Here is a 228978-nt window from a genome sequence, read left to right as displayed (position 1 = left end):
GCCCAGTGGCGCACCCAGCTCGGCGTGACGGCGCCGGTCGAAGCGCAATGGTGGCAGGGTTTTGGCGATCCGCAGCTGTCGGCGCTGGTCGAAAAGGCACGCCTCGCCAATCCCGATGTCAGGATCGCTGCGGCGCGGGTCGAGGAAGCGCGCGCCACCGAACGCGGCTCGCGCGCGTTCCTGCTGCCCACGCTCGGGGTCGGGGTGGATGGCGCGGTGCGGCGGGAGGTCTCGCCCTTCGGCCAGGGGCTGGACCAGATCGTCGCGCAACCGGTGTTTCGCGCGAGCTACGAGATCGACCTGTTCGGCAAGAACGCCGCGCGTGTCGATGCCGCCGAGGCCAATGTCGCGGCGAGCGAGGCCAATGAGGAGGCGGCGCGGCTGTCGGTCGCAGCGGCGACCGCCACCGGCTATATCACCCTGCTGGCGCTCGATGCCCGGCTGGTGGTGCTCGACGAGACCGTCGAGGCTCGCCAGCAGGCGCTCAAGTTCGCCCGCGACCGCGCCGAGGTCGGCTATACCTCGCAGCTCGAACTGCGCCAGGCCGAGGCGGAATATCAGGCGACCGTCCAGCTTGTGCCGCAGCTGAAGGCCCAGATCGCGCGCCAGGAGAACATGCTCTCGGTGCTCACCGGCGAACTGCCCGGGGCCATTTCGCGCGGCGGCACGCTCTACCAGCTGCGCATGCCCGCGCCCCCGTCGACGCTCCCATCCGAACTGCTCCGCCGCCGACCCGATGTGGCTGCTGCCGAATTTCGCATTGCGGCGGGCGATGCCCAGATGCGCGCGGCGCGGGCGCAGTTCATGCCCTCGATCAACCTTGGTGCGAGCGCGGGGCTGGCGGTGTCGGACCTGCTGGCAGACCCGATCGGAATCTGGTCGCTGGGCGGCAGCATCCTGGCTCCCATCTTCCAGGGTGGCCGGCTGACCGCGCAGCTCGAGGGCGCGACGGCGCAGCGCGATCAGGCGGCCTGGGCGTATCTTTCGACCGTGCTCAATGCCTTTCGCGAGGTAGAGGACCGCATGGCGGTGCTTGCCAATCTGGGCGACCAGGAAACCGCATTGCAGGCGCAGCGCGCAGCGGTGGCCGACGCGCTGCGGCATGCTTCGAACCGCTATCGTGCAGGCTATACGACCTATATCGAGCAGGTCGATGCGCAGCGGGCGCTGCTCAGCGTGGAGCTTTCGCTGATCCAGACACGGGCCGACGAGCTTTCGAGCCTGGTCGGCCTGTACCAGGCGGTCGGGGGGGCGCCGGAATAACGGCAGCATCTCGCTCTGCGATGATCTATAGCGCCTGCCAGGCAGGCGCCGAGACCAGCGCCGCGCCGGAAGGGCACCGACCATGAGCAGACTGCACGATCATTCCGAACGCCATCTGGTCTCGCGCATCGGCTGGCTGCGCGCCGCGGTGATGGGCGCCAATGACGGCATCGTCTCGACCGCCAGCCTGATCATCGGGGTGGCGGCGGCGTCTGCCGCCTCCTCCGATGTGCTGATCGCGGGCGCTGCCGGGCTGGTGGCGGGCGCGATGTCGATGGCGGCGGGCGAATACGTGTCGGTCAGCTCGCAGCAGGATACCGAGACCGCCGATATCGAACGCGAACGCGGCGAGCTGGCAAGCGACGTCGATGCCGAGATCGAGGAGCTTGCGGGCATCTATATGGGCCGCGGGCTCGATGCCGAAACCGCAGGGATCGTCGCCCGCCAGCTGATGGCGCACGATGCGCTCGGCGCGCATGCCCGTGACGAGCTGGGTATCTCCGCCTTCACCACCGCTCGCCCGGAGCAGGCCGCGTTGACATCGGCTGCGACCTTCTCGGTGGGTGCTGCGCTGCCGCTGGCCGCCGCGATGATCGCGCCGCAAGCCAGCGTGACGCTGGCGGTCGCGGTCGCCTCGCTGCTGTTTCTCGCGGCGCTCGGCGCGATCGGGGCCGGGGCTGGCGGCGCATCGCTGTGGCGCGCGAGTGCGCGGGTGACCATCTGGGGCGCGATCGCCATGGCACTGACTGCAGGCATCGGCAGAGTGGTGGGCGCGGCGGTCTGATCGCTTCGGCCCCGGGCCTGTCATCTGCCCGGACGGAACCTGTAGCACACTCGCGCATATGTGCGTTTTACGTCATTGCGAGGTCACCATGGCTGCACGTGCCTATTGGAAGGGACATATCCGCCTCGCGCTGGTGTCCATCCCCGTCGAGATCTATTCGGCCACCAAATCCGGGGCCGCTGTCAGCTTCCGCCAGATCCACGAGCCCAGTGGCAAGCCGGTCAAATACGAGAAGGTCGTTCCCGGCATCGGGGCGATCGATCACGACGACATCGTCAAGGGTTTCGAGCTGTCCAAGGGCAATTACGTGCTGCTCGACGACGAGGAGATCGCGGCGGTGAAGCTCGAGAGCAAGCGGACGCTCGAGCTCGTCCAATTCGTCGACAGCAATGCCATCGACGTGCTGTATTACACCAAGCCCTATTATGTGGTGCCCGCCGACGAGCTTGCCGAAGAGGCGTATATCGTGCTGCGCGAGGCGCTGAAGCGGACCAAGAAGGTTGGGCTGGGCCAGCTGTCGCTGCGCGGCCAGGAACAATTGGTTGCGCTGCGCCCCTGCGGCCGCGGCCTGATCCTCGAAGTGCTGCGCTATGCCGATGAAGTGAACAAAGCAGCGGACTATTTCCGCGAGGTCGGTTCGACCAAGCCCGACAGCGACCTGCTCGATCTGGCCGAAACGCTGATCGGCAACAAGTCCGGGGAGTTCGATGCCAGCGATTATGAAAACCACTATGTCGATGCGCTCAAGCGGGTGATCGCCAAAAAGGCCAAGGCCAAGGGTAAGCGGGTGCTCGAGGATGTCGAGGAGCCCGATGTCGGCGCAAAGGGATCGAATGTCATCGATCTGATGGCAGCGCTCAAGGCCTCGGTCGACGGCAAGAAGAAGCCTGCCCCCAAAAAGGCCGCAGCCACCGCCAAGACCCCGGCGAAGAAGGCGCCGACGCGCAAGCGGGCCTGACATGGCTAAGGCTGCCGATCTGCTTGCCGACTATAACGCCAAGCGCGATTTCAAGCGGACGCCTGAGCCCGCCGGCAAGGTGTCGAAGGCCGCAGGCAACCGCTTCATCGTGCAGAAGCATGATGCCACGCGGCTGCACTTCGATCTGCGGCTCGAGATCGACGGCGTGCTCAAGAGCTGGGCGGTCACCAAGGGGCCCAGCGCCAATCCTGAAGACAAAAGGCTGGCGGTGCGCACCGAGGACCATCCGATGTCGTACGCCGATTTCGAAGGCGTGATCCCCCAGGGTGCCTATGGCGGCGGCACGGTGATGCTGTGGGACACCGGCAGCTGGGCACCGATCGCCGGAAAAAGCGCGCACGACATCGAGGAGGGGCATCTCCACTTCACGCTCGACGGCCAGCGGATGAAGGGCGAATGGCTGCTGGTGCGAATGAAGCCGCGCCCCGGCGAAAAGCGCGAGAACTGGCTGCTGCGCAAGATCGCCGACAGATGGGCCGGTGGCACGGATGATCTGGTTGGCCGCGCGCTCACCAGCGTTCTCAGCGACCGGACGATGGCGCAGATCGCTGCGGGGGAAGAAGGCCTGAAACCAGACTTGGGCGCAAAGCCTGCCAGCACGGCCAAACCCGCATCCAAACGCCGGTCCAAGGGCACGCCGCCCAAGTTCCGTGCCCTGCAGCTGGCGACATTGGTCGATGCCGTCCCTGCCGGGCACGACTGGATCCACGAGATCAAGTATGACGGCTATCGCGCCGCCGTCGCCGCAGCGGGCAGCGACGTGCGCATCTACACGCGCAACGGACTGGACTGGACCGACAAGTTTGCGCCGCTGGTCGCCCACATCGCCGCGCTCGATCTGCCGCCCTGCCTGATCGATGGCGAGATCGTCGCGTTCGACGCCAACGGCAACCCCGATTTCTCTGCGCTGCAGGCCGTTCTCAAACGCGGCAAGGGCGCGCAGGACGCAAAGACCGAATTGCAGTTCTTCGCCTTCGACCTGATCGAGCAGGACGGCAAGTCGTTGACCACGCTGGGCAATCTCGAGCGCAAGGAACGGCTCGAAGCGCTGCTGCATGATGCCGCCCCGCCGATCGCGGTGGCCGATCATGTCATTGGTGCCGGAGAGAGGCTGTACGCCGCAATGTGCAGTGCGGGGCAGGAGGGGATCATCTCCAAGCGCGCCGAATCGGGCTATGCCGGCAAAAGGTCGACCAACTGGGTCAAGGTGAAGTGCACCCGCCGCCAGGAGTTCGTCATCGTCGGCTGGAACCCCTCCAGGGCGAAGGGGCGGCCGTTCGCCTCGCTGCTGCTCGCGCAGCACGAGGGCGATGCACTGGTCTACAAGGGCAACGTCGGTACGGGGTTCAGCGCCGATAGCATGGACGAGCTTGCGCGGAGCTTCGCGAAACTCGCCCGCAAGACCGCGCCGTTGCCCGTAGAGGGTGCCGCCGCCCGCCATGCGCACTGGCTGAAGCCCGAGCTTGTCGCCGAGATCGCGTTTGCGGAATTCACCGCGGGCGGCGTGGTCCGCCATGCGAGCTTTCTGGGCCTGCGCGGCGACAAGGCAGCGCGCGATGTGACCCCGGAGGTCGCACGGCCCGCGCCAGCCGACCATGATGTGGTCACGATCACCAGCCGCGATCGCGTCATCTTCCCCGAAGCGAAGAAGACCAAGGGCGACCTTGCGGATTATTATGCCGCGGTCGCTCCGGTCATGGTGATGCATGCTGCGCGCCGCCCGATCAGCCTGGTGCGCTGTCCGCAGGGGCGCGCCAAGGCGTGCTTCTTCCAGAAGCATGATTCGGGCTCGTTCGGCGAGCATGTCCACCATATCAGCATTCGCGAGAAGGACGGCGGGCACGAAGACTATCTGTATGTCGAGGATGCCGCCGGGCTGCTGGCCTGTGTGCAGATGGGGACGATCGAGTTCCACGGCTGGGGCAGCCAGATTGCGGCGGTCGAGCATCCCGACCGGATGGTGTTCGATCTCGATCCCGACGAGGGTCTCGATTTTGCCGATGTCAGAAAGGCCGCGCTCGATATTCGCGGGCATCTTGCCGACATAGGCCTGGTCAGCTTTGCGATGCTCACCGGCGGCAAGGGCGTGCATGTCGTGGTGCCGCTCGATCCCGGGCACAGCTGGGATGCGCACAAGGCCTTTGCGCGCCACTTTGCCGAAGCGCTCAGCATGGCCGAGCCCGACCGCTTTGTTGCAACCATGAGCAAGGCCAAGCGCAAGGGCAGGATCTTCATCGACTGGCTGCGCAACCAGCGGGGCAGCACAGCCGTGATGCCCTATTCGGCCCGCGCCCGCCCGCATGCGCCGGTGGCGGTGCCGATCGGCTGGGAAGCGCTGGCAGAAGCGAAGAGCGCGAGCCAGTACACGATCGACGACAGCAGCTTGCTGCTCGAGCGGGCGGCCAGGTCCGACCTTCAGGGCTGGGGATTTGCAGCGCAGGCCCTGCCCGAATACTGATCGCGCATTCGGCGTGCCAAGGCTGTGACTTGCCTTGATTTTTCCCGGAATGACCGCGATGGTCACGCCACGAGAACACCACCGGGCCTGTCCGTTGCGCGCGCAGCAGACCGCTTTGTCGAAAAAAATGGGGAAGCAAATGAAGCGTGTGCCAGGGTTTATCGGGCTTGCCTGCTGGCTGTTTACCGGCAGCGCCGTGCTGGCGCAGGACGCCAACGAGCTGAAGGTGGCCGAGGAGGCCGAGGAAACCCCGCTGCCCGACGACGAGCAGGCCTATTTCACCTCGCTCACCTGGCGCAACATCGGCCCCGATCGTGGCGGCCGCTCGATCTCCGCCACCGGCAGCGCGGCGCGTCCGAACGAATATTATTTTACCGCCGTAGGCGGCGGGCTTTGGAAGACCACCGACAGCGGTGTCAGCTGGAAGCCGATGACCGACGGCAAGCTCGATACCGCAGCGGTGGGCGGTGTCGCGGTGTGCGAGGCCAACCCCGATATCGTCTACCTCACCACCGGCGAGACCCAGCTGCGCGGCAACATCCTGCCCGGCAGCGGCGTGTGGAAATCGACCGATGCCGCCAAGACCTGGACCAAGATCGGTCTGGCCGACGTGCAGAATTTTGCCCGGGTGCGGATCGATCCCAAGGATTGCGACACCGCCTATGTCGCAGGCTTCGGCCATTATGGCGAACCCAATGCCGAACGCGGCGTCTTCAAGACGACTGATGGCGGCAAAGCGTGGCGCAAGGTGCTGTTCCGCGATGCAAAGACCGGCGCGGTCGATATCTCGATCGATCCGAAAAACCCGCGCACGATCTATGCGGCGTTATGGGAAGCCTGGCGCAAGCCCTGGGGGATGAGCTCGGGCGGGGAGGGCAGCGGGCTGTTCCGCAGCAGCGACGGCGGCGAGACCTGGAGCGAACTGACGCGGATGCCCGGGATGCCGCAGACCGGTTTGATCGGCAAGATCGGGGTCAGCGTCTCGCCGGTCGATGCGAGCCGCGTCTATGCGATGATCGAGCATGCCAGCGAAGGCGGGCTTTACGTCTCGGACGATGCCGGTGCCAGCTGGCGGCGCGCCAACGACAGCGGCGATCTGCGCCAGCGGTCGTTCTATTACTCCCGCCTCGTTGCCGATCCGGTTGTCAAGGACCGGGTCTATGCGCTCAACGTCGAGTTCTTCCGCTCGGACGATGCGGGCAAGACGCTGACCAAGATCAAGACCCCGCATTCGGACAATCACGACCTTTGGATCGATCCTGCCAACAACCAGCGGATGATCGAGGCCAATGACGGCGGCGCCAATGTCAGCGTCAATGGCGGAGAGAGCTGGACCAAACAGGCCTATCCGACCGCGCAGATGTATCGCGTCTCGATCAGCAAGCATTTCCCGTATTTCGTCTGCGGCGGCCAGCAGGACAATTCGACGATCTGCGTGCCTTCGCGCGACTGGAAGCACGTCAATGCGCTGGGTGGCGGGCAGTACGGCTTTGCCGCAGGCGGCGGCGAAAGCGGCTATGTCACCAACGATCCCGCCAACCCCGAGATTTTCTATGCGGGAAGCTATGGCGGCACGCTCGATCGCTATGACCGCAGGACCGGACAGAGCCGCGCGATCAACGTGCTGCCTGATAACCCGATGGGCTATTCGGCAAGCGATGTCGCCGAACGCTTCCAGTGGACGTTCCCGATTGTCTTCGATCCGCACGATCCGCAGAGCCTGTATGTGACCTCGCAGCATGTCTGGCGCACCCGCAACGAAGGGCAGAGCTGGGAGCGAATCAGCCCCGACCTGACCCGCGCCGATCCCAAGACACTGGGCGCATCGGGCGGACCGATCACACTCGACCAGACCGGGGTGGAAACCTATGCGACGGTGTTCGCGCTGGCCCCTTCGCGGCGCGAGCGCGGGCTGATCTGGGCGGGCTCGGACGATGGTCTGGTCCACCTCACCCGTAATGGCGGCACCGACTGGGTTAACGTGACGCCCCGGCGGCTGCCCGCGAACCTCAAGATCACCACGATCGAGGATTCGCCGCACGCCGATGGCACGGCATACCTCACCGGCCACCGCCACCTGATGGGCGATTTCGCGCCCTATGTGATGAAGACCACCGATTACGGCCGCAGCTGGACGTCGATCACGGCTGGCATTCCCGCCGACGAGATGGCGCGCAGCATCCGCGAAGACCCCAAGCGCCCCGGCCTGCTGTATCTCGGCACCGAACGCGGCGTGTGGGTGTCGTTCGATTCGGGCAAGCGCTGGAGCAAGCTGCAGCGCAACCTGCCTGCGGTGCAAGTCTCGGATCTGGCAGTGACCGACAACGATCTGGTGATCGCCACCCACGGCCGCTCGTTCTGGGTGCTCGACAATATCGGCGTGCTGCGCCAGCTCGAGAACGGTGCGCCGCGCAGCGAGCGCCTGTTCGCGCCCGCGCCTGCCGTGCGCGATGTCGACGAGGGCGTCGCGATCGACTATTTCCTGCCCGCGCGGCCCAAGCAGCTGGCGCTCGATATCCTGGGAGCCGATGGCGCACTGATCCAGAGCTTTGCCGGCAACCCTGTCGACCCCAAGAAGAAGGACGACAAGGACGAAGACGAGGATGACGATCCGTTCAAGCCCCGCCCGGCCCCGACCACGACGATGAAACCCGGCCTCAACCGATTCGTTTGGAAGATGCGCCATCCCGGCTTTACCGATTTCCCCGGGATGATCCTGTGGACCAGCCGCAACCGCGGCATCACGGCGGTGCCCGGCCAGTATCAGGCGCGGCTGACGGTGGATGGAGAGGTCTTCACCCAGCCGTTCGAGATCCGCTCGGACCCGCGGCTTGTCGGGGTGACGCAGGCCGATCTCCAGGCCCGGTTCGACTTTTCCAGCAGGGTGAGCCAGCGGGTGAGTGAGGCCAATGCGGCGGTGCTGCTGATCCGCGGCATCAAGGAGCAGACCGCTGCAGCCGCGACCGATCCCGCAGCTGATGCAGCACTGCGCGGCCAGCTCTCAGACTTCGACACCCAATTGGGGGCGATCGAGGCGCAGCTCTATCAGGTGCGCAACCGCTCGCGGCAGGATCCGCTCAACTATCCGATCATGCTCAACGACAAGCTCGCCGGGCTGATCGGGGTGGCAGAAAGCGCCGAGGCGCGGCCGACCGACCAGAGCCTGGCGGTGTTCGCGACCCTGTCAGGCCAGCTCGATGCGCAGCTGGCGGCGCTCGATCGGCTGATCGGGGGTACCCTGCCGACGCTCAATGCCGCGCTCGGGGCCGCCGGGCTGGCGCAAATCGTCCGCCGCCAGCAGGAGGTCCCGCCGCCTGCTGCGCAAGCCGAGTGAGACAGGGCGGGCGGGTGGCGTTCTGCCCGCGCGGCTGGTGTCCGGTCAGGTCGAAGCCGCAAGCGCCCGGGCGCGGCGCTTGCGGCGCTTCACCAGCAGCGGCTTGATGAACATGTACGCCCCCGTGCCCCACAGAACGAGCAGCGCGATGCCGGTGGGCAGCGACAGCACATACTTACCCCAGTCGCCCAGAAAGCTGAAATCGTGCAGCGTCTCGAGGAAGTCTGAGGTGCGATAGCCGGTCTGGAGCACCTCGAGCGTGTGCAGATCGACCTGATATTCGGTGCGGTCGTTGAGGATCAGCTTGGCGAGGCCATCGCGCGGGCGGACATCGATGCGATCGACATCCCGCCAGCCGACCTTACCCCTGCCGGGCTGGGTGGCGACGGCTGCAAGCAGCCGATCGAGCGGAGTTGCAGGCAGGCCGGGCGCGCTCGCTTCGGCGGACGGCGGCTGCAGGACATCGAAATCCTTCTTGAGTGACAGCAGCACGCCGGTGATCGCGACCATCGCCACGGTGACCAGCGTGAACGCGGTGAGCCAGTAATGTACCAGACGCAGTGTGCGGCCCATCGACTTCTTCTCCATGGCAAAGCGGGAACGATCGGGCGTGTGTCCCCGGTCCGGCAATGCGCGATCCTGGAGGGGCGGTTCAGCAGCAGCGACAAGACTCCGCTTGCTGCAATGCCGTCAGGCGAAGGAAGTTGACCGCCGGAGGGGGAAGACGGCCCGTTGCTCGGGGCTGATGCGGTTCTTTTGGTTAAAGCGAGGCACCCGCGATCAGGCGCAGCAACCCAAGCCCAGGCCGCAGCACGCGCCAATCGCGCAGCATCCGGCGGCCAGCAGCTGCCCGACCGGGCCGGGGGCCGCAGCGAACGCCGCGCTGGATGACACGATCAGGCTGACGGCAGCAATCTTTGCAATCTTGAACACGGTCCGCTCTCCTTGGGCGCGACATGCGCGCCGCTGGGGTTTTGCCTTGGGCTGTGACGCAGACTATCTGCTCTGCCGCGTCATGCCAATCGCCTTTTCGTGGCGCAGTCCGCATGCGCTCTCACATCCGGTCGCCCAGCAGCATCCACAGCGCCATCGCCACCATCATCACATTCTCGGTCAGCGAGACGAACCCCAAAGGCACCCGCGAGGAGCCTCCCACACAGGCGCACTTGATATCGCGCTTCTGCACATAGACCGCGTAGAAAACCGATACCGCACCCACGCTCCCGATGAACAGGGCGGTCGGGATCGACACCCAGTCCAGCGCGCGCGCCAGCATCAGCACACCCGCCAGCGCCTCGGCAAACGGATAGAGATAGGCATAAGGCAGCCATCTGCGCGCGAGCAGGTCATAGCCCAGGAACATGGTGGCAAAGGAATCGAGGTCCTGCAGCTTGGGCACCGCAAGCAGGCACATGGCCACTGCGATGAAGGTCTCGAGGATCATCGGCGACAGTATCGTGCCCATCGTCAGCCAGCTGATCGCACCCGCCATCAGCGCGGCCATTGCGAACAGCGCCATGACGGGCACATAGGATATGGCATCGGGGTCCTTGACCGGCTTGCCCAGATGCCGCCGCAGATCGTCGTTGCCGCCGATCCGCACGCCGTCGATGAAGGTCTGTGGCGTAGTCTTGACGCCGTGCAGCGCCTTGAACGCGTCGGTCTCCTCGCGGGTCCTGAGCCAATGGTCCTCGACCGTGAAGCCCTGGCTCTGGAGCAGATACCGGCTCTTGATGCCATAGGGGCAGATGTGCTTGTCCATCACCATGCGATACAGCACGGCGGTCTTGGTGCTGGTCATTTCTTGACCTTCTCGAACAGGTCGATCAACTCGTTGAACTTGATCCGCTGTTCGGCGGCATCGCCCGAAGCGATCGCCTCCGAGACGCAGCAGGCGGCGTGATCCTTGAGGATTTCGCTCTCCGCTTTCGACAGCGCGGCCTTGACCGCCTGCATCTGGTTGAGGATGTCGATGCAATAGCGGTCCTCCGCCACCATCTGTGAAATCCCGCGCACCTGGCCCTCGATCCGTTTCAGGCGGTTGAGGATTGCCGTTCTGTCCTTTGCCATCGTCTAGACTCCGATTTTGGCTTGAATACCATAGGGGGGTATAGTATTTGCCACCGAAAGGATAGGCAAGAGCAGTGAGCAAAGATTTTTCCAGACGTTCCATCCTCACCGGCATTGGCGGCGGCATCGGCGTGCTCGCCGTGCCCGCCTGGGCGCAGGGTCACAGCATGCATGGCGGCAGCCATGGCAGCGGCGGTCCGCGCATTCCTGCGGGGTTCGACGAGGTTCGCGGCCCGGAGGTGAACCTGTCAATCGGCAGCGGGCATCGCATTGTCCAGGGGCGGCGCGGGCCGGGGATCGCGGTCAACGGCAGCGTGCCGGGTCCACTCATACGCCTGAAGGAAGGCGATACGGTCCGGCTCAACGTCACCAACACGCTCGGCGTGGACAGCTCGGTCCACTGGCATGGCCTGCTGGTGCCGTTCCAGTATGATGGCGTGCCGGGGGTCAGCTTTCCGGGGATCAGGCCGGGCGAGACCTTCACCTACACCTTCCCGATTCGCCAGTCCGGCACCTATTGGTATCACAGCCATTCGGGTCTGCAGGAACAGTCGGGCCATTACGGCCCGCTGATCATCGAGCCCGCAGGCGGCGAGACGATCGCCGTCGACCGCGACTATATCCTGCTGGTCAGCGATTTCACCACCCACGACCCGCATTTCATCATGAAGCGGCTGCGGACTGGCGAGGGCTATTTCAACCGCCAGCAGAACACCATGACCGACGATTACGCGATGTCCGGCGAAGAGCGGCGGATGTGGGGCCAGATGCGGATGATGCCCACCGACATCGCCGACATCGGCGGCAAGACCTATACCTTCCTTGCCAACGGGCGCGGCCCGCAAGAGGGCATGGAATATCTGTTCAAGCCCGGCGAGCGCATCCGCCTGCGCATCATCAATGGCGCTGCGATGACCTTCTTCAACATCCGCATCCCCGGTCTGCCGATGACCGTGATCGCGACCGATGGCCAGCGGGTCCGCCCGGTCGAGGTCGACGAGCTGCAGATCGGCACCGCCGAAACCTATGACGTGATCATCGAGCCGGGCTCGGCGTCTGCCTATAGCATCGTGGCCGAATCGATGGACCGCTCGGGCATGGCGCTGGCGATGCTGGCAAGCGCGCCCGGGCTGCGCGCCGCGGTCCCAGCGCTGCGCGATCCGCCGCTGCTGACCATGGCCGACATGGGCATGAACCACAATGATGGCGCGATGGATCATGGCGCGATGGATCACGGCACGATGAACCATGGCACCATGGATCACGGCGCTGGGGATGGCGGGGCGATGGACCACAATGCCGGCAGCATGAGCATGCAGGGCATGAAGATGCGCGATACTGCGCTGCTGCCACCCGATGTCGCGATCGGACCCGGCATCGACATGGTCTCGATGGCCCCGGTCGACAAGATGGGCGATCCGGGGCTTGGTTTGCGCGATGTTCCGCACCGCGTGCTCACCTACCGCATGCTCGCCGCCGCCGAGCCCGCCGCCGATGCGCCCGAGCCGAGCCGGCTGCTGGAGCTTCACCTCACCGGCAACATGGAGCGCTATATGTGGTCGTTCGACGGGCGGATGTATTCCGCAGTCAGCGACGTTCCGATCCGCTTTGCCTGGAACGAGCGCGTGCGGGTGAAGCTGGTCAACAACACCATGATGGCGCACCCCATCCATCTGCATGGAATGTTCTTCGAGATGGTCAACGGCCAGCCCGCCGCGTTGCAGCCGCGCAAGAACACGATGATCGTCCAGCCGGGTGCGAGCGCGCAGTTCGACCTTACCGCCAACGAGCCGGGCGACTGGGCATTCCACTGCCACCTGCTGTATCACATGCACGGCGGGATGATGCAGACCGTCACCGTGATGGGCCCGGAGGCGGCGTCTTGATCCGCTTTGCGATAGCATCCCTCGCGGTGCTTGCGCTGACGACGCCTGTCCGCGCGCAGGATCAAGCCGCGCATACAGCAGAGCCGGACCCGCATGCCGGGCACGCTATGCCGGCGGCCGAAGCTGCGCCCGGTGACCCCGCAAGCATGGACCACGGCACGATGGATCATGGAGCCATGGATCATGGCACGGTGGATCATGGAGCCGTGGATCATGGCACGATGGACCACAGCGCGATGGATCACACCTCTGGCGGTGAAGCGCCGCCATCGCCCGGGCCCGACATGGAAACCCCGCCACCGCCGCAAGCCGGAAGCGGTCCGCCGCGCGCGGCCGACGCCATCTGGGGCGCAGAGGCGATGCGCGCCTCGCGGCTCGACCTCCAGCAGACGCATGGCGACTACAACCTGTTCTGGTTCCAGGCCGATCGTGCCGAAATGCAGGTGCGCGATGGGGCCGATGGCTATCTGTGGGATCTGCAGGGCTTTTATGGCGGCACCACGCACAAGTTCTGGTTCAAGAGCGAGGGCGAAGGCAGCTTTGGCGAGGCGATCGAGGATCTCGAGATCCAGGCGCTGTATTCGCGCGCTGTCGCGCCGTTCTTCGATCTGCAGGCGGGCGTCCGTCAGGATTTGGCCGGACCCGATACGACGCATGCGGTGGTCGGGATCCAGGGCCTGGTGCCGTACATGTTCGAGGTCGATGCCGCCTTGTTCCTCTCGCATCGCGGCGACCTTACCGCGCGGCTGGAGGCCGAGCTCGACCAGCGAGTCACGCAGAGCATCCTCATCCAGCCGCGCGCCGAGCTCAACCTTTCCGCGCAGGATGTGCCGCAGCTCGGCATCGGTGCAGGCATCGACAGCTTCGAGGTCGGCGTGCGGCTGCGCTACGAGATTATCCGCGAGATCGCGCCCTATATCGGCGTGGAGCAGACGTGGCGCGCCGGCCGCAGCGCCGATTTCGCCCGCGCGCGCGGCGAGGACCCCAGCGTCACCAATTTTGTCGCGGGTATCAGGCTTTGGTTCTGAACAGGAAGGACAACATGATGCGTCTGAATTCGCTTTTCGCGCTTGCCGCAGCTGGCGCCGTGGCGCTCGCCGCGCCCCTCGCCACGTCGATGCCGGCGATGGCACACACCAAGGTCGTGGCCTCGTCGCCCGCGCAAGGCGCAACCGTCGCCAAGCCCAGGCAGGTCAGGCTGACCTTCAGCGAAGCGCTGCTGCCGCCGACGGTCGCCACCAGCATCGTGATGACCGCGATGCCGGGCGTGAAGAACCATGGCGAAATGGTCATCCGCAACTTCACTTCCAGCTGGTCCGAGGGCAACAAGACGCTGACCCTTAGCCTGCGCCAGCCGCTGCGCGCCGGAAGCTACGACGTGCGCTGGCAGGCGGCGGGTGCGGACGGGCACCGGATGAAGGGCGCGGTCAGCTTCACCGTCAGCTGATCCGATGACCGCCGACTGGCTGTTCCCGGCGCTGCGGTTCGCGCAGTATGCGGTGCTCCTCGGCCTGTTCGGATCGCTGGCGTTTCGCGTGGTCGGGCTGCAGGGGCTCACGCCTTTCCTGCGGCCCGCGACCGGGCGGGTCACCATGCTCGCTGCCCTGGCTGCGCCTTGCATCACGGTTGCGGTGATGCTGGTGGGCATTGCCCGGATGATGGGGCAGGCGCTCGGTGATCTCGATGGGGCCACCATCATGGCCATGGTGATGACGACCGACATGGGCACCGCGTTTCTGGCAAGAACGGCTCTTGCAACGGCGGCTGCGGCCGTATTGGCGCTGGGGAGGCCAGCGCGGCGATCGCAGATCATCGCTGCCTGGCTGTATGCGCTGACGCTGCTCACGCTTGCCTGGAACGGTCATGCTGCCGCGAGCGAAGGCTGGCCGGGGCTGGCGCACCGGCTGAACGATGCGACTCACCTGCTGGCGGCAGCATTGTGGATCGGTGCGATCGGATGGTTTTCGCGGCTGGTGTGGACAGCGCACCGCGATCCTGCGCGCATCCCACCGGAGCCGCTATTGGATGTCCTGCACCGCTTTGCGCCCTTGGGGCTGGCGCTGGTCGCGGTGGTGGCGCTGACGGGAACGATCAATGCGCATTTCATCTTCGGGATCGAAAACAGCTTGGCCGTGCTGCAGACGTCCTATGGCTGGCTGCTGGTCGCAAAGCTGGTGCTGGTTGCGTTCATGCTCGGCTGCGCGGCCCGCCACGCCCGGGCCGCGGCGCAATCCGCAGGCGCGTCAGGTCGCGAACCGGCGATGAGCAGGGCAGGGCTGGCGCAGCTTCGGGCGAGCCTGGTGGCAGAGCTGCTGCTTGCCGGCGGGGTCCTGGGCCTCACCGCGTTTGCAGGGCTGGCCGCGCCGATGGCGGGCTGAACCGATTATCGGGATGATGCGCGATGATGCAGGCGCGGGAGCATTGCCGACCCTGGTCGGGTGACGCACCAGCCTTCCAAAGCTGCGACCCTTGGAAAGTCGATGCGCCACCCTGTCTGTGGGCTTGGTGGGTGTCATTCAAGCCACAGCAGGCATTGAGCAGGGATGGGCAAATGGGTTCGGGGAAACCGCTTCGGCCCGCTCAATCTGGAAGCCTTGATGCCACAAAATCTGATCGATGAAATACGAAATGATGGCGCGTTCTTGATAGACGCCATCTATCGGCTGCGCGCCCGCGTCCCAGCCGGCGCGTGGGGCGCGGTGCGCGCGATCGTGCAAATGCGCCGAGGCAGACGATAGGTCTCGACAGCCCGCGCGCTTTATGGTGTCTTTATCCCACAGGCTGCGACGTGTCGGATCAACAGGAGACCTTATGGTACGAGCCGCATCAGCAGCCCTCCCCCTGATCGATCGCGGCAGCCTGCGCCAGTTGGAAACGCATTTCATCGCGCCAGAGATCTACCGGCGCGACGATCTGGCGCGGCGTCAGGGTCAACTGGCCCAACTGATCTCGGACCGGGTGATCCCCCAGCTTTTGCGACTGCACAGCGATGTCGTTCCCGATGCACCTCCGGTCGAGGTGGTGGTCAAGGCGCTGGCGCCCGACCGCGACGACATCACGGGGCTCGCCGACATCATCCTGGGCAGCGATCTGGAGGCTGCCGTCAGCTATGTCACGCTGCTGCGCGATCGCGGCCTGTCGATGGACGCGCTGTTCGTCGAACTGCTCGAGCCCACCGCGCGCCATCTGGGCGAGATGTGGGATCATGACCTGTGCGATTTCATCGACGTGACCCTGGGCGTGGCGCGGCTGCAGAAGCTGCTCGCGGCCTTCAACAACTCGCATATCGCACCCCAGCTCGACAGCCGGCGCGCGGTGCTGATGGCGATGACGCCCGGGGACCAGCATTTCTTCGGCGTCACCATGGTCGAGCGGTTTCTGCTGGCGTCGGGCTGGAAGGTCAGGACCGAAACCTCGGCGAGCGCTGCGGAAATCGCGGACGCGACTCAAGGCAGCTGGTTCGCGGTCGCCGGGCTGACAGCGGGCTCGGAACAGATGATCGACAGCCTCACGACGACGATCGCCCGGATCCGGCAGCAGTCGTGCAATCCGCATATCGGCATCATGGTCGGCGGCCCGATCTTCACCGCCAATCCCGCGCTGGCGGCGAAGGTTGGTGCCGACGCCACCGCGCCCAATGCTCCCACGGCGGTTCTGATCGCGCAAAAGCTGTTCGACACCGCGATCGCCCGGCAGGGCCCCCGAGCAGCCGGATGATCCCGAAGGCCGCGCGAGTCCCCGCCGACCGGCGGGTCAGCGCCCGGACGACTGCAACGCTGCGAGCGCAGGGTTTGCCACTACTTCCTCGGCGACATAGCGTGCGGCCTGTTCGGCCTGTTTGCGCCCCAGATGCCAGTCGAGAATCTGCATGCCCTGGACGATCGGCGGGCTGAGCAGAATGTCGTCCTCGCGCAGCATCGATCGCGAGGCGATACGGCTGGCGACCACCATCGATCGCTGCATGATCTCGACGATGGACGGGAAATCGCTGTCCGACTTGCGGCGCAGCAACAGGTCGCGGATCAGCTGCCCGCGGCGGCGCAGCGAATGATAGGCGGCCTTGATCCGCCAGGTCTGCCCCGCCTCGCCCAGCGTGACGACGATGTTGGGGCCCGATTTGAGCGCGCGCATCGTCACCACCGGCACATTGTCCAGCACCCCGCCATCGACCAGGATGTTGCCATCGGTATCGATGAAAGGCGGCAGGATGGTGGGCAGCGATCCGGACGCGCGCACCGCATGCCATAACGGGCCGCGGCGGTGGACGTGCAGGTCGTTGGTGGACAGGTTGGTCGAGATCGCGAAGAAGTTGATCGGCTGGTCGGCGATATCGGCATTGCCATAGCGCTCTTCCAGCTCGGCATCGAACACCGCCGGGTCGAGCAGCGAATGGATCGGCACGGTGAAACGCCGCATCGCCTTGGCATCGATGAACATCGCCTCCATCTGGTCGAGCGTGCGCGGCACGGTGAGCCCCTGCGCGATCGCGGCCCCCATCGCCGCGCCTGCGCTGGTGCCGCCGATCAGGTCGATCGGCACGCCCGCCTCCTGCAGCCCGCGCACGATGCCAAGATGCGCGCAGCCCAGCGCGCCGCCACCCGCCAGCACCAGCCCGACCGCGCGTCCGGTGAGGAACCGCGCGACACGCTCGAAATCCGCCTCGCTGTCGCGCGCAACATGGTGGTGCAGATGCGGGTCGCGTCCGGCAAGCCACGCGGCGGTGCCGCTCACCGGCTGATCGGCGCGTTCGCGGACCAACAGCAATGTGCGGTTGGGCGGCTCGATCGCGGCGCAGCCTGCCATCTCGAGCGGCGCCAGCGCGGGGCTGCAGCCAGCATCGGCGACCATCAGCAGGCCATCGGCGTTGCGGCACACCAGCGCCCCCCATTCGGCATCGCCGCTGGCATCGATCAGCAGGTATCCGCGCCGCGCCTCGTGCTCGCGCAGCCAGGCCTGATAGGCGCTGGCCGGGCCCGGCGGCACGTCGCTCTCGCGCACCAGCATCACTTGGCGGTCGTCGGGAATGGTGCGGCGGATAGCATCGGCAAGCCGCCGCAGCAGCGCAGGATCGGTCCGGCTGCCCCCGCTGGGGACCACCGCGATCACCCGCGGCAGTCGTGCCTCCATCGGCGGGGTCTTTGCGGTGACCGCGGCCAGCCGCTGGGTCACCGCGGTCAGGATTGCCGGCACCAGCTGCGGATAGGCGGCGACCACCATGTCATAGCATTCCCGGTCGAGCGCCATAACCACGCTGTCACGGCTGGCCTGCAGCGTTGCGGTGCGGGTACCGCCACCGAAAAAGGCGAGCTCGCCAACGGGCTCGCCCGCCTCGATCTGCGCGACCGCCTTGCTGCCCATGGGGGTTTCGATCAGCACCCGCAGCCGTCCGGTTTCCAGGAAGTAGAGCGTATCGGCGGCATCGCCCTGCCGCACCAGCGTTGCGCCCGCCGGAACTTCCAGCCGGTGCGCCTTCTGGCTCAGTGCATCGATCGCAGCCTGGTCGACATTGGCGAACAGCCCCGATTGCATCCAGTCGCGCAGGCTCCCGTCCGCATCATGCTCTCCCGGCTGCCCCATTGCCATTCCTGTCGCTCCGTCAGTTGCGCCCGGTCTGCAACCGGGAAACCTCGTGCTTTTTCAAGATCGTTGATCCCGGTCTAGCGCAGCCCCCGGCAAAACAGAAGCCCGTCGGCAGGCATGCTTCGCTTTGCGACCAGCCGAGCAACCCTTTGCCGGTTCATCCCTTGGTGGGGGGCTGGCCGGGCCGCCCCCAAACCGCCTCTTGGCCCGGTCAGCAGCCCCGATACCGACCCGGTCAATCCAGGGATGTCGGGCAGGGCACGAGGCAGACAGGCAGAAGGAGCAATTCCCATGAACATGCAGGCTTCCACACTCGCAAGCGGCAACGAAACCATCTCGAGCGATCAGGTCGATGGCACCGCCGTCTATGGCAGCGATCGCGAAAAGATCGGTTCGGTGACGAACATGCTGATCAGCAAGCGCGAAGGCAAAGTCACCGACGTGATCGTGTCTGTCGGCGGTTTTCTCGGCATCGGCAGCGAGCTTCACAGCCTTCCCTGGTCGAAGTTCAGCTATGACACCGACCTCGGCGGCTATCTGGTCAACGTGACCTCGGACCAGCTCAAGAACGCGCCGAGCTTCTCGGATTCGGACCGCGACCGCGCGATGAACCGCGACTATCAGTCGAGCGTCTACGACTATTGGGCGGTCAAGCCTTACTGGTGATCGCCTGAGCGACCATCACTGAACGAAATCCGGGCCGGGGAGCACATGCTTCCCGGCCCGGCTTCGTCTGGTCCGGGGTGATCGGAGTCCCGCAAAGAGCTTGCGTTCGAACCCGTGCTGGTCCTAAGCGGCGCGGCGCTGTGTGGCGCGTGTTTTGCGGGAACGGCTCTCTTCATGCTCAAACGGCTTTACCACTGGACCCTCGCCAAGGCGGCGCACGACAAGGCACCCTATTGGCTGGCCGCGATCAGTTTCATCGAATCGAGCTTCTTTCCCATCCCGCCCGATGTCATGCTCGCCCCGATGTGCCTGGCGCGGCCGCAAAAGGCGTTCCAGTACGCGCTGATCTGCACCATCGCATCGGTGCTGGGCGCGCTGCTCGGCTATGCCATCGGCTTCTTCCTGTTCGAGACCATCGGCCGGGCGATCCTCGATTTCTATGGGCTGGACGGCCAGTTCGAGGCATTCAAGACCAGCTTCAACGAACAGGGCTGGCTGATCGTGCTGCTCGCAGGTTTCACGCCGCTGCCGTTCAAGGTGATCACCATCGCAGCCGGCGCAACCGCGATGCAGCTTTACGTTCTGGTCGCAGCCTCGATCATCGCGCGTTCGGCGCGGTTCTTCCTGGTCGGCGCGCTGCTGTGGAAGTTCGGCCAGCCGATGCAGGACTGGATCGACCGCAACTTCGCGCTCGCCACCACTGCGGTGGGCGTGCTGTTCGTCGGCGGCTTCGCGGCGCTGAAGTTCGTCTTCTAGTCCGCTCCGACACTTCCCGATATCTGCAGGAGCGGTCCTGGCCGCAGGCAGTGCGGCGCCTGCCTGCCCAGAACGCGAACCCGCGTGACAGGGTTCGTCCGGCCTTTTAGGAAGAACGCGGGAGCCTGACGACGGGAGGGGATGCCACGCGATGATGATGCAGGGGCTGTTTTTGCTGCTCGGACTTGTCCTCCTGATCGGCGGGGGTGACATCCTGGTTCGCGGCGCGGTGCGGATCGCCGAGAGGTTGCGGCTGTCGCCGATGCTCATCGGCCTGACGGTCGTCGGCATGGGAACCTCGATGCCCGAGCTCGCCGCCAGCGTGCAGGCCAGCCTGGCCGGATCGCCGGGCATCGCGCTGGGCAATATCGTCGGATCGAACATTGCCAACGCGCTGCTGATTCTGGGCGCGGCGGCGCTGATTGCCCCGATCGCGGTGCAGAGCAAGGCGCTGTGGCGCGATGGCGGGGTTGCCACGCTCGCCGCCATGGCCTTGCTCGCAGCAGGCGCGAGCGTCGGGCTGTCGCGCGCTGCGGGCTTTGCCTTCCTGTGCGCGATGGCGGGCTATATCTATTTTGCCTATCGTCAGGAGCGCGCGGGCGCCCCGCATGGCGCTGCCTATGACCGTGCGATCGCGATGGAAGAGGTCGATCCTGCGCTGGTTCCGCACGACAAGCCGACCGCGAGCCTGGCCACGGCGCTCGCGCTGTTCGCTGTCGGGCTGGCGCTGATCGTGGCAGGAGGCGTGGTGCTGGTCGATGCCGCGATCCAGATCGCGCAGCAATTGGGAATCAGCGATGCGGTGATCGGTTTGACCATCGTCGCGGTAGGCACGTCGTTTCCCGAACTGGTCACATCGGTGATCGCGGCCTATCGCCGGCAGGGGGATATCGCGCTGGGCAACGTCCTGGGATCGAACATCTACAACATCCTGTTCATCGGGGGGATCACCGGGGTGGTCGCACCGACCGCTGTCCCGGCGAGCATCATGGGGTTCGACCTGTGGGTGCTGCTGGCAACCTCGGTGCTGGTCATGGTGCTGGCACTGACCGGCAGAAGGCTGGGGCGGATCGAGGGCCTGACCCTGGTTGCGGCCTATTGCGTGTATCTCGGCTACACCGTCAGCCTCGCCTGAGCGGCGGGCGGCGCGCTAGCCGCGCTTGACCAGCAGCGTCTCGTAGCAGCTGCGCAGCGCAGCCGGGATCGGCTTCGATCCGTTGGCATCGGTCAGCACCAATGTCGTGACGCAGGTCGCGACGCACGCGCCGTTCTGGAACGCGGCCGAGCAGATGTCCCAGCTTGAGGTTCCGATCCGCAAGATGCCGCTCATCACCTCCACCGGATCGGGGAAATGCGCTTCTGCGACATAGTCGATCGCGACCGAGGCGATCAGCCAGCGTTCGCCGGGCTGGCGGCGTTCGAGCCCCAGATTGCGGTTGAACCGCACCCGGCCATTCTCGAACAGCGCCGCCATCGCGACATTGTTGATATGGCCGAGCGGGTCCAGATCCTGGAAGCGCGTCTCGGTTACCGTGCTGAACGGATAGCTTTCCGGATCGCGCTGCCAGGCTTCTGATTTGGGCATAAGGGAAGTTCCGGTCGTGCCTTACAGCGAGCGACCGATGAGCTCCTTCATGATCTCGCTGGTGCCGCCGAAGATGCGCGTCACGCGCGCCCCGCGCCAGGCCCGGGCGATCGGATATTCGTTCATGTAACCCGCACCGCCGTGCAGCTGCAGGCACTTGTCCATGATTTCCCACTGCAGCTCGGTGTGCCACAATTTGGCGGCAGCGCCTTCGACCGCAGTCAGCTCCTTGGTCGCGTGGCGGTTCAGCGCCCAGTCGAGATGCGCCCAGCCGACCTGCAGCTTGGTCTTGAGGTCGGCGAGCACGAAGCGGGTGTTCTGGAAATCGAACACGGTCTTGCCGAACGCCTTGCGGTCCTTCACGAACGCGACGGTATCGTCATAGGCCTTCTGCGCCGAAGCCTGGGCCGAAACGGCAATCGACAGGCGTTCCTGCGGCAGCTCGCTCATCAGATAGATGAAGCCCTTGCCTTCTTCGCCGAGGCAGTTGGTCATCGGCACGCGGACGTCGTTGAAGAACAGCTCCGAGGTATCGGCGGCGTCCTGGCCGATCTTGTCGAGGTTGCGGCCGCGGGCAAAGCCTTCGCGATCGGCTTCGACCAGGATGATCGACACGCCCTTCCAGGCGGGCTGCACTTCGGTATCGGTCTTGGCGCAGACCAGGATCAGGTCGGCGTTCTGGCCGTTGGTGATATAGGTCTTCGATCCGTTGATGACGTAGTGGTTGCCATCCTTCTTCGCGGTGGTGCGGATGCCCTGAAGGTCGGAACCCGTGCCCGGCTCGGTCATCGCGATCGCGGTGATCGTCTCGCCCGAAACCAGACGCGGCAGCCACTTCTGCTTCTGCTCTTCCGAGCCGTACTGGACGAGATAGTTGACCACGATGTCCGACTGCAGCGAGAAGCCCAAAGGCGATCCGCCGAAATATGCGGCTTCCTCGTTGACGATGGCGTTGTAGCCGAAGTCGAGGCCCAGGCCGCCATATTCTTCCGGAACGGTGGGGCACAGCATGCCGAGCTCGCCTGCCTTGGGCCAGATTTCACGCGGGACAATCTTTTCCTCGTCCCATTTCACCGCATTGGGCGCGACTTCTTCCTGCATGAAGCGGCGGACGGTCTGGCGGAACGCCTCGTGATCGGCGTTATAGGCGGTGCGGGCTAGGGCATCGAGCGACATGGCATCTCTCCGGTTGTCTGTTGGCGCGCGATTCATGCCGCGCAGCACGTCAGCGGGTCTAGCGCCACGTTAACGTAAACGTCAATCGCTATTTAATCGCTCGGTTAACCTGGCGACGGCGCAACCCGCTCAGGCCTGATCGCGTCCGCGCGCCATCACCGCCAACCGCGCCTGTTCGACCGATTCGGGGCGCACCTGACCGTTGGCGGCGGTGGACCGCTCGGCTTCCAGCGCCAGCGCGCCGGCTAGCGGCAGGGCATAGCCATCGTCGATCAGCGCCTTGTAGGCAGCGCTCATGCCCGGGTCGATTCCCGCCATGTCCCGCGCCAGGGCGATCGCGGCGGGGAGCAGCGCATCGGGCTCGACCACCCGGTTGACCAGCCCCCAGCGTTCGGCGGTGGCGGCATCCAGAAAATTGCCGGTCAGCGACAGCTCCTTGGCGCGCGATATGCCGATCATCCGGGACAATTTCTGCGACAGCCCCCAACCGGGCATGATGCCGACCCGGGCATGGGTATCGGCAAAGCGGGCGTTGGTCGACGCGATCAGCACATCGCAGGCCAGAGCCAGCTCGAACCCGCCGGTGATCGCGACGCCGTTGATCGCCCCGATCACGGGCTTGGCGCACTGTTCGACGGCCTTGACCGGGTTCTCGGCGGGATCGGTGGCGTTGGCCGCGCCAAGGCCGGCGGTGCTCGCGCCCAGCTCCTTCAGGTCGAGCCCGGCGGTGAAGGCGCGGGTGCCCGCGCCGGTGAGGATCACCGCGCGCACTGCATCGTCATCGGCCACCGCGCGCATGGCTGCAGCGAGCTCTGCGCGCAGAGCGGCCGACAGCGCGTTCATCGCTTCGGGCCGGTTGAGCGTCACCACCGCCACGCCCTGTGTGATCTCGGTCAAAATCAGCGGCATACAGGCTCCTTGTGCGCGGCAGGCCGCCAAGGCTATCGGGCGTGCTCGCCATCGGCAAGGGCTTCGCGCGCGCATCGCTGCGGGCGGGGTGCGGGCGACCGGCACCGTAGCGGCACCCCGGTGGCTGGGCTGGCGGCGGGAAGAGGATGCTGCGCAACATAAAAGGGCGCAAAAGCTTGCCCAAGCCCGTCGGGCAAGGCTATGCATGGCTGCAGGGGCGTCTTCAACCAATCAGGCCGGAAACCGGCGCGAAGATAGCGGAAAACCACCAGCGGCCGCAGCAATGCGTCCGCCAGCCAAGGGCCTGTCGATGACCGAAAAGACCAACGTCCAGTTCACCGAGCGCGAGGCGCTGTTCTTTCACTCTTCGGGCCGCCCGGGCAAGATCGAGATCATCGCCTCCAAGCCGATGGCGACCCAGCGGGATCTCAGCCTTGCCTATTCGCCCGGCGTGGCGGTTCCCGTCCGCGCCATCGCCGAGGATCCGTCCAAGGCCTATGACTATACCGCCAAGGGCAACCTCGTCGCAGTGATCTCCAACGGCACCGCGATCCTGGGCCTCGGCAATCTCGGCGCGCTGGCATCCAAGCCGGTGATGGAAGGCAAGGCGGTGCTGTTCAAGCGCTTCGCCGATGTCGATTCGATCGATATCGAGGTCAACACCGAGGACGTCCAGCGCTTCATCGAATGTGTCGAGCTGCTCGAGCCCAGCTTCGGCGGCATCAACCTGGAAGACATCGGCGCGCCCGCCTGCTTTATCATCGAACAGGCGCTGAAGGAGCGGATGAACATCCCGGTCATGCACGATGACCAGCATGGCACCGCGATCATCTCGGCTGCCGGCCTGCTCAACGCCTGCTATCTGACGGGCCGCGATTTTGCCGATGTGAAGATGGTGGTCAACGGCGCGGGCGCCGCTGCGATCGCCTGCACCGAGCTGATCAAGGCGATGGGCGTGCGCCACGACAACGTGCTGATGTGCGACCGTTCGGGCGTGATCTATCAGGGCCGCGACGATCTCGACCAGTGGAAGTCCGCGCACGCTGCCAAGACCGATCGCCGCACGCTCGAAGAAGCGCTCGACGGTGCCGACATCTTCCTCGGGCTTTCGGCGGCAGGCGCGCTGAAGCCCGAGATGGTGATGAAGATGGCGCCGCAGCCGATCATCTTCGCGATGGCCAATCCCGATCCCGAGATCACCCCGCCCGATGCCAAGGCGGCGCGCCCCGATGCGATCATCGCCACCGGCCGGTCGGATTATCCCAACCAGGTCAACAACGTGCTGGGCTTCCCCTTCATCTTCCGCGGGGCGCTCGACGTGCGCGCGACCGCAATCAACGAGGAGATGAAGATCGCCGCGGCCAAGGCGATCGCCGAGCTGGCGCGCGAACAGGTGCCCGAGGAAGTTGCTGCGGCCTATGGCGGTGCGACGCAGAAGTTCGGCGTCGACTACATCATCCCCGCCCCGTTCGACCCGCGCCTGATGGAGCGGGTGTCGGCGGCTGTGGCGCAGGCGGCGATGGACACCGGCGTGGCGCAGAAGCCGATCGAGGACATGGCCGAATACCGCCATTCGCTCAAGAGCCGGCTCAACCCGACCACGGCGGTGCTGACCCAGGTGTACAGCGATGCCCGCGCCAATCCCAAGCGTGTGGTGTTTGCCGAGGCCGAAGAGGAAGTCGTGCTGCGCGCCGCGATCCAGTTCCGCGATGGCGGCTATGGTACGCCGGTGCTGGTCGGCCGCGAACAGCGGGTGCGCGACAAGCTGAAGGAACTCGCGGTCGACGATCCGATGGCCTTCGAGGTGCACAATTCGGTCAATTCGCCTCTGGTGCCGCGCATGGTCGATGTGCTGTACGAACGGCTGCAGCGGCGCGGTTATCTCAAGCGCGACGTCAAGCGCATGGTCAACCAGGACCGCAACATCTTCGGATCGGCGCTGCTGCATCTGGGCGAGGCGGACGCGATGTTGACCGGCATCACCCGTACCTTCGGCCAGTCGATGCGCGAGATCCGACGGGTGCTCGATCCGAAGCCCGGCGAAACCCCTTTCGGCATCCATGTCATGGTCGGCAAGAGCCACACCGTGTTCCTGGCCGACACCACGGTGAACGAGCGCCCCGACGCCGAGGAACTCGCCTGCATCGCGGAGAACACCGCACAGGTCGCCAAGAGGCTGGGGCACGAGCCTCGCGTCGCGTTCCTGTCCTATTCCAACTTCGGCAATCCTTCGGGCCGCTGGCTGGACAATATCCGCGACGCGGTGAGCATTCTCGATCAGCGCGGGGTGACGTTCGAATATGAAGGCGAGATGTCACCCGATGTCGCGCTCAACCCCAAGCTGATGGCGAACTATCCGTTCTGCCGCCTGTCGGCACCGGCGAACGTGCTGATCATGCCCGGGCTGCAATCGGCCAACCTCTCGGCCAAGTTGCTGCGCGAGCTGGGCGGTGACGCAATGATCGGACCGATGCTGATCGGCATGGAAAAGCCGGTGCAGATCGCCGCGATGTCATCGACCGCTGGCGACCTGCTGACACTGGCACTGCTTGCATCGTCGGGCGTGGTGGGCTGACACAGACTCTCCCCTCCCGCTTGCGGGAGGGGAGATTAGGTCATCGTCGTAACGGCTGGGCCAATCAGATCGCCGGGACCGCAGACAGTGTCCTGCGGATCAGCGCGACCAGATCGTCGGGCGCAAAGGGCTTTGTGATCAGGAGGTTGTGCGGGCAGTCGCCGTCCAGTGCGCCGCCTGCATAGCCGGTCATCAGCACGATCGGCATTTCCGGCCACCGTTTGCGGATCTCGACCGCCAGCGTCTTGCCGTCCATCCTGGGCATGGTGATGTCGCTCAGCACCAGATCGGGCTGGGTACCGCTGGCATCCACCCGGTCGAGCGCGGCCTGGCCGTCCTCGGCATCGATCACCTTGAAGCCCGCTTCCTGCAGCACATCGCAGACATGCGCGCGCAAAGCTGCATTGTCCTCGGCGAGCAGGATGGTGCAATCCTCGTGACAGGCCGGGTCGGCACTGCCAGCTGAACCGCGGTCCGGGCGGCTTTCGGCGTCGTCGGCCACCGGCAGCCACAGGATGACCGTGGTGCCCTCGCCGGGCGCGGTGTCCAGCGTCACGAATCCGCCCGATTGCGCGACGAACCCCTGCACCTGGCTGAGCCCCAGCCCGGTGCCCTTGCCGACATCCTTGGTGGTGAAGAACGGCTCGAAGATGTGCTTGGCGACCTCGGGCGAAATGCCGCTTCCGGTGTCGTTGACGCAGAAGCGGACATAGCGGCCCGGCGGCGCGCCATGACCGTCATCGGCATCCTCGGGCGTGCGTTCGGCATTGGCGGCGTGCACCGTGATCTCGCCGGGCGCATCCATCGCATCGCGCGCGTTGACCACCAGGTTGAGCAGCGCGTTTTCGAGCTGGCTGGCATCGACGATGATCGGCCACAGGCTGTCGGGGCATTCGACCTTGAGCTCGTGCCGGTCGTCGAGCGCCTGCGATGCCAGCGGCACCAGATCGCGGATCAGGTCCGCAGGCTTGATCTTGGTGGGGGTGAGCGACTGGCGGCGGGCATAGGCCAGCAGCCTCTGCGTCAGGTTGGCGGCGCGGTTTGCTCCGTCGCGGGCATTGGCGATGGCCTGGCCTGCGCGATCGACCTGGCCCGATGCGATGCGCTTCTGCGCGATGTCCAAATTGCCCGAGATGATGGTGAGCAAGTTGTTGAAATCGTGCGCGATGCCGCCGGTGAGCTGGCCGATCGATTCCATCCGCTGCACCTGCGCCAGCTGCGCCTCGGCGGCGCGCGCACGGGTGATGTCGCGCGCGATGCCGAAGATCAGGTCGCCTTCGCGCGCCAGGCTCCAGCTGGCATAGATCGTCTGTCCGTCGGCGCCGCGCATCTCGCGCTCGGTCTGGACATCGCTCTCGCCGCTCGCAACGGCGATCAGGTCGCCCTGCGCGCTGTCGGTGAAATAGTCGCTGACATGCGCGCGGCCATCAAGCGGTACCGGGCCGAACGCCTTTTCCCAGGCCGGGTTGCCCGCCACCAAGGTGCCGGTCACCGTGGTGATCAGCATCATGTCGAGCGAGGAATCCCACAGCCGGTCGCGCTGGTCGGCGGCGAGGTCTGCGGCGATCTGCTGATGGATCAGCTGCTTGCGCAGTTCGAGTAGCGCTGCGACTTGCCGCGCCAGCGCCGCCAGCAGGGGGGCATCGTCGAACCGCTCACGCGGCGCGCTGTCGGACAGGCACAAGGTGCCCAGTGCATATCCATCTGCGTTGATGATCGGCGCGCCGGCGTAGAAGCGGATGTTTGGCGGTCCGGTGACCAGCGGGTTGTCGACAAAGCGCGGATCGGTGGTGGCGTCGAGCACCACCATCACCTCGGGCGAGCGGATGGCATGGTCGCAAAAGGCGATGGCGCGCGGGGTTTGCGTGAGCGTGATGCCGCGGGCCGCCTTGAACCACTGCCGCTCTTCCTCGACGATCGAGATGAACGCGGACTCGCATCCGCCTAGCGCCTGCGCAATGGCAACCAGATCGGCGTACAGCGCGTTATCGCCATCATCAGGGTCAAGCTTATAGGCGCGCAGCGCGGCCAGCCGCGCGGCATCGTCGTCGCCCTTGAAGATGGTGTGGCTGAGGTTCAGCAGCATGTCCCTGTCCGGTCGTCCGGCGGCTGGTTGCCTCCGGTTGTGCGTGTATATAGGCCGCGCTCGCGGCAAAGCCAGCATGGCGGTCGAGTTGTCGGGCGTTGCGGGTCGCATTTGCGGCGCAACCGCGCTGCATCCCCGCTATACCGCTGCCGAAAGCTCGCGCTGCAGGCATTCGACCGCACGGCTGATCTTGGGCAGCAGATGGTGCCGCTGGGGATAGACCGCCCAGACCGGCTCGTCATCGGGCTGAAAGTCCTGCAGCACCAGCGCCACCGATCCGTCGCGCAGATGCGGCAGGATGTAGAAATCGGGCAGCTGGCAGATCCCCATCCCGGCAAGGCACGCTTCCATCACCGCATGGCCGCTGTTGCAGCGAAAGCGGCCGTGCGGCGTGTGGATCAGCTCTGCGCCCGCCCGGCGGAACTGCCAGGCCGCGCTCGTGCCGATGATGCATTCATGCTGCTCGAGATCGCAGACCTCGCGCGGGGTCCCGGCGCGCGCCAGATATCCGGGCGCGGCGCAGGTATAGAGCGTGCGCGAGGCGACCTGGGTGCTGATCAGCCGAGGGTCGGCGGCGTGGCCGGTGCGCACCGCCAGATCATAGCCTTCGGCGAGCAGGTCGACGACGCGGTTGGTGAGGTCGATCGAGATGCTGAGCCTGGGGTGCGGCATGGCAAAGCGGCGCAGGATAGGGGCGACGAAGCGCTCGCCCAGCGCGGTCGAACAGGTCACGCGCAATTCGCCCTGCGGCTCGCCCTGCTGGCTGATCAGCGCGATCGCCTCGTCGCGTTCCTGCGCGATCCGCTCGCAGCGTTCGAACAGCACGCGCCCGGTGTCGGTCAGCCGCACGGTGCGGGTGGTGCGGTGGAACAGCTGCGCCTGCACCCTTTGCTCGAGCGTCCTGATCGCGCGGCTGACATGGGTGGGCGACATGCCGATCGCCTTGGCGGCGCGCGTGAACGAGCGGGTGGTGGCGACCGCGATGAACTCGTCGATGCCGTCCCATTGCGACATATTATCCCACCTCTGCCATAGTCTATTTATCAATTAGCATATTAACGCATATGCGGGGCAATGATAGGGGATGCCGTCACCCCTCACGCTGCCAGGAAAGCCTCGCCCCATGAAGACCCGCGCCGCCGTTGCCTTTGAAGCGAAGAAGCCGCTCGAAATCGTCGAACTCGATCTGGAAGGCCCCAAAGAGGGCGAGGTTCTGGTCGAGATCATGGCAACCGGCATCTGCCACACCGATGCCTACACGCTCGAAGGTTTCGATTCGGAAGGGATTTTCCCCAGCGTGCTGGGCCATGAAGGCGCGGGCATAGTGCGCGAGATCGGCGCCGGCGTGACCTCGGTCAAGCCTGGCGATCACGTCATCCCGCTGTACACGCCCGAATGCGGCAAGTGCAAAACCTGCCTGTCGGGCAAGTCCAACCTGTGCACCGCGATCCGCGCGACGCAGGGCAAGGGGCTGATGCCCGATGGCACCACGCGCTTCAGCTACAAGGGTCAGCCGATCTATCATTACATGGGCTGCTCGACCTTCAGCAACTTCACGGTGCTGCCCGAGATCGCGGTCGCCAAGATCCGCCAGGACGCGCCCTTCCAGAGCGCCTGCTATATCGGCTGCGGCGTCACCACCGGGGTGGGCGCGGTGACCAAGACCGCCAAGGTCCAGCCGGGCGACAATGTCGTGGTCTTCGGCCTGGGCGGCATCGGCCTCAACGTGCTGCAGGGGGCCAAGCTTGCAGGCGCGAACAAGATCATCGGGGTCGATCTCAACCCCGATCGCGAGGAATGGGGCCGCAAGTTCGGCATGACCGACTTCCTCAACACGCGTGGCATGAGCCGCGAGGACACCGTCGCCAAGATCGTGGCGATGACCGATGGCGGCGCGGACTACACCTTCGATGCCACCGGCAACACCGAGGTGATGCGCACCGCGCTCGAGGCGTGCCATCGCGGCTGGGGCACCTCGATCATCATCGGCGTGGCCGAGGCGGGCAAGGAAATCAGCACCCGTCCGTTCCAATTGGTGACCGGGCGCAACTGGCGCGGCACCGCGTTCGGCGGCGCCAAGGGCCGCACCGACGTGCCCGAGATCGTCGACATGTACATGACCGGCAAGATCGAGATCGATTCGATGATCACCCATGTCATGGGGCTGGAAGAGATCAACACCGCGTTCGACCTGATGCACGAAGGCAAGTCGATCCGCTCGGTGGTGGTCTACTGATGCCGGTCGCGGTCGAAACCGTCTCCAGCGTCCGCAGCTTCGGCGGCGAGCAGGCGGTGCTGCGCCATGCCTCGGAGGTCACCGGCACCGACATGACCTTCTCGGTGTTCGTGCCCGATCATGCCGAGGGCGCGATGCTGCCGGTGGTGTGGTATCTCTCGGGTCTCACCTGCACCCAGGCCAATGTCACCGAAAAGGGCGAGTTCCGCCGCACCTGCACCGAGCTCGGGCTGATCTTCGTCGCGCCCGACACCAGCCCGCGGGGCGAAGGTGTCCCCGATGATGCGGACGGCGCGTATGATTTCGGGCTGGGCGCAGGCTTTTATGTCGATGCGACCCAGGAGCCCTTTGCGCAGCATTACCGAATGTGGAGCTATGTTACCGAGGAGCTGCCCGCGATCATCGGCGACTGCTTCCCCGCGGACATGACGCGCCAGTCGATCATGGGCCATTCGATGGGCGGCCATGGTGCGCTGACCATCGGCCTGACCTTGCCCGAACGGTTCAAGGCGATCTCGGCGTTCGCGCCGATCGTCGCGCCCTCGCAGGTGCCCTGGGGCCAGAAGGCGCTGGGCGGCTATCTGGGCGACGATCGCGCGGCGTGGCGCGCGCACGATGCGGTTGCGCTGATCGAGGATGGCGCGCGAGTGCCTGAACTTCTGGTAGATCAGGGCGAGGCCGACAATTTCCTGGCAGAACAGCTCAAGCCGCAATTGCTGGCCGAGGCCTGCGCAAAGGCCGGGATCGATCTCACGCTGCGGATGCAGCCGGGCTATGATCACAGCTACTATTTCATCTCGACCTTCATGGAAGACCATCTGCGCTGGCACGCCGCGCGCCTGACGCGCTGACCGGGCCTCAGGGCGCGATCGTCACGCTCGCGGTGCCGCTGGCCCAGACCGGCAGGTACAGCCCTGCGCCCGCGGCCTGAAGCTGCCCGGTGCGCGCGCGTTTCAGATCGGCGTGGATGACGATGTCGCCGCTGCGCTTGGCGGCGATCGCCTGGTCGACCTTGCCCAGCAGCTCGGCATAATCGCGCTCGAAATTCTGTGCGAGCAGCTCGGCGATCATCGGCGCGACGCCGGGCGCGTTCATCATGTCGAGGATCAGGTCGCCCCCGGTCATGTCGGTGGTGCCGGTGACGCCGAAATCGGTGAAACCCACACGGCGCGAATCCTCGGCGTTGGCCGGCTTGCCGGTCATCCAAACCGTTCCCGATGTCGGGGTCCTGCTGCCGCGTTCGTGCGCGGTGAAAGTGAGCCCCACCGCGATCCGCCCGCCGGTGGTGCCATAGATCGTCGCCGCCTTGAACGTCGCATCGACCGGCTCGAGCCCTGGCACCATGAACGGGCGCTTTGATCGCTTGCGCAGCGCGCGGATCAGCACCGGCTCGAGCTCGCCATATTCGGCGAACACCGGCAGGAAGAAGGCAAGCTCGCCCGGTGTGCCCGCGAGCGGCACCATCGGCGGCAGCGCGGTCGCAGGGCGAGGCTTCGGGCGCTTGCCGACATAGGTTTCGGTGAGCGCGCGCATCCCCAGCCGCAGCCGCAGCCGGCCGTTGGCGACCTCATAGCCGCCATATTGCAGCTCGCGCGGGGTGATCCGCATCCACACCGGCGGATTGCGCTCGTTGAGCACCACCGATGTGAACGCACTCGCCCAGGCCTGGCCGATCTGACGGCGGATGCCGATCTTGCCCAGCTCGCCGGGCAGCTCGCGCTCCAGCTTCGCGATGATAGGCGCCAGCTCGCGCTCGGCCGGTTCGGTGAGCCTGATCTTCTGCCCCATGAAATCGACATGCGGCTCGGTCAGCCAGTCATAGCTCAGCTTGACCGTGCCGCGCGGGGTCCAGTCCTTCTCAAGCTCCAGCCGGACCACGGCATGCGCCATCGCCTTGGCGGTGGCGGTCTCGCGCTTGAGGATCCCGCCGATGTCCTCGGCACGAATGACCGCGGTGAGCGGGAAGGAAAAGCGCAGCTCCTTGCCCGATCCGCCGACACGGATCGATCCGCGGGTAACCTCGCCGACGATGTTGCACTTGATCTTGGGTGTCTTGACCGTGGCGATCCCCAGATCGACCCCCTTGCTGGCGACGCAGATCTGGTCCCGCTGGTTGATCCGCCACAGCTGGCGCGGAACGTTGCGTTCCATTGCGCGGGCCAGATCGCCGAGCTCGGCCTCCACCGGAACCGTGACCAAAGACGGCTGCGGCTGCACCACGATGCGATCGTCGGTGCGCGGCGGCTGGCCCTTGTCGCTCCACCCGCTGCAGGATGCCAGCGCCAGGCTGGCGGCCAGCATCAGCCCTGTTGTGATCCGCCCCGCCATCGCTCAGCTGCTCGCCACGACCATGCCGTCGATCCGCAGCGTCGGCACATTGACCGCATAGCGGAATTCGAGATCGTCTGCGGGAACCAGCGCTGCAAACATGTCGATCAGATTGCCCGCGATGGTGATCTCGCTGACAGGCTCGGCAAGCTGGCCATCGCGGATGATGAAACCGCTCGCGCCGCGGCTGTAATCGCCGGTGACGCCGTTGACCCCCATGCCGATCAGTTCGGTGACATAGATGCCGGTTGCGATCCCCGCCATCAGCGCCTCCGGGCTGTCGTGCCCTGCTTCCATATGCAGGTTGCTGGCTCCGGTGGCGGGCGCGCCGCTGATCCCGCGCGCGGCATGGCCGGTCGGCGCTTCGCCGAGCTGGCGGGCAGCGGCGCTGTCCATCATCCATCCGGTAAGCACGCCCTGGTCGATCACGCGCCAGGGCCGGGTGGGCAGGCCTTCGCCATCAAAGCTGCGCGAGCGCAGCCCGCGCACCCGGTGGGGATCGTCCAGGATGGTCACCGCGCTGTCGAAGATCGCCTTGCCGCGCTTGTCGAGCAGGAAGCTGGTCTTGCGCGCGATCGCACTGCCCGAGATCGCGCCGATCAGCGATCCGATCAGCGATCCGCCCGCGCGGCGGTCGAACACCACCGGCATCGGTCCGCTGCTGATCTTGCCCGCGCCCAGCCGCGCCACCGCACGCTCGCCCGCGCGGCGGCCGATGGCCTCGGGCGATTCCAGATCGCTCAGGAACCGCACCGTGTGCGATGCCGAATCGCGCTCCATCGCGCCTTCCGCGCCGGCCAGCACGCTGGCGCCTATGCCATAACGGCTGCCGCCATAGCTCCCGACAAAGCCGTGGCTGGTGGCGAGCGCCATGACCGAGCGCACCGCGCCTGCCGATCCGCCTTCCGAATTGGTGACGCCCGGCACGGCGCGCGCCGCCGCCTCGCAGCGCTCGGCCAGATCGCGCAGCAGCGCAGGGTCGGGGTCCTGCTCATCGTCCAGATCGAGTGCGGGAAGCGGCCCGCGTGCCAGCAACTCGGCAGGCGCCAGCCCGGCATAGGCATCCTCGGGCGCCAGCCGCGCCATCGCCACCGCGCGCTCTGCCAATGTCGCAAGGCCCGCAGCCGTGACATCCGCGCCCGATACGCTGGCGGAGCGCTTGCCATCGAACACCCGCAGGCCGATCGCGGCGCTTTCGGACCGCTGGACGTCTTCCAGCGCACCCAGGCGGATTTGTACATCGGTGGAGGCATCGCAGGCGAAGACGGCGTCGGCCGCGCTGGCTCCGGCGGCTAGCGCGCGGGACACCAGATCGTGCGCCAGATCCCTGGCTTGTTCGGGGGTTTGCATCAGCAGCGTTTAAGCTGCCGGTGTACGTTGGTCAATCGAACCGGCGCGGTTCAGAACAGCGCCGCAAGGCCCTTGACCAGTGCCACAAAGGCAAAGGGAAAGCCGATCGCGAACAGCCAGATGCCCAGCCGGTCACTGCGGAAGGCCACAGTCAGCGTGGCTTCGGACGCATCGCTGCGCGATAGCGTCTGCCAGCGCTTTTCCACCCGTCGGCACAGCGGGATGACAAGGCCGACCAGCACAACCAGACCCAGATAGGGCAGGATCGACATGCCCTCGCCCTTGATCGCCCCCATCACCACGAAGATCTGCAGGCCGGTATAGGCGAGCAGCGCATAGGCCACATGGTTGCTGATTCGTCGCTCCCACACCGTCTCGGGCGTGACGGGTTTGACGTGCGTGGAATTGTAGCGCGCGGCCTCGAACCGCCTTTCGATAGCATTGGTCATCATGTCCCCCATGACTGCCTCGGGCAGAGTCTGAAAATCTGCACCAGAATGAGTGTGTCACTCACATGACAGCTTGGCAAGGGGCGTTAACCTGACCGCCGTCCGGGCGATCAGGCGGTGATTCCCTCGGCCCGGCGCAGCTCCTTGCGGTCCAGCTTGCCGATCAGCGTCTTGGGCAGTGCATCGCGGACATCGACTGCGGCGACGCGCTCGTGCTTGCCAAGCTGCGGGTTCAGCCATGCCATCAGCGCCGGGCCATCGACCTCGGCCTCGTCCTGCAGCGCGACGAACGCCTTGGGGCTCTCGCCGCGATAGGGATCGGGGATTCCGATCACCAGCGCCTCCTTGACCGCAGGGTGCCGATACAGCACCTCCTCGATCTGGCTTGGGAACACCTTGAACCCGCCCACCGCGATCATGTCCTTGATGCGGTCGACGATGCGGATATAGCCGTCCTCGTCGATCTGCCCGACATCGCCGGTGCGCAGGAATTCGCCGATGAACACTTCGGCATCCGCATCGGGCCGGTTCCAGTAACCGCGCATCACCTGCGGGCCAGCAAAGATGATCTCGCCCGGCTCGCCCGGGGCGACCTGCTTCGTGGGGTCTTCCTTGTCGACCAGCCGCACGATCGTGCCGGGCAGCGGCTGGCCGATGGTGCCGGGCTTGTTGAGCCCTTCATAGGGGTTGGTCGAAACCACGCCGCTGCTTTCGGTGAGGCCATAGCCTTCGACCACATTCGCGCCGGTGACCTCCTCGAACCGCGCCTTGACCTCTGCCGCGAGCGGTGCGCCGCCCGAGATGCAGGCGCGCAAGGACGCGAAATCGGTCTTGGCGATCTGGGGGTTGTCGAGCAGCGCCTGGTACATGGTCGGCACCCCGGGGAGCGCGGTAACCTTGGTGCGGGTGATCGCCTTCAGCGCCGCCACCGCCTCGAAGCGCGGCAGCATCACGATCTCGCCGCCGTTCAGCACGGTGCGGTTGAGCACGCAGGTGTTGGCAAAGACGTGGAAGAACGGCAGCACGCCCAGGATGCGGTCGTCGGCGTCGTCCTTGCGCGGATCGATCGCATTGACCTGCCGGGCATTGGCCGAGAGGTTCTGGTGGCTGAGCATCGCGCCCTTGGGGGTGCCGGTGGTGCCGCCGGTGTACTGGAACAGCGCGATGTCGGTTGTCGCGTCGATCGGCACCGGGGCATACGCCCCGTCATTGTCGATCAGCGACGAGAAACTGGTGATGCGCGGGTCGTCGGGCCGCTCGGCGGTCTCCTTGCCCTTGAACAACCGGTAGAACAGCGCCTTGCCCGCCGGCAGCGCGCCTGCGACCGAGCCCACAACCAGCCGCTCCAGCCCCGACTGGTCGAGCACCTTGAGCGCGGTGGGCAGCAAGGCTGTTGCGGACATTGTGAACAGGATTGTCGTACCGCTGTCGGCGACCTGATGCGCCAGCTCGTCCACGGTATAGAGCGGCGAGAAATTGACCACCGTCGCTCCTGCCGCCATCGCGCCATAATAGGCCGCGACATAATGCGGCACGTTGGGCAGGAACAGCCCGATGCGGTCGCCCTTGCCCACGCCCATTGCCTGCAGCCCCTTGGCTACCCGGCGCGCGCCCTGCGCGGTTTCGGCGTAGCTGTACTTGCGGCCCATGAAATCGAGCAAAGGCGCCGTTCCCTTGCGCTCGGCCGAGCGGAACAGCATCTCGGGCAGCGACAGCGGCGGGAAGTGCTGGTCCCACGCGCAAGGGTGGTTGTAATGCGTTGTCCAGATCGGCTGGTCGCTCGATACGGACCCGGGCGAGGCGGGGAGGGCGCTGTCAGTCATTGACACGACTGTAAATAAGACCCGGCTTTGGCACAAGCCGCAAGCCATTCGGACCGTCGCAGCACAGCGATAGAAAACGTCAATCACCCATGCGCGCCGGGCGATAGCCGCTTGCATCGCGAGCGTCGTTCGCTAAGCGCATGGCGCATGACTGCGTACAAACCCGGTGATCCTGTATCCGTGCGGCGGCTCTATGGCCGCCAGCAGAACCACAAATTGCGCATCGGCCAGGCCGATCTGGTCGAACGGCTGCTGCCGCAGATCACCGTGCCTGAAGACGGTGAGATCACGTCCGAGCGGTTGTTCGGCGACAATCGCCCGCTGCACTTCGAGATCGGCTTCGGCGCGGGCGAACATATGGCGTATCGCGCCGACATGCTGCCCGATCACGGCTTTGTCGGGGCAGAGCCGTTTCTCAACGGTGTGGTCGGCGCGCTGCAGCATGTCCGCGAGCACACGCTTGCCAACATCCGCCTGCACATGGGCAACGCGATCGACGTGCTCGAGCGCGTTCCCGACGGAAGCCTGTGCTTCGTCTATCTGCTCCACCCCGATCCCTGGCCCAAGGCGCGCCACGCCAAAAGGCGGATGATGAATTCGGGCCCGGTGAACCTGATCGCGGCCAAGCTGAAGCCCGGCGGCGAATTCCGCTTCGGCACCGATCACCCGATCTATGTCGCGCATGCGATGATGGTGATGAACGGCCATCCGCAATTCGACTGGCTGTGCGAGCGGCCCAGGGACTTTCTCGTCCGCCCCGGCGGCTGGCCCGAAACCCGCTATGAGGCCAAGGCGCGCGCGCAGGGACACGAGGTGTGGTACTTCAGGTATCGGCGTACCTGAAGGTACCTGTGGCGTAGAAATGTCGTGTTAACTCAAATGCTTGAGTGCGCTACAGTTGTCAGGTCTCGGCGGAATTTCCCGCCTCGGTGATTACCCGGTGATTGCTGGATGATTGCTGCACGCCGGGTTTGGAGACCAGGAAATGGCATGCGGTAAAATCACGAAACGGACAATTGATGCCTTGATCGCAAACTGCGCAGAGGGCTTCCTCTGGGATAATGCCATCAAGGGATTTGGCGTTAGGATCACGCGCGCGGGTGCAGTTTCCTACATCCTGCAGTTTCGGATGGGAGGACGAGAATCCACAACTCGACGTTATACCATCGGATCCCATGGGTCGCCATGGACGCCGGTCACAGCAAGAGAGGAGGCGCGCCGAATTTCGCTGCTAATCGCGCAGGGTATCGATCCTGTAGAAGCTGATAAGCAAAGGCGACAGGAAGCGGTGAATTTGGCATTTTCAAGCTACGCTGTTGGGTTCCAAAAAGCGTGTCTGAGCAATAGCTGGAATGGTTGCGTGGAACGCAGCCTTCGGCTCTATGTCAAACCCGTCCTCGGCAACAAACCACTACCCAAAATCAAGCGAGCCGACGTGGCAACGGTTTTTGACCGGATGCCTGCGCATCAGGTAGCCAATCGACGGAATGTTTTTGCTGTTTTGCGAAGGTTGTTTCGGTGGGCAGTTAACCGTGGCGATATTGAGCGGAGTCCGATGGATGGTATGGAAACGCCGCCCCCAGTAAGGCCGCGAGATAGATGGCTATCTGACGAGGAACTCGGGCGCGTTTGGCGACAGACATTTCGCACTCACCGTTGTTTCGGTCCAATCGTTCGCCTCCTGATCCTCACTGGGCAGCGAAGGGAAGAAGTGTCATCGGTTACATGGAGCGAACTCAACAGAGATGAACTCATGTGGACGCTTCCTGGAAGCCGAACGAAGAATGGCGAGCCAAACATGATTCCGCTAAACGCTTTGGCCGTATCTGTTCTCGATGCGGTCGCTCAAGCCGAGATCTGGCCGCGTCAGGGCAAAGTCTTTACCACCTCTTCAGGAGCCCCATTCACTGCATACTCGAAAGGCAAAAGGGAGATCGATCAACTTATAGCCGAAGATGGCGGCGAACCTGTCGCGCCATGGCGATTGCATGATCTTCGGCGTACGCTGGCGACTGGGTTTCAGCGCCTTGGAGTTCGTTTTGAAGTCACAGAAGCGGTCCTTAACCACGTAAGCGGGTCACGTGCAGGCGTTGCTGGCATTTATCAGCGTTATGACTGGAAAAAGGAAAAGGCCGCGGCGTTGGGGCAGTGGAATGACTATATCGCCCCGTTTTTTGCCCCTGACAGGGGTGCACAGTCTGGCCTTGGCTGACGCAAAAAAAAGTGTTCAGACTTTCGATCCCTTATGAGCCAAATTCGGTGGCTAATTTTTTGACCGTGATCGTTGGGGTGATCGTTATGGCGTTGTGCGTTCGCAACTCTAGGTAGACCCAGCGCGCGAAAGCGATTTGTTAACTATATTTAAGGCATCGTGCATCTAGTGAAGGCCTGCAGGCAAGAAGCCTTCGCCTGAAGCAGATCAAGAGGCCGGAATGAGCATCGCAAACTGGAATCCCAGCAAGTTGACGCTCGTCGTGGACCTTGATGACACGCTGATCCAGACCGACTCCCTGCTGGAGAATTTCTGGCTCGCCTGGTCGGTCAAGTGGCAGACGCCGATCGAGGCTGTGCGGACACTGGCAAGAGGCAGGCTGGCACTCAAGCAGAAGCTGGGTGAGATCAGTGCGATCGATCCTGCGCGGCTACCCTATAATCCTGAAGTTCTCGCGCTGATCGAGCAATGGCGTGAGCGTGGTGGCAGGGTTGCGCTGGTCACAGGTGCGACCCAGGCGATGGCCGACGCTGTCGCCTTGCATTTGGGTATCTTCGATGCCGCACACGGTTCATCAGGCCGCATCAATCTGACCGGAGCCAGAAAGGCCCGGTTTCTGGACGAGACATTCGGGCCTGGCGGGTACAGCTACATTGGCGATGCACCTGCCGACTTTCCCGTGTGGCAGGGTGCCGCCGGGGCCATCACCATCAACTCAAGCAAAGCCTTTCAAGCGAAGGTCGAGCGGCTGGTTGCCGATGCCATCCATCTACCCGCCCGCAAAGCAAGGCTGGCGGACTATATACAGGCCATGCGGCCACATCAGTGGCTCAAGAATGTGCTGGTGTTCCTGCCCATGCTGGCCGCACACCAGTTCGGGCTGGCCACCGCGCTTCAGGCGGTGCTTGGCTTCTTGGCCTTCAGCCTTGTGGCATCGGCCACCTATATTCTCAATGACCTGCTCGACCTGTCAGCTGACCGTGCACACCCGCGCAAGTGCCTGCGGCCGTTCGCATCGGGCCGCATCCGTCTTGTCCACGGCACCTGGATGGTCCCGGTTCTGGGGGCAGCGGGCGCGCTTGTGGCCCTGGCAGGCGGGATCGAGTTGTTTGCTGTCCTTTGTCTCTACAGCGCCCTGACGATCATCTACTCGGTCAAGCTCAAGCGGCTTGCCATGATCGATATCTGCGCGCTCGCTGTGCTGTATACGCTGCGTGTTTTGGCAGGGAGCGCGGCAACCGGCGTGCCCTCGTCGCTCTGGCTGCTTGCCTTTTCGATGTTCTTCTTCTTCTCGCTGGCAGCGGTGAAGCGCTACGCAGAGCTGGTCGATGGGGCTGCGACGGGCCGATCGATCGCGACGGGCCGAGGCTACTGCGTCGATGACCGGAGCATCGTTGGCAACATCATGGTGTCGTCTGGCCTGGTATCTGTCCTGGTCCTTGCGCTTTATGCCAATTCGGAGCCTGTCCAGCAGCTCTACCGTCATCCGGAATTTCTCTGGGGTGTCTGTCTCGTGCTGCTTTTCTGGAGCAACCGTATCGCGCTGATGACCCATCGTGGCGCGATGCATGATGATCCCGTCGTGTTCGCGATGCGCGACCGCACGAGCCTTTGCTGCGGCCTGATAGTGGGACTGCTGGCCTTTGCAGGAACGGTGGCATGACGGGCCTGGCACTGCTGCTTCGCTACGCGGGGTTTGCAGTGCTTGCAATCCTGGCCAACCTCGCCACCCAGCGGCTGTCGCTGGCGGTCTTTCCGAACGCCTATATTCCAGCCTTGGCGGGTGGTACGATTATCGGCTTGGTGGTCAAATACGCGCTCGACAGAACATGGATCTTCGCAGGTGCCGCCCACGTCCGTGGCGGGCAGGCCGGAACCTTCGGGTTATATGCCGCCACCGGGGTCGTCACCACGCTGATATTCTGGGGTTTCGAGACAGTGGCCTGGCTGGTCTGGCAGACCCATATGGCACGCGAGGCTGGAGCTGTGACCGGGCTGGTGCTGGGCTATGCGATCAAGTACCAGCTCGATCGTCGCTATGTGTTCACGCAGCCAAGGCCGGCGTGATGACACGCATATGTCTGCCCGCCACTGACGCATCTGTGGCCTTCCAATGATGCCCTATACCGAATCCCTCTCCGGCTGGGGCCGCTATCCGGTGCGCAAGTGCTCTGTGTGGCAGCCCGCAAACCCGCAGGGACTTCACGCGACGCTGTATGCGCTGCCCAGCAGTATACCGCGCGGCAACGGCCGTTCTTACGGTGATGCCAGCCTGAACACAGATGCCACCATCGACATGCTGAGGCTCGACCGGCTGATTGCGTTCGACGACGTAACCGGCGCGTTGACCTGCGAGGCGGGCGTACTGCTCTCCGATCTCGTTTCAACCTTCGTTCCCCGAGGCTGGTTTCCGCCAGTCACTCCCGGCACACGGCAGGTTACCATAGGGGGCATGATCGCCAGCGACGTGCACGGCAAGAATCACCATGTCGCAGGTTCGTTCTGCGAGCATGTCGACTGGTTCGATATCGACCTTGGCGATGGCCGGGTGGAGCGCTGCTCGCCGACCCAGAACACCGATCTGTTCGCCGCGACCTGCGGCGGCATGGGGCTGACCGGAATCATCGTGCGCGCCTCGTTCCGGATGCTGAAGATCGAGACCGCATTCATGCGCCAGCGCACGATCCGCGTGCCTGACCTCGAACAGGCGCTCGCAGTCTTCGAACAATCGCAAGGGTCGACCTATTCGGTAGCGTGGATCGACTGCATGGCGACCGGCAGGAGCCTTGGCCGTTCGGCGATCCTGCTGGGTGAGCATGCGAGGCTGGACGAGCTCGACCCCGCCCGCCGCGCCGTGCCGCTCGCGCGCCCCAACCGCAAGCCCAAGACGATCCCGATCGATTTTCCGAACTTTGCCTTGAGCGGCTTCAACGTGCGGATGTTCAACCATCTCTATTATGCGATGAAGCGCCCAGGCGACGCGGTGGTCGATCTTGATCCCTATTTCTATCCGCTCGATGCGATCTTCGAGTGGAACCGGATCTACGGCCGCCAGGGCTTTGTGCAGTACCAGTCCGTCCTTCCGCTCGCGACAAGCGAACAGGGCATGCGCCGGTTGCTCGAGGCGATTTCCGCTGCGGGCGCCGGATCTTTCCTCGCGGTGTTGAAGCGCATGGGGCCCGGCTCGTTCGGGATGCTCAGCTTCCCGATGGAAGGCTATACGCTGGCGCTCGACTTCCCCGCGACCCCTGACAATTTCGCGCTGCTCGAGCGGCTCGATGCGATCACCGCCGATCATGGCGGGCGCGTGTATCTCACCAAGGACGCGCGGGTCTCGCCCGAGCGCTTTGCCGCTGGCTATCCCAGGCTCGACGAATTTCGTAACCTTCGTTCGAAGTACGGGCTCGACCGGCGCTTCTCCTCGCTGCTTTCACAAAGATTGGGTCTGTAGATGCTCGCTTCTCCTGTCCTCATTCTGGGTGCCCGTTCGGACATCGGCCGTGCGCTCGCCAGGGGCTATGCCGCCAAGGGCTGCGAGGTCATTCTGGCCGCGCGCGGCGACATCAGTGCCGATGCGACCGACCTTGCGCTGCGCACCCAGGCCAAGGTCCGCTCGGTCAACGTCGATATCACCGATGGCGCGCCGGACGCGTTCTTCGATTTGCTGGGCGTGGTGCCGGGCACCGTGGTGATGGTCGCAGGGCTGCTGGGCGATCAGGCCGAATCGGCGGCGCATGACGACATTGCGGCCAGGGTCATGGACAGCAATTACAACGGCCCGGCTCGCTATCTGCTCGCCGCCGCCCGCCGCATGGCGAACGTGCCCGATGGCTGCATCATCGGCATCAGCTCGGTCGCAGGCGAGCGCGGACGCGCTTCAAACTTCATCTACGGATCGGCCAAGGCCGGATTCACCGCGTTCCTTTCGGGCCTGCGCAACGCGCACGCCAAGACCGGGCTGCACGTGATGACGGTCAAGCCCGGCTTCGTGCGCACCCAGATGACCGCAGGCATGAAGCTGTCGCCGGTGATGACCGCCGAGCCCGAACAGGTCGCCGACGCGATCCTGAAGGCGCAGGCCAAGAAGGCCGACGTGATCTACACCCTGGGCCGCTGGCGTCTCGTCATGGCGATTATCCGCGCGATGCCCGAGCCGATCTTCAAGAAACTCTCGCTCTGATCCTCGGGCGCGGACCATGAACGGCCTCCTCCAGCTTCTGTCGGACTTTATGACCGATCACCGCTGGCTGGCGGGCCCCGCATTCGGGCTGATCGCCTTTGGCGAATCGCTCGCCGTCATCGGCGTCTTCATCCCTGCAACCCCGATATTGTTCATGGTCGGCGTGCTAATGGGTAGCGGCCGAGTCGACGCAGCTCCGGTCGTGCTGTTCGGGATTGCAGGTGCAAGTGCGGGATACTTCCTTTCCTGGCGCGCCGGTGAGCGGCTGGGCCACCATGCTTGGCGTCTGTCCGCGATGACGCGGCATCGCCGTAGCATCGCCAGGGCGCGGCTGTTTTTTCGTCGCTGGGGCGGCGTATCGCTGGTTGCAGGGCGCTATGTGCTCGGTCCCTTTCAATCGATGCTGCCTTTGGTGGCAGGGGTGGCGCGGATGGATGCGCCTCGCTTCTATTGCTGGAACATCATGTCTGCCGTGGTGTGGGTGGGACTCGTGCTGACGCCGGGTTTTGCTCTCGGGCGGGGCATAGAGGCCGCGATTTTCGAAAAGGCTTGGCAAGACCAGATTGTGGCTGGGCTGATGGCAATCAGCGTCTGTATGATTTTTGTCGGCCTCGTCGCTGCGGGGACCCGCTGGAGCCATTAGTGTCACCATATAGCAAGGTAGTGTCGCTTCACCTCATTGCTGAGCCCAGGCTGCCGCGACCCGTTGTCTGCGTCGTATAACTTGGCCATGGGGTGCATAGTAGTTGTTCATCTAGTATTGCGTTGCTTGAACAAAAGGCCAATGAGGAAGCTACTGATCGAAGAGGACTGTCCATGGTTGATGCCAACGTGCTTGTCGCCCTAACGGCTGATATTGTTGCCGCACATGTCAGCAACAACAGCATCGCGATATCTGATATCGCCGGGCTTATCGGCAGCGTCCACGCCTCGCTTTCCGGCCTTGGTCAGGAAGCGGAGCCGGAACCACGGCCCGACCAGAAGCCAGCCGTCCCGATCCGGGCGTCGATCAAACCCGAATACCTCGTATGTCTCGAAGACGGTAAACAGGTCACGTTGTTGAAGAGCTACCTGCGGACGAAGTTCGGCATGACGCCGGACGATTACCGTAAAAAATGGAATCTGCCCAAAGACTATCCGATGGTTTCGCCCAGTTATGCAGAGCGAAGGCGTGTATTGGCTAAGGAAATTGGGCTTGGGACTAAGGGTCGCGGTGACAGGTTGAAGCAGGCGGATACGCAATAAAGTTTCTCAATCGGTAGGTTGGTCATTCTCGCTTTCGGCCAGTGAACTGAAGATCATTGTGGAGAGTGTCTCTTCGGTCCGCGCCAGGACGACAATGGCAGCGGAAAGCAGATCCTGGCTCACCCATTGCAGCGCCCGTTCGAGCACGCTCAGCGAAAGTTCGTTTGCTGCCTGATTAATCGGCTGGACATGTGCGCGATCATGATGGCTCCGCCAACTGGTTTTGCGCGAACGCCCGCGCGCCTCGCCGCCGCCAGAGCAGCAGCTGCTGATCGCGATTGTCGCCTTTGAGCTTCGTGGCCGCTTCGATCAGCATCCCGAAGATCGCGGCACGATCGTCATCGGTCAGGTCGATGAGCTCTGCCTTGGCGATCAGTCCGCCAAGCTCGATGAGCTGCCGTGTCCGTTCGCGCCGTTTTACCCGCCATTCGCGCATGTCATGCCGTGCCCTGTGCGCCAGCAGCCGGTTGCGCGCCTGGATCGACCGCTTGTGTGCCGCGAGTGTTTTTGCCAGCTGATCGGCGGGTGCTGGTTGCTCCCTGAAAAAACGCAGCGCCGCGTTTGCGCCATGCCTCCTTTCGTGACGGATCATCGTTCCCGGTTGCTGCTAGTAGAACGCCAGCCAACACTTCGGTGCCGAGCGCATCGGCGCCGGTGGCAATGACGAGCTCGCCAAGCTGGGTCTGCTTGCGTGTCTTGAGCTGCTTGGCCTTGTCATTGAGGGCTTGAAGCTCTGCGTCGTAATCACGTGGTTTTCGCATGGGGTTCGATCCTTCAATTGTCGGTGAAGGACCTACCAGCTATCCCTCTCCCATCCCGCAGACAACAGGCTGGGTCGCTGTGAGACCCCGTCATCTCGAGCGCGACCAGAACGGTGGAGGGCGCGCTTATACGTCGTGCCGACGTGCGCTAAATGCCGTAAATGGAATGTCGCCATGGCGATCTATCACTTCTCGGCCAAAGCCATCTCCCGCGCTGCAGGTTCGTCTGCGCTTGCCGCTGCGGCCTATCGCGCTGGCGAGCGGTTGCACGACGAGCGGCTCGGTCGCACGCACGACTTCACCAACAAGGCCGGTGTCGTCCATAGTGAGGTCATGCTGCCCGACGGGGCCAATGAAACCTGGAAGACCCGCGAAAAGCTCTGGAACGATGTCGAGGCGGCCGAGGTTCGCAAGGACGCGCAACTTGCCCGCGAGATCGAGTTTGCTCTGCCCCGCGAGATGACCCAGGCACAGGCGACCGAGCTGGCGCGCGATTTTGTCAAAGCCCAGTTCGTCGATCGGGGCATGATCGCCGATCTCAATGTCCATTGGGACATCGGCGCAGATGGCGAGGCCAAGCCCCACGCGCATGTAATGTTGACCATGCGCGAAATCGTTGTCGGCGAGGATGGCAATGCCACGTTCGGCCCGAAAGTGCGGGACTGGAACCGGACTGAACTGCTCACCCACTGGCGCGAAGCCTGGGCCACCCATGCTAACCAGCGCATGGCCGAGCTCGATATAGATGCGCGGATCGATCACCGCTCGCTGGCGGCGCAGGGCATCGACCTGGAGCCGCAGTCGAAGATCGGCGCTGCGGCTTCGCGCATGGCGGGTGAGGGGCTTTCGGCTGAGCGGCTGGCAGAGCATGCCGATATTGCGCGGGCCAACGGTGAGAAGATCATCGCCGATCCGAACATTGCTTTGAGCGCCATCACGCATCAGCAGGCGACGTTCACGACGCGCGACCTTGCGATGTTCGCGCACCGGCACAGCGCCGACAAGGAGCAGTTCGATGCTGTGATGTCGGCGGTGAAGAACGCGCCAGAACTCATTGCGCTGGGGAAGGATGGCAAAGGCAACGACCGGTTCACCTCGCGCGATATGCTCGAGACCGAACAGCGGCTTGAGCATGCGACCATCCGGCTCGAAGCACGGCGCAGCCATGCGGTGCCCGATCGCTACCGCGAAGTTGCACTCGCCAACGCCAAGGCGCGCGGCATGGACCTGTCAGCTGAGCAGCGCGGGGCGCTGGAGCATGTCACATCCGCAAAGGGCGTCAGCAACGTCATTGGATATGCCGGAACGGGGAAAAGCGCGATGCTGGGGGTTGCGCGCGAGGCATGGGAGCGCGCTGGCTATACGGTGCAGGGGGCAGCACTCTCGGGCATCGCAGCCGAAGGGCTGGAGCATGGCTCGCGCATCCCGTCGCGCACGCTCGCCAGTCTGGAGCATCAATGGGGGCAGGGCAGGGAGTTGCTCACCAGCAAACACATCCTTGTCATCGACGAGGCCGGGATGTTGGGCACGCGGCAGATGGAACGCGTTGTGTCACATGCCCAGCAGCACGGGGCCAAGGTTGTGATGGTTGGCGATCCGCAGCAGCTGCAGGCTATTGAGGCAGGGGCTGCGTTCCGGGCGGCGGCTGAGCGTCATGGCGCGGTGGAGATCGCATCGATCCGCAGACAGCAGATCGACTGGCAGCGCGAGGCGACGCGCGAGCTTGCCACCGGCCGAACCGGCGAGGCGCTTGGTCGCTATGAGGAAGCAGGACATGCCCATGTTGCCGAGACGCGCGAAGCTGCACGCGCTGCGCTGGTCGATGCGTGGGATCGGGACCGGCAGGCTAACCCGGATGCCAGCCGGATCATACTCACGCATACCAACGACGAGGTCCGGGCGCTCAACGAGGCTGTTCGCGAGAAAGTTCGTGCCAGCGGTGATCTTGGCGAGGATGTTGCGCTCAAGGTCGAGCGCGGCGCGCGTCAGTTTGCCGATGGAGACCGGATCATGTTTCTGAAGAACGAAAGGTCGCTGGGCGTGAAGAACGGATCGCTCGGCACCATCGAGAGCGTCAGCGCCATGCGCATGGCGGTGAAGCTCGATGACGGCAAAGCGGTCGCGTTCGATCTGAAAGACTACGCCCATTTGGATCACGGCTATGCTGCTACCATCCACAAGGCGCAGGGCATGACCGTCGATCAGGTCAAGCTGCTGGCGACGCCGGGCATGGATAGCCATGGGGCCTATGTTGCGCTGTCGCGGCATCGCTCCCAGGTCGATCTGCATTATGGCAAGGATGACTTTGCCGATCGCAAGGCGCTCACCCGCACACTCAGCCGGGAGCGTGGCAAAGATATGGCGAGCGATTATGCGCGGCAGCCCGAGAAGATCGCTGCCCAGCAGCAACAGCAAGGCAGGGCGGTTGCACCGTCTCAGGCTCAGCAGCAGCCGCGCCGCAACATGTTCGCAGGGCTCAAGGTCAGCCGCAGCGATCATCTGGCCAATCTCCTCAAGGGTGCGGCTACCGCGCCGCGCCGCGAGCCGGTCGCGCAGGCGAGGGCAAAAGTGGCATTGCCGGAAAGGGCAAGCGACAAGCAGGTGTTCGATAAAGCCGTGCAGCGGTTCGCTCGGGTCGCGCAGGACATTGTCGCCATGCGCGACAAGGGGCTTGAGCCGCTGGCGTCGCAGAGGTCTGCGCTGAACAAAGCCGGGGCGGAGCTCAACGCGCTGAGGCCGGACAGCTTTGGCGATCTGCGCAAGGCAGTGAACCGGGATCTCAGCCTGATCCCTGAGGCGGTGAAGGGCCGAACGGATCGCGCGGTTCAGGCGATGGAGCAGCAGGCGCGGTTGCGTATTGAGGCGCAGCGCATTGCCGCCGCCAATGAGCGGCGGGCTGATGCGTTTGTTGATCAGTGGCAGCGGCAGTCCGAGCAGTATCGGGTGCTGCGCAAGGGCGGGAGCGCGGCTGCTTCGGACAAGGTCCGGGCCTCGCTGGTCGGCATGGCGAAGGGGTTGGAGCGCGATCCGCAGCTAGAGTCGGTGCTGGCAAATCGGCGTCCGCAGCTGGGACTGGACGCCATGAGCACAAAAACGCTGTCTCAGGACCTCCAGAAATCTCTCGGCCTCTCGCGCGGGCTTGGCATGGGGATGTAGGCTTGTGGTATGGACGATGCTGATCTTGATCCTTCCGCTGACGAATTGCTGTTGGAGCAGGCGCTGGCGGGCGTCACGGCTGCGGTCGATGGTTTTGCCGAGCCCCAGCAGAATTTGCTGGCGCGCGATTACAGTGCGGACCTGGCGCTGATTCATGAGAGCTGTGAGGGCATGCGCGGGGCGATAGCGGCTTCGGGGCGACGAGTTCGCCACGAAACCGATGCGGCGATAAGCAATATCCGTAAGGATATGCAAAATGCTGTCGGGGATTTCAATAGTGGGATGGCCTCGGTGGGGGCGGTTCAGCAGCAAAACTAGTTTCTTGTCGGGACTGCCGGTCTCGCGCTGATACCAGAGCTGATAGATGGTTTTGCAATCCCGCTGCCGACCGACTGGGCTGCGCCTGAAGGCTGCCTTGACCTGAGCAGCGGGTAATGCATGCGTTGCACAGAACGGCTGGAGGGCAGGAGAGCGGCTGCTATCGGTAGCCAAGCCGGATCGGTGGGCGACGATTCGGGCTACGGCGGTGCTGTGGGAGGAAAACAATAAATCGATCAATAAATGTGCCAGAAACGCTAACGAGCGGAAACTCAGAAGCGTCAGCCGTGCCGTTGATGCGAGTGCAAAACACCAATGAGGCAGCTCCCCAGCGCTTGGTAAGGCATGCGCTGTCAAGGCGCTTTCAATGCAATTGAAGTCGGCAACCAAGTCAGTTAAATCTACTCAGATCGATATAAATAATTGAGGAAAAATCTACATTTTTTAGTGATGAAAATATGAGTCTAGAGCCTGTCTAAATGGTGATTGCCCGGTGATTGCATGAGAGTGACGGCACTATTTCCATTAAAGGTTTTCGTTGTTAAATCATATCATTGCTTGATTGAATAAATTAAATGTGGTACTTCAGGTATCGGCGTACCTGAAGGTACCTGTGGCGTAGAAATGTCGTGTTAACTCAAATGCTTGAGTGCGCTACAGTTGTCAGGTCTCGGCGGAATTTCCCGCCTCGGTGATTACCCGGTGATTGCTGGATGATTGCTGCACGCCGGGTTTGGAGACCAGGAAATGGCATGCGGTAAAATCACGAAACGGACAATTGATGCCTTGATCGCAAACTGCGCAGAGGGCTTCCTCTGGGATAATGCCATCAAGGGATTTGGCGTTAGGATCACGCGCGCGGGTGCAGTTTCCTACATCCTGCAGTTTCGGATGGGAGGACGAGAATCCACAACTCGACGTTATACCATCGGATCCCATGGGTCGCCATGGACGCCGGTCACAGCAAGAGAGGAGGCGCGCCGAATTTCGCTGCTAATCGCGCAGGGTATCGATCCTGTAGAAGCTGATAAGCAAAGGCGACAGGAAGCGGTGAATTTGGCATTTTCAAGCTACGCTGTTGGGTTCCAAAAAGCGTGTCTGAGCAATAGCTGGAATGGTTGCGTGGAACGCAGCCTTCGGCTCTATGTCAAACCCGTCCTCGGCAACAAACCACTACCCAAAATCAAGCGAGCCGACGTGGCAACGGTTTTTGACCGGATGCCTGCGCATCAGGTAGCCAATCGACGGAATGTTTTTGCTGTTTTGCGAAGGTTGTTTCGGTGGGCAGTTAACCGTGGCGATATTGAGCGGAGTCCGATGGATGGTATGGAAACGCCGCCCCCAGTAAGGCCGCGAGATAGATGGCTATCTGACGAGGAACTCGGGCGCGTTTGGCGACAGACATTTCGCACTCACCGTTGTTTCGGTCCAATCGTTCGCCTCCTGATCCTCACTGGGCAGCGAAGGGAAGAAGTGTCATCGGTTACATGGAGCGAACTCAACAGAGATGAACTCATGTGGACGCTTCCTGGAAGCCGAACGAAGAATGGCGAGCCAAACATGATTCCGCTAAACGCTTTGGCCGTATCTGTTCTCGATGCGGTCGCTCAAGCCGAGATCTGGCCGCGTCAGGGCAAAGTCTTTACCACCTCTTCAGGAGCCCCATTCACTGCATACTCGAAAGGCAAAAGGGAGATCGATCAACTTATAGCCGAAGATGGCGGCGAACCTGTCGCGCCATGGCGATTGCATGATCTTCGGCGTACGCTGGCGACTGGGTTTCAGCGCCTTGGAGTTCGTTTTGAAGTCACAGAAGCGGTCCTTAACCACGTAAGCGGGTCACGTGCAGGCGTTGCTGGCATTTATCAGCGTTATGACTGGAAAAAGGAAAAGGCCGCGGCGTTGGGGCAGTGGAATGACTATATCGCCCCGTTTTTTGCCCCTGACAGGGGTGCACAGTCTGGCCTTGGCTGACGCAAAAAAAAGTGTTCAGACTTTCGATCCCTTATGAGCCAAATTCGGTGGCTAATTTTTTGACCGTGATCGTTGGGGTGATCGTTATGGCGTTGTGCGTTCGCAACTCTAGGTAGACCCAGCGCGCGAAAGCGATTTGTTAACTATATTTAAGGCATCGTGCATCTAGTGAAGGCCTGCAGGCAAGAAGCCTTCGCCTGAAGCAGATCAAGAGGCCGGAATGAGCATCGCAAACTGGAATCCCAGCAAGTTGACGCTCGTCGTGGACCTTGATGACACGCTGATCCAGACCGACTCCCTGCTGGAGAATTTCTGGCTCGCCTGGTCGGTCAAGTGGCAGACGCCGATCGAGGCTGTGCGGACACTGGCAAGAGGCAGGCTGGCACTCAAGCAGAAGCTGGGTGAGATCAGTGCGATCGATCCTGCGCGGCTACCCTATAATCCTGAAGTTCTCGCGCTGATCGAGCAATGGCGTGAGCGTGGTGGCAGGGTTGCGCTGGTCACAGGTGCGACCCAGGCGATGGCCGACGCTGTCGCCTTGCATTTGGGTATCTTCGATGCCGCACACGGTTCATCAGGCCGCATCAATCTGACCGGAGCCAGAAAGGCCCGGTTTCTGGACGAGACATTCGGGCCTGGCGGGTACAGCTACATTGGCGATGCACCTGCCGACTTTCCCGTGTGGCAGGGTGCCGCCGGGGCCATCACCATCAACTCAAGCAAAGCCTTTCAAGCGAAGGTCGAGCGGCTGGTTGCCGATGCCATCCATCTACCCGCCCGCAAAGCAAGGCTGGCGGACTATATACAGGCCATGCGGCCACATCAGTGGCTCAAGAATGTGCTGGTGTTCCTGCCCATGCTGGCCGCACACCAGTTCGGGCTGGCCACCGCGCTTCAGGCGGTGCTTGGCTTCTTGGCCTTCAGCCTTGTGGCATCGGCCACCTATATTCTCAATGACCTGCTCGACCTGTCAGCTGACCGTGCACACCCGCGCAAGTGCCTGCGGCCGTTCGCATCGGGCCGCATCCGTCTTGTCCACGGCACCTGGATGGTCCCGGTTCTGGGGGCAGCGGGCGCGCTTGTGGCCCTGGCAGGCGGGATCGAGTTGTTTGCTGTCCTTTGTCTCTACAGCGCCCTGACGATCATCTACTCGGTCAAGCTCAAGCGGCTTGCCATGATCGATATCTGCGCGCTCGCTGTGCTGTATACGCTGCGTGTTTTGGCAGGGAGCGCGGCAACCGGCGTGCCCTCGTCGCTCTGGCTGCTTGCCTTTTCGATGTTCTTCTTCTTCTCGCTGGCAGCGGTGAAGCGCTACGCAGAGCTGGTCGATGGGGCTGCGACGGGCCGATCGATCGCGACGGGCCGAGGCTACTGCGTCGATGACCGGAGCATCGTTGGCAACATCATGGTGTCGTCTGGCCTGGTATCTGTCCTGGTCCTTGCGCTTTATGCCAATTCGGAGCCTGTCCAGCAGCTCTACCGTCATCCGGAATTTCTCTGGGGTGTCTGTCTCGTGCTGCTTTTCTGGAGCAACCGTATCGCGCTGATGACCCATCGTGGCGCGATGCATGATGATCCCGTCGTGTTCGCGATGCGCGACCGCACGAGCCTTTGCTGCGGCCTGATAGTGGGACTGCTGGCCTTTGCAGGAACGGTGGCATGACGGGCCTGGCACTGCTGCTTCGCTACGCGGGGTTTGCAGTGCTTGCAATCCTGGCCAACCTCGCCACCCAGCGGCTGTCGCTGGCGGTCTTTCCGAACGCCTATATTCCAGCCTTGGCGGGTGGTACGATTATCGGCTTGGTGGTCAAATACGCGCTCGACAGAACATGGATCTTCGCAGGTGCCGCCCACGTCCGTGGCGGGCAGGCCGGAACCTTCGGGTTATATGCCGCCACCGGGGTCGTCACCACGCTGATATTCTGGGGTTTCGAGACAGTGGCCTGGCTGGTCTGGCAGACCCATATGGCACGCGAGGCTGGAGCTGTGACCGGGCTGGTGCTGGGCTATGCGATCAAGTACCAGCTCGATCGTCGCTATGTGTTCACGCAGCCAAGGCCGGCGTGATGACACGCATATGTCTGCCCGCCACTGACGCATCTGTGGCCTTCCAATGATGCCCTATACCGAATCCCTCTCCGGCTGGGGCCGCTATCCGGTGCGCAAGTGCTCTGTGTGGCAGCCCGCAAACCCGCAGGGACTTCACGCGACGCTGTATGCGCTGCCCAGCAGTATACCGCGCGGCAACGGCCGTTCTTACGGTGATGCCAGCCTGAACACAGATGCCACCATCGACATGCTGAGGCTCGACCGGCTGATTGCGTTCGACGACGTAACCGGCGCGTTGACCTGCGAGGCGGGCGTACTGCTCTCCGATCTCGTTTTCAACCTTCGTTCCCCGAGGCTGGTTTCCGCCAGTCACTCCCGGCACACGGCAGGTTACCATAGGGGGCATGATCGCCCAGCGACGTGCACGGCAAGAATCACCATGTCGCAGGTTCGTTCTGCGAGCATGTCGACTGGTTCGATATCGACCTTGGCGATGGCCGGGTGGAGCGCTGCTCGCCGACCCAGAACACCGATCTGTTCGCCGCGACCTGCGGCGGCATGGGGCTGACCGGAATCATCGTGCGCGCCTCGTTCCGGATGCTGAAGATCGAGACCGCATTCATGCGCCAGCGCACGATCCGCGTGCCTGACCTCGAACAGGCGCTCGCAGTCTTCGAACAATCGCAAGGGTCGACCTATTCGGTAGCGTGGATCGACTGCATGGCGACCGGCAGGAGCCTTGGCCGTTCGGCGATCCTGCTGGGTGAGCATGCGAGGCTGGACGAGCTCGACCCCGCCCGCCGCGCCGTGCCGCTCGCGCGCCCCAACCGCAAGCCCAAGACGATCCCGATCGATTTTCCGAACTTTGCCTTGAGCGGCTTCAACGTGCGGATGTTCAACCATCTCTATTATGCGATGAAGCGCCCAGGCGACGCGGTGGTCGATCTTGATCCCTATTTCTATCCGCTCGATGCGATCTTCGAGTGGAACCGGATCTACGGCCGCCAGGGCTTTGTGCAGTACCAGTCCGTCCTTTCCGCTCGCGACAAGCGAACAGGGCATGCGCCGGTTGCTCGAGGCGATTTCCGCTGCGGGCGCCGGATCTTTCCTCGCGGTGTTGAAGCGCATGGGGCCCGGCTCGTTCGGGATGCTCAGCTTCCCGATGGAAGGCTATACGCTGGCGCTCGACTTCCCCGCGACCCCTGACAATTTCGCGCTGCTCGAGCGGCTCGATGCGATCACCGCCGATCATGGCGGGCGCGTGTATCTCACCAAGGACGCGCGGGTCTCGCCCGAGCGCTTTGCCGCTGGCTATCCCAGGCTCGACGAATTTCGTAACCTTCGTTCGAAGTACGGGCTCGACCGGCGCTTCTCCTCGCTGCTTTCACAAAGATTGGGTCTGTAGATGCTCGCTTCTCCTGTCCTCATTCTGGGTGCCCGTTCGGACATCGGCCGTGCGCTCGCCAGGGGCTATGCCGCCAAGGGCTGCGAGGTCATTCTGGCCGCGCGCGGCGACATCAGTGCCGATGCGACCGACCTTGCGCTGCGCACCCAGGCCAAGGTCCGCTCGGTCAACGTCGATATCACCGATGGCGCGCCGGACGCGTTCTTCGATTTGCTGGGCGTGGTGCCGGGCACCGTGGTGATGGTCGCAGGGCTGCTGGGCGATCAGGCCGAATCGGCGGCGCATGACGACATTGCGGCCAGGGTCATGGACAGCAATTACAACGGCCCGGCTCGCTATCTGCTCGCCGCCGCCCGCCGCATGGCGAACGTGCCCGATGGCTGCATCATCGGCATCAGCTCGGTCGCAGGCGAGCGCGGACGCGCTTCAAACTTCATCTACGGATCGGCCAAGGCCGGATTCACCGCGTTCCTTTCGGGCCTGCGCAACGCGCACGCCAAGACCGGGCTGCACGTGATGACGGTCAAGCCCGGCTTCGTGCGCACCCAGATGACCGCAGGCATGAAGCTGTCGCCGGTGATGACCGCCGAGCCCGAACAGGTCGCCGACGCGATCCTGAAGGCGCAGGCCAAGAAGGCCGACGTGATCTACACCCTGGGCCGCTGGCGTCTCGTCATGGCGATTATCCGCGCGATGCCCGAGCCGATCTTCAAGAAACTCTCGCTCTGATCCTCGGGCGCGGACCATGAACGGCCTCCTCCAGCTTCTGTCGGACTTTATGACCGATCACCGCTGGCTGGCGGGCCCCGCATTCGGGCTGATCGCCTTTGGCGAATCGCTCGCCGTCATCGGCGTCTTCATCCCTGCAACCCCGATATTGTTCATGGTCGGCGTGCTAATGGGTAGCGGCCGAGTCGACGCAGCTCCGGTCGTGCTGTTCGGGATTGCAGGTGCAAGTGCGGGATACTTCCTTTCCTGGCGCGCCGGTGAGCGGCTGGGCCACCATGCTTGGCGTCTGTCCGCGATGACGCGGCATCGCCGTAGCATCGCCAGGGCGCGGCTGTTTTTTCGTCGCTGGGGCGGCGTATCGCTGGTTGCAGGGCGCTATGTGCTCGGTCCCTTTCAATCGATGCTGCCTTTGGTGGCAGGGGTGGCGCGGATGGATGCGCCTCGCTTCTATTGCTGGAACATCATGTCTGCCGTGGTGTGGGTGGGACTCGTGCTGACGCCGGGTTTTGCTCTCGGGCGGGGCATAGAGGCCGCGATTTTCGAAAAGGCTTGGCAAGACCAGATTGTGGCTGGGCTGATGGCAATCAGCGTCTGTATGATTTTTGTCGGCCTCGTCGCTGCGGGGACCCGCTGGAGCCATTAGTGTCACCATATAGCAAGGTAGTGTCGCTTCACCTCATTGCTGAGCCCAGGCTGCCGCGACCCGTTGTCTGCGTCGTATAACTTGGCCATGGGGTGCATAGTAGTTGTTCATCTAGTATTGCGTTGCTTGAACAAAAGGCCAATGAGGAAGCTACTGATCGAAGAGGACTGTCCATGGTTGATGCCAACGTGCTTGTCGCCCTAACGGCTGATATTGTTGCCGCACATGTCAGCAACAACAGCATCGCGATATCTGATATCGCCGGGCTTATCGGCAGCGTCCACGCCTCGCTTTCCGGCCTTGGTCAGGAAGCGGAGCCGGAACCACGGCCCGACCAGAAGCCAGCCGTCCCGATCCGGGCGTCGATCAAACCCGAATACCTCGTATGTCTCGAAGACGGTAAACAGGTCACGTTGTTGAAGAGCTACCTGCGGACGAAGTTCGGCATGACGCCGGACGATTACCGTAAAAAATGGAATCTGCCCAAAGACTATCCGATGGTTTCGCCCAGTTATGCAGAGCGAAGGCGTGTATTGGCTAAGGAAATTGGGCTTGGGACTAAGGGTCGCGGTGACAGGTTGAAGCAGGCGGATACGCAATAAAGTTTCTCAATCGGTAGGTTGGTCATTCTCGCTTTCGGCCAGTGAACTGAAGATCATTGTGGAGAGTGTCTCTTCGGTCCGCGCCAGGACGACAATGGCAGCGGAAAGCAGATCCTGGCTCACCCATTGCAGCGCCCGTTCGAGCACGCTCAGCGAAAGTTCGTTTGCTGCCTGATTAATCGGCTGGACATGTGCGCGATCATGATGGCTCCGCCAACTGGTTTTGCGCGAACGCCCGCGCGCCTCGCCGCCGCCAGAGCAGCAGCTGCTGATCGCGATTGTCGCCTTTGAGCTTCGTGGCCGCTTCGATCAGCATCCCGAAGATCGCGGCACGATCGTCATCGGTCAGGTCGATGAGCTCTGCCTTGGCGATCAGTCCGCCAAGCTCGATGAGCTGCCGTGTCCGTTCGCGCCGTTTTACCCGCCATTCGCGCATGTCATGCCGTGCCCTGTGCGCCAGCAGCCGGTTGCGCGCCTGGATCGACCGCTTGTGTGCCGCGAGTGTTTTTGCCAGCTGATCGGCGGGTGCTGGTTGCTCCCTGAAAAAACGCAGCGCCGCGTTTGCGCCATGCCTCCTTTCGTGACGGATCATCGTTCCCGGTTGCTGCTAGTAGAACGCCAGCCAACACTTCGGTGCCGAGCGCATCGGCGCCGGTGGCAATGACGAGCTCGCCAAGCTGGGTCTGCTTGCGTGTCTTGAGCTGCTTGGCCTTGTCATTGAGGGCTTGAAGCTCTGCGTCGTAATCACGTGGTTTTCGCATGGGGTTCGATCCTTCAATTGTCGGTGAAGGACCTACCAGCTATCCCTCTCCCATCCCGCAGACAACAGGCTGGGTCGCTGTGAGACCCCGTCATCTCGAGCGCGACCAGAACGGTGGAGGGCGCGCTTATACGTCGTGCCGACGTGCGCTAAATGCCGTAAATGGAATGTCGCCATGGCGATCTATCACTTCTCGGCCAAAGCCATCTCCCGCGCTGCAGGTTCGTCTGCGCTTGCCGCTGCGGCCTATCGCGCTGGCGAGCGGTTGCACGACGAGCGGCTCGGTCGCACGCACGACTTCACCAACAAGGCCGGTGTCGTCCATAGTGAGGTCATGCTGCCCGACGGGGCCAATGAAACCTGGAAGACCCGCGAAAAGCTCTGGAACGATGTCGAGGCGGCCGAGGTTCGCAAGGACGCGCAACTTGCCCGCGAGATCGAGTTTGCTCTGCCCCGCGAGATGACCCAGGCACAGGCGACCGAGCTGGCGCGCGATTTTGTCAAAGCCCAGTTCGTCGATCGGGGCATGATCGCCGATCTCAATGTCCATTGGGACATCGGCGCAGATGGCGAGGCCAAGCCCCACGCGCATGTAATGTTGACCATGCGCGAAATCGTTGTCGGCGAGGATGGCAATGCCACGTTCGGCCCGAAAGTGCGGGACTGGAACCGGACTGAACTGCTCACCCACTGGCGCGAAGCCTGGGCCACCCATGCTAACCAGCGCATGGCCGAGCTCGATATAGATGCGCGGATCGATCACCGCTCGCTGGCGGCGCAGGGCATCGACCTGGAGCCGCAGTCGAAGATCGGCGCTGCGGCTTCGCGCATGGCGGGTGAGGGGCTTTCGGCTGAGCGGCTGGCAGAGCATGCCGATATTGCGCGGGCCAACGGTGAGAAGATCATCGCCGATCCGAACATTGCTTTGAGCGCCATCACGCATCAGCAGGCGACGTTCACGACGCGCGACCTTGCGATGTTCGCGCACCGGCACAGCGCCGACAAGGAGCAGTTCGATGCTGTGATGTCGGCGGTGAAGAACGCGCCAGAACTCATTGCGCTGGGGAAGGATGGCAAAGGCAACGACCGGTTCACCTCGCGCGATATGCTCGAGACCGAACAGCGGCTTGAGCATGCGACCATCCGGCTCGAAGCACGGCGCAGCCATGCGGTGCCCGATCGCTACCGCGAAGTTGCACTCGCCAACGCCAAGGCGCGCGGCATGGACCTGTCAGCTGAGCAGCGCGGGGCGCTGGAGCATGTCACATCCGCAAAGGGCGTCAGCAACGTCATTGGATATGCCGGAACGGGGAAAAGCGCGATGCTGGGGGTTGCGCGCGAGGCATGGGAGCGCGCTGGCTATACGGTGCAGGGGGCAGCACTCTCGGGCATCGCAGCCGAAGGGCTGGAGCATGGCTCGCGCATCCCGTCGCGCACGCTCGCCAGTCTGGAGCATCAATGGGGGCAGGGCAGGGAGTTGCTCACCAGCAAACACATCCTTGTCATCGACGAGGCCGGGATGTTGGGCACGCGGCAGATGGAACGCGTTGTGTCACATGCCCAGCAGCACGGGGCCAAGGTTGTGATGGTTGGCGATCCGCAGCAGCTGCAGGCTATTGAGGCAGGGGCTGCGTTCCGGGCGGCGGCTGAGCGTCATGGCGCGGTGGAGATCGCATCGATCCGCAGACAGCAGATCGACTGGCAGCGCGAGGCGACGCGCGAGCTTGCCACCGGCCGAACCGGCGAGGCGCTTGGTCGCTATGAGGAAGCAGGACATGCCCATGTTGCCGAGACGCGCGAAGCTGCACGCGCTGCGCTGGTCGATGCGTGGGATCGGGACCGGCAGGCTAACCCGGATGCCAGCCGGATCATACTCACGCATACCAACGACGAGGTCCGGGCGCTCAACGAGGCTGTTCGCGAGAAAGTTCGTGCCAGCGGTGATCTTGGCGAGGATGTTGCGCTCAAGGTCGAGCGCGGCGCGCGTCAGTTTGCCGATGGAGACCGGATCATGTTTCTGAAGAACGAAAGGTCGCTGGGCGTGAAGAACGGATCGCTCGGCACCATCGAGAGCGTCAGCGCCATGCGCATGGCGGTGAAGCTCGATGACGGCAAAGCGGTCGCGTTCGATCTGAAAGACTACGCCCATTTGGATCACGGCTATGCTGCTACCATCCACAAGGCGCAGGGCATGACCGTCGATCAGGTCAAGCTGCTGGCGACGCCGGGCATGGATAGCCATGGGGCCTATGTTGCGCTGTCGCGGCATCGCTCCCAGGTCGATCTGCATTATGGCAAGGATGACTTTGCCGATCGCAAGGCGCTCACCCGCACACTCAGCCGGGAGCGTGGCAAAGATATGGCGAGCGATTATGCGCGGCAGCCCGAGAAGATCGCTGCCCAGCAGCAACAGCAAGGCAGGGCGGTTGCACCGTCTCAGGCTCAGCAGCAGCCGCGCCGCAACATGTTCGCAGGGCTCAAGGTCAGCCGCAGCGATCATCTGGCCAATCTCCTCAAGGGTGCGGCTACCGCGCCGCGCCGCGAGCCGGTCGCGCAGGCGAGGGCAAAAGTGGCATTGCCGGAAAGGGCAAGCGACAAGCAGGTGTTCGATAAAGCCGTGCAGCGGTTCGCTCGGGTCGCGCAGGACATTGTCGCCATGCGCGACAAGGGGCTTGAGCCGCTGGCGTCGCAGAGGTCTGCGCTGAACAAAGCCGGGGCGGAGCTCAACGCGCTGAGGCCGGACAGCTTTGGCGATCTGCGCAAGGCAGTGAACCGGGATCTCAGCCTGATCCCTGAGGCGGTGAAGGGCCGAACGGATCGCGCGGTTCAGGCGATGGAGCAGCAGGCGCGGTTGCGTATTGAGGCGCAGCGCATTGCCGCCGCCAATGAGCGGCGGGCTGATGCGTTTGTTGATCAGTGGCAGCGGCAGTCCGAGCAGTATCGGGTGCTGCGCAAGGGCGGGAGCGCGGCTGCTTCGGACAAGGTCCGGGCCTCGCTGGTCGGCATGGCGAAGGGGTTGGAGCGCGATCCGCAGCTAGAGTCGGTGCTGGCAAATCGGCGTCCGCAGCTGGGACTGGACGCCATGAGCACAAAAACGCTGTCTCAGGACCTCCAGAAATCTCTCGGCCTCTCGCGCGGGCTTGGCATGGGGATGTAGGCTTGTGGTATGGACGATGCTGATCTTGATCCTTCCGCTGACGAATTGCTGTTGGAGCAGGCGCTGGCGGGCGTCACGGCTGCGGTCGATGGTTTTGCCGAGCCCCAGCAGAATTTGCTGGCGCGCGATTACAGTGCGGACCTGGCGCTGATTCATGAGAGCTGTGAGGGCATGCGCGGGGCGATAGCGGCTTCGGGGCGACGAGTTCGCCACGAAACCGATGCGGCGATAAGCAATATCCGTAAGGATATGCAAAATGCTGTCGGGGATTTCAATAGTGGGATGGCCTCGGTGGGGGCGGTTCAGCAGCAAAACTAGTTTCTTGTCGGGACTGCCGGTCTCGCGCTGATACCAGAGCTGATAGATGGTTTTGCAATCCCGCTGCCGACCGACTGGGCTGCGCCTGAAGGCTGCCTTGACCTGAGCAGCGGGTAATGCATGCGTTGCACAGAACGGCTGGAGGGCAGGAGAGCGGCTGCTATCGGTAGCCAAGCCGGATCGGTGGGCGACGATTCGGGCTACGGCGGTGCTGTGGGAGGAAAACAATAAATCGATCAATAAATGTGCCAGAAACGCTAACGAGCGGAAACTCAGAAGCGTCAGCCGTGCCGTTGATGCGAGTGCAAAACACCAATGAGGCAGCTCCCCAGCGCTTGGTAAGGCATGCGCTGTCAAGGCGCTTTCAATGCAATTGAAGTCGGCAACCAAGTCAGTTAAATCTACTCAGATCGATATAAATAATTGAGGAAAAATCTACATTTTTTAGTGATGAAAATATGAGTCTAGAGCCTGTCTAAATGGTGATTGCCCGGTGATTGCATGAGAGTGACGGCACTATTTCCATTAAAGGTTTTCGTTGTTAAATCATATCATTGCTTGATTGAATAAATTAAATGTGGTACTTCCGCTACCGCCGCAAATAGGTGCGGCCCCAAGGCGGTCCGGCGATGCCCGCCATTCTGGCGTGAACGCGGCACAAAGGCTGCATTTTTACCTTTCGGTAACCATGATCCGCTTATCTAGCCTGGCACCAGACCAGAACGGCGGACCACCCATGGCGTTGATGAGCCAGCAATACCCTTGCAGGGCCGCGTCTTCCGGCGGTGCTGCCCCGTGCGGGATCGCGACATGATCGAGGGGCTGACCTTCGAGGCGGCGCCCGAGGCGGTGACGCGGCCGCTGGTGTCGCTGATCGTTCCGGTGCTCAACGAGCAGGACGCGGTCATCCCCTTCGTCCAGGCGATCGACGGCATGGTCCAGAGCCAGTGGCCGGTGCTCGAAGACCGTCCACGGCTCGAGATCATCTTCGTCGACGATGGCAGCACCGATGCCACGGCCGCCGTGCTGCGCGGGCTGTGCGCCGGCGACAAGCGGGTTAAGCTGGTCCAGCTGTCGCGCAATTTCGGCAAGGAGGCCGCGCTCAGCGCCGGCCTGAAGGCGTCGCGCGGCGATGCGGTGGTGCCGATGGACGTCGATCTGCAGGACCCGCCCGAACTGCTGCGCCCGATGATCGATCGCTGGCAATCGGGCGTGCAGGTGGTCAACGCCCGCCGCTGCGACCGCAGCAGCGACACCATGTTCAAGCGCTCGAGCGCGCAGCTGTTCTACAAGGCGATCAATTCGCTCGCCGACCATCCGATCGCCGAGGATGTCGGCGACTTCCGGCTGTTCGACCGCGCCGCGGTGGATGCGCTCAACGAGATGACCGAGCACAGCCGCTTCAACAAGGGGCTGTTCTCGTGGATCGGTTTTCGCACCGAGACGCTGGACTATGTCCGACCGCAGCGCGCGGTGGGCGACACCAAATGGAAATTCTCCAAGCTGCTCGCGCTGGCGATTGACGGCATCGTGGCATCGACCACCTTCCCGCTGCGCATCTGGACGATCCTGGGCAGCGTCATCTCGCTGCTCGCCTTTGGCTATGCCGGATTTCTGGTGATCCGCACCGTGCTGTTCGGTGTCGATACGCCCGGCTATGCCTCGCTGATGGCGGCGGTGCTGATGCTGGGCGGGCTCAACCTGCTCAGCCTGGGGCTGATGGGCGAATATATCGGCCGCATCGCCAAGCAGGTGCGCGGCCGCCCGCTGTACATCGTTGCCGACAAGGTCGGGTTCTGATCCGGTGGAAGCTGCTGCCTATCACTCGCTGCGCGACCTGCAGGACCGGCACTGGTGGTTTGTCGGGCGCCGGGCAATCGTCGCGCGGCTGATCCGCACCTTCGCGCGCCTGCCCGAGCGGCCCAGGATCCTCGAGGCCGGCTGCGGCTATGGCGGCAACCTCGCCATGCTGGCCCAGTTCGGTGACATCGACGCGTTCGAGCTCGATGACGACGCGCGCGCCTATGCCTCGCTTCGTGCACCACGCCAGGTGGCGCCGGGGCTGCTGCCCGACCGGATCGGGTTCGAGGGCGAGCGGTTCGACCTGATCGCGATGCTCGACGTGCTCGAGCATGTCGAGGACGACCATGGCGCGCTCGTCGCGCTGCGCCAGCGGCTGGGGGTCGATGGCAGCATCCTGATCACCGTGCCCGCGCTGCCCTGGCTGTGGTCGGCGCATGACGCAATCCATCATCACCACCGGCGCTATACCCGCGCGGGGCTGGACCGGCTGCTGCGCGAGGCAGGCTATGCGCCTGCCAGCATCGGCTATTTCAACGGCCTGCTGTTTCCGCTGGCGATGGCGCAGCGGCTCGCCGCGCGGCTGACCCGGGCTGCGGGCAAGCCGGACACCATGCCAGGGCCCTGGCTCAACCGGCTGCTCGGCGGTGTCTTCCGGCTGGAAAGGCATCTGGTCGGGCGGATCGGCCTGCCCATCGGCCTGTCGCTCTATGCGGTCGCGCGCCCTGCGCGACAGTGACATGGCCTGGCTGCGCGAGCTGCTCTCGTTCGGCGCGGTGGGGATCGCAGCGACGCTCACCCATGTGCTGATCGCCTGGGCCATGATCCGGGCGGGGACTGACCCCTATCTCGCCAATCTGCTTGGGGCCACAGGCGCTTTCGGCGTCTCGTTCCTCGGCAATGCCCGGCTGACCTTCCGCACCAACCGCGGCTGGGCGAGCAGCGCGCGCCGCTATGGCCTGGTCAGCCTGTTCAGCCTGGTGGTGAGCAGCCTCATCCTCCTTTGCGTCGAGCGACTGGGCCTGGCGCTGTGGGTCTATCTGCTGCTGGTGGTGCTGGTCGTTCCGCCTGCGACCTTCCTGCTCGCCAAGCTGTGGGCATTCGCGGCGGTGCCGGATGCGCACTGACGCTTCGACCCGCCTGCAGTGGTTCGCGCTCGCGATCATCGTGCTGGCCGCGTTGCTCGCCTATCCCCGTTTCGCGCTGAACCATGATGCCAGCTGGTATCTGGTGGCGACCGGAATGTGGCTCGATGGCGCGCAACTCTACCGCGATATCGTCGAGATCAATCCGCCGCTGAGCTTCTATCTGACTGCGCCAGCCGTGCTGCTCTTGCGCATTCTCCCGCTGACTGCGAGCCAGGCCTATGCTGCCTATTGCATTGTCATCGGCGCATTGTCTGCGGCCTGGATCATCCGTCTGCTCGCGCGCTCGGCGCTGGCCGGGGCGCAGCGGACGATGCTGTTTGCAGCGGTGCTGGCGACGTTTTTCGTGCTGCCGATCGCCGAGTTCGGCCAGCGCGAGCATCTGATGCTGATGCTGGCGATGCCCTATCTGCTGGTGCTGGCGCTGGGCGATCAGGGGCCCCGTTGCACTCCTGCAGAGCGGATTGCGATCGCGCTCGCCGCGGCGCTGGGGCTGATGCTCAAGCCCTATTTCCTGCTGGTCCCCGCAGGGATCATCCTCGCCAGGCTGGCGCGCGACCGGCAATGGCAGCGGCTGTTCGACCTGCCCAATCTGGTGATTGGCATCGCTTTGTTGAGTTATGTCGGCCTGATCGTGCTGGTCCACCCCGCCTATCTCAGCGAAATCGTGCCGCCCGCGCGGCTGGTCTATGCCGCCTATGACGGCCATCCGCTCGCCTTGTGGCTGCGGCCGGAGATCGGCGCCGTGCTGATCGCCACATGGATCGCGCTGCGCCACCGCAGCGTGCTCGATCCGGTGCTGACCGCGCTGCTTGGCGGCGCGGCGGGTGCCTTGGCCTGCTATGTCATCCAGAACAAGGGCTGGGATTATCACGTGCTGCCGCTTGCCGCGCTGTTGCTGCTGGTGGTGGCGTGGATCGTTCCGCAGCGCCGGGCCTGGCGGAGCAATGATCGCCTGCTCGCGGTGCTGCTCGGCGCGGTCGTGCTGCTGGCGCTCGGCAACCAGATCGCCCGTGGCCCCTATCGCAATCCGCTGGCGGACGATCTCGCCGCGTTCGTTCCCGAGCCCGGGATGCGGATCGCGGTGCTGAGCGCGGATGTGGCGGCGGGCTTCCCGCTGGTCAACCGGACCTCCGCCCGCTGGGCAAGCCGCTATCCCGCGCACTGGCTGGTGCCCGGCGCGCATATTCGGCTGCAGCGCGGCGACTGTGCCGGGCAGGTGTGCCGCGAGCTTGCCGAGGTGCTCGACCAGGCACGCGGCAATATGGTCGATGACCTGATCGCCTACCGGCCCGAGCGGGTGTTCATCGACGAAAACCGGCGCAAATTGTTCTTCGGCGGCGAGCCTTTCGACTATCTCGCCTTCCTTCGCCAGGATGCGCGCTTTGTTGCGGCATGGTCATGCTATGCGCGGATCGGCAGCCGCCGCGGCTATGGGGTGTGGGCGAGGATCTGCGGGGCATAGCGGTATAACAGCACATTGTTGGAATCCCATCGATTTCATCTATGCTCGGCCTCGGCGACACCAATTCCGGGGGGAATCACCGAAATGAGCGACCGCATTCCGCTGATCGACAAGAAATTCGCCAGCCGGGTGGACTGGAACCTGATGCGTACCTTTGTCGACATCGTCCGCGCGGGCGGAATCGGTGCGGCAGCGCGCACGCTCAACCGCCAGCAGCCCAGCATCAGCGCGGCGCTCAAGCGGCTCGAGGAGCATGTCGGCACCACGCTGCTGCACCGCACCGCCACCGGGGTGGAGATGACCACCGCGGGCAAGGCGATGCTGGCCTTGTGCGAGGACATGCTCGAATCGGCGCGGATGATGCCGCACCAGATCGCGCAGGCGACCAAGCGGGTAGAAGGGTTCGTCCGCATCCAGATCGTCTCGGGGCTGGTCTCGCCCGAATTCGACGAGGCGATCGCCAGCTTCCACCGGCGCAACCCCGATATCCATATCGAGATCCGGGTGTCGCCCTGGCGGCAGGTGCTCGACGCGCTCGAACAGGGCGAGGTCGAGATCGGGGTGAGCTATGACAGCTCGGTGCGCGGCAGCCTGATGTACGAGCCCTTGCTGGTCGAGCGGCAGCAGCTCTATTGCTCGCGCAGCAGCCCCTATTTCGGGCATCGCGTCAGCCGACTGAGCGACCTGAAGGACGAGCGCTTCGTGCTCACCGGCGAGGACGAGATCGAGTTGATCACCCATCTGCGCCGCCGCAACCGGCTGGGCACGCGCGCAAGCGGACTGGCCGAGGATATCAACGAGGCCAAGCGCATGATCACCCTGGGCGTCGGCATCGGGTTCCTGCCGATCCTGGCGGCCGAAGGCGAGGTGGCCAAAGGCAGGCTGTGGCCACTGCTGCATGCCGATGTCGAGCCCAGCTATGACATCTATCTGCTCGCACGCACCGATCCTGCGCGCGACACCGCGACGCAACTGTTCTGGGACGAGGTCTTTCGCAGGGTAAGGGCGCTGCGCCGGGCATAGATCGTATCTATGTCTTTCATTCAGGATTTGCCCCTGCCCTTATGATGCACTGCAGCGCAGACTTCTCCGCCACAACGGAGCTGCGGCATGTCATCGATCGTCACCCCCTCTGAAACCCTGAAGGACCGGGTTTTCAACCTTGTCCCGCCTTTCATGATCGCGCTGGTGCTGCTGTTCTGGGCCTATGCGCCCAAGGCGGTGACCGGCAATCCGTGGACGCTGATCATCACCTCTTCGGCGATCACGGTGATCGTTCTGCTGCTTGAGTTCGTGCACGAGCGGCACAGCGGCTGGCGGATGAATGCCCAGGAATTCTTCACCGACCTGTTCTACGTGGTGCTGAGCGCGACGGTGATCGCCTGGCTGAGCAAGACACTGGCCGAGGACCCGCTGCTCGCGGCCAAGACCGCTTTGGGGATATCCACCACCTGGATGGCGCAGGTGCCCTGGCTGGTGCAGGTGATGATGGTCATCGTCATCCTGGAGTTCGGCCAGTACTGGATGCACCGGTTGATGCACAATTCGACGCCGTTCTGGCTGACCCACGCGCCGCACCACCACATCACCCAGCTCAATGCCGCAAAGGGTGCGGTAGGCAACCCGATCGAGCTGTTCCTGATCAGCCTGAGCGTGCTGGCGCTGTTCGACTTCGAAATGACCGCGCTGTTTGCGGGGCTCAACACGCTCAACGTCATCGCGACCTTCGCGCACGCCAATGTGAAGTCCAACCCGCCGATCTGGTATTCTTACGTCTTCACCACCATCCGCCATCACAGCCTGCATCATTCGACCGATTACGAAAACACCCGCTGCAACTACGGCAATTCGCTGATCCTGCTCGATCGCATCTTCGGCACCTATCGTGAGGGCGAAGGGGTTCTGGTGGGGCAGGATGATCGCAGGCGGCTCTCGATCTGGGAGCAGACGATCTTTCCGTTCCAGCCGCTGATCGACCGGATCAAGGCGCGGCGCGGGACGCCGACCGGGGCGGCGCGCAGCCCGTCCGGGCAGGATGAAGCTGGCACGGGAGGCGCTGCCGCGGCATGATCGTCACGCGCTCCCGGCGGATCGATGCGGCGCGCCAGGCGCTGGCGAAGGGAGACCTGCAGGCAACCCACGCGCTGGCGAGCGCGCTGCTGGCGGACAGCCCCGGCGATGCCGAGGCGCATTTCCTGCTGGGTGTGGTCGAATCGAGCCAGGGCCGGATCCAGGCGGGGGTGCTGCATCTCGACCGCGCGGTGGCGCTCGACCCACGCGGCGAATATTGCGCACAGCTCGCCAAATTGTTCTGCCTGGTGCGGCGTGACGGCGATGCGGCGGCCACCCTGCGTGCGGCGGAAAAGGCGCCGCCCGAAGACGCGCTCAGCCGCGATACCATGGGCTGCGTCTATGCAAGGCTGGGGGATCATGCCGCAGCGCTGGTGCACTTTGCCCATGCCGTCGCGCTGGAGCCGGGCAACAGCGAATATCGCTACAACCATGCAGTCACGCTCAACTTTCTGGGCCGGGTGGATGCCGCCGACGCGGCGCTGGAAGCGCTGATCGCGATGGTGCCCGGCCATGCCCGCGCGCACCACCTGCTCTCCAGCCTGCGCAAGCAAAGCGCCGGGGCCAATCATGTTGCGCGGCTGGGCCGGATCCATGCCCAGGCGCGAGACGGCCGCGACCGGCTGCTGCTGGGCTATGCGCTGGCCAAGGAGCTCGAGGATATTGGCGAGCCTGACCAGGCGCTCGACATGCTGTGCGCGGCCAATGACGAGCACCGCCGCACGCTCGATTACAGTTTCGCGCGCGACGCCGCCGCGTTCGATGCGATCGAGGCGCACTGGCCGGCGGTGCGCGCCGCGCCTGCCGCCGCGCTCTCGCGCGAGGCACCGATCTTCATCATCGGCATGCCGCGCACCGGCACCACGCTGGTCGACCGCATCGTCTCCTCGCACCCCGGCGTGGAAAGCGCAGGCGAACTCCAGGCGATGCCGCTGGCGGTGAAGATGGCAGCGGCGACGCGCAGCCGGACCGTTCTGGACGCCGAGACCATCGCGGCCGCTTCGCGGGCCGACATGGGTCGGATCGGGCACGATTATCTCAAGCGCGCGCGGCATCACCGCCGCGACCCGTCGCTGCGTTTCACCGACAAGTTTCCGGGCAATTTCCAGTATGCCGGCTTCATCGCGCGCGCGCTTCCCGAGGCCCGGATCATCTGCCTGCGCCGCAACCCGATGGACACGGTGCTTGCCAACTTCCGCAACCTGTTCGCGATCAGCTCGCGTTACTACGACTACAGCTACGACCTGCTCGATATCGCGGCCTATTATGTCCGCTTCGACCGGCTGATGGCGCTGTGGGCGCGCGAGATGCCCGGGCGGGTGCTCGAAGTCGCGTATGAGGACCTCATCGCCGATCAGCAGGGACAGACCCGCCGCCTGATCGAGCATGCCGGGCTCGACTGGTCCGAGCGCTGCCTCAGCTTTCACGAGAACGCAGCGCCCGTCTCGACCCCCAGCGCCGCGCAGGTCCGCCGCCCGATCTACTCCGACTCGGTCGCCCGCTGGAAGCGGCATGCCGAGGTGCTGGAGCCCGTCCGCGCCTTTTTCGAACAGCACGGCATCGCCACCGAATGACACGGAGCACCCCGCTTATGACCCGATTTGCCCTGCTTGCGCTGAGCCCGTTGCTGGCGATATCCGCCCCCGCGCTGGCCGGGCACGGGCCTGCCACCCGGCTGGTTGCATGCGGCGCGCAAAGCTGCCTGCAGGTCACGGGGCGACGCGACGATGCGACTGCGCAGATCCGCATCAACGGCCATGAGGTCGAGACGCAGGGCGCGCGCCACTGGCGGGTTCGGGTTCCGGTGAGCACCGTGCGCGCGTGGTCACCGCCGCATGCGCAGAGCATTTCGGTGGCGGTCGCAGATGTCGCGCAAGAGGCTCCGCTGCCCATAGGGATGCTGGCGCCTAAGCGCGATCTGGCGATGCTGGTGGTTCGGGTGAAGTAATAACGGGGTCAGCGCAAAGTAATAAAAGAACAAATCTGCGCACTATATTGAAAGTTTCCTTGCGTGGCGCTATACAGTGCGCCAGCGGCCGCAGAGCCGTATCTGTCACTCGCAAGGAGATGAACCATGAAAACCGGCCTTGTGGCACTCGCCACCTTTGCCTTCGCGCTTTCGGCTGGCGCCGCTGTCGCATCCGAAAACACCGCATCCGAAAACCCCTTCGCCAAGGACAAGGCGATCCTCAACCTGCAGGGGCTTGATCTGTCGACCGCCGATGGCCAGCAGCGTCTCGCGATCCGTGTCGATCAGGCCGCGCGCGCGGTGTGCGGCGAGCGTCTCGCCAATGTCCATCTCGCAGCAGAGGCCAAGACTCGCGAATGCCGCGTGTCGGTGGCCGCCGATGTCCGCGCGCAGATCGAAGCCCGGCTTGCCCGCGCGAGCACCTCGGCCACCCAGGTCGCAGCGTTGCGCTGATCCTTTCCTGCCCGTTCCGCGGCCGGGAGCACCCGGTCGCGGATGGGCGAGGGTACCCGTTGCAGACCTTGCGTTTCAGGCCTTGCGATTCAAGGCTTTGCGTTTCAGGGCTTTGGCGTGAGGATCGGCTCGGGCCACCAGGTCAGCGTGTGCACGTCGTGCGCCGATGTCCAAAGGCCGGTGCTGGTCCCGGACGACACATAGCGCAGCGCGCCGCTGCCCTCCGCCTCGCCCAGCCTGGCGACGACCTCGAGTGTTTTCGGGTCGATCGCGACGAAGGTCTGGTCCTCGGTGGTGCGCAGCCACACCATCCCGGCGCCGGTATCGATATCGCCATATTTGAGCACCGCGCCGACCTTGACCCGGCCCAGCACCGCGCCGGTCTCGGGGTCGATCTTCGCCACCGTGCCGTCGCCCTGTTCCTGCACCCACACCGCACCTTCGCCCGCGGTCAGAAAGCCGGGGATATTGCCCAGCGTAGTCGTCTTGGTGACCGTGTTGGTGGCAGGATCAATGCGCTGGACTGTCTTGCTCTCGCTGCTCACCGCCCATACCGCGCCGAAGCCATAGGTGAGATACCAGGTTCCCGGGCTGACGGTGATGCTGGCGATGACGGTGTTGGTGGCGGGGTCGACGCGCGCAACCTTGCCCGCGACATTATCGCTCGCCACCCAGATCGATCCTGCGCCTGCGACCACATTCAATTCGCCCGTGCTGGCAAGGCCGGTCGGAATTGTCGCGACCTTCTGTGCGGTCTGCGTTTCGATCCGGACCAGCGCCTTCTCCTTGCAGTCGGCCACCCACAGCGAGCCGTCCAGGATCGCCATCGCGCCGCAGGGCTTGGACATGGCAACGCCTGCGATCTTGCCCTTGCGCGACCAGCGTTCGACACGGCCATCGTTGGTCGCCCAGACGCTGTCGCCATCGACCACGAGGAAATCGGCAAAGCCAGGCACGTCGATCACCTGCTCGGGGTGCGCCTGTGCCACAGGTGAGAGGGCGGAAATCCCCGCTGCGAGTGCTGCGGCCGTCATGCGAAGTTTCTGCATCGTTTGCCCTTTCGAGTTGCCGGAAAAAATCAGGTCATTTGCGCGATATACGCCCGCCATCCGCCCAGATGGGTGATGTCCTGCGCCCCGGTCATCGCGCGCGGTTCGGCCACGAAGCCCTTGATTGAAGTGCCGTCGGCCAATGTCACCGTGCCGATCGCGAGCGGCGGGGGAACCTCGACCACGAAGCTGCCGAATTCGGCGATGCCCAGCTCGTAGACCTCGACCGCGATTCCCGCGCCGTCGGGGCTGTGCACCAAAGCGGGCTTGGGCGGGGTGCTGTTGGCGATGGCATAGAGCCGGTATTCGGGCGCGGTCTGAAACGCGCCGACGAAGGTCGCGTCGCGCGAGGTCAGCTGCCAGTGCAGCGGCATGTCTTTCAAGTGCGCGCCAACGACGGCGAGTTTCACGGTCTGCATTTTGCCCTCCAGATCGAGCGGGGGTGGTGGGGGAAGATCGGCGATGGAAAGATAGGCGTCGGCGACATCAAGCAGCGCGCGGTCGGTGTCCGCCGGGCCGATCAGCGTTATGCCGAAGCCGGTGGCGTTGGCCCGGGTGCCCGCCGGAATGGCTAATGCTGCCATATCGAGCAGGTTGACGAAATTGGTATAGAACCCCAGCGCGCTGTTGAGCGCGATCGGCGCGGCGGCGAGTTCGGCGACGCGGTAGGTTGTGCCGGTGGTGGGGAAGGCCATCAGGTCGATGCTCTCCCACAGCGTGTTGGCGTGGCGCTTCAATTCGGCGAGACGGTAAATGCCGTTAAACAGATCGACCGCGCGCGTTTCCAGCCCGACCGAGACGATCTCGCGCACGGTGGAATCGATCGCTTGCGGGTTGCTGGCGAGGATGCTCTCCATCGCCGCAGTGCGCTCGGCGACCCAGGGCCCGCTGTAGAGCAATTGCGCGGCCTCCTGCAGCGGGGCGTAGTCGATCTCGACGATGTCGCCGAGCACGGAAAGCCTGGCCAGCGCGCGATCGTAGAGATATTCGGATTCCGGATCGCCGAAGAACACGCGCTGGTCGCGGCGCGGCACGCCGATGGTCTTGCGCGCAATCGGGCGGTCGGCGAGCGCCTTGGACCAGGCATCGGCTGCATCAAATCCCGCGACCACGCCGTCGATCAGCCGGGCATCGGTCGTGTCGTCGGTAAACACCGTGACGCAATCGAGCGTGCGGCAGGCAGGGACCACGCCCCGGTTGCTCCACCGGCCCTTGCTGGGCTTGAACCCGATCAGGTGCTGGAACGCTGCCGGCACGCGGCCTGACCCTGCTGTATCGGTCCCCAGCGCGAAAGCGACCAGCCCGGCGGCGACCGCGCTCGACGAGCCAGAGCTCGATCCGCCGCTGACATAGGCAAGGTTGTAGGCGTTGCGTGGGCTACCATAAGGGCTGCGCGTGCCGTTGAGACCGGTGGCGAACTGGTCGAGATTGGTCTTGCCGACGCACAAGGCGCCCGCCGCCAGCAGCCGCTCGACGACCGTGGCAGAGGCGTCCGGCTGGTACGCGAAGGCCGGACACGCCGCGGTCGTCTCGAACCCGGCGACGTCGATATTGTCCTTCACCGCGAACGGCACGCCCGCGAGCGGCAATGTTTCGCCCGCCGCGACCCGCGCATCGATTCCGCGCGCCGCCTCAATCAGCGCCTCGGGCGATGCGCGGCTGATCCAGATCTGCGGCTGGATGCTGTCATAGGCATCGAGCCGCGCCAGCGTTTCCTCGGCAATGGCGACCGCGCTTGTCGCACCGCTGGCGACCGCCTGCGCGATCGTGCTCGCGCTGTGGCGACCCGGCGCGCTCATGCGTGCCTCGTCAGCGCGAGGATCGGCGCGCCGGGCTGCACCGACTGGCGTTCCTGCGCATACAGCGCGCTGATGGTGCCTGCGCCGGGGCTGTCGACGCGGCATTCCATCTTCATCGCCTCGATGATCGCGATCGCATCCCCCGCCTCGACGGTATCGCCCACCGCGACCAGCATCTTCCACACGCTGCCGCCGAACGGGGCCTCGATGACATCGGCGCCCTCGGGAACCTCGACCGCGCCCGCCGCGACCGTCTCGGCCTCGGCAGGATCGGCGCGGTCGAACTCGCCGCGGCGCTGCCAGTCGGCGCGCTCCTCGTCGAACGCGGCCTGGCGGGTTTGCTCGAAGGCCGAGATCGCATCGGCATTGTCGGCGAGGAATGCGCGATAGTCGGCCAGCCGGAACTCGGATGGCTCGATGCGGATCGAGCGCCTTCCCGTCGGGAAGTCGCGCCGCCATTCGGTGAGCTCATCGGCGCTGACCGGATAGAAGCGGATCTGGTCGAAGAAGCGCAGCAGCCAGGGCTTGCCTTCGATGAACGCGTCGGTCTGGCGATAGGTGTTCCACACCTGCAGCGTCCGCCCGAACAGCTGATAGCCGCCGGGGCCTTCCATGCCATAGATGCACATATACGCGCCGCCGATGCCCACGACATTGGGCGGGGTCCAGGTGCGCGCGGGGTTGTACTTGGTGGTGACCAGCCGGTGGCGCGGATCGACCGGCGTTGCGACCGGCGCGCCGAGATAGACGTCGCCCAGGCCCAGTACGAGATAGTTCGCCTCGAAGATCAGGTTCTCCACCGCCGCCGCATCTGGCAGGCCGTTGATCCGGCGGATGAACTCGATGTTGTCGGGGCACCACGGCGCATCGTCGCGCACCGCGCCCATGTACTTCTCGATCGTCTCGACGGTCGCAGGGTCGCGCCAGCTCAGCGGCAGGTGGACGATGCGCGAGGGGATGGTGAAATCCTCGAGGTCCCCCAGCCGTTCCTCCGCGCCCATCAAGGCGGCCAGAGCCATGCCCTGGGTCATCGTCGCGCCATCGAAATGGAACTGCAGCGAGCGGATGCCCGGCACGATATCGATCACGCCGGGCAGCGCCATCCGCTCGAGCTCGGTCATCAGCGCCTGCACGCGGATACGCAGCTCGATATCGAGCACGATCGGGCCGTATTCGACCAGAATATTGCGGTCGCCCTGCTGGCGATAGACGGTGCGCGGGCGCTGCGGGCCTTGCGGGATCATTCCCAGGATGGGCGACAGCGTCGCAATAGGCCGTGCGGGGCCAAGCTCGCATCCGTCGCCGGTGGCGAGCAGACGCCGCTGCAGGCTGTCGGCTGCAAACGCATCGTGCGCGTTGACCGGAACGAAGCGCAGGGTGTCGCCGGGCGCAAGCTGGCCGATCTTCCAGCGGTCCGCCGCGATCACCACGAACGGGCAGACGAAACCGCCCAATGACGGGCCATCCGGGCCGAGGATGATCGGCATGTCGCCGGTGAAATCGACCGCGCCGATGGCATAAGGGTTGTCGTGGATGTTCGAGGGGTGCAGCCCCGCCTCGCCGCCATCCTTGCGTGCCCAGACCGGCTTGGGGCCGATCAGCCGCACCCCGGTGCGATTTGAGTTGTAGTGCACCTGCCACTGCGCCGCGACGAAGGTGTCGATGTCGTCATCGGTGAAGAAATCGGGTGCACCGTGCGGGCCATAAAGCACGCGCAGCGTCCATTCGCCGGGAAGCGCGGGCATGGCTGCGCGGGGCAGGGGCGTGCCAGTCGGCTCATCGCCCAGATGCAGCGTATCGCCCGCGAGCAGGCGGCGCGCGGCGTGGCCGCCGAACTGGCCGAGCTCGAAGGTGCTGCGGCTGCCAAGATACGGCGCGATATCGAGCCCGCCGGCGAGCAGGATATAGCCGCGCAATCCGCCGCCCGTGGCGCGCCCCAGCGCGAGAGTCTGGCCTGCAGCGATGTCCAGGGCCTCGCCGCGCGAAACCGCCACGCCATCGAGCGTCGCGCCGAAATCCGCGCCGGTCAGGCAGATGCGCGCGGGCGCGTTGAAGGTCAAAGTCGGGCCCGAAATCGTGACCTCGAGCCCGGCGGTGCCTTCCGGATTGCCGAGCAAGCGGTTGCCCAGCCGGAACGACTGATCGTCCATCGGGCCCGAGGGCGGGACGCCGACCGACCACAGACGCTGGCGTCCGGGCCAGTCCTGCACCGTGGTCGCGGTGCCGCCGCTGACCACCTGGATGCTGCGCGGGTGATATTCAATGGAATCGAGCGCGCGGGTCGAGACCTCGCCGCTGACGAAGGCGGGCGAGCGCACGACAGCGCGCAGCCAGCGCAGGTTGCTCTCGATGCCATCGACGCGGCTCGCATCGAGCGCGGCCTGCATCGCAGTGACGGCCGATTCGCGCGTATCGGCGTGGACGATCAGCTTGGCGAGCATCGGATCGTACCAGACGCTGACCGTGCTGCCCGCCATGACCCAGGTTTCGGCGCGGATATCGGCGGGAAACGCGACCGCGGTCAGTGTGCCCGATGTCGGGCGGTAATCGTGCGCGGGGTCCTCGGCATAGAGCCGCACCTGCACCGAATGGCCCTTGGGCTGGCTCGGCACATCGGACAGGAACGCGAAATCGCCCGCGCCGCCGCGCACCATCCACTCGACCAGATCGATCCCCATCACCTCCTCGGTGACGCCGTGCTCGACCTGCAGCCGGGTGTTCATCTCGAGAAAGAAGAACTGCTCGCGCTCGGAATCGTAGAGGAACTCGACGGTGCCTGCAGAGCGGTAGTTCGCGGCCTGGCCCAGCCGGATGGCGGCGGCGATCAGGTCGGCGCGGACCTCGGCTGGCAGCAGCGGCGCGGGAGCTTCCTCGACCACCTTCTGGTTGCGCCGCTGCAGCGAGCAGTCGCGCTCGCCCAGCGCGACGACATGGCCCGAGCCATCGCCGAAGATCTGCACCTCGATATGCCGCGCGCGGCGGATATAGCGTTCAAGGAACACGCCCGCATCACCGAAATTGCCCAGCCCCTGGCGCTGGACCGCAGCAAAGCCCTCGCGCACCGCGGCCTCGTCCTCGCAGATGCGCATTCCGATCCCGCCACCGCCTGCAGTCGCCTTGAGCATGACCGGGTACCCGATTGAGTCTGCGGCGCTCGCGGCCTCGTCCTCGTCGGTGAGCAGATCGGTGCCAGGCGCCAGAGGCACGCCATGCGCAGCCGCGAGTGCGCGCGCGCTGTGCTTGAGCCCGAAGGTGCGCATGTTTTGAGGCGTCGGGCCGATGAACACGATTCCCGCTTGCGCGCAGGCTTCGGCAAACTCGGCGTTCTCGGCGAGAAAGCCATAGCCCGGATGGATCGCGCCCGCGCCGGTTCGGCGCGCAGCCTCGAGGATCGCGGCGACGTTGAGATAGCTTTCGGACGCGCGCGCCGGACCGATGCACACCGCCTCGTCGGCCTGGGCGACGTGCAGCGAATCCTCGTCGGCCTCCGAATAGACCGCGACCGAGCGCAGCCCCATCTTGCGCAATGTGCGGATGATCCGCGTGGCGATTGCGCCGCGGTTGGCAATCAGGACGGTGTCGAAGCTCATGCGGTGACGATCATGCGCACGGGCGTGGGGTTGAAGCCGTTGCAGGGGTTGTTGATCTGCGGGCAGTTGGAGACGACCACGGTCACGTCCATTTCGGCGCGCAGATCGACCGTCAGCCCCGGGGCGGAGATGCCGTCGACGATGCCCAGCGCGCCGTCTTCCTCCACCGGCACGTTCATGAAGAAGTTGATGTTCGAGACGATGTCGCGCTTGCCGCGGCCTTCCGACAGGTTCGCCTTGAGGAAGTTCTCGACACAGGCGTGTTCGGACTTGGTGTGGTGGCCATAACGCAGCGTGTTGGACTCGCACGAGCACGCGCCGCCGATGGTGTCGTGATATTCGACCGAGGTGGCCGCGATGGTCATCATCGCGCGGCCCTCGTTGGAGCGCAGCACGGTGCCTTGCCGCAGGAACAAATTGCCTTGCGCCGCCACCGTATCCTGCGCGCTGTAGCGTTCGGCATCATCGGCGGTGGCGTAGAGCAGGAAATCAACCGCCTGGTTGCCTTCCAGATCGACGATGCGCAGCGTCTGCCCGGCGGCGATGGGGTGCAGCCAGGGCGCGCGCGCGGGCACGATGCAGTCATGGACGACCGGGCCGGTGAGCCCGGCAAGATGGGGATCGACGCTCATGGGAACAGGCTCCTTCTTTCAGCGGCGGAAATAGTCTTCGACGTTCAGGAAGGCGCGCTGGCCTTCGGGCGTCGCATTGCGGATGGCGTCGTCTTCGGTGGTCACCGGGCCACGCCAGGCGGTCGCGCGCAACGGGGTGACGGTGTAGGCATCGCGCGGATCGAGCACATGCGGCACGTTGGCGATGACCACGATCACCTCCATCTCGGCGCGCAAGGTCACGCTGCGACCGCCTGCGAACGGGCCGATCTCGGGCAGAATCGCGCCGTCGGCGGCGATCTTCGCGCCCTTGAATAGGGTAATGCACGGATGGACATCGCGCCGCTGCAGCCCGTGCTTGGCGGCGCCGAGCAGAAAGCGGTCGCGGCCGTTGGGATGCGGACCGCTGTTGCTGCCATCACCGTATTTCGCGGCATTAGTGGCAGCGTTCGAGGTTCCGCAGAACGCATCGTGCGTGCCCGCGTCGTCCTCGAGGATGCTCATCATCACCCGGCCCATATCCGATAGCAGCAATTTGCCCGCGCCCAGATAGGCGTTCCACTGCACCTTGACGGTGTCGGCGACATTGAGCCGTTCGGTCGGCATTTCGGCGTTGAACAGCTGCAGCGCGGCGCAGGCATCGCCCCCGGTGTCGATCAGCCGCAACCGGGTGCCGCGCGCCAGCCGCCGCGTGGCATAGCCGCCTGCTGCAATCGTCTCTTCCCACACCAGATCGTCGGGCGAGACGCCCTCGGGCAGGTCGGCGGCGACCGGCGGCAGCAGCGGCATCGCCTCGACCCTGGTGCCCGCCATGGACCGGGCATGCTCGCGCGCTGCGTTCGGATCGGCAAGGACAGCGCTCATGCGGCGGCTCCTTCGGCAAGGTTTGCATCGGGCTCATAGAGCGGCGGCAGCAACGCAGTGGTGGTGACCAGCTGGAGCTGATGCACCCCGCGCACCCGGCGCAGCGCATCGCACAGATCCTTCAACCGCACGGCTGGGCCCTGCACCAGCAGCACCTCGAGCGACTGGTCGTCCTCGAGGAAGACGTGCTGCGAGGATATGACCTCCTTGAGGTATTCCGCCTGGGTCTGCGCGAGCTGGTGGCGCACCCGGCCGCGGTCGCCGCGATAGACGATGGTGATCGTGCCCGCGAGCATCTCGTCGGGGCGGGTGTACGCCTCGTGCTCGGCGAGCGCGTGGCGGATCAGCTCGGCGATCAGCTGCGAGCGCGACGGCAGGCCGCGTTCCTCCACCATGTTGTCGAGCTGCCGAAACAGCTCGCCGGGCAGGCTCATCGAGAGCCGGGCAAGGCTTGTGGGTTCGGTACTCACGTCAGGCACTCTCTTGTGGTTGGGCTTGGGGCAGGGGAATCGGCGGAGCTTCGGGTTCAGGCTCGGGGTCCTTGCGCAGCGCGATGTCGTAAACCGCGGTGGCACCGAAGCGGTGCGGCGCGTGCGGATCGTGGCGGCGCTTGTCGAGCGCGAGCACGCGGGTTCCCAATGTGAACGCCTCGCGGATGTCGTGCGTCACCATGATGATGGTGAGCTGATAATCGCGCCACAGCGACAGGATCAGCTTGTGCATGTCGGCGCGGATGCCGGGATCGAGCGCGCCGAATGGCTCGTCGAGCAGCAGGATGCGCGGGCGCTTGATCAGCGCCTGCGCGATCGCCAGCCGCTGCTGCATCCCGCCCGAAAGCTGCGCGGGATACAGGTGCATCGAATCGCCGAGGCCCACCGCGTGGAGCATCGCTTCTGCTTCGGCGCGCGCAGCGCGGCGGGCCGATCCGAACAATCGCGCCGAGAGCGGTGCCTGCGCGCACTCCAGCCCGAACACCGTGTTGCCCAGCGCCGAGAGGTGCGGAAATACCGAATAGCGCTGGAAGACGACGCCGCGATCGGGTCCGCATTCGGGCGCGAGGGGCGCGCCATCGAGCGCGATCGCGCCGCGGGTCGGGCGCTCCTGGCCCAGGATGATCCGCAGCAAGCTGCTCTTGCCCGCGCCCGAGGGCCCGACGATCGAGACGAACGATCCCGCCGCGATATCGAGATCGACCCGCTCGAGCACGATCTTGTCGCCATATTCGACCCACACATTCTGCAGGCTGAGGATCGGGCCGGGAAGCACAGGCTCGGTCAATGGCTGGCTCCCGTCGCCCAGGGAAACGCCCGCCTGCCGGTCCAGGTCAGCGCCGCATCCATCAGAATGGCGAGCAACGCGATCCACGCGACATAGGGGATGATGACGTCCATCGACAGATAGCGGCGCACCAGGAAGATGCGGTAGCCAAGCCCGACGTCGGAGGCGATCGCTTCTGCCGAGATCAGGAACACCCAGGCCGGACCCAGCGCCATGCGCACCGCATGGATCAGCCGCGGCATCGCCTGGGGCAGCGCGACTCGGATCATGATCTGCCACGAGCTTGCGCCCAGGGTCTGCGCCTTGATGATCTGCTCAGGCGGCAGCGCGCCGACATGCGCTGCGATATCGCGCACCATGACGGGCGCGATGCCGATGACGATCAGCGCCACCTTGGCGGTCTCGCCCAGCCCCAAGGCGATGAAGAGGATCGGCAGCAATGCGATCGGCGGGATCACCGCGATGCCGGTGACCAGCGGGCCGAAGGTCGCGCGCACCGGTGGCAGCACGCCGAGCACCAGCCCGACCACCAGCGCGGTGATCGTCGCGATCCCCAGGCCCAGGCCAAGCCGCTGCAGGCTGGCGAGCGTGTCGACCCAGAAGGTGAACTGCCCGGTGAGCTGGTCCGGCTGGAACATCAGCGCGGACATGGCGGTGATCATCGCGCCGGGTAGCGGCAGGATCTTGTCCATGGGGTTGTCGGCATGGCGCTGCGCCGCCATCACCAGATAGACCAGCATCAGCAGCACGATCGGCGCTGCCCCCAGCAGGACGCGCTGGCCGCGGCTCAGATGAAGGTTGACCCAGCGCATGCCCGTTGTCTCTCCTGCCGTCCGCCGACCGATCAGAGCTTGCCGTCGGCGGCGAGCTTCATGAAGCTGTCGTCGAAGCGCAACGTCACCCTGTCGGGATTGCCCAATGTCTTGCCGCCGGGAAAGCCGATGCCGACATCGTCGGCGGAGCTCGCGCCCTTGAACAGGCCCTTGGAGAAGCTGAAGTTGCGCACCAAAGTCATCGTCTCGACCAGCGAGGGCGAGGTGGTCGCGGCGAGCGCTGCCTTGGAGTCGGCATAGAGGAAGGTCGTCGCCAGCTGGCTGTCGAACATCTCTGGGCTGGCGCCGGAAAGCTTGGCCATCGCAGCGCGCGCGGCCTTTCCTTCTGCATCCTGGCGCTGCATCAGCGCGACGGTTTCGTACCAGATGCCGACCAGTGCCTTGGCAAGATTGGGGTTGGCCTTGAGCGTGGCGGTGTCGACCACCATCAGGTCGAGGATCTCGCCCGGAATATCGGCCGAGCTGAACACCAGGTTCACGCCCTTCTCGGCCTTCATCACCGAAAGCTGCGGGTTCCACGCGACCGCCGCGGTGACATCGGGCGCACCGAAGGCGGCGACGATATCGGCGTCCGAGGTGTTGACGGTCTTGACATCGGGGGACTTCAGCCCCGCCTTGTCGAGCCCGCGCGCCAGCAGATAGTGCGAGACCGACAGCTCGACGAGATAGGCCTGGCGGCCCTTGAGCGCGGCGAGCGAATTTGCACCCTTGAGCAGGATGCCGTCATTGCCGTTCGAATAATCGCCGACGATGATTGCGGTGGTGTCCTTGCCGCCGGCTGCCGGGATGGTCAGCGCGTCCATGTTGGTGACGGTCACCCCGTCGAACTTGCCCGCGGTGTACTGGTTGACCGATTCCACGTAATCGTTGACCTGCACCAGGTTGATCGTGATGCCGTATTTGTCCGCCCATTTCTTCACGATGCCGGCCTGCTGCGCATAGGGCCAGGGCATCCAGCCGGCATAGATCGACCAGCCGATGGTGAACTCGGTCTTTGCTTCAGTCTTGGGATCGGGGCCCTGCGAACAGGCTGCCAGCATGAGAGACCCTGCGATCAGCACTGCAGTGCCGAGTTTGCCCAAAAGCCTCATCATGATTCGATCCCCTTTCGCAGTGCAGCATCGCACAGTTGTGGCGGTTGTCCATCTAAAAATATTACCCGCAGAAAAAAGCGTAATACCGAAGATGGCGCGCGCGCTGCACGTCGGAGGCGGTGTCTCAGCTTGCCTGAGCTGTTGCAGCAGCGCACCCGGTAGACCGTTTTCCCCGCAAATTCGGGAGATAGCCGCCGTGGCGAGTCGAAGGTGGCCGGGTGTTGCAAATCGGCCAAAGTGATTCGGTGCGGCGATCTTGTGCGCAAGCCCCATGCCGCAAACGGGCATTTCCGGAAATATGCGGAGACAGGGCAACGGCTTGGAAAAGCGTCATTTTGTGCGCTGCAGCATGGAATTCGTTCATACTGAGCAGGTGCAAAAATATTACGCTTGACGCATTACGTAATATCCATACCGTTAAGCACATCGTTTCTGCGATGGCGGGTGAAAGAAAACCGATAGTTTCAAGCGAGGGTGAGTGGACCAAGGCCAGGCCTCAGTTGATGCTCTTTTCGGCGATGTGCTGCTGATGCACGCCGCCGGGTATCAGCCGGGTGCACGGATCTGCAGCCTCATCCTGGCAAGCGGTCATGGTGACCTTGGAGGGCACCTTGCCAGATACCCGGCGGTCAGCGGCCGGGGCGATTTATGTCTCGAAAACAAGGGCCGCAACACGGCCGACAAGGTGCCGGCCTAGCCAGAGCGCCAGAGGGGAAGGATGTCATTCACACGAAAGGCTCACCGATAAGGGGGGTCCGAATGACACGAAAAATGTTCCGCAACACACTGCTTGGCGCAACCATGCTGATGGGCTTTGGCACCGGTCCCGCGTTCGCGCAGGATTCCGCACAGGAATCCGAAGCCCCGAACAGTGCCGACACCATCGTCGTCACCGCCACCCGGCGCGCGACCTCGCTGCAGGACGTGCCGATCAACATCAGCGCGATCGGCGCGGACGAGCTGGCAAAGCAGCGGATCGATGACGTGCGCGACATCTCCGATTTCACACCGGGTATCACCATCGTCGATACCGGCCCCAGTTCCACCGGCAGCATCGTGCTGCGCGGCCTCAATGCGTCTGATTCGAGCGCGACCGGGGATTCCTTCGACAACGCGCTTGGCATCTATCTGGGAGAAGTCCCGCTCTATTACGATTTCAAGCTGATCGATATTGCGCGCGTGGAAGTTCTGCTGGGTCCGCAAGGGACGCTGTACGGCCTCGGCACCCTGGCAGGTGCCATCCGCAACATCCCCAACCGGCCCAACCTCGATCGTTTCGAGGGCGAGGTGCACGGCCGCTTCTACGCCAAGCAGCATAGCGGCGATCTGGGGTATCAGGCTGACGCGGTTATCAACATCCCGATCATCAAGGATCACCTCGCGTTTCGGTCAGCCACGGGATATTATTTCGACCCCGGCTTTATCGACTATCCGCTGCTGGTGCAGCGTCCCGGCATTTCGCTGCCCCAGCCCAACGGGCCCAATTTTGTCACCCCGGCAGGCTATGCGGCAAATCTGCGGCGCGAGAACGACGTCAATTTCGAAAAGACCATCACCACCCGCAACCAGTTGCTGTATCAGGCGAGTGAAGACTTCAAGGTCATCCTCACTTACGCCTTCCAGCAGACCAAGACCGATGGCGGCCAGTACAACAGCGATGGCGTGTTTGGCACCGGTCGGTATCAAAGCGCGGTCCGCTTTCTCGAACCGGTCAAGCGCCGGGCACACCTTGCCAGCGTCGAGATCAACGCCAATCTCGGCAATATTGCCGATCTGGTCGCGACCACGGCCTATACCGATGTCAAGAACAACACGAGCAGCGACATTACCGACCTGCTGCTTGACCTCGATTATGGCTATGAATCGTTCCCGGCCTTTGCCGGCTTCAATCAGAACCAGAATCGCCGCAAGCAGTTCAACCAGGAAATCCGCTTCGTCTCGCGTCATGGCGGCCCGTTCAACTGGGTGCTCGGCGGCTTCTACAACGAACAGAGGCTCGACAGCTTTGGTCGTGAACGCCTGCCCAACCACCCTTTCATAGCATTCGGAACGCAGCCCAATCCAGACGAGGTCGAATATGCAGCCTTCACCCGGTCGAAAGTGACCGAAAAGGCGATCTTCGGTGAGGGCACCTTCAGGATCACGCCTGAATGGCAGGTAACGGCAGGCGCGCGCTACTATGACTATACTTCGTCCATTGCGGGCCGCGCAGTGCTGCCCATCCTGGGCGATCCCATCAGTCCTTTCGATCTGCCGCCGGCTGGCGGAGATGCCGGGGCGAATGGCTGGGTGTGGAAGTTCAACAGTTCCTACAACTTCACGCCCGACATCATGCTCTACGCCACCTACAGCAAGGGCTATCGCGTTGGCGGTCCCAACTCTGTGGCACCCTGCGGACCACTGGTACCAGGCCAACAGGCGGTGTGCGCTCTGCCGGAGGAGGAACAGTTCCTGCCGGATACAACCAAGAACATTGAAATTGGCGTCCGCGCGCAGCTGTTCAACCGAATGCTGACGGTCAACGCCAATGCGTTCACGATCGACTGGGACGGTATTCAGGTCGGTTCTGCGACCATCAACGGGGTTGTCGGGATCACCGTCAATGGCGGCAAGGGCAAGGCCGAAGGATTTGAAACCTCGTTCCAGCTGCGGCCGGTTCCACGTGTGTCGATCCAGGGAACCTATGCCTATCTGGATGCGAGGCTCACACAGGATGTTCCCGCGCTTATCGCGGTCAACAGTCCCGCCGGAATATATCCAAGCCGTCCCATCCGGCTGGATGCGCTTGCGGGCGACCGCCTGCCCGGATCGGCAAGGAACAGCGGCAGTCTCGGGGCCACCTATACGGCACCCCTGGGTGAGGGCAGCATCGTTGCCGACTGGACCGCAACCTATCGCGGCAGCGTCGTCACCCGTATTGGCTGGGACCGTGCCTTCGGCGACAAGCTGCCCGGTTTCACCACGCACCGTGCATCGGTGTTCTATGACACCGAAAAGTTCAGCATCGGCGTGTTCGCGGGCAACATCTTCGACAAATATGCGGTCGGCTCGGTTTCCAATGACCGGTCACGCGTCGGCCTGAACGATGGCGTGAGGCTGCGCTATTTCCGGCAGAATGTCATCAACCCCCGCACCTTCGGCATCGAAGCGCGGTTCAAGTACTGAGCCGCGCGGGTGTCGGGTCTGCAACCTTTCATCAGGCTGGGCGCGGCGGTTCTGCTGGCGGGGTGTCTGGCAGGCACCCCGCCAGCCGGGGCAAAAACCGCAGCGCCTACCCGGCTGTTTGCCGAGCGCTGGATCGACGGCACCAACGGCGCGGAACCCGCCACCCAGGTCCAGGCGCTCGACGCGGATACCTTCGTCATCCGCCAGTCGGTCCACAGCAATTTCGAGGCGCCGTTCCTCTATCTGCTGTTCGGGCGCGACAAGGTGCTGCTGATCGACAGCGGCGCGGACGGCGGGCAGATCGTGCCGACCGTCGACCGGCTGATCACCGAATGGCTGATCGCGCACAAGCGCAGCGCGATCCCGCTGATCGTCGCGCACAGCCATTCCCATGGCGACCATATCGCTGCGGACGCCGCGTTCGCAAAGCGGCCCGGCACGGTGGTCGTCGGGTTGAAGCCGGCGGATGTCGCGGCGTTCTTCGGCATCGATCCCTGGCCCGGGGATGTTGCGACATTCGATCTGGGTGGCCGCGCGCTCAGCATATTGGCAACCCCCGGGCATCAGGCCGCCGCGATCATGGTCTATGATCCGCAACTCAAACTCCTGATCTCGGGCGACACGCTCTATCCCGGACGGCTCTACATTCCGGTCAACTTCCTAAACGACAACCGCAAGAGCATCGACCGGCTGGCGGCCTTTGCCAAATGGCACCCGATCCGAGCGGTGCTGGGCGCGCATATCGAGATGACCCGGACGCCGGGGCGAGATTATGCCCACGAGGCGGCAAGCCACCCCGACGAACATGCGCTGGAACTGCCCGCTGCCGCGATTGCCGAGCTGCGCCAGGGGCTCACCGCCAGGCTCGACGTGCCCGACCAGGGCCAGGTGCACGACCACTTCATCATCATGCCGGTGGGCGCCCGTGGGGAGTGACGACATAGACCAGATCTATGGGATCTATACCGCATTGCCATCTGGCGTGATGGGGCGGTTTTCACGACGGTAAGTTGAATTTCATCATCCTGATGCCCCGGGTTTCTGCGGCTTATCCAAGGTCACCGGGTCAGCAACTGCGAGTACAGGCATATGGACGGAGTTCGCGTAGGCAATCGCATCATCGGCGGGCAATCGCCGGTCACCATCGGATGGGAAAACATCCCGCGGGTGCAGGGCGGGCCGGTCAAGCAGTTCGTCTTCACCTATTTCCAGCCTGCGGTTCTCTTCGCGATGGTGCTGTTCTGGTATTACGCCCCCAACTCGATCGCCAAGGCCTCGACCGCGATCGGCATCGGCATCGCGTTCCGCGTGCTGCTGCTGGTGCTCGAATGGGTCAACCCGCGCTTCGAAAGCTGGCAGCTGACCTGGAAGGAGCTGGTCACCGACCTGTTCTATGTCGGGCTGGGCTATACCATCCTCAACATGGTCGACAATTACATCGGCAGCGATGTGCTGATCGAATCGCTGCTGAGCACTTATGACTGGGGCAAATTCAGCTGGTTCACCGGCCTGCCGCTGCTGGTCCAGGCGTTCCTGATCCTGTTCATGTTCGATTTCGGCCAGTACTGGATGCACCGCGGCATGCACAACTGGTACCCGCTGTGGCTGACCCACTCGGTGCACCACTACATCACCCAGCTCAACATCAACAAGGGCGCGGTGGGCAACCCGGTGGAGCTGTTCCTGATCGGCCTGGGCATTGGCGGGCTGTTCGACTTCCTGCCGCGGGCAGCCTTGCTCGCTGGCGCGATCGGCATGTCGATCGGGGTGTATCAACACATCAACGTGCGGTTCAACACGCCGGCCTGGTGGCGCTTCCTGTTCAACACCACCGAGCATCACAGCCTGCACCACTCGCAGGATTTCGAGGCGACGCGCAGCAACTATGCCAGCAACTTCATCTTCATCGACCGGATTTTCGGCACCTGTGTCGATGGCGAGGCCGAACTGCTGGGCATGGAAGGCGGCCGCCGCATGTCGATCCGCGAACAGATGCTGTTCCCCTTCACCGAAGGCTGGAAGACGACCAAGCAGCGCTTCGGCAAGCGCGAGGCCACGCCGGACGCGCCCTTTGCCGACAGCAATGCGATTGCGGCGGAATGATCGACCAGGCCCAGTCGCTCGGCGACCATAGCCCTCATCCTCAGACACCCTTGTTGCAGGGATTTCAGATGAACCTGCGCTTCATCGACTGGCTCTGGAACATCCGGGGCAGCGTTCCCCTGCCGCCGGGCCAGTCGGGGGACGAGGCGTTTGCGAGGCTTGATCCGCTGTTGCAGCAGCCCGGCACCAGCTGCGAGCGCAGCGGCGAGACCCTGGTGTTCACCAAGAAGGACCAGGCCGCGCAGGACAGGATGTCGATCTTCGATGCAGGAGCGCTGCAGATCGAACAGGGCGCGGACGGCGCGGTGCTGCGCTATCGGCTGTACAGCCGCGCGCTGCTGTTTTGCTTGCTCGCGCCCTTGCTGTTCATCGCCTTCGGCCAGATGATCGTCGGTATCGGCGTGCTGGAAGGCCCCCCGACCGAAGCCGAACTGAAAGCCGAAAAGGCCAAGCAGGAGGCGAAGGACAAGAAGGTCCAGACGCTGAACCCGATCGATCAGTTCCTTGGCGCACCGGCCCCCGAAAAGCCGAAAAAGGACGAAAAGGACAAGGCGAAGGACAAGGCCAAGGACAAGAAGCATTCGCCGACCGCAGCCTATGTCTTCGCCGCGATCTTTGCCGTGTTGTTCGTCGCCGGGCGGATCCTGGAAGACTGGCTGATCCGCAAGCGCTTGCGGCAGGCGCTGCACGAAAGCTGAGAGGGACCCCTGGTCCCGGCGCCACCGAGCCCAGTCCCACATCATCCGCCACCCGATGCGCTGTTCGCGCCCGGCTCCCTCGCTCGCCGCGTCGAGGAGAGAGGCCAAGGCCCCGGCGCACAGCATTACCTGTTCGTCCGCGCCTGCCAGGCATCACGCCCCGCAGCGCACCGCACAGCCGCCGCTTGCATCCCCCAAACGCAATCCGGCCCGGAAGTCTGCACTTCCGGGCCGGATCGGTTGTCTGCGGTGGAGCGATGCGAAGCTTAGTGCTTCACGCCCGCCCACACGTTGCGATAGGCCATATAGCCCAGGCCCGTCGCGATGATCAGGAAGATCAGCACGGCCCAGCCAGTCTGGTGGCGCTTTTCCAGCGTGGGCTCTGCGGTCCACACCAGGAACGCTGCCACGTCCTTGGCCATCTGCTCGCGGGTGGCGTTGGTGCCGTCGGAATAGGTGACGATACCGTCGCTGCCCAGCGGGTTGGCCATCGCGATGTTCAGGTTCGCGAAGTAGGGGTTATAGTTCAGGCCCGGTCCCGGCATGGCATCGGGGAAGCGCTTGGCGAGTTCCGCCGGCGGTTCCTGATAGCCGGTGAGCAGCGAGTAGATATAGGCTGCTCCGCCATGACGCGCCTTGGTGATCAGCGAAAGATCAGGCGGCAGGGCGTTGTTGTTGGCTGCGCGGGCAGCGGTTTCGTTGGCATGCGGCGAAGGGATGAAGTCGGCCGGAAGCGGCTTGCGCGTCGTGGCTTCACCGGTGGCCGGATCGATCGACGGGGTCTGGGCGGGCCAGTTCGCGGCGATCGCCTTCACTTCGTCTTCGTTATAGCCAAGCTCGCCCAGGTTGCGGAAGGCAACCAGCCGCATCGAATGGCAGGCTGAGCAGACTTCCTTGTAGACCTGGAAACCGCGCTGCAGCTGCTGGCGGTCGAACTTGCCCATCGGGCCGTCGCTGCTCAGCGACAGCTTCTTGGGGTGTTCGTGGAAGGCATGCTCTGCGGTTTCCTGCGGCGGCTCGCTGATATAGGCGACCGCGCCCACACCGAACGAGACCAGCAGCCAGCCGCTGAAGAACAGCCCCACCAAAAATGCACCAATGCGAATCATGTCGAATGACTTTCCTTTTAGCGTCTGGCGTTATTCGGCGGGCTGCAGCGCGGGGCCGCCAGCGGTGCCGATGCTGTCCCGGCCGAGCACGCTTTCCGTGATCGAGAAGGGCAGGGGCTTGGGCTTTTCGATCTTCGCGATGATCGGCAGGATGATCAGGAAGTGCGCGAAGTAATAAGCCGAAGCCAGCTGGCTGAGCATCACGAACGGCTCTTCAGCCGGCGCGCCACCCAGATAACCCAGCAGCAGCACGTCCAGCACCAGGATCACGAAGAAGATCTTGAACAGCGGACGATAGTTGCCCGAACGCACCGGCGAACGGTCCAGCCAGGGCAGGAAGAACAGCAGCAGGATCGAGGCGAACATCGCCAGCACGCCGAGCAGCTTGGCCGGCACGATGAAGAAGTCGAAGGTGAAGGCGCGCAGGATCGCGTAGAACGGCCAGAAATACCATTCGGGAACGATGTGGGCGGGCGTCGAGAGCGGGTTCGCGGGGATATAGTTGTCCGCATGGCCCAGGAAGTTCGGCGCGAAGAACAGCACCGAGCAGAACAGGATCAGGAACACGCCGAGGCCGAAGCCGTCCTTGGCGGTGTAATAGGGGTGGAACGGCACGGTGTCCGATTCCGACTTCACTTCCACACCGGTGGGGTTCGACGAACCCGGAATGTGCAGCGCCCAGATGTGCAGGATAACGACACCGGCAATCACGAACGGCAGCAGATAGTGCAGCGAGAAGAAGCGGTTCAGCGCGGCGTTGTCGGGCGCAAATCCGCCCAGCAGCCAGGTCTGGATCGGCTCGCCGACCAGCGGGATCGCGCCGAACAGGCCGGTGATCACCTTGGCACCCCAGAAGCTCATCTGGCCCCAGGGAAGCACATAGCCCATGAAGGCGGTCGCCATCATCAGCAGGAAGATGACCAGGCCGAGCAGCCAGATCATTTCGCGCGGGGCCTTGTACGAGCTGAAATACAGCCCGCGGAAGATGTGGATGTACACGACAATGAAGAAGAAGCTGGCGCCGTTGGCATGCGCGTAGCGCAGCATCCAGCCCCAGTTGACATTGCGCATGATGTGTTCGGTGGAATCAAAGGCGACCAGCGCGTTGGGCGCATAGTGCATCGCCATGATGATGCCGGTCACGATCTGCATGACCAGGGCGACCCCGGCGAGAACGCCGAAGTTCCAGAAATAGTTCAGGTTGCGCGGAACCGGATAGCCGGCGCCGATCGCGCCATAGACCAGCCGCGGCAGCGGCAGGCGTTGATCCAGCCATTTGGTCAGATCGGACTTCGGTTCGTAATGCTTGGCCCAGGAAAAGCTCATCTTCTATGCTCCTCAACCGATCTTGATGACTGTGTCAGACAGGAATTCATATTCCGGCACGACAAGGTTGGTCGGGGCCGGACCTTTGCGGATCCGTGCAGCGGTATCGTAATGCGAACCATGGCAAGGGCAGAAATAGCCGCCGAACTCGCCCTTCACCTCGCCCTGCGCCGCTCCCAGCGGCACGCAGCCCAGATGGGTGCACACGCCCAGCGTGACCAGCCAGTTGGTCTTGCCTTCCAGCGTACGGTCGGCGAGCGACTGCGGATCGCGCAGCGAGTTCACGTCCACCTTGTTGGCGGCGTCGATTTCGGCCGGCGTCAGGTTGCGGATGAACATCGGCTGTTTGCGCCACACGGTCTTGATCGCCTGGCCCGGTTCCACCGCCGAAACATCGACTTCGGTCGAGGCCTGGGCGAGGACGTCCTTGCTGGGCGCCATCTGCGTGATCAGCGGGATAAGAACCGTGGCTGCACCAACGCCTGCAAAGCTGACCGCTGCAATGTTGATGAAGTCACGGCGACGGACACCATCGGATTCGATGGCCGCGCTACCGTCTTGATTCATGGTTACTTGTTCTGCCATGTCGCTAACCTGACCCTCAAGCTATTGAAAAGTTGATTGATTTTTTCGATGCTGAAAGCGGCATGGCACGGCGTTGCCCTTCGCCCGTCCGCATGATTGGGGGCCTGATAGACGCAAAAACGTCATTTTGCCAACAACGAAATTGGCGCGGCGCAGCATAGTTTTCATGAATGACGGATGATGGCGCGCACAAAATTGCGCGACCGGCCCATCGGCTGCGTGACTTGGCCGTCGACAGCGCTAAAGCAGGGGCATGCGCATCGCTCTGTACCAACCCGACATCGCCGGAAATGTGGGGGCCATTTTGCGGCTGGGCGCCTGTATGGCGGTTCCGGTAGAGATCATCGAACCGTGCGGCTTCGTGTTCGACGACAAGAGGCTCAAGCGCGCGGCGATGGATTATGGCCCGCTGGCCGAAATGCGCCGCCATGCCGACTGGGAGGCGTTTCAGGCGTTCCGCAAGGGCTTGGGCGCGCGGCTGGTGCTGATGAGCGCGCATGCGCCCGCCAGCATCTATCGCACCGAATTCCGCGACGACGACATCCTGCTCATGGGGTCGGAAAGCGCCGGCGTACCGCCGCATGTGCGCGATGCGTGCGAGCTTGCCACCACCATCCCGATGGCGCCCGGCCTCAGATCGCTCAACATATCGGTTGCAACCGGGATTGCGCTTGGCGAGGCGCTGCGGCAGACACGGCAGCTGGGCGATGCATGAAGGCGTACGCCAGCGCAGGGGAGCATGATGACCGATTGGACTGAACAGAGAGTGGCGGCGCGGGGCTGGTTCGAAAGCCTGCGCGATGCAATCTGTGCCGAATTCACCGCCATTGAGCGCGAGGCGGGCTCGGACGCCGAGTTCGATTATTCCGCATGGGACCGGACCGAGGCCGATGGATCGCATGGCGGCGGCGGCGTGCGCGGGCTGATCAAGGGCAAGGTGTTCGAAAAGGCGGGAGTCAACGTCTCGACCGTCGAGGGCCGGTTCAGCGAGGAGTTCGCCAAATCGATCAACGGCGCGGGCGAGGACCCGCGATTCTTTGCAACCGGAATCAGCCTGGTCGCGCATATGTCCAATCCGCACGTACCCGCGGTGCATATGAACACCCGTTTCCTTGTCACCACCAAGGCATGGTTCGGCGGAGGAGCCGATCTCAACCCGCCGCTGCCTTACGCCGAAGATACGGATGATTTTCACGCCCGGATGCAGGCTGCGTGCGATGCGCACAATCCGGACTATCATGCCAGGTTCAAGGCCTGGGCCGACGACTATTTCTATATCCCCCATCGCGGCGTGCACCGCGGCGTAGGCGGCATCTTCTACGATCATCTCGAATGCACCGACCAGCCGACGTTCGATGCCAATTTCGCGTTCACCCAGGACGTCGGGCGCGCATTTCTCGATATCTTTCCCGCATTGGTGCGCAGGCGGATGGCGCAGGAATTCACGCCCGCCGATAAGCACCAGCAATTGGTGTGGCGTGGGCGCTATGCCGAATTCAACCTGATCCACGATCGGGGGACATTGTTCGGGCTCAAGACCGGGGGCAATATCGACGCCATCCTGATGAGCCTGCCGCCCGAAGCGGTGTGGGAGTAGACGCGCGATGACGGTGGAGCGGCTCGATCATGTCAACATCATCGCGCAGGATCTGGCCGCTACCGCCCGTTTCTATGCCGAGCTGCTCGACCTCGAAATCCGCGACGCGCCGCCGCCGCTGACGCCGGACAACGCGCAATGGGCGTATGACCGCAATGGCCAGGCGGTGGTGCACATCAACAGCGTGGATTGCCCGCGCACCTTTCCGCGCGATGTCGCGCCGGGGCCCACCGGGTCGATCCACCACATCGCCTTTCGTTGCGAAGGGTTCGACGCGATGGAACAGCGGCTGCAGGCGAGGGGCGCGGAGTATTCGGTCAACACGGTGAATGCGATCGGCCTCAGCCAGATCTTCACGCTCGATCCCAATGGCGTGTTGCTGGAGCTCAATTTCTTCGCAGGGTGATGCAGGAGGGGATGCGATGACGGTGCGGTCCATATCCACCCATCCGGTCCATCTGGGCCTTGGCGCAAAGGCCATTACGCTGCCGCCGATGGATGGAGCGGCAGAATGGTACCAGGATTACGAGGCACGGACCGCGAGCGACGGCATCGAGGGGCGGCTGGTCACCCAGTTCACCTTCGATGCACCCTGGACGATGTGGGAGATGCACCCGGCGGGCGACGAGGTGGTGCTGTGCACCGCGGGGCGGATGACGCTGCATCAGGAACATCCCGATGGCACGGTGACGACGCTCGAGCTTGGCCCCGGCGATTATGCGATCAACCCGCCGGGGGTGTGGCATACCGCGGATGTCGACGGCACCGCGACCGCGCTGTTCATCACGGCGGGGATGGGGACGCAGAACAGGGTGCGGTGAGGCTGCGCCGCGCGCCCCTCCTTCTGTCATCCTGAACTTGTTTCAGGACCCATCGTGCCGAATGGACCGAAGCCGCGTGAGGAGAAATGGGCCCTGAAACAGGTTCAGGGTTACGAGGGTGGTTTGGCGCCACCGCTTCGTTCCAATCCTCCCCCCATTGACAGCCGCCCACCTTGCCGCCAATCGCACGGGCCATGGCCAGCGCTTCTGCTCCCCTTGATGACGCCCGTTTCGGGCTGGACCGGCGGGTGACTTTGCTCGGTCCGCTGCCGCTCGATTGCGGCGCGGCGCTGGCGCCGGTCGAGATCGCCTATGAAAGCTATGGCACGCTGAACGCGGACAAGAGCAACGCGGTGCTGATCTGCCATGCGCTCACCGGCGATCAATATGTCGCGTCGACCCACCCGATCACCGGCAAGCCCGGCTGGTGGCAGCGGCTGGTGGGTCCAGGCAAGCCGGTCGATCCCGCGCGTGATTTCATCGTGTGCGCCAATGTCATCGGCAGTTGCATGGGCTCGTCGGGGCCCGCGACGGTCAACCCCGCGACCGGCGAGCCCTGGGGCATGGATTTTCCGGTGCTGTCGATCGCCGACATGGTGCGCGCGCAGGCGCTGCTGCTCGATTATCTGGGCATCGAAACGCTCGCGGCCGTCATCGGCGGGTCGATGGGGGGCATGCAGGCGCTGAGCTGGCCGGTGCTGTACCCCGACCGGGTGCGCGCCGCGCTCGTCATCGCCTCTACCGCGCGGCATTCGGCGCAGAATATCGCGTTCCACGAGGTCGGGCGCCAGGCGATCATGGCCGATCCGCGCTGGCGCAAGGGGGCCTATTATGCCGATGGGGATGTGCCCGCATCGGGGCTCGCGGTCGCGCGGATGGCGGCGCACATCACCTATCTGTCCGAAGCGGGTCTGACCGAGAAGTTCGGGCGCAGGCTGCAGGACAAGACCGGCCAGGATTGCGCCAATCAGACGGGGGGCAGCAGCTTCGGCTTCGATGCCGATTTCCAGATACAGAGCTATCTGCGCCACCAGGGGATCAGCTTCGTCGACCGGTTCGATGCCAACAGCTATCTCTACATCACCCGCGCGATGGACTATTATGATCTCGCGCTGCCGTATGACGGCGTGCTGGCGCGCGCGTTCATGGGGACGAAAACGCGCTTCTGCCTGATCAGCTTCGACACCGACTGGCTTTATCCCACCGCCGAATCGCGGCGCATCGTTCACGCGCTCAATGCTGCGGGCGCCGAGGTGAGCTTTGTCGAGCTGTCCTCGCCCTTCGGCCATGATGCGTTCCTGCTCGAATGCCCCGAGATGAACCGGATCGTCGACGGCTTCTTGCGCGCCGGAGCTTCGACGTGACCGGCCTGCGCCCGGACTTGCGGATCATCGCCGACAATGTGACCCCGGGCGCGCGGGTGCTCGATGTCGGCTGCGGCGACGGCGCGCTGATGGCGGCGCTGCGCGACAGCCGCCAGGTGCGCGCGCGCGGGCTGGAGCTGAACCCGGCGAACGTCAGCGCGGCGGTGACCCGCGGGCTCTCGGTGATCCAGGGCGATGCCGATACCGATCTGGTCGACTATCCGTCCGACAGCGTCGATTATGCGATTCTCAGCCAGACGCTGCAGACCGCGCGCGCGCCGCACAAGGTGCTCGAAGAGCTGTTGCGCATCGGGCGGCAGGCGTTCGTCAGCTTCCCCAATTTCGCGCACTGGCGCATCCGCATGTCGCTGCTCACCCAGGGACGGATGCCGGTCACCCGGCTGATCCCCGAAGCCTGGTATGAAACCCCCAACATCCACCATGTCACCATCGACGATTTCCGCGAGCTGATCGCGCAGCGCGGCTGGACCTGCGATGGCGAATGGTTCCTCTCGGGCGACCAGCAGACCTCGCGCGGCATGGCCAATCTGCTCGCCGAACACGCCGTGTTTCTGCTGCGGAGATAACCGACATGAAGATCGCGATCATTGGAGCGGGGCTGGCCGGGCTGACCGCGGCAGGCGCGCTGAAGCACGCCGGGCACGAAATTGCGCTGTTCGACAAGGCGCGCGGCCCGGGCGGGCGGATGTCGACCCGCCGCACCGAGACCGCGCTGGGAATGGCGTTCTTCGACCATGGCGCGCAATATTTCACCGCGCGCGATCCGGACTTTGCCGCCGAGGTGGCCCGCTGGCAGGCAGGCGGGTCCGCGGCGCGCTGGCCGGCTGCGGGCGCGGATGCCTGGGTCGGTACGCCGGGGATGAACGCGATCATCAAGGCGCTGGCTGCGGACCATAACGTGCGCTGGACCTGCCGGATCGAAAGCATTGCGCGCGAGGTGAACGGGTGGAGCCTCATTCATTCCGAGGGCGCGGAGACCGCCGATGCGGTGATCGTCGCGGTTCCGGCAGAGCAGGTGGCGGATCTGGTGGCGGTGCATCAGCCCGATTGGGCGGAGCTGGCGCAAGCAACGCACTCTCAGCCCTGCTGGACGGTGATGGCCGCATTCGATGCGCCGGTCGCCATCGCGGACGATTGTCTGCGCACCCGCGGTGCGATCGGCTGGGCGGCGCGCAACAGCGCCAAGCCGGGACGGACCGGGCCGGAAAGCTGGGTGGTGCAGGGTTCGCCCGACTGGTCGGCGGCGCATCTGGAAGACGAAGCCGAGGCGGTCAGCACGCTGCTGCTGGCAGAGCTTGCAGCAATGGCCGGTGGCGCGTTGCCTGCGACCCTATCGGTGCAGGCGCACCGTTGGCGCTATGCAATGTCGGGCTCTGCAGGCAGGACGGCGTTGTGGGATGGATCGCTGGGGCTGTGCGGCGACTGGCTGGTCGGGCCCCGGATCGAGAGTGCCTGGGCCTCTGGCCGCGCGCTCGCGGCGCTCGTCGTATCGGGCTGAGCGCGCTTCGGCTCAGACGATCGCGCTGGGCGCCAGGCTGGCGGCAATGAACATCGACGAGGTCACGATCGCCACAACGGTGGTGAACAACTGACCCTGGATGCTTTCAAGACCGGCGATAAACATGGGATATTCCTTGACGATTTGTGCGGGATTGATCCTGCGGGCGATCAGACGATCGTTCCGGGGCCGATGCTGGCTGCGATGAGCACGAAGGACGAGACGGCAGCGAGCAGGGTAGCGATCAGGTTCATGACGGGATTTCCTTGTATCTGGTGAGTGGAAGTGTGGGTGGTTCAGACGATCATGCCGGGCAGGACGCTGGTGGCGATCAGAACGGCAGAGCAGATCGTGGCGAGAGCGGTTGCGAGAATGTTCATGAGAATGTCCTTTTCAAATAATGGGGTTGTGGAGGTGTGCGCGGATCAGACGATCGCGCCGGGGATGACGCTGGCAGCGATGAAGACGCTGGAGCAGACGATGGCGAGAGCGGCGGCGATCAGCTGGCTCTGGGCGGCGGTGAAGATGGTCATGGGTACGTCCTTTCATGTGTTTCTGTCGGTTCCGACCGGGTTGGCCGGAGATGCCAGACACATTGCACAGGGCGTGCCAGTTTGAAAAACAAAGCTAAATCAGTGCCTTGACTGTGAAGCAGAGTTTTTGCGAGATGAACGGATGCTGACAGTTGGGGAAATTTCCCATTAATCAGGATTGCTGCTCGCGCTTCGCGCTTCGCGGGTCAGGCTGCAGGTGCGATCAGGCCGACGCGTTCGGCTTCGGAGACCATGCGCCGGCTGAAAAATTGCGAAATGGCAAAGCGCGCGAGGATGTCCGGGGCGGGCGTGCCGGGATTGACCCCCACCAGCTTTTCCAGCTCGCCCCAGCTGCGCCGCGCCTCCTTCGTCCGGCCATTGGCCGCCAGCGACAGCGCCTTGGCAAGCAGGAAGTTGGGCTGGGTGGCCTTGTCGCGCGAATCCGCACGCATCGCCAGATCCATCGCCGATGCCACCTTGCCGTTGAGCTGGCGGGTGATCACCAGTGATGCGATCTGATAGCCGCCCGGCTCGCTGTTCATGGTCAGCGCGCGCTCGAGCACCGGCTCGGCGCCCTGCGTGTCCCCGCACGACAGCAGGAAGGTGCCTGCCAGCCCCAGCGTGTCGGGCTCGAGCGGGTTGCTCTCCACCGCGCGGCGGGCAAAGGCGATCGCCCGGGGGCAATTGCCGCGCGCAAGCGCCGAGCGCGCCACCGCGATCTGCGCCAGCGACGAACGTCCATCGAATTGCAGCGCGGCCTCGGCCAGGTCCCTGCCGCGCTTGGAGGGGACGAGCGGCGTCAGCCGTCCGGCTTGCGGGCTGGACAGCGCGAGATAGGACTGCGCCTGCAGGAACAGCGGTTCGTCGGGATAGGCCTCAAGCGAGCGGGCGAGGCACTTTTCCAGCGCCGGGCGCAACGCCGGATCGCGCTGCTGGCGGAAGGCATCATACTGGATCAGGCAGGGATAGCCCGGGCTCGTGTCGTCGCCGATCAGCTTGCGCTGGTGCTGCGCGATCAGCCCGCCCGACCGGGCGATGGCGGAAATACCCGATCCGATTGCCTGCTCGAAATCCGGCGCGGTCAGGCGGCTGCCGTTGCGCGGCAGCTCGTACGACCACAAGGTGGTGCCGGTGGCGCCATGCCGCAGCGTGAGGAACAGCAGTTCGGGCGAGGCCCCCTGCTGGCGGCCGCCTCCGCGCAGCAGCAGTTGATATTCGCGCGCGGCATCGCGCATCGCCGGACTGTCGGAATGCGACCCCATGCTGACAGCGAGCATTTCGAAGCGCTGCAGCTGCATCTCGGCGATCTGCGCGACGGTATCGAGATCGTCATTGCCAGCAGCCGGATCGGTGGTGATCGTGACATGTGCGACCTGCTGGCGCATGTCGCGCCGTGCGAGATCGCGGTCGGCCGCATCGGGTCGCGCCACCAGCCAGATCACATAGAGCAGTGCCAGCAGCATCAGCACCGGCAACGCCCAGATCAGCCAGCCGCGATCCACTCCCTGCGGCACCGGTGGCGGGGCGGGCTGCAGCATGGATGCGGACGAGGACGGGGTCGGCAGGACCGTCTGGGTCGCTGCCGCTGCCGGATCGGCCGCCTGCGCAGCGCCTTTCGCCGGAGTCTGGGGATCCGCCGCCGCCGGACCTGCACCTGCCCGTTCGGGCGATACCGTGGTCAGCGGCAGCAGCTCGACATTGTAATGGCCCACGGGAATGGCGATGCGCTGGCGGCCATGCGCCTGGTCGGGGGTAAGCGCGGCATAATGCAGATCGAGCATCTTGCGCAGGCGCCCGACCTGAACGCGGGGGTAGCTGTCGCTTTGCGGATCGAAGCTGTCATCGCGGCCCAGCCCTTCGACCGCGATCTGGTAAGCCTTCAGCCGCGCGCCATGGCCCGCGAGCGTCTGATCGACAAGATATTCGAGAAGTCTGCGCAGGACCGGAGACCGCACAAATTCGGGCGATTGCATCACCAGTGCCAGTTCGCTTAGCAAAGCGATTCTGTCAGGTTGCGCGCTCACGTGATGCAGTCCCTTCGGGGTTGCCTGTCGCCATTTCTTGCGGATGAAGCGCCCTGAACCTTTATCATGTCCGCACTTGTGAAACACAGACGATATATAGTTGAATGTAACTTTGCAATTGGACGTGACATGAAAATCCGCGTCTCGCCCAAGAAACCCGGCTTTTCACCGTTACACGTGGTTTCACCTCTCCAGATCGCTGCTTTTTCTGACTGAGGGCTTGGAACCTTGGGGGTTCGACCCTATCGAGGCACAGACATGCAGTCCTTCCACACAGCATCTCCCGCTCCGAGCGGTAAACAGCCCGCGATGCGGCAGACGCTCGCGCGCTTCCTGCCCTATCTGTGGCCCGATGGCCGGCCCGACCTGAAGCTGCGCATCTGCGGCGCGATGCTGATGGTGCTGCTCGGCAAGGCGGCTGTGCTGTCGATGCCCTTTGCCTACAAGGCCGCGATCGACAGCATGACCATCGACGGCACCACCATGGCGATGGTGGCGATCACCGCGGTGCTCGCTTATGGCGCGGCGCGGCTGGGATCGGTGCTGTTCGACAATCTGCGCAACGTGGTGTTCGAGCGCGTCGGGCAGGAGGCGACGCGGACGCTTGCGGAGAACGTCTTCGTCCAGCTGCATACGCTGTCGCTGCGCTTCCACCTTGCCCGCCGCACCGGCGAAGTGACCAAGGTCATCGAGCGCGGTACCAAGAGCATCGACGTGATGCTGTATTTCCTGCTGTTCAACATCGCGCCCACCGTGCTCGAGCTGATCGCGGTGCTGGTGATCTTCTGGATCAACTTCGGCATCGGCCTGGTGCTGGCGACGGTGGCCATGGTCGCGCTGTACATCGGCTTCACCCGCATCGTCACCGACTGGCGCAACCACTTGCGCGAGACGATGAACACGCTCGATGGCAAGCAATTGGGCCGCGCGGTGGATTCGCTGCTCAACTACGAGACGGTCAAGTATTTCACCGCCGAGGCGCGCGAAGCCAAGCGCTATGGCGATGCTGCGCGCACCTATGCCAATGCCGCGGTGAAGTCCGAAAACTCGCTGGCGCTGCTCAATGTCGGCCAGTCGCTGATCACCAACCTGATGATGGCGGGCGCGATGGCCTATACAATCTGGGGGTGGAGCCAGGGCCTGTTCACCGTGGGCGATCTGGTGCTGGTCAACACGCTGCTGATGCAGCTGTTCCGCCCGCTCGATCTGCTCGGCATGGTCTATCGCACGATCCGCCAGGGGCTGGTCGACATGGCCGCGATGTTCGACCTGATCGATACGCCCGCCGAGATCGTCGACATCCCCGGCGCGCCGGCGCTGGACAGCGCGCTGCCCTCGGTCGAGTTCCAGAATGTCGATTTCGGCTATGATCCCGACCGGCAGATCCTGCACGGCCTCAGCTTCAAGGTGGAGCCGGGGCAGACGCTGGCGATCGTCGGGCCCTCGGGCGCGGGCAAGTCGACCATCGCGCGGCTGCTGTTCCGCTTCTATGATCCGCAAGGCGGGCGCATCCTGATCGGCGGGCAGGACATCGCGAGGGTGACGCAAGGATCGCTGCGCGCGGCGCTGGGGATCGTGCCGCAGGATACCGTGCTGTTCAACGACACCATCGGCTACAATATCGGCTATGGCCGCGAGGGCGCGAACCAGGACGAGATCGTCCGCGCGGCGCATGGCGCGGCGATCGGCACCTTCATCGAATCGCTCCCCAAGGGCTACGATACCGAGGTCGGCGAGCGCGGGCTCAAGCTTTCGGGTGGCGAAAAGCAGCGCGTCGCGATTGCGCGCACGCTGCTCAAGAACCCGCCGCTCACCATCTTCGACGAGGCGACCTCGGCGCTCGACAGCGCCACCGAGGCAGAGATTCTCGACACCCTGGGGTCGCTGGCGCAGGGGCGAACGACGCTGGTGATCGCGCACCGCTTGTCTACCGTCACCCATGCAGATACCATCATCGTGCTGGACAAGGGCCGCGTCGCCGAACAGGGGTCGCACCGCGAACTGCTCCGCAAGGGCGGGCTCTACGCCGCGATGTGGCAGCGCCAGGCGCTGGAGCGCGAGAAGGAAGAGGCACAGACGGTATGAAAAGGTCGCTTGCCCTGTCGCTGATGCTGGCCGCCAGCCTCACCACACTGCCCGGCTGCAAGGACCGCAGCCAGGGCGAGCGCTCTCCGGTCCAGATGCCGCCGATCCTCGCCTCGCTCTCCGCCGCCCCGTCTGCCTCTGCCGCCTCCGCCATGAAAGACCAGAAAATGTTTACTCCGCTGACCGAAACCATCGAGGTTTCCCCGCAGATTTCGATCGATCAGGTTGCCGCTGCCAAGGCGCAGGGCGTGACGATGATCATCAACAACCGCCCCGATGGCGAGGATCCGTCGGCCCCGCAGGGCGCGGACATCGCCGCGGCCGCCGAGGCGGCGGGGATCGACTATGTCGCCATTCCCGTCACCCATGCCGGGTTCTCCGGCCCGCAGGTCGATGCGATGATCGCGGCGCTGGGCAAGGCGGAGGGCAGCGGCGGCAAGGTGCTGGCCTATTGCCGCTCGGGGACCCGCTCGACGCTTCTGTGGTCGCTGGCACAGGCCAAGCAGGGCAGGAGTCCGGCTGAGCTCAGCCGCGTCGCCGCCAATGCAGGCTATGATCTCAGCCCGATCCGTCCGATGCTCGACGCGCTCTCGGGGCAGGCGGAGTGACCTACAAATCCTCCCCCGGCCTGCTCGGGGAGGATTGAAACAGCATGGTTAACCCTATCCTAACCATGCTGTGATCAACCTTGCCCATTCCGCTGCGGCACATCTGCTTGCGGAAAGGCAAGGAGAATGCGGCATGGCGAGCCATCCCGGCGCAGCATCGGGCAATTCATCGGCGGCGTTGACGCTGGCGGAACTGCGCGAGTTCGCAAGTTTCTCGCCCGGGGCGCAGCGCTATATCAAGCGCGCGCTTGATATCGGGCTGGCGCGCGAGGATGCGTTCAAGCGCTGGGCGCGCAACGCCGAGGAAACCGCCTCGATCCGCATGCACTATCTCGTCTACCAGGATTTGAAGCTGTTGCGCGGCAATGTGCCCGATGCGCCGCACGAGGACGGGTTCGAGCATTTCATGGCGCTGCTGGTGCGGCTGGCGGCGTTCGATCTGGCGCAGGGCCGGATCGAGAGCTTTTCGTCGTTCCGCTTCCTGTACGAACGCCTGCTGGGCGCAGATGTGCGGCCCTGGCTGCCATCGGCCTATTGCGCCGCGGCCGCGCTGCCGCAGATCCAGCCCGACCGCCGCAAGATCCTGCTCCAGTCGATCAGCGAGGCTGCCGCCACCGCGCCCGGCTGGTCGCTGCGCGCGCCGGTGTTCTTCCCCGAATGGGTCGAATGGGTGAGCGGCGACGCCGCGCACTGACCTGGCAGCTTCTCACCACAGTTCCATACCGCCACCCCCTCGAACGCGGGGGTCCCGCTTCTGCGCAAGGCTGACGGAGAAGCGGGATTCCCGCGGTCGCGGGAATGAGAAAGATCAGCTCGTCCCCACCAAAGCCCCCAGCACCACGCGGCGGTAGATCCGCGCGAGCGTGTCCAGGTCGGCAATCGCCACCGCCTCGTCGAGCTTGTGCATCGTCGCGTTGCAAAGCCCGAACTCGACCACCGGGCAGATCCGCGACAAGAAGCGCGCGTCCGATGTGCCGCCGGTGGTGGACAGCTCGGTCTCGAGCCCGGTCTCGGCGCGTATGGCGTCGGCGATCATGCTGGACAACTCGCCCGGCGGGGTGAGGAACGCCTCGCCTGAAATCTTCGCCTCGACACTTCCCCCCATCGCCCCGGCGATGCCGCTGATCAGCTCGATCAGTGATGCTCCGCTGTGCAAGTCGTTGAACCGGATCGAAATCCGCGCCTCTGCCCCGGCGGGTATGACATTGTGCGCGGGGTTGCCCACCGCCAGATCGGTGGTCTCGATGTTGCTCGGCTGGAACCAGTCGGTGCCATTGTCGAGCACCACCTGCTCGATCTCGGCAAGGATCGACACCAGCTTCGGGATCGGATTGTCGGCGAGGTGCGGATAGGCGACATGGCCCTGCTGGCCGGCCACGCGAATCCACATGTTCACCGACCCGCGCCGCCCGATCTTCACCATATCGCCCAGCCGCGAGACCGAGGTCGGCTCGCCCACCAGGCACAGATCGGGCACCGTGTCCTGCGCCTGCATCAGGTCGATCAGCGCGCGGGTGCCATAAACCGCAGGGCCCTCCTCGTCGCCGGTGATGATCAGGCTGATCGTTCCGGTCTCGCGCGGAATGTCGGCAACCGCCGCGACGAAGCTTGCGATCGATCCCTTCATGTCGACCGCGCCGCGTCCGTGGAGCAGGTCACCACGCACCACAGGCTCGAACGGATCGCTGGCCCAGCCCTTGCCCGGCGGCACGACATCGAGATGCCCGGCAAAGGCGAAATGCCGTCCCGCATCGCCCGCAGGCCGCCGGATCGCATGCAGATTCTCGACCGGACCGTCGGGCGCCTCGCCGCAGACGAAGCGGGTGACATCGAACCCCAGGGGGTCGAGCATGCTTTCAAGGCAGCCGAACACCGCGCCGGTGGCGGGGGTGACGCTTTCGCAGGCGATCAGACGGCTGGCAAGTTCGAGCGGGGAAGCGGCGAGAGTGGCGGTTTCGGTCATGGGGGCTTTCTTGTTGTCTGCGCCCGCATTAGCATCGCCGCATGCCCAAAGTCGACCTGCAAGCGGTTCCGCAAACCAACGCCACGGGATATCCCGACCACCTCGCCAATGTCGTGCAGGGGCGCTGGTATCGCCGCCTGTCTCCCGCCGCCGGGCTCACCGATTTCGGTGCCAGCCATGTCGTGCTCAAGCCCGGCGCCTGGTCGGCGCAGCGGCACTGGCACGAGCAGGAGGACGAGCTGCTGGTGATCCTGTCGGGAACTGCGGTGCTGGTCGACGATGACGGGCGCACGCCCTTGGTGGCGGGGGACGTCGCTGCGTTTCCCAAGAACGATGGCAATGGCCATTGCCTGATCAACGAGAGCGATGTGGATTGCGTGTTCCTGGTGGTGGGCAAGAGCGTCAACGGTCCGTGCCATTATCCCGATGTCGACATGCACGAAAACGGTGGTGGCGATAAGCGCCGCAAGACCGGCGAGCGCTTCTGATCGCCGCCCGCCTCGCACCTGCCTTCGCCAGCGGATAACCGCCTGGCACTCTTTCCCGATGTAACCTCGCTTGCTGTGCCGAGTGGCGCATCCTGTTGCCATGCCCTGCGGCAGCCTCCGCTCCGCCCATATTGACCGCTGCAGGAAAAGACGCCATAGGCTAATGCGAATCGCTAGCAATAGCATTAGATGGGGGATTTCATGACACGCTGGTTCTGTTCCGTCGCGCTGGTCGGCCTGTGCGCCGCGCCCGGCGCCGCCTTTGCCGCGCAGCCGGGCTCTGCGCTCGCAGCCGAAACCGAGAACGCGGATGCCGAGGCCGGGAGCGATGGTCGCACCATCGTCGTCTCGGCAACCCGCACCCCGATCACCATTGATGACGCGCCCGTTACCATCTCGTCGAAGAGCGACGAGGAGATCGCCGACGAACTCGCCACCGACATCAAGGATCTGGTGCGGTTCGAGCCCGGGGTCAGCGTTCGCCGCCAGCCTGCGCGCTTCGGTGCCGCGCTGGGCAGCACGGGCCGAGCGGGCAACGAGGACTTCACCATCCGCGGCATCGGCGGCAACCGCGTGCTGATCCAGGTCGATGGCGTGCGCGTGCCGATGGGCTTCAGCTTCGGCGCGCAAAGCGTAGGTCGCGGCGATTCGGTCGATATCGGTCTCGTCAAATCAGTCGAGATCCTGCGCGGTCCGGCTTCTGCGCTCTATGGCAGCGATGGGCTGGCTGGCGCGGTCAGCTTCACGCTCAGCGATCCCGAGGATATCCTCAAGGGCAAGGCGGTCGCGGGGCTGGTGCGCAGCCAATATGCCAGCGCGGACGACGAGTTCGCGCACACCGCGATTCTCGCGGGCCGCAGCGGCGACATCTCGGCGTTGGTCTCCTACAGCCGCCGCGATTTCAACGAACTCGACAACCGCGGCACCAACGATGTGCTGGGTGCGAACCGCACCACCCCCAATCCGCAGGACGGCCACAGCAACGCCGCCACCGCGCGCATCGTCTGGGACCCGGCAGGCGGGCACAAGGTCCGGCTGACGGGCGAGTATCTCGACAATGCGCTGGTCACCGATCTGCTCTCGGGCCGCTCGGCGACCATCGACAATCTGGTCGCGCGCGACACCGGCAAGCGCTGGCGCGTGGCGGGCGACTGGATCTGGGAGGGCGAGGGCACGCTCGAGATGGCGCGGGTCAGTGCCTATTGGCAGTCGGCCAAGGACCGGCAGTTCACCCAGGAAGACCGCACCCCGCTGGCCGACCGCACCCGGCTCAACACCTTCGACAACCGCGTCTACGGGCTCGCTGCCGAAGGACGCGCTGCGTTCGCCACCGGGCCGCTGCAGCACAAGCTGGTCTTTGGCGCCGATGCCAGCTGGACCCGGCAGCAGGGCGTGCGCGGCGGCACCGTGCCGCCTGCGGGCGAAGTATTTCCATCGAGCGCGTTTCCGGTCACCGATTATGTGCTGACCGGGCTGTTCCTCGGCGACGAGATCAGCGTCGGGCCGCTCACCCTGTTCCCGGCGCTGCGGTTCGATCACTACAAGCTCACCCCGCAGGCCGATCCCTTGCTGCCGCCGAACTTCGCCACCACCAGCCAGTCGGGCGAGCGGGTCAGCCCCAAGATGGGCGCGGTGCTCAAGCTTACCGAGGAGGTGCGGCTGTTCGCCAACTACGCGCAGGGGTTCCGCGCGCCCGAGCCCAGCCAGGTCAACCAGTTCTTCGAGAATCTGGGGCAGGGCTATACCTCGCGGCCCAACGCCGATCTGGGGCCGGAGCGCAGCGAGAGCATCGAGGGTGGCATCCGTTTCGTCAGCGAGGCGGTGAGCCTCAGCGCGACGGCGTTCTCGGCGCGGTACAAGGATTTCATCAGCCAGGAGGTGGTCGGTGGCGGCTTCACGCCCGCCAATCCCGCGATCTTCCAGTTCATCAACCTCGACCGGGTCAAGGTGGAGGGGGCAGAAGCCCGGATGGACCTGCGCGGTACCAACGGCATCACCGGCCAGCTGGCCATTTCCTATGCCAGGGGCGATGTTATCGATCCTGCGGCGGGCACGCGGGTGCCGCTGGCCACGGTCGACCCGCTCAAGCTGGTCGCCGGGATCGGCTGGCGCGACAAGGCGGGACGGTTTGGCGGGCAGCTGATCGCCACGCACAGCGTGCGCAAGTCCGACGAGCGCAGCACCGGGGTGTGCACGCCGTCGTGCTTCCGCCCCGGCGCGTTCACCATTCTCGATGCCACCGCTTTCGTGAACCTGGGGCCGGTGACGCTGCGCGGCGGGGTGTTCAACCTCACCAACGCCAAATACGCCTGGTGGTCGGATGTCCGCGGCCTCGCCAGCACCACGACGATCGCCGACGCTTTCACCCAGCCAGGGCGCAACGGCAGTGTCTCGTTGACTTATCGCTTTTGATTCGCAAAATTGTTAGCAATACGGAAATAGGGGTACAGATGATGAAGACTTCGATCGTTTCTCTTGCCGCCGCCAGCCTGCTGGCGCTGGCCTCCGCACCTTCTTTGGCGCACCCGCCGATCGCCGAGCGCCCAGCGCAGGAAGAGGCTGCGGTGTTCGAGGCCGACCGCGCCGAGATCCTTGCCATGGCGGGCAACTTCAAGGTGCGCTTCGACATGCAGGAGGCCACCCCCTGGCAACAGGGCTATGCCCCGCTCGACCGCAAGATCTCTGGCGGTCACGAGGTGGTGCGGGTGATCGAGGACACCGGCCGCCGCATCGTGCTGCAGCACATTCTGGTCTCCGAGCACGAGGGCAAGCCGCATATCACCAAGCACTGGCGACAGGACTGGGAATATGAGCCCGCCAAGGTGCTGGTCTATTCGGACCGCAATGCCTGGACCTGGGAGGACGTGCCCGAAAAGATGCGCCGCGGCCGCTGGTCACAGACCGTCTGGCAGGTTGACGACAGCCCGCGTTATGCCGGCTGGGGCCAGTTCGAGGAGCAGGGTGGCCTGCGCCGCTGGCGGTCCAACTGGACCTGGCGTCCGCTCGCCCGCCGCGATGCGGTGCGTAACCCGGTGTATGACCGCTATTACGCGATCAACCGCCACCAGACCACGCCCGATGGCTGGGTTCACTGGCAGGACAACATCAAGATGGGGCTCGACGAGGGGTCGCTCAAACCCGTCGTGCAGGAGTATGTGCTGAACACCTACACCAGGTTCGACGGCTATAACGTCAAGGCGGCGGACGATTACTGGGCTGCGACCAAGGGCTATTGGGCTGCGGTGCGTTCGGCCTGGGACAAGGTGGCGACCACCAAGGGCGGCATTGCCATCCAGGAAGAGGCGCAGGCCGGAACCGTGATCAGCGCGCGGCTGCTGACGATGGCCGACGAGATCGTCGAGGGCAAGTTGACGGAAGGCAAGGCCAAGGCCGAAGCGCTCAAGCTGATCGAAGACAATACCCGGATGGCAGGTGGACAGCGGGTCGCTAACGCCGGTCAATAAGGGTCGGCGCTCCACCCATTGCCGGGTGGAGCGCCGTCATTCCCCTGCCCTGCTCACTGGACATGGCGGGGCAGGGGATGATGTTTCAATGATCGTGCTGTCCCAGCGCGGCAAGCACGTCTTCCAGCCGCGCGGGATCGCCCATCGCGATCACGCGGCCGTCGCTGTTCTTGTGCAGCGGATCGCCGTTCCAGTCGCACATATGCCCACCCGCGCCTTCGACCACCGGCACCAGCGCGGCAAAATCGTGCAGCTTGAGCCCGCTTTCGCACACCAGGTCGACACTGCCTTGCGCGACCAGCGCGTAATTGTAGCAATCGCCGCCCCAGATCAGCCGCCTGGTGTCGCACTGCTTGGCGAGCGCCATGAAGTGCATCGCGTCATGGTCGCTGAACAGGTGCGGGCTGGTGGTGGCGAGCACCGCGTCCTCGATCTCGGGGCACAATCGCGCCCTGACCGGCTTGCCGTTGAAGGTGGTGCCGCGCCCGGTCGCGCCGACCCAGCGCTCGCGCCCGATCGGTTGGTCGATCACGCCCAGCACCGGCCACTCCTCGGCGATCAGCGCGATCAGCGTGCCGAAGATCGGCCGCCCGGCGATGAAGCTGGTGGTGCCATCGATCGGATCGAGCACCCACACCCGGCCCGTCGAGCCGGGCTTTTCGCCATACTCCTCGCCGATCACGCCATCGCGCGGCGCCTCGGCATCCAGGATCGCGCGCATCGCGGCCTCGGCGGCCCGGTCCGCCTCGGTGACGGGCGAGGCATCGGCCTTGCGGTCGGTGGTGAAGGTGGACCGGTAGAACGGGCGGATGGCTTCGCCTGCGGCTTCGGCCAGCCTTTCGGCGAGGGCTATGTCTTTGCTGTGGATCATGGGAATGCTGCTATCGCTTCGGGCCGCGGTTGGCCAGACTGATCCGGGTCAAAATGCGGCGAGTGCCTCGACGTCATGTGTTGACATGATGATACCGAATTCGTCGGCGAGCAGCCTGCGCATCGCCTCGGGCCCGGTAATCTGCATCCGGTCGGTGGTGTCGCCCCGTTGCAGGCTGAACTGGTCGTTGGTGATCGCTTTCAATCCGTCCTGCGTCACCTGGCTGACCAGCACGTTGCGGATAAAGCGCGAACAGGGCGATGTCGCGGTCCAGTGATTGGACATCGCGATGTCGGCGGCGAGCGCAGTGTCTTCGGTAAAGCTGTACTGGTTGCGGCACTGCCCGGCGAAATGCCGTTCGAGCATCCAGCCGAATTCCGCATCGCGCCTCAGCCGATGGATGGCACCGTCATTGCCTGCGGCCTCGGCTCCGTCTCGGATCGGCATCGCCGGGACATGCCCGCCGCCAAAGCCTGCATCGGCAAGCCAGCGCTCGCCCTCCAGCGCGACGGCCAGCACGATGTGCGTGCGCGGCGGAACGTCATCGTCCGGCTCCTGACGGAACCATACCCGCGCCAGCATCGGGTCCACGGCAAAGCCCAGCGCCTCGAGCCCGCGCGCAAACAGCTGGTTGAGCTCGAAGCAATAGCCCCCGCGCGTGCCCGACAGCAGCTTGGCCGCGACGACAGCAGGATCAAGGTCCACACCGCGCCCCAGGCGTGCGTCGAGCGCTTCATAGGGAATGGCAAGCCGCTGCGCCCAGAGCAGGCAATCCAGCCCGGCAAGATCGACCGAAGGAAGCTGCGACAGCCAGAGCCGGGCGAGATAGCGATCGAGAAAAGCGGTCAACGCGCGCTGCCTTCAGGTGCCGGTACGGGCACGCGCAGCGGCTGGCCATCGGGCACGACCCAGCTCGAGACGGCGCGCAATCCTTCGGGTCCGGCGCGGCCCCAGTGCACCGTGCCGGGCGCGATGCGGGTGCCCTGTCCGGGCAGCAGCGTCATGGCCTCCTGTCCCTGACGGGCGATGACCGTGCTGCCGCCGATGACGTAGAGAAACTCCTCGCCATGATGGAAATGGCGTGGGATCGGTGCGCCCGGCGGAATATTGAGGTCGCCCATCACGAGATGATGGCCCGGCGCTGCCTCTATCGGCCCGGACACGATCTCGGTGATACCGGGTGCTGGCCGGTACACCGCCAGCGCGTCGCTGTTATCGCGCGCGCACCCCGCCAGCCCGACCGCTGCCAGCAGCAGGGCAGCCATGCGGATCGACGCCATGTCGCCGGATCAATCGAACAGGCTTGAGACCGAGCTTTCGTCTGCAATGCGGCGGATGGCTTCGCCGATCAGTGCCGCCATCGGCAGGCTGCGGATGCGGTCCGATCCGGTCACCGCGTCGGTGGCCTGGATCGAATCGGTGATCACCAGTTCCTTGAGCGCGCTGTTGTTGACGCGCGCGACCGCGCCGCCCGAAAGCACACCATGGGTGACATAGCTGACCACGTCGACCGCGCCTGCGTTCTTCAGCGCCTGCGCCGCGTTGCACAGGGTGCCACCCGAATCGACGATGTCGTCGATCAGGATGCAGAAGCGGCCTTCGACGTTGCCGATGATGTTCATGACTTCCGATTCACCCGGGCGTTCGCGGCGCTTGTCGACGATCGCCAGCGGCGCGTTGTCGAGCCGTTTGGCGAGCGCACGCGCGCGCACCACGCCGCCCACGTCAGGCGACACCACCATCAGCTGGTGTTCGCCGAAGCGCGCCTGGATGTCCGCCGCCATCACCGGTGCGGCATAGAGGTTGTCGGTGGGGATATCGAAAAAGCCCTGGATCTGGCCTGCGTGCAGATCGACCGAGAGAACACGGTCCGCGCCCGCAACCGTGATCAGGTTGGCGACCAGCTTGGCCGAGATCGGGGTGCGGGGCCCGGGCTTGCGGTCCTGCCGGGCATAGCCGAAATAGGGGATCACCGCAGTGATGCGCCGCGCCGATGCGCGCTTCAGCGCATCGATGCAGATCAGCAGCTCCATCAGATTGTCGTTGGCGGGATAGCCGGTCGACTGGATCACGAACACGTCCTCGCCGCGGACATTCTCGTGGATCTCGACGAAGATTTCCTCATCGGCAAAGCGGCGCACGCTGGCATCGGTCAGCGGCATTTCCAGATAGGCCGCGATCGAACGCGCCAGCGGCAGGTTGCTGTTGCCAGACAGGATTTTCATGTGATCGTGCTTCCCCGTTGCGCGGATCGAATTTGGCCCTGTTAGCCAAGTGACCCGGCAAGCGGAAGATGTAAGTTTCGTGAAATGTGTGTGACACGCAAGCCCGCGCCGCCGACCATCAGGGCGGTCCGCCAAATTCGGTTGCCGCGCTTGCGCCTGCCGCCTATCTGGCAGGGATGACCGACCGGCTTATGATCACCCTTGTCCAGTGCGCGCAGGCGATGGGCGATATCCCCGGAAATGCCGATGCCATGCTGGCGGCGCGGGACAAGGCGACGGGAAGCGATCTTGTCGTGTTCCCCGAACTGCAGCTGATCGGCTATCCGCCCGAGGATCTGGTGCTCAAGCCCGCTTTGATCGCGCGCGCTGCCGCCAAGCTCGACGAGATGGCCGCAGCCACCGCCGATGGCGGCCCGGCCATGCTGGTGGGGTCGGTGTTCGCGCGTGAAGGCCAGCTTTTCAATGGCCTCGCACTGCTCGATGGCGGCGCGATCACCGCGGTGCGCCTGAAGCACGAGCTGCCCAATTACGGCACCTTCGATGAGAAGCGGCTGTTCGCGTCTGCTCCGCTGCAGCCTCCGGTGCCGTTCCGCGGCGTGATGCTGGGCCTGCCCTTGTGCGAGGACATCTGGTTCCCCAAGGTCTGCGGGCATCTCAAGGCGATGGGGGCGCAGATCCTGATCGCGCCGCATGGCAGCCCGTACGAGATCGAAAAGGATGAGCGCCGGCTGCATAATGTGGTGCGCGCGCGCGTTGCCGAGACCGGACTGCCTTTGGTGTTCTTGAACCGCATCGGCGGGCAGGACGAATTGGTGTTCGACGGCGCCTCGTTCGTGGTCAACGCCGATGGATCGCTTGTCCATCAGCTGCCCGATTGGGAGGCGGCGAGTGTGCGCACCGAATGGACGCGCGGGGCAGGCGGCTGGCAGTGTGCTCCCGGCGAGATCCACGCGCTCGATCCGTTCCCGCAGGATGCCTATCATGCGATGATCGTCGGGCTGCGCGATTATGTGAACGCCAATGGCTTTCCCGGCGTGGTGCTGGGGCTTTCGGGCGGGATCGACAGCGCGCTGTCCGCCGCCGTCGCGGTCGATGCGCTGGGCCCCGAGCGGGTGTGGTGCGTGATGCTGCCCAGCCGTTTCACCAGCCAGGACAGCCTGGATGATGCCGCCGGCTGCGCCCAGATGCTCGGCTGCCGTCTCGACAGCATTCCGATCCAGCCTGCGGTCGCAGCGTTCGATACGATGCTCGAAGGCAGCTTTGCCGACCGTGACGTCGACATCACCGAAGAGAACATCCAGTCACGCATCCGCGCGGTGACATTGATGAGCCTCTCCAACAAATTCGGGCACATGCTGCTCACCACCGGCAACAAGAGCGAGATGAGCGTCGGCTATGCCACCATTTATGGCGACATGGCGGGCGGCTACAATGTGCTGAAAGACGCCTACAAGCTCACCGTGTTCGAACTGTCGCGCTGGCGCAACGCGCACAGGCCGCCGCTGGCGCTGGGCCCGGACGGCCCGGTGATGCCCGAGCGCGTGATCACCAAGCCGCCCAGCGCCGAACTGCGCCCCGACCAGCGCGACGACGACAGCCTGCCGCCCTACGAAATCCTCGACCCGATCCTGCACGGCCTGATCGAGGAGGAGCTCAGCGTCGCCGAGATCGTCGCGCGCGGCTTCGAGCACGATACCGTCGCGCGGATCGAGCGCCTGCTCTACATCGCCGAATACAAGCGCCGCCAGGCCCCGCCCGGGGTCAAGCTGGGCATCCGCAACTTCGGCCGCGACCGGCGCTATCCGATCACCAACAGGTTCCGGACAGCATGACCACCACCCGTTTCGCCCCGTCGCCCACCGGGCACCTGCACATCGGCAATATCCGCACCGCGCTGCACAACTGGATGTGGGCGAAGAAGACCCAAGGGCGCTTCATCCTGCGCATCGACGATACCGACAAGGAGCGCAGTCGCGAGGAGTATGTCGAGGGCATTCGCGCGGACCTCGCCTGGCTGGGGCTCGCCCCCGATGCGGAATATCGCCAGTCGGAGCGGAGCGCCTTGTACGACGCGGCTTTTGACCGGCTGCGCGACGCGGGCCGGGTCTATGCGTGTTACGAAACCTCGCAGGAGCTCGACCTCAAGCGCAAGATCGCTCTGGGGCGCGGCCTGCCGCCGGTGTACGATCGCGCTGCGCTCAATCTCACCGATGCAGACCGCGCAGAGCTCGAGGGGCAGGGACTGAAACCGCACTGGCGGTTCAAGCTCGACCATGACGAACCTATCGCCTGGGACGACCTGATCCGCGGGCCTCAGAAATTCGACGCCGCCAGCCTCTCCGATCCCGTCATCCGCCGCGCCGATGGCAGCTGGCTGTACATGCTCCCTTCCGCGATCGATGATGTCGACATGGGCATCAGCCATGTGGTGCGCGGTGAGGATCATGTCTCTAACACCGCGGTGCAGTTGCAGATGTTCACCGCATTGGGCAGCACGCCCCCTGCGTTCGCGCACGAGGCGCTGCTGGTCGGCTCGGAGGGCAAGCTCTCCAAGCGGCTGGGCTCGCTGGGTGTCGGCGACCTGCGCGACAAGCACATCCTGCCGCAGGCGATCGTCGCGCTGCTGGCAAGACTGGGCACGTCTGATCCGGTCGAGCCGCTGCATGATCGCGCCGCGCTGCTCGAGAGCTTCGACTTCGCCCGCTTCGGCCGCGCGCCCGCGCGTTTTGCCGAAGAGGATCTCGAGCGGATCAACCGCCAACTGATCCACACCGCCGAGTTCGCTGCGATCGCCGATCAGCTTCCGCCGCAGATCGACAAGGCGGCGTGGCACGCGATCCGTCCCAATATCGCGCATCTGGGCGAGGTCGCCGATTACTGGCGGATCATCGAGGGACCGATTGATGCGCCTGCGCCCGAGGCAGAGGATGCGACGTTTCTTGCCGAGGCGCGCGCTGCGCTCGAACCGATCGACTTCGGTCCGACGGTTTGGAAGGACTGGACCGAGGTGCTCAAGGCCAGCACCGGACGCAAGGGCAAAGGGCTGTTCCTGCCGCTTCGCCGCGCGCTCACCGGAATGGACCATGGGCCCGACATGGGCGAACTGCTGCCTTTGATCGGGCGCGAGCGGGCCTTGGAGCGACTTGGCGGCTAGACGCACGCCACGCCTTGCCCAATTTCGTCACCCCCCGCGCAGGCGGGGGTCCCGCTTCTTTCTTTTGCGTCGTCGCAAAGCGGTATTCCCGCGTTCGCGGGAATGACGGGAAGGTGAAAACTCGGCACGCCCTTGGATAATCCCCTCGCATGCCGCATATGCTTAGGCATGACCATGATCGCCACCGCAGACCCCCGCTCGTTCCTCTATCGCCCCGATGCGCTCGACCCCGATGCTGCGCAGCGCCTTACCCGCGACGCGCTCGCCCGCTGCGATGACGGCGAACTCTACCTGCAATATGCCGCGAGCGAGAGCTTTGTATTTGATGACGGCCGGCTGAAAACCGCCGATTACTCGACCGACTCAGGATTCGGCCTGCGCGGTGTTTCGGGCGAGATGACCGGCTTTGCGCATGCCAACGACGTCAGCGAAGCGGGCATCCGTCGCGCCGCCGAGACGCTGACACTGCTCGATCCCGCAAAGGGCGAGGCGGCCCCCCCGCCGCGGCAGAACAACCGCCATCTCTACACCGACGGTAACCCGCTCGAGAGCATCCCGTTCGAGACCAAGATCGCGCTGCTCGAAAAGATCGATGCCGCCGCGCGTGCACGCGATCCGCGCGTGGCGCAGGTCACCGCGAGCCTGATCGGCAGCTGGTCGGTGATCGAGGTGGTGCGCGCCGATGGCTTTGTCGCCACCGATGTCCGCCCTCTGGTGCGCCTCAACGTCTCGATCGTGGCGCAAAGCGGCGAGCGGCGCGAGGTCGGAAGCTTCGGCATGGGCGGGCGCTATCTGTACGACGGCCTGTTCAATGAGGCGACCTGGAACCGCGCGATCGATGAGGCATTGGCGCAGGCACTGACCAATCTGGAGAGCGTCGCTGCGCCCGCGGGCGAGATGACCGTATTGCTCGGCCCCGGCTGGCCCGGGATCATCCTGCATGAAGCGATCGGGCATGGGCTCGAGGGCGATTTCAATCGCAAGGGCACCAGCGCGTTTTCGGGCCGGGTCGGCCAGCGCGTCGCCGCCGATGGCGTCACCGTGGTCGACGATGGCTCGATCATGGACCGGCGCGGATCGCTCAGCATCGATGACGAAGGCACGCCAACGCAAGAGAACGTGCTGATCGAGAACGGCATCCTGCGCGGATACATGCAGGACCGGCTCAACGCCCGGCTGATGGGCGTCGCCCCCACCGGCAACGGCCGCCGCCAGTCCTACGCCCACGCCCCGATGCCGCGCATGACCAACACTTTCATGCGCGCAGGGAATGACGACCCGGCGGAACTGCTAAGCCGCGTGAAAAATGGCATCTTCGCCAAGAGCTTCGGCGGCGGCCAGGTCGACATCGTCTCGGGCAAGTTCGTCTTCTCGTGCACCGAAGCCTATCGCGTCGAAAACGGCAAATTGGGCGCCCCGATCAAGGGCGCCACTTTGATCGGCGACGGCCCCACCGTACTCACCAAGGTCACCGGCATCGGCAACGATTTTGCCTTGGACGAAGGCGTCGGCATGTGCGGCAAGGCAGGCCAGGGCGTGCCTGCGGGCGTGGGCCAGCCGACATTGCTGGTCAGCGGGCTGACGGTGGGCGGAACTGGAGCGTAAGACAGCCCGCCGCAAGGCCTGCGAGCCGCGAACCCACACTGCCGACCCCATCTACCCCTTCCCCCCCGCACAACCTTGCGCTAAGGCCTCCCCCGACACACCCGATTCAGCATCGGCCCGCCGGTTTCGCGCAGAAAAATGGTCGCGCGCGTCCCCATTCCGGCCTCTGGTGCGAACCGTCACACCCGGCGCTTTCAATGCGCCATACATATAACTGGTACTTTTGGAGGGACCTTCACATGACCGCTGTTGGACAGGACACGCTCGGCACCCGCGCGACCATGGAGGTGGGCGGCAAGTCCATCGCGTATTATTCGCTCGCCAAGGCCGCCGAAAAGCTCGGCGATATCTCGCGGCTGCCGTTCAGCATGAAGGTGCTGCTCGAGAACATGCTGCGCTTTGAAGACGGCGGCTTTACCGTGTCGGTGGCCGATGCGCAGGCGATCGTCGACTGGCAGAAGAACCCCTCGTCGGATGCGGAAATCCAGTATCGCCCCGCGCGTGTGCTGCTGCAGGATTTCACCGGCGTGCCGTGCGTCGTCGATCTCGCGGCGATGCGCGATGCCATCGCCAAATTGGGCGGTGACACCAGCAAGATCAATCCGCTCGTCCCTGTTCACCTGGTCATCGACCACTCGGTGATGGTCGACGAATTCGGTCACCCCAAGGCGTTCGAGCAGAATGTCGAGATCGAATATTACCGCAACGGCGAGCGCTACGACTTTCTCAAATGGGGCTCCAAGAGCCTCGACAACTTCAAGGCGGTTCCTCCGGGCACCGGCATCTGCCACCAGGTGAACCTCGAGAACATCGCGCAGGCGGTGTGGACCAGCACCGATGCGACCGGCGCGACCGTCGCCTATCCCGACACCTGCGTCGGCACCGACAGCCACACCACGATGATCAACGGCCTGGGCGTCCTGGGCTGGGGCGTTGGCGGGATCGAGGCGGAAGCCGCGATGCTGGGCCAGCCGGTCTCGATGCTGATCCCCGAAGTCGTCGGCTTCAAGCTCACCGGCGCGCTCAACGAAGGCGTCACCGCCACCGATCTGGTGCTGACCTGCACCAACATGCTGCGCAAGCATGGCGTGGTCGGCCGCTTTGTCGAATATTTCGGCCCGGGCCTGGCTTCGCTGAGCCTCGCCGACCGCGCGACGCTCGCCAACATGGCGCCCGAATATGGCGCGACCTGCGGTTTCTTCGGCATCGACGACAAGACGCTCGATTACATGCGCCTCACCGGGCGTGACGAAGACGCGCTGGCATTGATCGAAGCCTATGCCAAGGAGCAGGGGTTCTGGATCCACCCCGATGCGGTCGATCCGGTGTTCACCAGCACGCTCGAGCTCGACATGTCGACCGTCGTGCCTTCGCTTGCCGGTCCCAAGCGTCCTCAGGATCGCGTCGATCTCACCGAAGTCGACGACGTTTTCGCCAAGGACATGGCCGAAACCTACAAGCGCGCCAACACCCGCGTCGCGGTGGACGGCAAGGACTTCGATATCGGCGATGGCGATGTCATGATCGCTGCGATCACCTCGTGCACCAACACCTCGAACCCCGGCGTGATGGTTGCCGCCGGCCTCGTCGCCAAGAAGGCGAATGAGCTGGGCCTGCGTCCCAAGCCCTGGGTCAAGACCTCGCTCGCGCCCGGATCGCAGGTGGTCACCGACTATTTCAACAAGGCCGGGCTGCAGACGCATCTCGATGCGGTCGGCTTCAACCTCGTCGGCTATGGCTGCACCACCTGTATCGGCAACTCGGGCCCGCTGGCCGAACCGATCAGCAAGGCGATCAACGAGAACGGTCTGGTCGCCGCCGCCGTCATCTCGGGCAACCGCAACTTCGAAGGCCGCGTGTCGCCCGACGTGCGCGCCAACTTCCTCGCCAGCCCGCCGCTGGTCGTGGCTTACGCGCTCAAGGGCACGGTGATCGAGGACTTCACCACCACCCCGATCGGCCAGGCGACCGACGGCCATGACGTGTTCCTCAAGGACATCTGGCCCACCAATCTGGAAGTTGCCGACACCATGGCGGCGTGCATGGACCGCGCCATGTTCCAGGCGCGCTATGCGAACGTCTACCTCGGCGACGAGCATTGGCAGGCGATCAACGTCGAAGGTTCGGACACCTACAACTGGCGCGCGGGCTCGACCTATGTCGCCAACCCGCCGTACTTCGAGGGCATGAGCATGACCCCCGCGCCGGTGGGGGACATCATCGAGGCCAAGCCGCTCGCGATCCTGGGCGATTCGATTACGACCGATCACATCTCGCCCGCAGGCTCGATCAAGGCGGATTCGCCGGCGGGCAAGTGGCTGATGGAGCATCAGGTCGCCAAGTCCGACTTCAACAGCTATGGCGCGCGCCGTGGCCATCATGACGTGATGATGCGCGGCACCTTCGCCAACATCCGCATCAAGAACGAGATGGTCCCGGGCATCGAGGGCGGCATGAGCCGCTATGGCCAGGAAGTGATGCCGATCTATGACGCAGCGATGCGTCACAAGGCCGATGGTACGCCTCTGGTAGTGATCGCGGGCAAGGAATACGGCACCGGATCGTCGCGCGACTGGGCGGCCAAGGGCACCAACCTGCTGGGCGTGAAAGCCGTGATCGTCGAAAGCTTCGAACGCATCCACCGCTCCAACCTCGTGGGCATGGGCGTGCTTCCGCTGCAGTTCCAGGACGGCGATACCCGCCTGTCGCTGGGCCTGACCGGCGACGACAGCTTCACCATCGAAGGTGTTGCCGATCTCAAGCCGCGCCAGCAGGTCACCGTCAAGGTAACCCGCGCCGATGGCTCGACCTTCAGCTTCGAGGCGCTGTGCCGCATCGATACCGCCAATGAAATCGAGTATTTCATGAACGGCGGCATCCTGCATTACGTGCTGAGGAAGCTGGCTGCATGAAGCCGTTCGTGTCACGGGCTGTCGCTGCGCTGATCGGCGCGGCGATGGCCCTTGGCGCGGTGCCGGCCTCCCCGGCACGGGCGCAGGTCGCCGCGACGCCTGCCCTGCCTGCCGATGCGCAGGCGGCGGGCATCATGTGCTTCTATGCCGCAGTGCTCGCCGGGCGCGGCCAGACCGAAGCGGTGGCCGAAGCGACGTGGTTCCTGTTCGATGCCGCGCGCAGGGTGACCGCCGACACGCCCGAGACTTTCGTCGAGAAGGTCGAGGAACTGGTCGGGCTCACCCCGCCCAATCTGGAGACGCTGGCGACCGATGCGCCGCAGCTCCTGCCGCTGTGTGCGGCGCGATACCCGCTGATCAGCTCGAAGCGCACCATCACCTTGCCTGCCGACCCGTTCACCCGCGACATGCAATGCTATGCGCTCACCGGCTATATGGCGGGCGTGGCGGAGAGCGAGCTCGAGGATTCGGGCGAAAGCCCGTTCGGCAAGCGGATGACCGCATTGGCGGACCGGCTGTCGGCGCGGCTGACCCCGGAACGCTACATCGAGAAGGGCCACACAGACGAGGCCTCGATCCAGCGGCTGTTCGCGCTGTCGCTGCGCGATATCAGCCCGGTCGGCAATCTGATGAGCATCCTGACCGCATGCGAGGCAGCGGCGGGCTGAGCATTCGTCCCGCTCTGCCAGAAATGGCGCGGGGCAGGGTGCGGATTGCTTGACTTTGGTTGGCCCCGACCGTATGCGGCCTGCTTTCGCGGGCTCGGCGCAAGCTGCAGCACGCGGCGAATCATCAACCAACACCGTTTTATCAGGAGTGCCGCATGAAGCGCACATTTCAGCCCAGCAACCTTGTGCGCGCGCGTCGTCACGGTTTCCGTTCGCGCACTGCAACCCCGGGTGGCCGCGCGGTTCTGCGTGCACGCCGCGCGCGTGGTCGCAAGCGCCTGAGCGCCTGATCGGGGCTGTGGAGCAACCGGCGTCCGTGGATGCGGGCGTGGCTGCTGACACACCTTCCAGTCCGACCGATTCGACGGGCGCTCCGGATACCTCCGGCGCGCCCGTTGTGCTGCGCCAGCGCGCCGACTTTCTCGCGGCCAATGGCGGCCTGCGCGTCGGCACCCCGGCTTTCGTGCTGCTGGTCAAGCCGCGCCAGGACGACAGCCCGGCAAAGCGCATCGGCTATACCGTCACCAAGAAGATCGGTAACGCGGTCGTCCGCAACAGGATCAAGCGGCGCTTTCGCGCGCTGGCGCACCAGGTGCTTGGCCATCACGGCCTTCCCGGCGCCGATCATGTGCTGATCGGCAGGGGCGAGGCGATGACGCGCGACTTTGCCGCCATGCACGCCGATCTGGTCCGCGCACTCGAGCGGGTGCGCGATGGCAAGGCCTCGTCCGACCGCCGTCCGCCGCGCGGCAAGCCCCGGCGGCGATGATGGCGCAGCCGATGATCGCGTGTTGGTCGCCTGGAATCGCATGCCGGTCCGATAGCTCTGGCCGCGCGCGGCAGGTTCGGCATGAGCTTGGGGGCATGGAATACCGATGCGCACCCTGCTGATCTGGATCGCCCGAGGCTGGCAACTTGGCCCGTCGCGCATCCTTCCGCCGTCGTGCCGCTATGATCCCAGCTGCTCGGAATATGCCATCCAGGCGCTCAAACGCCATGGTGCGATTAAGGGTGGCTGGTTGGCGACGAAGCGGCTATTGCGCTGTCACCCATGGGGCGGGCACGGCCATGATCCAGTGCCCTGATGCGCAGATGAGGCGCCCCCGAATGCATTACCGGAACGAGGTTTGAAGCGTGGAGAATCAGCGTAACGTCATCCTGGCCATCACCCTGATGGCCCTGATTCTGTTCGGATGGCCCTATGCGCTGGAGGTGTTCTATCCAGCGCGCCCGGCAACGGTCGAGGATGTGGCCAATGCGCCGCGCCCGGGCCTCGATCCCGCCACCCCCGGCGCCTCTTCGGGCGCGGTTTCGGGCACCGTTCCCGATACTGCCAGCGCCTCCAAGATCATCCGCACCCGCAAGGCCGTGCTGGCCGATAGTGCGCGCGTCGCCATCGATGCGCCGCGCGTGGGCGGGTCGATTAACCTCACCGGCGCGCGCATCGATGATGTCGTGCTCAAGGATTATCGCGAGAAGCTCGACAAGGACAGCGACCTTGTCCACCTGTTTTCGCCTGCCGGTACCGCAGACCAGTATTTCGCGCAGTTCGGCTGGATCGGCGAGGGTGTCGTCACCCCGACCAGCCAGACGGTGTGGACGCCCAGCGGCGGCAGGCTCACCCCGTCGACTCCCGTCACGCTGCGCTGGGCCAACCCGGCCGGGCAAAGGTTCGAGATCGTCTATGCGATCGACGCCAATTATCTGATCAGCGTCACCCAGCGGTTCATCAATTCGGGCGCCACGCCTGCGATCGTGCGGCCTTTGGGGCTGATCAACCGCACCAGCGCCAATGCCGACCCCAGCACCTGGACCGTTCGCAACGGCCCTCTGGGCGTGTTCGACGATGTCGCCGATTTCGACGTGCATTATGACGATCTCGACGAGAACCCCAAGAAGCTCGTCGAATATGGCGGCAACATCGACTGGCTGGGCTTCACTGACCATTACTGGCTCTCGGCGCTGATCCCCGCGCCCGGATCGACCGGCCAGATGGCGGGCAATTTCCGCAGCCTGGGCGGCAAGCTCTACCAGTCCGAACTGCTGTTCGACAGCAAGGTCGTGGCACCCGGCAAGATGGTCGAGACCAAGGCGATGCTGTTTGCCGGCGCCAAGGAAACCGAACTGCTCGACGATTATGTCGATGCCAAGGACATCAAGCTGCTCGACCGCGCGGTCGACTGGGGCTGGTTCATCTGGTTCGAAAAGCCGATCTTCAAGCTGCTCAACTGGCTGTTCGAGCAGGTCGGCAATTTCGGCGTGGCGATCATCCTGCTGACCATCATCATCCGCGGCCTGATGTTCCCGATCGCACAGCGCCAGTTCGCCTCGATGGCGCAGATGCGCGCGGTGCAGCCCAAGATGAAGGCGCTGCAGGAACGCTACAAGGACGACAAACAGAAGCTCCAGACCGAGATGATGGAGCTGTACCGCAAGGAAAAGGTCAATCCGCTCGCCGGGTGCCTGCCGATGTTCCTGCAGATCCCGGTGTTCTTCGCGCTGTACAAGGTGCTGCTGCTGGCGATCGAGATGCGTCACCAGCCGTTCGTCTTGTGGATCAAAGATCTCTCCGCGCCCGATCCGCTGACTCCGGTCAACCTGTTCGGACTGCTCCCCTTCGATCCGCCGAGCATGATCGCCATCGGCATCCTGCCGATCATCCTGGGCGTCACCATGTGGCTGCAGTTCAAGCTCAATCCCGCGCCGATGGACCCGGTCCAGCAGCAGGTCTTTTCGATCATGCCCTGGGTGCTCATGTTCGTGATGGCGCCGTTTGCCGCGGGTCTGCAGCTCTATTGGGCAATGTCCAACGTGCTCACCATCGCGCAGCAGAAGTGGCTCTACAGCCGTCATCCGCAATTGAAGGAGCTGGCGGCGCAAGAGGCGGCGGCCAAGGCCGCCAAGGCCGAGAAGGACAAGATGCCCAAAGAGAAGGGTGGCGCGTGACCGACGAATCCCAGCCCACCATCCATCCGCTGCTGCAGGAAGCCAATCGGCTGTTCTCGGGATCGGTGACCTTCCTCAAGTCCGCGCCCGCGCTCGAATTCCTGCCCGCCCCCTCGGTGCCCGAAATCGCCTTTGCGGGCCGCTCCAACGTCGGCAAATCCTCGCTGCTCAACGCATTGGTGGGCAGGCGGGCGATCGCGCGCACCTCGGTGACGCCGGGCCGCACGCAGGAGCTCAACTTCTTCGATATCGGCGATCCGGTGCGCTTTCGCGTGGTCGACATGCCGGGCTATGGCTATGCCAAGGCGCCCAAGGATGTCGTCAAGAAATGGCGCTTCCTGATCAACGATTACCTTCGCGGCCGCGCGGTGCTCAAGCGCACCCTGGTGCTGATCGACAGCCGCCACGGGGTCAAGGAGGTCGATCTCGACGTCATGAAGATGCTCGACGAGGCTGCGGTCAGCTACAGGCTGGTGCTGACCAAGGCGGACAAGATCAAGGCAAGCGAGCTCGAAAAGGTCGCCGACGCCACCCGCGCCGAAGCGCGCAAGCACGCCGCCGCCTTCCCCGATGTCATCATCACCTCGTCTGAAAAGCGCATGGGTATTGACGAGCTGCGCGGGTTCGTGATGGATTCGATCAGCGAGTGAGCAGCGCGGCAGGGGCAGGGGCTGGCATGAAACTGTACATCGGCAACAAGAACTACTCGAGCTGGTCGCTGCGCGGCTGGCTGGCGTGCAAGCAGTCCGGCCTGCCGTTCGAAGAGATCGTCGTGCCGTTGTATGACGATGCCTGGGCCGAGACCCGCCTGCGCGAGGAGTTCCAGCCGTCTGCCGGAAAAGTTCCGGTGCTGTGGGATGGCGAAGCGGTGGTGTGGGATTCGCTCGGCATCATCGACTGGCTTGCCGACAAGACCCACCGCGACCGCTTCTGGCCCAAGGACCCGGTCGCCTGCGGGCTTGCGCGCTCGATGGCGGCGGAAATGCACAGCGGCTACATGGCGCTGCGCCGCGAATTCAGCATGAACATGCGCGCGCGGCACACCGACGTCCCCGTCAGCCCCGAAGCGCACCAGGACGTGATGCGCATCCTCTCGCTCTGGGCCGAGGCGCGCGCACGCTTCGGGCGCGGCGGTCCGTTCCTGTTCGGCAGCTTTGGCGCCGCCGACATCATGTTCGCCCCGGTGGTCAGCCGGTTCGAAACTTATGGGTTTACGCTCCCCGGCTTTGCCCGCGCGTACAGCGAGGCGGTTCTGGGCCATGAATGGATGGCGCAATGGACCGAGGCCGCGCTCGCCGAGACGTGGGTGATCGACCGGTTCGAGCGTTAGGTTAACGCCAGCCTGCTCTCCCCTACCGCTTGCGGGAGGGGTGGCCGAAGGCCGGGGTGGGCCTGCTCCGACGCTAATCTCAGGCCCACCCCGTCTTCGCCTGCGGCTCAGCCACCCCTCCCGTAAACGGGAGGGGAGAGAGATCGCGCTATGGCGTCACCACGGCAAACGCCGGGTCGAATGGCGGGTGAAGCATCAGCCAGCGCAGGAACAGCCCCGAATCCCCGTCGATCTTCATCGCGCCCGACTGCATCAGCTTCGGGAAATCGGTTTCCCCCAGCACGATGGCGTCAAAGTCCTTGCGGTTCAGCGTCACGGTTGCATTGGCATCGCTGAGCGTTGCGCCATAGCGCGGGATCTCGACATCGCCGTTGACCATGATGCCCAGCGTCTCCTTGGTGTCAGGCAGGATGAAGTTGATTCTGGCGCGCATGTTGCCCGAGCGTTCGGCGGCAAAGCGGGTGGCGAGCGCATCGAAGAACTCTGCCGTGGGGATAGCGCTGATGAAGCTGCGGCTCTGGGTGCTGGCGCCCTTGCGCGGCAGTTCGGTGCCGCGCAGCGTGGCCGCGCCTGCGAGATAGTAATTGCGCCAGATGCCCGATTCGGCAGCAAAGCCCAGTGCCTCGTAGCTGTCGGCGAGCGCAGCCTTGGCCGCCGCGTTCGCGGGCTCGGCAAACACCAGATGGTTGAGCAATTCGGCGGCCCAGCGGTGGTTGCCCGCGCCTTGCGCCTTTTTGCCCGCCGCAAGCAGCGCATCGGCGCCGCCCGCCAGCTCGACATAGCCCTTGCCCGCAGTCACCGGGGGAAGCGGATTGAAGTTGGCCGGAACTCCGTCCCACCAGCCATAATAACGCTGATAGGTCGCCTTCATGTTGTGGTTGATCGTGCCGTAATAGCCGCGCGCGGCATAGGCCTGCTGCTGCGCCGAAGGCTCGGCGATGCCGTCGGCAAGTTCGTGCAGCGTCATGCCGGAGTTGGCGCGGCCCAAGGTGCGGTCGTGGACAAAGCGATAGGCATCGCGCTGGTTCTCCAGATAGCCCGCGACCCGCGCCTGCCCCCAGGTCGGCCAGTTGTGCGACGCGATCTGAACCTCGGCGCTGCCGCCCCATTTGACCAGCGCCTTGTCGATGATCTTCGACCAGAGCAGCGCATCGCGCACCTGCGCGCCGCGCAGCGTGAGGATGTTGTGCAGCGTCTTCACCGAAACCTCGGTGGTGTGCAGCACCTTGAAATCGGGCAGATAGAACAGGAATTCGGCGGGCGCCTCGGTCCCGGCGGCATCGAGGAAATCGAAGCGCACGCCGTCGATGATTTTCAGGCCACCCTCGGGCCCGATCAGCATATTGGGCGAAAGGTACCCGGTGGTGCCGACCGACAGCCCGGTCCCCAGGCCGTTGTCGACCCGGCCCTCGACCCCCGGGGCCAGCGCGGTGCCGAACATGTAGGATGACCGGCGGGTCATCGCGTTGCCCGCAAGCACGTTCTCGCTCACCGCTTCCTCGGCAAAGCCGTGCGGCGCGACCACCGGCACCTTGCGCTTTTTCACCTCGTCAGCCGAGATGATCCCGCCGACCCCGCCGAAATGGTCGGCATGGCTGTGGCTGAACAGAAGTGCCGATATCGGCCGCTTGCCGATCTTCGATTCGGCAAGCTGCATCGCTGCGGCCGCAGCTTCCTCGGTGAGCAGCGGGTCGACCACGATCCATCCGGTCTTGCCCGAGATGATCGTCATCACCGCGATGTCATAGCCGCGCACCTGCCACACCTTGCCCGGGACGATCTCGAACAGCCCGTGGATGCGGTTGAGCCGGGCCTGCCGCCACAACGAGGGGTGGACGGTCGAAGGTGCGGTTTCGGCGTTGAGGAAATCGAACGCGCCTGCATCCCAAACGGTCTTGCCATCTGACGTGCGGATCAGCCCGCCGGGAATCTCGGCGATCTTGCCGCGGGTCGCATCGGCAAGGTCGCTGCCGTCATCGGCGGGGAGCCGCGCCAGCACAGCCGCGCGCTCGGCGTCGGTGAGCTGCGCTTGCGCCGCCATCGGGGTCGCGAGCGCAAGCGCCATCACGCCGGTTTTCCAGATCCGTTTCATCGTCATCCTCCATCCTGATCGCCTGGCGCTGCTGCGCCTATCTATTGGCAGCGATGCTGCCATAAGCGATCGCGGATGTCAGCATCTGTTCGTCGGCCCGGTTCGAAAACCGATCTGTCGTGCGGCAGATGCCCATGCAAAAAGGCCGATAGCCGGTTGACTTGGCAGTCTGCCGCCGCTCTTACAGCCGGATGATCGAACTGTATCTCATCCCCATTTTGCTGGGAATCGTCGAAGGCCTGACCGAGTTTCTTCCGGTTTCCTCCACTGGGCACCTGATCCTCGCCACCGAGCTGCTGGGCTTCGATGCCCAGGCCTGGGCGGTGTTCAACATCGCGATCCAGCCAGGTGCGATCCTCGCCATCGTCGTGCTCTACTGGCGGACGTTCATGGATGTGCTCAAGGGCTTGATGACATGGGAGCCTTCGGCGGTCGCCTTCACCCGCAACCTGCTGATCGCCTTCTTCCCCGCCGTCGTGCTGGGCCTGGCGTTTGGCGATCAGATCGACAAATTGCTCGAAAATGCGGTGGTGGTCGCCTGGGCGCTGATCATCGGCGGTGTCGCGATCCTGGTGGTCGAGAAACTCGCCAAGACCAGCGATGCCGGCGGTGTTGCCGGCGTTCCGTTCAAGACCGCGATCGGCATCGGCCTCGTCCAGTGCATCGCGATGATCCCCGGCGTAAGCCGCTCGGGCGCGACCATCCTGGGTGCCATGGCGATGGGCGTCGACCGCAAGACCGCGGCAGAGTTCAGCTTCTTTCTGGCGCTGCCGACGCTGACCGGCGCCACCGCGCTGCAGCTGTTCAAGAACCGCGAACTGCTGACCCCTGATGACTTCGGCGCGATCGCGATCGGCTTTGTCGTCTCGTTCGTGGTCGCTTTGGTGGTGGTGAAGGCGTTCCTCAAGATCATCACCCGCTACGGATTTGTGCCCTTTGCCTGGTATCGCATCATCGCAGGCGTGGCGGCTCTGGTGTGGCTCGCCAACCGATAGTCGCATTTCGGCCCTTTAAAGGTGGCCATGCTTCCGGACATACGCCTGTAGCTAGATGGTCCAAAATTACAAAGTCAGTAATGCTTACCTATTGTCATAAAAGTACGTGACTCTGCCGATCCGATGACCTAAAGCTGCGGCAATCGCGGCGGGCGCATAGCCCTGCCGCCGACTAACCATCAGCGCGACAGGTAGGATATGGCAGAACAACCGGAAAACGGGCAACCGCACGGCGCAACCCAGGCTGCGGCCATGGCAGCGGAAAAGCTGGCGATGCTCAAGTTCGTCGATCTCGACCAGTCATACCCGCCCAAGCGCGCTGCCGACGCGCGCGCCGAGGATTTCGACGAGATCTCGGATCGTTTCGATGGCCACGCCGCGCAGGAGCAGTCCGCGCGCTGCTCGCAATGCGGCGTGCCCTATTGCTCGACGCACTGCCCCTTGCACAACCACATCCCCGACTGGCTGCGGCTGACCGCAGAAGGCCGGCTGCGCGAGGCGTACGAGATGTCGAACCTGACATCGACCATGCCCGAGATCTGCGGTCGCATCTGCCCGCAGGATCGCCTCTGCGAAGGCAATTGCGTGATCGAATTCTCCGGCCACGGCGCGGTGACCATCGGTTCGGTCGAAAAGTACATCACCGATACCGCCTGGGAGCAGGGGTGGGTCGAACCGGTCGCCGTCGGGCGTCCGCGCGGCCAGTCGGTGGGCATCATCGGTGCAGGCCCTGCCGGGCTGACGACGGCGGAGTATCTGCGCATGGGCGGCTATGATGTCCATGTCTATGACCGCTACGATCGCGCGGGCGGGCTGCTGACCTATGGCATCCCCGGCTTCAAGCTCGAAAAGGACGTGGTCATGCGCCGGGTCAAGCGGCTCGAGGACGCAGGTATCGTGTTTCACAACGGCTTCGACGTCGGGCGTGATGCGAGCATGGAAGAGCTGCGCGAGCGTCATGACGCGGTGCTGATCGCCACCGGCGTGTACAAGGCGCGCGACATCAAGGTGCCCGGAATCGGCGCCGATGGCGTGGTGGCGGCGCTCGATTATCTCGTCGCTTCCAACCGCAAGGGCTTTGGCGATGATGTCCCCGCATTCGACAGCGGCGCGCTCAATGCGCAAGGCAAGAACGTCGTCGTCATCGGCGGCGGCGATACCGCGATGGATTGCGTGCGCACCGCGGTCCGCCAGGGCGCGGCGTCGGTCAAATGCCTCTACCGCCGCGACCGGATCAACATGCCCGGTTCGCAGCGCGAAGTTTTGAACGCCGAGGAAGAAGGCGTCGAGTTCGTCTGGCTGTCCGGGCCTGTCGCGGTCGAAGGCACGCCGCACGCCAGCGCGGTGCGCGCCAGCCGGATGCGGCTGGGTGCGCCCGATGCCTCGGGCCGCAGCACCCCCGAGCCCGATCCCGACAGCGATTTTTCTGTCCCCGCCGATCTGGTGATCAAGGCCCTGGGCTTCGATCCCGAGGATCTGCCAGGCGCGTTCGGCTGCGACGAGCTGTCGGTCAACCGCTGGGGCACGCTGCGGGTCGATCACAAGACGATGATGACCAGCCTCGACGGGGTGTTCGCCGCTGGCGACATCGTGCGCGGGGCATCTTTGGTGGTCTGGGCGATCCGCGACGGACGCGATGTCGCCGAACATATGCACAAATATCTGAAGGCCAAGGCGCGCACGACCGTTGCAGCCAAGGGCGAGAAAGTGGCCGCATGACACACTATCCCACTCCCGAACACGAACGTCTCGCCCGCGAGGGCATGTACCGGCCCGACTATGAATCCGATGCCTGCGGTGTCGGGCTGGTCGCGGCGACCGATGGCAAGCCCTCGCGGCGCGTGGTCGAAAGCGCGATCGATGCGCTGAAGGCGGTGTGGCACCGCGGCGCGGTCGATGCCGATGGCAAGACCGGCGACGGCGCCGGCCTGCATGTCGATCTGCCGGTGCGCTTCTTCGACGATGCGATCGCCGATTCGGGGCACAAGGTGCTCCCCAACAAGCTCGCCGTGGGCATGATCTTCCTGCCCCGCACCGATCTGCAGGCGCAAGAAACCTGCCGCACGATCGTCGAGAGCGAGATCATCGAGGCAGGCTATACCATCTATGGCTGGCGCCAGGTGCCGGTCGACATCTCGGTGATCGGCGACAAGGCGCAGCGCACCCGGCCCGAGATCGAACAGATCATGATCGCAGGGCCGATGCCCGACGAGCAGAACGTCGCCGAGTTCGAAAAGCAATTGTACCTCGTGCGCAGGCGTATCGAGAACAAGGTCATCGCCGCGCAGATCAACGACTTCTACGTCTGTTCGCTGTCGTGCCGGTCGATCATCTACAAGGGGCTGTTCCTCGCCGAGAGCCTGTCGGTGTTCTATCCTGATCTCACCGATCCGCGCTTCGAGAGCCGGATCGCGATCTTCCACCAGCGCTATTCGACCAACACCTTCCCGCAATGGTGGCTGGCGCAGCCGTTCCGCTGCCTTGCGCACAATGGCGAGATCAACACCATCCGCGGCAACAAGAACTGGATGAAGAGCCACGAGATCAAGATGGCGAGCCTTGCGTTCGGCGAGAACAGCGAGGACATCAAGCCGGTGATCCCCGCTGGTGCGTCGGATACGGCTGCATTGGACGCGGTGTTCGAGGCGATCTGCCGCTCCGGCCGCGAGGCGCCGACCGCCAAGATCATGCTGGTGCCCGAGGCCTGGCAGGGCGACCAGGTGCTGCCGCCCGAGCACAAGGCGATGTACGAATATATGGCCAGCGTCATGGAGCCGTGGGACGGCCCGGCGGCGCTCGCGATGACCGATGGCCGCTGGGCGGTCGCAGGGGTCGACCGCAACGCGCTGCGTCCGCTGCGCTATTCGGTCACCAACGACAACCTGCTGGTGATCGGGTCTGAAACCGGAATGGTGGTGCTGCCCGAAAGCAGCATCGTCGAGAAGGGCCGTCTTGGCCCGGGCCAGATGATCGCGGTCGATCTGCACGAGGGTCGTTTCTACCACGACCGTGCGATCAAGGACCGGATCGCCGCTGAGCAGCCCTACCGCGAACTGGTCAAGGGCTTCCGCCAGCTCTCCGACCTGCCGCCCGCAGCTGCCGACAGCCTGCCCGACATGACCCGCGCCGAACTCACCCGTCGCCAGGTTGCGGCCGGCCTCACCATCGAGGACATGGAGACGATCCTTGCGCCGATGGCCGAGGACGCCAAGGAAGCCATCGGATCGATGGGCGATGATACGCCGCTTGCTGTGGTCAGCGCCAAGCCGCGCCCGATCGCGCAGTTCTTCCGCCAGAACTTCAGCCAGGTCACCAACCCGCCGATCGATTCGTTGCGCGAGCGGCACGTGATGAGCCTGAAGACGCGTTTTTCCAACCTTGCCAACATCCTTGAGCAGGACAGCCAGAACGAGCGCGTGCTGGTGCTCGACACCCCGGTGCTGACCAATGCCGACTGGCTGCGGCTGAAGGCCGATTTCGGATCGAACGTCGCCGAGATCCATTGCGTGTTCCCCGCCGATGGCGGCCCCGAGCAGCTGCGCAGCGCGATCTCGCGGATCCGCAACGAGGCCGAGCAGGCGGTGCGCGAAGGCAGCACCGAGATCTTCCTGACCGACGAGACCGCCAACGAGGACCAGATCGGCGTACCGATGATCCTGGCCGCCGCCGCCGTCCACACCCACCTCGTGCGCAAGGGGCTGCGCGCCTATTCGTCGATCAACGTGCGCTCAGCCGAGTGCCTCGACACGCACCATTTCGCGGTGCTGATCGGCGCGGGCGCGACCACGGTCAACGCCTGGCTGGCCGAGCTCTCGATCGCCGACAGGCAGGCGCGCGGCCTGTGCGGCGCGCTGTCGCTCGACACCTGCATCGCCAACTATCGCAAGGCGATCAACGAGGGCCTGCTCAAGATCATGTCCAAGATGGGCATCGCGGTGATCTCGAGCTATCGCGGCGGCTATAATTTCGAGGCAGTGGGGCTGAGCCGCGCTTTGGTCAACGACCTGTTCCCCGGAATGCCCTCGAAGATCTCGGGCGAAGGCTATGCCTCGCTGCACCTCAACGCCAAGTTGCGCCACGACGCGGCGTGGGACAGCAATGTCGCGCGGCTGCCGATCGGCGGATTCTACAAGCAGCGCGATGGCGGCGAGGCGCATGCCTATTCCGCCGGCCTGATGCACCTGCTGCAGACCGCGGTCGCCAAGGACAGCTATTCGCAATACCTCCAGTTCGCCGAAGGCGTGCGCCAGCTGCCGCCGGTGTATCTGCGCGATCTGATGGAGTTCAACTACGCGCCCAAGGCGGTGGCCCTGGACGAGGTCGAGGCAATCACCGAGATCCGCAAGCGCTTCGTGACGCCCGGCATGTCGCTGGGTGCGCTGTCGCCCGAGGCGCACGAGACGCTGGCGATCGCGATGAACCGCATCGGCGCCAAGGCGGTGTCGGGCGAGGGCGGCGAGGCCTCCGAGCGCTTCTCGCCGCGCGAGAATGGCGACAACGCCAATTCGGGCATCAAGCAGATCGCCTCGGGCCGCTTCGGTGTCACCGCCGAATATCTCGGCGCGTGCGAGGAGATCGAGATCAAGGTCGCGCAAGGGGCAAAGCCCGGCGAGGGCGGGCAGCTGCCCGGCTTCAAGGTGACCGAATACATCGCCAAATTGCGCCATTCGACCCCCGGGGTGACCTTGATCAGCCCGCCGCCGCACCACGACATCTATTCGATCGAGGATCTGGCGCAGCTGATCTATGACCTGAAGCAGATCAACCCGAATGCGCGCGTGTGCGTCAAGCTGGTGTCGGCTGCGGGCATCGGCACGATTGCTGCCGGCGTCGCCAAGGCGCATGCCGACGTGATCCTGGTCTCGGGCAATGTCGGCGGCACCGGAGCGTCCCCGCAGACCAGCATCAAATATGCCGGCACCCCGTGGGAAATGGGGCTGTCCGAGGCCAATCAGGTTCTGTCGCTCAATGGCCTGCGCCACCGTGTCAAATTGCGCACCGATGGCGGGCTCAAGACCGGGCGCGATGTCGTCATCGCGGCGATCCTGGGGGCAGAAGAGTTCGGCATCGGCACGCTCTCGCTGGTGGCGATGGGCTGCATCATGGTGCGCCAGTGCCATTCGAACACCTGCCCGGTGGGCGTGTGCGTGCAGGACGAGCGGCTGCGTGCCAAGTTCACCGGCACGCCTGAAAAGGTCATCAACCTGATGACCTTCATCGCCGAGGAAGTGCGCGAGATTCTCGCGCGGCTGGGCTTCCGCAGCCTCGACGAGATCATCGGCCGCACCGACCTGCTGCGTCAGGTCAGCCGCGGCGCCGAGCATCTCGACGATCTCGATCTCAACCCGATCCTCGCCAAGGTGGATGTCGCCAGCGACCAGCGCCGGTTCAACCTCGACACCTGGCGCAACGCGGTGCCCGACAGCCTCGATGCGCTGATCATCAAGGATGCCAAGCCCGTGTTCGAACGGCGCGAGAAAATGCAGCTGACGTACAATGTGCGCAACACGCACCGCGCGGTCGGCACCCGGCTGTCGGCGGAGATCACGCGAATCTACGGGATGAAGGCGCTCGACGAGGGGCATGTCCGCATCCGGCTGCGCGGGTCTGCGGGCCAGTCGCTGGGCGCGTTCCTGTGCCAGGGGATCACGCTGGAAGTGTTCGGCGATGCCAACGACTATGTCGGCAAGGGGCTGTCGGGGGGCACGATCATCGTGCGGCCCACGGTCAGCTCGCCTCTGGTCAGCCATGCCAACACGATCATCGGCAACACTGTGCTCTATGGCGCGACGGCGGGCAAATTGTTCGCCGCGGGCCAGGCGGGCGAGCGCTTTGCGGTGCGCAACTCTGGCGCCGAGGTGGTGGTCGAAGGCTGCGGCGCGAACGGCTGCGAATACATGACCGGCGGCACCGCGGTGATCCTGGGCGAGACCGGGGGCAATTTCGGCGCAGGCATGACCGGCGGCATGGCGTTCGTGCTCGACCGGCATGATCGCTTCTCCGGCCAGGCCAATCCCGAATCAATCGTGTGGCAGCGGATCGACAGCGCGCACTGGGAAGACCGGCTCAAGGGGCTGATCGCTGCGCATATCGAGGGCACCGACAGCCAGTGGGCACAGGAGATCCTGCGCAACTGGGATCGCTATCTGCCGCAATTCTGGCAGGTCTGCCCCAAGGAGATGCTCACCCGGCTGGCCCATCCGCTCAGCGATGCGGTGGCGATGGAAGCAGCCGAATAGGCACCTGCACCCCAAACAGAAACCCCGCCTGCAGCCTTGGGGAAAGGGCTGCAGGCGGGGTCTGTTTTGAGCCGCTGTCGGTTACCCGATAGCGGTCAGCAGGCCGTCGCTCAGAAGTTGAACGCCAGGCCGCCGGTTACGCGGGTGGTGTCGAAGCCCAGGGTGTCGGCCGTGACGCGCAGCGCGGTGTTGGCGCCGATCTTGTACTGGGCACCGACGCCGACGAGATAGTCGCCGCTGGTGTCATCGAAGCCGGCCGGGGCATTCACGCCGGTCGCACGACGAACGTCGACATCGACCCACTGATAGCCGCCGCGCGCGAAGATCTGGCCGCTCTGGCCAACACGCACGCCGATCTTGCCGGTGGCGCCATATTCGCTGTCGATGATTCCCGAGCCGAGGTTGAAGTTGCCTTCGGCACCGACGATCAGCGTCGGGCCGACGGGAACGTCGACACCGGCGAACAGGCCATAGATCGGGCTGCCGTCCTTGCCGAGCGGGTTGTTGCCCAGGTCATGATAGCCGCCCTGCGCGCCGACATAGACTTCGGTCTGGGGCGCGTCCTGCGCCATTGCGGGCGCCGACAGGGCAAAGGGTGCCGCAGCAAAGGCTGCAAAGGCTGCGAGTTTGATGGGGGAGAGTTTCTTCATTATTGTGTCCTTCATTGGACGTCGGGTTCAACGCCGACGCCCCACCCGGTTAGACTGCCAAGGCGGACTACAAGCTGAACGAAAGATGCTGTCAATCGACAGATTGCTGCGGTTGGTCGTAATAAAATGACAATCTGTTCATCTTCGCGATTTCTGGCGGACGCTTTTCGCGCATCGGTTTTTTCCACCGGGAAAATGAGTGCTCGCCCGTTCGCGGCTGTGGACGCCTGCCTGTTGCTGGGGCATGGATAATGCCATGTGGCAGTTGTTCCAGTTTCCCTTGTGTCCGTTTTCGCGAAAAGTCCGGCTGCTGCTGGGGGAAAAGGGTATCGGCTATGAGCTGGTGCGCGAATCACCCTGGGAACAGCGCGACGAATTTCTCGACATGAACCCCGCCGGGCGCACCCCGGTGATGCGCCACCGCGATCGCGACCAGACCCTGTGCGACAGCTGGGCGATCTGCGAGTATTTCGAGGAAACGGTCGAGAAGAACCCGATGATCAACGGGTCCGCCGACAACCGCGCCGAGATCCGGCGGCTGGTGGCGTGGTTCGACGAGCAGTTCTTCGGCGATGTCGTTGCGCCCCTGATGCACGAACGCATGCGCAAGCGGCTGATCTATCGCCAGCCGCCCGATGGCCGGGTGCTGCGCGAGGCGATGCGGCTGGCGAACACCCACCTCGATTACATCGACTATCTGCTCGACCATAATGCGTGGATCGGCGGCGCGACGATGAGCCTGGCAGACCTGGCCGCTGCTGCGCATATCTCGATTGCCGATTATCTCGGCGGGATCGACTGGCTGGCGCACGCCCAGACCGCCGACTGGTACCGGAAGTTCAAATCCCGGCCTTCCTTTCGTCCGCTGCTGGCCGAACGGATGGAAGTGATCAAGCCGCCCTCGCACTACGAAGAAGCGGATTTTTAAAGAGAATCTCCCCTACCGCCTGCGGGAGGGGCAGGTTCAGCTTGCTGAACCGGGGTGGGCCTGAAAGCACGACGTTGGCGCAGGCCCACCCCGTCTTCGCCTTCGGCTCAGCCACCCCTCCCGTAAACGGGAGGGGAGAGGCTCGTTCTTACGCGCTCAGCGCCATTTCGCGGCCGATCTGGTAGCGCTTCATCTTTTCGACAAAGGTCGTGCGCTGCAGCATGACAAGCCGGGCGGCGGCCGAGACCACGCCGCCGGTCGATTCGAGCGCTTCGATCAGGACGCGCTTTTCTTCGTTCTGCAGATGCTCGCGCAGGTCCATCGGACGGGCAAAGCGCGGGGTGGGGGCCATCGGCGCGGCCAGCGCGACCACGTTTTCGGGCAGTTCGACCGCGACCGGTGCGGCGATTGCGGCGCGCGCCGAGCGGGCGGGGCGCAACAGCATCGCCATCTGGTCGGTGCCCACTTCGATGCCCTGGAAGAACACGGCAGCGCGCTCGACCAGGTTCTTGAGCTCGCGGACATTGCCCGGCCAGTCGTGCGCCATCAGGATGGCGAGCGCCTCGTCGGTGAACACCGGGGGGTTGTCGCTGGCAAAGCCGCGCGACAGGAAATGCTGGACCAGCATCGGCACGTCCTCGACCCGGTCTGCCAGCGCAGGGAGTTCGATCGGCAGGACGTTGAGCCGGTAGAAAAGGTCGGCGCGGAACCGGCCTTCGGCAATTGCGCTTTCCAGGCACTGGTGGGTCGCCGCGATCAGGCGGACATCGACGTTGACGTCGTCGTTGCTGCCGATGCGGCGGACCTTGTGGTCCTCCAGCACGCGTAGCAGGCGGACCTGCATGTCGAGCGGCATCTCGCCGATTTCGTCGAGGAACAGGGTGCCGGTGTTGGCGGCTTCGAAGTGGCCGATGCGGCGCGCCATGGCGCCGGTGAAGCTGCCCTTTTCATGACCGAACAGTTCCGATTCGATCAGTTCGCGCGGGATGGCGCCGCTGTTGACCGCGATGAAGGGTGATGCGGCGCGCGACGATGCGCGGTGCAGGGCATGTGCGACCAGCTCCTTGCCGGTGCCCGAAGGACCGGTGATCAGCACGGAAGCGCGGGTTTCTGCGGCGAAACGGACCAGACCGCGAATTTCGCGGATCGCGGTGCTGTTGCCCACGATCATGTCTGCCATTGCCAGTGCGTCCAGCGTTTCCATGTAATTTGCCCCGTTTTCCATTCATGGCGGTCGTTACCGCCTTGGGTTAACGATTTAGGGGTAATTCGTTAACGATGCGTAAAGCCGTCAGCCCGGGTGACAGATTACGCCAATTTTTTGACAGGGGGCAGGCGGGGGCTGTGCCAGATCCGGACGCGCGGCAACCGCCGCAGATCAGCGCTTTTCGGCGGGCTTGGCGAGCGTAAAGCAATGCTCGAAATCGACATCGGTGGCATCGTCGTCGGGCGCGCGGGCCTTTTCGCGCGCGTCGATCGCCTCGCGGGTCTCGATGAAGCGCCGGTCGGCCTCGTTGCCGCTGAGGCCTTCGTCGCGCATCTCGTCGCGCGCGCGCGATTCGAGCACCGTGGCCAGAGTCTTGAGATCGCGTGCGGTCGCCGAATCGCCTTCGCGGCCAGCGACCTCGTCAAAGGCGAGCTGCAGATAGATCGCGCATTGCAGCATCGAGGGCGGCGGCGGCAGCGGCACCGCAGCGTCGAGCTTGGCAAGGCACGGGGTCATGATGGCATCGACCACGCCCGCCGGATCGTTGGATTGTGCCGCCTGGGCCTGCAGGTCCTCGACGATCCGGGTAAGTGCCAGCCCAACCGCGTCGTCGTCCGTCGCGGTCTCCGTGACGATCCGCTCGGCGGTGGCGACGAAATAGCTGCGGCCGCGCACTACCAGGGTGGGATAGGCGAGCGCAGAGGTCACGCCGCGCGCCTGTTCGGATGCGATGATTGCAAACGCCGCCGCGCAGGTCAGGTCCTCGCGCTGCGCCGGTGTCAGCGCAGGAGCCGAAACGGGCGCGGGCGCAGGGGCGGCGGGGGCAGCCGGAACGGCGGCGGTTTGCAGGCTCAGCAGCAGCAACAGGCTTTTCATGCTGCCGCTTATGCGCACCCGCCCCGATGCTGTCACCTGATTTCGCGCGAGGCATCCCGCCACGATATGACAGCCGCGTTGCAACGCCGATTGTCAGCGCATCGCAGGCCGGGCATAGGCTTGCCGCCATGATCCTGCGTCATCCCCGATCGTTCGCGCTGCTGGCTGGCGCCCTGTCTGCCACCGGCTTTGCGCCTTTGGGGCTGTGGCCGGTGACGCTGATCGCTTATGCGGTGCTGATCCACCTGATCGCCAGCGCACCTTCAAAGCGCGGCGCGTTTGCGCGTGGCTGGTTCTTCGCGGTGGGGCAGTTCAGCATCGGCCTCAACTGGATCGCGCATGCCTTCACCTATCAGGACACGATGCCGGCCTGGCTGGGCTGGGTCGCGGTGGTCGGATTGTCGCTCTACCTGGCACTGTTCCCGGGATTTGCGGCGCTGTTCGCCAGATGGCTGGCGCGAGGCGAGGAGCGCAGCGCAGACACGGCGTTCGTCCTCGCCTTTGCCGGACTGTGGCTGGTTACCGAATGGATGCGCGCCTGGGTTTTCACCGGCTTTGCCTGGAACCCGCTGGGTGTGGCCGCGCTCGAGGCGGGCTGGGCATCGCGGCTGGTGGGCACCTATGGCCTTGGCGCGCTGGTGGTGCTGGCCGCGGGCGCGGTATGGCTGCTCACGCGCAGGCAGTTCATCGCGGCGGTGGCTATACTGGCGGGCGTCGGCGCGGTGACCGGCGCGGGCTGGCTCGCTCAGTTCGGCAACGCAGGCTTCAGCGATACGCCGATCACCGTGGTCCAGCCGAACAACGACCAGAGCCAGAAATACGACCCGGTCGAATCCGCGCGCAATTTTGGTCGGCTGACCCGGCAGACCATCGATCGCAAGGCCGCTGGCCCGCGCATCGTGTTCTGGCCCGAGGCTGCGATCGAGGACTTTCTCGAGGACGGGTATCCGCGCCGATACATGTACCCGGAAACCGCCGCGGGCGTGCGCGCACGGCTTGCTCGCACTGTCAACGATGGCGACCTGCTGGTCACCGGCGGGGTCAAGCTGGACTTCGACCGCAACGGCCAGCCGATCGCTTCGGCCAACAGCGTGTTCGCGCTGTCCAGCCAGGCCGAGATCCTGGGCAGCTACGACAAGAGCCATCTGGTGCCCGGGGGCGAGTATCTGCCTTATGAGGAGATCCTCGGCCAGATCGGCCTGTCGCGGCTGGTCCCCGGCACGATCGGCTTCACGCCCGGACCCGGCGCGCAGACGCTGGATCTCGGATCATTCGGGCGGATGGGGCTGCAGATCTGCTACGAGATCATCTTCTCGGGCGAGGTGGTCGATGCCGCCAACCGCCCCGATTATGTGTTCAACCCCAGCAACGATGCCTGGTTCGGATCCTGGGGCCCGCCGCAGCATCTGGCGCAGGCGCGGCTGCGCGCGCTGGAAGAGGGCGTGCCGGTGATCCGCTCGACCCCCACAGGAATTTCGGCGGTGATCGATGCCGATGGCCGGCTGCTCCACAGCATCGCGCACAAAAGCGCGGGCCATATCGATGCGATGCTGCCGCGCCCACACGGCCCGACCCCGTTTGCCTTGTGGGGCAACCTTGTGCCGCTGGCGTTTGCGGGCGTGCTGCTGCTGTTGGCGGTTGCACTGCGCGCATTCCGTCGTTAAGGGCGATCATATAAGGAATTCTTTATATGTGCCTGCCGGGGGGTTTTCCGGCATGCCCCAGCAAGAAGGCGACCCATGCGCAAGAGCTTCCTCTTCACCTCCGAATCCGTCAGCGAAGGCCATCCCGACAAGGTTGCGGACCAGATTTCCGACGCCGTCGTCGACCTGTTCCTCTCCAAGGATCCCTATGCACGCATTGCATGTGAAACGTTGACCACGACCCAGCGCGTCGTGCTTGCCGGAGAAATCCGTTGCAAGGGCGTCTACGAAAACGGCGAATGGGCACCGGGTGCCAAGGAAGAGATCGAGCAGGCCGTTCGCGCCACCGTAAAGCGCATCGGCTATGAGCAGGACGGCTTCCACTGGGAAACCTTCAGCTTCGAAAACCACCTGCACGGCCAGTCTTCGGAAATCGCGCAGGGCGTCGATGCCAAGGACAACAAGGACGAAGGTGCAGGCGACCAGGGAATCATGTTCGGCTATGCGTCGGACGAGACCGAAGACCTGATGCCCGCAACGCTCGACTATTCGCACAAGATCCTCGAGCAGCTCGCGCACGATCGTCACAACAAGGTCGTCGATTTCCTCGAGCCCGACGCCAAGAGCCAGGTGACCTTGGCGTATGAAGACGAAAAGCCGGTGCGCGCCACCGCTTTGGTCGTCTCGACCCAGCACGCTCCGGGCTATTTCTGGCACGAAGGCAAGGGCGATGCGGACAAGTACAAGAAGCTGTACGACCACGTCGTCGCCGTGATGCACAAGGTTCTGCCCGAAGGCTTCATCACCGATGAAACCGCGATCTACGTCAATCCGACCGGATCGTTCGAAATCGGCGGCCCCGATGGCGATGCCGGCGTGACCGGACGCAAGATCATCGTGGACACCTACGGCGGTGCATCGCCGCACGGTGGCGGCGCGTTCTCGGGCAAGGACCCGACCAAGGTCGACCGTTCGGCTGCCTATATCAGCCGCTACATGGCCAAGAACATCGTCGCAGCCGGCCTTGCGCGCCGCTGCACCATCCAGCTGTCCTACGCCATCGGCATCGCCGAGCCGCTGTCGCTTTATGTCGACACGCACGGCACGGGAACGGTCGCCGACGACAAGATCGAGGCAGTTCTGCCGCAGCTCGTTCGCCTGACGCCGCGCGGCATCCGCGAGCATCTGGGCCTCAACAAGCCGATCTACCAGAAGTCGGCTGCTTATGGTCACTTCGGCCGCAAGCCTGAAGGCGACTTCTTCCCCTGGGAGAAGACCGACCTGGCCGACAAGCTGAAGGCCGCTCTGGCCTGATCTTTTCGAACTGAACACAAAAGGGCCGGGTCATCATGCGATGACCCGGCCCTTTTTGTTTGCTCACCGGCAGGTGACCCGGCCTGTTGCCGTCATCCTGGACTTGTTCCAGGACGCATCGTGCCCCCAAGAGCCGAAGCCACAATCCGGAGAAATGGGCCCTGAAACAAGTTCAGGGTGACGAAGATGGTCCCGTCCCGGCGAGGATGAACCTCAAAGCTTGCCGAACTTCGCCTCGAACCCGGCGATATCGCCCTTGGCGAGGAAGCCGGCCTGTTCGATCCAGGCATCGCGGGTGATGCGGCCCTTGAAGGTGCCGAGATAGGGATCGACCTCGGCGACATCGGCGGCGGTCCAGGTTGCGATCTGGTCATAGCGCGACACGCCAAGTTCGCCGAGCAGCGTGTTCAGCTTGGGGCCGATGCCCTTGATCTTGCGCAGGTCGTCGGGCTCGCCGATGGCAGCGGCAATCCGCGGCGTGCCGCTCGCCTGGGCTTCCTGGGCCTGGGCAGCGATCTGGGCGTCGACATCGGCGGTGGAGAGTGGTGCGACCGTGGGATCGAGCGCTGCGCCCATCGTCGGGACGATCGCAGGCGGAGCTTCGACCGCGCCGTGGCCATGATCGTCGTGGCCATGGCCGTGATCATGCCCGGCGTCGTGGTGTCCGGTGCCACCACTGCGCCCGACCAGCGCCCAGATGACGATCATCGCGACGACCACCAGTGCGGCGATCAGGAAAAAAAGCTGCTGTCCATCCATGGGAAATCGAGGCCTTTCATCAACGCTGCCGCCTTGAACCGAAGCGGCGCGGCTCTGCCCATATCGGCTTCAGCGATTCGTGACCAGTGCCGCGGTGCGTGCCAGACCGGATTGCCGGCGGCTCAGTTGAAGCGGTCGCGCTCCTCGTCGATCTGGTCCTGGATATTGCGCGCATCGGCGCAGGCGCGCTCGTCGCCGTCATCGCATTTGCGCAGCGCCTTGTCGCGCTGGCGCTGCAGCTTGCCCAGCCGCTCTTCCGCCTTGCGCATCGCGCGGCCGCGGTTCTCGTCGGCTTCCGACTGGCTGGTGGTGGCAAGGTCGACGCCCTTGGAGACGATCTTGACCGGGGCGGTGACCACCGCACCCACGGCGCTGGCGATGCAGCCAGAGAGCGCAAGCGGCGCCAGCAACACGAGCGGATACAGGAATTTCATCGATTCGACCCTCCGGCGCGCAGATCGAGCGCCCGCGCGCCTGCCTGCTATAGCCCGGCTGAGCCGATGCTGAACCGCTATTTCAGCAGGTCGAGCGCAAAGGCGCGAATCTCCGCGCCGATGTCCTCACGCTCCAGCGCGATGGCGATGTTCGCCTGGACATAGCCCGCCTTGGATCCGCAGTCATAGCGCCTGCCGGCAAAGGTCACCGCGTGGAACGGCTGGGTGCCGATCATCCGCGCCATGGCGTCGGTCAGCTGGATTTCGCCGCCTGCTCCCTTTTCCTGCGTCTTCAGCGTCTGCATGACCTCTGGCTGCAGAATGTAGCGGCCTGAAATGATGAGGTTGGACGGAGCGTCTTCGACCCTGGGCTTTTCGACCAGCCCGGTCACTTCGGTGATCGCGCCGTCCTGTTTGCCCGGAGCGATCACGCCATAGCTCGAAACCGCCTCGCGCGGCACCTCGAGCACGCTGATCAGATTGCCGCCGAGGCTCGCATAGGCATCGACCATCTGCTTCATGCAGCCGGGTGATCCGACCATGAACTCGTCGGGCAGGAATATCGCGAATGGTTCGTCGCCGACGATGTCGCGCGCGCACCAGATCGCATGGCCCAGCCCGAGCGGCTCCTGCTGGCGCACATAGGCGCAATTGCCGGGGCCAAGCCGGGTGGGTTCGAGCACATCGAGCGACTTGCCACGTTCGCGCATGGTGTGCTCGAGCTCGTACGCGATGTCGAAATGGTCCTCGATCGCGCTCTTGCCGCGACCGGTGACGAAGATCATCTGCTCGATCCCCGCCTCGCGGGCCTCGTCCACTGCATACTGGATCAGCGGGATGTCCACGACCGGCAGCATCTCCTTGGGGATTGCCTTGGTGGCGGGCAGAAAGCGGGTGCCGAGACCGGCCACCGGGAACACAGCCTTGCGGATGGGCTTCACGTCGTATCCTTTTGTCTACACCCCGACGACGCCCTGCCTTGCAGCGCGGTGCGGCACTGTCAAGGCGACAGTGCCGCGTCGGCGGGAGAGTGCAGGCCGGGCAGGGTCAGCCCTTGACCCGTGCGGCGAAGCTCTTGCGCAACTTTTGCAACTTGGGCGGGATGACGGCGAGACAATAGGGATTGCGCTGGCCTTCGCCATTCCAGTATTCCTGGTGATAGTCCTCGGCCGGATACCAGGTGGTCGCCTCCTCGATGGTGGTGACGATCGGCGCGGGCCAGTTGGGCTGGTTGCGGCTCATCGCGGCTTCCGCCTCGACCTGCTGCGCGGCATCAAGCGGGAAAATCGCCGAGCGGTACTGCGTGCCGACGTCATTGCCCTGGCGGTTGAGCTGCGTGGGATCGTGCGTCGCAAAGAAGATGTCGAGCAGGTCGGCATAGCTTAGCTGCTCGGTATCGAAGGTGACGCGGATCGCCTCGGCATGGCCGGTCGTGCCTGCGCACACCGCCTTGTAGGTCGGGTTTGCGACCGTACCTCCGATATAGCCGCTTTCCACCTTGCTCACCCCGATGACGTCGTTGAACACGGCCTCGGTGCACCAGAAACAGCCTCCGGCGATGATGGCGGTTTGTTGCGTCATGTGAAATCGTTCCTTTTCAATTCTCCCCTCCCGCTTGCGGGAGGGGTGGCCGAAGGCCGGGGTGGGCCTGAGCAGACTTTCGTGCTTACAGGCCCACCCCGGCCCGGGAAGCCGGACCTGCCCCTCCCGCATGCGGGAGGGGAGAGAGTGTGAGCTTTAGATAGCGCGCGATGCTCGCTGCACAAGTTCCTCAACCGGCAACAGGCGCCGCCGCCGCCGATTTCGCATCATCGTCCTTCTCGCCGCCGCGCGCGATCAGCAGGTACATCACCGGGGTGACGATGCGCGACAGCAGTGTCGACGAGATCAGCCCGCCGATGATCACGCTGGCGAGCGGCGCATAGAGCGATCCGCCGAAGATCGCCAGCGGCAGCAGCCCGCCGATGGCTGTGACCGAGGTCAGCAGCACGGGCAGGAAGCGCACCTCGCCCGCGCGCTCAATCGCTGCACGCAACCCCATGCCCTCGCGGCGCAGCTGGGTGGTGAAATCGACCAGCAGGATCGAATTCTTGATCTCGATCCCGACCAAGGCGACAAAGCCGATGATCGCCATGTAGCTCAGCGACGCACCCGTGACGAACAGCGCGACGAAACCGCCAAAGGTGCCCAGCGGGATGACGCCTGCCACCACGATCGTCTCGCGAAAACGGCCGAATTCGGCAACCAGTACCGCAAAGATGCCGAACAGGGCGATCAGGATGATCGGTCCCAGCCCGCCGAACACGGTGGCGATCGCCTCTGCCTCGCCGCCTGCCGATACGCGATAGCCCGGCGGCAGCTTGAGCTCGGCCACCTTGTCCATCGCCTGCTGGCTGATTCGCGAAGGCAGCGCGCCTGGCTGGGCATTGGCGGTGATCGTGACCGAGCGTTCGAGCTGATAGCGCTGGATCTGCGGGGGCACGCTTTCCAGCCGCGGGGTGCTGATCTGCGACAGCGCGATCGCCTCGCCGGTGCGGCTGGCGACATAGATCTGGTCAAGCGCGGAAATCGGCTGCGAACCGCTGAGCGGCAGGCGCACGACGACGCGGTAGCTGTCGCCCTCCTCATCGCGGAAGGCTGCAGCGTTCTCGCCCGACAAAGCCAGCCGGACCGCGCGGCGCGCTTCGCCCGGCGCGATGTTGAGCATCGCCGCCTTGGCCTCGTCCAGTCCGACGTCGAGATCGATGCCGTTGGTGGCAACGGGGTTGATCACGTCGCGCGCCCCGGGGGTCGCGCGCAGGATCGTCTCGATCTTCGCGGCCAGGCTGCGCAGCGTCTCCAGATTCTCGCCGGTCAGCCGCAGTGCCACGGGCGATGCGATCGGGGCGCCGTTCTGGAACAGCTCGACATTGAACCGCGCGCCGGGAATCGCCTCGAGCCGCTCGCGGATGCGCTGCACCATCTGCGGGCTTTGCTTCGGATCCCAGCGATCCATCACCGCGAAGACCTCGCCGAAATTGGGCCGCTGATCGAGCGCGAAGACGTTGTAGAACACCTGCGGGTTGGAACTGCCGACATTGGTGGCGCGCACTTTGATGGCATCCTCGCGCGCCAGCACCGCCTCGGCCTTCTTCACCAGCGCATCAGTGGTGGCGACCCCGCTGCCCTGCTCGGCATCGACGGTAACCCGGAAATAGGCGGTGTCGGCATAAGGGAACAGGCTGAAGCCCAGCACCGGGATGAGCGCGAACGCCGACAGCGTCAGCGCCATCGATGCCCACAAAGTCTGGCGCGGCTTGTCCAGCGCGCGGTGCAGGATCGGGCGGTACAATCGTTCGATCTGGTGGGTCAGCCAGCGCAGGATCGCGTTGCCCTCAGGGTCCTCGTCACGCGAGAGAATGCGGCTGGCGAGGAACGGGATGATCGTCAGCGAGATCACCAGAGAGGCGAACACCGTGAAGATGATAGTGTAGATGAACGACTGGGTGAACTTGCCCGCGCCTTCGGGCAGGAACAGCAGAGGGGTGAAGGCGAAGATCAAGACGCCGGTCGAGCCGAGCACCGCAGGCGTGATCTCGCGCGTCGCGTCGATCGCCGCGATCGACCGGCGCTTTCCCATGCGCAGGTGCCGCGAGATGTTCTCGGTCACCACGATCGAATCGTCGACCAGCAAACCCAGCGCGACGATGAAGCCTGCGACCGCGAGCTGGCTCAAGTTGAACCCCATCACGCTGATCGCCAGCAGTCCCGATGCCAGCGACAGCGGGATCGAGATCATCACGATAACCGAGGCGCGCCAGCCCAAGGGCAGCAAAGTGAAGATGACCAGGAACAATGCGATCGAGAAGTCACGGGTGAGCTCGCGCAGGCGATATTCGATGTCGCGGCTCTGGTCGAAGATCTGCTCCAGCCGGATATCGGGCGGGAAGCCCGCCTGCTGCCGCTTGAGCTCGGCATCGAGGGAATCGCGCAGCCGGATGACGTCGTAGCCATCCTTCTGCTGGATCGATAGGAAGATCGCGCGCTTGCCGTTGAAGCGGGTGATGTACAGTTGCTCGGCACTGCCCCAGTCCACCGTGGCGACATCGGCAATCCGCAGCAATGTGCCGTTGCCCGCGCGGATCGGCAGGTTGCGGATGGTTTCGAGATCACGATAGGCGCCGCCGGCCTCGACGTTGAAGCGTCGCCCGGCGCTCTCCACCGCGCCCGGCGGAAGCTCCGCCCCGCCGCGGCGCAGCGCATCGGCGATGGCCGAGGGTGGAAGCCCCAATTCGGCGAGGCGGCGGCTGTCGATCGAGACCTGCACCTCGGGCTGGGGCAGGCCGTCGATCACCGTGTTGCGCACACCCGGATAGCGCACAAAGGTATCGCGGATATCCTCGGCATATTTCTGCATCCGCCGCCAGCTGGCGGTCTCGCTGACCATGGCGAGCTGCAGAACCGCTGCCTCGGTGGTGCGCGCCTTGCGGTAGCGCAGCTCGGTGATGCCCTCGGGCAGCTGGTTGCGGATCGCGCTGACTTCGCGCACGACATCGTTGAAATACTGGTCGGGGTCGCCGTTCCAGTCGAATTCGGTGGTGATGGTCACGAAGCCGTCGGTGATTCCGGTGCGGATCTCGTCGATGTCGTCGATCCCGCGCAGCACCTCCTCGACCGGCTTGGCGATGGTCTGCTCGATATCGGCGGCATCGGCGCCGGGCAGCGCGATGATCACGGTGACCACGGGGATCGGGAAATGCGGATCGACCGAGCGCGGGATGGTGAACAGCGAGGTGAGCCCCAGCGCGGCGAGCAGCATGAACGCCACCAGGCTGAGCTGCCACCGGCTGATCGTGAAGGCGGCAAGGTTCATGGCGCGCGTCGGTCTGTCTGCACCGGAGGCGTCACCGGGCCGTCATGGGGGCGGGCGCGGGCTGGCGGGTCCGGCTGGGCTGGCGGGTCGCCAGCGGCTTGACCCGTGCGCCATCGACCAGCAGGCCAAGCCCGCTCGCCACGATCCGGTCGCCGGGCTTCAGCCCGCCGGTGATGACCAGCTGGCGGTCATCGATCCTGCCGATCTGCACCGCGCGCGCGCGCACCCGGCTGGCCTTGGCGTCGAGCAGATAGACAAAGCCTTCGCCTGCGCGGACGTTGAACACTGCGCTCGCGGGGATGGCGAGGCCGGTGTCCTGCGGCTGGGCGGCGACGCGGAACTGCACGGTGCCGATCTGGCCCGAGCGCAGACCGGGATTGGCGGGCAGCGCCACGGTCACCTCGAACGCGCCGGAGGTCGGGTTGGCGCGGGCGTCGATCTCGCTGATCGTGCCTTCGATCACCCCTTCGGCGAGGCCAGACAGCGTCACCTGCGCGGGCATTCCGGGGGTGAGGCGGCTGATGTCGCTGTCGATCATCGGCGCGCGCAGCACCATGCCGCCGCTGGTTTCGCCCAGCACCACGATCTGCGTGCCGGCAGCGACCACCTGGCCCGGTTCTGCTGTGCGCGCCAGAATGATCCCGCCCGATGGCGCGATGATCCGCGATGTGCCGCTGGCGAACCCTGCGTTGCTCACCTGCGCGGTTGCCGCGCGCGCCGCTGCCTCGCTGCGCTCGAGCTGGGCGCGGGTGACCCAGCCCTTTTCGAACAGCTGCTGGAAACGGCCAAGCTCTGCCTGCGCGCGCTGCTGCTCGGCGCGTGCGCTTTCGAGGCCGGAATTGACCTGGGTCGCATCGAGCGCCGCGATCAGCGCGCCCGGCACCACCCGGTCGCCCTCCTCAAACCGGATGCTGGCGATCTTGCCCGCGCTGGTGAAGCCCAAAGGCGTCTCGTAGCGATACCGCACCGTTCCGGCGGCGGTGATGGTCTTGGATGTCGCCGCCGGCTGCACGATCGCGAGCGTCACCGGATAGACCTTCTCGCTGCCCGAAGCGGCCGAGGCGGATTTCTCTTCCGAGCAGGAGGCCAGCGACAGCGCGGCCCAGGACAGCAACAGGCCCAGCGTCATTCTGGCGGCGACAGGGGAAGGAAAGCGCATATTGGGTTTCTATATGCAACCAGTTTGGCTGGCAAGCGTCAACCTTGGGATGATCCGCGAGAAACTGAAGTCCCCGGCAGGGGTTAGCAGATTGTTAAGCACGTCTGGCTAGCTCTGGTGACCGCACTCCTGCCGGAGTTGCCTTTGGGACCAACCGCACCATGTGGCGCACCGCTCAACTGAAATCCCAGCATGAAGCCTGTCTGGCCATCGTTCAGGACATCCAGTCCCGGTCCACCCACATCGCAGACCGCCCCGGCGCGGTCGAAATCACGCTCATGCTGGCGCGGCTGACCGGCATCCTGCGCATCCACCTCGCGCTGGAGGACGAGATTCTCTATCCGGCGCTGCGCAAGTCGAGCCACCCGCGCACAGCGGAGATTGGCGAACGCGCATGGCGCGAGATGGGCGGGCTGGCCGATGTGTTCCTGGACTTTGTCGATCGCTGGAAGCGCGCTGATGTGCTGCTCGCGCAGCAGGCCCGGTTCCGCAGCGAATCGGCCGAGGTGTTTACGGCGCTGGCGCAGCGGATCGACATGGAGCACCGCGAGATCTACCCGCTCGCCGAGCAGATTGCCGCGACGCGCGCGGCCTGATCAGCGCGGCCGGGTCCACAGCCCCTCGCGGCTGACCGGATCGGGACGCGATGCCGCCTGCCAGCCGCTGCGCACCAGCCAGCCGATCTTCTGCCCGCCCGTGGTGATCACCCGGTGATCCCAGGCCTGCGCGCCGCGGCGGCGCACCTCGCGGGCGATGTCGCCATAGATTCCCGCTGCAGCCAGCACCGCCCAGCGCGCGCGGAACGGCAGCTTTTCCGCCCCCACCCGCGCCGATGCCTCGTGCGCCTCCGACCGATCCGCCAGCCGCGCCGCCAGCGGCACCAGCTGCGAGCGAAGCCAGGGTTTCATGTGCTGGCCCGGCGGAATGTCCATCTCTGCCAGCCACTCCATCGGCAGATAGCAGCGCCCCACCGAATCGTCCTCGGACAGGTCGCGCGCGATATTGGCGAGCTGGAACGCCAGCCCCAGATCACAGGCGCGGTCTAACGTGGCGTCGTCCTCGGGATCGACCCCCATCACGATCGCCATCAGCAGCCCGACGGCCCCTGCGACATGATAGCAATACTGGTAAAGGTCGTTTGCGCTGCGCGGGCGCCATTCCTGCGCGTCGAGATCGAACCCGTCGATGACATCGAAGATATAGCGGTGCGGCAGGCGGCACTCGGCAGCGACCACCGCCAGCGCGGCGAAGGCCGGGTCGTCGGTCGGCGCGCCTGCGAGCGCAGCCTGGGTCTGTTCGCGGATATAGGCGACGCGGGCGTGCGCATCGGTGACCGCGCTCATGCCATGGCCCATGTCCTGCCCGTCGGCGAGGTCGTCGCACTTGCGGCACCAGGCATAGAGCAGCCAGGCGCGCTCGCGGGTGGGGGCATCGAACAGCTTCGAGGCGAGCGCGAAGGATTTGGAGCCGCGCGCGATCGAATCGCGGGCGTAGGCGACGAGGGCGGCGCGATCAAAGCCCCTCCCGCTGAGGGGAGGGGTTGGGGTGGGGGTGGGGGAAGGAGTCACAGCCCCGCCCGATCCTTCAAAGATCATCCGCCGTCATCGCGAAGATCGTCCGGTGCGGCTGGTACGCTTCCATCTTGTCGAGCAGCCCGTCGAGCGTCTCGTCGACGATCAGGATGTCGGCATGCTGCGGGCGGATGAAGCCGACCTCGATCATGTGGCGGTTGAAGGCGATCAGCTGATCATAGAAACCGTTGATGTTGAGCAGGCCGACCGGATCGGTGTGATAGCCCAATTGCGACCAGCTGATCGCCTCCCACAATTCGTCCATCGTGCCGACCCCGCCGGGCAGCACGACAAAGCCGTCGGCCAGATCGGTGAACTTCTGCTTGCGTGCGTGCATGCCGGGGACGACGTGCAGCTCGGTGCAGCCCTGGTGCGCGACCTCGGCCTGGACCAGAGCTTCGGGGATGATGCCGATCACTTCGCCGCCCAGATCGAGCGCGGCATCGGCCACTGCGCCCATCAGCCCCAGCCGCCCGCCGCCATAAACCACGCCGATCCCGCGCCCGGCGAGCGTCGCGCCGACCATGCGGGCGTTCTCGATATAGACGGGGTCGGAGGGCGTGGCGGAGCCGCAATAGATGGCCAGGCGCTTGAAGGGGGCGGTCATGGTAAAGGTTCCCGGATCAATCGGAGGTGTGCATTCTGCAAGATCGCTTAGCCTTCGACAGGTCCGGCGCAAAGGCGAATTGGCAGCGGCACAGTGTTTTTCGATCCCCTGCCTTCGCAGGGGAGCCGATCATTTCACATACTCGGGCTCACTCCTGCGGCAGGCCGTCGGCGATGTCGTAATAATCGCCCTGATCCGCGGTGAAGATGTGAACGTGCAGGTGCGTGCCAGTCGGCGCATCGAATGCGCCCATCGCCACCGCCAGCGAATCGCGCTGTGGCGGGTCCCAGAACAGGAAACTGCCGCAGGTACCGCAGAATCCGCGCCGCACCTTGGGGCTCGACTGGTACCAGCGGATATGGCCCGCGCCGGTGATCGCAAGTTCGCTGCGCTTGACGTCGGTCGAGGCCCAGTAATGCCCAGATTGCTTGCGGCACTGCCCGCAATGGCACGCATCCGGGCCCTTGAGCGGGGCCGAGACGGTGAAGATGATCGCACCACAGAGGCATGATCCGGTGTGCATGATATTTGCTCCGTTCTCAAATCCTCCCACAGCTTGCTGGGGGAGGGGGACCGCCCGCGCAGCGGGTGGTGGAGGGGAAGCGGGATAGTGCATCATTGGAGGCGAAGCGCAACACCGCCTCCCCTCCACCACCGACCTCTGGTCGGCGGTCCCCCTCCCCGAGACAAGCTCGAGGAGGATTTGAGTGTCAGAGCATATCCTCGAGCATCAATGCAGCCGTCGCCTTGGCGCTGCCGACCACGCCGGGGATGCCCGCACCCGGATGCGTGCCTGCGCCCACGAAATACATGTTCGGGATGGCATCGTCGCGGTTGTGCGTGCGGAAGTACGCGCTTTGCGTCAGCAGCGGCTCGAGGCTGAACGCGCTTCCCAGATGCGCGTTGAGATCGTTGCTGAAATCCTGCGGCGTGTAATGGAAGCTGGTGACGATTCGCTCGTGGATATCCGGGATCAGCCGGTGGCCGATCTCGTCGAGGATCCGCTTTTCGTAGATCGGACCCATTTCCTTCCAGTCGATCGGCAGCTTGCCCTGATGCGGCACGGGGGAGAGCACATAGAAGGTGCTGTGCCCCGGAGGCGCCATGCTGGGATCGGTGACGGTCGGGTGGTGCAGGTACAAGGAGAAGTCCTTGGACAGCACGCCATGGTCATAGATATCGTCGAGCAGGCCCTTGTAGCGCGGACCGAACAGGATCATGTGGTGCGGAATTCCGGGCCAGTCACCCTTGATGCCGAAATGCGCAACGAACAAGGAGGGCGAGAACTTCTTCTTCTTGAGGCTCGCCGCCGCGCGCTTGCCGCGGCCCGATTTGCCCAGCAGGTCGCGATAGCTGTGCACGATGTCGGCGTTGCTGGCGACCGCGTCGAAGCTGTCACGCCAGCCGCTCTTGGTCACCACGCCGGTGACCTTGTCGCCCATCGTCTCGATCTCGGTGACCGGATCGCTGAGGCGGATGGTGCCGCCGATCCGCTCGAAATGCGTGACCATGCCTGCGATCAGCTTGTTGGTACCTCCTCGCGCGAACCAGACGCCGCCGTCCTTTTCCAGCTTGTGGATGAGGGCGTAAATCGAGCTGGTCTTCATCGGGTTGCCGCCGACCAACAGCGTGTGGAAGCTCAAGGCCTCGCGCAATTTCTCGTTCTTCACGAACGATGACACGATCGAATAGACCGAGCGCCAGGCCTGATACTTCATCAGCGCGGGCGCCGCCTTGATCATGCTGGCAAAGTCGAGAAACGCCTTGTGGCCGAGCTTGAGATAGCCCTCGTCGTGCACGCCGGCACTGTAGGTCAGGAACTTCTCGTAACCCGCGACATCGGCGGGGTTGAGCTTCTCGATCTCGGCGCGCAGGCTCGCCTCGTCGTTCGAATAATCGAAATTGGTGCCGTCGGGCCAGTTGAGCCGATAGAACGGCATCACCGGCATCAGCTCGACGTCCTCGCTGATGTGGTGGCCCGAAAGCGCCCACAGCTCCTCGAGGCACGGCGGATCGGTGATCACGGTGGGACCGGCATCGAAGGTGAAGCCGTCCTTTTCCCAGAAATAGGCGCGGCCGCCCGGCTTGTCGCGGCCTTCGATAACGGTGGTGGCAATTCCGGCAGATTGCAGGCGGATGGCGAGCGCCAGCCCGCCGAATCCCGACCCGATGACAGCAGCTTTCTTCACGTGATAATTGGCCCCTGGTTGCGACCCGAATGCGCGGGCAGATTGAGCAGCACTATAACGTTACGTGGCCGATGATCCAGCAGATGCGCAGATTTTAAGCCAAAAGTTGCGACCGCTGCGCCCGGGTCAGCGTTGCAGCACCGCCATGCCGCTACGGGTTGCGGCCAGCAGCGCGGCTGCGCGCTCTGCCGGATCGGCAAAACCGTCCCTGAGCGCCCTGGACCGCAGCTCGATGCTGAGCGGAATTGCCGATGGCAGTGCATCGATCAATGCGCGCAGCGGCAGGCCTCCGGTGGCAATGTCGAGCCGCAGGTCGAGCGCTTCCTCGATGATGGCGGGCACATCCTGCGGCAATGGCCCCAAAGCTGCGGCATCGCAGAACTGCGCATAGGGCAGCAGGCGCGGATCGACGCCCTGCAACATGGCCGGAGTGGCCCCGGTGCGCGCGAAATGCAGCGGATCGATCAACAACCCGGCGGCGGGATGGTTGGTGCGGCTGATGACATCGAGCGCGGCGGCGAGCGAGGCGATCTCGGTAAAGGCGGCAAACTCCAGGCATACCCGCATCGCCCGATCGGCGGCGTGTTCGCACAGCCGCCGCAGCTTGTCGGCGCTGGACTGCGGGTCGGGGTCGGAGCTGACCACCAGCACGTTGCGCGCGTCGATCGTGGCACCGGCATCGATGATTCGCAGATGATCGGGATCGTCCGCGCCGGGCTTCAGCCAGACGACCTCGACATCGAGCACCACGGTCCCCGCGTCCCGGGTGCGGGCGCGAACCTCTGCAGCGGTCGCCGCCGTCCAGGTCGATGGCTCGACCCAGATACCGACAGCGGGCCATCCCGCGGCAATGGCTGCAGCCGCAGTCTGCTCGGGCGAGAATTCAGGCAGAACGCCCGATGCCAGCGAGAGCAGATGGCCGCTCATGCGGTCATTGCGGGTTCAGGGCGGCCATCGCAGCCCCCACCGAGGCACCGATCTCTTCGGGGCGCGGATTGCGCCGCAGCGTCAGCCCGCCATTGGCGTGGATATTCTGCCCCGTCACGAAGGTGCGATCGTCGCACAGCCACAGCACGGTGTGCGCGATATCGTCCGCGGTGCCGATCCGGCCCAGCGGATATTCCTTCGCGAACGCTGCCTCCAGCCCCGGGGTCGCTACCGCGCTTGCCGCCATCGGCGTGGCGGTCAGCCCCGGCGAGACGACATTGGCGCGGATGCCGTTTGGACCATACTGGTTGGCAAAGCAGCGGATCAGCGCCTCGGACCCCGCCTTGGTGCCGATATAGGCGGCGTGGTCGTAAATCAGGCATTGCGTGGTGGCAGACGAGATCTGGATGACCGATCCGCCGTTCGTCATCGTGCGCAGGCACGCGTTCAGCATGTGGTGGACGCCGGTGAACTGCAGCGCGACCATTTGCGCGAGATCGTCATCGGTCACATCGGCCCAGGACTTCATCAGCCCCCAGCCGGTGGCGTTGATCGCGATATCGACGGTGCCGTGCCGCGCGGCGGCGCCATCGAACAGCGCGTCGACGTCTGCGCGGCTGGTGAGGTCGCAGGTCACCGCCTCGCCGCCGATCTCGGCTGCCAAAGCTTCGATCGGTTCGCGCTTGCGCCCCGAAACGATGACCTTCGCCCCCGCGCCGGCAAGCAGCCGTGCGATCACCTGGCCCATGTTGTGCTCGCCCGCCGCACCGATGACGATCGCGGTCTTGCCGGTCAGGTCGGTCATGCTGCGGCCTCGCTCACAAAGCGCGCGGTGGCGACGCCATCGGGTCCGTACACCGGCTCTTTCAGATCGAAGCGGTACTTGCGGGTATCGGCGTTCAGGATCGTGAACTGCGAAAGGTGCAGCAGCATCCCCTGATAGGCGGGGCCTTCGAGATGGAACTGCAACTCGTCGGCGCTGTCCCACTCCTCGAACACATGCACCCGGCCCGGATCGTGCGGATCGGCGGTCCAGGCGTAATGACGGCAGCCGGGCTCGGCGAGCGCCATCGCGATCAGGTCGCGCGCGCCAGCGAGCGCGGTGTCGCGGTTCCCGATCGGAAAATCGACCTCGCCAGCAATTACAATACTCATTTGGCCTGTGTCTCCTTGAGGATGCTGAAATGCCGCTCGGCAAAGCGCCAGCCATCGGCGGTGCGGGTATAGACATCGAGGTACTGGCCGATCGGGCGGCTGACCGATCCATCGGCGAGTTCGAGATATTCATGGGTGTAGACCCGGCCCGTCGCGCGGTCGCCATCGATCAGGATGCTGCCGACCTGCGCGAAGAATGCCACGAACGGGAAGCCCGCCATCGCCTGCGTCCAAAGGGCGACGATCGCCTCGCGCCCGCGGACCTCGGTGCCCGCGAGGTTCCACAACGCATCCTCAGTCCAGGTCGCGCCCCAGTCCTGCGGGTCACGGCGGAACACCGCGTCGGTGTAGCTGTCGATCAGCGCGCGGATCGCGAGCTGATCTTCGCTTGCCCCCCGAAAGCCGCTCACGGCAGCTGTCCATTCAGATACTTGTCCATCGTCTGGTGGAATTGGCGGATGCGGCCTTCCTGGTAGCGGCCTAGTTCGACGCGGTTGTTCGCCGACGCGATCAGGCCCTCCTGCACATAAGGCAGGTTCTCCATATCCTGGTCGAAGACCTCGCCCAGCGCGCCCCATTCGGTGACCGTTGCCCAGGGCTGATCCGGTCCAAGAAAGCGCATTTCGGCGGCTTCGGGAATAGCGCCGTCCTTGGGCTTGCGGCCCAGCAGCCGCACCTCCATCAACGTCGCGTTCTGGTCGGGCCAGGGGCGCCAGCGATAGACGATGTTGGGCACGAACCCGCCCCAGGGCGAGAGGTTGGGGAAGATGTTGTAGGTAAACGCATCGAGCATCTCGCTGTCCGATATGTCCGAGCTGTCATAGCCCAGGGCGTCGAGATAGTTGGCGCGGTTGGTCTCGGCCATCGCGGTGCGCGCGGTCTCGCCATCGCCAAGCTTGCGACCCTCGAGCGAGGCCGAGCGGCCCGATGTGCGGCTGAACGCTGCGATGATGTCGTCTTCGCTGAGGTTGTCCGCCGCCAGATGCGGGCTGGGCAGGCCGAACGGGGTGAGCGCGAGGTTCGCATGGTCGCCCCACATCGAGTAGCGGGTGTTGGCGTCTCCGGTGTACGGCAGGATCTGCGGGTGGGTGACGATCGAGTGCCAGGCCTCCATGAACGCCTCGGACACCGCCTTCCAGTTGGCGTTGATGACCTTGCCCACCCACAAAGCGGTATAGCATTCATCGAGCCGCCAGCGGCTGAACCGGTCGTAGACTTCTGCGCCCATATAGTCGCGAAGGCTCACCTGCGTGCTGCTTTCGGTGACGTAGATAAAGCCCTGCCAGCGCTCGACCCGCAGCTCGGGCAGGCTCATGTCGCGTTCTTTCAGGTGCTGGAAATCCCATTCGCACGGGATGTGCTTGATCGCGCCGTCGGTCTTCCAGGCAAAGCCGTGGAACGGGCAGGTGAGGTCGTCGGCCGAGCCGCTCTCGGTGCGCAACTTGCGACCGCGGTGCAGGCAGACGTTGTGGAAGGCCTTCACCGACCCGTCGTCCTGCCGCATGATCAGATAGGACCGGCCGACATTGTTGTAGACGACATAGTCGCCGGGCTGCAGCAGCTCGTCTTCGCGCGCCGCCATCTGCCAGACGTTGGGCCACATGTGCTTCTTTTCGGCCTCGAAGAATGCGGCGCTGGTGTAGCGCTCGGCGGTGACCGGCTCGGTGCCGAGATCGCGCCAGTTGTCGCCGCGCACCTCGTCAGGAACCGTGCGGCTGTCGAGGTCGAGGATCTCGTCGACGGTGATCGCCGGGCAGCGGTCGGCGGGGTAGGTCCGGCTCGCATCTTCCATGGGGTACTCTCCTCGTTCGTTCTGTTCTTTTCGCGCGTCAGGGAAGCCTAAATCGGCATCCCGATCGCCTCGGCGATATGCTGGTGGACCGCCTGCGGTGCGCTTTCGTTGGCGCCCAGCACGACGTGGAAATCTTCAGGCGCGGTCTTCAGGTTCGCATAGCCGTGGCTGGCGACGCGATAGTCCTCGGTCTGCACCACCTCGGCAGTGGCATCGTATGCCATCTCGCAGACGCCGCGATATGCCTCGTCGATGATCCCGAACGGCGCGTAAACGCCGAACTGGCAGCGGGTCTTGCCGACGCCATCGGGGAACAGCCGGAACACCTGGGTGAAATACACCCCGGGGGTCACCGCGCCGAAGAAGATCACGGTGTTGGGGAACAGGTAATGCACCCCGCCATATTCGGTGTCGGGCCATTCGGCCTCGTCTCTTCCGACCAGATCGCCCACCGTCTTGTCGGGGAAGCTGATGCGGTGGTGGCGGCCAAAGCGTTCGAGCACCGATATGTCGTTGTAGTGCGTCTGGCCGATGGTCGAGGCGTGCAAGGCGGCGAAGTGATAGCCCTCGCCATAAGTGTCGAGCGCGAATTTCCAGTTGGACTCGGCGTGCAAGATGCCCTTCTTCACCGGCACCGCGCGGTGCAATTCGATCAGCGCGAGCTGGTCAGCGAAATCGCCCAGATGCGCCGCGGCATCGATCGGTTCGCCCTCGGATGCGCGCACAATGATCAGCCCCAGATGCTCGGTGCAGGGCAGTTCGAGCAGGTCGCGCGCGCCGATCTCGCAATCGGCAAAACCCGCCTTGCCCGGCTGGCCGACGAGCTTGCCCAGGTTGTCGAAGGTCCAGGCGTGGAACGGGCAGGAGATGCGGCTCGCCTTGCCGGTGAACGGCTCGGCCTGTTCGACCAGCTTGGCGCCCCGGTGGGTGCACAGGTTGCGGAAAGCGCGGACCACCCCGTCCTTGCCGCGAATCACCAGGATCGAAGGGCCTGCAGCGTCGAACACCAGATAATCGCCGGGCTCGGGGATGTCGCCGGTCAGCCCCGCGACCAAGGGCTGCCCCAGGAACAGGTGCTCGCGCTCGGCCTGGAAGCGGGCTTCATCGATATAGACCGACTTGTGCAGCGGCAGCGGGCCATCGGCCATGTCGGTGGTCTTGTTCGCTACATTGGCGACGATCCTGCGGCGGATTTCGCGCGCACGCAGCTTGCGCGACGCCGCCCAGTCGGGCGTCAGGCTGTCGGACGGATCGCGCTCGGCCATGCAAGGCCCTCCCAAATTGGACAATGGCAATTGCGGGCACCATGCCAGAAAGGGGCAGGGCAAAGACACTATTGGTTTAGTCAGTGGAGACAGCGCCGCCATGAGCCATCCATCCATCTCCGCCATCGGCAAGCCGATGCAGATCGCGTTCGTGCCGGCTGATTTCGACGCCGCGCTCAAGCACTGGACTCAAACGATGGGGGTCGGCCCGTTCTTCGTGATGGAGAACATCGTGCTCGAGGATGGGCGGTTCATGGGTGCGCCGTCGGACTGCCGCTTCACCATCGCGCTGGCGCAATGGGGCGATGTCCAGATCGAGCTGATCCGGCAGGACAATGATGCGCCCTCGATCTACCGCGGCGACTATCTGCCAACAGGCGGGGCGATGCATCATGTCTGCCTGCTGACCGACGACATCGCAGGCGCCCGCGCGGCAGTCGAGGCGGGCGGCGGGCTGGTGCTGGTCGAGGGCAAGGTGGGGGCGGACGGCGCGGTGGTCTATGCCGATTGCGGCCCGGCATCGACCCGGCCCAATGCGGGGGCTATTGTCGAGATATTGCAACCGGCGAGCGGAAGCGAGGGGTTCTTTGCGATGATCGCAGAGGCGGCGAAGGGCTGGGACGGGACGGAGCCGGTGCGGGTGCTGGGGTGATCCCTAGCTCTCTCCCCTTCAGGGGAGAGAGCTGCGTTTCTCAATCGCTCGCGCCCAGATACCCCAGTTGCCCGGCCTTGAAGATCGTCTGGCTGCGGTTGACCGCGTCGAGTTTTTCGCCCGCGCGGTGGATGTGGTAGCGGATGGTGGCGTGGCTGCGGTCGAGGATCATGCTGATCTCCTTGTCGGTCTTGCCGATCGCCGCCCAGCGCAGGCATTCGACCTCGCGCTTGGACAGCATGCAGTCCGCAGGGATCCGCCGCTTGGTGCGCATCACCATGACATAGCCCGCGATGAACCGCCGCGTCATCGCCGCCATCAGGTCGGCGTGCTTCTCGAACGGCTCGGAAAGGTCGGTGAGGTCCTTGTCGAGCGGGGTGAAGCTGACCGATCCGATCTGGCCGAAGGGCAGGTGGATCGGCACCATGATCGCGGCATGGCACAACGATCGCTTGCGGAAATCGGTGAGGTCCATCTCTTCGAGATATTCGTTGCGCCAGCGCCCGAACATGCCGTGCTCGTTGCACCAGAACGGCTCGCTCTCGTAGCGGCAGGCGCGCGGCAGCGGCGAGTTGAGCGCCAGCCTTGTATCCTCCCACCAGCGTTCGCCATCGGCCATCCAGCCGAAGATTTCGCCGTTGATGATCGCTCCGTCGGCATCGATCATCGGTTCCTTGGACGAGATGTCGTCGCAGGCGGCGACCCTGAACCCACGCGTCTGCGACATCTCGTGCAGCGCGACCGCGGCATCGTGAATGTCTTCGACCCGGCGGATGGTCACCCGCTGCGCCAGCGTGTTGACCGGGTTGTTGCGGCCCTCTGCTTTCTCGGTGAAATGACGTGGTGTCTCGATCATGGTCTTGCCTTTGATTCGATCCTGCTCTCCGCCCCGAAGAGTATGTCAGACCGGGGTACAACGCTACGGAATGTTGGCATTCATGCGGCTTTTGGCGCGGAGTGTGACATATTGTGCCACCACGCGGTCAATCGGTGGTCCGCGCGGCCTTGTCCTTGTCGTTTGCGCCGCGAATCTGCGACGCCATGTCGGCCCATTGCGCATCGTCCATCCGCGACAGGCTCTGGTAGAAATTGCCTGAATTGGCCTGATAGCCCGCGCCGTCGATGGCGATGGTCTGGCCGTTGATATAGTCCGCGCCGCGCGCCATCAGCAGCACGGCCAGATTGGCCAGTTCGTGCATTGCGCCGACCCGGCCCATCGGGTTGGACCGGTCGGCGTTGCGGCCCTGCATCCCTTGCGCATTGCCAGGCGACAGCCGCTCGGTCATGCCCTTGGTGGGGAAGGTGCCCGGCGCAATCGCATTGAACCTGAGGCCATAGCGGCCCCATTCGGTGGCGAGGCTCTGCGTCATCACGTTGATCCCGGCCTTGGACATCGCCGAGGGCACGGTGAACGGCCCGCCGTTCCATACCCAGGTGGTGAGGATGGCGAGGAAATTGCCATGAATCTGCTCGGCGATCATCCGCTTGCCGATGTTGTGCGTCATGTAGAAAGTGCCGCGAAACACGATGTCCGAGATCGCATTGAAGCCGTTGACGCTGAGGTCTTCGGTGCGGCTGATGAAGTTGCCCGCCGCGTTGTTGACCAGACCGGTGAGCGGCCCGTGCTGCGTCCAGATCTGTTCGACCATCGCATCGATTGCATCGGGCTTGCGGATGTCGCAGGCATGCGCTCCGATTGTGCCGCCGTGCCGGGTCATCAGTTCGTCGGCGGTGGCTTCGAGCACCGCGCCGCGCCGTCCGCAGATATGCACTTCGGCCCCCAGATAGGCGAATGCCTCGGCCATCACCTTGCCCAGCCCGGTGCCGCCGCCGGTAACGAGGATGCGCTCTCCTGCCATCAGGCCTGGGCGGTACATGATCTGGGTGATGTCCATGGGGGTCTCTCCTTGATTGTTGTTTTCTTTCTCCACTCCCGCTCGCGGGAGGGGTGGCTGAGGCGCAGCCGAAGCCGGGGTGGGCCTAGTACCAATGCCGTTTCAGGCCCACCCCGGCCCGGGAAGCCGGGCCTGCCCCTCCCGCCTGCGGGAGGGGAGAGGGTTGCAACTGGCCGCCTTCGCTCACAACCCCAGCACGGTCTTGGCGATGATGTTCTTCTGCACCTCGTCCGATCCACCGAAGATCGTCCACGCGCGCGAGTTGAGGTAGCGGCCCGCGGCCATCTGCGCATCGACCGATGCCACCGGCTCGGGTGCCTCGTTGCCGTAGAGCGGGCGTTCGGCGGGGAGCTGCAGGCCATTGAGGCCGTGGATCTCCATCGCCAGCGTGTCGAGCTCCTGCCTGAGGTTCGCTGAGAACAATTTGACCAGCGATGTCTGCGGCCCGGGCGGGCGGCCCTTGGCGATCTCGGCGAGGATGCGCAGCTCGCTGATCTCGAACGCCTGCGCGCGCAGCCGCAGCGAGGCAAGCTTGCGCGCGATCACCGGATCGTGCGCGACCGCGCCGTTGGTGCCGCTGGGCACGCCGCCCGCAGCCACCATCAGCCGGTCGATATCGACCAGCAATTTGGGCGCGAAGCACGATCCGCCGCGCTCGTTTTCGAGCAGGAACTTGGCGATGGTCCAGCCCTGGCCTTCGTCGCCGATGCGGTTGTCGATGCTGCTTGCGGCATCGTCGAAGAACACCTGGTTGACCTCATGGTCGCCCGCCATGGTGATGATCGGGGTGACGGTGATGCCGGGCTGGTCCATCGGAACGAGCAGAAAGGTGATGCCGCGCTGCGCCGACACGTCCGGATCGGTGCGGACCAGGCAGAAGATCCAGTTGGCGTAATGCGCGTGCGTGGTCCAGATCTTGGAGCCGTTGATGCGGTAGTGGTCACCCTCGCGCACCGCGCGCGTCTTGAGGCTGGCAAGGTCCGATCCCGATCCCGGCTCGGAATAGCCCTGGCACCAGTAATCCTCGGCCGAAAGGATGCGCGGCAGGAAGCGCGCCTTCTGGTCCGGCGTGCCGAAGCGGCAGATCACCGGGCCGACCAGCTTGAGTCCGAGGACCGGCAATGCAGGCGCGCCGGCATAAGCGCATTCCTTCTCGAAGATGTAGCGCTGCACCGGGGTCCAGCCGGTGCCGCCATCCTCGACCGGCCAATGCGTCGCCAACCAGCCCTTCGTATGCAGGATTCGCTGCCATTCGAGGCCGATGTCGGGCTCGACGAACACGCCCGGCGTGCGCCGCGCGCCATCGATCAGGCGCTCGGTCAGGTGAGTTTTTAGGAAGTCGCGCACCTCGGTCTGGAAGGCGAGTTCATCGGGGGTGAAATCCATGTCCATGCGTCAAATCCCGCCAGTTCCGGTCGCCCAGAGGATGCTGCGGCGCAAGAGTTCGTAATAGATGGGGTAGTTCCACGCGCATTTCTCGGGATGCGGGTAGAAATCCTGCATGCCCGGCAGATCGTAATGCCCGCGGCAATGCCCCAATGTGTTGTAGAGGATTCCGCCCGCACCGATCGCGCGGGTGTAGATCACCGGGACGATCGTCTCGGGCCAGTTCGCATCGACAAAGCCGGTCGCCTCGCCCGCAAAGCGCGTCTGCGCCAGCGTGCGGATGTCGCTGACCTGTTTCATCAGATACAGTTCGTCGACCACATCGAAATCGGCGATACCCCGCGTCACGTCGTGGTCGCCGTCGACGATCTGAACCGTGAACGGCGCGCCGATCGGCGGGTGCGCCTTGAACTGCGTGCCCAGCATCTGCATCACATCAGGGCGTTCCTCGGGGCTGTCGACACCGGCATCGGTGAAGCGCAGGATCGAGTTGGTGCCGTGCAGCGCCAGCCAGCGGCCACCGTTTTCCAGAAACGCGGCGATCGCCTGAGCCTCCGCCTCGGACGGCATCAGGTCGCAGGTATAAGTGACCAGGAAACGGCACGCGGGCAGCCGCTCGGCAACGCCGTTGTAGTCATGCGCAACGGTGGTGCGGATGTTGTCGTGCTCGGCGAGCAGTTTGAGCAGCTCGAGCCGGGCGAAGTCTATGTCGTGGTATTTTCCCGCCGCGACAAAATGCGCATCGATCCGTTCAGCCATGCCTCAATCTGCCCCTTAGCTGCGGAAATTTCCACCGCCATCGACGGTGAAGTCGACACCGGTGGTGAAGCTGGCCTGATCGGACAGCAAAAAGACGATGGCGTTGACCACCTCGGCCGCTTCACCGACGCGGCCCATCGGGTGGTTGGCGGCGAACATCGCCTCGACCTCTTCCACGGTGCCGGGGAGCGCTTCGAGATAGCGTTCGAACATCGGCGTGCGGATTGCGCCGGGGTGGACGGTATTGGCGCGGATCGGCAGCCCCTTTTCGGCGCAATCGAGAGCGATCGTCTTGGTGAGCGCAGTGACCGCCGCCTTGGACGCGCAATAGGCGGCAAAGCCCGAACCGACCCGCAGCGCGAGCATCGAGCCGATGTTGACGATCGCGCCGGGGTCGCCCGAGTCCGCGATCGCGGGGATCGCCGCGCGGCAGCCGTTGAAGGTGCCATTGAGGTTGATGTCGATGGTGCGCGCCCAGCTATCGAGATCGACATCGGTCACGGCTCCGGGCTCCGAAATTCCAGCGACATTGACCAGATGGGTCAGCTTGCCGAAGGTGGCGACCGCCGCCTGCACCGCCGCCTCCCATTGCGCCAGATCGCGCACGTCGAGCGACACCGCCATCGCGCGCTCGCCGAGCTCGGATGCCAGCGCCTTGGCCTTGTCGAACTGGATATCGCCCAGCACCACGCTGCCGCCCTCGGCGACGATCCGCCGCCCGGTCGCGCCGCCGATGCCTTCCGCCCCGCCCGAGATCAGCGCGACCTTGCCCTGCATAAGTCCCATATTCTAGCGCTCCAGTATCGCGACGGCGGAAAGGCCGGGCGCGCCATAGACATGGCTGTAGGCGGTCTTGGGGCTGCCCGGAACCTGCCGCGCGCCGCCGCGTCCGCGCAGTTGCACGGTGTTTTCATAGACCTGCCGCAGCCCCGACGCGCCGATCGGCTCGCCGCAGGCCAGGCAGCCGCCATCGGTGTTGACCGGAAGCCGCCCGTTGAGTTCGGTACGCCCTTGCGCCAGCCACTGCTCCTGCTCGCCATCCTTGCAGAAGCCGTTCTCGGCCATGTGCATGATCTCGGCGCCCGATTCGGTGTCCTGCAACTGTGCGACATCGATGTCCTCGGGGCCGATCCCTGCCGCCTCGTACGCTGCCTTGCTGGCCAGTTCGGTCGGCTTGCCGCCGCGCTCGACGCTGATCGCGGGGGCAAACACCTCGAACGATCCGGGCGGCCGGGTGCGCACCGCGATGCTGGCGATCTTCACCCCGTCCGCGCCAAGCTCGCGCGCCTTCTTCTCCGACGCGATGATCAGCGCCACCGCGCCCTCTGCCGGAGAGCAGAACATGTATTTGGTCAGCGGATCGTTGACCATCGGCGCATTGAGGATCGTGTCGAGGTCGACCGGCGAGCGCCGCCAGGCGTGCTCGCACAAGGTACCGTTGCGGAAGGCCTTTTCCGCGACCATGCCCAATGTCCGGCGGCTGATGCCGTGCAACTGCATGTACCGCTGGATCTTCATCGCGAAGAACTGCGTGGTCAGCATCATGCCGGTTTCGCCATACCATTCGGGCAGGCCCCAGTCGCCGGGCTTGGCGTTGAACGCGCCGCGCGGGTGCTTGTCGAACCCCACCGCCAGCGCGACATCGCATTGGCCTGAAGCGACCGCATTGCGCGCCGAGGACAAGGCGCTGCCGCCGGTGGCGCAACCGTTGGAAACGTTGATGAAGGGAAGTCCCGTAAGGCCAAGCTCATTGACCATGATATCGGCGTTGCCCGCGCCTTCGGAGCCGCCATAGGCGCATTCGATATCGGTCCAGTCCAGCCCTGCGTCCGCCAGCGCCTGGCGCACCGCGAACACGCCCTGATCGCGCCCGGACCGGCCGTCGGTGCGCCCGAACGGGTGGATGCCAGCACCGATGATCTGGACGTTGGTCATGCGCCTGCTCCTGCGGGTTTGAACGCAAAGGTCGACCGTCCCGGTGCGAACTCGGTCAGAACCATTTCCATCGCCATCCCGATTTTCAAGTCAGCGAGCGCGGCTCCCTCTATCCGGGTCTCGACGATCACCTGCCCCGGCAGCTCGACATAGCCGATCAGGAACGGCGTGAACGCTTCGGGCCCGGCATAAGGCGGTGATTTCGGGCGGAAATCCTGGCTGGTCCACGACCACAGGGTACCGGTACGCGAAAGCGCAACCGCATCGAAATGCTGCGCGGCATCGCCTTGCGGCATCGGGAAGACGATCTCGCCGCTGACGCGGTGTCGCCCGCCGATCAGCTGCGGTTCGGCTCCGTCGGTCCACAGCCCCACGGCCACCGGTGCGGGCGCGCTCATGCCGCCACCCTCAAGGCCTTGGGCGCATAGCTGTCGAGCCCGCTTGCCGGGTCCCCCAGCCATTGCGACAACAGCAGAACGCGCTTGTGCGCATGGCCGATCTCGAGCTCGTCGGTGGTGCCCATGCCGCCATGCAGCTGCACCGCCTCGCGCCCGATCTGCAGCGCGGCTTCGGCAACAATCGCCTTCATCCCCGCGATTGCCGCTGCGTCGGCTGATGTCACCGCGGCGATCAGCGCGCTTTTCGCCTGGTCGACCAGCGCATAGCAATCGACCATCCGGTGCTGGATCGCCTGGAAGCGCCCGATCGGCTGGCCGAACTGCTCGCGCTGGCGGACATAGGCAAGCGTGTCGTCGAACAGCCGCTGGGCGAGGCCTGCCATCTCGGCGGCGGCGACCAGACGCGCGGTGGACAGCACCTGCTCGACCGCAGCCCATGCGATATCGAGCCGGGCGTCGCGTACCACCTCGCACCCGCGCAGCTGCACTTCTGCGGCAATGTTGCCGTCGATGACCTGATAGCCCCGGCGAAACACGCCGGGCGCATCGGTTGCGATCACGAACAGAGCGGGCTCGCCATCGAGCACTGCGCTGACCAGCAGCCAGTCCGCCGCCATGCCGCCCAGCACGAAGGTCTTGTCACCGCTGAGCGTATAGCCCGACGCATTTTGCCTTGCGGTGGTGCTGCGCGGTGTGGTGACATGGCGTCCCTCGGGCTCGAACAACGCGAGCGCTGCGACCGCTTCGCCGGATGCCAGCGCCTCGATCACGGGATCGCCTTCGCGCAACGCCTTGCCCGCCAGCGCCAGCGGCAGCACCGCGTTCTCCAGCCAGTTGTCAGAGGATATGCGCTGGCCGAAGCTCTCGCCGACGGCGACGAGGTCGATCAGGCTGCTGCCAAGCCCGCCTCTGTCTTCGTCCAGCGCCATCGCAGTCAGCCCCAGCGCTGCCATCGCCTGCCAGCGTGCACGATCGATGCCGCCGGGATTCGCCCGCTGCGCCTTGCGCGTGGCGATGTCGCTGCCGTCCAGAAATCGCTCGACCGAGGCGCGGAACAGCAACTGGCTTTCGTCATAATCGAAATTCATGAGGCCAGCCCGAAGCGCACCGGCACCGAGGAGGGACCGCGCAGCATCATGTTGGGATGATAGGCGATTGCCGCCTCGTCGGTGAGTGTGATGGCGCTGATGCGCGGCAGCAGTTCCTCGAAGGCCACGGTCATTTCCTTGCGGCTGAGCATGTTGCCCACACACATATGGATGCCGCGCCCGAAGGCGAGATGCGTGCGCGCATTGGCGCGATCGGCGATGAAGGCGTCGGGGTCTGCGTATTTTTCCGGGTCGCGGTTGGCGGCGGCATAGCGCATCATCACCATCGCGCCCCTGGGCAGCGTCACCCCGCCCAGTTCGGCGTCCTGCTTCATCACCCGCCAGATTCCCGACGACGCGCTTGCCAGCCGCAGCATTTCCTCGATCATGTTGGGGATGATCTTGGGGTCGGCCTTGGCCTTGGCGAGCTCGTCCGGATTGCGCGCCAGCAGGATGATCCCTTCGGCGAGCGTCGCGGTGGTGGTCTCGTTGCCCGCGACCAGCAGCTGCTGGACGATCGACAGCAGTTCGCCATCGTCCAGCGGCCGCTCGCCATCGACCTGGGCGTGGACCAGATCGGAGAGCAGATCGTCGGTCGGGGTCGCGCGGCGCAGGTCCATCTGCGCCTTGATCGCGTGCTGGAACTCGACCACTTCGCGCGCGCATTGAAGCTCTCGCTCGAGCGGCACCATGCCGCCCAGCCGGTCGACGAACGCATCGGTCCAGCGCTTGATCGTGCCGGCATCCTCATGGGTCAGCCCCAGTTGCTCGGAGATCATCCGGATCGGCAGCGGAATCGCGAAATCGCGGACGAAGTCGATGTCGTCCTTGGCCAGCATAATGTCGATGAGGTCGTGCGCGATCTCGCGGATATGCGCTTCGAGCTTGTTCACCCTGGGCGCGGAGAAGGCGAGATTGACCAGCTTGCGAAAGCGCGTGTGCACCGGCGGATCGGCGGTCAGCAGCGTATCGACCTGCGGCCAGCCATCCTCGAGGATCGCCTTGACCTGCGGGTCTTCCGAGCGCGCGCCCGAGAGCACTGCCTGAAAGTTGTTCGAAAACTCGTCGGTGCGCGCGGTCGCCTCGCTGACAAGCTTGTGACTGAGCACCAGATACAGCCCGCTGGCCGCGTCATGATACACCGGCTGGCTGGGAATCATCGCCTGATAGAAGGCGAACGGGTCGGACAGCACGTCCGGATGGAAAAAGCTTTTCTGCTCTGCCGCCACCGTCACTGCCTGCTCCCGCGTTTCTGGTCTGTCATGTCCCTGTCATAGCCCGCGGTTGCAGCGAGCGGCGATAGTCGAAAATGCTAGGATGCGGCGAATGGCGTGCAATAACGAAAATTGCGCAATTTGTGTTATCGGGGTATAAAATGGGTGGGATAACAGCACAAGGAACAGGCGCATGAATGTATCCATCGGCGAACGCTGGGAAACTTATGTCGAGGCTCTGCTGAAGACCGGGCGCTATGGCTCGGCGAGCGAGATCGTCCGCGAAGGGCTGCGGCTGGTCGAGGAGCGCGAAGCCAAGCTTGCAGCGCTGCGCGAGACGATCGACGCGGCGATTGCCGAAGACAAATGGCACACGATGGAAGAGGTCGAAGCGCAGCTTGAGGCCGATCTCGATGCGTGGGAAGCCAAAGCTGCGAAGGTCTGATGCGTTCGCTCCGCATCAGTGCGAGGGCGCAGGCCCAGCTTCGGAAGATATCGGCCTATATTGCACGCGAAAGCGGCCATCGTGGTCTGGCCGATGCCTTCAGGCGAAGGCTTGTTCAAAAAGGGCGAAGGCTGGCCTCGCTTCCCGCCCCTCTCAGCTGTGCGTCATCACCCCGCCATCGGCGATGATGCCCTGGCCGGTGATGAAGCGCGCATCGTCGCTGGCGAGGAACGCGATGACATCGGCGATATCCTCGGGCTGGCCGAGACGCTTGAGCGCGGACTTGTCGCGATAATAATCCGCCGCCTCGCCGTTCTCGAGCATGCCTCGGGTCATTCCGGTGACGATGCAGCCGGGCTGAACGCAGTTGACGGTCACGCCATAGGGGCCGAGCTCCATCGCCAGCGATCGGGTGAAGCCCAGGATCGCGTGCTTGGACGCGGCATAGGCACCCAGCCCCGCATCGCCATAGCGTGACAGGATCGATCCGGTGTTGATCACCCGGCCTGCCCTGGACGCCTTGAGCAGGGCAAGGCACGCCTTGGATAGCCGCGCGGGCGCGAGCAGGTTGACGTCGAGCCCGAACTGCCACTGGTCATCGGTCAGTTCGTCGAGCGTGCCCACCGGGCACACCCCGGCGTTGTTGATCAGGATGTCGAGCCCGCCCAGCTGGCTTTGCGCGGCCGCCGCCAGCGTCGTGATCGCCTGGGGGTCGGCCAGGTTGGCGATGTGGTTGAATGTGCCCGCCAGCCCCTCGCTGCTGATGTCGCAGGCCAGCACCGTCGCGCCATCGGCGAGCAGGCGGCGAACCGTCGCCGCGCCGATCCCCGATGCGGCCCCGGTGACCAGCGCCTTGCGTCCGTTCAGTCTGCTCATGCTCGTTCCTTCGTGGATTGGAGGCAGGCCATCTGCGCAGCATCCATGCCGCATGTCCAGCCTGTCGGGTCGCGCGCCGTCAGGCGATCTTGAGGATCATCTTGCCCTGGTTGGACCCTTCGAACAGCCGCATGAACGCGGGCAGTGCGTTGTCGAGCCCTTCGTCGATATGCTCGTCGACCACCAGCCGTCCCGATGCTGCCCATTCGCCCATCTTCGCGCCACCCTCGGCAAAGCGCCCGACATAGTCCGCAACCAGCAGCCCGCGGATCGAGGCGCGGTGGACGATCAGTTGCCAGATGTTGCGCGCACCCACGGGGCTGGGCGCGTTGTACTCGCTGATCAGCCCGCACAGCCCGATGCGTGCGCCATGGCGCAGGTTCATCAGCCCTGCGTCCAGAATGTCGCCGCCGACATTCTCGAAGATCACATCGACGCCATCGGGTGCCACCGCCTTGATCGCGGCATCCAGCGCGGCCATGTCCTTGCCGCGATAGTCGATGGCGTGATCGAAGCCATAGCGATCCTTGAGCCGTGCGCATTTTTCCGCGCCGCCCGCGATGCCGATGGTCGTGCAGCCCAGGATCTTGGCGATCTGCCCGACCAGCGAGCCCACCGCTCCTGCAGCGCCGCTGACCAATACGACATCGCCGACCATCGGTTCGCAGACATCGATGAAGCCGAAATAGGCGGTCATGCCCACCGCGCCGAACAGCGAGAGATAGTTGGTCACCGATGGCACCGCATGCGGGTCGATCGGCTGGGTGAAGCCGCCCAGCGTGCCGACCGAATAATCCTCGATGGCGTTCAGTCCCAGCACCCATTGGCCCTTGGCGAAGCCCTCCGCGCGGCTTTCCTCGACCACGCCGATCGTGGTCGCGCGCACCGGGGCGCCCAGCGGGATCGGCGGCATATAGCTTTCCGCATCGGACATCCAGCCGCGCTGCGCGGGATCGAGCGAGGCATAATGGTTGCGGATCAGGAACTGGCCGTCCTCCAACGCAGGGATCGCCGATGTCTCGAGCGCGAAATCGGCTGCGACCGGCGCGCCATCGGGGCGGCGCTTGAGGATGAACTGGCGGTTGCTGGTCATGGTCTGCGTATGTCTCCGATAAAGGGAATAAGGGGTAAGGTCAGTCCGCCCCGCGGCCGCCGTCGACCAGCATCGCGGTGCCGGTGACCATGCGCGCTGCGGGGCTGGCGAGGAAGGTCGCGGCGCTGGCGATGTCTTCTGCAGTGCCAACCCGTTGCAGCGCGTTGCCGTCCATGACGAAGGCCTTGACCTCGTCGCTGTCGCCATAGGCGCCGGTGATCATCTCGGTATAGATCACTCCGGGATTGAGCGAATTGACGCGCACCTTTGGGTCCATCTGCGCGCCTTCCAGGGCGGCCACCCGGCTGAAATGCGTCACCGCCGCCTTGGCCGCGCAATAGGCCGAGCAATCGTCGAGCCCGATCAGCCCGGCGAGCGAGGAGATATTGACGATCGAGCCTGCGCTCCTGGTATCGCGCATCATCCGCATGCCGTATTTGGTCCCCAGCACCACACTTTCGACATCCGCAGTCCACAGGTCGCGGAACTCCTCGAGCGTGGTGTCGGGCAAGGGCTTGGAAAAGAACGACCCGGCCGAGTTGATCAGCGCGTCGACCGATCTGTGCGCCTTGGTCACCGTGTCGGCGAACGCTGCCCAGTCGCCTTCCGCCGTCACATCGAAGCTGTGAAATTCCGCGCTGCCGCCTGCGGCCTTGATCTGCCGGACGGTCTCCGCCCCGCGCTCATGGCTGCGCCCGGTGGCGATGATGTGAAAGCCTGCGCGGGCGAGGCGCAGCGCGGTCGCCCGTCCGATGCCCGATGTCGCGCCTGTGATGATGGCGGTCCGGGTCATGTCAGGCTCCATCCGCCATCGACCACCATCTGCGTGGCAGTCATGAACGAGGATTCCTCGCTGATCAGGAACAGGATGCTCTCGGCGATGTCCTCGGGCTCCTGCGGCACGCCCAGCGGAACGTCGGCCCAGTGCGCGGGGTCGTTCATCGCGCCTGCGGGCATCACGCCTTCGAGCAGCGGGGTCCGTGTCGGGCCGGGGCAGACGGCGTTGACGCGGATCATGTCGCCCTTGCGCCCGACCTCGACCCCGACCGCGCGCGCCATGTTGGCCATCGCCGCCTTGGCGGCCGCATAGGCGGAGATCGCGGGCGCCGCGCAATTGGCCATCACCGATGCGGTGAGCACGATGCTGCCCGTGGCGGGTTTGCCCCCGGCCTGCGCGCGCATCTGCGCCACCGCCTTTTGCAAGCCGATGAAGCTGCCCTCGACATGCACCTGATTGAGCCTGCGGAACCGCGCCATGTCCAGATCGATGATACGCTCGTAGTTGACGATCCCCGCGTTGGAGACCAGCGCATCGAGCCGCCCGTAATGGTGCACGGCAGCGGCGATGGCATTGTCCCAGTCGTCCTGGCTGGTGACATCATGGGTGAGGCCGATGCAGTGGCAGTCGGCGGCAACGCCCTGCATCCGCGCGCCATCGAGATCGGTGGCGATGACATGCGCGCCGCGCTCTGCCGCCAGCCTTGCGGTGGCAGCACCGATGCCAGAAGCCGCGCCGGTGATCAGCACCACCTTGTTCCTGATTTCGAAGGTCATGGGTTCAGATCCAGTTCGATCATGCCGTTTTTCTCTTGCGCCGGGTAATGCGAGACCCCGCAGTGTGCGGGCGGGCCCTTGGCCGCGCCGGTGGTGATGTCGAAGCGCGCGCCATGGTGCGGGCAGATGACATGCCCGCGCCGCACCCTTGCGCCAGCCAGCGGCAGCAGCGCGTGGCTGCACAGGCCATCGATCGCATGGACCCGGCCATCGCCATCGCGCACGACAAGAAATGCTGCACCCTCATGCTGCACAAAACGGGTGGTGCCCGGTGCAATATCCGACGGGGTCACGGGGGTGAAGGTCATGGCGCTTGTGATGGCGTAGAACGGGTTCGCCCGCAATCCTGCGCTTGTCCTGCAATGCACTTGCCCACCCTCAAACACGCATCACCTTGACCGGAATCGCGCTCTGCAGCGCCTGGCCGGTGATCGGATCGAAGCCGCTGGTCTCGCTGACCAGCCGGTTGGTCGATCCGCCGCGCACAGGGACCGCGTCCGGGCCGAAGTCCGGGTCGCCATAGCCGTGCGCCATCGAGATCACCCCGCGACGCAGGCCATCGGATGCCTTGGCAAGCGCGTGCACCTCGCCATGCGGAGAGGCGATGCGGATCATCTCGCCATCGGCGACGCCAAGGCCCGCCAGATCGTCGGGGTGGATGTGCGCCGGGTTGGTGGTGCGCTTGGCCGCGAGCGCGGACAGGTGCCCGCCGGTCGAATTGAAGCGGTGGCGGCTGCGGCGCGAGATCAGCCGGAAGGGAAAGCCCTGGCGCGCCGGATCGTCGCGGCCATAAGTGACGAGCTGCGCGGGCATGTCGCCGCCCGCCAGATCGAATCGCGCCTCGTGTCCGGGCTCTGCCGGTTCGACGACCGGGTGCTTGTCGTCATAGATCACCGCCTTGCCATCGGGGCTGTCGGCGCGGACCTGGCTGGGCGGCACCACGCAGCCTGCAACCGCCATGTCGAGAAAGGTCTGCTTGTCGGGACACACGTCCATCGGGCAGGGGCCCCCCGCCAGCGGCAGCCCAGTGCCCAGCCTTTTGGCGAGCCCCCAGAGCATCTCGTATTCGTCGAGCAGATCGCCCGGGCGCGGCAGCAGCGCCTCGGTGTAGCGCGCGTAGGGGATCTCGTACCACCATTCGGACAGCGACGAGATGTCGTCGCGCTCGAGGCACATCAACGGCGCGAGGATATAGTCCGAGCGGCGCGCCGAGACGCCTTCGCTGCGGATATCGACGCTGACGAACAGCTCGAGTGCATCAATCGCGCGCGCCATCTTGTCCTGGTCGGGAAAGGCCAGCATCGGGTTGCCGCCGATCGAGATCAGCGCCTTGATCTGGCCTTGGCCGGGGGTGAGGATTTCGTCGGCCAGCACGTTGCACGGCATCTCGCTCATCAGATGGGTGAGGCCGCGGAAGCGCGAGGCGGGAAAGCCTTCGCCCCACAATTTCATCGGCGGCGCGACCTGCGCGCGGCGCGGGGTGACCGGCGTGAAGATGCGCGGGATCGAGCTCTTCTCGCCCTCGCGGCAGAAGCGGCCGCACAGGATGTTGAGGCTGCTCACCAGATATTGCGTCAGCGTGCCGTTGCCCGCCATCTCCGGCCCCGTCCCGGTACTGGCCGAGCCCCTGGTGCCGCCCGCGAACATCCGGGCGGCGGCGACGAGGTCCGCTTCGCTGACGCCTGCGCGCGCGGCAGCGATCACGGGCGGGAAGCCGGACACAGCCTCTTTGAGCTCGGCCAGGCCATCGACATGGGCCTGCACGAACGCCTCGTCATACAACCGCTCCTCCAGGATCACGTGGATCATCCCCGCGAGCAGCGCCGGGTCCTCGCCGGGCTTTACGGGCAGATGGATGTGCGCCAGCGCGGCGACATCGCTGGTGCGCGGGTCGGCGACGATCAGCTTGAGGCCCCCCTCGATCGCATCGCGCAACCGGCGCGATGGCGAGAACGGGGGCAGGCCGCCGGGCGGGCCGTAATGCGAGACGATGGGATTGTTGCCGATGAAGAACGCGACATCGGCCTCGCCAAAGACATGCCCGCCGCCCTGCCACTGGCCGTACTGGAACGCGGTGTAGACCTTGGCGGGCTGGTCCAAGGTCACGCTGGTGTAGAAATGCCGGGTGCCCAGTCCTTGCGCAAACGCCATCGCAGAGGCGACGCCTGCGGAGTTCTGGAACGAATAGGTGCCCGCATAGATGGCGACGCTGTCGGGTCCGTGCTCCTCGATCAGCGGCTTGAGCTTCGCTGCGATCTCGTCGAGCGCCTGCTGCGTTGCGATCGGGGCGAAACCTTGCGCGCCCTTCTTCTGCGAAGCCAGCAGCCGTTCGGGGTGATGGTGCGCCTCGGGCAGCTGGCGGCCCTTGATGCAGGTATAGCCGCCGAACACCGGATCCTCCGGATCGCCCGACACGCGCACGACCGTGTCGCCCTCGGTCTCGACCAGGATCGCGCAATTGGCATGGCAGAAACGGCAGAAGCTGCGCTGGACCGGCATGCTGGTATCTCCCCTGGGCACGCGCCCGGCTGGCATGCCGGACCGGGCCGGCAATGCGGGCCAGCCTCGTGCTCTCATGCCCTTCACCCTAACCGATGCCGTAAGGGCCGCGACTGTCATTTTTGACACTTGAGGCAAACCTGTCCGCCGGTCATTTTTGCGCAACATGAGAAAATGGTGCGGACACGAACCGCAGCAAAAGGGGAGGCATTGATGAAGGTATCAACCTATCTGTCGGTTTCGGCATTCGCGCTGGGCCTTGCAACGCTGGCGGCACCTTCGGCTGCGCTGGCGCAGGATCAGGCGCCAGAGGGCGCCGAGGTAGCGCAGGAAACCGGGCTTCGCACCATCGTTGTCACCGCGCAGCGCCGCGAGGAATCGCTGCAGTCGGTTCCCGTCGCGGTGTCCGCGATCGATGCGCAGGCGCTTGCCACCGGCGCGGTGGACGACCTTCGCGACTTTGCCGGCCGCGTCCCCGGGCTGGTGGTCGATCCGGTCAATGCCGGGCCTTCGGCTGCCGCCATCGCCATCCGCGGCATCAGCTTCGAGGATATCGAAAAGAGCTTCGATCCCGCGGTCGGCGTCGTGGTCGACGATGTCTTCATCGGCACCAATACCGGGCAATTGCTCGATGCGTTCGATCTGGAATCGATCGAGATCCTGCGCGGACCGCAGGGCACATTGTTCGGCCGCAACACCATCGGCGGCGTGATCAACGTCCGCCGCAGCAAGCCCACCGGCGAATGGGGCGTGCGCGCCTCGATCGGCTATGCCGAGTACAACACCATTCGCGGACGCCTTGTCGTCAACACCCCGATGATCGGCGATTTCCTCGCGCTCAAGGGCTTCTTCTTCTACGACAACACCGATGGCTATCTGCGCAACGCGACGCAGAACAATCGCCGCACCAACGAATACGAGGTGTGGACCGCAGGCGTCACCGCGCTGATCACGCCGAGCGACAACATCGAGGCGGTGATCACCTATGAGCACATGGAGGAAGACGGCGAGGTCGCCACCGCCAGCGTGTCCAACGACCGCGACCTGATCTGCCTGCAGGTGCCGGTGCCGGGTGTCGGGCTGGTCCGCGCCTTCCAGATCCCGGGCAACCAGTGCAACCGCACGCCCACCAACAGCCGCCAGCTCTACACCGTGTTTGGCAATATCCAGACCCCGGTGCGCAACAAGACCGACGCGATCAGCGGCACGATCAATATCGAGCTGGGCGATTTCACGCTGACCTCGGTCACCGGCTGGCGCAAGAACAACGAGAGCGTGCGGCAGGATTTCGACTCCGCCTCGATCAACTTCTTCGATACGCTGCGCATCCAGAAGTACGAGCAGTTCAGCCAGGAAATCCGCTTTGCCGGCGACGTCACCGACTGGATGGATATCGTGCTGGGCGCCTATTATTTCGACAGCCAGTACACGCTGCGCCAGACCTCGTTCTTCGGATTTCTCGGCCCCAATGCCAGCGCCTTCCAGCTTTCGATCGGCGATTCCAAATCCTATGCCGGCTTTGCCGATGCGCGCTTCAAGCTGTCCGACAAGCTCACCTTCGGCGTCGGTGGCCGCTACACCCGTGACGAGAAGGCGCTGGTCACCAACTTTGCGCTCAGCCCCACCGGCGTCTGCCCGGTCGGCTTTGCCGGGATCACTGCAGCATCGTGCGTCGGGGCGGAGGATTTTGGCGAGTTCACCTATCGCGCCAGCCTGGACTATCAGTTCGAAGGCGGGCAGCTGGCCTATGCGTCCTATTCGCGCGGCTTCCGTTCGGGCGGCTTCAATGGTCGCGCCGCGACGCCGACCGCGATCGGCCCCTATCAGCCGGAAATCGTCGATGCCTATGAAATAGGCCTGAAGGCGGATTGGCTCGACCGTCGCCTGCGCACCAACATCGCGATCTTCCAGACCGATTATTCGGACAAGCAGGAAGAGCTGGTGCGTCCCACCCTGGCGCCGTTCAACGCCATCCAGGCGCAGGAAACCATCGTCGAGAACGCCGCCTCGGCCCGGATCAAGGGTATCGAGCTGGAAATTGTCGCGTTGCCGATCGATGACCTCGCGTTCAACTTCTCGGCGACCTATCTCGATGCCAACTACCAGAATTTCGTGCGCGGTGGCATCGACGTGTCCGATCTCGACCTGCGCCGTGCGCCGAAATATGCCTGGTCCGCCGGTTTCGATTACACCCGCCCGGTGGGTGATGGCGAATTCCGCTGGAGCACCATCTTCCGCTATGTCGACAAATACGCGACCTGCATCGTCACCGATGGGGCGCTGCAGGCGCAGGGCATCATCACCAACGAGCGCCGCTGCGAATCCTCTGAGCGCGAGATCCTCGATTCGACCCTGTCGTACAAGCACGACTTCGGCGGTGCGAACGTGACGTTCAGCGTGTTCGGTCGCAACCTGCTCGACAATCGCGGCCTGTCCAGCACGCTGCCGGTGGCCGGTCTGTTCACCTTTGCCGGTGTCCGTCCGCCCCGTCAGCTGGGCGCTGAAGTGATGCTCGAATTCTGATATACTGTCGCCCGCCATCCATTTGCACGGATGGCGGGCCCAGTCCCTAGACCACACCAACACGGGATCGCGACCGCGCAAGATATGGCCAAGCCCTTTCCGCCTCACCCCTATCTTCACGGCCATCATGCCCCCAACCGTTTCGAGGCCGACGCGCCCGATCTGGTGATCGAGGGTGAAATCCCCAAGGATCTCGCAGGCGTGTTCTATCGCAACGGGCCCGAGCCTTTGCACCCCACGCGCGGCGACGAGTATCACTGGTTCGATGGCGACGGCATGGTCTATGGCTTCTTCATCGAAGAGGGCCGCGTCTCGATGCGCAACCGCTGGGTGCGGACCGAGAAGTTCGAGCTCGAAAAGGCCGCAGGCGAGCGCCTGTTCGGCGTGTTCGGCAATCCGATGACCGCCGACCCCTCGGTGCAGGGCAAGCGTTACAACACCGCCAACACCAACATCATCATCCATGGCGGTAAATTGCTCGCGCTGATGGAGGGCGCGCCGCCGGTGGTGCTGAACCCGCGCGACCTTTCGACCATCGGCGAGGATCATTATGGCGGCACCATCTCCACCACCTTCTCCGCGCACCCCAAGATCGATTACGCCACCGGCGAGATGATCAACATCGGCGCGATGATCAACGGGCCGATGGGGGCTGCGGAGATCCGCTACGACGTGATCGACCGCACCGGCACGCTCACCCGCAGCCAGGTGATCCCGGTGCCGCACATGAGCCTGATGCACACCTTCTTCGTCACCGAAAACTGGGTGGTGTTTCCGGTGCTTCCGATCGACACGGACCTCGGCCGGTTCATGCGCGGCGGGCCGATGACCGCCTGGGTCAACGACCGTCCGTCGAAGATCGCCTTGATGCCGCGCCACGGCAGCGCTGACGATGTTCGCTGGTTCGAATACGAGCCGCGCCACATGTTCCACGAACTCAACGTCTGGGAGGAGGACGGCCGCATCATCGCCGATGTCGCCGCCGCCAACGGCACCGCTCTGTTCCCCGACGAAACCGGGGTTCGCGCGACGCATTCGGGCACCCGCCAGAGCCTGCGCCGCTGGACCATCGATCTCAACGCCAACACCGACGTGATCCGCGAGGAAGTGCTCAACGAGCGCGACCTTCAGTTCCCGCGTCCCGACGACCGGCTGATGACGCGAAAGACGCGGCAAAGCTTTGCCAACATCAACCTGGAATCGCGCGATGCCCGGGTCGAGGGGCTGGATGCCGCCTTGCGCTTCGACACCGTCACCGGCACGGAGGACATCTACCATTTCGGCAAGGGTGCAGCGGCGGGCGAGCTGATCTTCGCACCAAGGCTGGGCGCAAAGACCGGGCCCGAGGGTGAGGCGGACGGCTATGCCATGACCTTGGTCCACCGCGCCAATGCGCCGGGCAGCGAGCTTGCGATCTTCAACGCGCTCGATATCGCCGCAGGCCCCATCGCCCGCGTGCTGGTGCCGTTCCGCGTGCCCAGCGGCTTCCACTGCAATTTCTACCCTGCAGACGGCGATCTCTATGCCCGCGCGCTGGCGCACTGAGGGCCCGTGAGCATGATCGCCGACATGGTCGCGCGCGGCGCGGCCGCCACGCCCGACAAGCCCGCGCTGATCCAGGATGACGAGACGCTGAGCTATGCGCAGCTCGACGATCTGGTCTGCCGCTGCGTCGCTGCGCTCAAGGCCAGCGGCATCGGCAAGGGGGACCGGGTGGCATTTCTGGGCCTCAACACCATCGATTACGTGATCCTGCTGATGGCGAGCTTGCGGATCGGGGCGGTGACGGTCGCGGTCAACTGGCGGCTGGTGCCGCGCGAGATCGCCTATATCGTGAAGGACGGCGGGGCACGCTTCCTGCTGACGCAGAGCGCGGTGCTGGACAACGCGCTGGCGGTGCGCGCCGAGGCGGGACTGGCGACGATCCTGCTGGGCGATGGCGATTTCGAGGGTCGCGCGACTTTCCGGCAGTGGGTGCAAGGCTTTGATCCGGACCGCTCGCTGGCCGATCTGGCCGATGGCGATGTTGCGGTGCAGTTGTACACCTCGGGCACCACCGGTCACCCCAAGGGCGCACTGCTGACGCATGGCAGCCTCACCGCTTCGCTCAGCCAGGGGCGCAAGATCGGCGAGGACTGGGCGGCGTGGCTGGCAAGCGACGTCTCGCTGGTGGCGATGCCGCTGTTCCATATCGGCGGCACCGCCTGGGTGATGCAGACGCTCAACGGCGGCGGCACCGGGGTGATCCTCGCTCAGCCCGATGTCGCGGTGATCATCGCGGCGGTGCAGAAGCACGGCATCACCAAGATGTTCGCGGTGCCTGCGGTGCTCAACATGATCCTCAATCACCCGGATGCACAGGGCGCGGATTTCAGCTCGATGCGGGTGCTGCCTTATGGCGCCTCGCCGATCCCGCTCGATGTGCTCAGCCGCTCGATGCAGATGTTCCCCAATGCGCAGTTCGTCCAGATGTACGGCGCGACCGAGACCAGCGGCACGATCGTCTATCTGCCGCCCGAGGACCATGATGTCGCGGGAACGCCGCGCATGGCGGGTTGCGGCAAGCCGTTTCCCGATGTCGAACTGCGCATCGTCGGCGAGGACGGGCAGGACCGCGCGGCGGGAGAGGTGGGCGAAGTCTGGGTGCGCGCGCCGCTGGTGATGGCGGGCTATCACAACCTGCCCGACGCCAATGCCTCGGCGTTCGTCGATGGCTGGTACCGCACCGGGGACGCAGCCTATGTCGATGCCGGCGGCTATCTTTATCTGTTCGACCGGGTGAAGGACATGATCGTCTCGGGCGGAGAGAACATCTACCCCGCCGAGGTCGAGAACGCGCTGCATCACCACCTTGCCGTGCGCGATTGCGCGGTGATCGGCGTGCCCGATGCCCGCTGGGGCGAGGCGGTGAAGGCGATCGTCGTGCTGAAGGATGGCGAGAATGCCGATGAGGCGGGGCTGATCGCTTTCGCGCGCGAGCATATCGCCGGGTTCAAATGCCCCAAGAGCGTGGATTTCATCACCGAACTGCCGCGCAACCCTTCGGGCAAGGTGCTCAAGAAGGAACTGCGCAAGCTCTATTGGCAGGAGGGCGAACGGCAGATCGGTTGACGCGAGAAGTCTTGGCAATGCCGTAGATCAGCCGGTCCCCCGCGCAGGCGGGGGTCCATCTCCCGACCGTTGTGCCGGGTGACAGCTTAGGAGATGGGCTCTCGCCGTCGCGGGAGACCGGAAATTTTTGGGAGACGACAATCATGACCACCACCCGCCAATGGCTGATCGCAGGCCGCCCGCGCGGTCGCCCGGTTGAGGATAGCGACTTCGAGCTTGTGACCAAGGACCTGTCCGCGCCCGGCCCCGGCCAGATGCTGCTCAAGACGCATTATCTCGCTTTCGATCCCGCGCAGAAGGGCTGGATGGAGAACATCGCCGATTATGTCGCGCCGACCGAGATCGGCGAGGTGATGCGCGGCTCTGCGATTTCCGAGGTGATCGAATCGAATGGCGGCAAATTCCCGGTCGGCACGATGGTGATCGGATCGACCGGCTGGACCGAATATCACCTCTCCGATGGCGAGGGGCTGGTGCCGTGCGATCCCGCGCTGCCACCCACCGCGATGATGTCGGTGCTCGGCACCACGGGGCTGACCGCCTATTGCGGGCTGTTCAAGATCGGCAAGCCGGTGGCGGGCGATACCGTGCTGGTCTCGGGCGCGGCAGGGGCAACCGGATCGATCGTCGGCCAGCTCGCCAGGATCGCGGGATGCCGCGTCGTCGGCATCGCGGGCGGGCCCGAGAAATGCGCCTGGCTGGTCGAGGAGGCGGGCTATGACGCCGCGATCGACTACAAGGCGGGTGGCCTCAAGGCCGCGATCAAGCAGCATTGCCCGAACGGTGTCGATGTCATCTTCGACAATGTCGGCGGCGCGATCCTCGATGACATGCTGGCTCATATCGCGACGAACGCGCGCGTTGTCATCTGCGGTGGAATCAGCCGCTACGAGACCGGGCAGATGCCCGCCGGCCCGCAGAACTATTTCAACCTGATCTTCCGCCGCGCGACGATGACCGGGTTCATCGTGCTCGACTGGGCGGCGGAATTCCCGCTGATCCGCAGGCGGCTGGCCGGGCTGGTCAAGGATGGCAGGCTGACCTATCGCGAGGATATCCAGCACGGCTTCGAGAACGCGCCGCAGACGATGCAGCGATTGTTCTCCGGCGCCAATCGCGGCAAGCAGATGCTCAAGCTCTAGCCAATTCTCCACACAGGAGGGCACCCAACTCTCGCGAAGGCGGGGGCTGGCTGCTGCGCACGCGGCACCCTGATGGCAAACCGCGCAACTTTGTTGCATCGCAATATTATTAAGATGTTCTCAAGCTACTGGTATAGAACGATATTTTCGCAACATGCATAAACTGCAACCGAAGCTGCAAAAATAGCATTCGCAAATGCAACATTTCTCTTTGCAACCTATCAATCGCGCACTTAAGTACAGCGTGTAACCAACCAAAGCCCTGTTCAGGGGCCAATCCCTCCCCAAGATTGAAAGGAATGCTACCCATGACCATTCGTGCTTCCGCCCTGATCGGCGCCGTGCTTCTCGCAGCTACCGCTGCTCCCGCTTTCGCTCAGGACGATGCCCTGATCTCGAAGAACCAGACCATCTACGACGCCGAAGGCAAGCGCGTCGGCAAGGTGACCCGCGTTCTCGAGGACGGCTCGGCCCTGGTCATCTACAAGGGCAAGGTCGTGCGCATCGGCGCTGCGACCCTGACCGCAGACGAAGGCAAGGTTTCGACCTCGCTTTCCAAGAAGGAACTCGCGCGTCTGGATTGATCCGTCAATCCATTCGCCGACCGGCCATGTGCCGGAAGGTAAGGGGCGGGAAAGCACGACGGTGCTTTTCCGCCCCTTTTCATTTGCGGTGAAACCCGCTTAGGGTTGCGGCATGAAACTGACCGGACCTGCATCGCACAGCTTTTTCTCGCAGCGGCTCAAGCTGCATTATGCCGACTGGGGAAACCCCGACAAGCCGCCGCTGATCCTGGTGCATGGCGGCGAGGATCACTGCCGGTCCTGGGACTGGGTGGCGGGCGAGCTGATGGCCGACTGGCATGTCATCGCGCTCGATCTGCGCGGACATGGGGATTCGCAATGGACCGCCGACGGCAATTACCCGATCATGAACTTCGTCTACGATCTGGCGCAGCTGGTCGAGCAGTTCGGCTATGAACAGGTGACGATCGTCGCGCATTCGCTGGGTGGCAACACTGCGCTGCGATACGCCGGGCTGTACCCGGAAAAGGTGCGCAAGATCGTCGCGATCGAGGGTCTCGGCCCCAGCCCCAAGATGGTGGAAGAGCGCGCGCAGACCCCGATCGACGAGCACTGGCGCAAATGGTTTGCCGACAAGCGGGCACGGGCGGCGCGCAAGCACCGCGAATATGCCAGCTTCGAAGAGGCGCTGCAGCGCATGCACGCCGAAAACAGCTATCTGACCGCGGAGCAGGCGCGGCACCTGTGCGAGCATGCGGTGATCCGCAACGAGAACGGCACGTACAGCTGGAAGTTCGATCCGCACATCCGCGTCTGGCCGATCCTCGACATCACCACCGATCAGATGCAGGCGCTGTGGCAGCGAATCACCTGCCCGACCTTATTGTGCTGGGGCGAGAAGAGCTGGGCGTCCGACCCGGAGGCCGATGGCCGCATGGGGCTTTTCCATAACGCTCGCCTCGCCAAGTTTTCCGATGCGGGCCACTGGCTGCACCACGACCAGTTCGACCGCTTCATGGCCGAGTTGAAGGGGTTCTTGTGATGCAGCAGGCAGACGATTTCCTCACCGAATGCGATCGCATCCATGCACTGCTCGCACCGCTCGACGATGCCGCGCTGGCAACGCCGACTGCGTTCAAGGGCTGGACGATCGGCGATGTCATTGGCCATCTGCATGTCTGGAACCAGGCGGCGCAGATGTCCTTGAAGGACGAAGACGCGTTCAAGGCGTTCATGGGGCAGGTCGGCGGGATCATCCGGTCTGGCGGCGATCTGAATGCGTTCGAGCGCGTCTGGCTTGATGGCCTCGCCGGTCAGGCGCTGGTTGACGCCTGGGCCGAGACCTACTGGGCCACCGCCGCCGATTTCGCGCAAGCCGATCCGGCGCAGCGCGTGCCCTGGGCGGGGCCGAGCATGAGCGCGCGGTCGTCGATCACCGCGCGGCTGATGGAAAGCTGGGCGCACGCGCAGGCAATTTTCGATGTGCTGGGCGTCGAGCGCGAGAATGGCGATGGGATCAAGAACATCTGCGTACTGGGGCTCAACACCTATGGCTGGACGTTCAAGAACCGCAGGCTGGATGCGCCACAGCCGGTCCCGCAGCTGCGCCTCACCGCGCCTTCGGGCGAGGTCTGGACGTTCGGCGAACCGGCGGACGGCGAGTTGATCGAGGGCGATGCGGCGGAGTTCTGCCAGGTCGTCACGCAAACGCGCAACATCGCGGATACCGCACTCAAGGTGACAGGGGCGAACGCGACGGCGTGGATGGCCATCGCGCAATGCTTTGCAGGTGCTCCCGTCGATCCGCCTGCACCTGGGGTGCGGAAACGGATAAGCATCTGAAACAGGAGACGATTCGTCTTCATCGCTTTGGCGGTTAGACACCAGGGCGTGTAGGCTTGCTGGCTGGCGGGCTGGGATCGGTCGGCCGCTTCGGTATCGACTGCCGAAGGCAATGGCGGGTCCAGCCATCCTAAGCGGTCGCTTATGCCCGGCAATATAAGCAGAGAGCCAATGGCGCTGCGGCGAGGCGATTGCGAGATGTGGCGGGTCAGCGGCTTGCTGTGCTCCCCGGAATTGAAGGGCGGTTGCTGACACCTTTCAGCAAGGAGAGTGTCATGATCGATCACGCCGCCCCCGGCCGTCGCTGGGACCCCATCGTCAGAATCACGCACTGGACGATTGCCATCGCCGTGCTAGCCAATGCCATCGTGACAGAGGAAGGCGCCGCCGCGCATATCTGGGTGGGTTATGGTCTTGCGGCCATTCTCGGGCTGCGCCTGCTGTGGGGTATTGTCGGCCCTGCCGAGGCGCGATTTTCTGCCTTCTGGCCGAGTCCCCGCAAAGCGCTGGCACATGTGCGCGATATCCGGGCGGGAAATGTTACTCGCCATGCCTCGCACAATCCGCTCGGCGCGATGATGGTCTTTGCAATCTGGGGCTGTCTGCTCACGATTATCGCCACCGGAATTACCCTGGCCGGACCTGTGCCATGGGCTGGCACCGAGTATCAGCAGGAGCAGCACAGCGTTTCTGCGGGGCACGGCCGGCAGAGCAAGGTCGAAGAGGTCGAAGAGGGCGAAGAGGGCATGCTCGGAGAAATCCACGAGACCGCCGCAAATCTGCTCTATCTCCTTATCCTCCTGCATCTGGCAGGCGTGGTGTTCGAGACACGGCGCAGCGGCAAGCAGGTTGTGATGGCCATGTCGCCGCTGGGGCGATAGGCAAGGCTAATGAGCGCAAGGACACGCATACGCGAACGCAAGGCCACGGGGATCAGCATCCTAGTGGCTTTGCAGGCGCTCGCCTGTGCGTTTTTCCTTGCCGATCTGGCAAGCGACGTAATGACTGACGGGATCGGCCTGCATCTGGCGATCGAGATGATCGCTGCTATTGCCCTATTAGCCGCAGTGGTCCTGGGCGCGATGCGAGTGCGCGGCCTGATCACCGCAGCACGTCGGGACGAGGCTGCCGTGGCCACAGCGCAAGGTGCGCTGGGCGAACTGATCCGCCTGCGGTTCGAGGAATGGCAGCTGACAGCCGCTGAGGCTGATGTCGCCCTGTTCGCTCTGAAGGGCTGTGATATCAGTGAGATCGCAAGGCTAAGAGGGTCAGCCGCTGGTACCGTCAGAGCTCAGCTTGCAAAGGTCTATTCCAAGGCAGGGGTCGAATCCCGATCTGGGTTGATCGCATTGTTTCTGGAAGACCTGATTGCTCTCCCGGACAAAAGCAGTCGGGTACTGGGCGGATAACGCAGCGAGCAATGTCTGCGCCGCAATTCGCGCGATTGCTTCAGCCCGTCCGCTCCTTCTGGAGAGCGGGCTTCACCCCCGCCTTGGCATCCTGAACGGCAGCATCAGCTTCACAACCCCCTTTTCCAGCCGGTCGAGCGACAGGCTCTCGTGCACCGCCTCGGCCTGCTCGCCGAACAATCGGGTCTTGAGCGCGGTGCGCGAATAGAAGGGCGTGTCCTCCCAGGTGCGGCGGATTTCGACCGGGGCCCCGGCATCGGCGCGGGTGATACGCGGCATGCGCCAGAGGGTCTTGGGTAGCACGCGCTCTGGGGGCAGTTCCACCTCGCTGATCGTGCCGTTGTCGGCAAAGCGCAGACCCATGGCAAAGCGCGAATCGTCGCGGCGCTGGCCTTCGTAGAGCACCACCGAATCGCGTGCCAGATGCGCGCGCGACCAGTGCCAGTCGGAAAAGCCGCGTTCGAGTGGTTCGACACCGGCGTTGCTGTCGATATAGCCCTCGCCCTTCCAGCTGAGCGAAGGGTTGTCGAGCTTGACCTCGACGACCGCGCGCGGCGCGATCGGGCGCCAGGCGTGGTTCCCTTCCGCATCGAGCGGCCACAATGTCTGCGGCATCACCTTGGGGAACACCCGGATGGTGCCGCGTACCTTTTTGGGGAGCGGCGCGGTGATCTCCGCCAGATCGATGCGCAGGCTGTCGCCATCCCAGTGCATCGAGCTGGGGCCGATCACCAGATTGTCGTGATCGCGCGCAAGGTGGCTGCGGCCCCGCTCGGTCATGCACCAGCCGCCGCGCGGGCCATACAGCGCGACGTTCATCGCGATGTGGTTGTCCGGATCGCCGCGCCCCGACCAGTGGTAATAAGGCGAGAACACGCTGCCGATGAACGCGATGATCGTCAGACCATGCTTGCCGTCGTCACTCAGCGCGTCGATGTACCACCAGGCATAGCCACCCGCCGGGACGATCGCATCGAAGGCAGGTCCGCAAGCAGCCGCTCTGCCGCCAAGCGGCCGGAGAGACTCGCCATCGGGATCCCGGCGCCGGGGTGAATTCCACCCCCGGCCAGATAGAGCCCCGGCAAACGGCTCGCTGCCCCTGGCCGCTGGAAAGCCGCCTTCCATCCATGAGTCGCCCGGCCGTAAAGCGCGCCGCCCGTCGCCGGGAACAAACCCTCGTAATCCGCTGGCGTCACCAAATGCGAGTTGTCCGCCGTTCGGTCGATCGTCAGGCCACAATCCTCCAGGAAGCCGAAAACTTGCCTCTCGCATTGGTCGATCTCCGTCTGTGAACTTTGGAATGTGTCGCCATTGGCTGGCGCATTGACGATAAGCTGCAGTCGTTCGGCCCCCGGCGGCGCGCGCGCCGAATGGTCGTCGCGGTCCTGCGCGCAGATATAGATGGTGGGCGCCTCGGGCACCTGGCCGCGCTTGAAGATCGAATCGAACTCGGCGCGGTAGTCGTTCGAGAAGAACACGCTGTGCCTGACCAGAGGGAAGCCCGAGGTCTTCGCGTTGATCAGCCAGGTCATGCTGGAGAGCGACCGCTGCTTGGGCGGCACCGGCGGCACCGCGCGGCGCACGCCACCGCCCAGCCGCCCGATGTTGAGCGCGGCAGGATCGCCGTTGAACACGATCGCGCGCGCGCGGATGACTTCGCCGGATTCGAGCCGGACCCCTGCAGCGCGGCCATGCTCGACCACGATCTCGGAGATCGGCGCATCATAGCGGAACTGCGCGCCGTTGCTGCGGGCAAGCTCTGCGATGGCGGTGGCGATCGAGTGCATGCCGTTGTCGGCAAGCCAGACCCCGTCCTGCTCGACATGCGCAATCAGCATCAGGGTCGCGGGCGCGACAAAGGGCGACGACCCGCAATAAGTGGCATAGCGCCCGAACAGTTGCTGCAGCCGGGGATCGGCAAAATGCCGGCCCAGCGCCTTCCACATCGCCTGATAGGGGCGGATCGCCATCGTCTCGGGCAGGCGCTTGAGGCCGATGCGCGTCACCAGCGAGAAGGGGGTAGGGGCGGGTGCCTCCAGATACGGCTCGCGCAGCACGTTGAAGATGCGTGCCGCCTCGGCGCAGAAGGTGCGGAAACCCGCGGCATCCTTCGCGCTGAAATACTCGCCGATCGCTGCCTCGCTGGCCTGGACATCGGCGAGCAGATCAAACGGAGCTTCGGGGCCCCATGCGTGGCGGGCAATCATGCTCGCCGGGGTGAGCGGGATCGCGGTCGCCAGATCGCCGCCGCAATCGGCAAACAGCCGGTCGAAAACCCAGCGCATCGTGAACACCGTCGGCCCGCCATCGACCGGGCGGCCCGCCGCCATCACCTCGCGCAACTTGCCGCCGGGGGTGGGCTGGCGTTCGACCACCAGCACCGGCTCGCCCGCCGCAGCCAGCAACGCCGCCGCGCTCAGCCCGCCGACGCCCGCGCCGACGACAATGATCGGCTCATGACGCATGGGAACGTCCGTCGGAAAAAGCGCGGTTCATGAGAGGATGCTAGCAGGTGTCCATAAAGTTTGACAGTTAATTGTCAGGGTCAATGGACATGTACCAAAGGGCGTGCCTTGGTCCATTCTTGGTCCCCTGCGAAGGCAGGGGCCCATCACTGGACCCCTCCACGATCAGCCAGTGGTGCGCGTTGTGCGGCAGCAGGAGATGGGCCCCTGCCTGCGCAGGGGACCGGTGAGGGTCAGGTGCTTTTGGACAACATACCGCGCCGCATCAGATCGGCGATGTGCACCGGGAACGACAGCATCAGCGGCAGCGCGATCAGCGGCCAATCCGCGCCGGTCAGCGCGCCGCGCAGCGCGATCACGATGAACACCGCAGGGCCCAGCGCCAGCGCGACATCGAGCGGCTTGCCGCCGCGCATCACCAGCCAGACGAACTCCGCCGCCAGCACGGCAAGGATCAGGTCCGCCGCATGCCCGCTGGCGAAAAAGGCGGATACCGCGTCCATCTCAGCCGAACGGGCTGTTGAGCTGGACGATGGCATAGTTGAGCGCGGCGGCGACGCTGACCCAGCCGATATAGGGTAGCAGCAGCCACGCGGTCAGCTTCGAGAAGCGCCCGCAATAGACGATCAGCACTGCGATCGACAGCCACAGCGCCGCAACCTCGATCAGCGCCCAGTCGGGTCGCTGCACGCGAAAGAACAACAGGCTCCACATCACGTTGAGAAAGCCGTTGAACGCGAACAGCCCGATGACATTGGTGCGTGCATTGCGCGTCGGCGCGGCGCGCCAGGCGGCGAGCGAGGCCAATGCGGCGAGCGCGAAGATCAGCGTCCAGGCAACTCCGTAGAGCCAGCCCGGCGGGGCCCAGCCCGGTTGGTTGAGCCCCTGATACCAGGGCCCCAGATCGGTGATCGTCGCGCCGCCCGCGGCCACGATCAATGCCGCCATCGCCGCCAGGATGACGGGCAGAAAACCTTCACGATGCATTCGGCTTCAGCCTCCCAGCTGCAAAAATCACGTAGCCGTCACACCGGCCATCATGTCAGGCCCGCGACAGCCCCAGCAGATGTCCCATATCCTTCACGAAAATCTTGGCATGCGCCACCGGTTTGCGGCGGACGAGTTCCTTGTGCATGTAGCTCTGCCAGGTGAGGTACTGGACGTCGGGATCGGCGCACATCTTGACGAAGCGCTCACGGCGCTTGTCCGACGAGTACCAGAAATACTGCATGATTCCCAGGATCCAGAACACCTTGCCGTGCTTGGCCATGAACTGCTTGCGGGCCTGTTTGAGCGCGGCCGGCTTTCCGGTGACGAGGAACTGGAACACCGCGTCGGCAGCCAGCCGTCCGCAGGCCATGGCATAATAGATGCCCTCGCCCGACGCCGGTGCCACGACGCCTGCGGCATCGCCCGCGACCACCAGATCGCGGCCATTATCCCAGCGTTTCAGCGGCTTGAGCGGGATCGGCGCGCCTTCCTTGCGGATCGTCTCGCAGCCCGCCAGCCCGATCTGCTCGCGCATCAGCGCGGTGGTTTCGCGCAAGGGAAAGCCCTTGTTGGCGCTGCCCAGGCCAATGCTGGCGGTGTCGCCATGCGGGAACACCCAGGCGTAGAAATCGGGAGAGAGCTTGCCCTGATAATAGACATCGCAGCGGTCGGAATCGAAATCGGTCGCGTGCGCGAGCGCGGGCTCGGGTGCCTTGATGATCTCGTGATAGGCGAACACGCACTTGACCTGCTCGGCGCCTTTGATGTTCTGCCTGGCCACCGCCGATCGCGCGCCGTCCGCGCCGATCACCGAGCGCACCCGCACCCGCCGGTCGGGCCCGCCGCGCTCGCTGCGATAGACAAGTACCGCCATGCCGTCCTGGTCCCGGTCGATCCGCTCATAGGTCCCGGTGATCCGCTCTGCGCCGTTGATCCCGGCACGGGCGCGCAGCCATTCGTCGAACACGTCGCGGTCGACCATGCCGACAAAGCCCTTGCCCTCGGGACCATCGCCGACCGGCATGTCGACCTGCCGCCCCGAAGGCGAGATCATCCGAGCCGCGCGCGCCTTGGCGACGAGCAGCGATTCGGGGATTTCGAAATCTTTCAGCGCGCGCGGCGGGATCGCGCCGCCGCAGGGCTTGATCCGGCCATCGCGATCGAGCAGCAGCACCTTGAGCCCGCGCTTGGCCAGATCGTTGGCCGCGGTCGCGCCCGATGGGCCGCCACCAATGACCGCTACGTCGAAATCCGCATCCGCCATTGCTCTTACTCCTGTCTGGCCCTCAGGCCGGCGCCGCCACCATAAGCGGATCGGCAGTGCGCATGGTCACGCGCACCCCCAAAAGCGCAGCGAGGATGAACAGCCCCGCCTCGCCAGCAAAAATCAACTGGAACGCGGCGCCATCGCTGGCGAGCATTCCGCGCGCGATATCCACGCCCATCGCGCCGGTCAGGCCGCCGAGCCCGAAGGCGATCGCCTGCGCTGCGCCCCACACACCCATCCTGACGCCCTCGCGCGATTGCTGGCCGGCACCCGCCAGCCCCATCATCGCGCCGATCGCGGAAACCGCGAACAGGCCATTGGCAAAGCCCAGCACCGCGACATTGGCCTTGAGCGGCCAGGCGCCCGCGCCTGCGGTGGTCGCGGCGATCGCGAGCCCGGCCAGCGCCAGCGCCGATCCGCCGCAGCCGGCGAGAATCCACCAGCGCAGATCGGATGGCCGCCGCCCGGCAAAGGCGCTGCCGCCGATGCCTGCAACGATCATCCCGGCCATCACGCCGCCGTGCTGCAGCCCCGAAAGCTTGGTCGATTCGCCCGGGGTCATGCCGAAGACCAGCCCCGCAAAAGGCTCGAGGATCAGGTCCTGCATCGCATAAGCGAGCATCGAGACGAACACGAAGATGGTGAAGCGGCGTGCCGTCGCATCACCCATGATCTCGCGCAGCGCCTCGCCAAAGCTGGCTGTCGGCGCATCGGCGTTGGGGTGCGGTGGCGGCACCAGCCGCTTTTCGATCCCCGCGATCGCCACGCAGGCGAGCACGAATGCGCTGAGCGCGACGCCGCCCGAGACGATCGCGAGCCGCTGCTCGCTGAACGGATCGATCAGGCTGCCGGCGGTGGCCGCGGCCATCACGATGCCTGCGACCATCATGATCCAGGTGATCGCGGCGGCGGCTGCTCGGCGTTCGGGCACCACGCCCGAGGCGAGCATCGCGAGCAAGGATGTGCCCGCTGCGCCGACGCCCGCGCCGATCATGCTGAACGCCAGGATCGCGAGCAATGTGCCGGGTATCGGCGAGACGGGGAGCAAGATCGTCGCGTTGACCGCAACGATACCGCCCAGCGCCAGAATGCCCATGCCGCCGATGATCCACGGCGTGCGCTTGCGCCCCTTGTCGGATCCATGGCCCCACATCGGGCGCGACAGCTGCACCGCATAATGCCAGGCGACAAGGCCGGCAGGCAAAGCTGCGGGCAGCGCGTATTCGACCACCATCACGCGGTTGAGCAAAGACGTCGCGAGCATCACGATCGCGCCGATGCTGGCTTGCACCAGCCCCATGCGCATGATGTCCGTCCAGCCCAGCCCGATGCGCGCGCCGGTGGCGATTGTGGCGGCGGTCATACCCAGCCCCCCAGGCCCAATGCCGCAGCAAGCATGCCGAAGACATAGGACGACACGCCGGTGGGGTTGTACCACGGCGCGTATTTGTTGGGATCGGTCAGCAACCGGCGCATGAACACCAGCTGCATTGCCAGCAGCAGGGTAACCGCGATGGCAGAGATCGCCAGTCCCCAGTTTAGCAGCAGCGCGATGACCACCACCTGCGGCAGCGCCATCACCGCGCAGGCCAGCCTTGCGGCGTTGGCGACGCCCAGCGTCACCGGCAGCGAGCGCACGCCCATCGCGGTGTCGCCTTCGACCGCCTTGAAATCGTTGAGGGTCATTATGCCATGCGCGCCGATGCTGTAGAGCAGGATGACGAGCAGCACGCGGCTGTCGGGTAGCCCGCCGCTCATCACGCTCGCACCGGTGAACCAGCTCAGCCCCTCATAGCTCAGCGCGACGACGCCAGGTCCCACCCATCCGCTCATCTTGAAGCGGAACGGCGGTGCGCTGTAGCCCCAGGCGCACAGCAGCCCGACGATGGTCGCGATGAACACCCAGAAGCCCAGCACCGCGCCCAATACCAGCGACAGCGCCGACCCGATCAGCGCGACATACAGCCCCCAGCGGCCCGCGATCCGCCCCGAAGGGATCGGCCGTTCGGGTTGGTTGATCGCGTCGACATGCCGGTCGTACCAGTCGTTCACCGCCTGGCTGGTGCCGCAGACCATGGGACCTGCGAGCAGCACGCCGCCGAGCAGAAACAGCCAGCGGTCATTGAGCGGCGCGCCCGAGGACATCACCCCGCAAAAGAACGCCCACATCGGCGGAAACCACGTCACGGGCTTGAGCAGCTCAAGCACGTCGCGGGCTGCGGGAATCGGCACGGGCCGGGCGATGTTGGCAGAGCGATCCATAAAGGCGAGGCTATGCTTGACGGACAGAAGTGTCAATCAGAATGGACAGTTTTGGCTGTGCCGCAGATGCTCGAGCGCTTCGACTGCTGCTCGCACTTGCCTCAATTGGCCTGAATGTTAAGCAACGGGGGTTAGCCTTGAAGGCGACAGACAGGCACCAAAGTGTCTGCAGCGGGAAAGATGGACATGGTTCTGCATCGATTGGCGATCCTGTTGGCGTTTTCACCTGCGCTGCTGCTGTCGTCGGCCGGGCCCGCGACCTTGTCATCGGCACCGCGGCTGGAGACCGAGGCGTTGCTGCCGACCGAGAGCGTCTCGGCGCCGGAGCAGCCGCCGAACGCCGCGCAGCGCGATCAGTCCTATCCGTTCTACATGCCGATGCAGGGGCTGCGCGCTCCGGCGGTGAAATTGCGGATCCGGTGCGATGCCTCGCGGGCGGCGCGGCGCGAGGTCTATGCCGGGCCCTCTGCCGAGTCGCTCTATGGCCGGGTCGAAGGCGGCTTCGAGTTCATCTACGAAGCCTATGACAGCGCCGGCCAGCCCTGCGTCTATCCCTTTGCGCCGTGGATGCCGCAGATCGTCGGATCGACCCAGGGCACGCAATACATCTTCCGCTCGTCGGTGCCCGGGGTTCCGGTGACCTTCCGTACGGACGATGCCTGGGCCTCGATCAACCTGCGGCTGTTCGAGCTGGGCCCCCAACGGGTGCATTTCGAGATGCGCGACATCGGGCTCGATTTCCCGGGGGCAGGCGAGGCAAAGGGCGCGGTGCATCTCGAGGTGCTGGATGTGACGCGGCCCGGACTGATCACCGCGGTGATCCGCCGCGCGCGAATCTTCGGCGGCAAGAACGCGATCTTCGTGCCCGGCGGCGAGACGATGATGTACATCGAGGACAGCGAGATCCGCGGCAATGTCGGCGACAATGTCGATCAGGAGCATTCGACCTATATCAACGGGACGCTGGTTTCGCATTTCCGCAATTCGGTCTGGTACGGCCAGAAGGGCTGGGTGGATATCGCCAGCGGGCATCAGCTGAAAGACAAGGCGTATCTGCGCATCTACGAGGATGTCACCGTTGCCAACCTGCCCAATGCCACGACGCCATCGGCGATGCCTCTGGTCGATATCTCGGCTTTCGGGTTCACCTGGGCGAACAACCTGCGGCTGAAGCGCGTGCCGTCTGCACAGCAGGTGCGCGACACGCTGGTCGATCTGCGCACCGAGATCGTCTATGGCGCGCCGGATCATTACCCCTGGAACATCATGGTCAGCCCCGAATGGCGGATGCCGCCGGCGCCGCTGGCCGCGCTCGATCAGGTCTATCTGTCGGTGTTCCAGAACACGGTGGTCGATAGCTTCAGGACCGAACCCTATATCTTCGCGCTTCGCCCCCAGGGTCTGGGCGTCGAACCCGGCACGCCCACCGTGATGGGAAACGAGCATACGACCCGCGCCCAGCAGCGCATGGTGTCGCTGGCGTTCAACAGCAGGGGGACGTTTCGCAAGCCCTATTCGCCCGAAGGCTGGACCTATGCCGACCCTCAGTTGCCGGACGATGCCCGCTGGGTGCTCGATCGCGATGCCTTCATCCGCCACGCTCTGGGGCTGATCGGCCGATAGCTTCCGAAGAAAGGAGCGGTTGGCGGGCGGTGCGTGCGCACCTCGCCAGGCGCGTGCCTAGCTCAATTCGTCCTTGCGCCCGACCAGATTGCCCAGGCCATGGCGGTGGAGCTTGGAATACAGGCTCTGGCGGCTGAGCCCCAGGATTTCCGCGGCAGATGCGCGGTTGTCCGAAGTGTAGGCCAGCGCCGCCTCGATGCACATGCGCTCGATCAAATCGGTCGATTCGCGCACGATCTCGCGCAGCGGCATCCGCCCCACCAGCTCGGTCAGCTGGTCGACCGAGCGCGGCAAGTCGCGGTCGGCGGGCGGCAGATCGCGCATACGCCTGCTGACGGTGCGGATGGCAAAGCCGTAATGCCCGCCCTGACTGTCGGTCTTGACGCCCGAAACCTCGATCGCCTCCTCGATGGCATCATCGGCATGGACGATGGTGGTGGCGTTGCGCACCTGGCCGTGGGTGTCCAGCTGCTTGCGCATCAGATCGACATCGATGCCCGGGCGGCCGATGAAGCGGCCCAGCGGCTGGCCGGTGATCGCTTCCTTGGAACTGCCGTGCACCAGATCGACAAAGGCGGAGTTGGCAGTGATAATCTGCATCGCGCCATCCGTCAGCACGAACGCATCGGGCATCCGCTCGATCAACTCGTGCAGCGGACGCTGATCGCCATCGGCGCCGACGATATCGCCGGTGCGCGTCAGGCGGATCATGAACTGGCGGCCGCTGTCCTGACGGAAGGGCATAGCGGTGAGCAGCATCGGCGGTTCGCCCGGAACGATGCTGACTTCCATCTCGCAGCGCTCGCCGGTCGCAGTTGCGCCACCCAGGCTGGCGATCAGGTCATCGCGCGAGATGCCGCCGATGACATTGGCAAGATCGCGATTCTCCAGCGAGCCCGACTTGGCGGCGAACAGCCGGTAGCTTGCGGGATTTGCCGCGGTGATCCGCCGGGTGCTGGCATCGATGACCAGCACCGGATCGGTGATCATGTCGAACAGCAGGCGATAGCGCGCCTCGGTCTGGCGCAGCTTGAGGTAATCGCGCTCGAGCGACTGCTGGGTCTGCAGCAGACGCTGCTGCAGGCTGGCCCAGGCGCGGACATCGCGGCCGATCGCCATGCGCGGATTGCCTTCGCCGAGGTCTACCAGGCGGTAATGGATCGGCAAGTTGCCATCGGGGCCGGGGTGGTTGACCTGGCGCCAGCGATCGGGGGTTTCCGACGGCTGGCTGGTAAGCATTTCGTTGATCTTCGGCTTGCTGTCGAGCGCAACCGTATCCTCCCAGCGCCTGCCAATCCAGGCGCTCAGATCTGGCATGTCCTCGGCACTCACGGAAACATCGCTGATGACGCCATCAGAATCGAGCGCCAGGGCGATATCGCCTGCGGCCAGCACCAGTGACAGTGCCGCGCCGATTTCAAGTGTGCCGACGACGCCTTTGAGGTCGCGAAAAGGCATGGGGATCGCGGAAAGCTCGTCCTTTTTCATTGCCGCGCCGGGAGCGGACTTCAAAGCGTCAGAGCAGCGCGCTCAACCCCGGAAGATACAAGTTCGTCGGCCAGTTGCAGCGCAGCTTCAGCGTCGGCAGCGGTTCCATCCGCACCCAGCTCGCGCGCACGCACGGGATCATAGCCAAGGGCCGGACCGCCGATCATGATTGCCAGATTGGGATTGCAGGACACGCTTCTCATCGCCGTCAGCAGCTTGGGAACCGCCGCGATAGAAAAGTCGGTGGTGACTGTCAATCCAACCAGATCATAAGATATTTCGTCCAAAGCCTGCAAAATGTCGGATTGTTGCGGCTCGATCAGAGTCTCGACATCCCATCCGGCGCGCTGGAAGCACTCCGAGATGATCAATGTGCCCAGGCTGTGCTGGTCGTTCGGCATGGTGGTGAACAGCGCCTTGTTGGTGCGCAGGTTCCAGCCGGGCGAGGGCGGTGCCCACACCGCGATCGTGCGCAGCAGCGACTGCAGCCGCCACAGGCCCATGGTCACATCGACAAAATCGCATTCGTCACGATTCCACTTCTCGCCCAGTTCGCGCGCAGCCGGCGCGATCAGCTGGATGAACAGCGCTTCGGGCGCGACATTCTGGTCGAGATAGGTGTTCACCATGTCGGCGAGCACGTCGACTTCATGGATCAGCACCTGCGAGGCGAAATCGCGGATCGCCGCTTCGTCGAAAATCTGGACCAGCGCAGGCGCAGCCGCGGTCTTCGGCGCTGCCGCCTGCTCGCGCACATTGTCGTTGGACTGGGTGCCGGTCGCATCGCGAAAGCCATTGTTGTCCGGCCCTGCACCATGGCCAGACATTGCGCCCGGGGTCATCGTTGCAGGGGTCTCGGCAGGGAAGTGGCTCATTCGTGGATCATCCTGGTGCACCATCAGCAGCCGCGGGATGATTTCATCTTCCACAAGGCGACCGACATCGTCGCTCGGGCGTTGCCGGGCAAACCGGGCATAGCCGGTCTGCTCGCCATCCCAAGGCGACGCCTTCTTACGCAAACGCGCGTTGCGGAACAGTCCTGTCGTCGACTTGATCAAATCGATGCCAAAAACTGAGGCCATTCAGACTCTCCTGGTCTTGTCGATACATCGTGCATCGGCCTCGCGGGCTGGAGACTTCTTGGACCGTTCCCTCGCCAGGCCTTAACCCTACGCCTGTCCAGTGGGCCTGACAACCGTCATTTTGTCAAGAAAACTATACGTCAATTTAACTTGACACTTTTGCGGGGCGAGGGGTAGGTTTCAGTTCTTGAGACGGGAGACGCAACGGCGCTTATGCCACTGGAAAACCAGCCTGGAACTGCGGAAAAACGCACCTTTACGGCTGATCCTGCGGGTCACCGGACGATGGCGGCGGGCGCTTCGCTCTACACCGCAGCAGAGCGCGCTCGCCGCGATTCGACGGTGTGGACCCTCGTCCAGGGTGTGCTCGCACCGATCCAGTTCATCATATTCCTGGTCAGCCTCGGGCTGGTGCTGCGCTATTTCGGGACAGGCGAGGGCGCTTTTGCCGCCGACATGTCGATCATCGTCAAGACGCTGACGCTCTACACCATCATGATCACCGGCTCGATCTGGGAGAAGGTGGTGTTCGGCAAGTGGCTGTTCGCCCCGGCTTTCTTCTGGGAAGACGTGTTCTCCATGCTCGTGCTGGCGCTGCACACCGCTTATCTGGTGATGCTGCTCGGCGGCATCGGCAGCGTCGAGGCCCGGATGGGCGTCGCACTGGCGGGCTATGGCGCCTATGTCATCAACGCCGGACAGTTCCTCTGGAAGCTGCGAGTCGCGCGGCTTCAGGGTGCCGGTTCGCCTGCCGAATCGCACGGCACGCTGGCGGTGGCATCATGATCACCACCGCACCCACCCCCGTCATCGCCGATATCGGCTGCTCCACCGCGCCCGTGCTGCGCGAACGCGGCCAGCGCGAGGTCTTCTGCGGGCTCACGGGGATCGTCTGGCTGCACCGCAAGATGCCCGACGCGTTCTTCCTGGTGGTCGGATCGCGCACCTGCGCGCATCTGCTGCAGTCGGCTGCCGGCGTGATGATCTTTGCAGAGCCCCGCTTTGCCACCGCGATCATCGAGGAACGCGATCTGGCTGGCCTGGCCGATGCCAATGAGGAACTCGATCGCGTGGTGCGCCGCCTGCTCGCGCGCCGCCCCGAGATCCGCACCTTGTTCCTGGTCGGCAGCTGCCCGTCCGAAGTGATCAAGCTCGATCTGTCGCGCGCTGCGCAGCGGCTCGCGGGCGCTTTCCTTCCCGATGTGCGGATCGTCAACTATTCGGGCAGCGGCATCGAGACCACCTTCACCCAGGGCGAGGACGCATGCCTTGCCTCGCTGGTGCCGTTCATGCCCGCCCAGACCGCCGATTCGGGCCAGGAGCTGCTGATCGTTGGCGCGCTGCCCGACATCGTCGAGGACCAGTTGCTGCGGCTGGTGCGCGACATCGGCATCACCCGCGTCGCCTGCCTGCCAGCGCGCGAATCGCGCGATCTGCCCGCGGTCGGCCCCAACACCCGCTTTCTGCTCGCCCAGCCCTTTCTGGGTGAAACCGCCCAGGCGCTCGAAGACCGCGGCGCGGTGCATCTGCCCGCAGCCTTCCCGTTCGGCGCCGAAGGCACCACCGACTGGCTGCACGCTGCGGCAAAGGCTTTCGGCATCGACGAGATGCATTTCCGCAGCGTCGTGGCACCGGGCCGCGAACGCGCCAAGCGCGCGCTCGAGCACAGCCGCGCGCGGCTTGAAGGCAAGACCATCTTCTTCCTCCCCGATTCGCAGCTCGAACTGCCGCTTGCGCGCTTCCTGCACGTCGAGCTCGGCATGATCCCGGTCGAGGTCGGCACGCCGTATCTTCACCGCCAGCATATGGCCGCCGAACTGGCGCAGCTGCCGGTCGGAACGGTCATCAGCGAAGGCCAGGATGTCGACAAGCAGCTCGACCGCGTGCGCGCGTCGAAGCCCGACATCACCGTATGCGGCCTTGGCCTTGCCAATCCGCTCGAGGCCGAAGGCTTCACCACCAAATGGGCGATCGAACTGGTGTTCTCGCCGATCCACGGTTTCGACCAGGCTGGCGATCTTGCCGAACTTTTCGCACGGCCGATCCGCCGCCGCGACGTGTTGAGGGTATAGGGCGATGCAGCTATCGGTCTGGACCTATGAAGGGCCTCCTCATGTAGGGGCAATGCGGGTCGCGACCGGCATGACGGATGTGCACTATCTGCTGCACGCGCCGCAGGGTGATACCTATGCGGACCTCCTGTTCACGATGATCGAGCGCCGCGGCAAGCGCCCGCCGGTCACCTACACCACCTTCCAGGCGCGCGATCTGGGCAAGGATACGGCCGAGCTGTTCCAGTCCGCCGCGCGCGATGCCGTGGCGCGCTTCAATCCGGCGGCACTGCTGGTCGGATCGTCGTGCACTGCCGAACTGATCCAGGACGACCCCGCCGGCATGGCCCAGGCGATGCGGTTGCCCATTCCCGTCATTCCACTCGAGCTGCCCAGCTACTCCCGCAAGGAGAACTGGGGCGCCTCGGAGACTTTCTACCAGATTGTCAGAACTCTCGCGGTCGGGGATTCCTCCCGCCCCGCACCGTGCCAGGCAGGTTCTCCGCGTCCCAAAGCGAACCTGCTTGGGCCGAGCGCACTGGGTTTTCGCCACCGCGACGATATCGTCGAGATAGCGAAGATACTGGCTGCGCTCGGCATAGAGATCAACGTCACCGCGCCCATGGGGGCGAGCGCGGCCGACATAGCCCGGATCGGTGATGCTGATTTCAACATCGTCATGTATCCGGAAATCGCCGATACCGCCGCGCGCTGGCTGGAGAAGAACTTCAAGCAGCCCTTCACCAAGACCATCCCCATTGGCCATGGCGCGACGCTCGACTTCATCCGCGAAGTCGCAAGCCTCGCCAAGGTCGATCCGGCGCCCGCGCTGAACCTGGCTGAAGCCCGGATGCCGTGGTGGAGCCGCTCGGTCGACTCGACCTACCTCACCGGCAAGCGCGTCTTCATCTTCGGCGATGCGACGCACGCCATCGCTGCTGCCCGCGTGGCACGCGACGAGCTGGGCTTCGTGGTCTGCGGCCTGGGCTGCTACAACCGCGAATTCGCTCGCGATATCCGCGCTGCCGCCGCCGAACATGGCGTCGAGCCGCTGATCAGCGACGATCATCTCGAGGTCGAGGACGCCATCGCCGCCGCGCACCCCGAACTGGTGCTGGGCACGCAGATGGAACGCCACATCGCCAAGCGGCTGTCGATCCCCTGCGCGGTGATCTCGGCCCCGGTGCATGTCCAGGATTTCCCCGCCCGGCACAGCCCGCAAATGGGTTTCGAAGGCGCCAACGTGCTGTTCGACAGCTGGGTGCATCCGCTGGTCATGGGGCTGGAAGAGCATCTGCTGACGATGTTCCGCGATGATCCGGAGTTCCATGATGGCGCTGGCGCGAGCCATCTGGCGCATGGGACTGTCGAGAATGCCCCGCTCGTTTCGCTTCCTCAGGAAGACCGTCACGTTGAACCTGCCCATGAACCGGTATTGGCTTCAGCTGCAGCGTCGATCCCCACCGCCCATAGCCCTGCTGCCCATGGAGACGTGCTCGAGCTGACCCGCTGGACCGCCGAGGCGGAGACCGAACTCAAGAAAATTCCCTTCTTTGTGCGTGGCAAGGCGCGACGCAACACTGAGGCTTATGCTGCTGAGCGTGGGCTGGCCTCCATCACGATAGACACGCTGTACGATGCAAAGGCGCATTATGCCCGGTAGAGCTCATCTGCAGGCGGCAAACGGCCGCTCCGCCGCGATCCGCGTGGTGTTCATCACGCTCGACAACCATCTGTCGGGCGCGGTTGATCGGGCCGAGGCGGTGCTGGTCAAGGACATGCCGGGACTGTCGATCGGCTTCCATGCCGCCGCCGACTGGGACCGTGACCCCGGTGCGATCGATGCCGCGCGCGCCGACATTGCCCGCGCCGACATCGTCATCGCCACCATGCTGTTCCTCGAGGACCATGTCCGCGCCATCCACCCCGCGCTGGAGGCCCGGCGCGAGCAGTGCGATGCGATGCTGGGGCTGATGTCCGCAGGCGATATCGTCAAGCTGACCCGCATGGGCGGCTATCGGATGGACGCGCCCGCGCGCGGCCCGCTGGCGCTGCTCAAGAAATTGCGCGGCTCCTCGAAGCCGGGTGCGAGCTCGGGCGCGGGGCAGATGAAGATGCTGCGCCGCCTGCCCAAGATCCTCAAGTTCATCCCCGGCACCGCGCAGGACGTGCGGCATTATTTCCTGACGCTGCAATACTGGCTGGCGGGCAGCGACGACAATGTCGTCTCGATGATCCGCGGCCTGATCGACCGCTATGCCGCAGGCGAACGCGCTGCACTCAAGGGCACCACGCCCGCACAGGCGCCGCGCGAATATCCCGAGCTTGGCCTCTATCACCCCGCAATCGCGGAACGGATCACCGAGGATGCCAGAGCGCTGCCGCGCAACCCAAAGGCGACCGGAACGGTCGGGCTGGTGCTGCTGCGCTCCTATCTGCTGGGCAAGGATGCCGCGCATTACGATGGCGTGATCGCAGCATTGGAAGCGCGCGGGCTCGATGTCGTCCCGGTGTTTGCAAGCGGCTTGGACGCGCGCCCGGCGATGGACCGGTTCCTGGTCCGCGATGGCAAGCCCGTGGTCGATGCCGTGATCAACCTCACCGGCTTTTCGCTGGTCGGCGGCCCCGCCTATAACGATGCCGCTGCTGCCGAGGAAGTGCTCGCGGGCATGGACCTGCCGTACATCGCAGCGCATCCGATCGAGTTCCAGAGCCTCGAGCAATGGGGCAACCGCCACCAGGGGCTGCTGCCGCTCGAAGCGACGATGATGGTCGCCATCCCCGAGCTCGATGGCGCGGTGATGCCGCATGTCTTCGGTGGCCGCTCGGATGGCGCGGGCGAGCCCTGCGATGGCTGCGAACGCCACTGCCTGTTCACCGCCCCCGATGCGATGCGCGCGATGCAGAGCTGTCCCGAGCGCGCCGAGATGCTGGCCGCCAAGGTCGAGCGGATGGTGGCGCTGCGCCGGTCTCAGCGCGCCAAGCGCAAGCTGGCGATCATCCTGTTCAACTTCCCGCCCAACGCCGGTGCCACCGGCAGCGCGGCGCACCTTGCGGTGTTCGAATCGCTGCACGCCACGCTGCACCGGCTGGCGGCAGAAGGGTACGACTGTTCGCCGCCGGCGACCGTCGATGGGCTGCGCGATGCGATCCTCAAGGGCAATTCTGAACGCTTCGGATCGGACGCCAATGTCGCGGTGCGGATCTCGACCGACGACCATGTCACCAACGAGCCGCACCTGCGCGCGATCGAAAAGCAGTGGGGCCCCGCGCCCGGCAAGCTGAACAGCGATGGCTGGTCGATCCATGTGCTCGGCAAGCAGTTCGGCAACGTGTTCGTCGGCGTCCAGCCCAGCTTCGGCTATGAAGGCGATCCGATGCGGCTGCTGTTCGATGGCGATTTCGCGCCGACGCACGCCTTTGCCGCCTTCTATCGCTGGATCCGCGAAGAGTTCCGCGCCGATGCCATGCTCCACTTCGGCACCCACGGCGCGCTCGAGTTCATGCCGGGCAAGCAGGCAGGCCTTTCGGGCGATTGCTGGCCCGACCGGCTGCTGGGGACCGTCCCCAATTTCTACCTCTACGCCGCCAACAACCCGTCGGAAGGCATCATCGCCAAGCGCCGCTCGGGTGCGACCCTGGTGTCGTATCTCACCCCGCCGCTCGCCGAAGCCGGCCTGTACAAGGGCTTTGCCGATCTGAAGGCGCTGGTCGAGCGTTGGCGGGCGCTGGCAGGCGAGGGCGTCGAACGCGCCGCGCTCGAGATCATGATCCGCGATGCGGCGATCGCGCTCGATATCGATGGGTCTGACATCGCCGCGCTTGCGGGCAACCTCTATGAACTCGAACGTGCGCTGATCCCTTTCGGCCTGCACGTGCTGGGCAGCCAGCTCGAAGGCGAAGAGCGCGAGGCGTTCCTCAATGCGCTCTCGGCTGCCGACAACGGCGCCACTCGCGCCGAGCTCGATGCTAAGCTCTCGGCCAATGACGAGCTCGGCGCGCTGGTTCACGCGCTCGACGGAGGCTATGTCCGTCCGGCTCCTGGCGGCGACATCCTGCACAACCCCGAGGTGCTGCCCACCGGGCGCAACACCCATGGGTTCGATCCCTTCCGCATCCCCAGCGCGTTTGCCTGCGCCACCGGCACGGTCCAGGCCGAAGCTTTGCTGGCGCGGCATGCCGAAGCGGGCGATCCGGTGCCCGAAAGCATCGCGATGGTGCTGTGGGGCACCGACAATCTCAAGACCGAGGGCACGCAGATCGCGCAGGTCATGTGCCTGCTCGGTGCGCGCCCGCGCTTCGACTCCTACGGCCGCCTGGCAGGGGCCGAACTGATCCCGCTGGCCGAGCTCGGCCGTCCCCGCATCGACGTGATAGCCACGCTGTCCGGCGTCTTCCGCGATCTTTTACCCCTTCAGACCCGGATGATCGCCGAGGCAGCGTGGTTGGCTGCAACCGCCGACGAGCCCGAAACGCTCAACTTCGTGCGCAAGCATGCTCTGGCGCATGCCGCCAAGATCGGCTGCGACATGGAAACCGCGAGCTTGCGCGTGTTTTCCAACGCCGAAGGTGCCTATGGCGCGCAGGTCAACATGATGATCGACGGCGGTGCCTGGGCCGATCCCGACGAGCTTGCCGAAGCGTTCGAGACCCACAAGGGCTATGCCTATGGCCGCTCGGGCGCACCGGTGAAGCACCGCGAACTGCTCGAAAGCGCATTGTCCTCGGTCGAGTTCACCTATCAGAACCTCGATTCGGTGGAACTGGGCGTCACCGATATCGACCAGTATGTCGATGCGCTGGGCGGGGTCAGCCGCTCGGTCACCCGCGCTCGCGGCGGCAAGGCAGCGCCTGTCTACATCGTCGATGCGACCGAAGGCCCGGCCAAGGTGCGCACCCTGTCCGAACAGATCGACCGCGAAACCCGCACCCGGATGCTCAATCCCAAATGGTATGAAGGCATGCTCAAGCACGGCTTCGAGGGCGTGCGCCAGATCGAGGGCCATGTCACCACGACGATGGGCTGGTCGGCCACCACCGGCCAGGTCGCGCCCTGGGTCTATCAGCAGATCAGCGAAACCTATGTGCTCGACGATGCCATGCGCGCGCGTCTGGCCACTCTCAATCCCAAGGCCTCGGCACGCGTTGCCGAACGCCTTCTGGAAGCATGCGACCGCCGGCTGTGGGAACCGGATGCCGCAACCCTGGCAGCGCTTCGCGCCGCCGCGGACGATATCGAAGACAGGCTGGAAGGCCTGATCGCAGCAGAATGACGGGAGAGTATTGATATGAGCCTTTTGGACCACGGACACGCGCCGCCCAGTTTCGGGGAAGGCAGCACCCAGGTTGCGCTCGACCCGCGCGACGAGATCACCGGTGCCAAGGTGTTTGCCGTCTATGGCAAGGGCGGCATCGGCAAGTCGACGACCTCCTCCAACCTCTCGGCCGCGCTTTCGCTGCTGGGCAAGCGCGTTCTGCAGATCGGTTGCGATCCCAAGCATGACAGCACCTTCACGCTGACCAAGAAGCTGATGCCGACGGTGATCGACGTGCTCGAAACGGTCGATTTCCACTCCGAGGAGCTGCGGCCCGAGGATTACATGTTCGAAGGCTTCAACGGCGTGATGTGCGTCGAAGCGGGTGGACCTCCCGCAGGCACCGGCTGCGGCGGCTATGTCGTCGGCCAGACGGTCAAGCTGCTGAAACAGCACCATCTGCTCGAAGATGCCGATGTCGTGATCTTCGACGTGCTGGGCGACGTGGTGTGCGGCGGCTTTGCCGCTCCGCTGCAGCATGCCGAGCGTGCGGTGGTCGTTGCCGCCAACGATTTCGACAGCATTTTCGCGATGAACCGTATCGTCGCCGCCATCAAGGCCAAGTCGAAGAACTACGACGTGCGCATGGCGGGCGTCATCGCCAACCGTTCGGCTGCGACCGACGAGATCGACCGGTTCAACGAGGCGACCGGCCTCAAGCGCCTGGCGCATTTCCCCGATCTCGATGCGATCCGTCGCAGCCGCCTGAAAAAGTGCACCATCTTCGAGATGGATTCGACTCCCGAGATCGAGGCGGTGAAGACCGAGTATCTGCGGCTAGCCGCCACCTTGTGGGCGGGCACCGACGCGCTCGACGCGATGCCGATGAAGGACCGCGACATCTTCGAATTCTTAGGATTCGAATGATGGCCAGCCACGCCCCCCGCTCCAGCTACGACACCTATCGTGGACGGCTCGAAACCTATTTCGATCGCACCGCGCGGCAGAACTGGGTCGATCTGACCTCGGACGCCAAGGTCAGCGGCATCCGCGCCACCGTGCGCGCGGGCCGCGACCGGATGCGCGCCATGCTGCTCGACTGGCTGCCCTATGACCTCACCGGCAAGCGCATCCTCGATGCCGGCTGCGGCACCGGCGCACTCGCCGTGGCGGCAGCGCAATTGGGCGCGCACGTTACCGCGATCGACATCTCGGGCGGGCTGGTCGAGGTCGCGCGCGAGCGGGCACCTTCGGGGCTCGATATCGACTGGCGGGTGGGCGACATGCTCGATCCCACGCTGGGCCAGTTCGACCATGTCGTCGCGATGGACTCGCTGATCCACTATCAGACCGGCGATATCGTCGACGTGCTGGCCTCGCTGGCCCAGCGCGCGCCGAGCATCGCCTTCACTTTCGCACCGCGGACACCTCTGCTCGCGGCGATGCATGCCACCGGGAAACTCTTTCCCAGATCGAATCGCGCACCCGCGATCGTCCCGGTTGCCGAAGCTAGGCTCACGAGACTGCTTGCCCAGCGTCTCCCCAGCCACGGCATCGCCGCGAGCGAACGCATCGTCAGCGGCTTCTACACCAGCCATGCGATGATGGTCTCGCGCGGATGAGCCTTGCCGGCGCCTCGACACGGTTCTTCGCGGGCCTGGGGACGCAGTTCCTGCCGTTCGCCGATGCGGCGAGCGCGGAGCTGCCGATGGGCCGCCTGCTGCGCCTGTCGCTGTTCCAGGTGACGGTCGGCGTGGCGACGGTGCTGCTCAACGGCACGCTCAACCGCGTGATGATCGTCGAATTGGGCACGCCCGCCTGGCTGGTCGCGCTGATGATCGCGATCCCCTTGCTGGTCGCCCCGTTCCGCGCACTGATCGGCCACAAGTCGGACAACCACAAGTCGATGCTCGGCTGGCGCCGGGTGCCCTATATCTGGTTCGGCTCGCTGCTCCAGTTCGGAGGGCTTGCGATCATGCCTTTCGCGCTGCTGCTGCTGTCGCGCGGCGATACGTTCACCGTCGGACTAATAGCAGGCGCGCTGGCCTTCCTGCTCACCGGGCTCGGCATGCACACCACGCAGACCGCAGGCCTTGCGCTCGCCACCGATCTGGCTCCCGAAGAAACACGGCCCCGCGTCGTCGCGCTGATGTTCGTGATGCTGCTGGTGGGCATGATGATGGCCGCGTTCATCATGGGATCATTGCTCGCCGATTTCTCCGCCACCCGGCTGGTCGCGATCGTCCAGGGCGCGGCGATGTTCACCATGGCGCTCAACATCATCGCGCTGTGGAAGCAGGAGGCGCGTGCGCCATCGACCACCCGGCCCGATCGCCCGACTCCCAAATTCTCGGTGGTCTGGCGCGAATTCACCGCAGAGGCCCGCAACGCCCGGCTGCTGGTCGCGATCGGCTGCGGTACCGCAGCGTTCAGCATGCAGGACGTGCTGCTCGAGCCGTTCGGCGGCGAGGTGCTGGGCATGTCGGTGGGCGCCACCACGATCCTCACCGGGCTGTGGGCGTTCGGCATGCTGTTGAGCTTCGCCTTTGCCGCGCGCCGCCTCAGCGCGGGCGCGGATCCGCTTCGGCTCGCGGGCTTTGGCGCGGTGGTCGGCATGCTAGCTTTTGCGATGCTGCTGTTTGCAGCGCCGCTCGATGCCAGCGCGCTGGTGTTTGCAGGCGCCCTTGCCATCGGCATCGGTTCGGGACTGTTTTCGGTCGGCACGCTCAGCGCTATCATGGCCATCGCCGGCAGCGGCCAGCACAAGGGATCTGGCCTCGCGCTGGGTGCCTGGGGCGCGGTTCAGGCCAGCGCATCGGGCCTGGCGATCGCGGCGGGCGGGCTGATCCGCGACGGGGTCTCCGCGCTCGCGCTGGCCGACCAGATCGGTGCGACCCTGGCCTATCGCGCCACCGGCTATGGCACGGTGTACCTGATCGAGATCATTCTGCTGCTTGTTACCATGATCGTGCTTGGCCCGCTTGTCGGGGGCCAACAGGTCGATACCGCCGCTCCGCAATCGCGGTTCGGTCTCACCGAGTTTCCGACATGAAGGTTTTGAAGAAGAGAGGTAAGCGCCATGTTTAACGGCAATATCGTGGGCAATATCGATGTCGCATCGATCGCTTTCTGGGCGTTCGTGCTCTTTTTCATCGGTCTGATCTATTATCTTCGGCGAGAGGACCGGCGAGAGGGCTTTCCACTGGAGGACGACCTGACCGGGCGTTCGCTGGGCATGGGCGGGCCGCTGCTGCACGCGTCCCCCAAGACCTTCAAGCTGCCTTTCGGTCGCGGCACGGTCAGCACGCCGACCATCGGCAAGGAGCCGTTCGAGATCGCCGGACGCCGGATGAGCCCGTTCCCCGGCGCACCCTATGTGCCCACCGGCAACCCGCTCACCGATTGCATCGGCCCGTCGGCCTATGCCGAGCGCAGCCGCCTTCCGGACATCGACGCCTTCGGCAACAACCGCATCGTTCCGATGGCGCTTGAACCCAGCTTCTCGATCGCACGCGGCGATCCCGATCCGCGCGGCATGACCGTGATCGGCGCAGATGGCGCGGTCGCAGGCACCGTGGCGGAAATCTGGGTCGATCGCTCCGAGCACCAGGTGCGCTATCTTGAAGTCGTCACCGCAGAGGGTGTGCACGCGCTCGCCCCGATGCCGATGGCCAAGATCCGCAAGTCCGCACGCCAGATCGTGGTCGACGCGATCAACGCCGGGCAGTTCGCCGGTTGCCCGCAGGTCGAGACCCCCGGGCAGATCAGCCGCTATGAGGAAGACAAGATCTCCGGATATTTCGGCGGCGGTTACCTCTACGCTAACCGCGCCCGGCAGGAGCCGCTGATATGATCATCACCGAATATGATGACGAGCCGGTCCGGGGTCTGCCCGGAGAGCTGCCGGAGGGCGAAACGCTCCTCTGGCAGGGCTCGCCCGAATGGCGGCTGCTTGCCCGCAGCGCGTTCTTCACCCGCATCGTCGGCCTGTACTTCGCGGTCCTGGTGGCTCTGGCGATCTATAACGGCAGCACCAGCGGCGTGATCGCGACGATCATCGCGGGCGCGGTCGGCATCGGTCTGCTGATGCTCTATGCCTGGGCGGTCGCGCGGACCACGGTTTACACGCTGACCAGCAGGCGCGTCGTGCTGCGCGTCGGCGTCGCGCTCAACATGTGCATCAACCTGCCGCTGGCCAAGATCGGTGGCGCTAATCTGCGTCCGCTCGGTCCGGTGGAGGGCGATCTGGCGCTGCAGCTGATCGGCCCGCACAAACTGGGCTATCTGGTGCTCTGGCCGCATGCCCGTCCGTGGAAGCTCGGCAACCCGCAGCCGATGCTGCGCGCGCTGCCCGATGCTGCCGTGGTCGGCGAGCGGCTTGCCCGCGCGGTCGCTGCGATCGCACCGGTGGATCGCGCGGCCGAAGCCCCGTCGAAATCTGCCGAAACGATGCCCGCCGGGCTTCAGGGAGCCATCGCATGACCACCGCACCGCACAGCGCCCCCAGTGCTGCCAACAACTACAACGGCCATGGGCACAGCCATGAAAACACCGTGCCCAAAGGCGCGCTGGTGATGGCGTGCGGCGTGGTATTGGTGACCCTGGCGCTGACCAGCGCGACCCAGCTCGGCTGGATCGCGCCGTCGCCATCGGCCAGCGAGGTACGTTCGGCGGAAGCAGCGACCGCGCTGTCGAGCCGCGTGCTGCAGTTCGCCGATGGCCCCAAGGGCACCGTGGTGGTCACCGATGCGACCAGCGGCGCTACCGTGCACGTCTATGGCGAGGAAGGCAGCGGTTTCATTCGCGGCGTTCTGCGCGGCATGGGACGCGAGCGGCAGAAGCGCTCGATCCCGATGCTGGCGCCCTATGAGCTCAACCACTGGAGCGACGGATCGCTCTCGCTCACCGACACCGCGACCAACCGCATCGTCGAGCTGGGCGCATTCGGGCCGACCAATCGCACCACGTTCGAAGCGTTGCTCAAGTGAGGGGCGCCAACTGATGGGACTGCTCCGCGAGCCTTCGTTCGATACGCCCTGCCGCATCGCGGTGGAGCAAAGCGAGGCGCATTTTCACGCGCATGTCGAGCTGGAGGGCGATGTCGCCATCCAGCCGGGCGACAAGGTGCGCGTGCATGGTGCACCGATAATAGTCGGTTTTGGCGAATCCATTTTGATCCAGCGCATGGCAACGGTGCAGCCAGCAGGTCCATTGCTGCGCGCATGGACGAAGCTGACCGCCATGGGCGAGCTCAAGGAACTTTACGAGGTAAGCTTTACCACCAGCCGGTGGTGAGCGCTGTTCAGATGACAACGGGAGTGGTGCAATGAACATGCAGGCAAAGGTCAGGGCGGCTGGACGGGCGTCGCTGCCGGATGTTCCGGATACGATGGAGCTGGCGACGCAGGAGACTGTGCTCAGCCCCCGTTTCTACACCACCGATTTCGACGCGCTCGACGCGATCGACGTCAGCCTGGTGCGCGCCGAGTGGGACCAGCTGATGGCCGACATGGAAGGCGACCCCAACAAGGCGCATTTCCGCCGCAGCGAATCGTTCGATGGCGTTATCGAATCGCTCGAACCCGAGCTGCGCCGCGAGTTCATCGATTTTCTCGTCAGCTCGCTGACCTCGGAATTTTCGGGCTGCATCCTCTATGCGGAAATCGCGCGGCGGACCAAGAACCCCGATGTGAAGAAGCTGTTCAAGCTGCTCGCACGCGATGAAAGCCGCCACGCCGGCTTCATCAACGAGGTGCTCAAGGACGCCGGGATCGGCATCGACCTGAGCTTCCTCACCAAGACCAAGAAGTACACCTTCTTCAAGCCCAAGTTCATTTTCTACGCGGTCTATCTGTCGGAGAAGATCGGCTATGCGCGCTATATCGCGATCTTCCGGCATCTGGCCAAGCATCCGGAAAACCGCTTCCACCCGATCTTCAACTGGTTCGAGCAGTGGTGCAACGACGAGTTCCGCCATGGCGAGGCGTTCGCGATGCTGCTGCACGCCGATCCCAAGCTGCTCAAGGGCATGAACAAGTACTGGATCAAGTTCTTCATTCTGTCGGTCTATGCCACGATGTACGTGCGCGATCACAGCCGTCCGGTGTTCCACGCCGCTTTGGGCGTGAAACCCACCGAATATGACTATGAGGTGTTCAAGATCTGCACCGCGATCAGCCGCCAGGTCTTTCCGGTGGAGATCGACACCGACAACCCCGCGCTTCGGGTGCAGATGGAAAAGCTGCGCATGGCATCGGACCGGATCGCCGAGGGCAAGGCAAAGGGTGGTATCGTCGGTCTCGTCCAGCGCGCCGGCGGCATGATCGGTGCGGGCACGGCCTTTGCCCGGATGTACTTCATGCCCGGCAAGCCCAACCGTCTGCCTGCCACCATCCGCCTGCAGCCGGCCTGGTAAGGCATGAGCCTGTACGGCCATATCCTGCCCGCTCTGGTGGTGTTGTTTGCCTGGTTCGGCAGCACGGGCGTCGTTGCCTGGCTCGCCAACCGCGGCAAGCAGACCTTTGCGCGCAGCATCTCCTGGGCAGGCTTTGCCGCCGGGATCTGCCTGTGCGTGATCGTCTATGTCGGGCATGGCCATGGCCCGTCCGGCCCCGATGCGATGGACGCCTATATCAGCTTTGGCGCGGCGCTGGTGATCTGGGGCTGGCTTGAGCTGACCTTCCTCACCGGCATCGTCGCCGGGCCCCGGCGGACCGTCAGCGATCCGCTGGCGCGCGGCTGGCGGCGGTTTTCCGAGGCGGCGGCGACGCTGATCTATCACGAGCTGGCGATCGCCGCGGTGATGATCATTCTGGTTTCGCTAACCTGGAACAGCGCCAACCCGACCGGCACGGTGATCTTCACGCTGCTGTTCGCGCTTCGGCTTTCGGCCAAGCTCAACCTGTTTGTCGGGGTGCCCAACATGAGCGACGAGATCATGCCGGGGCATCTGGAGTATCTGAAGACCTATTTCGGCCCGCGCCGCCTGCATGGCGCGCTGGCATTCAGCCTTGTGGCGCTGCTCGCGCTGTCTATGTATCTGGGGATGCGCTCGCTTGCTGCTCCGGCGGACAGCTTCGCTGCGGTCAGTGCCACCCTGGTGTTCACGCTCGCAGCGCTGGGTTCGCTCGAGCACCTGTTTCTCGCGCTGCCGTTCAGGGACGGTGCGCTGTGGCGCTGGGCACTTCCCGGCAACCAGCAAGGATAAGAAGAAGGAGAGTGGTTATGGATTATGAGGGCTTTTTCCAGAGCGAAATCGATACGATCCGCGATGAGGGACGCTATCGGATTTTCGCTGAGCTGGAACGCCATCGCGGCCGCTTTCCGCACGCCACGCGCTATACCGAAGAAGGCACCGACGAGGTCACCGTGTGGTGCTCCAACGACTATCTGGGAATGGGCCAGCACCCCGATGTGCTGAAGGCGATGCACGACACGCTCGACCAGTGCGGCGCGGGCGCCGGCGGCACGCGCAACATCTCGGGCACCAATCACCACCATGTGCTGCTGGAAGCAGAGCTCGCCGATCTGCACGGCAAGGAAGCGGCCTTGCTGTTCACCTCGGGCTATGTCTCCAACTGGGCGGCATTGGGCACGCTGGCGGCCAAGCTGCCCAATTGCGTGGTGCTGTCGGACGCGGGCAACCATGCCTCGATGATCGAGGGCATCCGCCACAGCCGCGCCGAGTGTCTCAAGTTCAAGCATAACGATCCGGAAGATCTCGACCGGCTGCTCGCCGGCATCGCGCCGGGCCGTCCCAAATTGGTCGCGTTCGAAAGCGTCTACTCGATGGACGGCGACATCGCGCCGATCGCAGAGATCCTCGACGTCTGCGAAAAGCACGGTGCGATGAGCTATATCGACGAAGTCCACGCGGTGGGCCTCTATGGTCCGCGCGGCGGCGGCATTGCCGAGCGCGAAGGCCTGATGGACCGGATCACGGTGATCGAAGGCACGCTGGGCAAGGCGATCGGCGTGATGGGCGGCTATATCGCGGCCTCGTCGGCGCTGTGCGATTTTGTCCGCAGTTTTGCCAGCGGCTTCATCTTCACCACCGCGCTGCCGCCTGCGCTTGCAGCCGGAGCCACTGCCAGCCTGCGTCACCTCAAGACCAGCCAGATGGAACGCGCGCGCCATCAGGATCGCGTCGCCAAGGTCCGCAAGCGGCTGGACCTGATGGGGATCACCCATCTCGACAACCCCAGCCATATCATCCCGGTGATGGTCGGCGATCCGCACAAGTGCAAGCGCATCAGCGACTGGCTGATGGACAACCACGGCATCTATGTGCAGCCGATCAATTATCCCACCGTGCCCAAGGGCACCGAGCGGCTGCGCATCACGCCATCGCCGGTGCACAGCGATGGCGATATCGACAAATTGATTCATGCGCTGAGCGACATCTGGTCGCAATGCGAGCTGGCCCGGCGTGCGGTGGCGGCATGATTGGGTAGTCTACCCGCATCGTCATTCCCGCGGACGCGGGAATCCTGCCTTGGCGCCAACGTCGCCAGCGAGCGGGACCCCCGCCTTCGCGGGGGTGACGATTGACGTGGTTGCGACGCTGCCCAAAGAAAAAGGCCGCCCCGCGAGGGACGGCCTTTTGTCTGTCGGCAGATGCCTTGATCGGATCGATCAGGGCTGCTGCAGATAGGCGATCACGTCCGCGCGCTTCTGCGCATCGGGAAGGCCTGCGAACACCATCTTGGTGCCGGGCACGACGCGGGCGGGCTTTTCCAGATACTGGAACAGCTTTTCCGGGGTCCAGGTGATGCCGCTGTTCTTGTTGGCGGGCGAGTAGTTGAAACCTTCGACGGTTCCGGCTGCGCGGCCGACGATGCCAGCGAGCGAGGGGCCGACGCGGTTCTGGCCGGCTTCCTTGACGTGGCAGGTCTTGCACTGGATGAAGACCTTCTCGCCTTCAGCAGCATTGCCGGTCATGTCGGCGAACTTCTTGCCATCCAGCGTATCGGTGTTGTCAGCAGCCGGTGCTTCGGCAGCAGCAGGCGTCGGAGTCGCGGCGGGGGCTTCAGCTGCCGGTGCGGCGGCTTCTTCCTCTGCCTTGGGGGTTTCGCTGCCGCCCGAGCAGGCGGCCAGCAGCGCGAGACCGGCAAAGGCGCCGGAATAGCGCAGTGCATTCAATCTGGACATGAACTCTCCTTTTGCTCGGCGACATTCGCCCTCAAGCACCCGACAATATAGACGGACTGCACAGGTTGAAAAGTAGGCAAGCCAATTTGTGAACGCCAGATGAAGAATTTTGTTCACCGATTGCCGCCCGCGTGACAAAAAAACCGCAGATCGGGGCCAGTTTCCGGGCTTCTACGACGATCCGTTGCGCGATGGTTCCAGCCACGGCGGGCGCGCGTCACATCCAGAATCCCCGCCTGAACCATTTGGTGATGATGTATTTGGTGCCGGCGGTCACCGGGTTGCCGCTGTGCAGCAGGTTCGGATTGGGGGTCCCGTCGGGCGCCATGTTGTTCCAGATCAGCAGCATGCCGGTGCGCGGCATCATCTTGAAGCTGAGGTGCGGAAATCCGGTCTCGCCGCCGCCTTTGGGTTCGTTGAGGAACACCATCGCGGTCCAGCTGCGCTGCCCGCCCGACTTGCGCTCGCGCTGCCAATAGGACTGGGTGGTGTGGAAATAGTCGTGGTGCGGCTTGAATTCCTGGCCCTTGGCATAACGCTGGCCCTGCAGCGTTTCGCCACGGCGCGGATCGATGCCGGTGAGCCCGCAGATGCGGTCGTCGATTCGCAGAACATCGGGATGCCAGCGGTCGAGATTGCAGCTGTAGCTGGTGCGGAACAGGCTGTCGTTCTCCTGGTCCGACCGATAGAGCTCCGATGGCACCGCATCGGCATCGATCATGCGGATCAGGTCGCTGCATTCGGCCTTGCTGAGAAAGTCCTGATAGCAATAGACCTGCATCGGTACCTTGACGTCGTCGAAGGTGATGCGCTGCACGCGCGGGTGCGCATCCAGCCGGGCGCCGACCTCGCGCCCGATCCGGGCCAGCTGTCTGCGATGAAAAAAGTCCGCGATCATGCCGTGTCGTTGTGCGCAGGCTTACGGGCAAGTCAAGTCGCATGGGCCAGGCCAGGGTGAGGAGACGACATCGCCCGCCGGATTGCTCCGGCGGGCGGGGTGTGTCGCAGCCTCGAAGGGTCAGGTGCTTACCAGAAGAAGTCGGGGATTACGTCCACGACCTGACCAGTGTAGATATCGACCAGCAGCACATCGCCGAAATAGCGGACCCAGCGCAGCTGGCCGTAAGCGGGCGGCAGGCGATAGGCCCATGGATCGTTGATCCAGAAGTTGTTGGCAAAGAAAGGCGCGCCCAGCGTGAAGCCTATGCCCAGCCGGCGATAGCCCCATCCCCGCACCGGCGGATAATAGCGACCCGCGCGGAAGAAATTGCGGTTCTGGTTGCGAAAGCCGACCCAGTCATAGCGCCGGTCGTTGCGCCATCCGCGATCCCAGTTGCCACCGCGCCCGCCGCGGTTGTTCCAGCCCCGGTTGTCCCAGCCGCGATTACTGTAGCCGCGGCGGTCGTCCCAGCCACGCCGGTTGTCGCGGAAATCACGGTTGTCGGCGCGGCGGTCCTGGCGGAAGTCGCGGCGATCATCGCGGCGGTCGGTGCGAAAGTCGCGGACGTCGCCCCGCCGGTCCTGATGGAATTCGCGGCGATCGTCCCGCCGGTCGGCGCGGAACTCGGGGCGTGTGACCTCGCCCTGGCGCAGGTCCTGACGATCGGCGCGGCGTTCCTGACGGAAGTCGCGCTGGTCGCCGCGGCGCTCCTGACGGAAATCCTGCCGGTCGCCGCGACGTTCCTGACGGAAGTCCTGGCGGTCGCCGCGTCGTTCCTGGCGATATTCGCGCGGGGTGGCGATGCGCGCGCTGCCGATGGCACTGCGGTTCTGCGCGCGGAACTCGCGTCCGCCGCCACCGCCGCCGCCCCGCAACTCGCGACCGCCGCCACCGCGATTGCCGCGAAATTCGCCGCCTCCGCGCCGTCCCTCGCGCTGCTGTGCGACCGGCTGCAGCGCGGCCTGTGCCGCGATGCCGGCATCCTGCGCGACCGGCTCGATCACCGCCGCGTCGGCCTGCGCGAGCGGGAGCAGCAGGCTGGCGATGGCAAGCCCCGCAAGCACGAGGGGCATGCGGTGAAACTTGCCCGACAGGCGATGGCCCAGCGGGCGCGCATATTCGGCAGGGGCAATCGCCGGAGAGGGCGGATGTGTGGTTGTGGAACTGGACATGACCATAGTCGACCTTTTTCGAAAATGGCCTGGGCAATCGTGTCGGCAACCACGCGGCACAGGACGGTTGTGATGTTGCCCATCTATCAGCCTCTTGCTGACCCCCAGCTTAACCGATCGATTGATCACAGGTTCAGCATCGTAAAACCCCGTCACATCGGGGGTTGAATTGCGTTGCGTCCCCCCGCGCACGGGGTTAGCTTGGTTGCTGCATGAGTTCGCACGCGGTCCGCATCCTGGCGCTGCTCACCGGCACGCCCCGCCCCTTTCGTGAAGACGGCACGATGAGCGCCATCGCGCGTCAACCAGTCACCGGCCCCGTAATGCTGGGCGAGCTTGGATTTGTCGGAGATGCGGTCGCCGACACCGTCCACCATGGCGGTCCGGACATGGCGATCCACCATTATCCCTTCGATCACTACAGCTTCTGGCAGCAGCGGCTGGATTCGCACAAATTGCTGCAGAAGCCCGGCGCCTTTGGCGAGAATATCTCGACCCGCGGGCTGGTCGAAACCGATATGCGTATCGGCGACAGGTTTCGGCTGGGAGAGGCGCTGGTCGAGCTGACCAAGGGACGCCAGCCCTGCTGGAAGCTCGATCACCGCTTTGGCGTGTCGGGCAAACAATCGGTGATGGCAGAGATCGTGCGCACCGCGCGCTGCGGCTTCTATTATCGCGTGCTTGAGCCCGGGCGGGTGCAGTCGGGCGACGTCATGCGGCTGGTCGAGCAGGGCCCGTCTGCGTGGACCGTCGACCGGGTGTTCAAGCTGCTCGTCGGCGGGCAGTACAAGGCAGAGCCCGAAGCGGTGCGCGCGCTCGCCGATCTGCCGCAGCTGGCGGCAGACTGGCGCAAGCGTGCCGCGGCGCTGGCGGATTGAAAGGGACCATGACGCTGCGAACCCTCCCGTTTCTGGCGCTGGCCTGTCTGGCCGGGCCGCTTGCCGCGCAGGACGCATCCGATGCGGCGCGCGTGCACGACAGCGTGCTGACGCTCGATACCCATCTCGACAGCCCCGCCAATCTGGACCGGCCCGGCTGGCGGATCACCGACCGGCACGATGTGCTGCACGACAGCACCCAGGTCGATCTGCCGCGGATGATCGAGGGCGGGCTCGATGGCGGCTTCTGGGTGATCTATACCGACCAGGGGCCCAATGACGCGGAGGGCTATGCCCGCGCGCTGGCGCATGCGCTCAAACGTCTGCACCAGATCCACGATTTCGTCGCCGCCAATCCGCAGAGCTTCGCCATCGCCACCACCGCCGCCGATGCCAGCCGTATCGCCGCGACCGGAAAGCGCATCGTCTATATCTCGATGGAAAACAGCTATCCGCTGGGCACCGATCTTGCCAATCTGGAGGCCTTCCATCAGCTCGGCCTGCGCATGGCAGGGCCGGTGCATAACGGCACCAACCAGCTTGCCGATTCGACCAATGGCGAGGCGCTGCACGGCGGGCTGAGCGATCTTGGCAAAGCGTGGGTGCGCGAGGCCAACCGGCTGGGCATCATCATCGATGCCAGCCACGCGGCCGACAGCAGCTTCGATCAGATGCTCGAGCTTTCAAAGGCGCCGATCATCCTGTCGCATTCGGGCCCGAAGGCGCTGCATGATCATCCGCGCAATCTCGACGATGCCCGGCTGAAGGCGCTCGCGGCGAAGGGCGGGGTGATCCAGATCAACAGCCTGTTCCTTTCGCCCGACAAGCCGCGTCCGATGGTCGAGGCGCTGCTCCCGCAGATGGCAGCCGCAGCTGACCTGGCGCCCGAGGCACGCGCTGCGCTGATGGCGCGATGGGCCGCAGCGAACGCTGCCGAGCCGCGATCGAACACCGATTTCAACCGCTACATGCAGGCGATCTTCCATTGCATCGACCTGGTCGGTGTCGATCATGTCGGGATCGGTGCGGACTGGGATGGCGGTGGCGGGGTGATCGGGCTCAACCAGATCAGCGAAATTCCCCGGATTACTCAGGCGCTGCTCGCGCGCGGGTTGACGCCCGCCGAGGTCGAGAAGATCTGGAGCGGCAATGTGCTGCGGGTGATGACCGAGGTGGAACGCGTCGCGTCGAAGAGGTGACGCGATTGTCCAATCGGCGGGCCGCAATCGCGGCTATGGCTGGTGAACGCTGTTCGAGGGAGGGCATGGCGATGCGTGCATATTGGATCCGGGTTCTGACCCTATTGCTGGCGGCATTGCTGCCCGCGTCGGCGGCCATCGCGGCAACGCCCGAGCGCAAGCCTGATCTCGCCGATATGGTCGCGGGCACCTATGAAGGCGACATCATCTCGGATGCGCGCGGCTCATCGAAATCGGGGGTGACGATCACCGTGGTGCGGACGGGAAAGAATGTCGTCGAGGTATCGTGCGACTGCAAGCGTATCCCCAAGGTGCAGATCCCGCTCGAAAAGGCGATGGATGCGATCCTCGCCGAGAGCGGGCCATATGTCTTCCTGATCGACACCGCGCGCGATCCGCGCCGGCTCAGCCTGACGATCGACGACGCCTCGCTGAGCGTCGAGAGGCAGTAGGCCTCAGGCCATCTCGACCGCGAACAGCGTGTTGCCCTGGTAGCGATCTTCGCGAGGGTTGAACACCGGCTGGGGATCGAACAGACGATCGGTCAGCGCGAGATCGTTCAGGCCGTCGAGCTTGAACGCGCCGACCTTGATCTCGCGCGGGGGCTTGCCGTCGCGCTCCAGCGTCACGCCATCCAGGTACAGCTGGTCGTGGCGCGTATAGAGAATGTGCGGCGCAAGCCGGATGCGGGTGCGGTTGTAGGTCGCTTCCAGACATTTGCGCAGGGCGATCGCCTCAAGCACGGTCTTGTTGATATCCATGCCCACAATATGATCAAAGCCACGTCCGGTTTCAATCGATTTTTGTGCAGCGCAGCATTTCCCTGCCCCGATACCGGGCAATCGCTCGAAATCCGGAAGCACCGCGCTTATTTCGCCGGCTTGCCCTTCAGATGGGTATCGAACCAGGCGACCGTCCGCCGCAACGAATCCAGTCGGTTCTCGCGCCGGTCGAAGCCATGGCCTTCCTGCGGGTAGAACACGGTCTCGACGATGTTGCCCTTGGCCTTGAGCAGATCGTTGACCTCCTGCGCCTGGCCGCGCGGCACGCGGATGTCGTTTTCGCCCTGGATGGTGAGCAAAGGTGCCTTCGCGGCATTGAGATAGGTCAGCGGCGAGGACGCCTTGTAGACATCGGGGTTCTCGTCAGGCGTGCCGAGCAGACCGCGTTGATAGGCCTTGAGTCGCTCGTCCTGATCGCGGTACATCGTGTTCCAGTTGATGATGCCGAACCACTGCACCGCCGCTGCGAACTCGTCGGGGGTGCGACCGATCGCCATCAGCGTCATGAAGCCGCCATACGACCCGCCGAAGATGCCGACCTTGGCCTTGTCGACATAGCCGGTGCTGACGAGGAACTGCTTGGCCGCGACCGTGTCCTTGAGGTCGCCGCCGCCCAGATCCTTGTAGTTGGCGTTCTGGAAGGCATCGCCATAGCCGGTCGATCCGCGGAAATTGGGTGCGATCACCACATATCCGCGGCTGGCAAAGGCAGCGGCATACTGGCTGAAGCCGTCCTGCGTCGCCGATGTCGGGCCGCCATGCGGGATGACGATGGCCGGGTTGGAGCCGTCGCGCTTGAGGTTGAACGGCATCGTCACCACCGCGCTCACCAGCGTGCCGTCAAAGCTCTTGTAGGTCACGACGCTCGATTTGGGCAGCACCGCGGGCGTCAGGCTGGCCATCGCGAGCTGTGTCGCGGGGCGCGCGGTGTTGGCGGCCAGATCGACGACATACAGGTTGGATGGCGAATCCGCGCCCGAACGCGTGGTCAGCAGCATCCGGCCGTCGGGCGACAGCGGCTGCGCGCCGGTGAGGTTGTTGACGCCCGGGTCGAGCGGCAACGGCGTCTCGGTGCGGCTCGCCAGATCGAAGCGGGTCAGCGTCGAGCGCGTATCAGCATTGGTCCGCGCCACCAGCGCCTTGCCGTCCTCGATGAAGCCGCCAGCAAGCTGCTCCCAGGGCGTGGGCTTGAGCCAGGTCCAGCTCTTGTCTGCGACCCTGTAGACCCCGGCATGGTCCTGCCCCGTCTTCTCGTTGGTCGAGATGGCAAGCAGGCTGCCATCGGCGGTGGCATCGGCAGCCTCGTAGCGCACGTCCTTGGCGCCCAGCAGCTTGACCGCTTTGCCATCGGCGATGCTGACCTTCCAAACCTCGCCCTCGCGGCTGTCGACCCGCGCGCGGTTGGCGATGATTGCCTTGCCGTTGTCGACGAACGCGACCGGGCCCCAGTTGAACTGCGGGTCCTTCTCTGCCGTCAGGTTGCGCACCTTGCCATCGGGGCCCATAACCGCAAGGTTGGACTGGCCTTCGGACTTAAGCTTGGTCGAAAGCGCGATCCAGTCGGTCTGCGCGCTGGTCAGCATGTCGCTTTCGGCGATGTCGGGGGTCTGGGTCAGCCGCTCGACCGCGCCGCCGCCGGTCGGCACGCGGTAGATATCGGCATATTCATTGCCGCCCACATCCTCCTCGAAATACACCCATTGGCCATCGCGCGAGGCGACGAGGCCGGACTGCACCTCGTCCGATTGCGTGATCTGCACCGGCCAGCTGCCCGCGGCATCGGTGCGCCAGATGTTGAACCTGCCGGTGATGTTGGTCGAGACGAAGATCTGCTTGCCGTCCGCGCTCCACGTCACGCCCGCAAGCCCACGCGTTGCGCCGATATCGTCGATCGGCACCGGCCGCGCCTGCGGATTGGCGGGCGAGGCGATGCTGGCCGGATCGGTCACCGGCCGGTCGGGGGTTGCCACCTGCGCGGCCAGAGGGACGGTGACTCCGAGCAACAGCATTGCAGACCAACGCATCATCACCGTCTCTCCTCATGGCACCCTGTCAGGGGCGTTTATGCCTGTTCCGCTTCCTGTGCGTCCAGCTCGGCCAGCCAGTTTTCCAGCCATTTGATGGTATAGTCGCCCGACAGGAAATCATCCTGCTTGAGCAGCTCCTGATGCAGCGGGATCGTCGTCTTGACGCCCTGCACCACGAACTCCTCGAGCGCGCGCTTGAGGCGCATGATGCAGCCCTGGCGGGTGCGGCCATAGACGATGACCTTGGCGATCATGCTGTCGTAATAAGGCGGGATCCGGTATCCGGCGTACAGCCCGCTGTCGACGCGGACATGCATGCCGCCGGGGGGGTGGTAATAGCTGACCAGGCCGGGCGAGGGCGCGAAGGTGCGCGGATCCTCGGCGTTGATCCGGCATTCGATCGCATGGCCGCGAAACTCGATCTCGTCCTGCTTGACCGAAAGCGGATGGCCTTCGGCGATGCGGATCTGCTCGCGCACCAGATCGACCCCGGTTATCGCCTCTGTCACCGGATGCTCGACCTGCAGCCGGGTGTTCATCTCGATGAAGTAGAACTCGCCGTTCTCCCAAAGGAACTCGATGGTGCCTGCGCCGCGATAGCCCATGTCGGCCATCGCCTGGCACACCACGCCGCCCATACGCTCGCGCTCTTCTGCGGTGATGACGGGCGAAGGGGCTTCCTCGAGAACCTTCTGGTGGCGGCGCTGCAGCGAACAGTCGCGCTCACCCAGATGGATCGCGTTGCCCTTGCCGTCGCCGAACACCTGGAACTCGATGTGGCGCGGGTTGCCGAGGTATTTTTCCATATAGACGGTGTCGTCGCCGAACGCCGACTTGGCCTCGCTGCCCGCCTGCTGCATCAGCGTCTCGAGCTGATCCTCGGACGGGACGACCTTCATGCCGCGTCCGCCGCCGCCCGATGCCGCCTTGATCAGCACCGGATAGCCGATCGACGCGGCGATGATCTTGGCCTCGTGGATGTCCTTGATCGCGCCGTCGGATCCGGGGACCAGAGGCATGCCGAGGGCACCTGCGGTGCGCTTGGCCTCGACCTTGTCACCCATCGTGCGGATATGCTCGGGCTTGGGGCCGATCCAGATGATCTTGTGCGCCTCGACGATCTCGGCGAACTTGGCGTTTTCCGACAGAAAGCCATAGCCCGGATGGATCGCATCGGCCTGGCTGATCTCGGCGGCAGAAATGATGTTGGCGATGTTGAGATAGCTCTGCCCAGCGGGCGGCGGGCCGATGCACACCGCCTCGTCCGCCAGCCGCACGTGCATCGCGTCGGCATCGGCGGTGGAGTGCACCGCCACCGTCTTGATACCCATCTCGTGCGCGGCGCGGTGGATGCGCAGCGCGATTTCGCCGCGATTGGCGATCAGGATTTTCTTGATGGCCATGGGCTGGTTACTCGATGACGACCAGCGGCTGGTCGAACTCGACCGGCTGCCCGTCTTCCACCAGGATCGCGGTGACCTTGCCCGCGCGTTCGGCGGTGATCGGGTTCATGACCTTCATCGCCTCGATGATCAGCAGCGGATCGCCGATCTTCACTGCGGCGCCGATGCTGATGAAGGGCGCTGCACCCGGCTCGGGTGCAAGATAGGTGGTGCCGACCATCGGCGACTTGACCGCATTGGCCATCGACGGTGCGGCGGGCGCTTCGGGCGCAGCAGCGGCGGCTGCCGGGGCGGCGGCGGGCGCGGGGACAGCGGCGGGTGCGGCGGCCACGGCCACGCTGGCCACCGGTGCGGCGCTGATCATGCGCGCAACGCGGATCTTGCGATCGCCATCTTCGACCTCGATTTCGCTCAGCCCGGTTTCGCCCAGCAATTCTGCCAGTTCGCGTACCAGTTTGCTGTCAATGTTCATGCCGCCTCCCTGTTTTGCATTGCCGCTTTTGCTGCTTGGTGATGCCATTGTCTGTTCCTGCGCCCTTATGGTTCTTGTTCGCGGGTGCCTTGTTTGCGGCGACCGCGCTGGAATATCCTGGGTTGAGCTATGCCCGCGCAGAGGCGGCAATGACAACCGTTAACTGGTCATAGCAGCGCGGCGGCCTCCAGCGCCAATAGATAAGACGCTGCGCCAAACCCACAGATCGTGCCCTTCGCCGCCCGGCCAACCCATGACAGATGGCGGAATTCCTCGCGCGCATGCGGGTTGGACAGGTGCACCTCGATCACCGGCGTGGTGATCGATCGGATCGCGTCATACAGCGCGACCGACGTGTGCGTGAACGCGCCCGCGTTGAGCAGCACCGCTTTGGCCCCGCTCGCCTGCGCCTCGTGCAGCCAGTCGATCAGATGGCCCTCATGGTTCGACTGCCGCATGTCGATCGAAAGGCCCAGTGCCTGTGCGCGGTCGTCCAGCCGGTCGGCGATATCGTCGAGCGTATCGGAGCCATAGATTTCGGGCTCGCGCAGGCCGAGCAGGTTGAGATTGGGTCCGTTGAGGACGAATATCATCGGTTGATCGGCCATGCTGCTTCCGTTGTGCCGCCCCATCGCCTGGGTGCGCCGCGCTTATGCGGGAAAGCGACTCGCTAGGCAAGGTGGGGGCATTCAGCCGCGCAGCGGGGGCACCGGCCCGCCGCCATACAGCCAGTCCCAGCGCGCCATCACCGCATCGGGCCGGGCGGAGGCTGCGCGGCCCAGTGGCAGCCGCATCGCAAGCGTCGCCAGCGGATTGCCTTCGTGAAAATCCACGCCGTTGGCGTGCGCGCCTGCCTGCACCCGGGCGGTGCGTGGCTGGCGCACTGCAAAGAAGCGGCCAAGCGCCGTCTCAAGCACTGACGCATCGTTTGCCATCGGCAGCAGTTCGGCCAGCGTCACAGCATCCTCGATCCCCATCGCCGCGCCCTGCGCCAGGAACGGCAGCATCGGGTGGCAGGCATCGCCGATCAGCACCGCGCGGCCGCGGTGCCAGGCGCGCATCGGCTTGCGGTCGTGCAGGCCCCAGCGCAGCGGTTGATCCACCCGCGCGAGCAGCCGGGTGATCGCGCCCCACCCGGCAAACGCGGCACGCAGCCGGTCGGGGTCGCCGGGCAGGTTCCAGCCTTCCTCGCGCCAGTCGGCCTGTTCGATCACCCCGACGAAATTGACCAGACCCGGACGCACCCGATAGGTGACCGCATGGCGGCGCGGGCCCAGCCAGGCGCCCACCCCCGCAGGGGGCGCAGCCGGATCGTCCTTCGCCACCTCCACCAGCGCGCGCCAGGCGACATGGCCGGTAAAGCGCGCGGCATCGGCGCCGAACAGCTGCGCGCGCACCTGCGAGCGGATGCCGTCTGCACCGATGATCAGATCGGCGCGAAGCGTCTGCCCGTCTGCGCTCATCGCCTCGGCGCGATCGGCATCGATCCGCTCGATCGCGCAGCCGGTGACCAGCGCGCCGGGCTGTAGTGCCTCGAGAGCGGCATGCAGGATCGCGACCAGATCGGCACGGTGCACCGCCACATAGCGCGCGCCCCAGCGGCGCAGCGCGGCATCGCCCAGCGGAATCTTGAGAATATCGCGCGCGCTGCGGCCATCGCGCAGCGTGATCGCCTGCGGAGCCTGACCTGCCACCGCCACAGCCTCTGCGACCCCAAGCTCGCCGAGCGCGCGCATCGCGTTGGGGCCCAGCTGCAGGCCTGCGCCGACCTCGTGCAGCCCATCGGCGCGCTCGGCCACGCGGACCTCGTGCCCCTTGCGCGCCAGCGCCAGCGCGGCGGCAAGCCCGGATATACCCGCGCCGATGATCAGTATGCGCATGAAGGGCTGTTCGTGGCTCGCATGATCGCTGTGTAACGCAGCTTACGGCGTGCGCAACCATGCTCCCTTCCGGGATGGCGCCTGAACGGCTATGCACCCCCTCATGCTGCCTTCGCTCCTGATCGTTGACGATTTCCTGGCCGATCCGTTCGCCGCGCGCGCCGCGGCGCTGGCGCTGGACTATGATCCGGCGACGCGGATCGGCAACTATCCCGGAACGCTGTCGGGCGCGCCCTTGCCGATAGCGGGGCTGGAAGAGGCGGTGTCGCGAATCATCGGCGTGCCGCTCAAGCCCCAGCCCGGCACCACCCACGGCCATTGCCGACTGACGCTCAAGGGCGATCGCGGGGTCAGCGGCGTGCACATCGACCCGTGCTTCTATTCCGGCATCCTCTATCTCAGCCGCAACGAGGATGCGCGCGGCGGCACAGATTTCTTTCGCCACAAGCGCACGGGCCTCGAAAAGGTGCCCGCCGATCCGCTGGGGCTGGCGCAGAGCGGCTATGCGGACATCAATGCGCTGGTCGAGGATGTCGTCAACCGCGATACGCTGCTGCCCGCGCGCTGGGAGCGGGTGATGCGGGTGCCGATGCGCTTCAACCGGCTGCTTCTGTTCAGCCCGTGGCTTTTCCACAATTCGGCGGATGGATTCGGCACGGCGCAAGAGACCGGGCGGCTGGTGCACCTGCAGTTTTTCGCGCGCGGCTGACGCGCCGGATCAGTCCTCGGAGCCATCCATCGCACGCGCCTGCGCCTTGCGGCGTTTCAGGTTCGCGCGCAGATTCGCCGCCAGCCGCGCCTTGCGCGCTTCGTCGGCGCGCGGAAGCGGCTGGGCTTTGGACTGGGGTTTGGGCTCGATCGGGGTGTCGGACATGGCCTTGTCGGCTTAACGCGACAGTCTGCGATTTGGCAAGGCTTGCGAGGGTTGACAAAGCTTTGGCGTCTGCGCATAGGCGCAGGCCTTGCGAGCGGGCAGGCATCTGTTCCGCCTCGCAGCCGTCCGCGAAATGGTGTGCTGCTGTAGCTCAGTGGTAGAGCGCATCCTTGGTAAGGCTGAGGTCGGGAGTTCAATCCTCCCCAGCAGCACCATTTCGCAGGCGACGGCTTTTCGCCCCCATCAGCGCTCAGTCCGCCAGCACGTCGCTCCATTCGGGGTGGCGCCGGAACGCCGTGACGACATAGCTGCAGCGCGGCAATATCGTCCAATGGCCGCTGCGGGCCTTGGCGATCAGCGCGTCGACCAGCCGTGCGGCAACACCCTGGCCGCGCATCGCATCGGGTACGAAGGTGTGGTCGGCGATAACCCGCGTCGCGCCCGCGCTGGCACCGGTGTTGGCATATGTGAGTTCTGCCTCGGCACCATCGGCGCGATAGACAAAGCGTCCGCCCGATACGGTGGTTTCATGGGTGATGGCGGTCGCGGCATCGGTGTGTGTCTGTGTCATTCCAGTCTCCGTTTCGCCCCCCGATCAGGTCATCGATATGGGGAAGGGGGCCGCGCGCGGCAAGCATGGCTGCGAGTCGCAGCCTGCCGCAGCCGACGCCATCGAGCACCAAATGTGCGCCCGATCGTGGCATGGTTGCAACTGTGGCACGGATTCATGCGGCCTGGGGGGCACAAACAGCGCAGGAGGGCCTTTATCTATCGGGCAAGTTGGCTTATATGGCGCGCTCAAGAAACCATCAGGAGATTTCGCTATACGTCCGCCAGCCCCCCGTCGCGGCCTTGCCATGCCCCTTAAATCCGGCCCGCGCTTCAATCAGTTTATCCAGTCGCCCCAGGTTCGGGTGATCGATGAAAATGGCGAAAATCTGGGCGTATTGCGTACCGATGATGCGATAGAGCGCGCAGCAGCCGTGGGGCTCGACCTCGTCGAGGTGTCCCCGAACGCAGAGCCGCCGGTCGCCAAGTTCCTGGACGTGGGCAAGTACAAGTACGAGGCCCAGAAAAAGGCCAATGCCGCGCGCAAGAACCAGAAGACGCAGGAGATCAAGGAGATCAAGATGCGTCCGAACATCGATGACCATGACTATATGGTCAAGATGAAGAAGGTTCACTCGTTCATCGACGAGGGCGACAAGGTCAAGATGACGCTGCGGTTCCGTGGCCGCGAACTTTCGCACCAGCAGCTCGGCATGGCACTGCTCCAGCGGGTGCAGGAAGACGTCAAGGAAGTCGCCAAGGTCGAAGCCTATCCGCGCATGGAAGGCCGCCAGATGCTGATGGTGCTGGCACCCAAGTAACCGCGCTCAACCGTCGACAAAGCGCAGCTGGTAGCTGATCGTGGCACTGTCGTTGGCAGGCACGGTCACCTGCCAGACGTGCTTGCCGTCCTTGCGCACCACCTTGGCCGTAGCCTTGCGCAGATCGGCCTCGGCGATCTCTGCCAGATCGATCTCGGCGGTCACAGGCTCGGGGTTGGCGTTGGTCAGCACCAGCTTGCGGTTTTCGCTTCCCTCTGGGCCTGATCCCGCCAGTGTCGTGGTCGCCAGCCGCACCGCGCTACTCGTCCCGATGGTGAACTTCACCTCCTGTCCCACCGCATAATCGCGCATCCGGCCCTGGCCGATCAGCAGGCCGTTGTCCGATGCGCCATCGAACACCGAAATACGCCCCGATGGCAGCGGCAGGCCGAGGCCCGTCGCAGTCTTGTTGTCCATGCGGACCTCGATCTCCAGCGGCTCGGGCGTTTCGTCAGAACCATTCGCATTGCCGCGATAGACCATCCGTGCAGGCACATTCTGTTTGGCGAGCAGCTTGACCTGTTTTTGCCCCTTGGCCGCCACGGTCGAGCGGAAGGGCACGCGGTAGAGCTTCAAGTCGCCCAGCGCTTCGAGCTCGGCCACCGTGACGCGCGATCCGGTCACGATCACCTCCTCCATCGCCTCGGCGCGCACCGCACCGGTGCGCATTGCGGAGGGGGCCATCATCATCGGTGGCGGGGGCGGTGGTGGCGGCGGGATGTCAAAGACGCCCGCAGCTGTGCTGCCGCGCGGCCAGCAGCGGATGTACAACGGCGTTGCCTGCGGCTTGTCGGCGATCGCTTGCATCGGCTGGCGGATGTTGAGCGTGCCCGCGATCACCAGCAGCTCGGAATCGGCAAAGCTCTCGGCATTGCCGTTGGCCAGCGTCAGCCAGGAGAACAGGTCGAGCGACGTGCCGTCGTCGGCCAATTTGACGACATAATCGGCGTTCCAGTCGAACCCGGCGGCAAGGTATGTCAGCGTCACCTCGACCGTTGCCGCTTGAGGCGAAACGGTGTCGACCGACAGCACCGGCGTTGCGAACAGCCCGCCGGGCAGGTTTTCATAGATCACCTTTTCCGGCAGCCCCGAGCATTGCAGCGCCTCGATGCCGCTTTCGGTCTCGACCACCAAGCCACCCGAAGATCCGCTGCGAATCACCGCATCGCGCTCGCTCACTGCGCCGGTCGCAGGATCGGTGCGGCGCAGCGTCACGCGGTTGCCCAAAGTGCCATCGACCAGCGCTCCGGGGGAGAGCAATTTCTTGTCACGGTTCTGCTCGATGATCCCGCCGGGCAGCCCGCGGACCACCGAGGACACCGCGACCATGCCCTCGGCGACACCGGCAAAGCGGATGGTCGCAGGGCCTGCGGGGACGGTGATCCGCCGGGTCTCGGTCACAACCGCGAAGCCGTTGAGGAAATCGAGGTTCATCCCCCCGCCATCGCCGCGCGCAGGGTCGCGGTAGATGGTAATCGCGACCGAATCGGGCCTGGGCGAGATGATCTCGGGGCGGGTTTGGGCTTGGGCGGGGGAGAGGGCCATGCCCATCAACGCCATCAAGACCGCAAGCACAACATTCCGTGTTCCCGAGCCCCTCGGCTGGCTGGCAAGCCAGCCGCTCGGGATAAACTTCCCGGCTTTGCCGGGAAGTCGAGGGACCTTGCGCAACCGGTAGCGTGCGCGTCCCTCGACTTCAGCCAAAGGCTCAAGTTTATCCTGAGCGAAGCCGACAGGCGGCGCCGAAGGGCTCGGGACAAACGGATGAGGGGAGCGCATGATACTACTCGCTAGCCACTCTCAATACCGCGTTTCAAAGGTCGCGGTGACCTCCGCGCTGCCGTTCGCGGGGACCGGCACCGCCCACACCACCGCATTGCTGCTGCGCCGCTCGCTCTTGGCGCTTTCGGTGACGATCCGCGTATCGGTCCAGCCGAAATCGAGCCCCGATTGCATCAGGTCGACGGTGACGGCCCCATCGCGCGCGTTGGTCAGTTCATAGCGCATGCTGGTCTGCCAGCGGGTAGCGGAGAGCCGCTTGCGCTCGATCACCGTGGTCTTGACCTTGACGTCGAACGCCTCGCCGGTCTTGAGCGCCAGCGCGCTGCCCATCGGGGTGTGGTCGATCGCGTTCTCGCCGATGAACTGCGGCGATCCGCGCTGGTCGCGCTGGTAGAAGCGCACCGAGCCTGCGGGCAGGGCATCGCCAAGGCCACCCGATTTGCTCGAGCTGAACTTGACCACGGTATCCGCGCTGCGCGGTTCGCTGATGCTGGCGAGCCAGCCGACGCGATATTCATACGCGCGTGACGCAGGCACGCCTTGAACATCGAGGAAGTTGATCTGCTTGGTCTGCCGGTCGGCAATCGTCGTGCGCCCGACGGGGTAGAGATAGAAATCACCCAGCCGCTCGCGGTCTGCGGTTTCGGTGCCGGCGCTGCGGATATTTCTGCCACGCCCTCCGCCGAAGCCCGATGCGCCCTGCGGGTTGCCTGCGACCAGCAGCGTGTCGGCATTGCGATAGGTGGTGCCCGAACTGTTCGACAGCGTCACCCAGCCCTGCACGTCGATGCTGCCCTTGGCCTCGTCGAACAAGGCGACATAGTCCGCCGACCAGCCCATGCCGCCGGTGAGATAGCGGATCGCTGCATCGCGTACCCCGGCGCGCTGGCTGTCGAGCGTGATCGAGAGCGTCGGGCGCGCGCGCAGATTTTCGGGCACCTTGTCGAAGATCGCCCGCACCGGCAGCCCGTCGTCGCGCAGCACCTCTATTCGGGTGCCGATCTGGACGACCACGCCCTGGTTGACCGAGAGCACCTTGGCGCGCTCGCGCGTCTCCGCGCCGGTCGCCGGGTTGGTGCGCACCAGGGTGATTGTCTCGCCCACCGCCTTTTCCATCAATTTGCCGGGGGTGAGCAGGTCATAGTCGAAATTCTGCTCGACGATGGTCGCGCCGTCGGCGGCAAAGCTCACCGTCTCGGGCTGGATCTGCGCGGAGACATCGGGGAATTCGATCCGGCTGGTGCCGCTGGCGATGTTGAGCTTGCGAATATCCTGCACCAGCGAGGTGCCGCCGTTGTACACGGTGACCGAAACGTTGCCCTGCGCGCTGGGGGCGTCGGGATCGGCGGCGTCCTGGGCCAGCGCCGGAGCGAGCGCGAACAGGCTGGCAGCGCCGAGCCCCATCCAGAAACGTGACGAACGGCGCATATGGACCTCCCCAGACTTGTCTGTTCATGGTGGCTTAGGCGGGGCAAAATGAACAGGGGCTAAATCGCTGGGCAAGCGCCTGCCGCGCCGATAAGAAGGCGGTCATGCTGCGTATCGCCTCTTACAACATCAACGGAATCAAGGCACGCCTGCCGCGTCTGCTCGAGTGGCTGGACGAGACCCGGCCTGCCGTCGCCTGCCTGCAGGAGATCAAGACGCAGGACGAAGGCTTCCCTGCGGCCGAGTTCGAGAAGCTCGGCTATGGCGCGATCTGGCACGGGCAGAAGGGCTTCAACGGCGTTGCGATCCTGGCGCGCGACGCGCAGCCGGTCGAGGTGCAGCGCGGGCTGGAGGGCGAACCCGAGGACGAGCATTCGCGCTATCTGGAGGCCGATGTCCACGGCCTGCGCGTCGCATGCATCTATCTTCCCAACGGCAACCCGCAGCCGGGGCCGAAGTTCGATTACAAATTGCGCTGGATGGATCGCCTGCGCAAACGCGCAGCCCAGATCATAGCCGAAGAGGTGCCCGCGGTGCTGGCGGGCGACTACAACGTCATCCCGCGCGACAACGACACCTATTCGGTGCGCGCGATGGCATCCGATGCGCTGATGCAGCCCGAAAGCCGCGCCGCCTATCGCCGCATTCTCGCCGATGGCTGGACCGACCCGATCGGCACCCTGCGCCCGGCCGGCGGGGTGTGGACCTATTGGGACTACCAGGCCGGCGCCTGGCAGCGCGACCATGGCTTCCGCATCGACCACCTGTTGCTCAGCCCCCAGGCAGCCGACCGGCTGAGCGCGATCGGCGTCGACAAGGACCATCGCGGTCGCGAAAAGGCCAGCGACCACGCGCCGACCTGGGTGGAACTGAAGGCCTGACCCTGCCCCTCACCGCCGCGCCACGCCGATCAGCGCGGTCGAGGGTATTGGAAGCACCGCCCGGTCGCCTGCCATGCGGCGCAGTTCCGAGATGATCATGTCCTTTTGCGCTCGATCCAGATTCGCCCAGTCGGGCGATGGGTCGAACGCGGCATCGAGTTCATCCATCGCCGTCATGTCGAGACCGAAATCGCGGGTCACAAACTCGATCCGCGGATCGCGATAGCCTGCGCCGATCAGTTCGGCGGCAAACCCTTCGGCGGTGTTGAGGATCGTCATCGACTCGGGCATCGGAGCCAGCGGTGTTTCGGGAAACAGGCGCCGGATAAGCTGGCCGAGCAGCAGGAAGGCACCGGCGCCACGGTCCTGCCAGACCGCCACGACGCCGTATCCGCCGGGCCGGGTGACCCGCGCCATCTCGGCCAATCCCTTGCGCCAGTCCGGGAACATGAACACGCCGAAGAACGAGAAGACCGCGTCGAAACTGGCGTCGGGCAGATCGAGTGCCTGGCCATCCATCACCTGCGCCTCGACGTTTGGCACCGCCCTGGCCGCAATCCGGGCGACCATGCCGGGGGAAAAGTCGGTGGCGAGCACCTGGGCACCGCTTCTTGCGGCGGCGAACGCCAGCGCGCCGGTGCCGGCCGCGACATCCAGAACGCGCGACCTCGGGGTCAGCGGCACCTGCGCCAACCCGGCCTCGACATAGCTGGCGGTATAGGGATGCGCCGTGCGTTCATAGCGTTCCGCCGCGCTGTCCCAGTGATCGATCCTGTTGAAGGCCTGCATTGCTGATATCTCCGAATCATGTAACCTGATAGGTATCGTGAAATTCGGTGCTTGCCAAGTCGTTGCGAGCGACCAAGGTGGTTTTCATGCGGAATGACGGTCGCCTCTCCCGGATGTTGCATGTGCTGATCCATCTGGCGCGGCACGATGGTCCGATGACGTCGGAGACGATCGCGCGGATGCTCGATACCAACCCGGTGCTGATCCGGCGCACGATGTCGGGCCTGCGCGAAGCGGGCTATGTCAGATCGGAAAAGGGACATGGCGGCGGCTGGGCGATCGCCACTGATCTGAACGCGGTGACGCTGCTGGACGTCCACCGCGCGGTCGGCGGACCTCGGCTGTTCGCCATCGGGGTCGAGAACGCCAATCCCGGCTGTCAGGTCGCGAGCGTCGTCAACGAGGCGCTGGACAGTGCGCTGCAGGAGGCAGAACAGCTGCTGATCGCGCGGCTCAGCTCCATCAGCCTGGCCGAGCTTGCCCGGACGTTCGACGCGCGTTGCGGCGATCTTGTTCCGCGCTAGCAGCTAGCCGGAACGAGATTTACGCGATCGTCGTGCCTGCGATCCGTTCGATCTCGCGCTTGGGCTCGGCGGTCTGGGCGGTGGGCGGCGGGGCCAGCGATTGCAGCGCGGCGCCAGGTGCCACGGCCTGCAATTGCTTCAGCCTCGCGCGGAAGTTCGCCAGTTCGCTGCCCGAAAGCTGCGCGCGGGTGGTGAAGCGGACCGATCCGGGATCGACCGCGCGGCCGCCGCGATAGAGTTCGTAGTGCAGGTGCGGGCCGGTCGAAAGGCCGGTCGATCCGACATAGCCGATCACCTGGCCGCGGCGCACGCGGGTGCCGCTGCTCACCGCGATCCGGCTCATATGGCCATAGCCGCTGGCGATGTTGCCGCCATGGGCGATGCGCACGAAGTTGCCGTACCCGCCCTTGCGTCCGGCATAGTTCACCACGCCGTCGGCGGTGGCATAGATCGGCGTGCCGCTGCGGGCGCGAAAATCGATGCCGCTGTGCATCCGGCGGAAACCCAGGATCGGGTGGCGGCGATAGCCATAGCCCGATGTGATCGCGCCGTTGACGGGACGGGCGAATTCGCCGCGTTCCTCGCCCACGCCCGAAGCCTCGAACCACTGCATGCCGTTGCCGGCCTTCCAGCGCAGCATCTGCGCGCGCGGCTTGCCGCTGCGTTCGAGACCCGCATAGAGCAGGTCGCCCATCTCGACCTCGCCGGTCGCGGCACGCTTGTAATCGACGATGATGTCGAACTCGTCGGTCGCGCGGATATCGTTGCCGATCGAAAGCTGGGTGCCCAGCGTGCGCAGATAGGCCTGGATCGCGCCCGGAGGCGCGCCTGCCGCGCGCGCCGAACGATAGAGGCTTGAGCCCACCGTGCCGCGAATGCGCAAGGGGGTGGCGTCGACCAGAATGGGCTTGCGCACCAGATCGAGCTCGGATCCTGCCCGCACGATCTCGACGTTCATGTCGAAGCGCGCGCGGAATGCGATGGTCTCGACCGGGCGCGGCTGGTTGCGTGCAAAACGGCGGCCCAAGGTGATGTCGATGCGGGTGCCGTCGCGAATGTCTTCGAGCGGAACCACCGAGGAGACGAGATTGGCGACCGATTGCGCATCGCCGCTGCCCACACCTGCGCGCTGCATCACGCGCATGAAGCTGTCGCCGCGGCCGATGACGGCGGCAAGTTCGATCGTCGGGCGCTCGGGTGCCTGGCGCAAAGCGACCACCGCATCGGTTGCCGCCATCGCGCGTCCGGTATCGCTGCCGAATGCCATCGGCATGATCATCTGGCTGCGCAATTCTTCCAGCGCAACAGGGGCCGGGGCCATCGCCGCCGCGCCCAGCGGATGGATGCCCGGCCACACCGCATAGGCGCCGGTGCACAGCAGGCAGAGCGTTGCCAGTCCGCGAAACCATTCAAGGCTGCCGATGTTCTGGCCCAGATCCGGGGTCCAGTTGGTCTCGTGGATGAAGGTTGCAAGCCGCGACCAGCGCTCACGGATCGAGCAGAGGCCAAGCCCGGGCACGCCCATGGCCGGCGCCGGAAGCGCATCGGCCATCGACAGTCTGGCGGTGGCGGCCCCTGCCCCCAAAAGCTGTTCGCGTTGCTGAAACAAGTCCGACCCTTTTTCGCCATTCCTCCCGTGCTGCACCTTTCAGGCGGGCACGATGGCGATTTTTCCTCGCCCGCAAATCTTGTGGAGAATGCCGGTTAAAGTCAAATTAACCCGCGCGACAAAACCCGTTCGCCGGGACGAGCGGTGCATTAAGCCGGGCCAATGGCGGAACCTGTCCACAGACGATTGCACGGCTTGCCGAATGGGGCTTGCAACTTGGCGAGGCGGCCATGATGTAAGGCGTGGAGGCTGCTCCCATGACCCGATTTTCGTCCCGATCTGCGCAGGGCTCCGTGACTGCCGTGCTGGGACCGACCAATACCGGCAAGACCCATCTTGCCATCGAGCGGATGAGCGCGCACTCCAGCGGCCTGATCGGCTTTCCGCTCCGCCTGCTGGCGCGCGAGGTCTATGACCGGGTGGTCGCGATCAAGGGGCCCAAGGAGGTCGCATTGGTCACCGGGGAAGAGCGCATCGTCCCGCCGGGCGCGCGCTGGTTCCTCTCCACCGCCGAAAGCATGCCGCTGCAGGACGGGCGCGATTTCGCCTTCGTCGCGATCGACGAGGCACAGCTTGGCGCACATCCCGAGCGCGGGCACGTCTTCACCGACCGTATCCTCAACGCGCGTGGCCGCGACGAGACGATGATCCTGGGATCCGAAGCGCTGGCTCCCATGGTGCGCACGCTGGTGCCCGATGCCGAGATCATTACCCGTCCGCGCTTTTCGACCTTGAGTTATGCCGGGATCAAGAAGCTCTCGCGGCTGCCGCCGCGCAGCGCGATCGTCGCGTTCTCCGCCGAAGAGGTCTATGCCGTCGCCGAGATGCTGCGCCGTTTTCGCGGCGGGGCGGCAGTGGTGATGGGCGCCTTGAGCCCCGCGACGCGCAACGCGCAGGTGGCGATGTATCAGGCCGGCGAGGTCGATTATCTCGTCGCCACTGATGCGATCGGCATGGGGCTCAACATGGATGTCGAGCATGTCGCGTTCGCCTCGTTGTACAAATATGACGGCGCGCGGCGGCGGCGGCTGACTCTGCCCGAAATGGCGCAGATCGCCGGGCGCGCCGGGCGGCATCAGCGCGACGGCACCTTCGGATCGGTCGCGGGCCGCGCCGATGCGCAGTTCAGCGACGAAGAGATCGAGCGGATCGAGCAGCACCAGTTCCCGCCGCTCAAATCTTTGTTCTGGCGTGATTCTGCGCCGCGCTTTGACAGCCTGGGGCACCTGATCGCCGATCTGGAACGCTTGCCCTCCAGCCCGGTGCTCAAACCCGCGCCCGAGGCGATCGATCTTGCGGTGCTGCGGCGGCTGGCCGATGATCCCAATGTCGGCGCCAGCGTGCGCGGGAC

At 64.8% G+C, this 228978-nt stretch carries 210 protein-coding genes, 1 tRNA gene and 1 pseudogene (2 of these 212 only partly in view); 117 read left to right on the top strand and 95 right to left on the bottom strand.

Annotation, left to right across the window (positions count from 1 at the left end):
* From BSY18_RS15210 to BSY18_RS15190, 5 genes are all read left to right on the top strand, one after another.
* Window positions 1-1263 carry the 3' portion of an efflux transporter outer membrane subunit gene (locus BSY18_RS15210; RefSeq protein ID WP_069051949.1) on the top strand. It extends 102 nt beyond the left edge of the window, so 1263 of the gene's 1365 nt are visible here — the last part of the coding sequence; its start codon lies beyond the left edge, outside the window; its stop codon occupies window positions 1261-1263.
* Between the two features lie 82 nt (window positions 1264-1345).
* A complete protein-coding gene (locus BSY18_RS15205) occupies window positions 1346-2047 on the top strand; it encodes a VIT1/CCC1 transporter family protein (protein WP_069051070.1) in 702 nt (233 codons plus the stop codon).
* Window positions 2048-2135: 88 nt separating this feature from the next.
* Entirely contained in the window at window positions 2136-3005 is an 870-nt protein-coding gene (gene ku, locus BSY18_RS15200; protein ID WP_069051069.1) for a non-homologous end joining protein Ku, read from the top strand.
* A gap of 1 nt (window position 3006) precedes the next feature.
* Entirely contained in the window at window positions 3007-5484 is a 2478-nt protein-coding gene (gene ligD, locus BSY18_RS15195) for a DNA ligase D (protein WP_069051068.1), read from the top strand.
* Window positions 5485-5623: 139 nt separating this feature from the next.
* Entirely contained in the window at window positions 5624-8818 is a 3195-nt protein-coding gene (locus BSY18_RS15190; RefSeq protein WP_069051067.1) for a WD40/YVTN/BNR-like repeat-containing protein, read from the top strand.
* 45 nt (window positions 8819-8863) lie between these two features.
* Here BSY18_RS15190 and BSY18_RS15185 read toward each other — a convergent pair whose 3' ends face one another.
* The 4 genes from BSY18_RS15185 to BSY18_RS15175 all read right to left on the bottom strand — a co-directional run bounded on the left by BSY18_RS15185 (window position 8864) and on the right by BSY18_RS15175 (window position 10888).
* On the bottom strand, window positions 8864-9391 hold the full coding sequence (locus BSY18_RS15185; protein WP_069051948.1) for a PepSY domain-containing protein: 528 nt from the start codon (window positions 9389-9391) through the stop codon (window positions 8864-8866).
* A 207-nt stretch (window positions 9392-9598) separates the two neighbouring features.
* A complete protein-coding gene (locus BSY18_RS21290) occupies window positions 9599-9751 on the bottom strand; it encodes a hypothetical protein (protein WP_162892460.1) in 153 nt (50 codons plus the stop codon).
* Window positions 9752-9872: 121 nt separating this feature from the next.
* Complete coding sequence (locus BSY18_RS15180; protein ID WP_069051066.1) at window positions 9873-10619, bottom strand: MauE/DoxX family redox-associated membrane protein; 747 nt, start codon at window positions 10617-10619, stop codon at window positions 9873-9875.
* Window positions 10616-10888 (bottom strand): metal-sensitive transcriptional regulator, encoded by a 273-nt coding sequence (locus BSY18_RS15175; RefSeq protein ID WP_054134861.1) that lies wholly within the window; start codon window positions 10886-10888, stop codon window positions 10616-10618. The genes BSY18_RS15180 and BSY18_RS15175 overlap by 4 nt, the downstream gene beginning before the upstream one ends.
* A gap of 74 nt (window positions 10889-10962) precedes the next feature.
* Here BSY18_RS15175 and BSY18_RS15170 point away from each other — a divergent pair, with 74 nt between their 5' ends.
* The 6 genes from BSY18_RS15170 to BSY18_RS15145 all read left to right on the top strand — a co-directional run bounded on the left by BSY18_RS15170 (window position 10963) and on the right by BSY18_RS15145 (window position 16491).
* The gene (locus tag BSY18_RS15170; protein ID WP_069051065.1) at window positions 10963-12774 is read left to right on the top strand and encodes a copper resistance system multicopper oxidase; all 1812 of its coding nucleotides are present in this window, start codon (window positions 10963-10965) and stop codon (window positions 12772-12774) included.
* Window positions 12771-13802 (top strand): copper resistance protein B, encoded by a 1032-nt coding sequence (locus tag BSY18_RS15165; RefSeq protein ID WP_069051064.1) that lies wholly within the window; start codon window positions 12771-12773, stop codon window positions 13800-13802. The genes BSY18_RS15170 and BSY18_RS15165 overlap by 4 nt, the downstream gene beginning before the upstream one ends.
* A 14-nt stretch (window positions 13803-13816) precedes the next feature.
* Window positions 13817-14221, top strand: a complete 405-nt coding sequence (copC, locus tag BSY18_RS15160) for a copper homeostasis periplasmic binding protein CopC (RefSeq protein ID WP_236823382.1) — start codon at window positions 13817-13819, stop codon at window positions 14219-14221.
* Between the two features lie 4 nt (window positions 14222-14225).
* Entirely contained in the window at window positions 14226-15152 is a 927-nt protein-coding gene (locus tag BSY18_RS15155; protein WP_069051063.1) for a CopD family protein, read from the top strand.
* Window positions 15153-15317: 165 nt separating this feature from the next.
* Entirely contained in the window at window positions 15318-15512 is a 195-nt protein-coding gene (locus tag BSY18_RS15150) for a hypothetical protein (protein ID WP_069051062.1), read from the top strand.
* Window positions 15513-15585: 73 nt separating this feature from the next.
* A complete protein-coding gene (locus BSY18_RS15145) occupies window positions 15586-16491 on the top strand; it encodes a cobalamin B12-binding domain-containing protein (protein ID WP_171900247.1) in 906 nt (301 codons plus the stop codon).
* A 36-nt stretch (window positions 16492-16527) separates the two neighbouring features.
* Here the strand turns inward: BSY18_RS15145 and BSY18_RS15140 are convergent, their stop codons facing one another.
* Window positions 16528-18357 (bottom strand): cyclic nucleotide-binding and patatin-like phospholipase domain-containing protein, encoded by a 1830-nt coding sequence (locus tag BSY18_RS15140; RefSeq protein WP_069051061.1) that lies wholly within the window; start codon window positions 18355-18357, stop codon window positions 16528-16530.
* A gap of 288 nt (window positions 18358-18645) precedes the next feature.
* Here BSY18_RS15140 and BSY18_RS15135 point away from each other — a divergent pair, with 288 nt between their 5' ends.
* The 3 genes from BSY18_RS15135 (at window position 18646) to BSY18_RS15125 (ending at window position 20911) form a co-directional block, all read left to right on the top strand.
* The gene (locus BSY18_RS15135; RefSeq protein WP_069051060.1) at window positions 18646-19020 is read left to right on the top strand and encodes a PRC-barrel domain-containing protein; all 375 of its coding nucleotides are present in this window, start codon (window positions 18646-18648) and stop codon (window positions 19018-19020) included.
* A gap of 174 nt (window positions 19021-19194) precedes the next feature.
* Window positions 19195-19776, top strand: a complete 582-nt coding sequence (locus BSY18_RS15130) for a YqaA family protein (RefSeq protein ID WP_054134868.1) — start codon at window positions 19195-19197, stop codon at window positions 19774-19776.
* Between the two features lie 151 nt (window positions 19777-19927).
* Entirely contained in the window at window positions 19928-20911 is a 984-nt protein-coding gene (locus tag BSY18_RS15125) for a calcium/sodium antiporter (RefSeq protein ID WP_069051059.1), read from the top strand.
* A 15-nt stretch (window positions 20912-20926) separates the two neighbouring features.
* On the opposite strand, the gene BSY18_RS15120 is transcribed toward BSY18_RS15125, so the two are convergent.
* The 3 genes from BSY18_RS15120 to BSY18_RS15110 all read right to left on the bottom strand — a co-directional run bounded on the left by BSY18_RS15120 (window position 20927) and on the right by BSY18_RS15110 (window position 23446).
* Complete coding sequence (locus BSY18_RS15120) at window positions 20927-21361, bottom strand: acyl-CoA thioesterase (RefSeq protein WP_069051058.1); 435 nt, start codon at window positions 21359-21361, stop codon at window positions 20927-20929.
* A gap of 21 nt (window positions 21362-21382) precedes the next feature.
* Window positions 21383-22537 carry an acyl-CoA dehydrogenase family protein gene (locus BSY18_RS15115; RefSeq protein ID WP_054134871.1) on the bottom strand — a complete coding sequence of 385 codons (1155 nt, stop codon included), beginning with the start codon at window positions 22535-22537 and terminating at the stop codon, window positions 21383-21385.
* A gap of 129 nt (window positions 22538-22666) precedes the next feature.
* Window positions 22667-23446, bottom strand: a complete 780-nt coding sequence (locus tag BSY18_RS15110; RefSeq protein ID WP_069051057.1) for an enoyl-CoA hydratase — start codon at window positions 23444-23446, stop codon at window positions 22667-22669.
* 310 nt (window positions 23447-23756) lie between these two features.
* Here BSY18_RS15110 and BSY18_RS15105 point away from each other — a divergent pair, with 310 nt between their 5' ends.
* The gene (locus BSY18_RS15105; protein ID WP_054134879.1) at window positions 23757-26021 is read left to right on the top strand and encodes an NADP-dependent malic enzyme; all 2265 of its coding nucleotides are present in this window, start codon (window positions 23757-23759) and stop codon (window positions 26019-26021) included.
* A gap of 64 nt (window positions 26022-26085) precedes the next feature.
* On the opposite strand, the gene BSY18_RS15100 is transcribed toward BSY18_RS15105, so the two are convergent.
* Together BSY18_RS15100 and BSY18_RS15095 are read right to left on the bottom strand one after the other, a co-directional pair.
* Window positions 26086-28107 carry a GAF domain-containing hybrid sensor histidine kinase/response regulator gene (locus BSY18_RS15100; RefSeq protein ID WP_069051056.1) on the bottom strand — a complete coding sequence of 674 codons (2022 nt, stop codon included), beginning with the start codon at window positions 28105-28107 and terminating at the stop codon, window positions 26086-26088.
* Between the two features lie 138 nt (window positions 28108-28245).
* On the bottom strand, window positions 28246-29121 hold the full coding sequence (locus BSY18_RS15095) for a LysR family transcriptional regulator (RefSeq protein ID WP_069051055.1): 876 nt from the start codon (window positions 29119-29121) through the stop codon (window positions 28246-28248).
* 109 nt (window positions 29122-29230) lie between these two features.
* On the opposite strand from BSY18_RS15095, the gene BSY18_RS15090 reads away from it, so the two are divergent.
* The gene (locus BSY18_RS15090) at window positions 29231-30343 is read left to right on the top strand and encodes an S-(hydroxymethyl)glutathione dehydrogenase/class III alcohol dehydrogenase (protein ID WP_069051054.1); all 1113 of its coding nucleotides are present in this window, start codon (window positions 29231-29233) and stop codon (window positions 30341-30343) included.
* Window positions 30343-31194 (top strand): S-formylglutathione hydrolase, encoded by an 852-nt coding sequence (gene fghA / locus BSY18_RS15085; RefSeq protein WP_069051053.1) that lies wholly within the window; start codon window positions 30343-30345, stop codon window positions 31192-31194. The genes BSY18_RS15090 and fghA overlap by 1 nt, the downstream gene beginning before the upstream one ends.
* Window positions 31195-31201: 7 nt before the next feature.
* Here fghA and BSY18_RS15080 read toward each other — a convergent pair whose 3' ends face one another.
* The 4 genes from BSY18_RS15080 to BSY18_RS15065 form a co-directional block, all read right to left on the bottom strand.
* Window positions 31202-32671 carry a DUF4403 family protein gene (locus BSY18_RS15080; protein WP_069051052.1) on the bottom strand — a complete coding sequence of 490 codons (1470 nt, stop codon included), beginning with the start codon at window positions 32669-32671 and terminating at the stop codon, window positions 31202-31204.
* 3 nt (window positions 32672-32674) lie between these two features.
* Window positions 32675-34021: a TldD/PmbA family protein gene (locus tag BSY18_RS15075; protein ID WP_069051051.1), complete on the bottom strand. Its 1347-nt coding sequence runs from the start codon at window positions 34019-34021 to the stop codon at window positions 32675-32677.
* 50 nt (window positions 34022-34071) lie between these two features.
* On the bottom strand, window positions 34072-34473 hold the full coding sequence (locus BSY18_RS15070; RefSeq protein WP_236823381.1) for a hypothetical protein: 402 nt from the start codon (window positions 34471-34473) through the stop codon (window positions 34072-34074).
* 107 nt (window positions 34474-34580) lie between these two features.
* Window positions 34581-36293: a long-chain-fatty-acid--CoA ligase gene (locus BSY18_RS15065; protein ID WP_069051050.1), complete on the bottom strand. Its 1713-nt coding sequence runs from the start codon at window positions 36291-36293 to the stop codon at window positions 34581-34583.
* Between the two features lie 147 nt (window positions 36294-36440).
* Between BSY18_RS15065 and trmB the strand changes: the two genes are divergently transcribed.
* From trmB to BSY18_RS15030, 8 genes are all read left to right on the top strand, one after another.
* Window positions 36441-37136, top strand: a complete 696-nt coding sequence (gene trmB, locus BSY18_RS15060; protein ID WP_069051049.1) for a tRNA (guanine(46)-N(7))-methyltransferase TrmB — start codon at window positions 36441-36443, stop codon at window positions 37134-37136.
* A gap of 112 nt (window positions 37137-37248) precedes the next feature.
* Window positions 37249-38505: a tyrosine-type recombinase/integrase gene (locus BSY18_RS20705; RefSeq protein ID WP_236823379.1), complete on the top strand. Its 1257-nt coding sequence runs from the start codon at window positions 37249-37251 to the stop codon at window positions 38503-38505.
* Between the two features lie 220 nt (window positions 38506-38725).
* Window positions 38726-40168 (top strand): UbiA family prenyltransferase, encoded by a 1443-nt coding sequence (locus BSY18_RS15055; RefSeq protein ID WP_069051048.1) that lies wholly within the window; start codon window positions 38726-38728, stop codon window positions 40166-40168.
* Window positions 40165-40572: a GtrA family protein gene (locus tag BSY18_RS15050; RefSeq protein ID WP_069051047.1), complete on the top strand. Its 408-nt coding sequence runs from the start codon at window positions 40165-40167 to the stop codon at window positions 40570-40572. The genes BSY18_RS15055 and BSY18_RS15050 overlap by 4 nt, the downstream gene beginning before the upstream one ends.
* A 46-nt stretch (window positions 40573-40618) precedes the next feature.
* The gene (locus tag BSY18_RS15045) at window positions 40619-41956 is read left to right on the top strand and encodes an FAD-binding oxidoreductase (RefSeq protein ID WP_236823380.1); all 1338 of its coding nucleotides are present in this window, start codon (window positions 40619-40621) and stop codon (window positions 41954-41956) included.
* Complete coding sequence (locus BSY18_RS15040; RefSeq protein WP_069051046.1) at window positions 41957-42685, top strand: SDR family oxidoreductase; 729 nt, start codon at window positions 41957-41959, stop codon at window positions 42683-42685.
* A gap of 16 nt (window positions 42686-42701) precedes the next feature.
* Window positions 42702-43328, top strand: coding sequence for a DedA family protein (locus tag BSY18_RS15035; protein ID WP_069051045.1), 627 nt, complete (start codon window positions 42702-42704; stop codon window positions 43326-43328).
* Between the two features lie 173 nt (window positions 43329-43501).
* Window positions 43502-43930 carry a MucR family transcriptional regulator gene (locus tag BSY18_RS15030; RefSeq protein WP_069051044.1) on the top strand — a complete coding sequence of 143 codons (429 nt, stop codon included), beginning with the start codon at window positions 43502-43504 and terminating at the stop codon, window positions 43928-43930.
* A gap of 199 nt (window positions 43931-44129) precedes the next feature.
* Here the strand turns inward: BSY18_RS15030 and BSY18_RS15025 are convergent, their stop codons facing one another.
* Both BSY18_RS15025 and BSY18_RS15020 read right to left on the bottom strand, forming a co-directional pair.
* Complete coding sequence (locus BSY18_RS15025; RefSeq protein WP_069051043.1) at window positions 44130-44366, bottom strand: conjugal transfer protein TraD; 237 nt, start codon at window positions 44364-44366, stop codon at window positions 44130-44132.
* Between the two features lies 1 nt (window position 44367).
* Window positions 44368-44691, bottom strand: coding sequence for a conjugal transfer protein TraD (locus BSY18_RS15020; RefSeq protein ID WP_069051042.1), 324 nt, complete (start codon window positions 44689-44691; stop codon window positions 44368-44370).
* A gap of 174 nt (window positions 44692-44865) precedes the next feature.
* Between BSY18_RS15020 and traA (BSY18_RS15015) the strand changes: the two genes are divergently transcribed.
* The 11 genes and pseudogenes from traA (BSY18_RS15015) (at window position 44866) to BSY18_RS14980 (ending at window position 55567) form a co-directional block, all read left to right on the top strand.
* Window positions 44866-47847 carry a Ti-type conjugative transfer relaxase TraA gene (gene traA / locus BSY18_RS15015; protein ID WP_069051041.1) on the top strand — a complete coding sequence of 994 codons (2982 nt, stop codon included), beginning with the start codon at window positions 44866-44868 and terminating at the stop codon, window positions 47845-47847.
* Between the two features lie 9 nt (window positions 47848-47856).
* Window positions 47857-48165 (top strand): hypothetical protein, encoded by a 309-nt coding sequence (locus BSY18_RS15010; protein ID WP_069051040.1) that lies wholly within the window; start codon window positions 47857-47859, stop codon window positions 48163-48165.
* A 717-nt stretch (window positions 48166-48882) separates the two neighbouring features.
* Complete coding sequence (locus tag BSY18_RS20700; protein WP_236823379.1) at window positions 48883-50139, top strand: tyrosine-type recombinase/integrase; 1257 nt, start codon at window positions 48883-48885, stop codon at window positions 50137-50139.
* Between the two features lie 220 nt (window positions 50140-50359).
* Entirely contained in the window at window positions 50360-51802 is a 1443-nt protein-coding gene (locus BSY18_RS15005) for a UbiA family prenyltransferase (protein ID WP_069051048.1), read from the top strand.
* On the top strand, window positions 51799-52206 hold the full coding sequence (locus BSY18_RS15000) for a GtrA family protein (protein WP_069051047.1): 408 nt from the start codon (window positions 51799-51801) through the stop codon (window positions 52204-52206). Before BSY18_RS15005 ends, BSY18_RS15000 begins: the two co-directional genes overlap by 4 nt.
* A gap of 46 nt (window positions 52207-52252) precedes the next feature.
* Window positions 52253-52519 (top strand): annotated as a pseudogene (locus BSY18_RS21450) (FAD-binding protein); the annotation flags it as partial.
* An 89-nt stretch (window positions 52520-52608) separates the two neighbouring features.
* Window positions 52609-53394, top strand: coding sequence for a hypothetical protein (locus BSY18_RS21445; RefSeq protein ID WP_236823378.1), 786 nt, complete (start codon window positions 52609-52611; stop codon window positions 53392-53394).
* The gene (locus BSY18_RS21440) at window positions 53351-53593 is read left to right on the top strand and encodes a hypothetical protein (RefSeq protein WP_236823377.1); all 243 of its coding nucleotides are present in this window, start codon (window positions 53351-53353) and stop codon (window positions 53591-53593) included. The genes BSY18_RS21445 and BSY18_RS21440 overlap by 44 nt, the downstream gene beginning before the upstream one ends.
* Window positions 53594-54322 (top strand): SDR family oxidoreductase, encoded by a 729-nt coding sequence (locus BSY18_RS14990; RefSeq protein ID WP_069051046.1) that lies wholly within the window; start codon window positions 53594-53596, stop codon window positions 54320-54322.
* A 16-nt stretch (window positions 54323-54338) separates the two neighbouring features.
* Window positions 54339-54965 (top strand): DedA family protein, encoded by a 627-nt coding sequence (locus BSY18_RS14985; protein WP_069051045.1) that lies wholly within the window; start codon window positions 54339-54341, stop codon window positions 54963-54965.
* 173 nt (window positions 54966-55138) lie between these two features.
* Entirely contained in the window at window positions 55139-55567 is a 429-nt protein-coding gene (locus tag BSY18_RS14980) for a MucR family transcriptional regulator (RefSeq protein ID WP_069051044.1), read from the top strand.
* Between the two features lie 199 nt (window positions 55568-55766).
* Here the strand turns inward: BSY18_RS14980 and BSY18_RS14975 are convergent, their stop codons facing one another.
* Both BSY18_RS14975 and BSY18_RS14970 read right to left on the bottom strand, forming a co-directional pair.
* The gene (locus BSY18_RS14975; protein ID WP_069051043.1) at window positions 55767-56003 is read right to left on the bottom strand and encodes a conjugal transfer protein TraD; all 237 of its coding nucleotides are present in this window, start codon (window positions 56001-56003) and stop codon (window positions 55767-55769) included.
* Between the two features lies 1 nt (window position 56004).
* Window positions 56005-56328, bottom strand: a complete 324-nt coding sequence (locus tag BSY18_RS14970) for a conjugal transfer protein TraD (protein ID WP_069051042.1) — start codon at window positions 56326-56328, stop codon at window positions 56005-56007.
* A gap of 174 nt (window positions 56329-56502) precedes the next feature.
* Here BSY18_RS14970 and traA (BSY18_RS14965) point away from each other — a divergent pair, with 174 nt between their 5' ends.
* The 11 genes from traA (BSY18_RS14965) (at window position 56503) to BSY18_RS14915 (ending at window position 68704) form a co-directional block, all read left to right on the top strand.
* Complete coding sequence (gene traA / locus BSY18_RS14965; RefSeq protein ID WP_069051041.1) at window positions 56503-59484, top strand: Ti-type conjugative transfer relaxase TraA; 2982 nt, start codon at window positions 56503-56505, stop codon at window positions 59482-59484.
* 9 nt (window positions 59485-59493) lie between these two features.
* On the top strand, window positions 59494-59802 hold the full coding sequence (locus tag BSY18_RS14960; RefSeq protein WP_069051040.1) for a hypothetical protein: 309 nt from the start codon (window positions 59494-59496) through the stop codon (window positions 59800-59802).
* A gap of 810 nt (window positions 59803-60612) precedes the next feature.
* On the top strand, window positions 60613-61602 hold the full coding sequence (locus tag BSY18_RS14955; protein WP_069051039.1) for a glycosyltransferase family 2 protein: 990 nt from the start codon (window positions 60613-60615) through the stop codon (window positions 61600-61602).
* A 4-nt stretch (window positions 61603-61606) separates the two neighbouring features.
* Window positions 61607-62341, top strand: coding sequence for a class I SAM-dependent methyltransferase (locus BSY18_RS14950; RefSeq protein ID WP_069051038.1), 735 nt, complete (start codon window positions 61607-61609; stop codon window positions 62339-62341).
* Window positions 62313-62729, top strand: coding sequence for a GtrA family protein (locus tag BSY18_RS14945; RefSeq protein ID WP_083231481.1), 417 nt, complete (start codon window positions 62313-62315; stop codon window positions 62727-62729). The genes BSY18_RS14950 and BSY18_RS14945 overlap by 29 nt, the downstream gene beginning before the upstream one ends.
* Window positions 62719-64212: a hypothetical protein gene (locus BSY18_RS14940; protein WP_069051036.1), complete on the top strand. Its 1494-nt coding sequence runs from the start codon at window positions 62719-62721 to the stop codon at window positions 64210-64212. The genes BSY18_RS14945 and BSY18_RS14940 overlap by 11 nt, the downstream gene beginning before the upstream one ends.
* A gap of 84 nt (window positions 64213-64296) precedes the next feature.
* The gene (locus BSY18_RS14935; RefSeq protein WP_054135018.1) at window positions 64297-65235 is read left to right on the top strand and encodes a LysR family transcriptional regulator; all 939 of its coding nucleotides are present in this window, start codon (window positions 64297-64299) and stop codon (window positions 65233-65235) included.
* Window positions 65236-65322: 87 nt separating this feature from the next.
* Window positions 65323-66282: a sterol desaturase family protein gene (locus tag BSY18_RS14930; protein ID WP_069051035.1), complete on the top strand. Its 960-nt coding sequence runs from the start codon at window positions 65323-65325 to the stop codon at window positions 66280-66282.
* Window positions 66279-67856 (top strand): tetratricopeptide repeat-containing sulfotransferase family protein, encoded by a 1578-nt coding sequence (locus tag BSY18_RS14925; RefSeq protein WP_054135020.1) that lies wholly within the window; start codon window positions 66279-66281, stop codon window positions 67854-67856. The genes BSY18_RS14930 and BSY18_RS14925 overlap by 4 nt, the downstream gene beginning before the upstream one ends.
* Window positions 67857-67873: 17 nt before the next feature.
* On the top strand, window positions 67874-68230 hold the full coding sequence (locus BSY18_RS14920) for a hypothetical protein (RefSeq protein WP_069051034.1): 357 nt from the start codon (window positions 67874-67876) through the stop codon (window positions 68228-68230).
* 126 nt (window positions 68231-68356) lie between these two features.
* A complete protein-coding gene (locus BSY18_RS14915; RefSeq protein ID WP_054135022.1) occupies window positions 68357-68704 on the top strand; it encodes a UrcA family protein in 348 nt (115 codons plus the stop codon).
* A 104-nt stretch (window positions 68705-68808) separates the two neighbouring features.
* On the opposite strand, the gene BSY18_RS14910 is transcribed toward BSY18_RS14915, so the two are convergent.
* The 9 genes from BSY18_RS14910 to BSY18_RS14870 are packed head-to-tail and all read right to left on the bottom strand — an operon-like array spanning window position 68809 to window position 79822.
* Complete coding sequence (locus tag BSY18_RS14910; protein ID WP_442856561.1) at window positions 68809-69738, bottom strand: Vgb family protein; 930 nt, start codon at window positions 69736-69738, stop codon at window positions 68809-68811.
* Between the two features lie 44 nt (window positions 69739-69782).
* On the bottom strand, window positions 69783-71552 hold the full coding sequence (gene atzF, locus BSY18_RS14905; RefSeq protein WP_069051033.1) for an allophanate hydrolase: 1770 nt from the start codon (window positions 71550-71552) through the stop codon (window positions 69783-69785).
* A complete protein-coding gene (gene uca / locus BSY18_RS14900; protein ID WP_069051032.1) occupies window positions 71549-75142 on the bottom strand; it encodes an urea carboxylase in 3594 nt (1197 codons plus the stop codon). Before uca ends, atzF begins: the two co-directional genes overlap by 4 nt.
* On the bottom strand, window positions 75139-75774 hold the full coding sequence (locus tag BSY18_RS14895) for an urea amidolyase associated protein UAAP2 (protein WP_069051031.1): 636 nt from the start codon (window positions 75772-75774) through the stop codon (window positions 75139-75141). The genes uca and BSY18_RS14895 overlap by 4 nt, the downstream gene beginning before the upstream one ends.
* Window positions 75775-75792: 18 nt before the next feature.
* Window positions 75793-76617, bottom strand: a complete 825-nt coding sequence (locus BSY18_RS14890; RefSeq protein ID WP_069051030.1) for an urea amidolyase associated protein UAAP1 — start codon at window positions 76615-76617, stop codon at window positions 75793-75795.
* Window positions 76614-77051, bottom strand: coding sequence for a CopG family ribbon-helix-helix protein (locus BSY18_RS14885; protein WP_369814856.1), 438 nt, complete (start codon window positions 77049-77051; stop codon window positions 76614-76616). Before BSY18_RS14885 ends, BSY18_RS14890 begins: the two co-directional genes overlap by 4 nt.
* A gap of 37 nt (window positions 77052-77088) precedes the next feature.
* Complete coding sequence (locus tag BSY18_RS14880; RefSeq protein ID WP_069051029.1) at window positions 77089-77895, bottom strand: ATP-binding cassette domain-containing protein; 807 nt, start codon at window positions 77893-77895, stop codon at window positions 77089-77091.
* On the bottom strand, window positions 77892-78707 hold the full coding sequence (locus BSY18_RS14875) for an ABC transporter permease (RefSeq protein ID WP_069051028.1): 816 nt from the start codon (window positions 78705-78707) through the stop codon (window positions 77892-77894). Before BSY18_RS14875 ends, BSY18_RS14880 begins: the two co-directional genes overlap by 4 nt.
* 32 nt (window positions 78708-78739) lie before the next feature.
* Complete coding sequence (locus tag BSY18_RS14870; RefSeq protein WP_069051027.1) at window positions 78740-79822, bottom strand: putative urea ABC transporter substrate-binding protein; 1083 nt, start codon at window positions 79820-79822, stop codon at window positions 78740-78742.
* A gap of 759 nt (window positions 79823-80581) precedes the next feature.
* Here BSY18_RS14870 and BSY18_RS14860 point away from each other — a divergent pair.
* The 4 genes from BSY18_RS14860 (at window position 80582) to BSY18_RS14845 (ending at window position 85788) form a co-directional block, all read left to right on the top strand.
* Window positions 80582-82987, top strand: a complete 2406-nt coding sequence (locus BSY18_RS14860; protein ID WP_069051025.1) for a TonB-dependent receptor — start codon at window positions 80582-80584, stop codon at window positions 82985-82987.
* 9 nt (window positions 82988-82996) lie between these two features.
* Window positions 82997-83923, top strand: coding sequence for an MBL fold metallo-hydrolase (locus BSY18_RS14855; protein WP_236823376.1), 927 nt, complete (start codon window positions 82997-82999; stop codon window positions 83921-83923).
* A gap of 153 nt (window positions 83924-84076) precedes the next feature.
* Window positions 84077-85090, top strand: coding sequence for a sterol desaturase family protein (locus BSY18_RS14850; RefSeq protein ID WP_069051024.1), 1014 nt, complete (start codon window positions 84077-84079; stop codon window positions 85088-85090).
* A gap of 68 nt (window positions 85091-85158) precedes the next feature.
* Complete coding sequence (locus BSY18_RS14845) at window positions 85159-85788, top strand: hypothetical protein (protein ID WP_069051941.1); 630 nt, start codon at window positions 85159-85161, stop codon at window positions 85786-85788.
* Between the two features lie 266 nt (window positions 85789-86054).
* Here BSY18_RS14845 and BSY18_RS14840 read toward each other — a convergent pair whose 3' ends face one another.
* The 3 genes from BSY18_RS14840 to petA are packed head-to-tail and all read right to left on the bottom strand — an operon-like array spanning window position 86055 to window position 88790.
* Entirely contained in the window at window positions 86055-86897 is an 843-nt protein-coding gene (locus tag BSY18_RS14840; RefSeq protein ID WP_054135032.1) for a cytochrome c1, read from the bottom strand.
* A gap of 30 nt (window positions 86898-86927) precedes the next feature.
* Window positions 86928-88223, bottom strand: a complete 1296-nt coding sequence (locus tag BSY18_RS14835) for a cytochrome b (RefSeq protein WP_054135033.1) — start codon at window positions 88221-88223, stop codon at window positions 86928-86930.
* A gap of 12 nt (window positions 88224-88235) precedes the next feature.
* Window positions 88236-88790: a ubiquinol-cytochrome c reductase iron-sulfur subunit gene (petA, locus tag BSY18_RS14830; protein WP_369814855.1), complete on the bottom strand. Its 555-nt coding sequence runs from the start codon at window positions 88788-88790 to the stop codon at window positions 88236-88238.
* A 271-nt stretch (window positions 88791-89061) separates the two neighbouring features.
* Between petA and BSY18_RS14825 the strand changes: the two genes are divergently transcribed.
* The 7 genes from BSY18_RS14825 (at window position 89062) to BSY18_RS14795 (ending at window position 94109) form a co-directional block, all read left to right on the top strand.
* Window positions 89062-89523 carry a tRNA (cytidine(34)-2'-O)-methyltransferase gene (locus BSY18_RS14825; protein ID WP_069051023.1) on the top strand — a complete coding sequence of 154 codons (462 nt, stop codon included), beginning with the start codon at window positions 89062-89064 and terminating at the stop codon, window positions 89521-89523.
* A gap of 27 nt (window positions 89524-89550) precedes the next feature.
* A complete protein-coding gene (gene hemF, locus BSY18_RS14820; protein ID WP_069051940.1) occupies window positions 89551-90405 on the top strand; it encodes an oxygen-dependent coproporphyrinogen oxidase in 855 nt (284 codons plus the stop codon).
* Between the two features lie 7 nt (window positions 90406-90412).
* Window positions 90413-90811 carry a VOC family protein gene (locus BSY18_RS14815; protein WP_054135036.1) on the top strand — a complete coding sequence of 133 codons (399 nt, stop codon included), beginning with the start codon at window positions 90413-90415 and terminating at the stop codon, window positions 90809-90811.
* 16 nt (window positions 90812-90827) lie between these two features.
* On the top strand, window positions 90828-91226 hold the full coding sequence (locus BSY18_RS14810) for a cupin domain-containing protein (protein WP_069051022.1): 399 nt from the start codon (window positions 90828-90830) through the stop codon (window positions 91224-91226).
* Window positions 91227-91420: 194 nt separating this feature from the next.
* Window positions 91421-92590 carry a homoserine O-acetyltransferase MetX gene (gene metX, locus BSY18_RS14805; protein WP_054135038.1) on the top strand — a complete coding sequence of 390 codons (1170 nt, stop codon included), beginning with the start codon at window positions 91421-91423 and terminating at the stop codon, window positions 92588-92590.
* Window positions 92587-93177 carry a methionine biosynthesis protein MetW gene (gene metW / locus BSY18_RS14800; protein WP_069051021.1) on the top strand — a complete coding sequence of 197 codons (591 nt, stop codon included), beginning with the start codon at window positions 92587-92589 and terminating at the stop codon, window positions 93175-93177. Before metX ends, metW begins: the two co-directional genes overlap by 4 nt.
* Window positions 93178-93182: 5 nt before the next feature.
* A complete protein-coding gene (locus tag BSY18_RS14795) occupies window positions 93183-94109 on the top strand; it encodes an NAD(P)/FAD-dependent oxidoreductase (RefSeq protein ID WP_069051020.1) in 927 nt (308 codons plus the stop codon).
* A 739-nt stretch (window positions 94110-94848) separates the two neighbouring features.
* Here BSY18_RS14795 and BSY18_RS14785 read toward each other — a convergent pair.
* Window positions 94849-96666, bottom strand: coding sequence for a tetratricopeptide repeat protein (locus BSY18_RS14785; RefSeq protein WP_171900246.1), 1818 nt, complete (start codon window positions 96664-96666; stop codon window positions 94849-94851).
* A 309-nt stretch (window positions 96667-96975) separates the two neighbouring features.
* Here BSY18_RS14785 and BSY18_RS14780 point away from each other — a divergent pair, with 309 nt between their 5' ends.
* The 3 genes from BSY18_RS14780 (at window position 96976) to BSY18_RS14770 (ending at window position 100053) form a co-directional block, all read left to right on the top strand.
* Complete coding sequence (locus BSY18_RS14780; RefSeq protein WP_171900245.1) at window positions 96976-98751, top strand: ABCB family ABC transporter ATP-binding protein/permease; 1776 nt, start codon at window positions 96976-96978, stop codon at window positions 98749-98751.
* A gap of 167 nt (window positions 98752-98918) precedes the next feature.
* Window positions 98919-99359, top strand: a complete 441-nt coding sequence (locus BSY18_RS14775; RefSeq protein ID WP_054135082.1) for a TIGR01244 family sulfur transferase — start codon at window positions 98919-98921, stop codon at window positions 99357-99359.
* Window positions 99360-99492: 133 nt separating this feature from the next.
* The gene (locus tag BSY18_RS14770) at window positions 99493-100053 is read left to right on the top strand and encodes a hypothetical protein (protein WP_054135083.1); all 561 of its coding nucleotides are present in this window, start codon (window positions 99493-99495) and stop codon (window positions 100051-100053) included.
* A 114-nt stretch (window positions 100054-100167) separates the two neighbouring features.
* On the opposite strand, the gene dapE is transcribed toward BSY18_RS14770, so the two are convergent.
* On the bottom strand, window positions 100168-101322 hold the full coding sequence (dapE, locus tag BSY18_RS14765; protein WP_069051016.1) for a succinyl-diaminopimelate desuccinylase: 1155 nt from the start codon (window positions 101320-101322) through the stop codon (window positions 100168-100170).
* Between the two features lie 41 nt (window positions 101323-101363).
* On the opposite strand from dapE, the gene BSY18_RS14760 reads away from it, so the two are divergent.
* The 3 genes from BSY18_RS14760 to BSY18_RS14750 all read left to right on the top strand — a co-directional run bounded on the left by BSY18_RS14760 (window position 101364) and on the right by BSY18_RS14750 (window position 105274).
* Window positions 101364-101810, top strand: a complete 447-nt coding sequence (locus tag BSY18_RS14760; protein WP_069051015.1) for a cupin domain-containing protein — start codon at window positions 101364-101366, stop codon at window positions 101808-101810.
* A gap of 201 nt (window positions 101811-102011) precedes the next feature.
* On the top strand, window positions 102012-104222 hold the full coding sequence (locus tag BSY18_RS14755) for a TonB-dependent hemoglobin/transferrin/lactoferrin family receptor (protein WP_069051939.1): 2211 nt from the start codon (window positions 102012-102014) through the stop codon (window positions 104220-104222).
* A gap of 41 nt (window positions 104223-104263) precedes the next feature.
* Window positions 104264-105274: a DUF6607 family protein gene (locus tag BSY18_RS14750; protein ID WP_069051938.1), complete on the top strand. Its 1011-nt coding sequence runs from the start codon at window positions 104264-104266 to the stop codon at window positions 105272-105274.
* Between the two features lie 85 nt (window positions 105275-105359).
* Here the strand turns inward: BSY18_RS14750 and hisN are convergent, their stop codons facing one another.
* Genes hisN through BSY18_RS14730 form a run of 4 tightly spaced genes read right to left on the bottom strand, consistent with a single transcriptional unit; the run spans window position 105360 to window position 108370 of the window.
* Complete coding sequence (gene hisN / locus BSY18_RS14745; protein ID WP_054135046.1) at window positions 105360-106145, bottom strand: histidinol-phosphatase; 786 nt, start codon at window positions 106143-106145, stop codon at window positions 105360-105362.
* A gap of 48 nt (window positions 106146-106193) precedes the next feature.
* On the bottom strand, window positions 106194-106994 hold the full coding sequence (locus tag BSY18_RS14740) for an arylamine N-acetyltransferase family protein (RefSeq protein ID WP_069051014.1): 801 nt from the start codon (window positions 106992-106994) through the stop codon (window positions 106194-106196).
* Window positions 106991-107425, bottom strand: coding sequence for a cupin domain-containing protein (locus BSY18_RS14735; RefSeq protein ID WP_069051013.1), 435 nt, complete (start codon window positions 107423-107425; stop codon window positions 106991-106993). Before BSY18_RS14735 ends, BSY18_RS14740 begins: the two co-directional genes overlap by 4 nt.
* A gap of 9 nt (window positions 107426-107434) precedes the next feature.
* Entirely contained in the window at window positions 107435-108370 is a 936-nt protein-coding gene (locus BSY18_RS14730) for a ribose-phosphate pyrophosphokinase (protein WP_054135049.1), read from the bottom strand.
* Between the two features lie 176 nt (window positions 108371-108546).
* Here BSY18_RS14730 and BSY18_RS14725 point away from each other — a divergent pair, with 176 nt between their 5' ends.
* The 11 genes from BSY18_RS14725 (at window position 108547) to BSY18_RS14685 (ending at window position 120985) form a co-directional block, all read left to right on the top strand.
* Window positions 108547-110202 (top strand): NAD+ synthase, encoded by a 1656-nt coding sequence (locus BSY18_RS14725; RefSeq protein ID WP_069051937.1) that lies wholly within the window; start codon window positions 108547-108549, stop codon window positions 110200-110202.
* Window positions 110199-111524, top strand: coding sequence for a glutamate--tRNA ligase (gltX, locus tag BSY18_RS14720; protein WP_069051012.1), 1326 nt, complete (start codon window positions 110199-110201; stop codon window positions 111522-111524). The genes BSY18_RS14725 and gltX overlap by 4 nt, the downstream gene beginning before the upstream one ends.
* Before the next feature lie 174 nt (window positions 111525-111698).
* Complete coding sequence (gene tldD, locus BSY18_RS14715) at window positions 111699-113129, top strand: metalloprotease TldD (protein ID WP_442856582.1); 1431 nt, start codon at window positions 111699-111701, stop codon at window positions 113127-113129.
* Window positions 113130-113368: 239 nt separating this feature from the next.
* Window positions 113369-116041, top strand: coding sequence for an aconitate hydratase AcnA (acnA, locus tag BSY18_RS14710; RefSeq protein WP_069051010.1), 2673 nt, complete (start codon window positions 113369-113371; stop codon window positions 116039-116041).
* Window positions 116038-116709 (top strand): hypothetical protein, encoded by a 672-nt coding sequence (locus BSY18_RS14705; protein WP_069051009.1) that lies wholly within the window; start codon window positions 116038-116040, stop codon window positions 116707-116709. Before acnA ends, BSY18_RS14705 begins: the two co-directional genes overlap by 4 nt.
* A 155-nt stretch (window positions 116710-116864) precedes the next feature.
* Entirely contained in the window at window positions 116865-116999 is a 135-nt protein-coding gene (gene rpmH, locus BSY18_RS20695; RefSeq protein ID WP_081985062.1) for a 50S ribosomal protein L34, read from the top strand.
* A 38-nt stretch (window positions 117000-117037) separates the two neighbouring features.
* Entirely contained in the window at window positions 117038-117478 is a 441-nt protein-coding gene (gene rnpA / locus BSY18_RS14700) for a ribonuclease P protein component (protein ID WP_231683923.1), read from the top strand.
* A gap of 106 nt (window positions 117479-117584) precedes the next feature.
* A complete protein-coding gene (gene yidD, locus BSY18_RS20690) occupies window positions 117585-117794 on the top strand; it encodes a membrane protein insertion efficiency factor YidD (protein ID WP_082382300.1) in 210 nt (69 codons plus the stop codon).
* Window positions 117795-117843: 49 nt separating this feature from the next.
* Window positions 117844-119655: a membrane protein insertase YidC gene (yidC, locus tag BSY18_RS14695; protein ID WP_069051008.1), complete on the top strand. Its 1812-nt coding sequence runs from the start codon at window positions 117844-117846 to the stop codon at window positions 119653-119655.
* Window positions 119652-120305, top strand: coding sequence for a ribosome biogenesis GTP-binding protein YihA/YsxC (gene yihA / locus BSY18_RS14690; protein WP_171900244.1), 654 nt, complete (start codon window positions 119652-119654; stop codon window positions 120303-120305). Before yidC ends, yihA begins: the two co-directional genes overlap by 4 nt.
* A 26-nt stretch (window positions 120306-120331) precedes the next feature.
* On the top strand, window positions 120332-120985 hold the full coding sequence (locus BSY18_RS14685) for a glutathione S-transferase family protein (RefSeq protein WP_069051007.1): 654 nt from the start codon (window positions 120332-120334) through the stop codon (window positions 120983-120985).
* 148 nt (window positions 120986-121133) lie between these two features.
* Here the strand turns inward: BSY18_RS14685 and BSY18_RS14680 are convergent, their stop codons facing one another.
* Window positions 121134-123077 carry an alkyl/aryl-sulfatase gene (locus BSY18_RS14680; RefSeq protein ID WP_236823375.1) on the bottom strand — a complete coding sequence of 648 codons (1944 nt, stop codon included), beginning with the start codon at window positions 123075-123077 and terminating at the stop codon, window positions 121134-121136.
* A gap of 191 nt (window positions 123078-123268) precedes the next feature.
* On the opposite strand from BSY18_RS14680, the gene BSY18_RS14675 reads away from it, so the two are divergent.
* The 3 genes from BSY18_RS14675 to gltB all read left to right on the top strand — a co-directional run bounded on the left by BSY18_RS14675 (window position 123269) and on the right by gltB (window position 130311).
* Window positions 123269-124072: an undecaprenyl-diphosphate phosphatase gene (locus BSY18_RS14675; RefSeq protein ID WP_069051005.1), complete on the top strand. Its 804-nt coding sequence runs from the start codon at window positions 123269-123271 to the stop codon at window positions 124070-124072.
* 273 nt (window positions 124073-124345) lie between these two features.
* Window positions 124346-125791: an NAD(P)-dependent oxidoreductase gene (locus BSY18_RS14670; protein ID WP_431521351.1), complete on the top strand. Its 1446-nt coding sequence runs from the start codon at window positions 124346-124348 to the stop codon at window positions 125789-125791.
* Window positions 125788-130311, top strand: a complete 4524-nt coding sequence (gltB, locus tag BSY18_RS14665; protein WP_069051004.1) for a glutamate synthase large subunit — start codon at window positions 125788-125790, stop codon at window positions 130309-130311. Before BSY18_RS14670 ends, gltB begins: the two co-directional genes overlap by 4 nt.
* 110 nt (window positions 130312-130421) lie before the next feature.
* On the opposite strand, the gene BSY18_RS14660 is transcribed toward gltB, so the two are convergent.
* The gene (locus BSY18_RS14660) at window positions 130422-130961 is read right to left on the bottom strand and encodes an outer membrane protein (RefSeq protein WP_069051003.1); all 540 of its coding nucleotides are present in this window, start codon (window positions 130959-130961) and stop codon (window positions 130422-130424) included.
* Between the two features lie 256 nt (window positions 130962-131217).
* On the opposite strand from BSY18_RS14660, the gene BSY18_RS14655 reads away from it, so the two are divergent.
* The gene (locus BSY18_RS14655; protein WP_054135089.1) at window positions 131218-131889 is read left to right on the top strand and encodes a glutathione S-transferase family protein; all 672 of its coding nucleotides are present in this window, start codon (window positions 131218-131220) and stop codon (window positions 131887-131889) included.
* A 148-nt stretch (window positions 131890-132037) separates the two neighbouring features.
* Here the strand turns inward: BSY18_RS14655 and BSY18_RS21615 are convergent, their stop codons facing one another.
* Both BSY18_RS21615 and BSY18_RS14645 read right to left on the bottom strand, forming a co-directional pair.
* Window positions 132038-133093 carry a sigma-54 interaction domain-containing protein gene (locus BSY18_RS21615; protein ID WP_269466022.1) on the bottom strand — a complete coding sequence of 352 codons (1056 nt, stop codon included), beginning with the start codon at window positions 133091-133093 and terminating at the stop codon, window positions 132038-132040.
* Between the two features lie 174 nt (window positions 133094-133267).
* Entirely contained in the window at window positions 133268-133972 is a 705-nt protein-coding gene (locus tag BSY18_RS14645; RefSeq protein ID WP_054135065.1) for a hypothetical protein, read from the bottom strand.
* 128 nt (window positions 133973-134100) lie between these two features.
* Here BSY18_RS14645 and lnt point away from each other — a divergent pair, with 128 nt between their 5' ends.
* Both lnt and metK read left to right on the top strand, forming a co-directional pair.
* On the top strand, window positions 134101-135636 hold the full coding sequence (lnt, locus tag BSY18_RS14640; protein WP_069051934.1) for an apolipoprotein N-acyltransferase: 1536 nt from the start codon (window positions 134101-134103) through the stop codon (window positions 135634-135636).
* Window positions 135637-135711: 75 nt separating this feature from the next.
* The gene (gene metK, locus BSY18_RS14635; RefSeq protein ID WP_054135067.1) at window positions 135712-136929 is read left to right on the top strand and encodes a methionine adenosyltransferase; all 1218 of its coding nucleotides are present in this window, start codon (window positions 135712-135714) and stop codon (window positions 136927-136929) included.
* Window positions 136930-137142: 213 nt separating this feature from the next.
* Here the strand turns inward: metK and BSY18_RS14630 are convergent, their stop codons facing one another.
* The 6 genes from BSY18_RS14630 to BSY18_RS14605 all read right to left on the bottom strand — a co-directional run bounded on the left by BSY18_RS14630 (window position 137143) and on the right by BSY18_RS14605 (window position 144133).
* Window positions 137143-137688: a hypothetical protein gene (locus BSY18_RS14630; RefSeq protein WP_069051001.1), complete on the bottom strand. Its 546-nt coding sequence runs from the start codon at window positions 137686-137688 to the stop codon at window positions 137143-137145.
* Between the two features lie 122 nt (window positions 137689-137810).
* Window positions 137811-138122: a hypothetical protein gene (locus BSY18_RS14625; RefSeq protein ID WP_054135069.1), complete on the bottom strand. Its 312-nt coding sequence runs from the start codon at window positions 138120-138122 to the stop codon at window positions 137811-137813.
* A 77-nt stretch (window positions 138123-138199) separates the two neighbouring features.
* On the bottom strand, window positions 138200-139063 hold the full coding sequence (galU, locus tag BSY18_RS14620; RefSeq protein ID WP_069051000.1) for a UTP--glucose-1-phosphate uridylyltransferase GalU: 864 nt from the start codon (window positions 139061-139063) through the stop codon (window positions 138200-138202).
* Between the two features lie 106 nt (window positions 139064-139169).
* A complete protein-coding gene (gene msrA / locus BSY18_RS14615; RefSeq protein WP_069050999.1) occupies window positions 139170-139703 on the bottom strand; it encodes a peptide-methionine (S)-S-oxide reductase MsrA in 534 nt (177 codons plus the stop codon).
* A 190-nt stretch (window positions 139704-139893) separates the two neighbouring features.
* Complete coding sequence (locus BSY18_RS14610; RefSeq protein WP_069050998.1) at window positions 139894-142974, bottom strand: efflux RND transporter permease subunit; 3081 nt, start codon at window positions 142972-142974, stop codon at window positions 139894-139896.
* Between the two features lie 31 nt (window positions 142975-143005).
* Entirely contained in the window at window positions 143006-144133 is a 1128-nt protein-coding gene (locus BSY18_RS14605; protein WP_083231478.1) for an efflux RND transporter periplasmic adaptor subunit, read from the bottom strand.
* 161 nt (window positions 144134-144294) lie between these two features.
* On the opposite strand from BSY18_RS14605, the gene BSY18_RS14600 reads away from it, so the two are divergent.
* Window positions 144295-144729 carry a hemerythrin domain-containing protein gene (locus tag BSY18_RS14600; RefSeq protein WP_069050996.1) on the top strand — a complete coding sequence of 145 codons (435 nt, stop codon included), beginning with the start codon at window positions 144295-144297 and terminating at the stop codon, window positions 144727-144729.
* On the opposite strand, the gene BSY18_RS14595 is transcribed toward BSY18_RS14600, so the two are convergent.
* The 10 genes from BSY18_RS14595 to BSY18_RS14550 form a co-directional block, all read right to left on the bottom strand.
* A complete protein-coding gene (locus tag BSY18_RS14595) occupies window positions 144730-145701 on the bottom strand; it encodes a phytoene/squalene synthase family protein (protein WP_442856560.1) in 972 nt (323 codons plus the stop codon).
* Window positions 145702-145717: 16 nt separating this feature from the next.
* Window positions 145718-146311, bottom strand: a complete 594-nt coding sequence (locus BSY18_RS14590) for a TIGR00730 family Rossman fold protein (RefSeq protein WP_069050995.1) — start codon at window positions 146309-146311, stop codon at window positions 145718-145720.
* 148 nt (window positions 146312-146459) lie between these two features.
* A complete protein-coding gene (locus BSY18_RS14585) occupies window positions 146460-146834 on the bottom strand; it encodes a GFA family protein (protein WP_171900243.1) in 375 nt (124 codons plus the stop codon).
* Window positions 146835-147021: 187 nt separating this feature from the next.
* On the bottom strand, window positions 147022-148500 hold the full coding sequence (locus tag BSY18_RS14580) for a phytoene desaturase (protein ID WP_069050994.1): 1479 nt from the start codon (window positions 148498-148500) through the stop codon (window positions 147022-147024).
* Window positions 148501-148626: 126 nt separating this feature from the next.
* Entirely contained in the window at window positions 148627-149427 is an 801-nt protein-coding gene (locus BSY18_RS14575; RefSeq protein ID WP_054136577.1) for a sugar phosphate isomerase/epimerase family protein, read from the bottom strand.
* Window positions 149428-149431: 4 nt separating this feature from the next.
* Window positions 149432-150232: an SDR family oxidoreductase gene (locus BSY18_RS14570; RefSeq protein WP_054136578.1), complete on the bottom strand. Its 801-nt coding sequence runs from the start codon at window positions 150230-150232 to the stop codon at window positions 149432-149434.
* Window positions 150229-150582 carry a putative quinol monooxygenase gene (locus BSY18_RS14565; protein WP_069050993.1) on the bottom strand — a complete coding sequence of 118 codons (354 nt, stop codon included), beginning with the start codon at window positions 150580-150582 and terminating at the stop codon, window positions 150229-150231. Before BSY18_RS14565 ends, BSY18_RS14570 begins: the two co-directional genes overlap by 4 nt.
* Window positions 150579-150992, bottom strand: a complete 414-nt coding sequence (locus tag BSY18_RS14560) for a YybH family protein (protein ID WP_069050992.1) — start codon at window positions 150990-150992, stop codon at window positions 150579-150581. Before BSY18_RS14560 ends, BSY18_RS14565 begins: the two co-directional genes overlap by 4 nt.
* Window positions 150989-152374, bottom strand: coding sequence for an aromatic ring-hydroxylating oxygenase subunit alpha (locus BSY18_RS14555; protein ID WP_069050991.1), 1386 nt, complete (start codon window positions 152372-152374; stop codon window positions 150989-150991). The genes BSY18_RS14560 and BSY18_RS14555 overlap by 4 nt, the downstream gene beginning before the upstream one ends.
* A gap of 47 nt (window positions 152375-152421) precedes the next feature.
* Window positions 152422-153639 carry an aromatic ring-hydroxylating oxygenase subunit alpha gene (locus BSY18_RS14550; RefSeq protein ID WP_069050990.1) on the bottom strand — a complete coding sequence of 406 codons (1218 nt, stop codon included), beginning with the start codon at window positions 153637-153639 and terminating at the stop codon, window positions 152422-152424.
* Between the two features lie 100 nt (window positions 153640-153739).
* Between BSY18_RS14550 and BSY18_RS14545 the strand changes: the two genes are divergently transcribed.
* Complete coding sequence (locus tag BSY18_RS14545; protein WP_069050989.1) at window positions 153740-154291, top strand: VOC family protein; 552 nt, start codon at window positions 153740-153742, stop codon at window positions 154289-154291.
* Between the two features lie 40 nt (window positions 154292-154331).
* On the opposite strand, the gene BSY18_RS14540 is transcribed toward BSY18_RS14545, so the two are convergent.
* From BSY18_RS14540 to BSY18_RS14500, 9 genes are all read right to left on the bottom strand, one after another.
* A complete protein-coding gene (locus BSY18_RS14540; protein WP_117351689.1) occupies window positions 154332-155147 on the bottom strand; it encodes a helix-turn-helix transcriptional regulator in 816 nt (271 codons plus the stop codon).
* Window positions 155148-155274: 127 nt separating this feature from the next.
* Complete coding sequence (locus BSY18_RS14535; protein ID WP_069050988.1) at window positions 155275-156186, bottom strand: SDR family oxidoreductase; 912 nt, start codon at window positions 156184-156186, stop codon at window positions 155275-155277.
* Window positions 156187-156369: 183 nt separating this feature from the next.
* Window positions 156370-157578 carry an acyl-CoA dehydrogenase family protein gene (locus BSY18_RS14530; RefSeq protein WP_069050987.1) on the bottom strand — a complete coding sequence of 403 codons (1209 nt, stop codon included), beginning with the start codon at window positions 157576-157578 and terminating at the stop codon, window positions 156370-156372.
* 3 nt (window positions 157579-157581) lie between these two features.
* Window positions 157582-158331: a ThuA domain-containing protein gene (locus BSY18_RS14525; protein ID WP_069050986.1), complete on the bottom strand. Its 750-nt coding sequence runs from the start codon at window positions 158329-158331 to the stop codon at window positions 157582-157584.
* A gap of 15 nt (window positions 158332-158346) precedes the next feature.
* Entirely contained in the window at window positions 158347-159117 is a 771-nt protein-coding gene (locus tag BSY18_RS14520; RefSeq protein ID WP_069050985.1) for an SDR family NAD(P)-dependent oxidoreductase, read from the bottom strand.
* Window positions 159118-159120: 3 nt separating this feature from the next.
* On the bottom strand, window positions 159121-160266 hold the full coding sequence (locus BSY18_RS14515) for a thiolase family protein (RefSeq protein ID WP_069050984.1): 1146 nt from the start codon (window positions 160264-160266) through the stop codon (window positions 159121-159123).
* Complete coding sequence (locus tag BSY18_RS14510) at window positions 160263-160664, bottom strand: Zn-ribbon domain-containing OB-fold protein (protein WP_069050983.1); 402 nt, start codon at window positions 160662-160664, stop codon at window positions 160263-160265. Before BSY18_RS14510 ends, BSY18_RS14515 begins: the two co-directional genes overlap by 4 nt.
* On the bottom strand, window positions 160661-161752 hold the full coding sequence (locus tag BSY18_RS14505; RefSeq protein WP_069050982.1) for an acyl-CoA dehydrogenase family protein: 1092 nt from the start codon (window positions 161750-161752) through the stop codon (window positions 160661-160663). The genes BSY18_RS14510 and BSY18_RS14505 overlap by 4 nt, the downstream gene beginning before the upstream one ends.
* The gene (locus BSY18_RS14500; protein WP_069050981.1) at window positions 161749-162987 is read right to left on the bottom strand and encodes a cytochrome P450; all 1239 of its coding nucleotides are present in this window, start codon (window positions 162985-162987) and stop codon (window positions 161749-161751) included. The genes BSY18_RS14505 and BSY18_RS14500 overlap by 4 nt, the downstream gene beginning before the upstream one ends.
* A gap of 172 nt (window positions 162988-163159) precedes the next feature.
* Between BSY18_RS14500 and BSY18_RS14495 the strand changes: the two genes are divergently transcribed.
* The gene (locus BSY18_RS14495; RefSeq protein WP_069050980.1) at window positions 163160-163411 is read left to right on the top strand and encodes a type II toxin-antitoxin system ParD family antitoxin; all 252 of its coding nucleotides are present in this window, start codon (window positions 163160-163162) and stop codon (window positions 163409-163411) included.
* 153 nt (window positions 163412-163564) lie between these two features.
* On the opposite strand, the gene BSY18_RS14490 is transcribed toward BSY18_RS14495, so the two are convergent.
* From BSY18_RS14490 to BSY18_RS14465, 6 genes are all read right to left on the bottom strand, one after another.
* Window positions 163565-164287, bottom strand: coding sequence for an SDR family NAD(P)-dependent oxidoreductase (locus BSY18_RS14490; RefSeq protein ID WP_054135779.1), 723 nt, complete (start codon window positions 164285-164287; stop codon window positions 163565-163567).
* 79 nt (window positions 164288-164366) lie between these two features.
* Window positions 164367-165380 carry an NADP-dependent oxidoreductase gene (locus BSY18_RS14485; RefSeq protein WP_069050979.1) on the bottom strand — a complete coding sequence of 338 codons (1014 nt, stop codon included), beginning with the start codon at window positions 165378-165380 and terminating at the stop codon, window positions 164367-164369.
* Between the two features lie 40 nt (window positions 165381-165420).
* Window positions 165421-166173 carry an SDR family NAD(P)-dependent oxidoreductase gene (locus BSY18_RS14480; RefSeq protein ID WP_171900242.1) on the bottom strand — a complete coding sequence of 251 codons (753 nt, stop codon included), beginning with the start codon at window positions 166171-166173 and terminating at the stop codon, window positions 165421-165423.
* Window positions 166170-166934, bottom strand: a complete 765-nt coding sequence (locus BSY18_RS14475) for an SDR family NAD(P)-dependent oxidoreductase (protein ID WP_069050977.1) — start codon at window positions 166932-166934, stop codon at window positions 166170-166172. Before BSY18_RS14475 ends, BSY18_RS14480 begins: the two co-directional genes overlap by 4 nt.
* Complete coding sequence (locus BSY18_RS14470) at window positions 166931-167242, bottom strand: Rieske (2Fe-2S) protein (protein ID WP_069050976.1); 312 nt, start codon at window positions 167240-167242, stop codon at window positions 166931-166933. Before BSY18_RS14470 ends, BSY18_RS14475 begins: the two co-directional genes overlap by 4 nt.
* Window positions 167243-167312: 70 nt before the next feature.
* Entirely contained in the window at window positions 167313-169433 is a 2121-nt protein-coding gene (locus BSY18_RS14465; RefSeq protein WP_069050975.1) for a molybdopterin-containing oxidoreductase family protein, read from the bottom strand.
* A gap of 213 nt (window positions 169434-169646) precedes the next feature.
* Between BSY18_RS14465 and BSY18_RS14460 the strand changes: the two genes are divergently transcribed.
* The 9 genes from BSY18_RS14460 to BSY18_RS14420 all read left to right on the top strand — a co-directional run bounded on the left by BSY18_RS14460 (window position 169647) and on the right by BSY18_RS14420 (window position 179984).
* Window positions 169647-171956 (top strand): TonB-dependent receptor, encoded by a 2310-nt coding sequence (locus tag BSY18_RS14460; protein WP_069050974.1) that lies wholly within the window; start codon window positions 169647-169649, stop codon window positions 171954-171956.
* An 84-nt stretch (window positions 171957-172040) separates the two neighbouring features.
* Entirely contained in the window at window positions 172041-173501 is a 1461-nt protein-coding gene (locus BSY18_RS14455) for a carotenoid oxygenase family protein (RefSeq protein WP_069050973.1), read from the top strand.
* A 12-nt stretch (window positions 173502-173513) separates the two neighbouring features.
* On the top strand, window positions 173514-175067 hold the full coding sequence (locus BSY18_RS14450) for a long-chain-fatty-acid--CoA ligase (protein ID WP_069050972.1): 1554 nt from the start codon (window positions 173514-173516) through the stop codon (window positions 175065-175067).
* A 143-nt stretch (window positions 175068-175210) separates the two neighbouring features.
* A complete protein-coding gene (locus BSY18_RS14445; protein ID WP_069050971.1) occupies window positions 175211-176209 on the top strand; it encodes an NADP-dependent oxidoreductase in 999 nt (332 codons plus the stop codon).
* Window positions 176210-176517: 308 nt separating this feature from the next.
* On the top strand, window positions 176518-176793 hold the full coding sequence (locus BSY18_RS14440) for a hypothetical protein (protein ID WP_054135769.1): 276 nt from the start codon (window positions 176518-176520) through the stop codon (window positions 176791-176793).
* A gap of 112 nt (window positions 176794-176905) precedes the next feature.
* Window positions 176906-177775, top strand: coding sequence for an alpha/beta fold hydrolase (locus tag BSY18_RS14435; RefSeq protein WP_069050970.1), 870 nt, complete (start codon window positions 176906-176908; stop codon window positions 177773-177775).
* Window positions 177775-178575, top strand: a complete 801-nt coding sequence (locus BSY18_RS14430; protein WP_069050969.1) for a TIGR03084 family metal-binding protein — start codon at window positions 177775-177777, stop codon at window positions 178573-178575. Before BSY18_RS14435 ends, BSY18_RS14430 begins: the two co-directional genes overlap by 1 nt.
* A 275-nt stretch (window positions 178576-178850) precedes the next feature.
* Window positions 178851-179456, top strand: coding sequence for a cytochrome b/b6 domain-containing protein (locus tag BSY18_RS14425; RefSeq protein ID WP_069050968.1), 606 nt, complete (start codon window positions 178851-178853; stop codon window positions 179454-179456).
* Window positions 179457-179465: 9 nt separating this feature from the next.
* On the top strand, window positions 179466-179984 hold the full coding sequence (locus BSY18_RS14420) for a helix-turn-helix transcriptional regulator (RefSeq protein ID WP_054135765.1): 519 nt from the start codon (window positions 179466-179468) through the stop codon (window positions 179982-179984).
* A gap of 72 nt (window positions 179985-180056) precedes the next feature.
* On the opposite strand, the gene BSY18_RS14415 is transcribed toward BSY18_RS14420, so the two are convergent.
* The 7 genes from BSY18_RS14415 to chlG form a co-directional block, all read right to left on the bottom strand.
* Window positions 180057-180860 (bottom strand): hydratase, encoded by an 804-nt coding sequence (locus BSY18_RS14415; RefSeq protein WP_083231472.1) that lies wholly within the window; start codon window positions 180858-180860, stop codon window positions 180057-180059.
* 47 nt (window positions 180861-180907) lie between these two features.
* Complete coding sequence (gene crtD / locus BSY18_RS14410; RefSeq protein WP_069050967.1) at window positions 180908-182449, bottom strand: 1-hydroxycarotenoid 3,4-desaturase CrtD; 1542 nt, start codon at window positions 182447-182449, stop codon at window positions 180908-180910.
* 233 nt (window positions 182450-182682) lie between these two features.
* Window positions 182683-182952 (bottom strand): hypothetical protein, encoded by a 270-nt coding sequence (locus tag BSY18_RS14405; protein ID WP_150126298.1) that lies wholly within the window; start codon window positions 182950-182952, stop codon window positions 182683-182685.
* 1 nt (window position 182953) lies between these two features.
* Complete coding sequence (locus BSY18_RS14400; RefSeq protein WP_054135763.1) at window positions 182954-183436, bottom strand: TspO/MBR family protein; 483 nt, start codon at window positions 183434-183436, stop codon at window positions 182954-182956.
* A 55-nt stretch (window positions 183437-183491) separates the two neighbouring features.
* Window positions 183492-184703, bottom strand: a complete 1212-nt coding sequence (locus BSY18_RS14395) for a geranylgeranyl diphosphate reductase (protein WP_069050966.1) — start codon at window positions 184701-184703, stop codon at window positions 183492-183494.
* A gap of 22 nt (window positions 184704-184725) precedes the next feature.
* Complete coding sequence (locus BSY18_RS14390) at window positions 184726-186069, bottom strand: BCD family MFS transporter (protein ID WP_069050965.1); 1344 nt, start codon at window positions 186067-186069, stop codon at window positions 184726-184728.
* The gene (gene chlG / locus BSY18_RS14385; RefSeq protein WP_069050964.1) at window positions 186066-186968 is read right to left on the bottom strand and encodes a chlorophyll synthase ChlG; all 903 of its coding nucleotides are present in this window, start codon (window positions 186966-186968) and stop codon (window positions 186066-186068) included. The genes BSY18_RS14390 and chlG overlap by 4 nt, the downstream gene beginning before the upstream one ends.
* A gap of 180 nt (window positions 186969-187148) precedes the next feature.
* Between chlG and BSY18_RS14380 the strand changes: the two genes are divergently transcribed.
* The gene (locus tag BSY18_RS14380) at window positions 187149-188591 is read left to right on the top strand and encodes a hypothetical protein (protein ID WP_150126297.1); all 1443 of its coding nucleotides are present in this window, start codon (window positions 187149-187151) and stop codon (window positions 188589-188591) included.
* A 57-nt stretch (window positions 188592-188648) separates the two neighbouring features.
* Here the strand turns inward: BSY18_RS14380 and ppsR are convergent, their stop codons facing one another.
* Together ppsR and BSY18_RS14370 are read right to left on the bottom strand one after the other, a co-directional pair.
* Window positions 188649-190079 carry a transcriptional regulator PpsR gene (ppsR, locus tag BSY18_RS14375; RefSeq protein WP_054135758.1) on the bottom strand — a complete coding sequence of 477 codons (1431 nt, stop codon included), beginning with the start codon at window positions 190077-190079 and terminating at the stop codon, window positions 188649-188651.
* Between the two features lie 20 nt (window positions 190080-190099).
* Window positions 190100-191161, bottom strand: a complete 1062-nt coding sequence (locus BSY18_RS14370) for a cobalamin B12-binding domain-containing protein (RefSeq protein ID WP_054135757.1) — start codon at window positions 191159-191161, stop codon at window positions 190100-190102.
* Between the two features lie 213 nt (window positions 191162-191374).
* On the opposite strand from BSY18_RS14370, the gene bchF reads away from it, so the two are divergent.
* Genes bchF through hemA form a run of 14 tightly spaced genes read left to right on the top strand, consistent with a single transcriptional unit; the run spans window position 191375 to window position 206912 of the window.
* Window positions 191375-191947 carry a 2-vinyl bacteriochlorophyllide hydratase gene (gene bchF / locus BSY18_RS14365; protein WP_083231471.1) on the top strand — a complete coding sequence of 191 codons (573 nt, stop codon included), beginning with the start codon at window positions 191375-191377 and terminating at the stop codon, window positions 191945-191947.
* Window positions 191944-193233, top strand: coding sequence for a ferredoxin:protochlorophyllide reductase (ATP-dependent) subunit N (locus BSY18_RS14360; RefSeq protein ID WP_054135755.1), 1290 nt, complete (start codon window positions 191944-191946; stop codon window positions 193231-193233). The genes bchF and BSY18_RS14360 overlap by 4 nt, the downstream gene beginning before the upstream one ends.
* A gap of 4 nt (window positions 193234-193237) precedes the next feature.
* Window positions 193238-194875, top strand: a complete 1638-nt coding sequence (gene bchB / locus BSY18_RS14355) for a ferredoxin:protochlorophyllide reductase (ATP-dependent) subunit B (protein WP_069050961.1) — start codon at window positions 193238-193240, stop codon at window positions 194873-194875.
* Window positions 194865-198485, top strand: a complete 3621-nt coding sequence (locus tag BSY18_RS14350; protein WP_069050960.1) for a magnesium chelatase subunit H — start codon at window positions 194865-194867, stop codon at window positions 198483-198485. Before bchB ends, BSY18_RS14350 begins: the two co-directional genes overlap by 11 nt.
* A 15-nt stretch (window positions 198486-198500) precedes the next feature.
* Entirely contained in the window at window positions 198501-199394 is an 894-nt protein-coding gene (gene bchL, locus BSY18_RS14345; protein ID WP_054135752.1) for a ferredoxin:protochlorophyllide reductase (ATP-dependent) iron-sulfur ATP-binding protein, read from the top strand.
* Window positions 199394-200089 (top strand): magnesium protoporphyrin IX methyltransferase, encoded by a 696-nt coding sequence (gene bchM / locus BSY18_RS14340; RefSeq protein WP_054135751.1) that lies wholly within the window; start codon window positions 199394-199396, stop codon window positions 200087-200089. Before bchL ends, bchM begins: the two co-directional genes overlap by 1 nt.
* Window positions 200086-201519: a BCD family MFS transporter gene (locus BSY18_RS14335; RefSeq protein ID WP_054135750.1), complete on the top strand. Its 1434-nt coding sequence runs from the start codon at window positions 200086-200088 to the stop codon at window positions 201517-201519. Before bchM ends, BSY18_RS14335 begins: the two co-directional genes overlap by 4 nt.
* A 27-nt stretch (window positions 201520-201546) precedes the next feature.
* Entirely contained in the window at window positions 201547-202320 is a 774-nt protein-coding gene (gene puhA, locus BSY18_RS14330) for a photosynthetic reaction center subunit H (RefSeq protein ID WP_069050959.1), read from the top strand.
* On the top strand, window positions 202317-202949 hold the full coding sequence (gene puhB / locus BSY18_RS14325) for a photosynthetic complex putative assembly protein PuhB (protein WP_231684041.1): 633 nt from the start codon (window positions 202317-202319) through the stop codon (window positions 202947-202949). The genes puhA and puhB overlap by 4 nt, the downstream gene beginning before the upstream one ends.
* Entirely contained in the window at window positions 202946-203455 is a 510-nt protein-coding gene (gene puhC, locus BSY18_RS14320; RefSeq protein WP_054135748.1) for a photosynthetic complex assembly protein PuhC, read from the top strand. Before puhB ends, puhC begins: the two co-directional genes overlap by 4 nt.
* A gap of 13 nt (window positions 203456-203468) precedes the next feature.
* Window positions 203469-203762, top strand: coding sequence for a hypothetical protein (locus BSY18_RS14315; protein WP_054135747.1), 294 nt, complete (start codon window positions 203469-203471; stop codon window positions 203760-203762).
* 31 nt (window positions 203763-203793) lie between these two features.
* A complete protein-coding gene (gene acsF, locus BSY18_RS14310; protein ID WP_083231470.1) occupies window positions 203794-204882 on the top strand; it encodes a magnesium-protoporphyrin IX monomethyl ester (oxidative) cyclase in 1089 nt (362 codons plus the stop codon).
* Window positions 204883-204885: 3 nt separating this feature from the next.
* Entirely contained in the window at window positions 204886-205674 is a 789-nt protein-coding gene (gene puhE, locus BSY18_RS14305; protein WP_069050958.1) for a putative photosynthetic complex assembly protein PuhE, read from the top strand.
* A gap of 17 nt (window positions 205675-205691) precedes the next feature.
* Complete coding sequence (hemA, locus tag BSY18_RS14300; protein WP_054135745.1) at window positions 205692-206912, top strand: 5-aminolevulinate synthase; 1221 nt, start codon at window positions 205692-205694, stop codon at window positions 206910-206912.
* 189 nt (window positions 206913-207101) lie between these two features.
* Here the strand turns inward: hemA and BSY18_RS14295 are convergent, their stop codons facing one another.
* From BSY18_RS14295 to BSY18_RS14285, 3 genes are all read right to left on the bottom strand, one after another.
* Window positions 207102-207617, bottom strand: a complete 516-nt coding sequence (locus BSY18_RS14295) for a c-type cytochrome (RefSeq protein WP_054135744.1) — start codon at window positions 207615-207617, stop codon at window positions 207102-207104.
* A gap of 217 nt (window positions 207618-207834) precedes the next feature.
* Window positions 207835-208515, bottom strand: a complete 681-nt coding sequence (locus BSY18_RS14290) for a 2OG-Fe(II) oxygenase (RefSeq protein ID WP_054135743.1) — start codon at window positions 208513-208515, stop codon at window positions 207835-207837.
* A gap of 128 nt (window positions 208516-208643) precedes the next feature.
* Window positions 208644-209729: an RcnB family protein gene (locus tag BSY18_RS14285; protein WP_236823374.1), complete on the bottom strand. Its 1086-nt coding sequence runs from the start codon at window positions 209727-209729 to the stop codon at window positions 208644-208646.
* Window positions 209730-209941: 212 nt separating this feature from the next.
* Here BSY18_RS14285 and BSY18_RS14280 point away from each other — a divergent pair, with 212 nt between their 5' ends.
* From BSY18_RS14280 to BSY18_RS14270, 3 genes are all read left to right on the top strand, one after another.
* Window positions 209942-210607 (top strand): MOSC domain-containing protein, encoded by a 666-nt coding sequence (locus tag BSY18_RS14280; protein ID WP_054135741.1) that lies wholly within the window; start codon window positions 209942-209944, stop codon window positions 210605-210607.
* An 8-nt stretch (window positions 210608-210615) separates the two neighbouring features.
* Entirely contained in the window at window positions 210616-211806 is a 1191-nt protein-coding gene (locus BSY18_RS14275; protein WP_069050957.1) for a dipeptidase, read from the top strand.
* Window positions 211807-211877: 71 nt separating this feature from the next.
* The gene (locus tag BSY18_RS14270; RefSeq protein ID WP_150126296.1) at window positions 211878-212258 is read left to right on the top strand and encodes a hypothetical protein; all 381 of its coding nucleotides are present in this window, start codon (window positions 211878-211880) and stop codon (window positions 212256-212258) included.
* A gap of 3 nt (window positions 212259-212261) precedes the next feature.
* On the opposite strand, the gene BSY18_RS14265 is transcribed toward BSY18_RS14270, so the two are convergent.
* From BSY18_RS14265 to BSY18_RS14240, 6 genes are all read right to left on the bottom strand, one after another.
* Entirely contained in the window at window positions 212262-212567 is a 306-nt protein-coding gene (locus BSY18_RS14265) for a hypothetical protein (protein WP_069050955.1), read from the bottom strand.
* Window positions 212568-212674: 107 nt separating this feature from the next.
* A complete protein-coding gene (locus BSY18_RS14260; RefSeq protein WP_236823373.1) occupies window positions 212675-214615 on the bottom strand; it encodes a S9 family peptidase in 1941 nt (646 codons plus the stop codon).
* A gap of 35 nt (window positions 214616-214650) precedes the next feature.
* Entirely contained in the window at window positions 214651-216018 is a 1368-nt protein-coding gene (gene accC / locus BSY18_RS14255; RefSeq protein ID WP_069050954.1) for an acetyl-CoA carboxylase biotin carboxylase subunit, read from the bottom strand.
* A gap of 7 nt (window positions 216019-216025) precedes the next feature.
* Entirely contained in the window at window positions 216026-216490 is a 465-nt protein-coding gene (gene accB, locus BSY18_RS14250; protein ID WP_231684029.1) for an acetyl-CoA carboxylase biotin carboxyl carrier protein, read from the bottom strand.
* A 167-nt stretch (window positions 216491-216657) separates the two neighbouring features.
* A complete protein-coding gene (gene aroQ, locus BSY18_RS14245; protein ID WP_069051926.1) occupies window positions 216658-217098 on the bottom strand; it encodes a type II 3-dehydroquinate dehydratase in 441 nt (146 codons plus the stop codon).
* A gap of 81 nt (window positions 217099-217179) precedes the next feature.
* Window positions 217180-218370: an FAD-dependent oxidoreductase gene (locus tag BSY18_RS14240; RefSeq protein WP_069050953.1), complete on the bottom strand. Its 1191-nt coding sequence runs from the start codon at window positions 218368-218370 to the stop codon at window positions 217180-217182.
* 103 nt (window positions 218371-218473) lie between these two features.
* On the opposite strand from BSY18_RS14240, the gene BSY18_RS14235 reads away from it, so the two are divergent.
* The gene (locus tag BSY18_RS14235; protein WP_069050952.1) at window positions 218474-219079 is read left to right on the top strand and encodes a DUF6445 family protein; all 606 of its coding nucleotides are present in this window, start codon (window positions 218474-218476) and stop codon (window positions 219077-219079) included.
* 9 nt (window positions 219080-219088) lie between these two features.
* Here the strand turns inward: BSY18_RS14235 and BSY18_RS21285 are convergent, their stop codons facing one another.
* Window positions 219089-219244 carry a hypothetical protein gene (locus BSY18_RS21285; protein WP_171900241.1) on the bottom strand — a complete coding sequence of 52 codons (156 nt, stop codon included), beginning with the start codon at window positions 219242-219244 and terminating at the stop codon, window positions 219089-219091.
* A gap of 140 nt (window positions 219245-219384) precedes the next feature.
* Between BSY18_RS21285 and BSY18_RS14230 the strand changes: the two genes are divergently transcribed.
* Window positions 219385-219459 (top strand) — tRNA-Thr (locus BSY18_RS14230).
* A 35-nt stretch (window positions 219460-219494) separates the two neighbouring features.
* Here the strand turns inward: BSY18_RS14230 and BSY18_RS14225 are convergent.
* The gene (locus BSY18_RS14225; RefSeq protein ID WP_069050951.1) at window positions 219495-219815 is read right to left on the bottom strand and encodes a GNAT family N-acetyltransferase; all 321 of its coding nucleotides are present in this window, start codon (window positions 219813-219815) and stop codon (window positions 219495-219497) included.
* Window positions 219816-220101: 286 nt separating this feature from the next.
* Here BSY18_RS14225 and infC point away from each other — a divergent pair, with 286 nt between their 5' ends.
* Window positions 220102-220614: a translation initiation factor IF-3 gene (gene infC / locus BSY18_RS14220; RefSeq protein WP_054135732.1), complete on the top strand. Its 513-nt coding sequence runs from the start codon at window positions 220102-220104 to the stop codon at window positions 220612-220614.
* 6 nt (window positions 220615-220620) lie between these two features.
* On the opposite strand, the gene BSY18_RS14215 is transcribed toward infC, so the two are convergent.
* Together BSY18_RS14215 and BSY18_RS14210 are read right to left on the bottom strand one after the other, a co-directional pair.
* Entirely contained in the window at window positions 220621-222159 is a 1539-nt protein-coding gene (locus tag BSY18_RS14215; protein WP_150126295.1) for a DUF4139 domain-containing protein, read from the bottom strand.
* A 255-nt stretch (window positions 222160-222414) separates the two neighbouring features.
* Window positions 222415-223824 (bottom strand): DUF4139 domain-containing protein, encoded by a 1410-nt coding sequence (locus BSY18_RS14210; protein ID WP_083231468.1) that lies wholly within the window; start codon window positions 223822-223824, stop codon window positions 222415-222417.
* A gap of 107 nt (window positions 223825-223931) precedes the next feature.
* On the opposite strand from BSY18_RS14210, the gene xth reads away from it, so the two are divergent.
* Window positions 223932-224705 (top strand): exodeoxyribonuclease III, encoded by a 774-nt coding sequence (gene xth, locus BSY18_RS14205; RefSeq protein ID WP_069051924.1) that lies wholly within the window; start codon window positions 223932-223934, stop codon window positions 224703-224705.
* 9 nt (window positions 224706-224714) lie between these two features.
* Here xth and BSY18_RS14200 read toward each other — a convergent pair whose 3' ends face one another.
* Entirely contained in the window at window positions 224715-225494 is a 780-nt protein-coding gene (locus BSY18_RS14200; protein WP_069050949.1) for a class I SAM-dependent methyltransferase, read from the bottom strand.
* A gap of 86 nt (window positions 225495-225580) precedes the next feature.
* Between BSY18_RS14200 and BSY18_RS14195 the strand changes: the two genes are divergently transcribed.
* Window positions 225581-226018, top strand: a complete 438-nt coding sequence (locus BSY18_RS14195; protein ID WP_054135818.1) for an Rrf2 family transcriptional regulator — start codon at window positions 225581-225583, stop codon at window positions 226016-226018.
* 19 nt (window positions 226019-226037) lie between these two features.
* Here BSY18_RS14195 and BSY18_RS14190 read toward each other — a convergent pair whose 3' ends face one another.
* Window positions 226038-227627: a M23 family metallopeptidase gene (locus tag BSY18_RS14190; RefSeq protein WP_083231467.1), complete on the bottom strand. Its 1590-nt coding sequence runs from the start codon at window positions 227625-227627 to the stop codon at window positions 226038-226040.
* A 257-nt stretch (window positions 227628-227884) separates the two neighbouring features.
* Between BSY18_RS14190 and BSY18_RS14185 the strand changes: the two genes are divergently transcribed.
* A protein-coding gene (locus tag BSY18_RS14185; RefSeq protein ID WP_069050947.1) for a helicase-related protein crosses the window boundary here: on the top strand, window positions 227885-228978 show its beginning. The gene runs 1468 nt beyond the window's last position; 1094 of the gene's 2562 nt are visible here — the first part of the coding sequence; the start codon lies at window positions 227885-227887; the stop codon falls past the right edge of the window.

Origin of the sequence: Blastomonas sp. RAC04 (assembly GCF_001713435.1) — a bacterium.
GTDB classification, from domain to species: Bacteria; Pseudomonadota; Alphaproteobacteria; order Sphingomonadales; family Sphingomonadaceae; genus Blastomonas; species Blastomonas fulva.
The sequence above is the reverse complement of the archived record's forward strand: the minus strand, read 5'-3'. Positions and strand labels throughout refer to the sequence as shown.

Excerpts from the sequence above, each read along its gene's own strand:
- BSY18_RS14670 (WP_431521351.1), top strand. The coding sequence starts at position 124,346 with ATGCTCAAGTTCGTCGATCTCGACCAGTCATACCCGCCCAAGCGCGCT.
- BSY18_RS14925 (WP_054135020.1), top strand. The coding sequence starts at position 66,279 with ATGATCGTCACGCGCTCCCGGCGGATCGATGCGGCGCGCCAGGCGCTG.
- BSY18_RS14970 (WP_069051042.1), bottom strand. The coding sequence starts at position 56,328 with ATGCGAAAACCACGTGATTACGACGCAGAGCTTCAAGCCCTCAATGAC.
- BSY18_RS15190 (WP_069051067.1), top strand. The coding sequence starts at position 5,624 with ATGAAGCGTGTGCCAGGGTTTATCGGGCTTGCCTGCTGGCTGTTTACC.
- BSY18_RS14475 (WP_069050977.1), bottom strand. The coding sequence starts at position 166,934 with ATGACCTTCGAAATCAGGAACAAGGTGGTGCTGATCACCGGCGCGGCT.
- BSY18_RS15150 (WP_069051062.1), top strand. The coding sequence starts at position 15,318 with ATGGGCAAATGGGTTCGGGGAAACCGCTTCGGCCCGCTCAATCTGGAA.
- chlG (WP_069050964.1), bottom strand. The coding sequence starts at position 186,968 with ATGGATCGCTCTGCCAACATCGCCCGGCCCGTGCCGATTCCCGCAGCC.
- BSY18_RS14875 (WP_069051028.1), bottom strand. The coding sequence starts at position 78,707 with ATGCGCTGGGTCAACCTTCATCTGAGCCGCGGCCAGCGCGTCCTGCTG.
- BSY18_RS14295 (WP_054135744.1), bottom strand. The coding sequence starts at position 207,617 with ATGTCCAGATTGAATGCACTGCGCTATTCCGGCGCCTTTGCCGGTCTC.
- BSY18_RS15035 (WP_069051045.1), top strand. The coding sequence starts at position 42,702 with ATGAACGGCCTCCTCCAGCTTCTGTCGGACTTTATGACCGATCACCGC.
- BSY18_RS14605 (WP_083231478.1), bottom strand. The coding sequence starts at position 144,133 with ATGCGCTTTCCTTCCCCTGTCGCCGCCAGAATGACGCTGGGCCTGTTG.
- BSY18_RS15055 (WP_069051048.1), top strand. The coding sequence starts at position 38,726 with ATGAGCATCGCAAACTGGAATCCCAGCAAGTTGACGCTCGTCGTGGAC.
- BSY18_RS14535 (WP_069050988.1), bottom strand. The coding sequence starts at position 156,186 with ATGGACATCACCCAGATCATGTACCGCCCAGGCCTGATGGCAGGAGAG.
- BSY18_RS14360 (WP_054135755.1), top strand. The coding sequence starts at position 191,944 with ATGATCACCACCGCACCCACCCCCGTCATCGCCGATATCGGCTGCTCC.
- BSY18_RS14440 (WP_054135769.1), top strand. The coding sequence starts at position 176,518 with ATGACCATTCGTGCTTCCGCCCTGATCGGCGCCGTGCTTCTCGCAGCT.
- uca (WP_069051032.1), bottom strand. The coding sequence starts at position 75,142 with ATGAGCTTCGACACCGTCCTGATTGCCAACCGCGGCGCAATCGCCACG.
- BSY18_RS14795 (WP_069051020.1), top strand. The coding sequence starts at position 93,183 with ATGAAGATCGCGATCATTGGAGCGGGGCTGGCCGGGCTGACCGCGGCA.
- BSY18_RS14755 (WP_069051939.1), top strand. The coding sequence starts at position 102,012 with ATGACACGCTGGTTCTGTTCCGTCGCGCTGGTCGGCCTGTGCGCCGCG.
- puhE (WP_069050958.1), top strand. The coding sequence starts at position 204,886 with ATGAGCCTGTACGGCCATATCCTGCCCGCTCTGGTGGTGTTGTTTGCC.
- BSY18_RS14510 (WP_069050983.1), bottom strand. The coding sequence starts at position 160,664 with ATGAGCGCGCCCGCACCGGTGGCCGTGGGGCTGTGGACCGACGGAGCC.
- BSY18_RS14460 (WP_069050974.1), top strand. The coding sequence starts at position 169,647 with ATGAAGGTATCAACCTATCTGTCGGTTTCGGCATTCGCGCTGGGCCTT.
- BSY18_RS14575 (WP_054136577.1), bottom strand. The coding sequence starts at position 149,427 with ATGAGCGGCCATCTGCTCTCGCTGGCATCGGGCGTTCTGCCTGAATTC.
- BSY18_RS14350 (WP_069050960.1), top strand. The coding sequence starts at position 194,865 with ATGCCCGGTAGAGCTCATCTGCAGGCGGCAAACGGCCGCTCCGCCGCG.
- BSY18_RS14775 (WP_054135082.1), top strand. The coding sequence starts at position 98,919 with ATGTTTACTCCGCTGACCGAAACCATCGAGGTTTCCCCGCAGATTTCG.
- BSY18_RS14780 (WP_171900245.1), top strand. The coding sequence starts at position 96,976 with ATGCGGCAGACGCTCGCGCGCTTCCTGCCCTATCTGTGGCCCGATGGC.
- BSY18_RS14455 (WP_069050973.1), top strand. The coding sequence starts at position 172,041 with ATGGCCAAGCCCTTTCCGCCTCACCCCTATCTTCACGGCCATCATGCC.
- accB (WP_231684029.1), bottom strand. The coding sequence starts at position 216,490 with ATGAACATTGACAGCAAACTGGTACGCGAACTGGCAGAATTGCTGGGC.
- BSY18_RS14315 (WP_054135747.1), top strand. The coding sequence starts at position 203,469 with ATGGGACTGCTCCGCGAGCCTTCGTTCGATACGCCCTGCCGCATCGCG.
- BSY18_RS14975 (WP_069051043.1), bottom strand. The coding sequence starts at position 56,003 with ATGCGCGAATGGCGGGTAAAACGGCGCGAACGGACACGGCAGCTCATC.
- ku (WP_069051069.1), top strand. The coding sequence starts at position 2,136 with ATGGCTGCACGTGCCTATTGGAAGGGACATATCCGCCTCGCGCTGGTG.
- BSY18_RS15145 (WP_171900247.1), top strand. The coding sequence starts at position 15,586 with ATGGTACGAGCCGCATCAGCAGCCCTCCCCCTGATCGATCGCGGCAGC.
- BSY18_RS14890 (WP_069051030.1), bottom strand. The coding sequence starts at position 76,617 with ATGAGCGCTGTCCTTGCCGATCCGAACGCAGCGCGCGAGCATGCCCGG.
- puhA (WP_069050959.1), top strand. The coding sequence starts at position 201,547 with ATGTTTAACGGCAATATCGTGGGCAATATCGATGTCGCATCGATCGCT.
- BSY18_RS14280 (WP_054135741.1), top strand. The coding sequence starts at position 209,942 with ATGAGTTCGCACGCGGTCCGCATCCTGGCGCTGCTCACCGGCACGCCC.
- BSY18_RS14815 (WP_054135036.1), top strand. The coding sequence starts at position 90,413 with ATGACGGTGGAGCGGCTCGATCATGTCAACATCATCGCGCAGGATCTG.
- BSY18_RS14685 (WP_069051007.1), top strand. The coding sequence starts at position 120,332 with ATGAAACTGTACATCGGCAACAAGAACTACTCGAGCTGGTCGCTGCGC.
- BSY18_RS15140 (WP_069051061.1), bottom strand. The coding sequence starts at position 18,357 with ATGGCAATGGGGCAGCCGGGAGAGCATGATGCGGACGGGAGCCTGCGC.
- BSY18_RS14490 (WP_054135779.1), bottom strand. The coding sequence starts at position 164,287 with ATGAGCAGACTGAACGGACGCAAGGCGCTGGTCACCGGGGCCGCATCG.
- BSY18_RS15180 (WP_069051066.1), bottom strand. The coding sequence starts at position 10,619 with ATGACCAGCACCAAGACCGCCGTGCTGTATCGCATGGTGATGGACAAG.
- BSY18_RS14400 (WP_054135763.1), bottom strand. The coding sequence starts at position 183,436 with ATGCATCGTGAAGGTTTTCTGCCCGTCATCCTGGCGGCGATGGCGGCA.
- BSY18_RS14445 (WP_069050971.1), top strand. The coding sequence starts at position 175,211 with ATGACCACCACCCGCCAATGGCTGATCGCAGGCCGCCCGCGCGGTCGC.
- BSY18_RS14470 (WP_069050976.1), bottom strand. The coding sequence starts at position 167,242 with ATGACCTTCACCCCCGTGACCCCGTCGGATATTGCACCGGGCACCACC.
- BSY18_RS15010 (WP_069051040.1), top strand. The coding sequence starts at position 47,857 with ATGGACGATGCTGATCTTGATCCTTCCGCTGACGAATTGCTGTTGGAG.
- BSY18_RS14555 (WP_069050991.1), bottom strand. The coding sequence starts at position 152,374 with ATGGAAGATGCGAGCCGGACCTACCCCGCCGACCGCTGCCCGGCGATC.
- BSY18_RS15155 (WP_069051063.1), top strand. The coding sequence starts at position 14,226 with ATGACCGCCGACTGGCTGTTCCCGGCGCTGCGGTTCGCGCAGTATGCG.
- BSY18_RS14930 (WP_069051035.1), top strand. The coding sequence starts at position 65,323 with ATGTCATCGATCGTCACCCCCTCTGAAACCCTGAAGGACCGGGTTTTC.
- BSY18_RS14655 (WP_054135089.1), top strand. The coding sequence starts at position 131,218 with ATGTGGCAGTTGTTCCAGTTTCCCTTGTGTCCGTTTTCGCGAAAAGTC.
- dapE (WP_069051016.1), bottom strand. The coding sequence starts at position 101,322 with ATGACCGAAACCGCCACTCTCGCCGCTTCCCCGCTCGAACTTGCCAGC.
- BSY18_RS15020 (WP_069051042.1), bottom strand. The coding sequence starts at position 44,691 with ATGCGAAAACCACGTGATTACGACGCAGAGCTTCAAGCCCTCAATGAC.
- BSY18_RS15005 (WP_069051048.1), top strand. The coding sequence starts at position 50,360 with ATGAGCATCGCAAACTGGAATCCCAGCAAGTTGACGCTCGTCGTGGAC.
- BSY18_RS14625 (WP_054135069.1), bottom strand. The coding sequence starts at position 138,122 with ATGAAATTCCTGTATCCGCTCGTGTTGCTGGCGCCGCTTGCGCTCTCT.
- BSY18_RS14505 (WP_069050982.1), bottom strand. The coding sequence starts at position 161,752 with ATGAATTTCGATTATGACGAAAGCCAGTTGCTGTTCCGCGCCTCGGTC.
- BSY18_RS14945 (WP_083231481.1), top strand. The coding sequence starts at position 62,313 with ATGCGGTCGCGCGCCCTGCGCGACAGTGACATGGCCTGGCTGCGCGAG.
- lnt (WP_069051934.1), top strand. The coding sequence starts at position 134,101 with ATGATCCTGCGTCATCCCCGATCGTTCGCGCTGCTGGCTGGCGCCCTG.
- atzF (WP_069051033.1), bottom strand. The coding sequence starts at position 71,552 with ATGAGCGCGCCGGGTCGCCACAGCGCGAGCACGATCGCGCAGGCGGTC.
- BSY18_RS15050 (WP_069051047.1), top strand. The coding sequence starts at position 40,165 with ATGACGGGCCTGGCACTGCTGCTTCGCTACGCGGGGTTTGCAGTGCTT.
- acsF (WP_083231470.1), top strand. The coding sequence starts at position 203,794 with ATGAACATGCAGGCAAAGGTCAGGGCGGCTGGACGGGCGTCGCTGCCG.
- BSY18_RS14195 (WP_054135818.1), top strand. The coding sequence starts at position 225,581 with ATGCGGAATGACGGTCGCCTCTCCCGGATGTTGCATGTGCTGATCCAT.
- BSY18_RS14240 (WP_069050953.1), bottom strand. The coding sequence starts at position 218,370 with ATGCGCATACTGATCATCGGCGCGGGTATATCCGGGCTTGCCGCCGCG.
- BSY18_RS14675 (WP_069051005.1), top strand. The coding sequence starts at position 123,269 with ATGATCGAACTGTATCTCATCCCCATTTTGCTGGGAATCGTCGAAGGC.
- BSY18_RS14730 (WP_054135049.1), bottom strand. The coding sequence starts at position 108,370 with ATGAAAATCCTGTCTGGCAACAGCAACCTGCCGCTGGCGCGTTCGATC.
- BSY18_RS15115 (WP_054134871.1), bottom strand. The coding sequence starts at position 22,537 with ATGTCGCTCGATGCCCTAGCCCGCACCGCCTATAACGCCGATCACGAG.
- crtD (WP_069050967.1), bottom strand. The coding sequence starts at position 182,449 with ATGCGTCATGAGCCGATCATTGTCGTCGGCGCGGGCGTCGGCGGGCTG.
- BSY18_RS14935 (WP_054135018.1), top strand. The coding sequence starts at position 64,297 with ATGAGCGACCGCATTCCGCTGATCGACAAGAAATTCGCCAGCCGGGTG.
- BSY18_RS14920 (WP_069051034.1), top strand. The coding sequence starts at position 67,874 with ATGACCCGATTTGCCCTGCTTGCGCTGAGCCCGTTGCTGGCGATATCC.
- BSY18_RS14545 (WP_069050989.1), top strand. The coding sequence starts at position 153,740 with ATGAGCCATCCATCCATCTCCGCCATCGGCAAGCCGATGCAGATCGCG.
- BSY18_RS14520 (WP_069050985.1), bottom strand. The coding sequence starts at position 159,117 with ATGGGACTTATGCAGGGCAAGGTCGCGCTGATCTCGGGCGGGGCGGAA.
- BSY18_RS14395 (WP_069050966.1), bottom strand. The coding sequence starts at position 184,703 with ATGGCGGATGCGGATTTCGACGTAGCGGTCATTGGTGGCGGCCCATCG.
- puhC (WP_054135748.1), top strand. The coding sequence starts at position 202,946 with ATGACCACCGCACCGCACAGCGCCCCCAGTGCTGCCAACAACTACAAC.
- BSY18_RS14840 (WP_054135032.1), bottom strand. The coding sequence starts at position 86,897 with ATGATTCGCATTGGTGCATTTTTGGTGGGGCTGTTCTTCAGCGGCTGG.
- BSY18_RS14660 (WP_069051003.1), bottom strand. The coding sequence starts at position 130,961 with ATGAAGAAACTCTCCCCCATCAAACTCGCAGCCTTTGCAGCCTTTGCT.
- BSY18_RS14370 (WP_054135757.1), bottom strand. The coding sequence starts at position 191,161 with ATGGCCTCAGTTTTTGGCATCGATTTGATCAAGTCGACGACAGGACTG.
- metX (WP_054135038.1), top strand. The coding sequence starts at position 91,421 with ATGGCCAGCGCTTCTGCTCCCCTTGATGACGCCCGTTTCGGGCTGGAC.
- BSY18_RS15090 (WP_069051054.1), top strand. The coding sequence starts at position 29,231 with ATGAAGACCCGCGCCGCCGTTGCCTTTGAAGCGAAGAAGCCGCTCGAA.
- BSY18_RS14275 (WP_069050957.1), top strand. The coding sequence starts at position 210,616 with ATGACGCTGCGAACCCTCCCGTTTCTGGCGCTGGCCTGTCTGGCCGGG.
- hisN (WP_054135046.1), bottom strand. The coding sequence starts at position 106,145 with ATGATCCACAGCAAAGACATAGCCCTCGCCGAAAGGCTGGCCGAAGCC.
- ligD (WP_069051068.1), top strand. The coding sequence starts at position 3,007 with ATGGCTAAGGCTGCCGATCTGCTTGCCGACTATAACGCCAAGCGCGAT.
- trmB (WP_069051049.1), top strand. The coding sequence starts at position 36,441 with ATGACTGCGTACAAACCCGGTGATCCTGTATCCGTGCGGCGGCTCTAT.
- BSY18_RS14390 (WP_069050965.1), bottom strand. The coding sequence starts at position 186,069 with ATGACCGCCGCCACAATCGCCACCGGCGCGCGCATCGGGCTGGGCTGG.
- msrA (WP_069050999.1), bottom strand. The coding sequence starts at position 139,703 with ATGACGCAACAAACCGCCATCATCGCCGGAGGCTGTTTCTGGTGCACC.
- BSY18_RS14290 (WP_054135743.1), bottom strand. The coding sequence starts at position 208,515 with ATGATCGCGGACTTTTTTCATCGCAGACAGCTGGCCCGGATCGGGCGC.
- BSY18_RS14265 (WP_069050955.1), bottom strand. The coding sequence starts at position 212,567 with ATGGATATCAACAAGACCGTGCTTGAGGCGATCGCCCTGCGCAAATGT.
- copC (WP_236823382.1), top strand. The coding sequence starts at position 13,817 with ATGATGCGTCTGAATTCGCTTTTCGCGCTTGCCGCAGCTGGCGCCGTG.
- BSY18_RS14480 (WP_171900242.1), bottom strand. The coding sequence starts at position 166,173 with ATGACCCGGACCGCCATCATCACAGGCGCGACATCGGGCATCGGACGG.
- BSY18_RS15025 (WP_069051043.1), bottom strand. The coding sequence starts at position 44,366 with ATGCGCGAATGGCGGGTAAAACGGCGCGAACGGACACGGCAGCTCATC.
- BSY18_RS14590 (WP_069050995.1), bottom strand. The coding sequence starts at position 146,311 with ATGACCGCCCCCTTCAAGCGCCTGGCCATCTATTGCGGCTCCGCCACG.
- hemA (WP_054135745.1), top strand. The coding sequence starts at position 205,692 with ATGGATTATGAGGGCTTTTTCCAGAGCGAAATCGATACGATCCGCGAT.
- BSY18_RS14980 (WP_069051044.1), top strand. The coding sequence starts at position 55,139 with ATGGTTGATGCCAACGTGCTTGTCGCCCTAACGGCTGATATTGTTGCC.
- BSY18_RS14610 (WP_069050998.1), bottom strand. The coding sequence starts at position 142,974 with ATGAACCTTGCCGCCTTCACGATCAGCCGGTGGCAGCTCAGCCTGGTG.
- BSY18_RS15110 (WP_069051057.1), bottom strand. The coding sequence starts at position 23,446 with ATGCCGCTGATTTTGACCGAGATCACACAGGGCGTGGCGGTGGTGACG.
- bchL (WP_054135752.1), top strand. The coding sequence starts at position 198,501 with ATGAGCCTTTTGGACCACGGACACGCGCCGCCCAGTTTCGGGGAAGGC.
- BSY18_RS15095 (WP_069051055.1), bottom strand. The coding sequence starts at position 29,121 with ATGTCGCAATGGGACGGCATCGACGAGTTCATCGCGGTCGCCACCACC.
- BSY18_RS14570 (WP_054136578.1), bottom strand. The coding sequence starts at position 150,232 with ATGACCGACCTGACCGGCAAGACCGCGATCGTCATCGGTGCGGCGGGC.
- gltB (WP_069051004.1), top strand. The coding sequence starts at position 125,788 with ATGACACACTATCCCACTCCCGAACACGAACGTCTCGCCCGCGAGGGC.
- BSY18_RS15130 (WP_054134868.1), top strand. The coding sequence starts at position 19,195 with ATGCTCAAACGGCTTTACCACTGGACCCTCGCCAAGGCGGCGCACGAC.
- BSY18_RS14895 (WP_069051031.1), bottom strand. The coding sequence starts at position 75,774 with ATGAGCGTCGATCCCCATCTTGCCGGGCTCACCGGCCCGGTCGTCCAT.
- BSY18_RS15030 (WP_069051044.1), top strand. The coding sequence starts at position 43,502 with ATGGTTGATGCCAACGTGCTTGTCGCCCTAACGGCTGATATTGTTGCC.
- BSY18_RS14645 (WP_054135065.1), bottom strand. The coding sequence starts at position 133,972 with ATGAAAAGCCTGTTGCTGCTGCTGAGCCTGCAAACCGCCGCCGTTCCG.
- aroQ (WP_069051926.1), bottom strand. The coding sequence starts at position 217,098 with ATGGCCGATCAACCGATGATATTCGTCCTCAACGGACCCAATCTCAAC.
- BSY18_RS14725 (WP_069051937.1), top strand. The coding sequence starts at position 108,547 with ATGACCGACCGGCTTATGATCACCCTTGTCCAGTGCGCGCAGGCGATG.
- BSY18_RS14285 (WP_236823374.1), bottom strand. The coding sequence starts at position 209,729 with ATGTCCAGTTCCACAACCACACATCCGCCCTCTCCGGCGATTGCCCCT.
- rpmH (WP_081985062.1), top strand. The coding sequence starts at position 116,865 with ATGAAGCGCACATTTCAGCCCAGCAACCTTGTGCGCGCGCGTCGTCAC.
- BSY18_RS14680 (WP_236823375.1), bottom strand. The coding sequence starts at position 123,077 with ATGAAACGGATCTGGAAAACCGGCGTGATGGCGCTTGCGCTCGCGACC.
- BSY18_RS14985 (WP_069051045.1), top strand. The coding sequence starts at position 54,339 with ATGAACGGCCTCCTCCAGCTTCTGTCGGACTTTATGACCGATCACCGC.
- BSY18_RS15125 (WP_069051059.1), top strand. The coding sequence starts at position 19,928 with ATGATGATGCAGGGGCTGTTTTTGCTGCTCGGACTTGTCCTCCTGATC.
- BSY18_RS14425 (WP_069050968.1), top strand. The coding sequence starts at position 178,851 with ATGATCGATCACGCCGCCCCCGGCCGTCGCTGGGACCCCATCGTCAGA.
- BSY18_RS15075 (WP_069051051.1), bottom strand. The coding sequence starts at position 34,021 with ATGCAAACCCCCGAACAAGCCAGGGATCTGGCGCACGATCTGGTGTCC.
- BSY18_RS14260 (WP_236823373.1), bottom strand. The coding sequence starts at position 214,615 with ATGATGCGTTGGTCTGCAATGCTGTTGCTCGGAGTCACCGTCCCTCTG.
- BSY18_RS14540 (WP_117351689.1), bottom strand. The coding sequence starts at position 155,147 with ATGATCGAGACACCACGTCATTTCACCGAGAAAGCAGAGGGCCGCAAC.
- BSY18_RS15100 (WP_069051056.1), bottom strand. The coding sequence starts at position 28,107 with ATGCTGCTGAACCTCAGCCACACCATCTTCAAGGGCGACGACGATGCC.
- BSY18_RS14335 (WP_054135750.1), top strand. The coding sequence starts at position 200,086 with ATGAGCCTTGCCGGCGCCTCGACACGGTTCTTCGCGGGCCTGGGGACG.
- petA (WP_369814855.1), bottom strand. The coding sequence starts at position 88,790 with ATGAATCAAGACGGTAGCGCGGCCATCGAATCCGATGGTGTCCGTCGC.
- BSY18_RS14215 (WP_150126295.1), bottom strand. The coding sequence starts at position 222,159 with ATGGCCCTCTCCCCCGCCCAAGCCCAAACCCGCCCCGAGATCATCTCG.
- BSY18_RS14515 (WP_069050984.1), bottom strand. The coding sequence starts at position 160,266 with ATGACCAACGTCCAGATCATCGGTGCTGGCATCCACCCGTTCGGGCGC.
- BSY18_RS15185 (WP_069051948.1), bottom strand. The coding sequence starts at position 9,391 with ATGGGCCGCACACTGCGTCTGGTACATTACTGGCTCACCGCGTTCACG.
- BSY18_RS14380 (WP_150126297.1), top strand. The coding sequence starts at position 187,149 with ATGGACATGGTTCTGCATCGATTGGCGATCCTGTTGGCGTTTTCACCT.
- BSY18_RS15205 (WP_069051070.1), top strand. The coding sequence starts at position 1,346 with ATGAGCAGACTGCACGATCATTCCGAACGCCATCTGGTCTCGCGCATC.
- BSY18_RS14565 (WP_069050993.1), bottom strand. The coding sequence starts at position 150,582 with ATGAGTATTGTAATTGCTGGCGAGGTCGATTTTCCGATCGGGAACCGC.
- BSY18_RS21440 (WP_236823377.1), top strand. The coding sequence starts at position 53,351 with ATGGAAGGCTATACGCTGGCGCTCGACTTCCCCGCGACCCCTGACAAT.
- BSY18_RS14885 (WP_369814856.1), bottom strand. The coding sequence starts at position 77,051 with ATGAGCCTGCCCGGCGAGCTGTTTCGGCAGCTCGACAACATGGTGGAG.
- BSY18_RS15120 (WP_069051058.1), bottom strand. The coding sequence starts at position 21,361 with ATGCCCAAATCAGAAGCCTGGCAGCGCGATCCGGAAAGCTATCCGTTC.
- BSY18_RS15070 (WP_236823381.1), bottom strand. The coding sequence starts at position 34,473 with ATGATGACCAATGCTATCGAAAGGCGGTTCGAGGCCGCGCGCTACAAT.
- BSY18_RS14525 (WP_069050986.1), bottom strand. The coding sequence starts at position 158,331 with ATGGCTGAACGGATCGATGCGCATTTTGTCGCGGCGGGAAAATACCAC.
- gltX (WP_069051012.1), top strand. The coding sequence starts at position 110,199 with ATGACCACCACCCGTTTCGCCCCGTCGCCCACCGGGCACCTGCACATC.
- BSY18_RS14990 (WP_069051046.1), top strand. The coding sequence starts at position 53,594 with ATGCTCGCTTCTCCTGTCCTCATTCTGGGTGCCCGTTCGGACATCGGC.
- traA (WP_069051041.1), top strand. The coding sequence starts at position 56,503 with ATGGCGATCTATCACTTCTCGGCCAAAGCCATCTCCCGCGCTGCAGGT.
- puhB (WP_231684041.1), top strand. The coding sequence starts at position 202,317 with ATGATCATCACCGAATATGATGACGAGCCGGTCCGGGGTCTGCCCGGA.
- hemF (WP_069051940.1), top strand. The coding sequence starts at position 89,551 with ATGACCGATTGGACTGAACAGAGAGTGGCGGCGCGGGGCTGGTTCGAA.
- bchM (WP_054135751.1), top strand. The coding sequence starts at position 199,394 with ATGGCCAGCCACGCCCCCCGCTCCAGCTACGACACCTATCGTGGACGG.
- BSY18_RS14860 (WP_069051025.1), top strand. The coding sequence starts at position 80,582 with ATGACACGAAAAATGTTCCGCAACACACTGCTTGGCGCAACCATGCTG.
- BSY18_RS14760 (WP_069051015.1), top strand. The coding sequence starts at position 101,364 with ATGCCCAAAGTCGACCTGCAAGCGGTTCCGCAAACCAACGCCACGGGA.
- BSY18_RS15135 (WP_069051060.1), top strand. The coding sequence starts at position 18,646 with ATGAACATGCAGGCTTCCACACTCGCAAGCGGCAACGAAACCATCTCG.
- BSY18_RS14210 (WP_083231468.1), bottom strand. The coding sequence starts at position 223,824 with ATGCGCCGTTCGTCACGTTTCTGGATGGGGCTCGGCGCTGCCAGCCTG.
- BSY18_RS14430 (WP_069050969.1), top strand. The coding sequence starts at position 177,775 with ATGCAGCAGGCAGACGATTTCCTCACCGAATGCGATCGCATCCATGCA.
- BSY18_RS15080 (WP_069051052.1), bottom strand. The coding sequence starts at position 32,671 with ATGGCGGGGCGGATCACAACAGGGCTGATGCTGGCCGCCAGCCTGGCG.
- traA (WP_069051041.1), top strand. The coding sequence starts at position 44,866 with ATGGCGATCTATCACTTCTCGGCCAAAGCCATCTCCCGCGCTGCAGGT.
- BSY18_RS14585 (WP_171900243.1), bottom strand. The coding sequence starts at position 146,834 with ATGCACACCGGATCATGCCTCTGTGGTGCGATCATCTTCACCGTCTCG.
- BSY18_RS14810 (WP_069051022.1), top strand. The coding sequence starts at position 90,828 with ATGACGGTGCGGTCCATATCCACCCATCCGGTCCATCTGGGCCTTGGC.
- fghA (WP_069051053.1), top strand. The coding sequence starts at position 30,343 with ATGCCGGTCGCGGTCGAAACCGTCTCCAGCGTCCGCAGCTTCGGCGGC.
- yidD (WP_082382300.1), top strand. The coding sequence starts at position 117,585 with ATGCGCACCCTGCTGATCTGGATCGCCCGAGGCTGGCAACTTGGCCCG.
- BSY18_RS14825 (WP_069051023.1), top strand. The coding sequence starts at position 89,062 with ATGCGCATCGCTCTGTACCAACCCGACATCGCCGGAAATGTGGGGGCC.
- BSY18_RS14450 (WP_069050972.1), top strand. The coding sequence starts at position 173,514 with ATGATCGCCGACATGGTCGCGCGCGGCGCGGCCGCCACGCCCGACAAG.
- BSY18_RS14530 (WP_069050987.1), bottom strand. The coding sequence starts at position 157,578 with ATGGACATGGATTTCACCCCCGATGAACTCGCCTTCCAGACCGAGGTG.
- BSY18_RS14850 (WP_069051024.1), top strand. The coding sequence starts at position 84,077 with ATGGACGGAGTTCGCGTAGGCAATCGCATCATCGGCGGGCAATCGCCG.
- BSY18_RS21615 (WP_269466022.1), bottom strand. The coding sequence starts at position 133,093 with ATGGAAACGCTGGACGCACTGGCAATGGCAGACATGATCGTGGGCAAC.
- BSY18_RS14915 (WP_054135022.1), top strand. The coding sequence starts at position 68,357 with ATGAAAACCGGCCTTGTGGCACTCGCCACCTTTGCCTTCGCGCTTTCG.
- BSY18_RS14495 (WP_069050980.1), top strand. The coding sequence starts at position 163,160 with ATGAATGTATCCATCGGCGAACGCTGGGAAACTTATGTCGAGGCTCTG.
- tldD (WP_442856582.1), top strand. The coding sequence starts at position 111,699 with ATGATCGCCACCGCAGACCCCCGCTCGTTCCTCTATCGCCCCGATGCG.
- BSY18_RS14735 (WP_069051013.1), bottom strand. The coding sequence starts at position 107,425 with ATGGCGTCGATCCGCATGGCTGCCCTGCTGCTGGCAGCGGTCGGGCTG.
- BSY18_RS14235 (WP_069050952.1), top strand. The coding sequence starts at position 218,474 with ATGCTGCCTTCGCTCCTGATCGTTGACGATTTCCTGGCCGATCCGTTC.
- BSY18_RS14940 (WP_069051036.1), top strand. The coding sequence starts at position 62,719 with ATGCGCACTGACGCTTCGACCCGCCTGCAGTGGTTCGCGCTCGCGATC.
- accC (WP_069050954.1), bottom strand. The coding sequence starts at position 216,018 with ATGGCCATCAAGAAAATCCTGATCGCCAATCGCGGCGAAATCGCGCTG.
- BSY18_RS14405 (WP_150126298.1), bottom strand. The coding sequence starts at position 182,952 with ATGGACGCGGTATCCGCCTTTTTCGCCAGCGGGCATGCGGCGGACCTG.
- infC (WP_054135732.1), top strand. The coding sequence starts at position 220,102 with ATGCCCCTTAAATCCGGCCCGCGCTTCAATCAGTTTATCCAGTCGCCC.
- BSY18_RS14770 (WP_054135083.1), top strand. The coding sequence starts at position 99,493 with ATGGCGAGCCATCCCGGCGCAGCATCGGGCAATTCATCGGCGGCGTTG.
- BSY18_RS14420 (WP_054135765.1), top strand. The coding sequence starts at position 179,466 with ATGAGCGCAAGGACACGCATACGCGAACGCAAGGCCACGGGGATCAGC.
- BSY18_RS14910 (WP_442856561.1), bottom strand. The coding sequence starts at position 69,738 with ATGACGGCCGCAGCACTCGCAGCGGGGATTTCCGCCCTCTCACCTGTG.
- BSY18_RS14600 (WP_069050996.1), top strand. The coding sequence starts at position 144,295 with ATGTGGCGCACCGCTCAACTGAAATCCCAGCATGAAGCCTGTCTGGCC.
- BSY18_RS14845 (WP_069051941.1), top strand. The coding sequence starts at position 85,159 with ATGAACCTGCGCTTCATCGACTGGCTCTGGAACATCCGGGGCAGCGTT.
- BSY18_RS14870 (WP_069051027.1), bottom strand. The coding sequence starts at position 79,822 with ATGATGAGGCTTTTGGGCAAACTCGGCACTGCAGTGCTGATCGCAGGG.
- BSY18_RS14750 (WP_069051938.1), top strand. The coding sequence starts at position 104,264 with ATGAAGACTTCGATCGTTTCTCTTGCCGCCGCCAGCCTGCTGGCGCTG.
- BSY18_RS14225 (WP_069050951.1), bottom strand. The coding sequence starts at position 219,815 with ATGACACAGACACACACCGATGCCGCGACCGCCATCACCCATGAAACC.
- BSY18_RS14955 (WP_069051039.1), top strand. The coding sequence starts at position 60,613 with ATGATCGAGGGGCTGACCTTCGAGGCGGCGCCCGAGGCGGTGACGCGG.
- BSY18_RS15040 (WP_069051046.1), top strand. The coding sequence starts at position 41,957 with ATGCTCGCTTCTCCTGTCCTCATTCTGGGTGCCCGTTCGGACATCGGC.
- BSY18_RS14200 (WP_069050949.1), bottom strand. The coding sequence starts at position 225,494 with ATGCAGGCCTTCAACAGGATCGATCACTGGGACAGCGCGGCGGAACGC.
- acnA (WP_069051010.1), top strand. The coding sequence starts at position 113,369 with ATGACCGCTGTTGGACAGGACACGCTCGGCACCCGCGCGACCATGGAG.
- BSY18_RS14630 (WP_069051001.1), bottom strand. The coding sequence starts at position 137,688 with ATGGATGGACAGCAGCTTTTTTTCCTGATCGCCGCACTGGTGGTCGTC.
- BSY18_RS14550 (WP_069050990.1), bottom strand. The coding sequence starts at position 153,639 with ATGGCCGAGCGCGATCCGTCCGACAGCCTGACGCCCGACTGGGCGGCG.
- BSY18_RS14485 (WP_069050979.1), bottom strand. The coding sequence starts at position 165,380 with ATGACCAGCAACCGCCAGTTCATCCTCAAGCGCCGCCCCGATGGCGCG.
- bchF (WP_083231471.1), top strand. The coding sequence starts at position 191,375 with ATGCCACTGGAAAACCAGCCTGGAACTGCGGAAAAACGCACCTTTACG.
- BSY18_RS14835 (WP_054135033.1), bottom strand. The coding sequence starts at position 88,223 with ATGAGCTTTTCCTGGGCCAAGCATTACGAACCGAAGTCCGATCTGACC.
- BSY18_RS14270 (WP_150126296.1), top strand. The coding sequence starts at position 211,878 with ATGCGTGCATATTGGATCCGGGTTCTGACCCTATTGCTGGCGGCATTG.
- BSY18_RS15065 (WP_069051050.1), bottom strand. The coding sequence starts at position 36,293 with ATGACTGACAGCGCCCTCCCCGCCTCGCCCGGGTCCGTATCGAGCGAC.
- BSY18_RS15000 (WP_069051047.1), top strand. The coding sequence starts at position 51,799 with ATGACGGGCCTGGCACTGCTGCTTCGCTACGCGGGGTTTGCAGTGCTT.
- BSY18_RS15175 (WP_054134861.1), bottom strand. The coding sequence starts at position 10,888 with ATGGCAAAGGACAGAACGGCAATCCTCAACCGCCTGAAACGGATCGAG.
- BSY18_RS14705 (WP_069051009.1), top strand. The coding sequence starts at position 116,038 with ATGAAGCCGTTCGTGTCACGGGCTGTCGCTGCGCTGATCGGCGCGGCG.
- ppsR (WP_054135758.1), bottom strand. The coding sequence starts at position 190,079 with ATGAAAAAGGACGAGCTTTCCGCGATCCCCATGCCTTTTCGCGACCTC.
- BSY18_RS15105 (WP_054134879.1), top strand. The coding sequence starts at position 23,757 with ATGACCGAAAAGACCAACGTCCAGTTCACCGAGCGCGAGGCGCTGTTC.
- metK (WP_054135067.1), top strand. The coding sequence starts at position 135,712 with ATGCGCAAGAGCTTCCTCTTCACCTCCGAATCCGTCAGCGAAGGCCAT.
- bchB (WP_069050961.1), top strand. The coding sequence starts at position 193,238 with ATGCAGCTATCGGTCTGGACCTATGAAGGGCCTCCTCATGTAGGGGCA.
- BSY18_RS14465 (WP_069050975.1), bottom strand. The coding sequence starts at position 169,433 with ATGCCGGTCCAGCGCAGCTTCTGCCGTTTCTGCCATGCCAATTGCGCG.
- BSY18_RS14960 (WP_069051040.1), top strand. The coding sequence starts at position 59,494 with ATGGACGATGCTGATCTTGATCCTTCCGCTGACGAATTGCTGTTGGAG.
- BSY18_RS15045 (WP_236823380.1), top strand. The coding sequence starts at position 40,619 with ATGATGCCCTATACCGAATCCCTCTCCGGCTGGGGCCGCTATCCGGTG.
- BSY18_RS14435 (WP_069050970.1), top strand. The coding sequence starts at position 176,906 with ATGAAACTGACCGGACCTGCATCGCACAGCTTTTTCTCGCAGCGGCTC.
- BSY18_RS21285 (WP_171900241.1), bottom strand. The coding sequence starts at position 219,244 with ATGTCCGACACCCCGATCGAGCCCAAACCCCAGTCCAAAGCCCAGCCG.